We start from the raw sequence: 230686 nt of genomic DNA on the forward strand, positions 1-230686 counted from the left end.
GTCCTCAGGCCCTGGTAAACGCCTATCGGATTCATGCGCGAGACGGGTCCGCGGCCCCCATGTCCACGGCACCTCGTACCAGTTCGGGACACGCAGGACGCATCCGGTCAGCGGCGGTCCGACCGAGTGCTCGCCCCGGACCTGTGACCGCGACCATGGTCCTCTCGGAGTTCGGAAAGCCGGTACACGTGACGGTTCCGAAGGCCGGGAACACCTTCCCGATACGGAACGCCACCGGCGTGCTGAACGGCTGATCCGGTGGCCGACGCAGCCCGGCCGCGGTCACGGCCGGTGCTGCCGTCCCACGTCAGGGGCGTCCGCGCTACCGGTCGGTCGGCGCGAGTCCGCTCACGCCGACATCGCCTCCCCGCCGCCTTCGGCGTCCTCCGCGCAGGCGGCGGCCAGCTCGTCGAGTGACAGGTGCAGGGCGTGGGCCAACGCCGCCACGGTGAAGAAGGCCGGTGTCGGGGCCCGGCCGGTCTCGATCTTGCGGAGGGTTTCCGCGGACACCCCGGCTGCTGCTGCCACGTCGACCATGCTGCGGTCGCCGCGGGCCCGGCGCAGCAAAACGCCGAAGCGCTCTCCGCGCTGCCGCTCCTGCGGACTCAGAGGAACTCTCACCATGCCCGTGATACTAATACCGGTATAAGTATTGGGCGACCCCGCACGGCAAGGAGCCATGACGCATGGTGGAGATCAAGACCGACACGGCACTGCAGGCGATGCGAGAAGCGGGACGTGTCGTGGCGGACGCCCTTGCGTCCGCCCGTTCGGCGGCGGCCGTGGGAGTCCGCCTGCGGGAGCTCGACGAAGCCGCCCGCGCCGTCCTCGCCGAGGCCGGCGCACGTTCTCCGTTCCTGGGCTACCGGCCCTCCTTCGCACCCGTCCCCTTCCCGGCCGTGATCTGCGCCTCCGTCAACGACGCCGTAGCGCACGGCATCCCCGGCGACTACCGCCTGCGCGACGGTGACCTGGTCAGCGTCGACTGCGGCGCCGAACTCGGCGGCTGGACCGGCGATGCCGCGATCAGCTTCACCGTCGGCACCGCTCGCCCCGCGGACCTCGAACTCATCGCCGCCACCGAGCAGGCCCTGGACGCCGGGATCGCCGCCGCCACCGTCGGCCACCGGATCGGTGACATCTCCCATGCCATCAGCACGGTCGCCCGCAAGGCCGGCTGCGGCATGCCGGCGGACTTCGGCGGCCACGGCATCGGCCGCCAGATGCACGAAGACCCCCACGTCCCCAACCACGGGCGGCCCGGCCGCGGGTTCCCCCTGCGCCACGGCCTCACCCTCGCCATCGAGCCCATGCTCATGGCCGGAGGACACAACGACTACTACACCGACCCCGACGGTTGGACCCTGCGCACCATCGACGGCAGCCGGGCCGCCCACTTCGAACACACCATCGCCATCACCGAGGACGGACCCCGCATCCTCACCCTGCCCTGACGTCGGATCGCGTGGTGTCCAGATCGCGGCGCGCAGGCGGCCCGCCTCGTGCCCTCGACCGTTCCGCCGAGGCGGCGCGGGGCCCCGGGCCGGGGGACCGTGCAGGCCACCGGCGGAAGTCAGCGAAAAGGCCGATGAGCGCCTCCAGGGAGCCCATCGGCCTTCCGTCGCCGTGTCGGTCAGCGTCGGTCAGCCGACGTGGAAGGAGCCGGCGTCGAAGGTCTTGACCACGATGTCACCCACGCGGACGTGGCTGCCGTCCACCCAGCCGCCGTCGATGTCGGAGTCATGGGCGGCAGCGGGGGACGCGGCGAGGAAGCCGACAGCGGCCAGACCGACCAGCACCAGGGAAATACGCCGAAGCATGGAATTCTCCTTCGAGTGAGGGACTGCCACGACTCTTGCCCAGCCGCCGGTCCGCCGCACGCCGGGTCGACCGAGCGGGTGGCGCCGGGCGCTGCCGGAGGCGCCGTGTTCACCGCCCGGTCCCGCCCGTTCGGACAGTCACCCGGGCGGGCGGCGGCGCGCGACCGGCAGGCATGCCCACCCGACCGGAGCGGGCACGGAATGTCGGGTCCGGCAGGAGGCGCGCTGCCTAGCGTGGTGATCGGAACGAAGGAAGGAGACCGGGCGTGCTGGAGCGGCTCAACCAGTCCATGGAGCACATCGAGCGTCACCTGGACCAGCCCGTCGACGTCGCGGAGCTGGCGCGGATCGCGGCCACGTCGGAATATCACCTGCGCCGGATGTTCTCCGCCCTCGCGGGGATGCCGTTGTCGGAGTACGTCCGGCGCCGACGGCTGACCGTCGCGGGCGCAGAAGTGCTATCGGGGCGCGAGTCGTTGCTGGACATCGCCGTGCGCTACGGCTACGGCTCGGGCGAGGCGTTCGCCCGGGCGTTCCGGGCCATGCACGGCGTCGGTCCTGGCGAGGCCAGGCGCGTCGGCGCCGCTCTCGTGTCCCAGCCCCGGTTGACCTTCCGCCTCACGGTCGAAGGGAACAGCAGCATGCGCTACCGCGTGGTGGACAAACCGGACTTCAGCGTCGTCGGCTTCAAGGCCCGCGTGCCACTGGTGCACACGGGACCGAACCAGGCGATCATCGACTTCGTGCGCGGCATCGAACGGCAGACGCTGGAGCAGCTGGAGAAGCTCTCGGACCAGGAGCCGCACGGCATCCTCGCGATCTGCGACGACCTGGATCCGAGCCGCGCCGAAGGCACCGAACTCGACTACTACCAGGGGGTGATCACATCCGAAGCCGCTCCGGAAGGTGCGTCCACCCTCGGGGTCCCGGCCGGCACCTGGGCGGTCTTCACCACCTCGGGGCCCGTACCGGAGGCGATCCAGTACCTGTGGCGGGACGTGTTCACCGAGTGGTTTCCGTCCAACCCGTACCGCAGTCGCCCCGGCCCCGAGATCCTGCGGACGCGCCTGTCACCGGAAGGCGCGGTGGCGGACGCCGAGCTGTGGCTTCCCGTGGAGCGGGAGCAGGGCTGAACGGGCGACGTCACGGCAGGGCAGCCCGTCGGGCGGACTCACGGGGCGTCAAATCGGTGGCCGGAATGACGGATTGGCCTCTGCCCGCCTGGGGGAGGGACCAAGGGCATGTCATGTGCACGACTGCCTACCCCCACAAGGAGGTCGACCATGCACGCCCGAACCACGACCGGCGGTCTGGCTGCCGCTCTGTTGCTGTCCCTGCCCCTGCTCGGCGGCCAAGCCGCCGCCGCGCCGTCACCGAGTGCCGAATCCGTGTCATCGGCTCGCGTCGTCACCTACGACGCGAGTGGCTCCGCCGAGTTCAGGTCCGCGGTCGACCGGGGCGCCGCCATCTGGAACGAAAGCGTCGACGGCGTCGAACTGCGCCCTGTCGCATCCGGACAACGCGCCAACATCCGGGTTCTCGCGGACAACGGCTGGCCCCGCGCCCTGACCACCTCCCTCGGCAACGGAACCGTCTACATCGGCAGGGAGGCCGTGAACCAGGGCTACAACACGATCCGCATCTCCTCCCACGAACTCGGGCACATCCTGGGGCTGCCCGATCGCAAGCCAGGACCCTGCTCCAGCCTGATGTCGGGCTCCAGCGCGGGTGTGGCGTGCACGAACCCCTATCCGAACGCTGCCGAAAAGGCAGAGGTGGAAGGCAACTTCGGCGCAGCGCTCGTCGGACGGACCGGATCGGTCGCGCGCGAAACGGTCACCGTCGGCTGACGTTCGCACCAGCGGCAGTGCCGACTTGACCCCGGCCCCGGAGGTGTCCGCACCTCCGGGGTACCGGGCCCTCGGTCACGTTATCGGCGCGGACAAGCGGCTCGGTCGGCGACGCCAGGTACCTGTCGGCTGCGGCCGTTTGGCTCACCTGATGACACCGAGTCACCGCAGCCGCCGTCCGCCTCAGCCGCCTGTACCCCCGTCGGACTGCTGCTGTCCCTGCCCAACCGAACCAGCCGGAACTTTTTCGGCCAGTCCGCCGTCCGTGAAGCCCGCGCCCCGGGGGCGGGTGCGCGTCGCGGAGGCGAATTTCTGTCAACGGCCGTGGCCCGCATGAGGATTGCCCCACGCGGTCACTACGATCAGAGCCCAAGACAACCGATCGACTGGTGCGAGTGGAGAGTGCCGGTCGGGGTCGCCGTCGCCAGGGACCGCTCCCCGGGCTGCGGTGATCTCCCTGCGTAGGAGGACCTTCCGCATGTTCCGAAGTATCGGGAACGCCGTCGTCCGACATCCCGTCTGGACGATCGTGGCATGGCTGATCGCGGCGGTGGCGATCGTCGCCACCGCTCCGACCCTGCCCTCCAGCAGCGACGAGAGCAGCTTTCTGCCCAGCAGCTATGAATCCATCAAGGCGGCCGATCTTCAGGAGAGGGCGTTCCCCAGCACCTTCACCCCGTCCGCGATCGCTCTGTACCAGCGCACCGACGGGGGCAGACTCACCGCCGCCGACAAGGAGGATGTCGCCCGCATCACCTCCGAGCTGGGCGACAAGCACATCGACCAGGTGCAGAAGGTCGTCCCCGGCCTGCCGTCCAAGGACGGCAGGTACACCACGACCCTGGTCCAGATGGACAGCAAGAACGCCGGCCAGCCCAAGCAGGCCGACGCGGCTGACATCCTGCGCACGGACGTCAAGAAGCTGACCAAGGGCACCCAGCTCGAGGTCAAGCTCGGTGGTTCCGCCGCGCAGGCCCTGGACCAGGAGGAGTCGTCCAGCCGGGGTCAGGCGCTGATCGGCATCGGCACCTTCGTGATCATCCTGGTGACCCTGCTGATCATCTTCCGGGCACCGATCCTGGCCGTCCTGCCCCTGGTCCTGATCGGCCTGGTGTCCGCCATCGCTAACGGGCTGATCGCGTACGCCACCAAGCTGTTCGATCTCCAGGCGAACAGTTCGATCTCCTCGATCCTGATCGTCGTGCTGTTCGGCGTGGGCACGGACTACTTCCTCTTCCTGATGTTCCGCTACCGCGAACGGCTGAGGGCCGGCGAGGAACCCAAGGAGGCCATGGTCAACGCGGTCGGCCGGGTCGGTGAGGCCATCGCCTCGGCCGCCGGGGCCGTCATCATCGCGTTCCTCGCGCTGGTGCTGTCCACCCTCGGGTTCCTCAAGCAGATGGGCCCGGCGCTCGCCATTGCGGTCGCCGCCACCCTGGTCGCCGGACTGACCCTCATCCCGGCCGTGGTCTCCCTCATCGGCCCCAAGGTGTTCTGGCCGTCCAAGTCCTGGCAACGGGAACCGGAGAACGCGCGCTTCGCCGCTCTCGGCCGCGGGGTGCAGCGCCGCCCGGCACTGACCGCCGCGCTGTCCGGTCTCGTCCTGGTAGCGCTCTCGCTCGGCATGTTCGGGTACAACGCCACGTTCGACCTGGCTTCGGGGTCCATGCCGGACACCAAGGAGTCCATGGTCGTCCAGGACGAGATGCAGAAGGCGTACTCGGCAGGCGCCGCCGCGCCCACCGACGTCTACCTGTCCAGCTCCGACGGCAAGCCGCTGGACAAGGCCGCCTTCGGTGCGTACGCGCAGAAGCTCGGCGCCGTGGACGGCGTCGCGAACGCGCGGATGACGCAGCTGAACAAGGACGGCACCACGGCGGACTTCACCGTGACCCTCGAGTACGAGGCCTCGACGGACAAGGCGATCGACGCCGTCGGGGAGGTGCGCGACGTCGCCCACGACGCCGCGCCCGACGGCACCGAGGCCCTCGTCGGCGGCATGTCCTCGATCTACAAGGACATCGGCACCGCGGTCAACCACGACTACCGGACGGTCTTCCCGGTCGCCGCTCTTCTGATCATGGTGATTCTGGGGCTGCTGCTGCGCAGTGTGGTCGCCCCCCTCTACCTGATGGCATCGGTGGGACTCGGCTTCGGCGCCACTCTCGGCGCGACCGTCTGGATCTTCCAGGACAGACAGGGGCACTCGGGTCTGATGTTCATGCTCCCGGTGATCATGTACCTCTTCGTGGTCGCCATCGGCACGGACTACAACATCCTCATGATCGCCCGGCTCCGCGAGGAGGCACGCGAGGGCCGCGACCCGCGGGAGGCGGCCGGTATGGCCCTCCGGTACGCCGGACCGACCGTGGCAGCCGCCGGGTTCATCCTCGCGGCGACCTTCGCCACGATGATGCTGGCGGGCAACGCTCTGCTCACGGAGATGGGCTTCGCGGTCTCGTTCGGAATCGCGGTCGCCGCGTTCGTGATGTCGATGTTCTTCACGCCGAGCCTCACGGCCCTGATCGGCCACGCCGCGTGGTGGCCGGGGCACGGCGACCGGGCGGAGGGCACGCCGACCGGCGCGGCAGCGGGGTCCGACGGCTCCGGGCGGCCGGTCTCGGGTGAGGACCGGGGTTCCGTCGAGGAGGAGCCGTCCGGGCGCAGCCGGTGAACCCTGATCCCGGGCATCGGCCGGGCATCGGCGCACGTCTGTCCGCGGGCGCCGACGGAAGCCCGCTCGTGAGCGGCCGGGCACCGGACGCAAGTGACCACGGCGAGGACCTCCGGTGCGGCACTGCCCAGTGCCGCACCGGAGGTCCTCGTGTCTCCTCGCCGAATCCGGTTGAACGGGGGCCCCTCGACGGCCGGCTCGCCGCAGGGCGACAGACGCACGTCGGTCCCTTGCGTTGCGTAACCTATTGAGAATCGATAGATTTCCATCGCTGGTCGATGGAAGGAGAGGTATGGGAAGAGTGACCGTGCGCGCGCTGCGCGCCGTGATCGTCATGCTGCTCGCGGGCTCGGTGTTCGTGCAGGCGGTGATGGTGCCCCTGCTGGCCACGGACCTCAAGGGGGTCGACGACGACCTGGCCTTTCCCCGCACGTCGTTCCTCGTGATCACGGTCCTGGGCATCGTGGCGGTTCAGGTCGTCCTGGTCTGCGTGTGGCGGCTGGTCACGATGGTGCGGCTCGGAACGGTGTTCTCGCACGCCGCTTTCCGGTACGTGGACATCGTGATCGGCGCGGTCGTGGCGGCCGCCCTGCTGGTGTTCACCCTCGGGGTCGTCCTGGCGCCGGGCGAGGCCGTCGCCCCGGGGGTGGTCCTCCTGCTCGGCGGACTCGGCGTCGCGGTCCTGGGCGTCGCGCTCATCGTGCTCGTACTGCGGATGCTGCTCGCCCAGGCCGTCGCGCGCGACAGGGAGGCGGCGCAGATGCAGGCCGAGCTGGACGAGGTGATCTGATGCCGATCACCGTCGACATCGACGTGATGATGGCCAGGCGGAAGATGTCCGTGGGGGAGCTCGCGGAAAGGGTGGGGATCACGCCCGCCAACCTCGCGGTGCTCAAGAACGGCCGCGCCAGGGCGGTGCGCTTCGCGACGCTCGCCGCGCTGTGCGAAGCACTCGACTGCCAACCGGGAGACCTGCTCCGCTATGAGGCCGACGACGACAGGCAGCCCGTCGGGGCCACGGAGTCCGCGGACGGATGACGGCCGTGCACGGCATCCGCCGATCGCTTGCGGCAGCCAGAACCGGCGGGGGGGGGGGGGGGGGGCACCCCCCCCCCCCCCCCCCCCGCCGGGGGGGGGCGGGGGGGGGTGGGGGGGGGGGGGGGGGGGGGGGCGGGCGGGGGGCCCCCCCCGGGGGGCCCCCCCCCCCGCCGGCCCCCCCCCCCCCCCGGGGGCGGCCCCCCCCCCCCCCCCCCCCCCCCCCCCCCCGCCGGCTTCGTCCGTGATCAGGACTGGTACGGCTGCTGCTGGTGCGGCTGCCCGTACGGCTGACCGCCGGCGCCGCTCGCCGCCTGCGCCTCGAGCTGCGCCGCCTGCTCCTTCGTCACCATCTGTTCCGCGCCGCAGAAGGTGCACTGCGTCTGGTACTTCGTCGAGAAGGGGAACAGGGGCACGAAGAACAGCGTGAACTTGGTGACCCGCTTCCGGAGCGTGTGCGCGGAGGGATTCCCGCACCGGCCGCACACGAGGGTGAGTATCGCCAGCTGGTACAGATACCCCTTGGTGCCAAAAATGATCATACTGTGACCCTTCCCGGTCCGGCGGCGGCCGGCTCTCCTGAGCGAGTGACGAGGCGTGCGTTCACCAAGGACGGTCTCATGCCGGTCGGCGCGGACTGCGGCGAGGTACCCGACCGCTGCGGACCGGGCGCGGGTCGCGCCCGCCGCGCCCACTCGCCCGTGCCCCACTCGTCCGCGCTCACCCGTCCGTGCCTACCTCTCCGCGCCCACGTCTCCGCGCCCACCCGTCCGGGTCCGCTCCGGAGCAGCGGGCGCACTGACGCCGGCACATCCAGTGTCCCCCGGCGCCGAACCGTGCGCACGACCGTGAAGGTGCCGTCCCGTGTGGCGGGTCCGTGCGTCTGAACCGGGTCAGGATTCGAGAAGCGCCGACGCCCGTGCTCCGCCTACCGTGACTGCCAGAAGACGACGCAGACGTACCGTGCACGGCCGGTCGGACGAGCCGCGCGACAGCGACGGAGACCGCGACGGCGGCTCCGCCCACAGATGGAGACACGATGAGCATGGCCACGAGGACGGACCCGCGGTCGCCCGCGCCGCACGCCGCCGACCGGCACGACATGATCCGCGTGCACGGCGCGCGCGTGAACAACCTCAAGGACGTCAGCATCGAGATCCCGAAGCGCCGGCTGACGGTGTTCACGGGAGTCTCCGGCTCGGGCAAGAGCTCGCTGGTCTTCGGCACGATCGCCGCCGAGTCGCAGCGGATGATCAACGAGACCTACAGCGCGTTCGTCCAGGGCTTCATGCCCACCCTGGCGCGGCCCGAGGTCGACGTGCTCGAAGGACTGACGACCGCGATCATCGTGGACCAGCAGCGGATGGGCACCGACCCCCGCTCCACGGTCGGCACCGCCACCGACGCGAACGCGATGCTGCGGATCCTCTTCAGCCGGCTCGGAAGGCCGCACATCGGCTCGCCCCAGGCCTTCTCCTTCAACGTCGCCTCGATCAGCGGCGCGGGAGCGGTCACGCTCGAACGGGCCGGGAAGACGGTGAAGGAGCGGCGCAGCTTCAACATCACCGGCGGCATGTGCCCGCACTGCGAAGGCCGCGGCACCGTCACCGACTTCGACCTGACGCAGCTGTACGACGACACCAAGTCGCTCAGCGAGGGCGCGCTCACGATTCCCGGATACAGCGTCGACGGCTGGTACGGCCGGATCTTCCGGGGCTGCGGCTTCTTCGACCCCGACAAGCCGATCCGCAAGTTCACCAAGAGGGAACTCCACGACCTCCTGTACAAGGAACCGACCAAGATCAAGGTCGACAACATCAACCTGACGTACGAGGGGCTCATCCCGAAGATCCAGAAGTCGTTCCTGGCGAAGGACAAGGAAGCCCTGCAACCGCACATCCGGGCGTTCGTCGAGCGGGCGATGACCTTCACCACCTGTCCCGACTGCGAGGGCACCCGGCTCACCGAGACGGCCAGGTCGTCACGGATCGGCAAGATCAACATCGCTGACGCGTGCGCGATGCAGATCAGCGACCTGGCCGAATGGGTCCGCGGCCTCGACGAGCCGTCGGTGGCTCCGCTGCTCGCCACGCTGCGGCAGACCCTCGACTCGTTCGTCGAGATCGGGCTCGGCTACCTGTCGCTCGACCGGCCGGCCGGCACGCTGTCGGGCGGCGAGGCGCAGCGAGTCAAGATGATCCGGCATCTCGGTTCCGCGCTCACCGACGTCACCTACGTCTTCGACGAGCCCACCATCGGACTGCACCCGCACGACATCCGGCGCATGAACGACCTGCTGCTGAGGCTGCGCGACAAGGGCAACACCGTGCTGGTCGTGGAGCACAAGCCGGAGACGATCCTGATCGCCGACCACGTCGTCGACCTCGGCCCCGGCGCCGGTACGGCGGGCGGCGCCGTCTGTTACGAGGGCACCGTAGAAGGGCTGCGGTCCGCCGAAACGGTCACCGGCCGTCACTTCGACGACCGCGCGGCCCTGAAGGAAACCGTGCGGAAGTCCACCGGCACGCTGGAGATCCGCGGCGCGAAGGAACACAATCTGCGTGACGTCGACGTCGACATCCCGCTCGGCGTGCTGACCGTGATCACCGGCGTCGCCGGGTCCGGCAAGAGCTCGCTCATCCACGGCTCGGTCGCCGGGCGGGACGGCGTGGTGTCCGTGGACCAGACAGCCATCAAGGGGTCCCGGCGCAGCAATCCCGCGACCTACACCGGCCTGCTCGACCCGATCCGCAAGGCGTTCGCCAAGGCCAACGGCGTCAAGCCGGCGCTGTTCAGCGCCAACTCCGAGGGCGCCTGCCCCACGTGCAACGGCGCCGGGGTCATCTACACCGACCTGGCCATGATGGCCGGCATCGCCGTCCCCTGCGAGGTGTGCGAGGGGAAGCGGTTCATGGCGTCGGTCCTCGACCACCGGCTGGGCGGCCGCGACATCGCCGAAGTCCTGGCGATGCCGGTGACCGAGGCGGAGGCCTTCTTCGCCGAGGGCGAGGCCCGCATCCCCGCCGCCCACCGCATCCTCACCCGTCTGGCCGACGTCGGCCTCGGCTACCTCAGCCTCGGCCAGCCCCTCACCACCCTGTCCGGCGGCGAGCGGCAACGCCTCAAGCTCGCCACCCACATGTCGGAGAAGGGCGGCGTCTACGTCCTCGACGAGCCGACCACCGGCCTGCACCTCGCCGACGTCGAGCAGCTGCTCGGCCTGCTCGACCGGCTCGTCGACTCCGGCAAGTCGGTCGTGGTCATCGAGCACCATCAGGCCGTCATGGCACACGCGGACTGGATCGTCGACCTCGGCCCCGGCGCAGGCCACGACGGCGGCCGCGTCGTCTTCGAGGGCACGCCCGCCGACCTGGTCGCCGCCCGCTCCACCGTCACCGGCGAGCACCTCGCGGAGTACGTGGCGGGCTGACCCCGCGGTCGACGCCGCCGAGCCCGCCGAGGCGGGCTCGGCGGCGGGCTGGGATCCTGGAGGTGCCCTCGGGATGACCTGGGCGGCGAGAAGGACCGAGACCCAGGAGCAGCCCGATGCGGCGGTCGACCGTTGCCCACCGGCCGAGGGACGGCGAGGCCGCACGCGTCGCCGGACTGTACACGCGCCGGTTCGGCCCGTGGCCGCCGACGGAACCCGTCGTCGTACTGCTCCACGGTCTCGGCCTCTCGGGCCGCTACTTCTACCCCCTGGCCAGGGAGCTGGCCGCGGTCGGCCGCAGTGTGCTGGTGCCGGACCTGCCGGGCAGCGCCCGCTCCCGTGCCGTCGTCCGGCGCGCACCGGACACGGAGACGACCGTACGGGCGCTGCTGCGCTGGCACGCCGCCGCCGAGGCCGGACCCTGCGTGGTGGTGGCCAACTCGGTCGGCTGCCAGGTGGCCGTGGCCCTCGCCGCCGAACGGGCACCGCGGGTCCAGCGACTGGTCCTGGTGGGTCCCGCCCTGGACGCGACGGCACCGTCCGCCGGGCGCCAACTGCTGCGCCTCCTGCTCGACGCACCCAAGGAGCCACTCGCGCTTCTCGCGCTCGTCGCCCTGGACTACCTGGTCACCGGGGCCGCCAGGTTCGCCGGGGCGTTCCGCCAGGCCAGGCGGGACGCGCTCGGGCCGTTCACGGCCCGGCTGCGCGCGGTGCGGGTCCCCGTCCTCGTCGTGCGCGGCGCCGGCGACAGCGTGGCGCCCGCGCCCTGGGCCGAACGCGTGGCCGCGGAGCCGTCCGACGGCCGGCTCGCCGTCGTCCCCGCGTCGGCCCACGCCGTGCACTTCAGCCGGCCCGGCCTCACAGCGCGTCTGATCATGGACTTCCTGTGACGGCCGCTCCGGCTCGCACCCCGCCCAGGCGGCGGCCGAGGGGCCGTTCCGTCCCGCCCGGGGCGCCGGACGCCGGTCCCGCTCACCCCGGCCCCTTCCACCGCCCACGGCACGACACGCATATTCGACCGCCGCCTGGGCACTCCGAGTGCACAGGCCGCCCCGAGCACTCGGCGGAGCTCGAATGTTCGGAACGGGCCGACCGGCGTCGCCCGTCACCTCAAGGAGGGGCCGTGAGCGTGCGTATCGGAGTGGAAGAGGAGTTCCACGTCGTCGAGGTGGAGACCGGCTTGCTGGTGCCCCGGGCAGGCTCCCTGCTCGAACGCCTGCCCAAGCGGACCTTCACGGCCGAGCTGAAGCAGTCCGTCGTCGAGACGAACAGCGCCGTGCACGCGTCGCTCGACGACCTGCACGCCGACCTGACCGGCAGCCGGCGGCAGCTGGACACCGCCGCCACCGCCCAGGGCCTGGCCGTGGTGGCCGCCGGCACGGTGCCGCTGGTCCGCCGTGCCTCGGCCGTGCCGGCCACCCCGGGCATGCGGTACCGCCACATGGTCGACGAGTACCGCGCGGTCGCCGACGAGCAGCTGATCTGCGGCGCCCAGGTCCACGTGGACGTGCCGGACCGCGACACGGCCGTACAGGTCATGTGCGAGATCTCCCCGTGGCTGCCCCCGCTGCTCGCGCTGTCCGCCAGCTCGCCCTTCTGGCAGGGCGCCGACACCGGCTACGCGAGCTGGCGCACGATGCTGTGGCAGCGCTGGCCCACCGCGGGTCCCGTGGGCTGCTTCGGGAACGCCGCCGAGTACGACGCCGCCGTGCGCGAACTCATCGACACGGGTGTCATCAGTGACGCCGGGATGATCTATTACGACGTACGGCCCTCCGCGCACCAGCGGACCCTGGAGCTGCGCGTCTGCGACTCCTGCCCGCGGGCGGAGACGGTGGTGCTCGTCGCCGGGCTGTTCCGCGCGCTGGTGATGGGGGCTCAGGAACGGCTGGCGGCGCGCGGCGCGGCCTCGTGCCGGGGACGGCACGAGTGGCTGCGCGCCGCGACCTGGCGGGCCGCGCGGTCCGGTCTCGAGGACGGCCTGATCGACCCGGAGACCCGCCGGGAGGCACCGGCGAGCCAGGTGGTCCGCGGCCTTCTCGCCCACGTACGCCCGCAGCTCGAGGCCAACGGGGACCGGGCGACCGTCGAGGCCCTCACCGAGGAGGCCCTCGCGGAGGGCAGTGCCGCCCACCGCATGCGCCGCGTCGCGGACCGGGAGGACCTGCTGGCCTGCGTCGATCTGGCGATCGCCGAGACCCGGGGCGACCGCCGCGGACCCGAGGCCGCCGAACGCAACCACCTCACGCCCTCCGCACCGCTGGACACCGAGGGCCCTTTCGGCCCCGACGCGGCCGGGATCGCGGGCGCCTGACGCGGTGATGGCCCCGGCCCGCGCCGGGGCCGGGGCCGGGGCCGGGGCCGTGGCCGTGGCCGTGGCCGTGGCCGTGCGAGAGTGCCCGCCTCCACGAGACATGCACGACCGTACGGGTCACGGGAACGACTGACCCACCCGAACGACCGCGCGGGTCACACGACCGCCCGCTCCTCGCCCGGGCGCCGCAGCACGCTGAGCACGTCGTCGCGTCCGGCCACCGCCTCCAGGGACAGCGTGCGGTACCCGGCCTGGTCGAACAGCACGGTGATGCGGTCGCCGTCCTCGCTCAGGACCGTCCCGTCCCCCCACTCCCCGTGCCGCACGTCGGTCCCGACGGGGAAGTCGGCCACCGCCGGGTGCGCGGACCGCGATTCCTCGCCGGGTTCGTCGTCGTCCCGCGCCTCGCACACGTCGCAGTTGCCGCAGGGCGCCTCGTAGGCCTCGCCGAAGTAGCCGAGCAGGAGGTAACGCCGGCAGCCGGTCGTCTCGGCGTACGAGCGGGCCATGTCGACCCGCGATCTGTCGGTCCTGCGGTGTGCCTCCGCGGTGCGGGCGGCCTGGTCCACCGCGTCGTCCGGTGACGTGGCCTGGGCCGGGACTATCTCGCCCGCCGCACCGGTCGTGACGGCACCGGCCTCCTCGAGCAGGTTCACCGCCGCCGTGACCCGGTTGCGGGTCAGCCCGGTCTCCTGGCGGAGCTCCTCCACGTCGGCGGGGTCCGCCCGGCGTTCGTGGACGGCTTCGGCCACCTCGGACAGGACGTCGCGGCTGGGGGAGCGGGCCGCGAAGTACGCCTGCATGCCGGTGTCCTCCGGCCGGTAGTGCAGCACGGCGAGCGCCGGGCCGCCGTCCCGGCCGCCACGGCCGATCTCCTGGTAGTAGGCGTCCAGCGAACCCGGCAGGGAGGCGTGCAGCACGAACCGCACGTCCTCCTTGTCGATGCCCATGCCGAACGCCGAGGTGGCCACGATCACGTCGGCCTCACCGGACAGGAACGCGTCGTGGACACGGGAACGTTCGGAGGCACGGAGCCCGGCGTGGTAGGCCTCGGCGGCCAGTCCGAGAGCGGCCAGCTCCCCGGCGTAGTACTCGGTGTCCCTGCGGGTGGCCGCGTAGACGATGCCCGGCTTCGGCTCGGCCGCGGCCCGTTCGACGACCGTCCGGCGCCGGTCCTTCTCGGAGCGGAAGCGGCGCGCCTCCAGCCGGATGTTCGGGCGGTCGAAGCCTGCCACCACCACCCGCGGGTGGTCCATGCCCAGCCGCTCGACGATGTCCTTGCGCACCGGCGGCGCCGCTGTCGCGGTCAGTGCGAGGACCGGTGGCCGGCCCACCCGCCGCGCCGCGTGCGCCAGGCGCAGGTAGTCGGGACGGAAGTCGTGGCCCCAGGACGACACGCACTGCGCCTCGTCCACCACGAACAGGGCGGGGCGCGTCCCGGCGAGCCGCTCCAGCACGTCCTCGCGGGCCAGCTGTTCCGGCGACAGGTACAGCAGCCTCGCTTCGCCGCGGACCACGGACTCCCAGGCCGCCTCCGTCTGCGCGACTCCGAGGTCGGAGTTCACGGCGACCGCGCCGGGCGCACGCTCACCGTCCGGCAGACCCGCGATCTGGTCCCGCTGAAGCGCGAGCAGCGGTGAGACGACCACGACCGGCCCGTCCAGCAGCACCGAGGGAACCTGGTAGACGGCGGACTTGCCCGCGCCGGTCGGCATGACGACGAAGGCGTCGCGGCCCTCCATCACCCACTCCATGGCGGTGAGCTGCTCGGGCAGCAGCGTGTCCCAGCCGAACACCTCCGACGCCGTCTTCCGCAGCCGTACGGCCTCCCCGCCGCCTGTCGATGCCGCCCCACGGCCCATTCCCGCTCCTCCGCTCCTGGATCGGCGCCTCTCCGTCGGCGGCACGATGTGCCGCCCGCGCCCATGGAAGCCCCCGGGTACCCGCGGGAGCCCCGGCGCAGTCCACCGGCCGCAGGTCCCGTGCGGGACGGCCGCACGCCGGGCGGCGTCGCGGCTGGGTCGACGGGGCCCAGCCGACAGGAGGCAGCCGACGGAACACGGCCGACGGACACGGCCGACAGAACAACCGGCGACACAGCAACACCGTGGTGGCTTTGCATGATCATGCGTGAGGGTGCATACTCTTCCTATGTCTAAGGTCCTCACCTCCCTTCCCACCGGCGAGCGCGTCGGAATCGCCTTCTCGGGCGGCCTCGACACCTCGGTCGCGGTCGCGTGGATGCGCGACAAGGGCGCCGTCCCGTGCACGTACACCGCCGACATCGGCCAGTACGACGAGCCGGACATCGCCTCGGTGCCCGACCGTGCGCAGACCTACGGCGCCGAGATCGCGCGGCTGGTCGACTGTCGCGCGGCGCTCGTCGAGGAGGGCCTGGCCGCGCTGACCTGCGGGGCGTTCCACATCCGCTCGGGCGGCCGTGCGTACTTCAACACCACCCCGCTCGGCCGCGCAGTCACGGGCACCCTGCTGGTCCGGGCGATGCTCGAGGACGACGTGCAGATCTGGGGCGACGGCTCGACCTTCAAGGGCAACGACATCGAGCGGTTCTACCGCTACGGCCTGCTCGCCAACCCGCACCTGCGGATCTACAAGCCGTGGCTCGACGCGGACTTCGTGACCGAGCTCGGCGGCCGCAAGGAAATGTCGGAGTGGCTGCTCGCCCACGACCTGCCCTACCGCGACAGCGCCGAGAAGGCGTACTCCACCGACGCCAACATCTGGGGCGCCACGCACGAGGCGAAGACCCTGGAGCACCTCGACACGGGCGTGGAGACCGTCGAGCCGATCATGGGCGTGCGGTTCTGGGACCCGTCGGTCGAGATCGCCACCGAGGACGTGACCATCGGCTTCGACCAGGGCCGCCCGGTGACGGTCAACGGCAAGGAGTTCGCCTCCGCCGTCGACCTGGTGATGGAGGCCAACGCCGTCGGCGGCCGCCACGGCCTCGGCATGTCGGACCAGATCGAGAACCGCATCATCGAGGCCAAGAGCCGGGGCATCTACGAGGCACCCGGCATGGCCCTGCTGCACGCCGCCTACGAACGCCTGGTCAACGCGATCCACAATGAGGACACCCTCGCGCAGTACCACGCCGAGGGACGGCGCCTCGGCCGGCTGATGTACGAGGGCCGCTGGCTCGACCCGCAGGCGCTGATGATCCGGGAGTCCCTCCAGCGCTGGGTGGGCTCGGCGGTCACCGGCGAGGTCACCCTGCGGCTGCGGCGCGGCGAGGACTACTCGATCCTCGACACCACGGGCCCTGCGTTCAGTTACCACCCGGACAAGCTGTCGATGGAGCGCACGGAGGACTCCGCGTTCGGTCCCGTGGACCGGATCGGCCAGCTCACCATGCGTAACCTCGACATCGCCGACTCGCGCGCCAAGCTGGAGCAGTACGCCGGTCTCGGGCTCATCGGAACCGCGAACCCGGCCATCGGTGCCGCCCAGGCGGCCGCGACCGGACTGATCGGCACGATGCCCGAGGGCGGTGCCGAGGCCATCGCCTCCCGCGGCGAGGTCTCCGCGGAGGACGAGATGCTGGACCGCGCCGCGATGGAGTCGGGAACCGACTGACCGACGCGATGCCGAGGACGCCCCCGGGGGACGCCTCAATCGCGAGCCGGCCGGACGCCTCGGGCGCCGGGCCGGCTCGTGCCTCGTCGGCCGCCGATCAAGGCGGAAGTGGTCGACTTAAAGGAGCGCCCACGGGCACTGGGATGGGAGACTGCTGCTGCCGGGTCGCTTCCGGTCGCCTTCAACGCGGCGGGGCTCGCCCGCCGCGCGTCCTCTCCGGCGAGAGGGATCCGGGGTGCTCGGACGACGGGAGACTCATCAGTGAGCGCACACGAGCCGAGCTCTCAGCCCGGACCGCAGGCTCAGCCCTCCGCGGACAGCCACGGCAACGGCCGGGCCATGGGGCTCGCAGGGGTGCTGGCCGCCGCGGAGACCGCGGCACCCGTCGAGTCCCTCGACGTCGTCGCCCGCATGCTCAAGGAACGCCTCGACGCGACGATGGTGTCCTTCCTCATCACGGACTTCACCGGCGGGTCGGTGGTGCGTCTCGGTGCCGCCGGAAGTGTCGAGACCGGCGAGCCCGCCCGGCGCATCGACCTGCCGGGCACGCTGTACGACGAAGTGATCCGCACCCAGCAGTCGACCACGGAGACCAAGGACGACGGACGCACGGTGCGGGTCGTCGCGCCGGTCACCAACCGGGGAGACGCCATAGGCCTCCTGGAGCTCTTCCTCCCCGCGGCGCCCGACGCGGCGGCGATGCGGGAGATCGGCGAGACGGCGCACGCGCTCGCGTACATCGTCATCGCCAACCGCTCGTTCACCGACGTGTACCAGTGGGGCCGCCGGACCAGCCCGCTGAGCCTGGCCGCCGAGATCCAGCACCGCCTGCTGCCCGACTCCCTGGCCTGCGAGGCCGCGCAGTTCGCGGTCGCCGGGGCACTGGAACCCGCCGACCTCGTCGGCGGCGACACGTTCGACTACGTCATCGACCGCGACACCGTGCAGCTGTCCGTCACCGACGCCATGGGGCACGACGTGGACGCCGCACTGCTCGCCACACTCGCCGTGGGGGCGCTGCGCCGGGCCCGGCGGGCGGGAGCCGGACTCGTCGAACAGGCCGGACAGGCCCACCGGGCGATGCTGGAGCACGGCAGGCACAAGTACGTCACCGGCCAGCTGCTGCGCATAAGCCTGGTCGACGGCCGCGTCGAGTTCGTCAACGCGGGACACCCCTGGCCCCTTCGACTGCGCCACGGGAAGGTGGAGGAACTCAGCGTACATATCGACATGCCGTTCGGTTTCCACTTCCCGCACAGCTACCGGGTCCAGCACCTGGACCTGCAGCCCGGCGACCGCCTGATCATGGTCACGGACGGCATGCTCGAACGCGGCGCGAGCGGCATGGACCTGAACAGCCTGATAGAGCGCACCAGTGACCTGCATCCCAGGGAGGCCGCCCGCACGATGATCGCGCAGGTCATCGCCTCGAACGACGGGCACCTCCAGGACGACGCGACGATCATGTGCCTGGACTGGCACGGCGTCAGGCACTCCGAGCGGCACGCCGACACCGGCGCCGACCTCACCGGCGCCTCCCCCTCGCCGACACCGCCCTTCTGACGACCGCCTCACCCTGGACAACCCTCGGCAGCGAAGAACCGAGACCCAGGGCCTGTCGTTTGCATCGGGCCGGCTGTGACCGGCGGTTCGTCCTGACCGGCTGCGACCGGCAGTTAGTCCTGACCGGCCGGACCCCGCGAGGCCGGCATGATCCGAACGACAGGCCCTGAGTGCCCGGTGACGTCGACGGTAAGGTGGTCGATCGTCCGCCTCCCCGCCGTGACCCTTCGCCCCTGAGCAGCGCGGGCCGCCGCCCGGACCCCGCTGCCGCTCCGACTCCGGTTCGCCCCGCGCGAGCGCCAGGGGCGGCCGTCCCGGCCTTCCCGCACCTTCGGCACGCCCCGACGACATCGGGCGTGCCCGAGCACGACAGGTACTCTCCTTGCCCACGTCCACACTGTCCCCGGCCGCTCGACTGCGCGGTCTGCGCCCCGACTGGCTGTCCGACCCGAAGGTCTGGCGCACCGAGGTGCTGGCCGGTCTGGTGGTCGCGCTCGCGCTGATCCCGGAGGCGATCTCGTTCTCGATCATCGCCGGCGTCGACCCCGCGATCGGGCTGTTCGCCTCCTTCACCATGGCCGTGACGATCTCCGTCGTCGGCGGACGCCGGGCGATGATCTCCGCCGCGACCGGTGCCGTCGCTCTGGTCATCGGCCCGCTCAACCGTGAGCACGGGCTCGGATACCTGGTCGCCGCCGTCATCCTGGCGGGTGTCATCCAGATCGCCCTCGGCGCTCTCGGCGTCGCCAAGCTGATGCGGTTCGTGCCCCGCAGCGTGATGGTCGGCTTCGTCAACGCGCTCGCCGTCCTGATCTTCGTGGCCCAGGTGCCCGAGATGCACGACGTGCCCTGGGCCGTCTACCCGCTGCTCGCCGCCGGTCTGGCGCTCATGGTGTTCTTCCCCCGGATCACCCGGGCGGTCCCGGCACCGCTCGTGTCGATCGTCATCCTCACCGTCATCACCGTGGCGGCCGGTATCGCCGTACCCACCGTGGGGGACAAGGGTGACCTGCCGTCCTCGCTGCCGGTGCCGGGCCTGCCGGACGTTCCGTTCACGACGGACACCCTCACGACCGTCGCTCCGTACGCGCTGGCGATGGCGCTGGTCGGTCTGATGGAGTCGCTGATGACGGCCAAGCTCGTCGACGACATCACCGACACGCACTCCAGCAAGACCCGTGAGTCCATAGGACAGGGCGTCGCCAACATCGTCACCGGCTTCTTCGGCGGCATGGGCGGGTGCGCGATGATCGGCCAGACCATGATCAACGTGAAGGTGTCCGGTGCCCGTACGCGCCTGTCCACCTTCCTCGCGGGTTCGTTCCTGATGGTGCTGTGCATCGTCTTCGGCCCGGTCGTCTCCGACATCCCGATGGCCGCCCTGGTCGCCGTCATGGTGATGGTGTCCTTCGCGACCTTCGACTGGCACTCCATAGCCCCGAAGACCCTCAGGCGGATGCCTGCCGGAGAGATCACCGTCATGGTCGTCACCGTCGGCTGCGTGGTGGCCACGAGCAACCTCGCGATCGGCGTCGTCGTCGGCTCCGTCACCGCCGTGGTGATCTTCGCGAAGCGCGTCGCCCACCACGCCACCGTCACCTCGGTCACCGGACCGGACGGCGGCCAGGTCGTCTACTCCGTGACCGGCGAACTGTTCTTCGCCTCCTCCAACGACCTCGTCGGCCGGTTCGACTACGCCACGGACCCCGACAAGGTCGTCATCGACCTGTCCGGCGCCCACATCTGGGACGCCTCCTCCGTCGCCGCCCTGGACGCCGTCGAGACCAAGTACGCGCGGCGCGGCAAGACCGTCGAGATCATCGGGCTCAACTCGCCGAGCGCCCGCATCCACGACCGGCTCAGCGGCGAACTGGCCAGCGGCAACTGACGGGCCCGGAGGAGGAGGCGTGGGTGTCCCGCTCCGGTCACGGCAGCAGGCGCTGCTCCTTGGCCACGGCCACCGCGCCGGCCCGCGTGTCGACGGAGAGCTTGGCGTAGATGCGTCCGAGGTGGGTCTTCACGGTCGCCTCGCTGATGAAGAGGGCTCTCGCGATCTCCCGGTTGCCGAGTCCCCGCGCGAGCTGCGTCAGGATGTCCCGCTCGCGGGCGGTGAGCGTGGGCCGCGGGCTGCGCAGGTTGGCCATGACGCGGCCGGCGACGGGCGCCGAGAGCGCCGTCCGGCCCTGGGCGGCGTCGTGGATCGCGGCGAAGAGCTCCTCCGGCCGTTCGGCCTTGAGCAGGTAGCCCGTCGCGCCGGCCTCGACGGCGCGGGTGATGTCCGCGTCCGTGTCGTACGTCGTGAGGACCAGGACGCGCGGGCTCTCGCCGGGAGCCGTGAGGCGGCGGGTCGTCTCCACGCCGTCGATCCCGGCACCGAGCTGGAGGTCCATCAGCACCACGTCCGGACGCAGCTTCGCACTCAGCGCGAGGGCCTCCTCTCCCGTGCCCGCCTCACCGACGACCTCGATGTCGGGGGTGCTGTCGAGCAGCGCGAGCAGCCCGGCCCGTACGACGGCATGGTCGTCGCACAGCAGGATACGGACGGGGCGGGACGTGCCGGTCGCACCGGTCATGGGGAGGGCTCCAGCGGGATCGCGGCGGACAGGACGGCGCCCTCTCCGGGTGCGGACTCGACGCTCAGGGTGCCGCCGAGCTGACGGGCCCGGGCACGCATCGCGGGCATCCCGTGGCCGCGCACACCGGACGCACGGGAGTCCGGGCCCTCGGGGTCGAAACCGCGGCCGTCGTCGGCGACGTCCAGGACGACCAGGTCGTCCAGCAGCGTGAGGGTGAGCGTGACCGTACGCGCGCCGGAGTGCTCCCGCACGTTCGCCAGCGCGCCCTGGGCGATCCGCAGCAGTGCGGAACGGACCCGCTCGGGAAGCCGGGGCCCGCGGTCGCCGCCGTCGATGTGCACCTGCACGCTGAGGTGCTCGCCCGACTCGCGTGCGGCCAGCGCCCGCAGCGCCCGGCCGAGGTCTTCGCCGCGGGCCAGGTCGGCCGGGGCCAGGTCGTGCACGAAGCGGCGGGCCTCGTCGAGACCGTGTTCGGTGACCGCTTCGGCGGTCCGCAGGTGCGTGCGCGCCCTGTCCGGGTCGGACTCCCAGACCCGGTCCGCTGCCTGGAGGAGCATCCGCTGGCTCGACAGCCCCTGGGCGAGCGTGTCGTGGATCTCCATCGACAGCCGCTGCCGCTCGGCGAGGGTGCCTTCGCGGCGCTCGGAGGCGGCCAGCTCGCGCCGGGTGCGGACCAGGTCGTCGATGAGGACGCGCTGCCGCACCGTCTGCCGTTCCATCTGGAGGAAGACGGCGGTGGCGATGGCGGCGACGGCGGGCGGCGCGAGCAGCAGGTTCGGGTCGAAGCCGCCGGCCAGCCGGAGCTGGGCGGCCACGACGAGGGCCGTCAGTACGACGACCAGCGCGAGTGCGGACCGCGCGGGGAGGACGCGCAGCCCCGTGTAGAAGAGCGGCACCGCGCACCAGGCGAAGCTGGGCGCGAGCACGACGAGCACCATCCACACCACGACGACCGCGGCCAGCCGGACGAGCCGTAGCGGGGAGCGCTCCGCGTCCGCCCCGGTCGGCCGCACTGTCCGGGCGAACGGCCACCGGTACCCGAGTGCGGCCCGCGGAAGCGGGATGGCGTACAGGACCGCGAGGAGAACGCTGAGCGCGACGATCCACGGGGTGCGGGCGTCCCCGGGATGGCGCAGCAGGAAGCGCGCGAGCGCGCCGCCCAGCAGGAGGAAGAACGCCACGTGCATCACGGCGGCGAGTAGGCGCGTGTCCGCGGCGTACCTCTCGTCCGTGGACGCCCCCATACCGTCGACGGGGCCCGTGCCCGTGGACGCCCCGATGCCGTCGACGGGGCCGGTGCCCGTGCCCGATCCGTCGGTACGGCCGGCGTCCGCGCCGTACGTCTCGCCGGCATCCGCCTCCCCGTCGGACGTCCGGGGCCTGCCCGCGTCCATGCCGTGCACCTCCTTCACCGCTCCCGCCTGCCAGGACGTTCCCATTGTCGCCAGCTCCGGCCGCCCCCGGGTCATCCGATCGGTCGACCCCGGCGTCGGCCGGTCGGCACGCCGGGACCCGCCGAAACGCCGACGGTCCTGGACCCCGGGCGGCACCAGGCTGGAGAGCGGAAGAAGCGAACCACCGTCACCACCAGGAGTCGATCCCATGAAGAAGCTCTCCCGCCGCGCCCGCGTCGCCACCGGCGGCGCCGTGATCGCCGCCGTCGCCGCCGGCACTTTCGGCACGGTGTCCGCGAACGCCTCGGCGCCCGCCTCCACCGGCGCGGCCCCGGCGACGGACGTGCGGAGCGGTGGCACCGTCTCGTCCAGCCGTCTCACGGTGGACGCCGCGGCCGAGGCCGCGCAGGCCGCCCTCGACGCCGCCGAGAAGGAGAACCAGAGGGTCACCGTCGCAGTCGTCGACCGCGACGGCAACACCGTCGTCACCCTTCGCGGCGACGGCGCCGGCCCGCAGTCCTACGAGTCCGCGCAGCGCAAGGCGTACACGGCCGTCGCCTGGAACGCGCCCACCTCACAGCTCGCCGAGCGCCTGAAGCAGACGCCGAACCTGAAGGACATCCCCGGCACGCTGTTCCTGGCCGGCGGCGCGCCGGTCGCCGTCAAGGGGTCCCCGGTCGCGGGCATCGGTGTCGCGGGCGCGCCGTCCGGGGCCCTGGACGAGAAGTTCGCCGCGGCGGGAGTGGCGGCGCTGGGGCGCTGAGTCCGCCCGGGAGACCGGGCCGGCGCGGTCCGCGGGCCGTCTGAGACGGCGCGCGGTCGCCCGCGGATCGGAGCGGGTCGTGAATCAGTGCGAGTGGGGCGGGTAGGCGGCGTTCTGCACAGTTCACTACCGCGAGGGAGACGCCGTGACGCAGAAGAGTGAAGGCGAGCAGGTCAATCGGTTCTGCAAGGCGTGCGGTACCCCTGCCGAGAACGGGCGGCTGTGCGAGCGCTGCGGCGAGGTGCTGCACCTGCCCGATGACGTGGGCCTGGTCGAGGACCAGGGCGCCGTGGTGCGGCGGGACTTCGAGGGCCGCCGCGATCACTCGGGCTGAGGACCCGGCCACCGTTCCGGCCCTCCGGGCGCGGGGACCGACTGCCGCACCCCCGTTCTCACGCCTCTTCCTCCGCGGTCCGCTGGACGACGAATTTGTGGGTACACGGGGCGCATGGCAACGAAGAACGATCACCCCATTCCCCTGCGGGCGATGCGCCAGCTGCGCCGGATCCGCATGTTCTACGCGGCGGGCGCCCTTCTGTGGGCGGTGTTGGCGGTCTGGCTCGGACGGGAGCATCCCGGGAGCCGGCAGATGTGGGTGTCCGTCCTCTTCGTCGCGGTCTTCGCCGGGCTGTTGTCCGTGACGTCCCTCTGGCTGTGGCGTCAGGGGACCCAGCGTGCGAGTGCGAACGGCCGCCACGCCGGCGCGCGCGGGATGGCCGCCGGCCGCCACGCGAGCGCCTGAGTCCGCGCCGCCCGCTCGTCACCGGGTCCCGCCGTCGGGGCTCGGCGTGTCACACGGTGTCTGCCACGCCCGCCAGTTGCTTCCACGCGCCCGTCCCACGGCTCCACGAGCCGCCCGCCACGCGTACGCGCTCCGGCGGAACCGCGGCGCGCACGCGCCCCGGCGGAACCACGCGAGTTCCGCCGGGGGCGAGCACATCACTACGACATCCCGCGCGGCCGTTGCTGCGCGGGTGCCGGTCAGCGGGTCGAGGTGACCCGGTGTTCCTTCAGAGCGGCGCAGTTGGAGCCGCTCACCTGGACGTAGACGTTGGCGATGTGGCCGCCCCAGTCGACGCAGTAGCCCTTGCCGTAGACGTAGGTCGGTCCGGCGTACGAGGTGTACTGCCCGTAGTCGTCGTCCCCCTGCTCGGTGGCGGGGATGTAGACCCAGGCCGACATCTCCTTGACGGTGCCCGGGTTGTTGCGGATGGTGGCGACGCAGTTCTTGCCGTTCGAGGCGTTGTACGTGAGGTAGACCGTGCCCAGCGAGCCGATGGCCGCCGAGTTCACGGTGCGGTAGCTGCTCCCACAGACCTTCTGCGGTGTCGTGTTGGGTGCGGCGGAGGCGGGTGCCGCCAGCGCGGTCGTGGCCCCCAGGGACAGCACCGCCAACGTCGCGGCGCCCAGAGCGGAACGGGTGAATCGCATATTTCCCCCTTGTAACCGAAGGAGTTGCTTGCTCCTGTCTGGTGTGACCTGCGAGACATCCGGATGGTTGTAGCCTCTTCGCAAAACACCGGAAAACGATCACTCGACCCGCTTGACGGCCGGTTCCGTCCGGCTCCCCTCCCGGGCTGTCCGCGCCGCCATACCAGGCACGTCGGCTCCGGGCTGCCCGGCGGTCAGGATCGCCGCACACTGGAGAAGTGACCGGCCAGAGCGACCGCCCGATCGCCGACTACGCGCTGCTCTCCGACTGTCAGACCGCCGCGCTGGTCAGCCGCGACGGCTCCGTCGACTGGCTGTGCCTCCCCCACTTCGACTCCCGGTCCGTGCTGGGCCGGCTCCTCGGCCCCGAGGCGGGTCACTGGTCCATCCGCCCCGCCGGCCCGTACACCGCACGCCGCGCATACCTGGACCGCACCCTCGTACTGCGGACGGAGTTCCGCACCGCAGGAGGTCTGGTCACGGTCACGGACGCTCTGGCCTCCGGGCTGAACGAGCGCGGCCACGACCTCGGCCGCCGGGCCCCGCACCTGCTCCTGCGCGTGGTGGAGTGCGTCGAGGGCCGGGTGGAGGTCGACATCGAGTTCGCGCCGAGACCGGAGTACGGGGTGGTCCGCCCGCTGCTGAGCCCTCAGGAGGGCGGGCTGCACTGCCACGGCGGTCCCGACACCCTGGGGTTCTGCTCACCGGTGCCGCTGGAGATCACCGACATGGCGCGCGGCCGGTGCGTACTGCGTGCGGGGGAGACCGCGGCGTTCGCGCTGCACCAGGTGCCCGCGGGCAGCGGCCTCGAGCTCTCGACGCAGGAGGCGATTCGCGGGCACCTGCGCGACACCGTCCGCAGCTGGCGCTCCTGGTCGGAACTCCATCAGTCGTACGAGGGCCCCTGGGCGGAGCTCGTCCACCTGAGCGGTCGCGTCCTGCAGGGGCTCACCTTCCAGCCGACCGGAGCGATCGTCGCGGCCCCGACCACCTCACTGCCGGAAACGGTAGGCGGAGTACGCAACTGGGACTACCGCTGCGCCTGGGTCCGGGACGCCTCGCTCACCCTGGACGCGCTGTGGGTCGCGGCCTGCCCCGACGAGGCCGAGGCCTTCTTCCAGTGGATGGCGCGGGCCGCCGCGACCGACCCCCACCACTGCGCCTCGATGCAGATCATGTTCGGCATCCGTGGCGAACGGGACCTCAGCGAACGTGAACTGCCGCATCTGCCGGGCTGGCGCGGAAGCCGTCCGGTCCGCGTCGGCAACGGTGCCTGGCGGCAGAGCCAGCTGGACGTGTACGGCGAACTCCTGGGCGCCGCCCACCGGCTCCGCCGGCACCTCGGCGGCCTGGACGCCCCGACCAAGGCGTTCCTCGCCGGTTGCGCCGATGCCGCGGCCGCCCGCTGGCAATCACCCGACCAGGGCATCTGGGAAGTCCGCAGCGCCCCGCAGCACTTCGTGCACTCCAAGCTCATGTGCTGGGTCGCCGTCGACCGCGCGATCGAGCTGGCCGACCAACTCGACGCCGCCGAGCGGATCCCCGACTGGTCCCGGACCCGTGACGAAATCCGCGCGGCGATCGAGGACTACGGCTGGAGCGACGGGGTCGGCGCCTATGTGCAGGCTTTCGGCTCCGACCTCCTGGACGCGTCGGTGCTGATGATGCCGATCGTCGGGTTCGTCGCGGCGGACGCCCCGCGGATGCGGGCCACCATCGACGCCGTACGCGACGGGCTGACCGGCCCTGACGGCCTGGTCCACCGCTATCTGGACATGGACGACGGCCTGCCGGGCGACGAAGGCACCTTCCTGTTGTGCACCTTCTGGCTGGCCCAGGCGCTCGCGCTGGCCGGTGACACCGGAGCAGCCCGTGAACTCTTCGAACGCGCGGCAGGCTGCGCCAACGACGTGGGGCTCCTGGCCGAGGAGGTCGACCCGTCCGGAGGTGGCTTTCTCGGCAACTTCCCGCAGGCCTTCAGCCACACAGGCCTGGTGAACGCCGCATGGGCCATCCACCAGGCCACCTCGCCCGGCGACCCGGCGGCGACGGGCAGCTAGCGAGGACAGGCCTGAACCGGTTTCGTGCAGTTGACAGCAGGTCCTGGCACAGAATTTGACTAAACACATACTCAACCGGCGTATTGCCTCTGGACAACGTTGTCAGCATCCGGGCAGAGTGGCCTCCCCGGAATGCGGATTTTGGCACCACTCAGGGAAGGGCTGACGTGATGGTCGCGTACGGAGCACTCGACATCGGCGGTACGAAGATCGCCGGGGCGCTCGTGGACCCGCAGGGCCGGCTGCTGGCTCGCGCGCAACGGCCCACGCCGGCAGGCGAGTCGGCCGAAACCCTGATGGGCGCGGTCACGACGGTGCTGGACGAGCTCGCCGGGCACCCTGCTTGGCGAGCCCTCACCTGCCTGGGCATGGCGAGCGCGGGCCCGGTCGACACGGCCGCCGGAACCGTGAGCCCCGTCAACATCCCCGGCTGGCGCGGCTTTCCCCTGGTCGACAGAGTCCGCTCACACCCGTGTGTACCCGCCCGCATCACCCCCGTGCTGATCGGGGACGCCGTCGCCATGACTGCGGCGGAACACTGGCTGGGCGCTGCTCGCGGTGTGGACAACGCCCTGTGCATGGTGATCTCGACCGGCGTCGGGGGCGGGCTGGTCCTCGACGGGCGGCTGCATGCGGGGCGGTCGGGCAACGCCGGTCACATCGGCCATATCTCGGTCGACCTGAACGGACCCAAGTGCCCCTGCGGCGGCCGGGGTTGCGTGGAGCGGCTGGCCAGCGGCACGGCGATCGCGGCGCACGCCCTCGCGGCAGGCTGGACGCCACCCGCCGGGGCCGCGCCGACCGCCGCCGCCGTCGCGGCGGCGGCCCGGGAGGGTGACGCCCTCGCGCAGGCGGCGTACGAACGGGCGGCGCAGGCGCTGGCGGCGGGCATCGCCGCGACGGCCGCCCTGGTCGAACTCGACCTCGTGGTCATCGGCGGGGGAGTGGCGCAGGCCGGCGACACGCTGTTCGCACCGTTGCGTCGGTGGATGTCGGAGTACGCGGTCCTCGACTTCGCCAGGGATGTGCCGATCGTGCCCGCCGAACTGGCCTTGGATGCAGGCCTGATCGGCGCGGCGGCGGTAGCCGCCGGCACCACGTGGGGCGCGCCGGGGACGGGCGCCGCGGGGACGGGCGGCCCGCAGGCCGGGAAAGCCCGCGCCTGCGAAGGCGAGGGGGCCGTCGGTCACGTTGGATACGGCCCAGGGCCGAGGACCTGACCATTTCGGCGGCGGAACTACGGCTGCGGAGGGGGCACATGGCGCGCTACGCGCCCAGCCCCGTGCTCGAATACTCCGCCGATCCGAGAAGACCCGTGTCCCGGTCGTAAGGCATCCGATCAGCCCCGATATCACCCCCGACAACTGAACTACAGCTAAACTTAACCGGTTTGGCTTCAACTGTTGCTCTCGTGGAAGTCTCCTTCTAGCCTCTCTCCCAGCCGCTGCGAAGGCATTGCTCACCACTCCCACCCCCACCCCCGGTCACGGAAACAAGTGGTGGCCTTCAGCGACGACTTGCTGTCCCGCTGTCCGGTGTGAGCCGCACACCGAATCCCCGGGCAGCGGGATTCCACCGGCCCGCACACTTCCTCACCGAACTTGCCATGAGCCAGGGGCGGGGAATGAGCGTGCCCGCGCCCCGCCGGGCCGGACGGGCGAGCCGGACGGACAACCCTTCACTGAACGGCCGTGCCGCGCGGACCGAACACGTCTCGGACGCGGCCGGCACGAGCGACCACCATGGGAGCGACAATGAGAAGAAGACTGGCCACCGCGGCGGGAGCGCTGCTGGCCATCGCGGCCTCGCTGCTGGCCGTCCCGTCCACCGCGCACGCGCAATCACAGGCGGAACAGGGATTCCACGTCAGTGACGGCCGCCTGCTGGACGCGAACGGCAAGGACTTCGTCCTGCGCGGCGTGAACCACGCCCACGCCTGGTACCCCACCAGGACCCCGCAGGCGCTGAAGGACATCAAGGCGCTGGGTGCCAACTCGGTGCGGGTGGTCCTCGCCACGGGAGACCGCTGGACCAAGAACGGCGCAGCCGACGTCGCCGCGGTCGTCACCCAGTGCAAACAGAACCGCCTGGTCTGCGTTCTCGAGGCGCACGACACCACGGGATACGGGGAGCAGGCCGGTGCTGTGTCGCTGTCCCGCGCCGTGGACTACTGGCTGAGCATTCAGGACGTACTGAAGGGCCAGGAGAAGTACGTCATCCTCAACCTGGGAAACGAGCCGCACGGCAATTCCGGCTACACCGCCTGGACTTCCGACACGCAGAACGCCATCAAGCGTATGCGTGACGCCGGATTCGACCACACGCTCATGGCCGACGCACCCAACTGGGGCCAGGACTGGGCGTTCACCATGCGGGACAACGCCGCGAAGGTGTTCGCCGGCGATCCCGACCGCAACACGGTGTTCTCGATCCACATGTACGGCGTCTTCGACACCGCAAACGAGGTGAACGATTACCTGAACCGGTTTACCTCACAACATCTGCCCCTTGCCATCGGCGAGTTCGGCAACGCCCACTCGGACGGCGACCCCGACGAGGACGCCATCATGGCCGCTGCCCAGCGGCAGGGCGTGGGCTACCTCGGATGGTCCTGGAGCGGCAACGGCGGCGGAGTCGAATACCTCGACTTGGCCACCGACTTCGACGCCTCCCGGCTGTCCGCCTGGGGCCGGCGTCTCTTCGAGGGCGCCAACGGCATCAAGCAGACCTCGCGGGAGGCCAGCGTCTTCGCCTCCGGTCCCGCGGACGGCAGCTGCGCAGTCAGCTACCGGCTCAGCGACTGGGGCAGCTCGTTCAACGCGGACGTGACCATACGCAACACCGGCACCACGGCGGTCAAGGGCTGGCGTCTCGACTTCGCCTTCCCCGGGCAGCAGAAGATCAACTCCGCCTGGAACGCCCGCACGGCCCAGGACGGCAGTCAGGTGCGCGCCACCAACGAGTCCTGGACGGAGACGATCCCCGTCGGCGGCTCAGTGAGCTTCGGCTTCAACGGCTCCTCCACGGGGACCAACGGGGTCCCCGCCTCTTTCGCCCTCAACGGAGTGGGCTGCGCGAAGAGTTGACGGACGCGCACGTGCGCAGGGCCGCGTCCCCCAGTGGGCGCGGCCCTGCTTGCGTTATTCATCGTCACGGACCTGTGTGGGTCCCAGCGGGCGCGGTGCCGCGTGCGTTCCCCGTAGGCACCGTGGCGGCCGGCCACCACGGTGTGCTCCCCCCGGCTACGAGCCGGCCTCCGGTGCCCGGGCGGTGGATCCCCGTGGTGTCAGCGTGGGAGTGGGCGCCTGATGCGCACCGCTGTGCGTCCCGTTGATGACATCGAACAGGACCCGCGCCACCTCGGCGCCGAAGTGGTGCACATCGTGGCTCATCGCCGACAGCGTCGGATGGGTGATCCGGCACAGCTGGGAGTCGTCCCAGGCGATCAGCGACAGGTCGTCGGGAACCGAGAATCCCATCTCGGCCGCGACGCCCGCGCCCGCGACGGCCATGATGTCGTTGTCGTAGACGATGGCGGTGGGCCGGTCCGCGGCGAGCAGCAGCGAGCGGGTGGCGCGGGCGCCCTCCTTCTCGTCGAAGCCCGTCGCGATCTGGCGGGCCGCCTCCAGCCCCAGTTCACGGGTCGTGGACGCGAACGCGCGTGCCCGGATGGCGCTGTGGCCGAGGTCCGCCGGACCGCCGACCCGGGCGATCCGGCGATGGCCGAGAGCCGCCAGATAACGGACGGCTTCGGCGACCGCCGAGGCGTCGTCGGTCCACACCGCCGGGAAGGGCCCGGTCAGGGAGGGGTGGCCGACCGCGACGGCGGGCAGACCGGTGCCCCGCAGCGACGGCAGCCGGGGGTCGTTCTCACGGAAGTCCACCAGGATCGCCCCGGCGATCATCCGGCCGCCCCACCAGGCCTTGTAGAGAGCGATCTCCTCGTCGAGGTCCCGCACCAGGCGCAGCAGCAGCGAGCAGGACCGCTCCGCCAGGACGCTCTCGATACCGGAGATGAACTCCATGTAGAAGGGTTCGAGGCCGAGCAGCCGCGCCGGCCGGCACAGGGCCAGTCCGACGATGTCCACCCGCTGGTTGGACAGGCTGCGCGCGGTGGCGCTGGGGGCCCAGCCCAGTTCCCTGGCCGCCTCGAAGATCCGTTCGCGGGTGGCCGCCGAGACGCCCGGCTTGTGGTTGAACGCGAGCGACACCGCACCCTTGGACACTCCCGCCCGGGCGGCGACGTCCTTGATCGTGACCCGCTCCGCCGGGCCGCTCATGTGGCATCCACGCAGTACAGGGCGGCCCTTACGTCCTGCTCGCCGACTGGGCCGCAGCCGGTGACCCGGATGCGTGTGCGCTCGCCGGGCAACAGGGTCTGCGGGCCGCGGTCACAGACGGCGGCCGGGGCGAGCCGGTCGGGCTGGAGCAGCAGGTCTCGGACGAGGGTACGGGCGGTCACCACGACATCGACTCTATCCTCCCGCCCCTCCACCGGCTCGACACCGACTTCGTAGACGGACCGGGGGCAGGCGAAGTCCTTGTCCGCGACGGGGAAATGAAGCGCGCGCAGCCCGTCGGCGTCGGCGACCAGGAACTCCTTGGCGGACCGCTCGGCAGGCGCGACCTCCCGCGGCACCGGGACCCGGGCGACCGAACGGGGCGCGGCCGCCACGTCGAGGACGCTCTCGCGGAGCAGTGTCCCGTCCGCCGCGCACCGCCGCAGTGTCACCGCCGTCCGCCAGGCGGTGGCGGACTGGTTGACCGCGGCGAGGACGAGACCGTCCGCGTCCGGCTGCACGGTCAGCAGGCGGTCGGCGTAGACGCGACGCAGCTCGTGGTACAGCGGTTTCAGGCGGCCGTCACCGTCGATCGCGGACCATGAGGTGACGGGCCAGCAGTCGTTCAGCTGCCAGACGACCGTGCCGGCGCAGACGGGCCAGTGCGAGCGCCAGTGCTCGATCCCCGCCGCGACGGCCCGGGCCTGGACGAGCTGGGTCAGGTAGTGCCAGCGGTCGAAGTCGCCCTCGGGCAGCGGGAAGTGGCGTGCCACCCCCCGGTCGAGCTTGCCGTTGCCGTCCTCGGCCTTCTGGTGGTGGAGCATGCCGGGGGAGTCGGGCGCCAGCCGCTCGCCGGGCAGGGCGCGGCGCAGGGTGGCCTGCGCGGGAGGCGCCTGCCAGCCGAACTCCGCGACGAACCGGGGCACGCTCGCGCGGTACTCGGCGTAGTCCTGGCGGTTCCACACCTCCCAGGAGTGATGGGTGCCGTGCGCGGGGTCGTTGGGGTGGTGGTCCCAGGTTCCGGACCAGGGGCTGCCCGCGGTGTAGGGGCGGGTCGGATCGAGTTCGGCGACGATCCGGGGGAGCAGCCCCAGGTAGTAGCCCTCACCCCAGGAGTCGCCGGCGAGCGCGCCCTCCCAGTCCCAGTCGCGAAAGCCCCACAGGTTCTCGTTGTTGCCGTTCCACAGCACGAGGGAGGCGTGCGACATGAGCCGGACAACGTTGTCACGGGCCTCCGCCTCGACCTCGCCGCGCAGCGGCTGTTCCTCGGGGTAGGCGGAGCAGGCGAAGAGGAAGTCCTGCCAGACCATCAGGCCCAGTTCGTCGCAGACGTCGTAGAAGGCGTCGTCCTCGTAGATGCCGCCGCCCCACACCCGCACCAGGTCGATGTTCGCCCCGGCGGCCTGGGTGAGCCGGGTCCGGTAGCGCTCGGGGGTCACCCGGGAGGGGAAGGCGTCGTCGGGGATCCAGTTGACGCCGCGGGCGAAGATCCGTACGCCGTTGACGACCAGGGTGAAGCCGGTGCCGTGTTCGTCGGCCGAGCGGTCGAGCTCGACCGTCCGGAAGCCGATCCGCCGTTCCCAGCTGTCGAGGGGGCGCCCTTCGTCGTCACTGAGGGCGATGTGGAGGTCGTACAGGGGCTGTTCGCCGTAGCCGCGGGGCCACCACAGGCGCGGGTCGGACACCTCCAGCCGCAGCGTCACCTCGTCACCGGTGAGGACGGCCTCGGCGCGGGCGCCGGCCACCCGGGCCTCGACGCGCAGCGCGCGTCCCTGCCCCCGCTCGGTCCGCTCCACACCGAGATGCACGTCGACCCGGCCGCGGTCCTGGTCGACGGTGACCACGGGGCGTACGTCGTCGATGCGGGCGGTGGACCAGTGTTCCAGCCGCACCGGCCGCCAGATACCCGCCGTCACCAGCGTCGGCCCCCAGTCCCAGCCGAAGTTGCAGGCCATCTTGCGTATGTACTGCGACGGTTCCGGATAGACGTTGGGCCGCTCTCCGGTGACCGCCCGCACGGCCGCGGCCTCGTCGTATGCGGAGGCGAAGCGGACCTCCAGTTCCCCGGTGCGTCCGGTGACGTCGAACCGGTGGCGCCGGTGCATGTTGCGGGTCGTCCCGAGCGGCCGGCCGTCCAGGGTGATGTCCGCGGCGGTGTCCAGGCCGTCGAAGACCAGATCGGTCCGCTCGTGCCCGGTGGCGTGCGCGAGGGGGCGCGTATACGTCCAGGCGCGGCGCCCCACCCAGGCGAGGCCGGTCTCGTTGTGGCCGATGAAGGGGTCGGGGATGGCCCCGGCGGTCAGCAGATCGGTGTGGACGCAGCCGGGCACCGCGGCCTCCAGCAGTTCCTCGCCATGGCGCAGGCTCCAGCCCTCGGTGAGCTGCGTGACGTCCTTCATGGTGCGGCTCCAATCGCCTGACTCAGGCTGGTGGATGGACAACGGCCGACAACCTAACCCGCTGATCAGGTCCTGTCCATAAACCGGTCTAGTCGTTCTCGGTGCTTGCGAGTCCCGGACCGGCCCTTGCGATGCTTGGGAGGTGGGTACTTCCTGGTAACGATTAAGTATCGTGGTGGAAATCTGAGCTTTACCGGTTAACCCGCGGCTGACATAGTGCCGACATCCCACCCGCAGAGCTGAGCCGCACACTTGAAGGAGCTGGGCACATGGGGAACATGAAGACGCTCACGGGAGCGCTTCTGGCCGTCACGGTCCTCGCCGTCGCTGGATGCAGCGGCCAGGGCACGGCCTCCGGTGAGACGGCGAAGGCGCCCGCCGACCCCGCCGACGCGTCGGGCACCATCAAGGTCCTCACGCACCGGACCGACCTCGTCCAGAACGGGACGATGGACAAGTACGCCGCCGAGTTCAACAAGACCTACCCCAAGGTGAAGGTGAAGTTCGAGGCCCTCACCGACTACGAGGGCGAGGTCAAGATCCGGATGAACACCGAGGACTACGGCGACGTCCTGATGATCCCGGCCGCCATCGCCAAGAACGACTACCCGAAGTTCTTCGCTCCGCTGGGCGGCGCCGCGGACCTGGGCGGCAGGTACCGCTTCAGCGACAAGACGGAGGTCGGCGGCAAGGTCTACGGCATCACCACCTTCGGCACCGCCAACGGCTTCCTCTACAACAAGGCCGTCTGGAAGAAGGCCGGCGTCAGTGAGTGGCCCACCACGCCCCGGGAGTTCTACGACGACCTGAAGGCGATCAAGTCCCGGACGAACGCAGTGCCTTACTACACGAACTTCAAGGACGGCTGGCCCCTGACCGCCTGGAGCAACAGCGTCGGCTCGGTCACCTGCGACGCCAAGGCCAACGACAAGCTCGCCGGTGCGGTCTCCCCCTGGAAGCGGGGCGGCGAGCTGCACACGATCGACTCGCTCCTGCACGACATCGTCAAGGGCGGCCTGTCCGAGAAGGACCCCAACACCACCAACTGGGAGGCGTCCAAGGGGATGATCGCCCAAGGCAAGGTCGCCAGCATGCAGTTGGGATCCTGGGCCATCACGCAGATGCGAGACGCCGCCCGGAAGGCCGGCGCCGACCCGGACGACATCGGCTTCATGCCCTTCCCGGCCCAGAAGGACGGCAAGTACTGCGCCGTGCTCGCCTCCGACTACCAGCAGGCGGTCAACATCCACTCCGACGACAAGGCGGCGGCGCGGGCCTGGATCGACTGGTTCACGGAGAAGTCCGGCTTCTCGGCGAAGGAAGGCGCGGTGCCCGCACTGAAGTCCGCCGCGATGCCCAGCACACTGAAGGACTTCGTTGACAACGATGTCACCTTCCTGGAGCGCTCGGAGGCCGGGACCGGCGACGTGAACACCATCGACAACGCGGCGGAGATAGGCCTGAACAAGCCGGACTACCGCCAGAAGCTGGTCGACCTCGCTCGCGGTGCCCAGAAGGGCGACCTCGACGACTTCTTCGCGGACCTCGACAAGCGCTGGAACGAGGCGGCCGAAGCCGCGGGCTCCTGACCGTCAGCCGGCCCCTGCCGCCAAGCAGCCACGGCCCCGCCCGGACCGGCGGACGGGGCCGACCGCCCGTCGCAGATCAGCGGACGACGAAAGGCCCGACATGACCGAGACGACCGACACGGCGCCCGCGAAGGTGCCGCGCACCGCCGCCCCACCCCGCAGGACGGCACGCCGCCCCGTGACTCCGGGCGGCGGCCTGCGAAGCGGCCCCCTGCTGCGCCGCCTCACCCCGTGGCTCTTCCTCGCGTTCCCCCTGATCCTGCTGGTCACGTTCACCTACGTGCCCGTGGGCAACATGATCTATTACAGCTTCACCGACTGGGACGGCGTCAGTCCCGACCGGAACGTCACGGGTTTCGACAACTACCGGCAGCTCTTCACCCGGCCCGAACTGTTCCGGGTGTTCTTCGTCAGCTTCTACTACCTCGCGGCCTCCGCCGTGCAGATCGTGATCGCCCTGTACTTCGCGACCGTCCTCAGTTTCGACCTGCGCTTCCGGAACCTCTTCAAGGGCATCCTGTTCTTCCCGTACCTCATCAACGGCGTGGCCATCGGGTTCGTCTTCCTCTACTTCTTCCAGGACGGCGGCACGCTGGACTCGGTGCTGTCCTGGTTCGGCGCCGGATCCGACCACGCGTGGCTCGGTGACCCCGAGTCGGCCAACACCTCGCTCGCCGGCGTGTCCGTGTGGCGCTACACCGGGCTCAACTTCGTCCTGTTCCTGGGTGCGATCCAGTCGATCCCCGCCGAGCAGTACGAAGCGGCGCAACTGGACGGAGCCACCCGGTGGCAGCAGTTCCGCCACCTCATCGCCCCGAGCATCCGGCCGGTACTGAGTCTCAGCGTCATCCTGGCGATCTCCGGGTCGCTGTCGGTGTTCGAGATCCCCTACATCATGACCGGCGGCGCGACCGGCACATCGACCTTCGTCATCCAGACGGTCAAGCTCGCCTTCCAGTTCAACAAGACGGGCCTGGCGTCGGCCGCCGCCGTCGTCCTGCTGCTGATCATCCTGCTGATCACCTGGATCCAGCGCCGCCTCGTGCCCGACGAGAAGGTGGACCTCGTATGACCACGTCCCTGCCCGCCCGCCGGCGTCGGATCGCACCGGCCCTGACCTACCTGTCGCTGATCGTCGCGTCGCTGGTCATCCTGGTGCCGCTCGTCGTCGTCTTCCTGACCTCGCTCAAGACCTCCAAGGAGGTCACCGACGGCGGCGCCCTGACGCTGCCGGGCGACTGGCTCAACTTCGGCAACTACGCGACGGCGTTCACCGACGGCAAGATGCTGCACGCCTTCGGGAACACCGCGTTCATCCTGCTCTTCTCCATCACCGGAACGGTCCTCATCGGGTCGATGGCGGCGTACGCGATCGACCGCTTCGCGTTCCGGGCGAAGAAGCCGGTCATGGCGCTGTTCCTGATCGCCACCCTGGTCCCCGGGGTCACCACTCAGGTCGCCACCTTCCAAGTGGTCAACAGTTTCGGCCTGTTCAACAGTCTCTGGGCGCCGGTCCTGCTGTACATGGGGACGGACATCGTCTCGATCTACATCTTCCTGCAGTTCATCCGGGGCATCCCGGTCTCCCTGGACGAGGCCGCCCGCCTGGACGGGGCCAACGCGTTCACCATCTACTGGAAGATCATCCTGCCGCTGCTGAAACCGGCGATCGCCACGGTCGTGATCATCAAGGGGATCACCGTCTACAACGACTTCTACATCCCCTTCCTCTACATGCCCTCGGAAGACCTGGGCACCATCTCGACCGCCCTGTTCCGCTTCAAGGGACCCTTCGGGGCGCACTGGGAGGCCATCTCGGCCGGCACCATCCTGGTGATCGTCCCGACCCTGCTGGTGTTCCTCTTCCTCCAGCGCTACATCTACAACGGCTTCGCTCAGGGCGCGACGAAGTGACACCCGTCGGCTCCGCGGTCACCGCCCGCGGAGCCTGGGTCACTCACGGCCTTCCGGACCACGAGGGTTCCGGCCCACCGGTCCGGCTGATCCGCGGGCCACGCCCGCGCGTGCGCGTCCTCCGCCTCATCGCAGGGTGAGCCGGGTCTCGGACTCGACGCGGGTCAGCTTCTCCGGGTTGCGGACGTAGTACAGGCTCGTGATGCGCTCGTCCTCGACGCGGATCCCCATGATGCCGTCGAGCTCGCCGTCCAGGCGTACGACGAGTGCCGGGTTGCCGTTGACCACGGTGGGGTCACACGTGATCGTGCCCTTGGTCCTGCTGACGCCGCCGAGGTAGAAGCGGACCACCTTCTCGGCGCCGACGACCGGCCGCAGCGCGGCCCGCTTGATGCCACCGCCGTCGCTCACGAGGACGACCTCGGGGGCGAGCACGTCGAGGAGGTCCTGCGGGTTCCCGGTCTCCAGCGCGCGCTGGAACGACTCCAGGACCGCCCGGGCCTGACGCTGGGAGGTCATCTTGGGGGGACGGCCCTCATCGACGTGCCGCCGGGCCCGGTGTGCGATCTGGCGCACGGCGGCCGGGGTCTTCCCGACCGCCTCGGCGATCTCGTCGTAGCCCACCTCGAAGACCTCGCGCAGCACGAACACCGCCCGCTCGGTCGGCGAGAGTCTCTCCAGGACGAGCATCATCGCCATGGAGACGCTCTCGGCGAGTTCGACGTCGTCGGCCACGTCCGGCGTGGTGAGCATCGGCTCGGGCAGCCACTGCCCGACGTACGCCTCCCTGCGCCGCCGCATGGTGCGCAGCCGGTTGAGGGACTGCCGGGTCGTGATCCGCACCAGATAGGCCCGTTGGTCGCGCACCTGCTCCAGATCGACGCCGACCCAGCGCAGCCAGCTCTCCTGGAGGACGTCCTCCGCGTCGGCCGCCGACCCGAGCATCTCGTACGCGACGGTGAAGAGCAGGTTGCGGTGGGCGACGAACGCCTCGGTCGCCGGGTCGGTGGGACGGTTACTCATGTCTCGGCATCCTTCCGTCGCGTCGGCCTTCCTGCCGGAAGCGTCCGAGCGCGTCTGCACAACAGGGACCTGTTCGCCAACAGCCGTTCGCCGTGCCCCGCCTGTCCGGCGCGGCCGAGGAGGAGACCACCCGGCGTACGACTGTGACACGCGGGCCGATGATGATCCACCGTCTGAGCGGGGGCTGAGGAACGCGTGCGTGCGGCGGCACTCCGTGAAAGGGGCGTCACCGCACGACCTGCGCTCCGGACCAGCTCGCTCAGACCGAATCGACGCGTGCCTCCGCCTCGGGCTTCTGCCGAGGGCCGGCCGGCGACTCGCCGCTCCTGGTCTCCAGCAGCTCGTTTCGCTTCGTACCTCCCGAGACGCGGTGCAGACCGTACGTACCGGGCTTGCCCGCCTCGTCGACGAGATACTTGACGACGCCCTTGCACACGTACTCCTTGATCTTCGCGCCGGGCCGGCCGGCGATGTGGAACGGCCGCGCGACGTCGTTCCGATGGGCGAACTGGAAGATGCCCGCGCCCCGGCCCAGGCTGATGCACTGACCGGCGAACACTTGGTTCAGCGGAGCGGGCTGCTCACCGGTGACCCGGGCCAGCACCGTGTCCGCGGCCCGGGCCCCCAGCGGGAGCGCGGCCTGGCAGCTCATCCGCAGCGGCAGGCCCGACGGCGCCGCCGAGTCCCCGGCCGCGACGATGCGCATGTCGTCCACGCTGGTCAGCGTCTCGTCCGTCAGCAGCCGGCCCAGGGCGTCGGTGCTCAGCCCGCTGCGGACGGCCAGGTCCGGCACGCCGAATCCGGCGGTCCAGATGGTCACCGCACTCGGCAGGGTGCGGCCGCCGCCGAGCTGCACGGCATCGCGGGTCACGGCCGTCACCTTCGTGCCGGCGCCGTCGAGCACCGTCACACCGAGCCTGCCGAGGCGCCTGGCGACCGAGCGCCGTCCCCGCGGGTGCAGGTACGGGCCGAGCACGCCGCCGCACACCAGGGTCACCCGGCGGCCCTGCTCCGCCAGCTCGGCCGCGGTCTCGATACCGGTCGGACCGGCTCCGACCACGGTGACCGCGGCCGTCACCGGCGCCGCGTCGAGAACCGGCCGCAGCCGCTGCGCCTCCTCCAGGCCGGCAATGGGGTACGCGAACTCGGACGCTCCGGGGACGCCCGGGTCGGCACTGCCGCTGCCCACCGCGTAGACCAGGTAGTCGTAGCCGACCGAGCCGCCCGTCGCCAGCGTCACGCGGCGCTCCGGGGCGTCGATCCGCGTCACGGTGTCCACGAGCAGGCCGACGCCCTGGGCCAGGACCTCGCGGTAGGCGACGACCGCGCTGTCGGACCCGCCCACCAGCTGGTGCAGGCGAATCCGGTGGACGAAGGACGGTCGCGGGTTGATCAGCGTCACGGTGATGTCGTCCCGCTGCGTGAGCCGGTTGGCGGCGAGGACGCCGGCGTATCCGCCGCCGATCACGACGACTTCGGTCTTCCCAGTCATGGTGTCTCCTTCATTCCGAGTGCGTTCGGCCTTGAGACACCGCGCTTCGGGATGTTGTGACAGTGTGTGAAGCAGATCACGTCATGAGCGGACCGGGCGCCGCTGTGCGCCTTCCACCGATCGCCCGGCCGGCCCGGCGCGCACCGCTGCCTCGGGGTCAGGGTTCTACCGCGGCCGACGCTCTCCGGCCTCTCGGGCCTCTCGGGCAGCGAGTGCCCATGGCTCGGACACTCGGCCTTCCCTGAGCCCTTTTCCCCGGCGAGAGATGCGTGCGGCTGCCCGCGTCAGTTCGTCGCGGCCGACTCCCTTTTGCTGACGATTTCAGGTTCGGCCGGGTCGTTTCCTGCCGTTCCCGTGAGGCGGTAGGCGAAACGATTTGTCCGAGGTGGCAGGGGGCTTCCCGGCCGTCATTCCGACGGGAAAGGATCACTCGTCCTTCCGCCTTCGTCCCGGGGCTTGTCCCATGTCGCCGGAGGCAATGATTTCCCCAGGACGACTCGCTCTCGCGTTCGGCTCGGGGGAGCACCGAGGACCGCTCGGGGGGAGGGGGGCCGCCCTCGTGGGCCCGTCCCCTCCTGGCCGCGCCGCGAGGGGGAATTGCAAAAGAATCCTTTCTGTAAGATGCTGTCCTGCGATACGAGAAACCATTCTGCAACATACTGAATCGAAATCAAGACCTGCGAATTCTTATTCGATTCAATTTCTATAGCCTGCAATAAATACCTTTTGCGAAGTTTGGCTCCCCCTGCGTGTCCCGCGTTCTGCGGTGCCTCGGTGAGTGCTGTGCGGACGGCGCAATGAGGGCTTCCGGGAAACCTTGAACGGTCTGGGAGCCGCCGCTTTCGCACAGAAAATCGGTTTCGTATGAAGTTCAGATCTCCTGATGTCGCACGACGCCGCACCGTCTCCACCTGGCTCACGGCGGCTTTCACCACGGCTGTTTCCGCAGCAATGGTCGTCGTGGCACCGACCCAGGCGTTCGCCGCAATTCCCGTACCGCTGGGCACGGTTGAACCCTTCGCGGTGCTGGCAGGTGAATCGGTCACCAACACCGGACCTTCCGTGATCACCGGCGACGTCGGGGTGAGCCCCGGCACGGCGATCAGTGGGTTCCCGCCGGGAATGGTGAACGGGGTCATGCACGCCGCGGACGCCGTCGCGCTCCAGGCCAAGTCCGATCTGGTGGCGGCGTTCAACAACGCGGCGGGCCAGGCCACGAACGGCGCACTCCCGCCGGACGCCGGAGGGCTGACGCTGGTACCCGGCGTCTACACCGCCTCTTCCACCCTGGGCCTCACCGGCACCCTCACTCTGGACGCACAGGGCAACCCCAACGCGGTCTGGGTCTTCCAGATCGGCTCGGGACTGACGACGGCGTCCGCCAGCCGCGTCGCCCTCATCGACGGTGCTCAGGCGTGCAACGTGTTCTGGGAGGTCGGCAGTTCGGCGACCCTCGGCACCGACTCGACCTTCGTCGGCACCATCATGGCCCTGACCTCGATCAGTGCCAACACCAGGGCGAGCATCGACGGCCGGGCGCTGGCGCGTGAGGGGTCGGTCACCCTGGACACGAACAGGATCACCCGCGCCACCTGCGCCGGCGGCACCACCTCCGGCACCACGACGGGGACGACCTCCGGCACCACGACGGGGACGACCACCGGCGGCACAACGGGCGGCGTGCTCGGCGGTGTGCTCGGGGGCGTCCTGACCGGCGGTACGACGGGCGGTACGACGGGCGGCACTCCCACGGGCGGCGCGCTCGGTGGCGTACTCGGCGGTGTGCTGGGCGGAGTCCTGACCGGCGGCACCACCGGCGGTACTCCGGGCGGCGGGACGACCACCGGCGGGACGGCCACCGGCGGGACCACTACCGGCGGCACGACGACCGGCGGCACGACGACCGGCGGCCCCACGGGCGGCGGCAACGGCGGCGGCCACACGGGTGGTGGACACGGTGGCGATCACGGTGGCGCTCACCCGGGCGGTGGTCACGGTGGCGGTCACACCGGTGGCGGCCACGGCGGCGGTGACTCGGGTGGCGGTCACGGAGGCAAGCCGGGTCACGGCGACGAGGGGTACGGCAAGTCCGAGGAGCACGGTGGGTACGGCGAACGGCCCAAGGCTCCGGGCAAGCACGAGGGTTAGCCGAGGGCGCGACGCACGCGCTGCCGGCTGAGCGATGCGCGGCGGGGACTCTCTCCGGCCCGCCGCGCACCGCCCCAGTTCAGTTCACGGGGCGGACCGGAGCGAACGTACGGCGGACGAGAGGGACAGGGCGGCCAGTGCTGGGCGGAGTCGAAGCAGAGCACGAGCGGAAGAGTGAGCGGACCGGCGGCTCGGAGCCGGCCGTCGGCGGCACGGCTGAAGGGGCAGGGCAACCCGGAACGGATGCGAGACGGGAGGCGCCCGGTGCGCGCAGGCGGACGGTGAGGGGAATCCTCAATACCGGCGTAGCTCTGTGTCTGGCCATGTCCCTGGCACACGTGGTGCTGGTCTTCCTGCACGTGGCGCCCCCCAACGTCGTCTCGCAGCGTTACAAGTCCCAGGTTGACGCCTGGATCTATCCGCTCTTCGAACAGAACTGGCGGCTCTTCGCGCCGGACCCGGACTCCGTCAACCGGACGGTGTCCGCGCGGACCGCGCACACCGCCCGCGACGGTTCGGTCCGAGTGAGTCCCTGGTTCGATCTGACCGCGGTGGACGAAGCGGCCATCGAGCACAATCCCTTTCCGAGCCACACCTCGCAGAACCTTCTGCGCCGGTCCTGGACGTCCTACGTGGAACTGCACGGAAGCGATGACATCTCGCGTTCGGCCCGGGCCGTGATGATGCGGCAGTACCTGCGCAACGTCGCCGCCGACCGAGTGGCCGAGCTGAGCGGCAAGCCGTTCGAGTCGATCCAGCTCCGGGTCGCCACGCTGCCCATCGCCGCTCCCGGCACCCCGGACAGCAGCCGGCGTGCCGCTGCCGCGCACGCCGATCTACGGCTTCTGCCCTGGTGGAAGGTAACCCCCGATGGGAAATGACCCGATGCGTCACCAGGCGGCTCCAGGACGGCACCCCTCGCCCACCTCGCCCACCTCGCCGGCCGCGGAGGCCTCTTCGGACAAGGCGTCCGGGCGTCAGCTGCTCGCGATCGTGCGGGGCCGGCTCGGCGGTCTGATCCGGCGCGCCTGGGCCCTGCTGACGGACCGCCCCGTCTCCCTGTACGCCGTGTCGGTGCTGCGCATCGGATACGGCTCGCTCTACCTGGTCTTCCTGCTGCGCGAGTTCCCGCACCGCGACGAGATCTGGGGGCCGGGTTCACCGTGGACACCGGCTCTCGCGCGGCAGCTCTTCGACCAGACGGGCTGGGTCAGCGTGCTCACGCTGTCGGACAGCCGCCTCTACTTCGAACTCTGCTATGCCGCGGCGCTGGTCATCTGCGTGCTGTTCCTGCTGGGCTGGCGCACTCGTGCGGTGTCCGTGCTCTTCGCCGTCGTCGTCGCGTCCTTCCACGCACGGGCGATCTACATGACGGACGGAGGCGACAACCTCGTCCTCCTCATGGCGGTCTACCTCACCCTCACCGCGTGCGGACGCAGATGGTCCCTGGACGCCGGAAGGGCCCGTCGCAGGCCGGCGGGGAACACGCGAGTCCGGTGGCCCGGCGGCGCCGTACCGGAACTGCGCGAGGCGCGCCGCACCATCGTGACGGCCGTGCACAACTGCGGGCTCCTCGTGATCGCCCTCCAGGTCTGCTTCCTCTACGGCGCGGCGGGTCTGTACAAGGTGCAGGGCGGAACCTGGGGCGCCGGAACCGCACTGCACTACGTCCTGAACCTCGAACTCTTCCAGTCCTGGCCCGCGGTCTCCCACTGGGCGGACGGCCAGGCGGCCACCCTCGCGGTGGCCGGCTACCTGACCGTGCTTCTCCAGGTCGCGTTCCCTTTCGTGCTGTTCGGCAGGCTCAAGTACCCGGTACTGGCGATGCTGCTCGGCATGCACACCGGGATCGCGGTCCTCATGGGACTGCCGTTGTTCTCCGGTGCGATGATCATCGCGGACGCCGTGTTCCTGCCGGACCGGTTCTACACCGCGGTGGGCGGCCTGGCCGGGCGGTGGCCGGGCGCACGGGCCGGGTCGGCGGCGCGGCCGGGGTCGGTTCCGAAGCAGACCGAGCGCAGTCCCTCCGTGACCAGTGCTTCCTGATGCTCGTCCCTCGTGCGCCGGTACGGCGTGGCCGGCCCCGGCAGGTGCACCGCGCCGGGGGCCGGTCCGTATCCCTCCGGCTTCTCAGGCCGGGGGAGCGTCCCGGGCCGCATCCACGGTGGGATACAGCCGCAGGACCGTGTCGGCACCGGTGATGTCGAACAGCCTCGCCAGGTTGGTGGGCGTGGCGGCGAGGCGCAGATCGGTGAGCTGGTGGAAACGCAGCAAGAGGTTGAGAAAGCTGGAGTCGCCGAAGGTGACGCCGCTCAGATCGAGGATGACTGCGTGATGCCGCGTGCGGGCCGCCTCCAGCTCGTCGGCGACGGGAGCGATGTTCGAGGCATCGAGGTCGCCGCGCGGCACGATGACCGGGGGCGCGGGAACTGCGCTGTCGTGTGTCGCCATGCGCTGAGTATTACCGATGATCGGATCCGTATGGACGGGAGGGAGCACTTTGGGGAAGGCAGCGTGAGGTATGCGTGCGGGTGCGCCGTGAAGGGGTACTCGAACGGCGCACTCCGGACAGGGGTGCGTACTGGGGAGGCCGCTGGAGCGCGATCGAGCGGCGCCGCAGCCGCGAGGTATGGAGATGGTGGAATTGCGCGTCAGTGAGGTCTACAGCGGGCAGCCGGGCTGTATAGCGACGGCCAGGCGGGCGGTGACGGCGTTCCTGGCCCGGATCGGCACCGACACGGCCGTGCGCATCCCGGCCGACACGGTGGGGCAGGCGCAGCTCGTGGTGAGCGAGCTGGTGACCAACGCGGTCCAGCACACCGGCGGCGAATGCGGGCTTCAGCTCGAGCTGGTCGCGGACGAGGTGGAGATCACCGTCTGGGACACGGACGCGTCGCCGGCCGAGGTCACCGTGGCCCAGCCCGATCCGCTGCGTGTGGGACAGCACGGCCTGGAGATCGTGAAGGCGCTGTGCGGCCGCCTCCGCGTCAGCCCGGCGCCGCGAGGCAAGCAGGTGCAGGTCCGCATGGCGCTTCCGCTCGCGGTGTAGGACCTCCCCTGATCGAATTCGGCAGGCTGGAGCATGCCGAGCCCCGCGAAGGCGATGAAGCCGTTTGGGACGAACTCACCCGGCGGACCTCGTACGTGCGGAACGACGTCGACGCGCGCCTCGCCCACGGGCTGGCCGCGCACCGCGGGCGGGCGCGGACGCTCCGTCGGTGACGGCCTCTCGGGACTCGGTCCACCGCCGCGAGACGCGTCGGTGCGGAACGCCGGGGGTGAAGGGCGCATGAGACGCCAGTTGCTCATCGTGCGCGACGGCGGGGGTCAGGTCGGGTATGAGGGGGCCAATGGTGGTTGGCGGGGGAGGTGAGGGGGGTGGGGACGGCGCCGTGGCGGCGTTGGCGTCGGCTGTACTCGGTGATGGCCTGCCACAGGTCACGTCGGTCGTTGTCGGGCCAGTAGCCGGGGGTGAAGTACAGCTCGGCGTAGGCGGCGTGCCAGGGCAGGAAGTTGGAGGTGCGCTGTTCGTTGCCGGTGCGCCACAGCAGGTCCACGTCCGGCATGTCGGGGTGGGGCAGATGGCGGGCGAAGTCGTCCTCGCCGAGGAGGTGGGGGTCCACTTCACCTTCTCGGGCTGCCTGGGCGAGCGCTGCGGCGGTCCGGGTGATCTCGTCGCGGCCGCCGTAGTTGATGCAGGTGGTGAGTGTCAGTCCGGTGCGGGTGCGGGTGCGGTGCTCTTCCCGTCTGAGGGAGTGGACCAGGTCCTGGGGAAGTCTGTCGGGACGGCCGGACCAGCGCTGGCGTACGTTCATGTCACGGAGGGGACCCTCGTCGAGTTCGCGTCGGGTCGCCTCCAGGATGTTGGTGATCTCCTCTGTGTCGCGCTTCCAGTTCTCGGTGGAGAACATGTAGAGGGTCAGATGGCGCAGGCCGATCTCCAGGGCGCCATAAACCGTCTCGTACACGGCGGCGATGCCGGCGCGGTGGCCTTCATGGCGGGGCAGGCCGCGCTGCTCTGCCCAGCGGCCGTTGCCGTCCATGATGACCGCGACATGGGAGGGCATTCGGTCGGCGGCGATCTGCGGGGCCCGCATGCCGTCGGGGTGCGACGGCGGGGGCCGGAGCCCCGTGTCGTCGGCTGCCGGGCCCGGATCGCCCGGGTCCGCCGCAGGGGGCCGGGCGGTTGGCACGGTCATGGGGGTCAGGCTCCAGGCCAGGGCTGAGCGGAGGCGGGCGGGAGCCAGCACACGGGTGCGGGCCACGACGGAGGGACGCGGTGCACGTGTCAGCACGGTGGGGCCGGCCGCGTCGACGGCATCGAGCTGGGCGCGCATCAGGCAGGCGGCCGTGTTGAGTACGGTGGCGGCACCCGGGTGCATGCCTCTGGTCATCGCGGGCCTGGTCACCCACCGGCGGGCCAGAGCCGTCAGGTCGCCGATCAAAGCCGCAGCAGCGGGACTCCAGCGCCCCTGTCGCAGGTCGTCTTCCGCGCCGGGAAAGGCGTCCAGGGCCTCCTGCGGCAGGAGCAGGAGCCCTTGGGCGAGGTCGGCGCTCAGGTCGGTGAGAAGGTCGGTGAGCTGGGCGCCGTCGATGAACCGCTTGTAGTCCTGTTGCCGGTCCAGCCCGAGCGTCATCGGCGCTCCGGCCTGTTCGAACAGGTGCCACTGCATCCCTATTGAATCGGCGTGTTGAAGCCGATCTGACAGGGTGGCGCGATGAGCAAGTGGCGTGTCTTCTGGGTTCCCAAGCCGACGCCGATCGCCCCACCGCGGGCACCTGTTCTGGCGGGGTGGACTGACCTGGCGGAGCGCGAAGCGTCAACGGGCATCCGGCCCGGCGACCCGATTCTGCTGGCGCCGGACTATCGCATCGACGAACTCCTTACCCTGTACACGCGCAGTAGCCCCTTCCGGGGATACACGAAAGAGACGAAGCGGAACTACATCACGGACCTCTGCCTGTTCCTCAACTTTCTGTGGCAGCGCGGAAAGGTCTGGACGCAGGCGGTCGAGTCGGATGTCGACGACTTCCAGTTCTGGCGCCAGACGTCGCCCGAGAACCCGGTGCGGGTGGGCGGGAACAAGTGGAATCGTGAACTGGCCGCGCTGATGAACCTGTACACGTGGGCGGCGAAGCCGGGGAACGAGTTCCTACCGCGCAACCCGGTGCCGATGCATCGTGTGGTCGGCCGGCATGGGCAGATCGTCGAGGTGCCGGACGGGAAGGCGAAGGACGCCCGGGGCAGCAACGTCCACTGGCTGACGCCTCGGACGTTCCGGCTCTGGGTGGACATCGGGCTGCGCGGTTACGGCACTGACGGTCTTCCCTTGCCGGGATGGGTGGGTCGCCTGGAGGACCGCAATGTTGCGTTCGTGCGCTTGCTGACCTCGTCGGGGGTGCGGCGGCTGGAGGGCGCCTCGCTGCTGACGTTCGAGGTGCCGTCACTGCGTCTGGAGGGCGGCCGTTACTACACGGGGCGCCTCGCGGCGGCGGTCACGCGTTCCAAGAAGGCCCGTACCTACTACGTCGAGGCTCATGTGGTGGGCGATCTCGAGAACTACGTCGACTCCTCGCGCGCCGAGGCCATCCGCAAGGCCCAGGCCCGGGGCCGGTACGACGGCGTGGCGGGGATGCGGCTGGTCACCCGGGTGAGCCGGGGACCGAAGCCGACGGTGTACTGGTGCGACCGCCAGGGCGTCACGGGCCGCATCGCGCTGACGGAGGCGACCGCGGACGAACGGATGACGTGGTACACCGAAGGCCCGGAGGGACCGGAGCCGTTGTGGCTGTGGCTGAACGAGATGGGTCTGCCGTTTCAGCCGCATTCGTGGAACAACGTCTTCACGGCGGCGAACCGGCGGTGCCGGTCGGTGCTGGATCCGGAGCCGGAGCGTCGGCTGGATCCGCATCGCAGCCGGGCGCCGTATGCGACGCCGCATTCCTGCCGGCACAGCTTCGCCCTCTACATGCTGGTGGTCCTGCACCACTTGATGGATCAGAGGTTCGGTCTGAGCCCGGAGGAGCGGCGGGACTACCGGCTTCTGTATGGGGATCCGTGGCGGATGGTGCAGGACCTGTTGGGTCATGCGTTCCTGGAGACGACCCGCGAGCGGTTTCTGGCCCCGGTCGCCGACCTTCAGCTGCGGTCGCTGCTGACCACCGCGCCCCCGTTCCTCGAAGGAGGACGGCCGGCACAGGGGATGGATGAGGTGTTCGCGCGTCTGGCGCGGGAGGCCGAGGGCATCCAGGACACGACGCCAAGCTGCAGGTCACCCCGCGGACGACAGGATGAACCGGCGCGGGCGTACGGCGCCTTGGCCGACAACGCCGGTGCACAGACCACCGGTTCTGACGGTCGACGGCCTCGTTGTCGAGCACCGCGACCGATCGGGAGCCGTCGCGGTCTACGACTTTCGTACTCTGCCGGTCGAGGACGCTCTGCGCCGGTCGCTGGCCCGCCTGTTCGCCGCGCGGTGCGTACCGAGCCGGTGGACCTCGCACCACAGCAGCAGATACTTCTGGCTCCCCTTGCAGGCGTTCACCGCGTACCTGGCCACGCTGGACGCACCGGTCGCCGACCTCGACCAGCTGACCGCAGGGATGTGGCAGCAGTGGCGGCTCAGCCGACAGAACACCCGCTTCGGCTACCGCCAGATCACCACCGTGCGAGGGCTGCTGCTGGACGACCCGCGGCTGTCCCCGGGTGCACGGGAAGCGCTCGCCCGCCGCGTCCTGCAACCCACGGCCAAGGAAGTGTCCTTCCAGGAGGCCGAGTTCGACGCGATCGTCACCACGGCGCGGCGCATGTTCCGTGCCGCGCATCTGCGGATCACGGACAACGCCCGCCACCTCGCCCAATGGCATTCAGGGACGTTCCCTCACGGCAGCGAGGCGTGGCTGCTGGGCGAGGCGCTGGACTGTCTGGCCCGGACCGGTGAGGCACCCCACGACACCAGGGTGCGTCGCCAGCGTGGCCGGGTGCTCGCCCGCTATGCGCGGGTGCTGGGCGGGGAGCAGCCCGAACACACCTGGCAGCGGCTGTTCTTGACCCGGATGGAGACGGTCGCACTGGGCGTGCTGCTGATGGCCGAGCACGGCTGGAACCTGTCGGTGATCAACCGGTTGAAGGTGCCGCAAGCGGCCCCGGATGCCGGCATCGACGGCCCGCGGATCTACCGGGTCGAGCTGGAGAAACATAAGCGGGGCACGGGCCGGTACTTCGAGACCCGCAACCTCACCGACGACGGGGCCGCCTCCCCCGGGCGGCTCATCACGCAGGCGCTGGAGGCCACCGTGTTCGCCCGCGCGGCCGTGCACACACTGAACCCCGGTACGGACCGCTTCTTGATCTGGCGCTCCGCCAGGGCCCCGCTGGAGCACCCGCCCGACGAGAGCGGCAGGAAGTCGGGCATCGGGGTGTTCGGGTTCGGTATCTCCGGCAGTTCGGCCAAGGGCTGGGCGACCCAGCAGGGCTTCTCCTCCTCGCCGTTCCGCAGGGGGCGGCGGACGGTGAACACCCTGCACCGGCGCGCGCCCGGGCAGAACAGCCAGGCCACCCACGACCGCGTCTACGCGCTGGCCGACCCCCAGGTCCGCCAGGACGCAATTCCGGTCATCGCCGAGGCAGCCGAAGCCGTCGTGACCCGAGCTCACGCAACCGTGCTCGCCGCCGAACTGCGCGAGAACGCCGATCCGGCCGACCAGCCGACCGCCACCACCGACTGCCATGACTACGACAACAGCCCCTACCCCGGAACCGGCGGCGGCTGCGGCGCCTCGTTCCTGATGTGCCTGGCCTGCCCCAACGCCCGGATCCACCCCGCCCACCACAGCCGCCTGGCCCACCTGCACCACGCACTCGACAACCTGCGCACCGCCCTGGACCCGGGCCAATGGCACCGCCAGTGGGAGAACGGACACGCCCGCCTGGAACACCTCAAGGGCCAGCTCGGCACCGCGGTGTGGACCCGCGCCCTGGCCGACGTGACCGACACCGACCGCGACCTCATCGCCCTGCTGCTCAACGGAGACCTCGACCCGTGACGGCCACCCCAGCCCCTGTCCGTGTCCTGCCCGGACCCGACACGCCCGTCATCCCCGCCCACCGGATCGCCGGCGGCTACACCGGCCCCATCGCACGCTACGCGGCGCCGGCCTGGCCGCTGATCCCCATGAACGCCAACCCGGGCGTCACGCACAGCACCATCCACTGGCCGACGTTCCCCGCCCCGTTCCGGGAGGAGATGCGGCTGGCCGCCTGGACCTTGATCAACGGCGAACTGCCCGCCGTGTTCCTGCGTGAGCGCCATCCCACCTGGCGCTCACGCCAGGCACCCAAAGCGCTCTGCCAGACGATCGGAACCTGGTGCAGGCTCGCCGTGTGGCTCACCGACCGGGGCATCACCACACTGAGCAACTGCACCACCCAGGTACTGAGTGAGTACGGCCGTCACCTGCGCGACAGCGGGGCGGCCCGCATCACGCTGCACAGCGTGCTGTCGTCGCTGACCCGGCTGTGGGTCTTCGACCAGCTCAGTGCCCGTCCCAGCGGCATCGGCCGCCCGCCCTGGGAGACCGAGGGGGTGGACGACTACCTGCCCCCGGCGACGCCGGGCGGCGAGAACGCCGCCGAGGCGATCGCCGAACAGACCATGGGCCCCCTGCTCGTGTGGGCCATCCGCACGGTCGAGGAGTTCAGCGACGACATCCTGGCCGCCTGGGCCGAACGCAACCGGCTGCATGCGCAGGCTGCCGCCAACAGCGCCACACCCGCCTCACGAGCCGCCCTTCGGGCCTTCATGGACCGCATCGACGCCGGCCACCTACCAATTCCGACCACACAGTGGCTGGGCAGAACCACAATCGCCGGCGCCTACATCGCCGCGCTCACCGGCGCCTCCCTGAGCCAGGTCTACAGCACCACCCGTGATCACGGCTGGCGGCAGGCCGCCCTGGACCGCCCCGGCCCCTGCCCACTCCGTGTCCCGGTCACCGGCACACTCGGCGGCACCCCCTGGAGAAAGGCCGTCGACTACACCGAAGCAGGCTTTCTGATGCGCCAGTTGGGCACGGCGTGCTTCATCGTCATCGCCTACCTGACCGGGATGCGTCCCGGCGAGGCGGCCGGACTGCGCAGCGGCTGCTGCCCCGACCCACAGCCGGACAGCGCGGGGCGAACAGGGCGGCACCTGATCATGAGCACGGTGTACAAGACCGCCCGCGACGCAGACGGCAACCACCGCTCCGAGGGCGAAGCCCGCGATGCCCCCTGGGTGGCCATCGCCCCCGTCGTCACCGCCATCCGCGTCCTGGAACGCATGGTTCCCCAAGGGCAGCTGCTGTTCGACCACCACGCCCACGACCTGCGCGGCACCCGGACCGGCACCGGCTCCCTCCACCGTGCACACCCTGGGCACCCGGGTCGAGGACTTCATCACCTGGGCCAACCACGAGGCAGCCGCCCGCGGCCTGGCCGGTGAGGTCATCCCGCCGGATCCACACGGGAGGATCGGAACCGAGCGGTTCCGCAGGAGCCTGGCCTGGCACATCGCCCGCCGCCCCGGGGGCCTGGTCGCCCTTTCGCGATTCAGTACGGTCATCTGCGGACTTCCGTAGCGGCCGGATACGGCGCGCGCAGCCGGGACGGCATCCACGACCTCCTCGACGTCGAGACGGCCCGCGCCACCATCGACACCGTCGCCGACCTGAACGATGCTCTCGAGGACGGCCTCGGCATCTCCGGGCCCGCCGCCCGCCGCGCCATCCAAACGCGACAAAGCCCTGTGCCACCGCGGCCTCAAGGACACCCCCAGCCTCGACCAGTGCGTCCCCACCTGCGCGAACATCGCCCGCACCGATCAGCACGCCACCGGTCTCCGCCGCCGCGCCACCGCGCTTGACCAGCAAGCAGGCCACGTCCCTGGTCCGCTGGGCGAGCGACTGCGCGACAACGCCACCCGGCTTCGAGACCTCGCCGACACCCACCACCACACCCGCATCAGCCTCCAGGACGGCACCGCATGAGCCCCGCACCCGATGAACGCGACCGTATCCGCGCGGCCATGGACCGCATCCTCCAAGGAACCGCGCAGCACTCCACTGGCGCGCTGACGATCGTCGCCCTGGCCCAGGAAGCCGGCGTACCCCGCAACGCACTCACCCAGCGCCACCTCGACCTCAAGAACGACTTCTACACGCAGGTCACGGCACGCGGACAGACACCGCACTCCGAGATCCGCCTGCGCCAGCAGATCGTCAAACTGAAGGAACTCCGCGCCAAGGACGCCACCGAACTGGCCCAGCTGCGGACCGACGTCGAGCACCTCGTCCGCGCTGTCAACCAACTGACCGCGCACAACCGGCAACTGCTCCACGCCCTGTCCCAGCCCACATCCCCGGTCCGAGCGCTGTTAACGCAACCGCACCCGGACTCGAGCCACTGAGTTCCTGCGCGCGTGGTAAGCCTCCTGCCGCTCGGCTTCGACACCCTGCGAGCGCGCTGACCCGGTTCTCTCCTACTCGCGGCGGGCCCCGCCACCCCTAGTCGAGCGCGGCCCGCTCGGCGGGCTACAGGTCGACGACGCGGAAACTCCACCGGCACGAGCCGGCCCCCGGAGGCCCAGCTCGTTTTACGGCACCCACACGGTGGACATTGACGGCGAGCCGGCCACGCTCGATGCCGACGGCTACCAGCCGCTGCGGCTACCCGCCCAGGGCTGACCTCTGGCTGCGCGGCCTACGGTGGCCGAATCGTTCGGTCCTGCTGGCGCGGGTTGGCCGGTTAGGGCCCTGGTTCCCACGCCGACGAGCGTGGTGAAGCTGGCTGCGGCCGGTTTCAGGTGGGGCGGCGGATGGCCTGTACGGCGGTGTCGTAGAGGTCGAACATGTCGGCCTGTCCGCCCAGGCGTACCCATTCCTCGTTGGCTGCCTGCAGGCAGACGATCGCTGCGGCTGCGATCGCGCGGGCTTGGAGGGTGCGGCGGTCGGAGTCGGGCAGTCGGGGCTCGATCAGCGGTGCGAACAGGTCTTGCCAGCGGGCTTGCTTCTCGGCGTGTCCGGCGCGTAGGGAATCGTTGCCGAAGAGCAGCGTGATGAACTCCAGGCGCCCTTCGGCTGTCATGTCGATCTCCTCGAGCACCTGGAACGCCGCGCGCAGCGCCGTCCAGGCATCCTCGTCGGCCGGGCGCTCGGCGAGGTGCGCGGCGATCAGTTCGCCCTGTTCGTCCAGGCCGCTGAGCGCGAGGTCTTCCTTGTTGCGGAAGTAGTTGAACAGGGTCCGCCGGGAGACGCCCGCGGCGGCGGCGACCTCATCGAGGGTCGTGTCGTCGTAGCCCTTGGCGGCGAACAGCTCGATGGCGGTCCGGGCCAGCAGTGATCGGACCACGGAGCGGGTCTGTTCCCGAATAGGTTTCTGAGCCATGCACCGATGGTACGTCGTCTCACACGATGCAGTTACTTGCACTCAGTGCAAAAGCGTGCGTAGAGTGAATGTCATGAGCGACATCGACTACCGCCGACAGACCGTCATCGTCACCGGCGCCAGCTCCGGCCTCGGCGCCGAATTCGCCCGCCAGCTGGCCCGCCGCGGCGCCAACCTTGTGCTGGTGGCCCGCCGGGCGGACCGGCTTGAGAGCCTGGCCGCCGACCTCACCCGCGCCCACGGCGTCACAGTGACCGCCGTCGCCCGCGACCTCGGCCGGCCCGACGCCGGCCGCACGCTGCGCGCCGAACTCGAGTCCCGTGGCATCTACGCCACCGGACTGGTCAACAACGCCGGCTTCGGCACCCACGACGCGTTCACCGACGAGGATCCCGACCGCCTGCAGAGCATGATCGCGCTGAACGTCAGCGCGCTGGTCGACCTCAGCCGCGCCTACATCGGCCCGCTGTCCTCCGCCGACACCGGCGTCCTGATCAACGTCGCGAGCCTGCTGGGCTTCCAGCCGACTCCCTATATGAGCGCCTACGGCGCCACCAAGGCATTCGTCCTCAACTTCACCGAATCGCTGTGGGAGGAGACCCGCGGCACCAACCTGCGCGTCCTGGCCGTGTGCCCCGGCGCCACCCGGACCGAGTTCTACGACGTCGCCGGCAGCTCCGCCGACTACGGCACGAAGCGGGCCACCCCCGAGCAGGTCGTGAAGATCGCCCTCGACACGCTCGACCGCCGGTCCGTGCCCCCGTCGGTGATCACCAACGGCCGGTCAGTCGCTCTCCTCGGAAGGCTCCTGTCGCGCCGCTCGATGGTCCGGCTCATGGGCTGGATGGACCGCCGCCAGCGCCCCCAGCACCCCGTCGCCCTTACCCATGCCCACAGCTGAGGAACACGATCATGAACAGCAGCACCGACATCACCGCACAGCCCACCGACGCGGAGCGCTTCCACCACATCCTCCAGACTCAGCGCGCCGCCTACCTCCGCGACGGAGCGCCCTCCCTGCAGGCCCGGCGCAGCGATCTGGCCAGGTTCAAGGCGGCGCTGATCGCCCGGCGCGGCGACATCGAGGAGGCGATCAACACCGACTTCGGACACCGCTCGCGACACGAGACCGCGCTGATGGAAGTCGTGGGCGTCGTGCAGGGCATCGACTACCTGCAGCGCAACCTTCGCCGGTTCATGCGCCCGACCCGCCGCCACATCGAGCTGCTGCTGCGTTTCGGCAGCAATCGCATCGAATACCAGCCGCTCGGCGTGGTCGGCGTCATCTCGCCGTGGAACTACCCGGTCAACCTGTCGCTGATGCCCGTGGTCACCGCGATCGCGGCCGGCAACCGTGTGCTGCTCAAGCCGTCGAAGCTGACCCCGGCGACGAACGCGCTGCTCGCGCAGATGCTCGGCGAGCTCTTCCCGCCGGAGCAGGTCACGATGGTCAGCGGCGACGGTTCAGCGTTCTCCGCCCTGCCGTTCGACCACCTCGTCTTCACCGGTAGCACCGAGGTCGGACGGGCCGTGATGAAGGCGGCCAGCGACCACCTCGTCCCCGTCACGCTGGAACTGGGCGGCAAGTCCCCGACCATCGTGGCCAAGGGACACGTGACCGACCGGGCCGTGTCAGACATCGTCTTCGGCAAACTTCTCAGCGGCGGGCAGACCTGCATCGCCCCCGACTACGCCCTGGTGCACGAATCCGAGATCGACGCGTTCGTCGCCGCCTACGACCGACTGGTGAAGACCGCCTACCCCGACGGCCCGACCGGCGAGGACTACACGTCGATCGTCGACGACAAGCAGTACAAGATCCTCACCGGCCTGATAGAGGACGCCCGCGCCCACGGGGCGCGGATCATCGAGGTCGGACACCGGCCGGAAGAGGCGGCCCGCCGTCCGCACACCCTCGCACCGACCGTCGTGCTCGGCGTCACCGACGACATGCGCATCGCCCACGAGGAGATCTTCGGCCCCATCCTGCCGATCTTCGGGTACCGCGCCATCGGCGACGCCATCGACTACGTCAACGCACGGCCCCGGCCGCTCGCGCTCTACTACTTCGGCGACAACGGCCCCGACCGGCGCAAGGTCCTCGACCGCACGACCTCCGGCAACGTCACCGTCAACGGCACCATCATGCACGTCGCCCAGGACGACCTCCCCTTCGGCGGCGTCGGCGCCAGCGGCATGGGCAAGTACCACGGCATCGAAGGATTCCGCACGCTCAGCCACCCCAAGGGCATCCACGTACACGGCCGCTTCAACGCCACCCGCATGCTGCGCGCCCCCTTCAACAAGCGCACCGAAGCCCTCCTCAACTTCCTGCTCCGGTGAAGAAGGCAGCACTACCGCCCGGGCAGCGGCCAGGACATGGCCGAGGCCCACACCTCCGCAAGGAGGCCCCGATGACTGACCGGCCCCTTTCTCGTCACCGGGGACACCTCAAACGTCACGACCATCGCCGAGGCGGGCTCCGTGCCCGCCTGGGCAACAGATGAGCACGCGATGACGGTCGCTGACCGTCGCAAGGATTGAAAGGAGTAGGGGAAGAGGGCCCGCGAGGGCGCCGTGTCCCTGACCGCCATGAAGAAGATCGACTACCGTACCCAGACCACATTGATCACCGGGGCGAGTGCCGGACTCGGCGCGGAGTTCGCCCGTCAGTTCGCCGCGCGCGGCTCGAATCTCGTGCTGGTCGCCCGCCGCGCCGACCGCCTGGAAGCCCTGGCCGATGAGTTGTCCGCGAAGCACAAGGTCACCGTCACGGTGGTGCCGTTCGACCTCACCGTGCCGGCCGCGGGTGAAGCGCTGGCCAAGGAGGTGGCCCGGCGTGGGATCACCGTCACCAGTCTCGTCAACAACGCCGGTTTTGGCACCCACAGCCCGTTCCGGCAGGAGGACCCGGCACGGGTCCAGCAGGAGATCAACCTGAACGTGGCCAGCCTGGTCGATGTCACCAGGGCGTTCATCGGCCAGCTGACCGGTGTCCTGGTCAACATCGCCAGCTCCCTCGGGTACCAGCCGTGGCCCAACGCCGCCGTCTACGGGGCGACCAAGGCGTTCGTGCTGAGCTTCACCGAGGCGCTGTGGCAGGAATCGCGAGGGACCGGGCTGCGCGTGCTCGCTCTCTCCCCGGGTCCGACCCGCACCGAGTTCTTCGACGCGGCCGGCTCCGACGACATGGCCCGCGGCGTCCGGCTGCAGACGCCGAGTCAGGTGGTCACGACCGCGCTGCGCACGCTGGACCGGCGTAACCCTCCGCCCAGCGTCGTCTCCGGCACCTTCAACTGGGTGATGACCCTGACCTCGCGCTTCACCACCCGCCGAGCCAACGTTCTGGCCTTCGGCGCGATGACCCAGTGGCAGATGCGCTCGAGCCGACCCGGCCACCACTGACCCCGTCCGGGCCACCGCCACACCACATCGACAAGCGCCCCCTCGACGGCCTCCGGGTGGCGCCGAACATCGTCCATCGCCCTTCCCGGCCGTGCTGGTGACCGTGGAGAGCCCCGACTTCTGCTTCGGCGGCGCGACCTCGATCTGACCGCAGGCGACGCCGACCGATCTTCATACGAGCACCAGCCCGCGCGAGCACGGTGCCCATCCCCTTACCCATGGCTCGCCGTGCCCGTCACCGAGCCGATCCGGCATGAGAATCACGGCCGGCCGTTCGGCGAGGACCGATCGGCGACGCCGAGCACCAACACTGCCGCCCGTGCAACGGCCAGGACCTGGCCGGGGCGAACACCTCCGAAAGGAAGCCACCGATGGCTGATCACGACCTTGTCCTCGTCACCGGCGCCGGCGGCATGGGCCGCCTCGTCACCGAGCGGCTGCGCGCGCAGAACGTGCCGGTCCGCGTCCTGGTCCGCCGCGAGGACGACCGCGCGGCCGAGGTGCGGGCATGGGGCGCCGAGGTCGTCACCGGGGACCTGACCCGGCCCGAAACAGTGGCGGCCGCGCTCGACGGCGTCCGCCGGACGTACCTCGGGCTCAGTGTGTCCCCGGACCACCTGCTGGCGGCGACCGTCATGGCCACTGTCGCCAAGGCGCACGGCGAACTCGACCTGCTGGTGGACATGTCGCAGATGACGGTGTCGCAGATGACCGCCACCAGCACCGCGGAATCCCACCAGCAGCGGCTGCACTGGCTGGCGGAGCAGGTGCTGGACTGGTCGGGCCTGCCCGTGGTGCACGTGCGCCCGACAACGTTCCTCGACAATCCGCTGTTCACAGCCCTCGCGGCACGGTCGATCCGCGAGAACGGCACGCTGGCGCTGCCGTTCGGGACCGGACGCACCTCGCCAGTCGCTGCCGACGACGTCGCCCAGGTGGTCGCGACCATCCTGCGCGATCCCGGGGAACACGCCGGGAAGGTGTACGAGCTGACCGGACCACGGGCGCTCGACATGACCGAAGTAGCCCAGGAGTTCTCCAAGGCGCTCGGCCGCACGGTGACCTATCTGGACGTCCCCCTGCAATGGTGGCGCACAGAGGTACTCGCGAACGCGGGCCTGCCACAGCACACCGAGCAGCACATCGCGACCATGGCGCAGCTGCACCGCGCGAACCGTTACGACAGGGCGACCAACGACGTCGAGCGCATCACCGGGAAGCGACCCCTGACCGTCGAGGAATTCGTCGCCGTCCGCAAGGGCTTCTACCTCGGCTGACTGCCGTAAGAATCCCAGGTGCAGGGGACATCACCGAAATCGCGGTCGAGCACGTCGACGGTGGGCCCGAAAAGCAAACGGCATACCGATATCCAGCAGCGCCCTCCTGGGCGACGGCCAGCACCAGATTGATGGACGGTGACGTCCCACTAACTCAACACGCTGGACTTGACAGGGAACGTACTTGGTCGACCCAGGGCACCAGTGCCTCGCACCAGGCACGCCACTCGGCCCAGTCGACGAAGCGACGGTCGCGGACGTCGTCGAGTGTGCGGGCCACGGCGCCTTGCAGGCTGGACAGGTCCAGGTGCCATCGCAGGGCGGTGTCCACCAGGGCGTGGCGGACCGGATCCGTGCTGGTGCCGGCCGCCAGGTCGCGTTGCAGGGCTTGGGTCCACGCCTGAACGCGGGCCGCACGTTCGGCCTGTTCCGCATCTCGCTGGTCGGCGAGGTCGTCCAGGACGCTCGCAGCCGCCCACAAGGCCCAGCAGGGCGGGCGCAGCACGGCAGGCATCAGCCGGATGAGGGCGTGGATCCCGGGATCGTGCAGGCGAGTGGTGCGCCGGCACAGCCGGTACGCCGCACGCAGGGCGGGGTCCTCGCCCATCAGTGCACGGGCGGTGACTCGGCTCCGCCGCGCGTGCGTGGCCGTGCCGAGGGGTGCGGGGGTGGGCTGGGATGCAGTGCGCATTTCGCGGCGTGGACCTCAGGGTGCTTTCGTGTCGGGCGCCGAGGGCTCGCCTGCTCGGCGCGGCGCGGGAAGGCAGGGAGCGCCGCTGCCCGGCGCCGGCTCGGGGAACCGGGCGTTGACGGGCAGGGTGCTGCGGGTGCTGCGGCGGAAGCCCATCAGGGCGATCAGGGCCGCTCCCGCGAACCAGGTGAGCTGGACGGCCAGACAGCGCGGTACCGGAGTGGTGGAGAAACCGGCGGCCGTGCCGGCCTGCATGGCTCCGTAGGAGGGCAGGTAGCGCACGACCGGGTTGTCGGCTCCGGCACTCATGACCGGGTTCTGCAGCGCGAGGTCGATGATGCTGGTCATCACGATGGCGAACATGCCCTCGACCTCCCGGCGCAGCACCGAGCCGAAGCCGACGCCGAGGGCGCCGTAGGTCAGTCCCGCGCTGAACAGCGCGGCGGCGAGCAGCAGAGGCTGCCTGGGTGTCCACGCCAGGCAGGTGACCGCGGTGGCGTAGGCGGCGACCGCAGCCGAGATCAGCGCCAGTGCGGTGACCTTGGCCAGGACGAGGTGGGCCCGCGGATAGCCGGCCATCGCCAGCCGACGGTCGAAACGGTTGCCGGAGAAGGTTGCGGCGAACATCATGAAACCGGTGATCAGCGTGACCGCGTTGAGTGCGCCGCTGATCTCCGTCAGTTCGTTGCCGTGCGGCGCCAGCGTCTCCCCGGTGGCGTGCAGCCGCAGGTGCGCCGGGGTGTCGGGCATCGCCAGGTAGGCCAGAGTCGTCCACAGGGGGACGAAGACGATCACGAGGACCATGGCGAACCGGTTACGGCCGTGTTCAGTCAGCGCGAATCCGGTGGCGAGAGCGAACCGGGTGAAGTGAAACGCCACGCGGCCACCGCCCGGTCCGGGCGGAGCACCCCGCCATCCAGACGCCACAACTCGTCCAGACGCTCGGTGTCGTATGCCAGGTGGGAGACGACCAGGACAGAGCGTCCCGCATCACGCAGCCGCACGGCCAGGTCCCAGAACCGCTGGTAGGTGTCCCAGTCGAACCCCTGGTACGGCTCGTCCAGCAACAGCACCTGGGGATCGTGCATCAGCGCCAGCGTCACGTTCAGCTTCTGCCGCGTCCCGCCGCTGAGCACCCCGGCCCGCTCGTCGGCGTAACCGGCGAACCCCAGCACGTCCATGACCTCCTCGGCGTACCGCAGATCTGCCAGGCGGTAGGCCTTCTGGAAGAACCTCAAGTGCTGCCGGACGGTGAGCGCGTCGTTCAGGACCACGTGCTGAGGGCAGTAACCGAACCGGCCCCCATGACGGACCACGCCCCGTGCGGGCCGCAACTCACCGGAGAGGACCTTCAACAGCGTTGATTTGCCCGCACCGTTCTCCCCGACGATCCCGCACAGGGCTCCCGGCCGAAGCCGCAGGTCAACGCCGCGCAGGACTGCACGCCTACCGTAGGCGTGGTGCACATCCCCGACCTCCACGTCCGCCCTCCCCGGCACCCGAACCGACCCCGTACGCACGCCACAACGATCACGGCGCAGGAACGACACGGATGGACCGTGACCACCGCACACCACAGAGTCCCCCCCCATGACCGTGGGGGACTGGACCGACGAAGGGCCGGAGCCGAACGTCTCAACAGTCCCTGCCCATCACCTTCTTCGGCACGTGCGAATCGTTCCTGCGGTGAATGCCCTGAGCCATGAGGGTGAGCCCTGCCGCTTGGTTCTCCGCAGGGCGCGCGAGGGCCGGTAGAACGCGAGGGTTGTTTCATCGTGCTGAAGGGTGGACGTGGTGAGCCGAGGCTTGATCGTGGTGGATGTGCAGAACGACTTCTGTGAAGGAGGCAGTGTGCCCGTTTCGGGCGGCGCGCGGATCGCGACGGCGGTCGCCGAGCTCGTCGAGCAAAGCGCGGGTGGCGACTACCGGTACATCGTGGCGACCCGGGATCACCACATCGACCCGGGAAGCCACTTCTCCGAGAGCCCCGACTTCAAGGACAGCTTCCCGGTGCACTGCGTGGCGGGAGGCGAAGGCGGCGAGTTCCACCCGCACTTCGCCCCCGTCGTTACCGGCGGTAAGGTCGATGCCGTCTTCTTCAAAGGCGCCCACAGCGCTTCCAAGAGCGGCTTCGAAGGCGCTGACGAACGCGGCACCTCCCTGGCCGACTGGCTGCGCGAACGTGGGGTGGAGGACGTCGACGTGGTGGGCATCGCCACCGACCACTGCGTCCGGGCGACCGCGCTGGACGCCCTGAAGGCCGGCTTCCGTGCTCGCGTGCTCCTGGACTACTGCGTCGGCGTCGCCCCCGACACCACAGCCACCACTCTCAAGGACTTCCAGCAGGCCGGTGTCGCCGTATCCGGTGCCGTCATCGCGCAGTAGTCCGGGCAGGCCCGAGGGAAGCCGGGTCAAGGCCGGTGCTGCCATGTCCGCGCAGTTGGTGTTCGCGGGCGCACGTCACTCGCCGGGTCGGGGCGGTCTGCGGTGCCTTGCATCAGGATCTCGCGCTCGCGGCCGTCCCTGGCGAGCCGCCAGCGCATGGCCGTTGGTCGTTCTTGGCGGGCGGGGTCACGGGGTGAGTATGTGGCCGTCGTGGGGGCGGTGGTCGCACGAGCGGCGCAGGTCGGTGGCGACGCAGGTGCGTTGCAGCCAGCGGTCTGCTCAGTAGCGGGGGTGGAAGGCGGTGCGTCCGTGGACGGCGACGCGGTTGTCGAGGAAGGGGCTCGATGGAACGTCCGCATCTCGCAACGGAGTTCCTGCGGTGTACAACCTTCACTCGAAGTGGTCCGTCTCCCGTTACGTCACACACGTTCCGCACAGGAGGCACAGTGCCCCGCCGCACTCTCACCGCCGCGATCGCCGTCACCGCGCTCGCGACCCCCCTCGCGCTCTTCGCCACCTCCGGCACGGCGTCGGCCGCGCCCGTGCCGCCCCGCACGCCGATGGTCGACTTCAACCACGACGGACACGCCGACCTTGCGGTCGCGGCGCCCTTCGGCACCGTCGGCGGTGTGGAGAAGGCCGGTTACATCTCGGTCGTGTACGGCACCGCCTCCGGGCCTGGGACGGCGCGCCACCAGATGATCAGCCGGGCCACGCCCGGCGTCCCCGGCGACCCCCAGGGCACCTTCGCCTTCGGTATCCAGACACTCCCCGGTGATCTCGACGGCGACTCGTACACCGACCTGTTCGTGGCGAGCGGCGGTGACGACGGTGAGCCGACCGTGCTGTGGGGCTCCAAGGACGGCCTTACCGGCCAGAACACCGTTCTGCCGTACCGGTACTCCGAGTTCGCCCTCGGTGACTTCAACGGCGACGGCAAGCGCGACCTCGTCGTGAACTCCGACCCGAGCGACGACCCGGACGTCTCCGGGATGACGATCCAGTACGGCCCGTTCACCCGCGACGGCAAGACGCGCACCCAGGACAGCATCACCACGGACGACGGCCCCCCGGGTCTGCGCTCCTTCATCACCGGTGATCTCACGGGCGACGGTGTGGACGACATCGTCACCACGCACGGCTTCGAGGAGATGCAGCACGAGGCCCGCTTCTGGAAGGGGTCGAGGACCGGCGTCGGCCACACCTCCAAGGCCCTCGGCACGGCGTACAGCGGCACCGTCGGCGATGTCGACGGCGACGGCTACGGCGACCTGATCACCCGCGACATCGGCTCCGTCACCGAGGTCATCGACTCCGCGCCGGGCAGTATCACCATCCAGTACGGCGGCTCCACCGGGCCGAGCAACACGCGCAAGAAGGTCATCACCCAGGCCACCGCGGGGGTTCCCGGGGCGAGCGAGGCGAACGACGCCTTCGGCGCGTCCCTCAGCGCCGGTGACGTGAACGGCGACGGCAATGCGGAGGTCGCGGTCGGCGTTCCCGGCGAGAGTCTCGACGCCGCCACCGGTACCGGCGCGGTGATCCTGCTCAAGGGCGCGTCCAAGGCCGCCGGCGGCATGACCGGCAAGGGCGCGATCGCCTACAACCAGTCCACTACGGGCGTGCCGGGCCTCTCCGAGCCGGGCGACGACTTCGGCCGCCAGGTGAGCCTCTCCGACCTGAACAAGGACGGCAAGGCGGACCTGACCGCGACGGCCCCCGGCGAGGACGGCGCCTTCGCCGACTCGGGCGCCCTGTGGAACCTCTACGGCTCCGCGAGCGGCCTGACCACGACGGGCGCCGGCACGATCAGCCCCGTGAAGCTCGGCGCCCCCGAGAAGGACGCCAAGTTCGGCCACACGCTCGGCGGCTGACCTCCTCCCGGGTTCGGAAGTATCGGTGAGCCCGCCGAACGCCAACAGGGTGGCCGGCCGCGCGGCACGCGGACTCCGCGTACCGCGCGGCCGGCCACCCTTCCAGTAGGAGCACCCCTGACCACCGGCGTGCTGGAAGCTCAGTCCCGTGGTGGCGGGGCGAAGTGTCTGTGTCTATCTGATTTCGGTTGCCTGGGACCACACTGCCCGCCACTGGCCGTCCGAGTTCTCGTAGGTATCGGTGTGCCAGTACGTAGCGCGGGGGATCGGGCGGCCCGCGAAGACCACCTCCAGTGTGGCCTTGTACCGGATGACAGCGGTGTTCCCGTGCACACGGACGTCGATGAAGGCGGGCTGCCAGTCGACATAGTCGATGTGTCCCGTCGCGACGGCTCTCAGGTAGTCGTCCTTGGACAGCATGGCGCCGACAGGGGTGATGAGTTGGAAGTCCGGCGCGTGGAGATTTGATGCGGCGGTGATATCGCCCTTGACCAGCGCGCGGAGCCGGGCCCGCTCGACATCCCGGATCTGCTCCGCGACCGCGATCGCGGCCGGCACCTCAGTTGCCTGCTGCCCCGGGGCCACTGTGCTTTCGTCACTCACATGCATACCTTTCACGCGTAAGCTAACAGCTGTTAGGACGGTATGTCAGTCGGCTAACAGCTGTAAAGTCATGGCATGACGAAGGGTTCCCCCCCGCCTGCCGCCCAGGACCAACGCGCTCCCGCCCAGGACCAACGCGCTCCCGCCCGGCCCCGCAATCGCCGAGGCGAGGGCCCGCGGCTGCGTGAGGAGATCGTTGAGGCGGCGACCGCCCTGATCGTGCGCACCGGTTCAGATCAGGCGGTGACTCTGCGCTCGGTGGCGCGCGAGATCGGCATAGCCGCACCCTCGATCTACACCCACTTCCCCAGTCGCGACGCCATCGTCCAAGCGGTCGTGGAGGAGGCGCTCACACAACTGCACGAGTCAATCACCGCAGCGGTCATCGCGTACGACGACCCTGTGGAAGGACTGCTCGCCGGATGCGCGGCGTATGTGGACTTCGGTACCAGCGAGCCCGCGCGCTATCGGGTCCTCTTCGGCACACCCCCTTCCAAACCCGCCCCCTCCACCCCAGGTAGTGCGGATCTCAGCGGGCTGCAAGCGTTCCAGACACTCGTCGACAACCTCCACGCATGCGTGGAGGTGGGAAGCTCGGCCAGCACCGACCCATTCGCCGACGCCGTGGCACTCTGGACCGCGCTGCACGGGCAGGTTTCTCTGCGTGCGGCTCTGCCCGCCTTTCCTTGGCCGCCCACCGACACCGTCGAACAGATGGTGCTGCGACTCGCACGGATCACCAAGCGACGTGGGCCTTGCCGCACGCCTTCTCCATGAGCTCATGGACATGGGCACTACAGCAGAGGGCCGAGCGGGAGGCTCGCCGTCCCGTGTGCGCCGACTGCGGCACCCGGTTCAACAGCAGCACTGACGGGATCACCGCGGCGAACAACGTCAGCGTGCCCGTCCCCTTCGGCGCCCCCGCCCACCGTGGCGGCGATCAGACGCGCGCCCGCATGCCCGCAGCCGCCGACGCCGTACCGCGCGCCCAGGCCGCGTCTCCAAGTCCGCGCCTCTGAGTACGCGCCCTCAGCCCCCGTCTGCGAGTACGCGCCCTCCACCCGCGCCTCCGGGCAGGCCCCTTCCAGGCCGTGCCCCGCCCCCCAAGGACGCAACCGGCCAGGGACTCTTGCGTCCAACCGAGTTCCCTTCCGCCCTGCCGTGACCTGCGGCGAGAGTGGCTTCTGCCACCGGGCGCCACACCCGTGAACTCCTCACAGCTGCACCTGCAGGGCAGCTGTCCGGGCCAGGGGTGCGCGCCCGCTCGTCTTCCATGCCGCAGGAGAGAACATGAAGCTGAGCAACGCCGTCCGCCGGGCCGCCGCCCTCGCCGTCGGTGCGATGTCCCTCGGAGTGGTCACGGTCGCCGGCCAGGCGGCGTACGCCGCCGCCTCGTGCACCGGTGACGTGTCCATTTACGGCACGCTGTCGGACGGCCGGCTCACGTACACCCAGATCGAGCCGGACACCGGTGACCGCGCCAAGACGCTCATCGGCCCGGACCTCGGCTTCCAGCCGAAGGCCATGGCGACCCTCAACTTCAACACCGTCCTGGTCACTTCGACCACCGGCGACCTCTACCGCGTCGACGTCCAGACGAACAACACCTCGCTGACCCTGGCCGGCGTCGTGAAGGTCTGGGACGGCGGCTGGACCTTCGACAAGATGGTCTACGACGGTGCCGGTCACCTGTACGGGACCGTCGACGGGCAGCTCCACCAGTACGTCGTGTCCCAGGCCAAGCCCTCGGGGTCCGCGCACATAGGCCAGCACGTGGTGATCGACACCGGCTTCGTCCTCAAGACGCTCGCCGCGGCCGGCGACGACCGCATCATCGCCTCCACCGCGGGCGGCCAGCTGTACAGCTACAAGATCGACGGGGTGAACGACTGGACGCGGGCCACCCTCAAGTCCGCCGGGTGGTCCGCCGTCGACTCGCTCACCTCCCCCGGCGGCGGCCTGTACTACGGCCGCACCAACGGTGGCATGTACTGGTACCACGACGCCGACCCGACCGACGGCGACGGCTCCGACATCGCGCTCCACTCCAGTGACCCGGTGGACGCCTCCGGCTGGACCCAGAGCCTGCTGTCCGGCTACGCCAACAACTGCGCCTACGTGCCCCCGGCGCCCGACGCCACCACCGGCGAGAAGATCGCCAAGGTCGCCAACGCCCAGGTCGGCAAGAACTTTTACGACTTCAACTTCGACCACAACGGCGCCTGGTGCGCCGAGTTCGTCCGCTACGTGTGGGCCAACGTGGGCGTCAAGACCAGCGGGGTGACCCCGGAGGCCGGCAGCCTCTACATCTACGGCCAGAGCAACGGCACCCTGCACACCACCCCGAAGGTCGGCGACGCCGTCGTCTACGGCTACCACGGCGGCGGTGACGCCGACCACGTCAACCTGGTCGTCGCCGTCAGCGGCGACTACGTCACCACCGTCGGCGGTAACGAGAGCGACATGGTGAAGAAGACCACCTACAACTGGAAGACCAACAACAACCCCCTCAACGCGGGTGACATCGCGGGCTTCGTCTCCCCCGTCGGCTGAGCGCACGGACGCGCCAAATGGGTGGCGCCCCCCGGACCGGGGGGGCGCCACCCATTTGGCGCGTCCCGATGAGGGAGGGGGCCAGGGACGCTTCGACGGTAGGAAGGCCAGTACCACCCTCGCGCCCGCACGCACGACCGGGATGCCGGAGGATGGGGATCATGTCGATGACACCCGGAACCGGACTCGGCGCGATGATCCGCACATGGCGGGAGCGGCTGCCCCCGTCGGCCGCCGGGCTGCCGGTGGCCCGTGGGCGCCGGGCGGCCGGGCTGCGGCGCGAGGAGCTGGCTGACCTGGCCGGGGTGTCGGTCGACTACGTCGTGCGCCTGGAACAGGGGCGGGCCACGACACCGTCGGCGTCGGTGGTGGCGTCGCTGGCGCGGGCCCTGCAGTTGTCGACCGCCGAGCGGGACCACCTGTACCGGCTGGCCCAGCTCGTACCGCCGGTGGACGGCGCGATCTCCGACCATCTTCCGCCCGGTGTGCGGCGGGTGCTCGGCCGCCTCGGGGACGCGGCGGTCGCCGTGTTCGCGGCGGACTGGCAGCTGGTGTGGTGGAACCGCGGGTGGGCCGCACTGCTGGGCGACCCCTCCGCCTCGCCGCCGCGGCTGCGCAACTTCGCCCGTGACAGGTTCCCGGTCGACGCCGGCCCTGCCCGCCTCGCGCTGTGGCCGGTGACCGAGGCGGACCGGGACGCCACCGACGCCGCCGTCGTCTCCGACCTGCGCCGCGCCACCGGCCGCTTCCCCCGCGACAGCCGCCTGGCCGCGCTGATCCGCGATCTGGACGCGGGCAACAAGAGGTTCGCCGAGCTGTGGGCGCTCGGAGAGGTGGCCGCGCACCGTGAGGACCACAAGACGATCGACCACCCGTCGGTCGGCCCGGTCACGGTGGACTGCGACGTCCTGAGCGAGGGCGACTCCGAGCTCAAGATCGTCATCATGACCGCCGTGCCCGGCAGCGAGGACGAGACCAAGCTCCGGCTCACCGCCGTCACCGGCCCACCGGCCACCACACCCGGCTGACCGGCCTGCGCGTAGGCCGGCCAGAACACCTCCACCCGACCACGGCTCCCTAGTACCAGTTGTTGGCCTGCCAGAAGTTCCACGCTCCGCACGGGGAGCCGTAGCGGCCGTCGATGTAGCCGAGGCCCCACCTGATCTGGGTGAGCGGGTTCTCCTTCCAGTCGTCGCCCGCGACGTCCATCTTCGTGGCGGGCAACGCCTGCGGGATGCCGTAGGCGCCCGAGGAGGGGTTGGTCGCGTTCCAGCGCCAGCCGCTCTCGCGCTCCCAGAGCGTCTCCAGGCAGGACCATTGCGCGGACGTGGCCCAGGAGGCGTCCTTGGCGTTCATCATCTGCCGGCCGGCGGCCTTGACCTCGGCGATGTCGGTGCGGTCGACCGTGTCCGTCGCGGTGGTGCAGGTGTACGTGCCCGGCTGGGCGGACAGCAGCTTCTGCGTCCAGCCGCGGGTGTTGACCGGATCGTCCAGGTGGTACGAGATGTCCGAGCCGGACCCGTCGGTCGGGTCGGCGTCCTTGTACCAGTACATGGCGCCGGTGGACAGGCGGCCGTAGTAGAGGCCCCCGCCGGGCGAGACGAGCTGGTTGAAGCCGGACCAGCCGGAGCTCTTCAGGACGTTGCTCTTCCAGGCGCCCGCCCCGGTGACCGAGTAGTCGAGCAGCCGCCCGTCCTCGGTGGTGGCGCCGAGCCGGTCGTCCCCGGTGGCGGTGAGGGTCTTCAGGACGAACCCGGTGTCGATCTCGGTCCGTACACCGATGTGCTGGGAGCCGGCGGGCTTGGTCTCGGTCACGTTGTAGCGGAGCAGCAGACCGGCGGCGGTGGTGCCGTAGAGGTGGCCGTGGCCGTCGTAAGTGAGTTTGTCGTGGGTCCAGCCGCTGTCGGCGATCCGCACCGGCGCGGTCATCAGGCCGAGGCTTGTGTCGTTGGTGCGGACGTCGACGCGGTAGAGGGCGCCCGAGGCGGAAGTCACCAGCACCGTGTTGAAGTTGAGGGTGGCCATGGCCTTCGGCTCGAAGCCGAGGTCCGGGCCCACGAGCACCTTGGCGAGGTCGCCGGTGGCCGGGTTGAGCTGGCTGTACGTCAGCCGGCCGTCGTCGAGCACGCCGTAGATGCTGACGCTTCCCCCGCAGGTGGTGGCTGCTCCGGCCGTGGTGGCGGTCGCGGTGAGCATCCCGATTCCGAGTGCGCCGGCGGTCAGCACCCCGGCGGCTCCGCGGCCGGCCTTGCGGATGTCCTTCATGTCTCGGTCTCCCGGGGGTGGTTGAGGTGAAGCGTGCGAGCCCGCGCGTACGGGCACGGAGCGGTGGTGCGTCGAGAGCAGGGCGGCGCCGGTGTGCGGCCTACTGCCAGCCGGCATCCGCGGGGGCGGTCTGCCAGCCGGCGTCCGCAGGAGCGTCCTGCCACCCGGCGTCGGCCGGGGCGGTCTGCCACCCGGCGTCGGCGAGTACGGAGGAGGCCGGACCCGCGTCCGCCCCGGACGGGAACGCCACGGCCGGTGCGGCGAGAACCGCCGCGACGAGGGAGGCGACCGCGGTGGCCTGGGCGATTCGAGTACGAAGCATGACGGTTCCCGTTCCATCTGGAGTGAGCTGCGGTGTCCGGCAGCCGTCGCGTCCCGCGGTGACGCTCGCTCTGGCCGGTCCCCATAGATTCGTCGCAGCTCAGGCCGGCGGGAAGGGTTCACGGATGGACGGAAAGGGCCTTGGACTGATGCGTCCACGCGGGCCGGTTCCGTCCACCGCGCCCCGTTCACCCGCGGACCGGCCACCTCGGGATACGGGCTACCACCGCCCGGGCACTCCGGATACCGCCCTCCCTTCGCCCGGGCACCCGGCTACGGCCCTCCTGCGGCAGGGGCGCGGGCACTCCGGATACCGCCCTCCCACCGACCGGTCCGCGAACTACGGCCGCGCGCACGCCCGTTGTCCGAGCCCCGTCGGCGTCAGTCCACCGGCTGGCACACGAAGGCCGCCGGAAGCAGCGGGACTCCCGCGCCGGTCAGCCGGGCCCCGGCCAGCTCCGGCAGGTCGCGCAGCAGCCGTTCACAGACCCGGACGGCGCGCGCCTCCGCCTCCTCGATCACGTCCGCCAGCAGGTAGAGACCGAGCGTGAGTCCGGAGGCGGTGCGGGGGTGGACGGCGACGTGCTCGACACGGTCGCCCGGAACGATCGCGCCGCGCACCGACGCCCGTAGGTCGTGCGGAAGGTGCGCACCGTCGGGCAGTTCCAGCTGCGCGTGGACCAGATACATGCCCTCCAGCGTCTCAACCCGGGCCGCCCGGACGGAGGTTCGCGGCCTGGACGGTTGCGGCCGCGGCCGGTTCCGGCCTCTCTCCGTGACGACCGCCTCGCACTCTGCGAGGATCCCCCGAGGGTCGGGGATGGCCGTGCAAGGACCTGGGGGACCACATGATGACCGCGCTTGGACTCGATGCCGTCACGGAGACGGTGTACCGCGCGATGCTCGGACACCCGGCGGCCGGTGTCGCCGCCCTCGCCGACGTGGTGGGGATGCCGGAGGGGGAGGTACGGGACGCGCTCGACACGCTGAGCGAGCTGGCGCTGGTGCGCCCCGCCGCCGGTGACGCGGGCCGGCTGCGGGCCGTCTCGCCGGACATCGGGATGGAGATCCTGATGGCCCGGCAGCAGGCGGTGCTCGCCGCGCACCAGCAGCGCCTGGAGGCGTCACGGGCCGCCGCCGCCCAGCTCATCTCCGAGTACGCCGAGCTGCGTCCGGCGACCAGCCACCCCGGAGTGGAACAGCTGGTGGGCCTCGACCAGATACGCGACCGGCTGGCCGTGCTCACCCGCGAGGTGACCGGGGAGTTCCTGACCTTCGCCCCGGGCGGGCCGCAGACCGCGGAGAACATGGCCGCGTCACGGCCGCTGAACGAGGACCTGCTCGGCCGCGGGGTGCGCATGCGCACGGTGTACCTCGACAGCGTCCGCACCAACCGGCCCACCGTGGAACACGCCGACTGGCTGGCCGGGATGGGCGGCCAGGTCCGTACGGTGCCGTCCCTGCCGACCCGGATGATCCTCATGGACCGGCGGATCGCCATGATGTCGGTCAGCAGCGACGACACCGCCGCGGGCGCGGTCCTGCTGACCGGGCAGGGCACGCTCACCGCGCTGTGCGCGCTCTTCGAGACCACCTGGGAGGCCGCCCGACCGCTCGGCGAGGTCGTCGCCATGGACCGGAACGGGCTCACCGGGCAGCAGGCGACCGCACTGCGTCTGCTGGCCGAGGGCCACACCGACGAAGCGATCGCCAAGCGGCTCGGGGTCTCGCCCCGCACGGCCCGTCGGATCGCCTCCGAACTGATGGACCGCCTCGGGGCGCGCAGCCGGTTCGAGGCCGGCGTACGCGCCGTCCAGCAGGGCTGGCTCCCGGACCGGCCCTGACCGGGGTGCGCGATCACCCCTCCAGTAGCTCCGGGCTCGGCATGATCCAGAAGGCGAAGACCAGATGTGTCAGCATCATGATCCCCGCGAACCCTCCGGCTCCGCCCAGCCACACCGGCACCAGCGGCGCCATGGTCAGCACGCAGGCCCACGCCCGGAAGGCGCCCGTACTGCCGTGCCGCTTGAGCAGCCCCGCGAGCAGGAGCAGGAAGAGCGCGATCGCGCCCTGCAGCGGCAACAGTCCGATGAAGTCGCCGAGTTGCGTGCCGAAGCCCCGCCAGAAGGGCAGACCGGAGGCCGGGTCCACGGCACAGGCGATGACGTACCCCGCACCGAGGACCGGGAGGTAGCGCGCCAGGCACGCCACGTACCACTCGACCATCCGGCAATTCCTTTCCGACGCTCACGGCAAGCATCCCGGGTGTCCCATTCGCGGTAGGGCTCGTCGCCGTGGAAGGGCGCCGGGGCGAGCCGGGTGTCGTGGTCCATTCGGTCCGGGGCGACCACGCGGGGCCGCTGGACGCGACGATACTGGTCGTGCGTCGGACGGGGCAGGAGCGGCCGCCAACCGGCACGCACGGTGCGCGTCACGGAAGCGCCAACCCCGTTCCCTCGCCCAAAGCCGGGCGACACCGGCCCGCAACGGATCTCCCCGGTGGCGAAGGCGCGTGTCGCGCCGCTCCAAGGGCACGTTCCAGGGAGCCATTTCCGTCCGGACGGGATCCCTGGCCTGGCAAGGTATCCACAACCTCCGGGCAGGGCTAGGCTGTTGAGCGAAGCCCCAGCCCCCGGCAGCGATGTCCTTGCTCCGCCCCGGGAGGCCCACCGTGTTCGTTCTGCTTGTCCTCGTGATCGCGGTGCTGTTCGGTCTCGGCTTCCTCAACCCCGTCTGGTGGGTGGCCGCGGCGCTGCTGGCCCTCGCCGCCCGCCGTCACCGGCGTGATCATGGCCCCGGCTGGGGGCGCCCGCACGGCGCCGACGCCGGTGAGTACCGCGAGTACGCGGCGCGCCGTGATCGCCGGCACCGATGGGAGCGCCGCTACAACCGGCAGCACCAGGCGCGGTGGATCCGCGAGGAGCGGCAGGACCGGCAACACGACATCCGGCCGACGAGGCATCGCTGACATCCATCGGGTGCGGCAGCTTCGGCCACCCCGGACCACAGACCGTCGAGAGGTACAGCCATGTCGCGTACAGCCATGCTCCCCGAGGGGTATTGGGACCTGAAGGCCGAAGCCTCGTGGACCAATGCGCCGCCGCCCAGGCAGAGTGTCGCCGGCCTGCGCGCCGAGATCGTCCGGCTGCGGCGGGCGCTGGTGGGCCGTGCGGCCGTCGACCAGGCCCGCGGGATCGTGATGGTGCTGACGCCGTGCCGTCGGGCCGCTGCCAGGAACCTGCTGGTCGAGGTCTCCCGCGAGTGCCGCGTCAGGCTCCCGGAGACGGCCGCGGCCGTGGTCGCGGCCTGGGAGGGAAAGCAACTCCCGCGTCCGATGCAGCAGGCCCTGCAACGCGCTGTGCGGGACTTTCACGCCGAGGACCGCACGTGCGCCTCGGGAGCGTCGGACGAGGCGACGACCGGGAGGCGACGGGTGTGATCCACGCGGCAGGCGTCCGGGAGCGCCGAGGCCGTGAGGTGATGCACGCACCACGGACTGCCGTACAAGGCGGGGGACGCAGGTGAACGGCGACGCTTGCGACGCCTGAGGACCCACCGTCTGCCCGCACACCGGGCTGCGGGACACGCACCGGCGATCCCGGTGCGTGTCCGAACTGACCCGGCGGACAGCGGTACATCCCGACGGGTGTGCCCCTGTCCGCACGGTTCACAGGCTCCCGACGACTGTGCGGGGGCGCCGGACCGCACGGCTCAGGCGCCTGACGACCGCGCGGGGCGCCCTGCCGCACCGCTCCGGCGCCCGGCACGGTATGCCCCTCGCCATGTCGCTGCGGGGCGCCGCTTCCGCCGGACATCACGGCCGTCCCGTCCGGCGCCGGGACACCGAGTCGCCGCGCCGCCGCGCCGTCGAGTCGCCGCGCCGCCGGGCCGCCGCGCCGCCGGGCCGCCGCGCCGCCGGGCCGCCGGGCCGCCGGGCCGCAGGATCCATCCCTTGATTCCGCGCCCGGGCGGTCACTGTCCTCTGATCTCGTCGAGCGAGATCTGCATCTCGGCACGCGCGCGCGTGAACCAGTCCGCCAGGACGGCCGTCTCCTCGGGGGTGTAGTCGGCGAAGAGCGCGCCGAGCCGTTCGTAGTGCGGGCCGTACACGGCGAAGACCCTGGCGGCCGCCGACGCGTCGAGGACGACCCGGACGCGGCGCCGGTCGTCGGGGTCGGGCTGCCGGTGCACGTAACCGGCGCGTTCCAGGCGGTTGAGTACGCCGGTGACGGCCCCCGTCGTCAGGTTCGCGCGCTCGGCCAGATCGCCCGCGTTCAGGTGCCGCTCGCCGGCGCCGATGACGTGGCCCAGACAGGTCAGGTCGGTGACGTTCAGCCCCAGCCGCTGGGCGATGTCGTGCTGCGACACCAGGGCGAGGGCGATCATCTGGTCCATCGCGTCCAGTGCCTGCTGCGGTGTCGCTTCGGGGCGGGACTTGCCCTTCACCGGGATTCTCCTTAGCATCTAAGTTACTTAGCTCGTGAGATAAAGCACCTCTCGCGTTGCGACGATACAGAGAGATCGACCCAGGGAGACCCATGAGCGGCATGCACGGCGACCACGACTTGGGCCACACGGTCGCCGGATGGACGGGCACCTGTATCGCCCTCGTCGGATTCATCCTGTCCGGCGCCGCGATGATCGCGGCGTGGGTGCCCGGTTTCTGGCTCGGCCTCGGCGTGATCGCTCTCGCCGCCTTCGTCACCTGGGCGCTTCACCTGAGCGGCTGGGGGAAGCCCGGCGGTCCGCGTCCCGCTGCCGAGCAGCACTGGCGCGTCAGGGACCGTGCGGCCGAACGGGGCCACCCGGACTGCGTGGGCTGTCGTGCGGCGGGACGCGGACGCGCTCGTACCGGACGCGCCGGGAAGCCGACGCGCGCGACCACCGGGGCTCCCGCGGCGGGCGCGGCACTGACGTCCGCCGCCGAGTAGACGGCCCCGGGTCGACGGCCCCGCGCGGCAATCGGCCCCGGGAAAGGCGCCGGGTGCCCCTCCCTGAGGCGAGATGATGCCTGGCCATACTCACCGGGAGGCAGCGGTATGAGTTCAGTGAGGGGTGTGCGCGGTGCGCCTTCCGCTCGGGCATCCGGCGCCGCCGATGTAGTACGCGTTGAGATAGTTCGGCCCCGCGCCCGGTAGCTGCGTGGGGCCGGGTTTGACGCACAGGTGGTAGTCGTTCGTGCTGCCGCCTCCTCGGACGTCGACGTGGACCAGCACCGTCGTGTCACCGCAGTGGTTGTACCCGGCGAACTGGGACTCGCGGACGCGGTACCGGAAGAAGCCGCACTGGGTGAGGGAACTCGCGCCTGCCTGCCGGACTTCCGGCCCGCGCCCGGGCTCGGCGTGGGCCGGTCCCGGGAACGCCGTCAGGGCCAGCGCGGTGAGGATGCTCGACGCAGCCGCCGTGGCGGCTCGGACAAAACGGGGGGAGGGCTTCACGAACACTCCTTAGGGGCGGGCCATGACGATGGACGACCAGCCGATCGACTCTTCCTGACGCCACGACACCTGCTGGAGCCGGGCTGGTACGGCGATCGTAACTCCATGTGTCCAGGCGGTGTCCGTGAGTCACCGGAACGAGTGGCGGCAGCAAGCAAAACGGGGAATCGGGAACGAGGACGCGGATCTCGCCGTGGTGGTCGGCCACCGCTGCCCGGTCGAGTGGGCGACCATGGCCACGCGGGTGCGCCACGGCGGGACCCGCGTAGGTCGGGCCGGTCCGGGCGGAAGGGTCACTCCGGCCAGGCGGAGTTCTCGATGACCTCGACGAAGTCGGTCCGCCGGAAACCCGGGGCGAAGTGCTCCAGGACGTCCGCGTTCACCGTGCCGAAGGTGGTGTCGGGGCGGTGCCGGAATCCTTCGGTGAACGCCTTCAGGATCTGCCGCTTGAAGTCGGGCCGGGGATGGGCCGCGGTGACGGCGTCGATCTGGGCTCGGGTGAGGTGGGACAGGTTCAGGCCCAGCACATCCGTCTCGACACCCGCCGTCGTCGACGCGATCTCCGGGGCCATCCTGTAGGGCACCTCAGGCGTGGTGTGCAGAGCGATGGCCGTCCAGACCGTGTCCGCGGCGCCGTCGGACAGACCGTGCGTCAGCAGGAACGCGCGGGCCTGGTCGGCGCCGTCCATCTCGAAGCGCTGGTCGTCGCTGCGGTACGGCGCCACCAGGCCGGTGTCGTGGAACAGTGCCGCCACGTACAGCAGTTCGGGGTCGGGGCTGAGCCCCCGTGCGGCTGCCTGGAGACTCCCGAAGAGGTACACCCGGCGGGAGTGGTGGAAGATCAGCGCCGGGGTGGTGTCGCGGATGAGTTCGGTGGCGTCCCGCGCGAGCTTGCTGTCGGGGATCTCGACGCCTGCGATCTTCTCGGTCATGGCTCTCCTTCGTGGGCGGTTGCCGGGACCTGCCCCAGCTTCCGCCGACCGGCGCCCGCGGAGCCGCTGCCGGACGGCCGACAAGCCCTCGGAAACGGCCGGACCCGGAGAGCGGCCTCAGCCCGTGGGCGTGCGCGCCCGGGACAGCGGCGTCGTCGTGACGAAGCGGTGCTGGTAATGGGTGGGGGAGAGGCCCAGGTGGCGCGCGAACGCGCGGCGCAGGCTCTCGTAACTCGGAAAGCCCGACAGCGACGCGGCCTCCGTCGCGTTGTGCCCGGCGTCGAGCAGGGCTTTCGCCATGTCGAAGCGGATCAGCTCCACGTACTTCATGGGGGTGGTGTCCAGTTCGGTGCGGAACATGCGGGTCAGGTGCCGCGGACTGACCCTGACCCGCGCGGCGAGTGATCCCAGACTGTGGTCGGCGGTCGGATCGGCCTGGACCGCGTCCTGGACCAGCCGCAGCACGGGCGTGCGGGGGGCCGGTCCCTGAAGCGAGGCGGAGAACTGGGACTGCCCGCCGGCCCGCTGCATGTACACCACCAGCGAGCGGGCGACCTGCCGGGGCAGATCAGGTCCGTGGTCCTCCTCCACCAGGGCGAGAGCGAGGTCGATACCCGCGGTGACACCGGCGGAGGTGTACGTGGTGCCGTCCTTGACGAAGATCGCGTCAGGCTCCACACGCGTCGACGGACAGCGGCGCGCCAGCACGGAGGCGTGCTGCCAGTGCGTCGTCGCCCGCCTGCCGTCGAGCAGGCCCGCGGCCCCCAGTACGAACGCACCGGTACACACCGAGGTGATCCGCCCCGCCCGCTCGGCCAGCGCCCTCGCCGCCGCGCTGAGAGCGGGGTCCACGGGAGCGGCCGGCAGCAGGTCACCGCCCGCCACGAGCAGCGTGTCGTAGGCGTCGGCGGCAGCGGCGTCCCCGTCGACCGGAACGAGCATGCCGATGGAGGAACGCACCGGCGACTTGCCCACCGAGAGGATGCTCAGCCGGTACCGCGCGCCGTACCGGTTCGCCTCGCTGAAGACTTCCGCCGGTCCCGACAGATCGAGCAGCTTCACGCCTTCGAACACGAGAACGCCCACGCGGTGTGGCGGTGGTGTCATCTCTCCTTGCCTTCCTCGTCGGGGCGCCCGCCGTGTTCCGCTCACGTCGGCCAGGGCGCACCCATGATGCGCCCGATCATGGTCGTACGACGGAAACCGGGGACGAACTCCTCCAGCACGTCCTGGTGGACGGTTCCGTACGTGGTGTCCGGACGGTGTCCGAGTCCCTCGACGATGCCGACTTCCCGGCCGTGGCGCCGCTTCGGTCCGGCCATGAACCGCCCGAAAAAAGACAGCGGAGGGCGAGCGGTACACCCTCCGTACGCCGGGCAGGGGGCGTAGGTCCGTCGGTGTGAGCGGGTGAACCGTCGATCCGCCGCCGGATTCCCGCCAGGACGTACCGGCTCCGCTAATCGTCCACCCGTACGGCCGGGGGCGCGCGGGAGTGAATGCGCAGGGATCGCGGCGTGCCCGGGGCGCGGCCACGGCACGCTGCTGGTCGTTAATCCGTCCAGCGGCCGGGGGCCGCCAAGAGCGGAACGGGCGCCTGCTCGTCGAGAGGGACCGTGTGGTGGCAGCCGTGAGGAGCAGGCGTGACAGTTGACGGAGCCGTCGGAAGTTCCGCCCCGACGCCGGTCGATGCCCCGTGCCGGGGCCCCGCTGACGAGGACCGGCAGCCACGGACACCGCCGCGGCACGTGGCCTGCGTGATGGACGGCAACGGCCGCTGGGCGGCACGGCGGTCACTGCCGCGGACCTCGGGGCACCGGGCGGCCGAGACGACGGTGATCGACGTGATCGAGGCGGCCAGGACGGCCGGGGTGCAGTGGCTGAGCCTGTACGCGTTCTCCACCGAGAACTGGCGACGCCCCGGCAACGAGGTCGACTTCCTCATGCAACTGGTGCGCCGCGTCGTACGCAAACACGCTCCGCTGCTGCATGCCCGGGGCATCCGCTGCCGGTTCCTCGGCGTGACGGACTCCAGGATCCCGGCGGTACTCGCCCGGGACTTCGAGGACCTGATGACGCTGACCGGTATGAACCGCGGCATGACGCTGACCGTGGCGTTCGACCACGGCGGGCGCGGGGACATCGTCGAGGCGGCACGGTCGCTGATCCGCGGCGGGGTGCCGGCCGACGCGGTGACCGAGCAGAGTTTCGCCGCCCATCTGCCCTTCCCCGACACACCCGACGTGGATCTCGTCATCCGGACCTCGGGGGAGCAGCGCATCTCCAACTTCATGCTGTGGCAGGTCGCCTACGCCGAGTGGATGTTCCCACCGGTGCTGTGGCCCGACTTCCGCGCGACGCACTTCGTGGAGTGCCTGCACACGTATCAGCAACGCGATCGCCGCTTCGGCGGCGTCAAGCCGACCGCGAACGGAGCACCCTTACCGTGACCGAAACCGCCAGCACCCACTCCAGCAGCACCGACTCCGGCACCGGCGGCCCCGGCGGGGGCCCGTCCCGGCCGGCGTCGGAGGCAGCGGCCGGGCCCCTGTCGGGCACGGGGTCGCAGTTCCACGAGTTCTTCAACGACCCGCGCTGGGCGCTGGCCATGGTGCGGGCGACCGTACTGGAGGCCGCCCACCCGCAGATCGGCGCTGCCCTCCTCGACAACTCCACCTTCGTGGCACATCCGTGGCGGCGGCTGCGCAACACCTTTGTCAGCATGCAGCGCATGTTCGGCGCCGACGAGCACGCCCGGCAGCGGGAGGCGGCGCGGCTCAATCGGCTGCACGCGCGGCTGAACGGCACCGACGCGCGCAACCGGCCCTACGACGCGATGAATCCGAAGGTCCGCGCCTGGGTCGTGGCGACCCTGTTCGAGAGCGCCGTCACCCTGTGCCGACTGGGCGGCCAGCCTCTCGAACAAGGCACCATGGACAGGCTGTACGCCGACTTCCAGGCGCTGCTCGCGGCAATGGGCGACCAGGCCGGCCATCTGCCGCCCACCCTGCAGGAGTTCTGGCAGTACTTCGACCACATGGTCGAAGAGGAACTCGAGAACACCGAGGCACTGCGCATCATCCTCTACAAGCTCTTCGACCATCTCCCGGCGCCGCCGCTGCTGGACGGGATGCCCACCGTGTGGGCGGCCGGCCGGGCTCTCGCCGGTCCCGTCGTCGGAGCCATCACGGTGGCATCCCTTCCCGAATCCTTCCGCCGCCGGGCAGGACTGCCCGAGATCCCCGGGGCCCAGACACTGATGCAGAGCGCCTACCTGGCCGTCGGTCTGGCGCGCTTCCTGCCGGACGGCTGGATCAAGGCGGAGAACATCGCCGGCCTCCTCTCGCTCTCGCCCGACAGTGACGACCCCCGCGCCCGGAGCATCACGGCGGTGCGCGACGGAATGAAGCGGGCAGGCGCCCTGATCAGGCTGATCACCCCGCTGCCCGCGCAACCCGATCCCGCCGGGGCGGGCGAGCCCGAGCGCAGCGCCGAGGAGTTCTTCGACGCGGTACTGGACCAGACCGGTGACGGATTCCTGGACTGGCCCGACCTCGCCGCCATGGCCCGGGAACTGTCCGGCCGCCTCGACCTCGACGAACCGGAGGAGAACAAGCTCTACGACGCGTACGCCGCCTGGTGGCGGGAACTGCAGGCCGCCCTCGACACCGACGGTGACGGCCGCGTCAGCAGGGCGGAGTACGCCGCCGGTGTCCCGTCGCTGGCCGGGCCCGCCCTGATCAGAGTCGCGGAAGTCCTGTTCGACGCCACCGACCGGGACGGCAGCCAGACCATCGACGGGGACGAGTACCGGGCCCTGTTCCGGACAGGGTTCCGGCGTGACGTGGCGGACACCGAGGGCACGTACTCCCGCAGCGCGTTCCTGAAGGACTTTCTGTCCTTCATGGCGGGCCGCCGGCGCTCGAGCGCCTTCGACCCGCTGCTCAGCGAGGCGTGACCCCGCCCGCGCGAGGGTCTGCTCCGCGGGACCTCGCGCGGTGGCAGGGGGCGGCCGGGCGCACCCTTACGCATCCGAAGGGCGGGTCACCGCGTGGGGGTGATCGTCGAGGTAGTCCCGTACCACCGACAGGAAGCTCGGGTCCGGCCGAAGCCCGAGCGAGGTGGCGCGCGTGTTGTCGAAGACGGCCGGCCATGAGCCGACGACGGCCTCGACCGCCGGGTCGGGGGCGATGGTCACCAAGTCCGCTGCGGATCCGGCCACTTGGCGCAGGACGGCGAGCATCTCCGCGACGGAGACCGTGAGAGCGGGGAGGTTGACGGGCAGCGGGCCCTCGATCCGCCCCGGTCCGTGGCCCCGTTCGGCCTCGGCGACGCGGAGGATCCCCCGCACCGTGCGTCGCGGTGAGGCCAGCGCCACGCGCAGGGCGGGGTCGACCGGACAGGTCGCCGGGAGTCGGGCGAGCGGTTCGCGAATGATGCCGGACAGGAAGCCGGAGGCGGCCGCGTTCGGCTCGCCCGGCCGCACGGCGACGGTCATCAGGCGAGCGACGCGTCCGTCGACGAATCCTCGGCGCGTGCAGTCCGCGACGAGATACTCGCAGGCGAGCTTCTGTGTCCCGTAACTCGACTGCGGTGTCGGCAGAGTTGTCTCACTGACCACGGGCGGCAGGGGCGTCGCCGGGTGCGATCCGTAGACGGCCAGGCTGCTGGCGAAGAGCATCCGTGTGACGGGCCCGCCGGCCACCGACTGGGCCCGCGCGGCTTCCAGGAGTGCCCGGGTGGTGTCCAGGTTCACGCGCATCCCGAGGTCGAAGTCCGCCTCGCACTCGGCCGACACCGCGGCTGCGAGATGGAACACCACGTCGACCGGACTGGCGAACAACTCGCCGACCCTGTCGATCAGTTCACCGTGCGCGATGTCCACGAGCGGGTCGGCCGTCTGCGGGAGGTCCGGGTGCACGACCCGGTCGGCGAGCACCAGCCGGGTGATCGGTTCACCGCCGAAGGTGCGCGTACGCAGCAGGGCCTCGGTGAGCAGGCGCCCCAGGAAGCCGTACGCGCCCGTGATGACGATCCTCATGTGACTTCTCCTCAGGGGCGGCCGGCGAACGGGACGCGCGCGCCGTAGTGCTACCCCTTCGCGGAGCGCGGCAGGCCCCCGTCGACCGGCGAGCGCCCGTGCGGTGGGCGTGAGGGACGGGAGCGTTGCGCATCGGCACCGTGGTCTTGACGAACTTCGGCAGCGGGCGAAGTCGCCGCCGGCCCTGTGTCCCCCGGCGGAAGCCGCTTCGCGCTGCGGCTTCCCCGTACTGACCGGGGAGGCCGGTGCCCGGGGACAGGCGGAGTGGGCGGATGCCCGGCCTGTGACTCGCTGCGGGTCCCGGCCCTGCCCGGGTCTCCGGGCGACCCGGCCGACACCGGCTGTCCCATTTATGCGTACTCAGGCTGTTTCGCATGGAATGCCTCGGATACTCGCAAAGGGTCTCAATCGGTACATGAGCACACAGGCGCGGTAAGGCCCCTTCACCGAGTCGAGAGACCACCACCGTGGCGAGTGGGTGGTAGCCCCCGCACGGTCTTTCACCGAAGCATGACGGCCGATCCGCGCCCGGAAAGAGGGTGAGGGCCATGAGTACTCAGTCCGCCGACGGCGGGGCCGGGCGCGTACAGGCGGCCGGACAGACCGCGAGAGAACAGGCATCGGCCACAGCGGGCCAGGCCAAGGACGCCGCGGGCGAGGTGGCGGGGACCGCGATGGATCAGGCCAGGACGGTCGCGGAAACGGCACGCCGCCAGGCCGAAGGCGCCGTGGGAGACCTGCGGGACCGTGTGACCGAGGAAATGCAGGGTCAGACGCAGCGGGCAGCCGAGACGGTACGCCAGTGGGCGGACGACCTGTCGGAGCTGACGCGCAACGCGCCCGGCGACTCCCCGGCTCGCAGCATGGTGTCCCAGGCCGCGAACGGTGGCCACCGGGCAGCGGACTACCTGGAACGGCACGGTGTGGAAGGCATGGGCGAGAACCTGAAGGGGTTCGCGCGGCGCCGGCCGGGAGCCTTCCTGGCGGGGGCGGCACTGGCGGGGTTCGCGGCCGGCAGACTCGTCAAGGCCGGCGGCAAGGCGCAGTCCGGACCGGGAGTGCAGGAGGCCCGCACCCCGGTACCGGCCGTGGGGCCGCCCGGACCGCCGCTGGCGGCCGTCCGGGTCGAGCCGCACGCCTACCCGGAGGTGTGACATGTCGTCGATGGCACCGGAGCCACGCGGTCAGGACCCCTCGGTCGGGGAACTGCTGTCGGAAGTGGCCTCCGACGTCCAGACGCTCTTCCGGCAGGAAGCCGAACTGGCCAAGATCGAGATTCGTCAGGAGGCCGCCAAGGCGGGCAAAGCCGCCGGAATGTACGGGGGAGCCGGATTCGGCGGCTACATGGTCGCCCTGTTCGCCTCACTCGCGGCGATGTACGGCCTGGCCAACGTGATGGACACCGGATGGGCGGCGCTGATCGTCGCCGCCGTATGGGCGGTCGTCGCGGCAGTGCTGTTCAGCAAGGGCCGCTCCCGCATGCGGGAGGTGTCCCCGAAGCCGGAGCAGACCATGGAGACCCTGAAGGAGGACGCGCAATGGGCACGTCACCCGACCAAGTGAGAACCGACATCGAGGCCACCCGCGGGCGACTGTCGGAGAATGTCGACCGGCTGGCCGACCGCACCAGCCCCGGACGGATCGTGCGTCGTCGCACCGGCCGAGTCCGCGGAGCGTTCTCCGGAGCGCGCGAGCGCGTCATGGGCACCGCTTCCGGAACCACGCAGAGCACCAGGGACCGCGGTCAGCAGGCCGCCGCGTCCGTCCAGGACAGCGTCGGGCAGGCCGCCGGCACGGTGCGCCAGAAGGCCGGCCAGGTCGGTGAAGCGGTCGGGGGCGCCCCGGAGCAGGCCGTGCGGCAGACGCAGGGCAATCCGCTGGCGGCGGGCCTGATCGCGTTCGGCGCCGGGCTGCTCGCCGCCTCGCTCCTGCCCGGCTCGCAGGCCGAGGAGCAGGCGGTCTCCCAGCTCTCCGAGAACGCCGGTGAGGTGATCGAGCCCGTCAAGCAGGCGGCGATGGAATCCGCGCAGCATGTGAAGGAGGACGCCACGGAGGTGGCCAAGCAGGCCACTCAGGAGGTCAAGGACAGCGCCGCGGAGGCCGTCCGGACGACCAAGGAAGCATCCACCGACCAGGCGGGTCAGGTCACGGAGCAGGCCCGGCAGTCCGGCCAGGAGGTGGCCGACGAGGCCCGGCGGCAGTCGCCCGGCGCCATGTGACCACCGTCGCCGGCGGCACCGCGGGCGGGAGGCATGGGTGGGGACATGAGGCACCGCCTCCGACCCGGCCGCCGCACCGGCGCCCTCGCCGTATCCTGTCGCCGGCCCAGCGGTCTTGTGGGCCGGCGACCCTGGCATGCACGGTGAATGTGGACGATGCCCCTGTGGTCGCGCTTCCACTCCGCTTCCAGGTCGACGAGGCGGGTGCGAGGGCCCGTCGTCACATCACGGTGCCGACAGCCGCGATCGCCCGAGCGGCTCCAGTGGCGGTCAGCGTGTGCCTCGGACCCACGGCCCGCTCAACTGATCGTGACGACACGCGCCCAGGCTGGTGGCGTGTCCGGGACGTAGTCGGGGTTCGCCTCGTTCGCGCCGTGGGCGGGGCGGGGGAGGAGGCCCACGACGGTGCGGCAGGGCGGCGCCGCGGAGGGCCAGGGTGTCTGGCCGTCCGTCAGTGCCACGATCACGTCCGGGCGAGGCCCGGAGCGGAGCGCCCGGGCGAAGCCGGAGCGCAGATCGGTCCCCCCGCCGCCGACCAGCTCGATGTTCTCGGCGCGGCAGAGCGGGACCGCGACCCCGGCCGCCGCGTCGCAGGAGATCACCGAGACGAGGTCGCGTCGGCCGCCCACGGCTCGTGAGATCGCGGCCACTTCCAGCAACGCGCTACCCAGCTCGGCGTCGCTCACCGATCCGGAGGTGTCGATCACGACACAGACCCGGGGCGGCTTACGGCGCAGGCTCGGCAGCAGCACCTTGGGGACACCCGCCGAACGCCGGGACGGCCGCCAATAGCTGTGGTTCTCGCCCGCCCCCGGAGCACCCGCCGCCGAGCGGACCGCGGCCCCCAGCAGCTGGCGCCACGGCTGGGGCGGATGAAACGCCTCGTCCGCCCACCGACGCCACCCCTCCGGCGCGTCGCCCGGCCGGCCCTTGATCCCCTCCGCCACGCGGAAGCGGACCGCGTCCTGCTGCTGCCTGCTCAACCCGTGCGCCCCGTCGGGACCCCGCTCCCACGGCCGCGCCTGCCCGTCGGCACCGCTGCCGCAGTCCAGCCAGGCAAGGTCGGCGGTGAGTGCGGACATCGAGGCCCTCCGCAAATACTCCTCCATCAGCAGTCCCTCGGGCAGCCGCAGCAGCGACGGCAGCACCGCTCCGGCAGGCCGGGGCAGGCCCTCACCGTAGATGTCGTCGTTGATCTCGAAGTCGGCGGCGATGTTACGGCGCAACCGCTCTCCCGGCCCGTACTCCTCGTGCCGCCGCGCGTACCGTTCGCTCCGCCCGTGGTGGTCCCGGAGCAGATGGGACACCTCGTGCACCCAGACGCCCGCCAGTTCCTCCACCGGCATACGGGCCACGAACCCGGGAGAGACATAACAGCGCCAGTGTGCGTCCACCGCCATGGTCGGCACCGACCGGTCCTCCACGACATGCAGCGCGAAGAGGGCGTCGGCGAGATAGGGGCGTACCTTCACCGCGTGCAACCGGGCGGTCAGCAACTTCTCCATGTCCAGCGGAATTCCGTGCCGGCCGACCGCGCCGAAGGGCCCTGGCGGCCGGTCCCGCAACGCGGCCCGCACCGGGCGCGGCGGCGCGGGACGGGGCATCGGGCGCGGCCGGGGGAGTGGTACCGAGCGCCTCGGGTTGCCCGTCATCGGCGTGCCCCCGGCGCACGCCGGGCGGCGGCCGCGGTGACCCGGCCCACCGACTGGTTCGCCCGGCGGGCGAGACCGACCACCCCGGCCAGACGTTCCATCGTCTCCGGCACGTCCCAGTCGTCGCGCCGAAGCGCGGCCAGCGTCGTCGCCGGGGCGACCAACAGGTCCGCGGCGCCGGTCTCCAGCGCCCGGACCAGCACCGCCCAGCCCGCCTCCCAGCGCTCCCGCTCGGGCCGGGCTCCGACGGCGGCCACCACGGCCTCCAGCGCCGCCTGCCGCAGATCGCCCCGTTCCGGCAGCTCGGCAGCGGCCGGATCGGCCAGCAGCGACTCCGGGTCCGGCAGGTCCATCCGGTCGAGGTACGCGAGGAGTTCGAGTCCCGGCCCGTCGCCCACCGCGCCCCGTACGAGCAGGGCCAGCACCTCCCGGGAGACCGATGCCGCCGTGCCGAAGGCGAGCAGGGTCAACGCCGCGTCCCAGCTCCGCGGCGAGGGCCAGGCACCGCCGCGCCGCGTCTCCGTGTTCGGCAGCCGGTGGATCAACGTCGGCCGGGCGGCCAGGAAACCGCAGACCACGCGCCGGGAGAACGCCACCGCCTCCGGGAGCCGTTCCGGCTCGAGGCGGGGCAGCTCCGCCCGCGGCCAGACGCCGCCCAGTCCGCGCACCACCACCTCCTGGTCGTGCACCCAGTACAGATGCACGAACCGGTTGGCCAGCGGGGGGCTCAGCTCCCAGCCGTCCGCCGCCGAAGCGCGAGGGTTGGCCGCCGCCACGACCCGTACGCCCGGCGGCAGTTGCAGCGCACCGACGCGCCGTTCCAGGACGACGCGGAGCAGCGCGGCCTGGACGGCCGGGGTCGCCGTGGAGAGTTCGTCAAGGAAGAGCAGTCCGCGGCCGGCTCGTACGAGTTCCACGGCCCACTGCGGCGGTGCCATCGGCACGCCCTGCACCGCCGGGTCCTCGCCGACGATGGGCAGGCCGGAGAAGTCGGACGGTTCGTGGACGCTGGCGATCACCGTCGTCAGCGGCAGGTCGAGCGAGGCGGCCAGCTGGGTCAGAGCCGCGGTCTTGCCGATGCCCGGCTCGCCCCAGAGCAGCACGGGCAGGTCCGCCGCCACGGCGAGGGTCAGCGCTTCGAGCTGCTCGTCGGAGCGCGACTCGGTGGTGGTGGTCCGTAGGAGCGTCAGGAGTTCGCCGGCGACGCCGAGCTGTGAGCCCGTCCCCGATGCCCTGACAGGTACGGACGTGCCGGTGGGGGGCGGGACCGGGGCGGGGAGGAGGGTGCTGGTGGTCATGGGCATCACCTTGAGGGGAATAGGGGGCGGGGAAGCTCGCCCCGGACGTCAGACGTCATGGAGTCGTGCAGGGCGCAACGCGCGGTCGATGAAGGCGACTTCGGCAGGACGGCGCGTCACGACGCGAGGTCGGCCGGCTTCAGCGCTGGCACACGGAGCGGTCGAAACGAGGGCGTCGGCGTGACCGCCGGTCAAGGGGCCAGGCTGATCCGGGGCCGGGACCGGCTGCTCATCTTGCGGCGTACCGGCAGCGGTGTACGGCGGTCGAGTCGGAGACGATGGCCCTTCGTCGCCCGCCCCGTGCCCGGCGTGCCCTCGCCACCTGCCGTACCGGCACCGGGGTGACCCGTGACCAGGCCCGAGCGGAAGAGCCCGTGGTCGATCCGGCGGGCCGCGGCCGACTCCAGTTCCGTCCGGAGCGGCCCGTCGCGCAGGATCGCGCCGGGGCCGAACAGGCCCTCGATCACAGCCAGGGCGCCGGTGAAGTCACCGTGCCGCAGCCGTTCCCGGACCGCGGGCAGCGCCTCCGGATCGCGGTGCACCGCGTCGATGACACGAAGGCAGGGCAGCGGCGGGCCGCCGAACGCCACGAGCAGTTCCTCGCGCCGCAGTTCGCCGGGGTCGTGGTCGACCGCGGTCAGCACCCCGTCCCGCAGGGCGATCCGGTGGTTCTCGCCCCGGCACTCGACACGGTGCGGATCGCCGGGCTCGGGAGCGGATTCGCCCGGCGTCGCCGGTGTGGACGCCGCCAGCGCTTCGGCGACGAGCGGATGCAGCCGCTCGGGAGGAATGAGACCGGCCCGCAGCAGTTCCAGATCCGGCAGAACCCGTGCCGCGGCCTCCGGCAGCACCGGAAGCGCCGCGATCTGCTGCCGTGGTGGCAGCACGTCCTCCCGCAGCGGCCGGAACACCGGGACATGGCTGTCGTCGGGGGCGAAGAGTTCGAGCACGATGCGGTTCCGTGCACCGAGCCGTACGGCGAAGGCCCCGCGCGGCCGTCCCTCGGCCCGCAGCAACAACTCGGCCTCGGCGGCCCAACTCCCCACAGCCCATAGGGAGTCGTGCCCGCCGAGCTGATCCGGCCCAACCGCCATGAACGGATGGTGGGTTACCCGGGACGGCGCGGGCGTCGCCGGGGACCGTGCTGGGCTCGCACCGCACCGCTCCGCCAATTCACGGCTCCGTCCGGCGTCCCAGAGATGCCGGTGCAGGTCGAGTCGGAAACGCCGGTCGGGATGCGGATGTGGGTGGTGTCCGGGGTTGCGGCTCCCCGGCCCCTCCCACAGAGCCAGCGACAAGTGCTGTCCGGCGTCCGCCCGGGCCGGCGGTGTCCGCACCACGAGGTGCGGGGGAGTGCGACCCGAACCGCCGTATCGGGCGAGCGAGATGGTGAGAGCGGGGCGGAGCCGTCCGTCGGGAGCGATCCGCGGCATGTGCCAGCGAAGCAGGTCAGGCGCCAGGCGCCGCAGATCGGCGCGGAGCCGGGTGACGATTTCGGTGCCGTGGCGGTCGCGCACGGCGCGCAGGTCGAGATCGACGTGGACACGGGCGGCGGCGCAGGCCCCGGCCCAGTCACCGACGGCACGCCGTGCGGTCGCGGTCTCGATCATGGACGGTGGCACGGCGTACTCACGTACGCGCTGCCACATCGACAGGTGGGCGGGAATCTCGTTCGCGAAGTGATGTGCCATCAGCACTCACCTTGCGCGAATGATTCCCCCAATCCGGAAACGGAGAAGTAGTTCATCCCCCGCATCGTAAGCACGCCGATGATGATCTGTCATTCCCCTTTGCTGCCCGTCGGCCCTGATCGCGGCACACCCCGGGCGGGGGGAGAACTGGTCAATCCCCGGGTGACAATGTCCCGATGACCGATCACGAAGCCCACTCTCCCGCACGTGCGTTGCTGCGCCGCCCTCAGGACGGTGAACTCCTGGACGTCGCCGGTGTCGCCCACTTCTTCCGGCTCACCGGTGAGCACACGGGCGGACACTTCGCCTTCGAGGAGTTCCGCCTGGCTCCCGGAACGATCGGCGCCAGACCGCACGTGCACGACGGGCACGACGAGTACTTCTACGTCCTCGAAGGCGAGTTGACCCTGCACACCGGGGACGGCGAGGTGACGGCAGGCCCGGGCAGCCTGCTCGCCGCGACCCGTGGCGCCCCGCACGGTTTCCGCAACGGAGGTACCGTTCCCGCCCGCGCTCTGTGTCTGTACACCCCTGCCGGCTACGAGAACTACTTCCGCGACGTCCACGCTGCTGTCAGCGCGGGGGCCGAGGCGACCGACGACCTGCTGGCCGAGTTCCGGAGCCGTTACCGGACCCGGTCCTACGAGGGCCCGTCGGGCCGCTCCTGACGGGGCCCGGCAGAACGGGAAGGCGTGCGCGGCGGCAGCTCCCGCCCGATGCCGTGGCACCGGCCCGATGCCGTGGCACCGGCCTGATGCCGTGGCACCGGCCCGATGCCGTGGCACCGGCCCTACGCGGTGGCGAAGTGCTTCGTCAGGGCCTCGACCACGACGCGGACCGCGGGCGAGGTCCAGCGCTCCCCGTGGCGCACCAGTTGGACGGAGACGTCGGGGAGTGCCGGGCCCCTGATGACGGTGAGGCGCTCCTCCCGCAGCGCGTTCTCGACCGCCGCGGCGGGGAGGATGCTGATACCGAGGCCGGCCATGACGCAGTTGCGGACCGCCTCACTGCTGCCCAGCCGGGTCAGGCGGGTCCGGGCGCCGGACGCGGCCTGGAGCAGGCCCGCGATGCGGTCGCTGTAGGAGCAGCCCTCCTCGTGCAGGAAGACGTCCTCCTCCGCTAGCCGGGGCCAGTCGGCGGGCTTTCGCAGCGAGGCCAGGGGGTGACCCGGCGGTCCCACGAGGGAGAGCGGCTCGGTGGCGATCACGGATGCCGTCAGACCGGGGAAGGCAACCGAGTCCTCCAGGAGCAGGGCAAGATCCAGACGTCCGCTGCGCAGCCCTTCGACCGCGGCCTGCGTGCCCGCGGGAAACAGATGCACGGCGATGTTCGGGTGGCTGCGGCGCAGCGCGACGATCACGTGCGGAAGGTGCGCGGAGCACAGAGTGTCACCGGCCGCCACGGCGACCGTCCCCGAGGGCTCCGAGTCCGCGGCGGCCGCCCGCAGCCGCGCTTCCGCTTCGAGGACGGCGCCGGCTTCCGGCGCCAGCCGTCGCGCCGCCGCCGTCGGGCGGGCACCACGCGGCATACGGTCGAAGAGCTGGACTCCCAGCAACTTCTCCAGAGCTTTGACCTGCGCCGTCACGGTGGACTGCGACAGATGGAGTTCGGCTGCGGCCACGGTGAAGTTCTCCGTCCGCACGACGGTCAGGAAAGTCCGGATCAACTGCGTCTCCACACCAGGACTCTACGCCGGAAATCGGAATCGCTGATGGCGGCCATCGACAATCATCGCTTTCTTCAATGGCTGGCAGGTGGCACCGTGGAGGTATGACAGTGAGCCTCACCGACGCGGTACTCCACTACACCGCATTCACCGCAGACCCTCAGGGCGGAAATCCGGCAGGCGTCGTCCTGGACGCCACGTCGTTCGACTCCGCCCGCATGCTGGCCGTCGCCGCCGAAGTGGGCTACTCCGAAACGGCGTTCATCACGGGACACGATGACGAGCGGCGCCGCTTCACCGTGCGCTACTTCAGCCCTCTCGCCGAGGTCGACTTCTGCGGGCACGCCACCGTCGCCGCGGCCGTCGCCCTCGCCGAGCGCATCGGTCCCGGAACGCTGGTGCTGGACACCCCGGTGGGCGAGGTCCCCGTGGTCACGGTCGCCGACTCCGCCGGGGCCCTCCACGCGACGCTCACCAGCGTCCCGACCCGCACCCGGCCGGCCGGTGAGGCCGAGCTGGACGAGGCACTCGCCGCCCTGGGGTGGGCGAAGGCGGACCTCGACCCCGCTCTGCCGCCGCATGTCGCCTTCGGCGGCGTGCAGCACCTCATCCTCGCCGCCGCCACCCGGGCCCGACTGGCCGACCTGGCCTACGACTTCGACGCCCTCGGTGACGTCATGCGGCGTCACGGCTGGACAACGCTGCAACTGCTGTGGAAGGAGTCGGACGACCTCTTCCACGCCCGTGACCCGTTCCCCGTCGGGGGAGTGGTGGAGGACGCGGCGACCGGCGCCGCGGCGGCCGCGTTCGGCGGCTACCTGAGAAGTCTCGGCCTGGCACCCCGCGGCCGGACCGTGCGCATCCGCCAGGGCGAGGACATGGGCAGCCCCAGCCTGCTCAGAGTCGACATCGATCCTGCGGACCCGCGCATTCGCGTCACCGGCCAAGCGGTGCCGCTCAAGCGATAGGCACGCCACCGGCCAAGCGGTGCCGCTCAAGCGATAGGCACGCCACCGGCCAAGCGGTGCCGCTCAAGCGATAGGAGCGTCACCGGCCAGGCCGTGCCGTGCAGGCAGCACGGCCCCGGGTAGCGGCATCCGCGACGTACTCCCTCACCGGTCGGCCGACCACGACCGTTCGGCACCCGCAGTCAGTGGCGCCCGTCACATGAACCCGTTGTCACAGGGGTTGGGGTGGCGGTGTCTCCATGTCCGCAACCGCGCCGCGCGTACGGCTCGCGCGGCACTCCATCCCCCGAGTGAGGACGCCGGCATGGAACCTCGTTTCAACCTGTTCGACAGCCCGACCGCCGCGAAGATCGCGAAGCGGTTCTACAACGTCTCCACGGTCCTGGAGCAGTCGCCGCTGCCGAAGACCCTGCGGGAACTGGTGGAGCTACGGGTCGGCCAGATCAACGGCTGCGGCTTCTGCGTGGACGTCCACACCAAGGAGGCGGCAGCCGCCGGTGAAACCGCGCTTCGGCTGAACCTGGTCGCGACCTGGCGCCACAGCACGGTGTTCACCGAGGCCGAGCGGGCGGCGCTTGCGCTCGCCGAGGAGGGCACCAGGCTCGGTGACCGGGGTGTGTCCGGCGAGACCTGGGCCGAAGTGCGCAAGCACTACGACGTCGACCAGGTCGGTGCGCTGGTCTGCCTGGTAGCCCTGATCAACGCGGCGACCCGGATGAACGTGATCGTGCACAACCCGGGAGGTTCGTACGAGCCCGGCATGTTCGCCGACCTGTCGAGCTGACCGGGGGACGGAACCTCATCCGGTGCCGGCACCGGCACCGGTGCCACGGCACGCTGCGACCGGCGGAAAAGCCGGATACCGAGCCGTCGACGGGGTAGAACGGATGCCGGGTGCCGTCCGGTCGCGGAGGGCACTGCCAACAGACCAGCCGGGATGCCCGGCGATATCGAAGGACGAGCAGCATGGCCAGCGGTACCGTGAAGTGGTTCAACTCCGAGAAGGGCTTCGGATTCATCGCCCAGGACGGCGGCGGACCGGACGTCTTCGCCCACTACTCCAACATCTCCGGCAACGGCTACCGGGAGCTTGTGGAGGGCGAGCAGGTCACCTTCGACGTGGGCCAGGGCCAGAAGGGCCCCCAGGCCGAGAACATCGTGCGCGCCTGACCCGCCCGCAGAAGGGGCCCGGTGCACCGCCGGGCCCCTTCGCCCTGCCAGGATTCGTTCCTCCCGGGGACGTGCCGACGCCTTGAACGGGTGCGCTGCCGACGGCACATGGCACAGGCCGCCACGTGCGGGGCAGCGAGTGGAGGTTCCCGCGCCCCGAGCGCTAACGTCCGTCAGCATGGCGACTGGCACCTTGGGGAGACTGCGGGCCGAGCTGAGGGATCACGCGGAGCCGGCTGTCCGGGAACAGCTGGTACGGGTGCTCAGCCGCGCGGAAGACGACGAGCTGCTCGGCGTACGCGTCCCGGTGATGCGCCAACTGGCGCGCCGATGTCCGGAGTTGTCCTTGCAGGACGTGGATCTCCTGCTGCGCAGCCGAGTGCACGAGGAGCGGTTCACCGCCCTGCTGATTCTGGCCGAGCGGATGCGTGGTGCCCGTGGTGACGACCGGAAGACGCTGGTCGACTTCTATCTGGCCCGCACCGACTGCGTGGACAACTGGGACCTGGTGGACGGTTCCGCGCATGTCGTGCTGGGGCCGTGGCTCCTGGACGGCTCACTGGACGTGCTGGACGAACTGGCCGCCTCGCCCTGGCTGTGGGACCGCAGGATCGCCGTGGTGGCCACGCTGGCGCTGATCCGGGCCGGCCGCTTCGAGCCGACCCTTCGGCTGGTCCTCAGGCTGCGGCGGGACCCGGAGCCGCTGATCCACAAGGCGCTGGGGTGGATGCTCAGGGAGATCGGCCGCCGGGACGAACAAGTGATCGTGGACTTCCTCGACCGGAACCTCGCCGGGCTGCCGAGGATCACGGTGCGGTACGCGACCGAGCGACTGGCGCCGGACAAACGGGCGCGGTACGTGAAGACGCGGTAGCGCTCCGTCCGTTCCGACAGCACCCGGCCCACCACTTGTCACGTCTGCGGGCAGGTGCCCGTCCCGACGGTGCGGTGGGAGCGCAGCCACTGGGCGAGCAGGGCGAGGGCGAAGAGAAGGGCGACCGTGTGCCCGCGGTGGTCACCGGCGGGCCGATGCTCCCGAGCGCCCGGCCTCACCGCACGCGCCGGAAGTATCCGTCGCCACGCCTTTGCCATCTCTTTACAACCTGGTCCCTCGCTGCCTCGTCTCTCCGCTCGACCTGTAACCCGGTCCGCCCGTGTCCGGGCGGGCCGACGGAAGAAGGAGAGCACCTCATGCGCCGAACTGCCCTGGGGACCATGACACTCGCGTGCACCGCCGTGTTGGCGGGGGCCGTACCGGCATTCGCCGACGGACCGACCCCGACCTCGGTCCCGACCGCCCCTTCGGCGCGCCCGACCGCCGCTCCGACACGCGCCCCCAGCGACACGGCCCCGAGCGCGGCCCCGAGCACGGCCCCGACCCGGGCCCCGGCTCCGGGTCAGGTCAGCCGAGTTCCGCAAGGCGCGCCCGACACGGGCGTGGCGCCCGCGGCCGGGAGCACCGGGAACGGGGGAGCGGTGGCCGGCGGTGCCGCGGCGGCGGCCGTCGTGGGCGGCGGCGTGTTCCTCGTCGTACGCCGTCGGCGCACTGCCACGGCATGACGTCACCCTCCAGGCGGGCCTTCACCGCTGCCGCGCTGGGTTCGCTGCTGGCGGCCTGTGGCGGGCACCAGGACGGCAGCCCCCGAACTGCCGGGCCGCGGACCGCGCCACAGACCTCGCGGTCCGGCGGCGCGGCCGAACCGCCGCGGTCCGCGGGCCGTTCGGCCCCGGTCAGGTTGCGGATCCCGGCCATCTCGGTCGACACCCCGGTCATCCGGCTGGGGCTGGCCGAGGACGGCAGGGTGCGGGTACCGCCCGTCACGGCGCACGACCGCGCGGGCTGGTACCGGCACTCACCGACGCCGGGACAGGTCGGACCGTCGGTGATCCTCGGCCATGTCACGGTCGGTGCCTACGGGGACGGAGTCTTCCGGCACCTGGGCAGGCTGCGGCCGGGCGACTCGATCACCGTGACGCTGGAGAACGGCACGGCGGCCGTCTTCGCCGTGCGTTCCGTACGGACGGTCGCCCAGGCCGACTTCCCGGCGGACGACGTCTACGGGGACGTCGACCGTCCGGAACTGCGGGTCATCACGTGCGGCGGCCCTCGAACCGGTGGCCACTACCGCGACAACGTGATCGTCTTCGCCGCGTTGAAGTCCCCGACCCCTTGAACCCCGCCGGATCCCGGGCGGACGGAACGTACACCGGCCGCCCGGGATCCTCCCCCACGAACCACACGGCACTCCGTGCGGTCACGACCATGGAGAGCGTTGAAACGGTCCCGCGACAGGGCAGCGTCCGAGCTGTTCACTGCCGTCTACCCACGGCTGGCCGGCTGGTGCCGCCGGCTGGTCGACGACGACGAGACAGCCCACGAGATCGCCTCGGAGGCCTTCACCCGGCTCTGGGCCCGCTGGACATCGGTGGAGGAACCCCGCGGCTTCCTGTACGTGACGGCGGCCAACCTGGTCCGGGACCACTGGCGCAGGACGGAGCGCGAGCGCCGCGCGGTGCGTCGCGTGACCTCCGAGGCCGCCGTCCGTCCGTACAACGAACAGACCGACCCCTCGGTACGCCTGCTCGTACAGTCCCTGCCGGAACGCCTGCGGGTCCCTACGCTGCTGCACTACTACGCGGACATGCCCATCCGGGAGGTGTCCGCGCTGACCGGACGCAAGGAAGGAACCATCAAGGCCGACCTCCACGCGGCCCGAGAACTGCTCCGCGCCCACCTGGGGAGAAGCCTTGATCGCACACCATGACGACGGTCCGGACCCGGACCTCGAACTCGACGACCCGCTCGCCGTCATCCTGCGGCCCTCCACCGGCTACCTGAGCGCGCCCCCCGGCCGGTACGAAATGGTCCGGCGAGGCGCGGCTCGCCGCAAGGCGGTCCGTGCCGCCGTCGGCGTCGGGCTGTCCTGTGCCGTCGCGGTCCTCGTGGCGCTGCCGCTGAGCACGGGCGCATCCGAAGCACCGGTGACCCCGACGGTCCCTCTCGCCCCGCCGCCCGTGAGCAGCCCTCCGGCCGGCACCTCCGCGCCGGCATCACCCCGGCCGGTCCGCCCTTCACCGAGCGACGGGGGCCGCAGCAGCGGCTCGAATCCGACTCGCGGACCGGCCGCGACGCCGTCACGCGGGGGCAGCACAGCGGTCCCCACCCGGCCCGCCGCGCGGAGCGGCCCGGCCGCCGGGGAATGACTGATCCTTCCGCGGTGTTCGACGGACTGCGTCACCGGTGTCGGCTCGCACCACAGTGCGCCGCAGGGGCCTGACGCACCGGAGGCACGTCGCGAAGTCGTTGTGCAGTGACGGGAAACCGTCCTGCACCGACGGAAAAAGGAGACAGATCATGAGTAACGAAGGGCAGCGGGCGCTGCTGGCGGGCGGCTGCTTCTGGGGCATGCAGGAGCTGATCCGCACGCTCCCCGGTGTCACCGGCACCCGGGTGGGATACAGCGGCGGCGACGTCCCCAACGCGACGTACCGGAACCACGGCGACCACGCGGAGTCGATCGAGATCACCTTCGATCCCGCGGCCACCGACTACCGCGCGCTCCTGGAGTTCTTCTTCCAGATCCACGACCCCACCACGAAGAACCGGCAGGGCAACGACATCGGCGCCAGCTACCGATCCGCCATCTTCTACCTCGACGACGAGCAGCGGCGCGTCGCGGAGGACACCATCGCCGACGTCGAGGCCTCGGGTCTGTGGCCCGGCAAGGTCGTGACCGAAGTCGTGCCCGCCGGCGCGTTCTGGGAGGCCGAACCGGAGCACCAGGACTACCTGCAGAGGTACCCGGAGGGTTACACCTGCCACTTCCCGCGGCCGAACTGGCGCCTGCCGAAGCGTGCGGAGCGTTAAGAGGGCGGTGCCCCCGGCCGGCCCCCTCCGGCCGGCCCCCTCCGGCCGGCCCCTTCCGGCCGGACCCCGGCCAACGCCCCCGCCCGGCTTCCGCTGCCGGCTCTCGGCTGCCGCCGCGGGTGCCTTCGGACGTCGCACGCCGTCCTTCGTTCGGGTAGAGGACTCGTGGTGCGTCACCCGGTCGAGTGAGTGGACCCGAAGGTGCCGCGGTGGCGCCGATACGGTGACGCGGTGACCTCGAACTCAACAGAAACGCGCCCCGTGCGCTCCGCGGAGCTGGGGACCCTCGTCGCCATGTCCTGGAGCCGCGACACGCCCCAGGGCGCCGTTCCCTACGTTCTCGCCTTCTCCCTCGGAGACGGCGAGAACGGGCCCGAAGGCTCCTCGGCCGCCGTCGAACAGCTCATGCACAACGCCGGACTCTCCATGGACGAGGGCCTGGTCGACGCCAGTGCCCGGCCGAGCCTGCCGGTCGGCCTGCTCGTCGTCGAGGGCTCGGCGGTCCTGACCATGCCGCAGATCAACGCGCAGATCGTCCCGTCCGCGGCCTGGCTGGCAGCGATCGCCGAGCGCGGCTGTGCCTGCCTCGTCCTCACCACACGGCCCTGGCCGGGCGGCGAACTGGACGACAACGACGCGCTGGCCGCCTTCGCCAACGACGAGGAGACCCTGAAGTCGTCCGCCACCGTCGTGCTGCCGGCCCGCAAGCTGCGCGACCGCTGATCCGGCCGCCGTCGGCAGCCGGGCACTTACGGCTGCCGACGCGGGCTACCCCCGCCGTCGGCAGCCGTGCGTCCACCGCTGCCGACGCGGGCCTCGGCCTCCTCATCGGTCGTGCCGCAGCTCCGCACGCCGGTCCTGCCGCCGACCGGTCCGGACCCGGCACCTACGCATGGTCCGTGAGGAGCGCGCTGGTCACCTGCCCCGGCACGAAGTCCTGAGCGTCGTGCGGGGAGGCGGCGGTGCGGTTCGCGTGGAAGGCGGTGGGTGTGCGGCCCGTCATCGCCCTGAACGTGCGGTCGAAGTGCGGCTGATCGTGGTACCCGGCCTGTGCCGCCGCATCGGACCAGTTCGAGCCGGTCTCCCGCAGCCGCAGAGCCGTCTGGAGCCGCATCACCTGTGCCGCGCTCTTGGGGGTCAGCCCGATCTGACAGCGGAAGCGCCGTTCGAGGTGGCGGCGGCTCCAGCCGGTCTCGGCCGCCAGTTCCTCGATACGGGTACACCCGTGCGTCCGCTGGATCCTCCGCCACGCCCAGGCCACCTCGGGGCTGCCCGCCGGGCCCCCGGCGAGTGCCTCGTGCAGCACGCGGTCCAGCAGGGCGAACCGGCCGTCCCAGTCCGGGATGTCCGCCAGCCGGGCGGGCAACCCGGCCCACGGCCGACGGCACAGTTCCTGCGGGGCCACCGACAGCCGGGACCACTCGGACATGGGCACCCCGAACAGCCGGTGCGCGGCGAGCGGAGTCAGCAGGACGGTCACCCCGCGGATCAGTCCGGTGTGCTCGCCGATCGCGGCCGTCGCCCGGATGCCGTTGGCGAGGGAGACCCCGCTGCCGGAACACGCCGGGTCGCAGGGGTCCACCACCCTTAACGGGTCGCCGAACCCCAGCATCACCTTCACCACTCCGTCGGGTACCAGCAGCCGGCGCCGGCTCCCCATCACGTCGAAGCGGAAGCCTCGGTACCCCAGCACCTCACCCCGCAGATGTGCCGCCGCAGGCCGGCTGAGCAATTCGTGCATGGCCCGATCCCCCATCGGTCAACGCGAACATGACAGCAATCGTAGAAGCCGCGGCCGTCAGGCATCCCCGGGCCCGACGAGATGGCCGGCAACCGGCGCCGCACACGAGTGCCGAACACCGTAGGTCGCATTCGTACAAGCCAGGGCGGCACGGTCTCGGCGACGCTGCTCACCACGGACGACCGGTGCGGTTCCACTGAGGCGTCGGTCCGTCCGGCCGAACACCGACGAAAACTGGGGGACCAATGACCAGGACCAGGCGAATTGCCGCCGTACTCACCGGGACCGCGGCCGTACTGGCAGCGGCCGTCGCGCCCGTGCAGGCCTCCGGGGCGCCTGCCACGGCCGGCGGCGCCCTGTCGTGCTACGGCTCGGCCTACTCCTACTGGGCCGAACCCGGCGCCAACGGCGACTACGCCCACTACCCGAACTACGGCAACTGGGACGTCGTGGACGGCAACTGCAACGACCTGAACATCAAGACGGACGCCACCCGCACCGTGCGGGTCTGCACCGTGAACAAGTGCCACAGCTGGATCACGGCCACGAAGGGGACGTGGACGGTGATCTTCAAGGACACCCGTCCCGGAGCCTCCTACTACCTCCAGTTCCAGGGCTGGAGCTCCAACACCGGCCTGCTCGCGAGCTGACGGACAGGTGGTCCCGGCCTCGCACGGGCCGGGACCACCACCGCGCGCACGTCCACGTCCGCGAGACGGCCGCCGCCCCGCCGGTCGTCGGCGCCCGCCACCCGCACCCACCGCACGCACCGGCGTCCGAACGCGCTCTCGTGCCCGCTTCCGTTTCCCTTCGGTCCGACGGGCTACTCACCAGCACATGGACAGAGCTACTGATCTGCGAGTCGGTACGACGACGGGCGACCGCGCCCCGGAGTCGACGAGCCGGCCTGGGACAACCGGACAGCCGACCGCGCCACGACCGTCCCGGCGGGCGCCGCGACCGTCACCCGAGCGGCACGGCACGCACCCCCACCGCGCGACCGGGCCCGCCGGACGAGAGGCGGACTGACCCCCGTGAACGCCTCCAGCACCCCCGCACCGGGCCGGCCGACGCAGGACGGAGCGCAGCCGGACACCCGGACGTCGTCGCCCAGTCCGCTCAAGTCCGCGCTGTCCACTCCGCTGCTCTACTTCTTCATCCTCGGCGACGTCCTCGGCGCCGGTGTGTACGTCCTCGTGGGACAGATCGTCGCGGCCTCCGGCGGTGCCGTCTGGGTCCCGCTGACCGTCGCTCTGTGCCTGGCGCTGCTGACGGCCGGCAGCTACGCGGAACTGGCGACCAAGTACCCGCGTGCCGGCGGCGCCTCGCACTACACCACGCTGGCGTACGGTCCGTTCGCCGGGTTCCTGGCCGGGTTCTGCATGCTGGCAGCCGGGATCGTGTCCGTCGCCGCGCTCGCCCGTGGCTTCGCCGGTGACTACCTGACCGCGTTCGTCTCGCTGCCCGTGGCGGCGGTGGTCGTCGTGTTCCTGGTGGCCCTCGCGCTGCTCAACGCCCGGGGCATCCAGGAGTCCACCCGTGCCAACGTCGTCGCGACGCTCGTCGAAGTGGGCGGCCTGCTCATCGTCGTGGTGCTCGGCGCGTGGATCGTCCTGCGCGGTGACGGACACCTCGGTTCGCTGACCGACCTCGGCACCCCGCACGAGAGCGCGGCCGCCGCCGTGCTCAGCGGAGCGGTGCTGGCCTATTACTCCTTCGTCGGTTTCGAGACATCCGTCAACGTGGCGGAGGAGACGCGTGATCCCGTCCGGTCCTATCCGCGGGCGCTGTTCGGTGCGCTCGGCACCGCCGGGCTGATCTACGGTCTTGTCGGGCTCGCGGCGACCGCCGCCGTTCCCGCCAAGACCCTCGCGGGCTCCAGCGGACCGCTGCTCGAAGTGGTCAAGGCCGCCGGAGGTGTACCGGAGCGGCTGTTCAGTGCGATCGCGCTGGTCGCCGTCGCCAACGGAGCGCTGCTGACCGGCATCATGTCCTCCCGCCTCGCCTTCGGTATGGCCCGGGACGGACTGCTGCCCCGCCAGCTGACGACCGTGCTGCCGCAGCGTCGTACCCCTTGGGTCGCGATCGCCGTGACCACGGCGCTCTCGCTGCTCCTTGCCCTGACGGGTGATGTCGCCACCCTGGCCTCCACCCTGGTCCTGCTCCTGCTCGTGGTGTTCTTCATGGTGAACACGGCGGCGCTGGTCCTCCGCAAGGACGTCGTCGACCGCAAGTACTTCCGGGTGCCGGCTGTCATCCCGGTGCTGGGTGCGGCGTCCTGCGTCCTGCTCGCGACGCGCGTCGAGGGCGAGGTCTGGAAGCGCGGACTCCTCGTACTGGCGGTGGGAGTCGTCCCCGCGATCGTCGCGGCCCGCCGACGTCGGCGCGACGATCGCGCCGCCCAGCCGGAATGAGGGCGACGGTCGCGAGCAAGCCCCGTGCCGTGAGGCCCGCTCAGAGCGTGCCTTCGGCCGGCGTTGACATCGTGAAAGTCGCGGCCCGGGAACTCGCGGGGCAGGGCGACGGCGCGGCCGGGGAGAACCGCGTGGGACGTTGCGGGCTTCCGCGGGGTGACGGCCGGTCTCAGGCGGACTGCGCCGTGTCCCGCGCCGTGGGAGCCGGTGCGGTGTCCGGGTGGACGAGGCGCAGCATGGGCTGCTCGACCAGTGCCTGACGGAATCCGGTGAGGCCCTCGGCGAGTGCGTCGCGCTCGTGTGCCGGCATGGCGTCGAGGGCCTGGACGAGGAGCTGCTCGCGGCGTTCGCGGATCCGGGCCAGGTGTGTGCGGCCGGCGCCGGTCACACAGAGCGTGACTTCACGGCGGCTGTCGGGGCACGGCCTGCGTTCGATGAAGCCGAGGGCCTGGAGACGGTCGACCAGTCGGCACACCGAGGGAGGCGCGGCGCCCAGGAGCCGGGTGAGGGCACGCATGCGGATGCCGTTCTCCCGGTCGACGAGGTACATCACGCGGAGTTGGGATGCCGGGATGTACGGGGCGGGGATGTCGTTGCGCGCCTGTTCCCACATGACGTCGAGAAGTTCGACGACGCCGCCGGCCTGGCGGGCCGCCGCGCGGACGGACTCGTGGGTGGAGCGGGTGCGTTCGGTCATGCGTTTCCCCTCCGAGGGGCCTGATCCCCCGATGCTGTCGTGCGCGCGCGTTCGAATGTCAGCTGCTGGTGTCCGGCCCGGCGGGACCACGACCCTGGGCGGTACGGTCCGCGGACATCCCGTCCTGAGGCGTATGACGGTATGCCATGCGGTGGGACCGGGCGTAATCACCGGCCGGTTCGCCCTCGTGGCCGGGGACGAGGTGGTCCAGGGCGCCGGTGATGTCCAGCATCCGTTCGAGTGCCGGTCCACGGTCGTCCAGGTGCAGGGCGACCTGCGCGGCGGTGGTGCGGCGGTGCAGCATCAGGAGCGCGGCCAGGCCCAGTGAGTCGAGGCCCTGGAGGGCGCCGCAGTTCAGGCGCAGGGCCCGCAGGCCGGGCCTGTCGGCCAGGTGCCCGGTGATCGTGGCCAGGAAGGAGTCCGAGCCGGCGTGGTCCAGGAACCCGTGCACCTCCAGGCGCAGAACGCCTTCGTCGGTGTCGGGTGACGTGGTCAGGCGCAGGTACGTGGACTTGGACCCGGCGGGCGGCGTCATACGGTGTTCCTGGTGTGCGAGGCGATCACAGGGCCCGTGCCGGCGAGGCGGTCGGCGGCACGGCCGAGTATGAGTGTGGCGCGGGGGAAGTCCTTGAGCTGTTCGCTCAGGATGTCCAGCGCGGGGTGGAGGGAACGAGCGGGTACGCCTCGGGCGTCGAGGATCCCGGCGGTCCAGACGAGGAAGTCGGTGAACAGCTCCGGGGCGTCGGTGTAGAGGGCCGTGGAGAGGAAGTCCACGATGTGGGCGACGTCCTCGGCCGTGTGTGACCGCTGTGCGGCCGTGTAGTCGCGCATGGCGGGGAAACGCTCTTCCAGTCCGTCCATGACCGCGCGCACCAGGCTGGTGCCGGTGCGGGCGACCATCGTGTATTCCTGGTCGGCCAGGTGCGGCAGGTCGTCGATGGGCTGGTGCGCCCCGGCGGGGCGGGGCAGCGGACCCCGGTCGAGGTGGTCGGCGGCGGCCCTGGCGTCGGGGGCCCAGGCGTCGGCGCCCAGCCGGCGGGCGTACTGGCCGTGGCGGCCGAAGGCGGCTCCGCCGGCCAGGACCGGGGTGCCGGTGGCCTGGACCGCGGTGATCGCGGCGTGGGCGGCCGGCAGCCGGGTGGTGATCGAGCTGGAGAGTGCGACCAGTTCGGGGCCGGTTCGGTGGACATGGGTGATCAGGTGGCTGGTGGGGACCTGGGCGCCGAGATAGTCGACCCGCCGACCGCGCAGTTTGAGGACTTCGGCCAGCAGCCGGGCGGGCAGGCCGTGCCATTCCCCGTCCACGCAGGCCACGACGACCGTGCCCCGGTCGTCGGCGGGGCGGGCGGAGCAGCGGTGGGAGAGGGCGGCGACGGCTCGGTCGTTGATGGCGGAGGCCGCGTGTTCCTGGGCCACGCTGATGCGGTTGGCGGCCCACTCCTCGCCCACTCGGCGCTGGACCGGGGCGATCAGGTCCAGGAGGACACTCTCGGCGGGGACGCCGTCCTCCAGTGCGCCGAAGACCGTGGCCGTGGCCGTCTGTTCGTCGCCGGCGGTGGCTGCCTCCCACAACCGGTCGATCCGGTGTTCGGGCAGGACGGTCGCGGTGGGACTCATCCGGTGAATCTGCCCCGAGTGTGACCGCCCACCGCGCTCAGGTGGTGGGAACTGGGAGCGGCGATGACCATGACGGCCATGTCGTCGTGGGATTCGGAGCCCACCCACTGCGCGGCGAGCATCTGCACCCGCTCCACGATCGCTTCGGCCGGCAAGCCCGCGCACTGGGCCAGCGCGTCCTTCAGCCGTCCCTCACCGAACATCTCGTCCCCCAGCGGACCGCCCACCGCCTCGGTGATGCCGTCGGTGAAGAGCACGCAGAACTCACCCGGCGCCAGCGTCTCGTGCGTGGTAGTCGCACGGGCCTGGGGGAAGACTCCGACGAGGGTGCCGCGGGAGCGTCCTTCCTCGACGGTTCCGTCCCGGCGCACGATGAGGGCCGGCGGATGTCCGGCGCTGGTCACCCGGAGGCGTACGGCGCCCGCTTCGCGTACCGCGGAAACCATGACGAGTGTGGCGAAGCGCGTGTGATGGGAGTTGAGGAGTGCGCCGTTGAGCAGGTCGATCATCCGCTGGTGGTCGCCCGCCATCGGCAGCAGCGCGTGGAGCGTGTTGCGGATCTTCCCGGTCAGGACGGCGGCCTCCAGGCCCTTGCCGCAGACGTCGCCGAGGACCGCGAAGGAGGCTTCGCCCTCGGTGGCGGCGGGATGGACGTCGTAGAAGTCGCCGCCGATGCGCTCCTGGTCCTTCGAGGGACGGTAGCCGCCGGCGAAGTCCACGCCCGCGACCTGGTGCAGGACCGGGGGGAGCAGTTCGCGCATCAGGGTCTGGGAGAGTGACGACTGCTCCGCGTACAGACGGGCGGCCGACATCGCGGCGCCGGCGCGGGCGGCGAACAGACGGGCGAAGACCTCCTCCGCCTCGGTGAACGCCGTCTCCCCGCTGCGGCGCAGCAGGATCAGAGCCCCGGCGGGCACGCCGTGTCCGGGCAGCGGGGTGACCACGATGGAACCGACCGGGCCGAACCCCTCGGGCACCACCCAGTCGGGGGCGGAGACCGGGTCGATCCACCGGGAGGGGACGGGCGGGAATCCCTGGAGCGCCTCGGTCAGTCCGGGAACGTCCCGCGGGTCGGCGTCCCGCTGGGCGCGCTGCGGTTCACCGCCGTCCAGGCAGCTGACGACCGGCAGCCGGTGCCCGCTGCGCGGCGCGACGACCAGCGCCGCATCGGCGAGGTGCTGGGCCGCCAGCTGCGCGATCACGTCCATGCACCGGTCCAGGTTCAGCGAGGAGAGCAGCGTGTTGGACGCCTGGATGAGGAACGCGGTCCGCTCACGTTCCATCCGCAGGGCTTCGCGGACCAGCCGGTGGTCGGTGTCGTCCACGAGCCACCACACGACGTCGCCGTCGGCCTGCGCGGTGGGGTGGGCCTCGAAGCTCCGCTCTCCCACGGCGCCCGACGCCACCGCGGTGCCGCCCGGCCCCCGGGCCCCCCGGAGCGTGTGGGCGTCGGCCAGCCATGCCGGTACGTTCCCGGCCAGGCCCGTGCCGGGACCCATGCCGGGGAAGAGTCCGGCGGCCTGCGGGTTGACGTGCCGTACGGTGCCGGCGGGATCCACGACCAGGACGGGGTAGGGCACGGAGGTCCATGCCATGTGCGCCGGCGCCTGAGCGCTCTCGGCGTGTGCCTGCTGGGTGGAAGTCACAACCACGAAGGCCCGCTGCGCGAACCCCTCACCTCATCCGGTCGAAGAATTATTGCCGTTCGGCAACCATCCTCCATCGGCCCCCTCCTGTGCAAGCCGCCCGCGCCGGTACCCCCGTTGAGCAGGCATCCCGGCAGCGCAGGGGCGGTCGAGGGAGGGGGGAACCGTCTGCCCGGTGCTGGGGCAGTGACGTCCTCCCTTGTGATCCATGCAGGTCAGCGCCCGGGCAACCCGTTCCGGCGGGGTGTGCGATGCTGCCCGTACACAAGAAGTGAAGAACCTGGGGAGAAGTGGAAACGGTCACTGCTTCCGGGCCTCACCCGCCGTCGGCGGCGTCGGTCGCGAGTCGCGTCGGTACCGGCGGGGCGGCGTCGCTCGTTCTCCGGCGTGTACAGGCACGATGCGCTCGGCGGGACGCGACTCTTGTCGTTTGACAAGTATGGTTGGCAGGCAACAGAGTGGCCGCGGCGGACGCGCGTGGGGGAGGACTGGAATGTTCCGGTGGACCGGCACCGCTCGGCGGTGCGTCGGCCGCCGGCGCCCCGCGCGGCCGACGCACCCGGTGCCGTGGCGCGGGAGTCCGGGCGGACCGGGCGTCGGTGTCGTGGCCCGGCCGGACGGCCACGAGGCCGCAGCGGGCCTCCGGGGCCTTGCCGGGGCGCTCCCCTCGGGTACGGACACCAGGCCGGAAGGCGGCCCCTGTCGCACTCTCGTCGGCACTGGGGCGGCTGTCGGCGTACTGGGCGCGTGACCCCCGGCTGCCGATGACGCGAACGAGCGGCAGGGCCTGCCGAAACGGCTCATCCCCGAGCGAGGCCTTCAAGACCCGGCAAGAGATTGGTGTTCCCTCCATCGTGAACAGATTTGTGGCCGCTGAACGCGCCCTGCGCACGGCGGCACCCCATGAGCTGCTCGACGCCGTCCGGCGTGTGCTGGCCGAGCGGTATGCGGCAAAGTCCGTCGAACTGTTCATGGCCGACTACGGTCTGACCGTGCTGCAGCCGGTGTCCGTGCTCCCGCACACCATGGAGCCGGTCTCGGCCCACAGCAGTCCCGCGGGCCGCGCTTTCGGCGCGCAGGAACCCTTCGTGGAAACGGCCCCGGGTGACCTGGCACGGGTGCACCTGCCGGTCACGGTGCGCGGTGACCGGCTCGGCGTGCTGTCCGTCACCCTGCCCGGGAGAGAGCACGTCGAGGACACCCTGGCGGAACTGACGGACATCGCGCAGGTGCTCGCTCACGAGGTCGTCGTGGCCGAGCGGGACACCGACCTGTACATGCAGGCGCGGCGCAAGGACCGGCTGACGCTGGCCGCGGAGATGCAGTGGCAGCTGCTGCCCGGCCGCTCCTGCGCCCGACCAGAGTACGAGCTGGGCGCCCAGCTGGAACCCGCGTACGCCATCTTCGGGGACAACTTCGACTGGTCCGCGACGGCGGACCACCTGATGCTCTACGTCAGCAACGGCATGGGGGAGGGAATCGAGGCCTCCCTGCTGACGAACCTGGCGATCAACGCGCTCCGCAACGCGCGACGGGCCGGAATTCCCCTCGCCGACCAGGCGGCCCTGGGGGACCAGGCCGTCTACGCCCACTACCGGGGTGAGCGCTACCTCTCCGTGCTCATGCTCGAGTTCGAACTGGCCACCGGGCGGGTGTCGGTGGTGGACGCGGGCTCGCCCCAGATGCTGCGGCTGCGCGGAGGCACGGTCGAACGCGTCCTCCTGGACGCGCAGCTGCCGCTCGGCATGTTCGAGGAGACGGACTACGTCATCCAGGAGTCCCACGTCGAGCCGGGTGACCGACTGATCTTCGTCAGCGACGGGGTCTACTCGGTCGCGTCGCCCCGGGGGGAGGCGTACGGGGACGCCGCGCTGGCCGGGGCGATCCAGGCGACCCGCCTGCTGCCCGCCGCCGAGGTCCCGCGCGCCATCCTGCGCGAACTGACCGGTCACCGCGGACAGTCCGTCCCGGAGGACGACGCGCTGGTGGTCTGTCTCGACTGGCTGGGGCGTTGAACGAGAGGTCATGCTCGCGCCCGACGTGAGCTGTGCCGACGCAGTGTCGCAGCAGGACGCGTCCCGGAAGCCGGCGGCGCGGAGCCACGCGATAGCGTGGGGACCGCCAAAAGCAACGTGGGGACTGCCGAAGAGAAGAGGGTGGTCGCCATGACCGCAGCGCAACCGGAGCCATCCGCCGAAAGCCTGCTGCGGGCGGCCCCGCCGCACGCTCTCGTCGCCACGGCACGTCAGCTGCTGACCGACCGGTTCGGAGCCGAGGAGACGACCCTGCTCCTCGCCGACTACGGGCTCAGTGTTCTGCAGTCGGTCACGCACCTCCCGCACACGGAAGCGCCCGTGTCCGCACACGAGACGCCGGCGGGCCGGGCCTTCGTCACTCAGACCCCGGTCGTCGAAGTCACCGACCGTGCCTCGGCCTCCGATCTCATCCACCTGCCCATGACCGTCCGGGGCGATCGGCTCGGAGTCCTGTCCGTGCGCATGCCGCGCTCCGCGACCGGCACGGCCACCGTGCTGCGCCTCGCCGAGTTCGCCACCGCGCTGGGGCACGAGGTCACCACCGCCGACCGCGACACGGACCTCTATCTCCAGGCCCGGCGAACCCGGCGTCTCACGCTCGCCGCCGAAATGCAGTGGCAGCTCCTGCCCGGCCGTGGCTGCGCCCGCCAGGAGTACGTCATCGGCGCCCACCTGGAACCCGCCTACGCCGTCGGCGGAGACAACTTCGACTGGTCGACCGGCGCCGACCACCTCACCCTCACCGTCACCGACGGAATGGGCTGGGGCGTCGACGCGTCCCTTCTGACCAGCCTGTCCGTGGGCGCACTTCGCAACGCCCGACGCGCGGGCCTCGGCCTCGCCGACCAGGCCTGCCTCGCCGACCAGGCCCTCTTCGCCCAGTACGGCGGCAAGCTCCACGCCTCCACCCTGCTGCTGGACTTCGACCTGGACACGGGAGCGGTACTGGCCGTGGACGCGGGCTCGCCGCAGCTCTTCCGGCAGCGGGGCGACACGGTCGAGCGCATCGCCCTGGACGCACAGCTCCCCCTGGGCATGTTCGAGGAGACCCCCTACGAGGAGCAGACCTTCCAGGTGGAGCCGGGCGACCGGCTGATCGCCGTCAGCACGGGGGTGCACGGCGCACGCTCCGCCGACGGAGACCTCTTCGGCGAACGGGCCCTGCGCCAGACGCTCGGCGCCGTCCGGGCTGCCGCGCCGCACGAAGCCGCACGAGCTGTCGTCTCCGGTCTGATCGAGCACTTCGGCAGCAACGCCCTGTCGGCCGACGCCGCCGTGGTGTGCCTCGACTGGAACGGCCGCCAAGCCGGTACGGCCCGGCGTAACGACCCGGGTCGGTGACCGGTCGGCGTCACACCGGCCCCTGCTCCCCGGGGGGGCCGCTCCCGCGTTCCGCTGCCAGGAACGCCTGCATCCCCCGGTTCAGTGCCGCCCGGTCGGCCTGCGACATTCCGTACAGCGCCGCCGCCAGCGCCGCCGTCCGGCGCCGGGTCACGCCGTCGAGCACGTGCTGCCCCCGCGCGGTCAGACTGAGCCGCACCTCGCGACGCCGGAACGGGTGATGGGTGCGTTCGAGCAGTCCCGCCGCCTCGAGCCGGTCACACAGCCGACTCGCCGTGGACAGCCCCAGACCCAGCCGTTCCGCCAGCGCGGTGAGGTTGACCCCAGGGGCTGCGGCCAGCGAGTGCAAGGCCCGCAACTGGTGCATGGACAGACGGAGCGGTGACTGCTGGACGGCGGCCGACCACAGGGTCGTCAGACGTTCCACGGCATCGGCGATGCCCAGGGCGACAGCCTCGGCGCCGTCTCCCGCTTCCCGCGGCCGGTCGTCGGCAGGGACGTCGCGGTGAGTCACTAGACGCCACTTTCATCAAACTCGGTCTCTCGATGCACTTCAGGCTGGCACCCGTGCAGACGCTGCTACCCGCGAACCCCGCGTCCAAGCACCGACACGAAGGACCGGGTCAGGACAGTGACTCGTCGCGCGGACGGCCGGTCCCGCCGGGGGACCCGGGTGAACGTCCGGTGTGCCGGTAGGTCACGATCATCGCCGACACCAATCCGCCCGGCGCCCCGCAACGGATTCCTTCGGAGGTGCCATCGGAGCGGGCCGGCGGCATCGATGAAGCACACCACGTCACCGGATCGCCGACCGCTCCGGTGACTGCCTGCGGACAGGAGCACCATGTCGGACCCGGATCATGAACGACCGCACGTGCGACGCCTCACGTGCCCGGACTGCACAGCCGGTCCCGGCCCCGAGAACACCTCGGTCCGGACCGGCTGCCCCGACGGCATGACCGAGGTCTGGCACACCGCCGACTGCCCCGAACTCGCCGTGCAGTGCATCCTCACCGAAGACCGGATGCGCCGCGCCAGAGAGGCCGACGCGCAGAGCGCGTTCTCCGTCGGCGTGCAGCGCCTGCACGCCGCCGTCATCGACTTCGACACCGATCCCGCCGCCGCGCCGTTCATCTCCGCGCTGTTGAAGCTGGTCGGCGCCCAGGCCCGGAGCCTCGACCGCCCGGTGCCCCTGAGCCGATGGGCGGAGATCCTGGACGAGTGCTTCCCGGACGGATGAGACGCGGTCGGCCGTCCGCCCGGCGTCCCGGGGGCCGGCCCGGCCCGAGGCTTCCCATGCTGTGAAGGGGGCCGGGCATTCGGCTTGCCGCCTGCGGCGACGACGTGATGACGGCCTCGTGCGAAGCCGTCTCCGGGCCGCGTCGGGACGTCACAGCCAGCCGTTGCGGCGAAACGTCCGGTGCAGCAGCGTGGCGGCGGTGAGCATGAGGGCGATGGCGAGCGGATACCCGTACGTCCAGCTCAGTTCCGGCATGTGGGCGAAGTTCATGCCGTAGACGCCGGCGACGAGGGTGGGGGTCGCCAGGATCGCGGCCCAGGCCGAGATGCGGCGCATGTCGTCGTTCTGCCAGGTGCCCACCCGGGCGAGGTGCGCGTCGAGGACCGAGTTCAGGAGTTCGTCCAGCGAGCGCACCTCGGTGTCGGTCCGGTGCAGGTGGTCGGACACGTCACGGAAGTACGGGAGCATCTCCGCGGGCCACTCCGCGCGAGGACCGGCGAAGTCCTGCACGACCGGCACCAGGGGCTGCACGGCATCCTGGAACTCCAGGACCTCCCGCTTGAGCGAGTAGATCTGCTCGGTCAGATCCTCCCGGCCGGGCGCGAAGACGCAGCGTTCCAGCGCGGTCAGGTCGGTGCGGACCTGCACGGAGGCCTCGAGGTAGGAATCGACCACCGTGTCCAGGACGGCGTGCAGCACGGCCGTGGGACCGAACCGCTGCATCTCCGGGGTCCGGCTGAGCCGTCGGGCCGCCTCGACGGTCGGATCGACCGAGCCGTGGCGGACGGTCAACGCGAACCGGGGGCCGGTGAAGACCATGACCTCCCCGGTCTCCACGTCGTTCCCCTCCTCGAGGTACCACAGCGTCTTCAGCGCCACCACGAGCACATCGCCGTACCGCTCCCGCTTCGGGCGCTGGTGCGCCTGGGCGGCATCCTCCACCGCCAAGGGGTGCAGTCCCAGCGGGACCGCCAGCTCCTCGAGGACCGCCGGGTCCGGATCGTCCAGGTGCACCCAGCAGAACTCCCGCTCCCCGACGCGCTTCAGGCTCGCCAGTACCGCAGGCAGGCCGCCGTCGGTCTGGTCGCAGTCCACCTGCTCGGGCGGTTCCGGCAGCTCACGATAGATAAGACACCTCATTCCTCACACCTGCACCGATGCGGCGATTGCATGCCTGTGATCTGCGGCCCGTGCCCCATTCGTGCGCTGCGGCCGACGAGAAACGGACGCAACCTGAGTCCCCTCTTGTCAAGTTTCATGAAGCGCGCTATAGAGGAGGTGTCGTTTCATGCGCATCCTGTCTGCGGAGAGGAGTTGACCGATGATGCTCATGCGAACCGACCCCTTCCGGGAACTGGACCGGCTCACCCAGCAGGTGCTGGGGACCGCGGCGAGGCCGGCGGCCATGCCGATGGACGCCTTCCGCGTCGGGGACACCTTCGTGGTCGAGCTGGATCTGCCGGGCGTGGCTCCCGAGACCATCGACCTGGACGTCGAGCGCAATGTTCTGACGGTCAGGGCCGAACGCCGCCCCAGCTCCGGCGAGGACGCCGAGGTCGTGATCACGGAACGGCCCGCGGGGACGTTCAGCCGCCGGCTCTTCCTCGGCGAGACCCTGGACACCGAACGTATCGACGCCTCCTACGAGGCCGGTGTGCTGCGGCTCGCGATCCCCGTCGCCGAGCGGGCGAAGCCCCGCAAGATCGCCATCAGCGGCGGCGACTCGCCCAGGCAGATCAACGGCTGAGATCCGCACACGAAGCGGGCGGGAGCCGGCCCGAGGCTTCCGCCCGCAGTTCCTGCCGCGGTGCCCTGTGAGGCCCGTCGCCCGGAGGCCCGGAGGCTGTCATGCGTATGCACTGGGACGAGTTCATCGCCGCGGTCCAAGAGCGCGGCCAGTACCCCGGACGGGAAGAGGCCGAAAGATCCTCCCGGGTCGTTCTCGCTCTGCTGGGTGCTCACCTGGTCGGCGACGTCCGGGCCGAACTGGCCGCCCGGCTCCCCGAGACGATGGCGCTCGTCCTCCTCAACCCCCTGCAGGCCCACGAACCCCTCGCGCCGGAACGGTTCATCCGGGCGACCGCGGCCTGGATCGAGGGTGCCACGGACAAGACCGCGACGTGGGACGTCAGCGCCGTGCTCAGCGTCGTGGCCGACCTCGCGGGAGACGACCTGACCAACCGGCTCCTGCTTCAGCTCCCACCCGGTTACGACCTGCTCTTCGGCCGCCCGCAGGCGGCGTGACCGCAGGCCGGATTACCGCATCTCGAACAGGGCGACGGTGTCCGCGTCGGCGAGTTGCGGGGTTTCCGCCTCCGCGACCATGAGGGCGGCGATGCCCGCACGCGGTGCCCTGGGCGGGATCATCCGAGGCGAGAACTCCCCGGCGCGGATGAGGTGTCCGTTGCCCCGGTAGGGCCCGTTGGTCAGCGGCCCGGCGTGGACGGTGGTCCCGCCCGCGTCGCGGACCGTACGGCCGGCGGCGTCCTTGGCGTCCCATTCATGGCGCAGGACGCGCTTGAGGAGGGCTCCGTTGAACGCGCCGAGCGCCCCTTGGGTGGCGCCCAGGCCCAGTGAGGTCAGCCAGATGACGCGGGGCGCGGCCGACACGATCTGGCGGGCGCCCTCGACGAGAATCGCGGGGTCCTGCTTCTTGGTGATGCCCAGCGCGCTCACGACGACATCGGCGCCGTCGACAGCCGCGGTGACACTGCCGGGTTCGGTCACGTCCGCGCGGACCGTGCGCAGGTTTCCGGAGGCGGGCGCCTCGATCCGCTCCGGTCGTCTGGCCAGGGCCAGGACGTCATGCCCGAGCTCCAGGGCGTGGGCGACGATCAGGCGGCCGGTCTGTCCGGTGGCTCCGAGTACGGCGATTCTCACGGGGGATCTCCAGTTGCGGCAGCGGGGGAGAGGCGGGTGGTGCGGCGTCGGTCTTCCGGCCGCTCGCCCTCGACGTTAGGAGCAGGCGCGGTTAACTTCAAATGCAATCTAGTCACGACTGAATTTACCTACACGCAACTGAATGGGAATCTGCTCCGACCCCGCACGCCGGTCACCCCGGCGCCGGGCCCGTGCGCACACCGGAACGCTCCCGTGCCGTTATCGCCGAGCGGGCCCGAGGCGCGGTGAGATCGTCGAGGCCGCCGGATGAGGGTTCCGCGCCGCGACGGGGCATACGGGAATCGGACGCGTGACGGTTTCTGTTGCGCAAGGGCGGCCGGTGAGGGGGCCGCTCGATCACCGAGGAGGCAGCAACATGGCGGAGCCGGACAGCACCGACAGACACGAGAGGCGGGCACGGGCGGCGTCGTCCGCCCCGCTCCGGGGTGCGCTGGACGCCATCGGGACCGGTGCGTACGTCGTGGACGAGCAGGGCCGCATCCTCGCGGTGAACACCTGCGCCGAACGCATGCTGGGCCGGTCCGCCGCCGAACTCGTCGGCCACGACGCGCACGAGCTGCTGCACCGGGGGCCCCAGGGCCAGCCGCTGTCCACGACCCGGTGCGGCATGCGGCCCTCGCTCCACGCCGGACTGCCCGCGCAGCACCACGACGACCACTTCGCCCGCGCCGACGGAACCCTGCTGCACATCTCCTGGCTGATCACCCCCTACGCCCTGGACGACGGCGCGACCGGCACACTCGTCGTCTTCCACACCCCGGAACAGGCGCCCCCGGCCGACCCGGACACGCAGCGGACCACCGAGCCGCTGAGCGAACTCGAACGGCTCGCTCTGCTGGCCGAGACCACCACGCGGCTGACAGCCACTCTCGACGTCGAGGAAGCGCTGCGCCGACTGGTCGCGCTGGTCGTGCCCCGGCTCGCGGACTGGGTCGTCGTCGACCTGATCACCGAGCGGGACGAGGTGTGGCGTACCGCCGTGGTCGAGGCCGACGGCGGCAGTCTCGTGCACCACGAGGAGCTCCAGGGGCCGATGCCGCCGATCCCGGAGGAGTCCCTGATGCCGCTGTCCCGGGCCCTGCGTGGCGCCGCCTCCACCCTGACGGGCCCCGAGACCTACCAGCGCGACCCGGACTCCGGTATCGCGGTGGAACAGCGTCGGCTGTTCGACGCCACCGGCATCCACTCCGCCGCCATCGCGCCCATCCGGAGCACCCGGGAGGTCCTGGGAGCCCTCACGCTCGGCCGGGCCAGGACGACGGGGCACTTCACGGGCGCCGATCTCTCCCTCTTGGAGGACATCGCCCGCCGCGCCGGCCTGGCTCTGGACAATGCCCGTCTCTACCAGCGGCAGCGCAAGGTCGCCGAGACGATGCAGAACCACCTGCTGCCTCAGATGCCGCGCGTGGCCGGCCTGCAGATGACGGTCCGCTACCTCCCCGCCCCGGACGCGTCACAGGTCGGCGGCGACTGGTACGACGCCTTCGCCCTGTCCGAACGCGCCACCGCGCTCGTCATCGGAGACGTCGTCGGTCACGACCTCGAGGCAGCGGCGGGGATGGCGCAGCTGCGCAACATGCTCCGCGCGTACGCCTGGTCGCAGAAGGAACCACCCAGCAGGATCGTCGAGCGGCTCGACGAGGCGATCATGCCGATCACCGACGTCACCATGGCCACCCTGATCTTCGGCCGGGTGATCGAGGGGGAGGACGGACGCTGGGAACTGGCCTGGACCAACGCGGGCCACCCCCCGCCCCTACTGGTCACCCGGGACGGCCTGGCCCGCTACCTGACCGAGGACCACGGGCTCCTCCTGGGCACCGGCGTCCGCCAGTCCCGGCCGGACGCCAGGACCGAGCTGCCGCCCGGATCCACCCTCGTGCTGTACACGGACGGCCTGATCGAAGTTCCCGGCCGTACCCTCGACGACGGCCTGGACCGGCTGCGTCAACACGCCGCCGCCCTCGCCCACCGTCCCCTGGAGTCCTTCACCGACCTCCTCCTGCACCGAGTCCACCCGCCCGGCCACGACGACGTCGCTCTTCTCGCCGTGCGTACACCCCACCCGTAACACTTCGTCAGGGGAAGTATCTTCGCGGCGCGTTGAGAGTCGGCCGCGCGGCCGGCCCGCCGCGCGCTGTGACACGGCGGCCGGGCGACCCTCCCAGGGAGCCTGCGGGCTGGGGACGTCCGGGCCTACGGGGCCTGCGGTGGCTCGCGAAGGACGTCAGCGGTGATGTCCGCAAGCGAACCGCCGGTGCGGAAGGCCTCGGCACGCATGAGCGCCAGCGCATCCTCAGGAGTGAGTCCGCGGCGTGCGACCAGGGCGCCGACCGCACGCGCGGTGTCGAACCAGTGGGCACGGACGACCTGTTCCGGCTCCCAGGCCGGAGCACTGTCCCCGCTGAGGAGCATGTCGCGGGTCGACATCAGAGCGGTCGACACGGCCTCGGCGACGTATTCCGCCTGATCGAGTTCCTCTGTGCTGAGAGCGTGGGTCCGAAGCGACAACAGGTCCACGGCTCCCAGGACGTAGTCGCCGAAGAAGATGGGCAGCGCGTAGACCGCACCGACCTGCGGCAGCCTTTCCCGCATGCTCGCCCCGAACAACGGCCAAGGCGTCAGCTCGTGACGCAGGTCGTCCACCGCGACCGGCTCACCCCGGTGCGCGGATGTGATGCAGGGGCCCTCCAGCACGGTGAACTGGATCTCCTCCAGCACCAGGGCGGTGTCGTCCGAGGCGGCGAGAAGCTGGCGGGAGGGAGTGTCGGTGAGCAGCGACAGGGTCGCTCCGTCCATGCCGAGGCCCTCGCACACGGCCGCACACACCTGCCGCGGGAGCTCCTCGGCACGGGCGTCGGCCGCGGCCTTCGCGACGAGCCGTGCCGTCTCCATCACCCTGGCCGTCATATGGCACTCCGCGCGGGTGACGCCGCCAGAAGTGCGCGCCTCGCGTGGTCGTCGCCCGTGCGATCTGCGACGTGCCGGGGGTGCGCGAGGCGTGGTGTTCCTGCCGGGTACTGAGGAGAGGCCATGCGAGCGAAGTACCCGGCCACGCCTGGATCACGCCCGATGCGGCAGCGGCCGGCCCACCGGTCTTCACGCGCCTCCCCGCGTCCCCGCGTGTGTCGCCCGTGTCCCGTTGCCCGGGGCGGGCAGGGGCAGGTCAGCCGGGTGTCTCGCGGAGGATCAGGCAGACGAAGCCGAAGCTGTCGCGGTAGGAGTGCAGCCACTCGGAGCGGCGGGCCGCGGCTGTCGCGAGCGCTTCGGGACTGTCCGGGTCGTCCGGATGGTCCAGGGCCCACGCCGCCAGCGATCCCCAGCAGGCCCACTCGTAGTCGTCCAGCTCACGGCGCGTGCTGACGTGGCCGTGGACGGGCGTCCAGCCCTCGGCGGTCACGCAGTCCAAGGTGGTGGCCAGGTCGGTGAAGTCGCCGAGCATCCCGACGGCTTCGGGGGAAGGCGTCTTCTCCCAGAATCCGTCTCCGATCAGGACGCGTCCACCGGGAGCCAGGTGTGTGCGTGCGGCCGCGAGCGTGGGCAGCAGACCGCCGAAGGCGTGGGCGGCGCCGACGCTGAGTACCAGGTCGAAGGAGTGTGCCGGGGCGAAGTCGGCGGCTGCCCGGTGGTGGAGGACCAGTCGTTCCCGGACGCCGAGGCTGCTCGCGGCCTCATGGGCTCGGGTCAGCGCCTCTTCCGAGATGTCGACACCCTCGGCACGCAGTCGAGGGCGGTCGACCAGCGCGCGAAGGAGCCACTCTCCTTCTCCGCAGCCGAGGTCGAGCACACGCGCGTCAGGCCGGCAGACCCCGTGTTCGAGGAGTCCGCGCACCGAATCGTCGTCGAGCGGGGAGCGAATCGGGTGGCTGGTGTGCGCGATGCTGGACATCCGGTCACGGTTCATCGGCGCAGCCTCGCACCTCGGGGAGAAGATCCGCACCTCTGTTTTCCTCACTGGACGTGTGTGCGCCCGATGCCGGCGAGCTTGCGCGCCAGAGATCGCAGAGGGCAGCGTGAAAGCCTGCCGGCACCGAAAACGGTAGGGAAGTGACGAACCCGTCCCCCCGTCCTGTTCATCCTGTCGGCCTACGCCGAGTCGCCTGTCCGGTCCTGGCGGGTTGTCATCGACAGGGGGTGCGAGGCCCCGCCGACCGGGATGCCAGGAGGGCACGCCGATGTACGAGATGCACGCGGAAGCGATGCCAGGCCTCGGCGGGCTGGTCTGGCATGTGATCAGCAAGGGAACGCGCGCCAGCGCCCTGTGCGGACGCCGACTGGCGTCCCCCGTCCCGCCTGCCGGGTCGGACGGCGAGACACCTGAGGAGCGGTACTGCTCGTCCTGCATGGCGGTCGTCGGCTCAGCGGTGGCGAGCGACCTGCGGCGGCAGACCACCACCTGAGCCGACGCCGCTCGCTGCTTCGGACCGGCGCGCACCGCCGGCCCGGTTACCGCCGCGCGAGCCCGCCACGGCTGTTGTCGCCGACAGCGCCTTCCTCCCCGACTACCAGGGGAGGAAGGTGTGGACGGTCTTGCCGCCGCCGCCCGTGACGACGATGACTTCGTCGGCGACGGTGTTGACGAGATGCCAGCCCATGCCTCCCTGACCGGTGAAGTCCGCGGGTCGCGCCGCGGGTGCGATGGGGTTGGCGTCGGCCAGGGAGATGTGCAGGGACCCGGTCATCAGGGCCTGCAGGGTCAGGGTGAACGGCCCGGGCGCGAACGCCACTGCGTTGGAGGCCAGTTCGGTGACGACGAGCAGGGCGTCGTCGTACGCGTCCGGTGTGGCGGACGGGTGCATGTGGGTCAGTTGGCGGAGGAAGCCGTCCGCCCCGGCGCGGGCGTCGGCGACGTCGGCCGCCGCTCCGTCGAAGCACCAGGTCTGTTCGAGACTGATGGCGGTCAGTAGCTCGGCATCCGCGTCATGTCGATCGGTAGCCACGTCGTGCCCCTTCTCTGGAAGCTGGAGCTTTAGCTACTTCCCGGACATTTCGGCTTTATTCCCGATCTCTCTGCGGTGCTGCCGAGACGGCCCCCGGGGGAAACCGTCATCCCGCAAGCGTGACCGAACCGGACGGACCGCGCTGGTCGGGCCATCGGTGCTGCCACTGCCTGCGGTGGCCGACCGGCATCTTCCCGGTAAAGCTCAGGCCCGCCCGTTCCGTCCTGCGGGTGGTTTAGGTAGTTCTGCCATATTTCCTCGCTGTTCGTGCCCGGACACTGAGGCAGGGGCGGCGCCGGCCGCCGAGAGGGGTGTCATGGCGAACAGCAGGATCTTGCTCGCGGTACGGGAACGTCCACAGGATGAAGATGCCGGCGCGGAGCAGTTGGTGCGCATCGGCGAGGCGATCGAGAAGCACGGCTTCGACGTGCGATGGGCCGCGGGCGTCGAGGACGCCGAGGCGGTCCTGCGTACGGAGGCGGGACTCACCGCGGCACTGGTCGCCTGGGAACTTCCGGGGCAGGGGCAGGGGCATGACGGAGCGGACGGCGAGCCGGGCGGGGCCGCGGTACTGCGCTCCGTCGGACGGCGCTTCCAGAACCTGCCGGTCTTCCTCGTCATGTCCGACGACGGCGTACGGGACCTGCCGCTGTGGGTCTCGGAAGCGGTCGTCGGCTATGTGTGGCCGCTGGAGGACACCCCGGGCTTCATCGCGGGCCGGATCACCACCGCGGCGCGGACCTACCAGGATGCCGTCCTGCCGCCCTTCTTCCGGGCGCTGCGCCGTTTCGACGACGCCCACGAGTACTCCTGGCACACCCCGGCCCACTCTGGCGGCGTCGCCCTGCTGAAGTCGCCCGCGGGCCGCGCGTTCCACGACTACTTCGGCGAGCGGCTGCTGCGCAGCGACCTGTCGATCTCCGTGGGGGAGCTCGGCTCACTGTTCGAACACACCGGCCCGATCGGTGAGGCGGAGCGCAACGCCGCCCGGGTCTTCGGGGCCGGGCTCACGTACTTCGTGCTGCACGGAGACTCCACCTGCAACCGCGTGGTCGGTCACTTCAGCGTCACCCGCGACGAGATCGCCCTGGTGGACCGCAACTGCCACAAGTCCGTGCTGCACGGCCTGGTCGTCTCCGGCGCCCGTCCGGTCTACCTGACCCCCACCCGCAACGGCTACGGCCTGGCGGGGCCGCTGCCCCCGGCGGAGCTCGCAGCGGACGCCGTCGCGGCCCGGATCGCCGCCAACCCCCTGACCCAGGGCGCCGTCTCACCGCACCCTCAGTACGCCGTCTTCACCAACTCCACGTACGACGGCCTGTGTTACGACGCCCCCGCGGCGGCACAGGCGCTCGCGGCAAGCACGCCCCGGCTGCACTTCGACGAGGCGTGGTTCGCCTACGCCCGCTTCCATCCCCTCTACGCGGGCCGGTACGGCATGTCGGTGGACGAGGACACCTTCCCGGGCCCGGACCGGCCGACGGTCTTCTCCACCCAGTCCACCCACAAGCTGCTGGCCGCCCTCTCACAGAGCGCCATGGTCCACGTCAAGCCCGCCCCCCGAGCACCCGTCGAGCACGACCGGTTCAACGAGGCACTGATGATGCACGGCACGACCTCCCCGCTCTACCCGATGATCGCCTCACTGGACGTGGCGACGGCGATGATGGACGGTCCGCAGGGCCGCTGGCTGATCGACGAGGCCGTGACCGAGGCGGTCCGCTTCCGTCAGGAGATGGTCCGCATCCGGCGCCGTATCGAGGAAGCCGGCGACCGGCCGCCCTGGTTCTTCGGCGTGTGGCAGCCCGACACGGTCACCGACCCGGCCGCCGGCACCCTACTGCCGTTCGACGAGGCCCCCGCCGACCTGCTCCGCACCGAGCCCGCCTGCTGGCAGCTGGAACCGGGCGCCGCCTGGCACGGCTTCCCGGGACTCACCGACGGCTACTGCATGCTCGACCCGATCAAGGTCACCCTGACCTGCCCGGGCATCGACGCGACGGGGGAGACCGGCGAGTGGGGCATCCCCGCGCGCGTGCTCACCGCCTACCTGGCCAGGCGCCACATCGTCGTCGAGAAGACCGACAGCTACACGACGCTCGTCCTGTTCTCCATGGGCATCACCAAGGGCAAATGGGGCACTCTCCTCGACGCGCTGATGGACTTCAAAGCCCTGTACGACCAGGACGCACCCCTCGACCGGGTCCTGCCGGAGGTGGTCGCCGAGCACCCCAGGCGGTACGCGGGACAGACCCTGCGCGAGCTGTGCCAGGACATGCACGACCACCTGCGCTCCGTCCGGCTCGTCGACCTGCTCGACACCGCGTTCCAGCAGCTCCCGGAACCCGTCACCCCGCCGCAGCTGAGCTACCAGAGCCTGATCCGCGGCGGCACCCACCGCGTCCGCCTCACCGAGGCGTCCGGCCAGGTGGCCGCCGCCATGATCACCGTCACGCCGCCCGGCATCCCCGTCCTCATGCCCGGCGAGAGCGTCGGCGCTCCCGACGGCCCGCTGCTGCGCTACCTCGCCGCCCTGGAATCCTTCGACCGCCGCTTCCCCGGCTTCCGCAGCGAGACCCACGGCGTGACGCTGGACCCCGACACGGGCGACTACCTCATCGAGTGCCTGCGACCGACAACCGGCGCGGACGAAGCAAGCACCGGCACCCAGACACACGGCACTGTGACGCCGGCCCAACGCAGCCACCCCGAGGAGGCCCGCGAGCGTTCCTGACAAAACCGCGGGGAAGGGCCGGAGGGTGACCCCACGCCGGTGCCGACAGGGCACCCTCCGCGCGGTGCCGGGCCCTCGCCTGCCGGCGGTCACGGACGGGGAGATCGCCTGTCCCGTCGCCGCGAATCGACCCCGCGGTCGTCGCCGCGAAGCAGGATGCGGTACGAAGTCCGGTGTGAACGATCAGATTCCATCGACGACGGTTCGTGTGTTCATCGCCCTCGCCCCGCCCGACGACGCGAAGGAGGAGCTGTCGAGGGAGCTGCGCCCCGCCTGTGAAACGTACCCGCACATGCGGTGGAACCGTATTCAGGACTGGCACATCACCCTGGCGTTCCTCGGGGAGCTGTCGGGCGACGCCGTCCCGCTCCTGCGCCCGCCTCTGGCCGCCCTGGCAGCGGACCGCCAGCCGTTCTCCCTGGCGCTGCGCGGCAGCGGGCATTTCGACGACCGGGTGCTCTGGAGCGGAATCGACGGCGACCTCGACGCACTGCACATGCTCGCCGCCGACGTGCGTACCCTCGTCCAGCACAGCGGGTTCGCCTTCGAGGATCGCCCCCTGCGTCCCCATCTGACGCTGGCCCGTGCCCGCCGAGGCGACCGTTCCTCAGCAGCAGAAATCGCCGAAGAGCTTGCCGGATTCATCGGCCGCCCCTGGTCTGCCGAACGTCTGCACCTGGTCGGTGGCAACGTCAGCCGTAGTCACGGGCCGATCCGCTACCGCGACATCGAGGCGTGGTCGTTCGCCACCGGGCTCCGCGGATCGACTGAACCGAACGGTTATGTGAACAAGACGTCGAGTGGCGCCGTCGCCTCTCGCTGGCAGACTCGTGCCGGTGACAGCCAAGGCCCGACCGGACCGCACCCCTGACGGACGGTTCATCATCGTGGGCGGACGGCGCTGGCGGGCGACGGACCCCCTCATTCCCGAGGAGGTTGCCGCACGGCTGCGTTCCCACCTCATGGCGGCCCGGCGTGCGGTCGCCGCCGCTCGGCGTGCCAAGGATCCCGCGGCGGAACGCGCCGCCCGCGACCGCGTGCAACTGGCCAAGGTTGCCCTGGGGGAGCGCGGTGCGCCCTGGTGGGAACAGAGCGACGAGGAGCGCCGTGTCCGCTGGCGCGAGGGGCTGACGGCACTCGACTGAGCCACGCCGCCGGACACGCCGACCTTTCGGGACGGGAAAGGGGTGCCCGCCCGGGGGGTTCGGGCCGGGGGTCAGATCGAGGCGAGGACGCCGAGCGCGGCGGTGTGGATGTGGGGGGCTGCGGCCAGGAAGTCGCGGCTGGCCGCGTTCCAGGGCTTGCCGTCCAGGTCGGTGACGGTGCCTCCGGCCTCGGCGACCAGCAGGGCGCCGGCGACGAGGCCGGAGCGGACGTCGGAGAACTGCCAGAAGGCGTCCATGCGTCCGGCGGCGACGTGGATGAGCTGCAGCGTGGCCGGGACGGACACGCGCACCACGAGACCGGCGGTGAGCATGGCGGTGACCGATGCGCCGATGCGGCGGAAGGTGTCGGTGCTCTCGCCCGGCCGGGCCTGGCCGGTGCCTGTCAGCGCGGCACCCAGGTCGTTCTTCGCCGACACGGTCAGGGTACGGCCGTTGAGGTGGGCGCCGCCGCCGGCGGTGGCGGTGTAGGTGTCGCCGGTCAGCGGGAGGTGGACGACCGTGAGGACCGGCTGGTTGTCGCGCACCAGAGTGGCGGTGACGGCCCAGTCCGGCATGCCGTGGACGTGATTGATGTTGCCCTCGGCCGGGTCGACGACCCACCACTCGCCCGGCGGGAGCGCCCCGCCGGCCAGCTCGTCCTCCGCCCACTGCGACCCCGGCCGCGTCCGCAGCAGCGGCTCGCGCATCACGGCGAGGACTGCGTCGTCGTTCGCGTGGATCTCGCCGACGACCTCCTCCAGGCTCACGCCCCGGGCATGGACCGTGTAGCGCTCCCGCAGGGTGACCCCGGCGGTCTCCACCACGCCGATGACCGCGGGCAGGAGCGTGTCGTCGAGACTGAAAGGCACGGCTGTGGTCATGGCGTACTCCCTGGATTCGTCAGAAGCGGGGGTGTTGCCGAAGGGTTCGTCCCTCCCCGCATCTCGAAGGTAGAAGCCGCGGCTCTTAACAACAAGTGCATGGTTCTCACTCGTATAGTGACTGCCATGCAACTGGATCTGAATCTGCTCACCGCGCTCGACGCGCTCCTGGAGGAAGGAAGCGTCCAGGGTGCCGCGGCCCGCCTCCACGTCACCTCTCCGGCGATGAGCCGCTCGTTGGGCCGTATCCGCAAAGCCACTGGTGACCAGATCCTGGTCCGCACCGGACGCCACATGACTCCCACCACCCGCGCCCTGGCCATGCGCACCGAGGTCCACGCCCTGGTGCAGCAGGCGCACCACCTGCTGTCAGCTCAGACGGAACTCGACCTGGCGACCTTGGAGCGGGTGTTCACCGTCCGCTGGCACGATGCACTCGCCACCACCTGCGGGACCGCCCTGATCGCCGCGGTGCACCGCCAGGCCCCCGGGGTGCGACTGCGGCTGACCGCCGAGCCCGGTGACGACACCCCCGAGCTGCGCCGCGGCGAGGTCGACCTCGCCTCCAGTGCCGGCCCGCCGTCACTGCCCGACATCCGCCACCGCCTCATCGGCCGCGACCGGCTCGTCCTCACCGTCCGCCCGGGCCACCCCCTCGCCGAACAGCCCGTGACCGCCGAGAGGTACGCGGCGGCCGATCACCTCATCGTCTCCAGGCGCGGACGCCTCCACGACCGGATCGACGACGCACTGACCGCGCTCGGCCACGAGCGCCGCGTCATCGCCTCCGCCCCCACCACGGCCACCGCGCTGCAACTCGCCCGCGAGACCGAGCTCGTGGTGACCCTCCCCGACGCGGCCACCCGCTCGGCCCGCCACCAGCTCGGCCTGACCACGCTGCCGCTGCCGCTCGACCTGCCCGAAGTGCCCCTCCACCTGCTCTGGCACCAGCGCCACGACAACGACCCCGCCCACGCCTGGCTGCGCGAAACAGCCACCCAAACCCTCCAGGCCCTGTTCACGCCCTCTTAGGCGGCGACCCGTTCCACCGCGCACAAAGGGCGTGCGGGTGATCGACGGAAACGGGTGGGGGCGCACCGGTTCGGTGCGCCCCCACCCGTGGGTCGGCTGTGTGCGGCTGTTACCAGCGGTACCAGCGGCCTCGGCTGCCGCTTGCTCCGGTGGAGCGTGCGAAGAAGCCGACCAGCCAGATGACCAGGACGATCACGGCGATCCACCAGAGTGCCTTGAGGGCGAACCCGGCACCGAAGAGGATCAGGGCGAGCAGAAGAACGAGAAGCAGGGGAACCATAGTTATCAACCTCCGTTCCGCCGTATGCCCCGCCCGATCACCCGCACACCTGGAAGTTTTATGCGTTTCTTATCTGGCGGCGGGGGCATGCGAACACGCTGTACGCGACCCGCGCGACCCGCGCGACCCGCGCGCCACAGCGGCAGCCGGCAGGCCTGCGCGCGGCTCCTCGCGCAGGCCGCAGGCCGCGCCCTGCACGGGTCAGGTCTCGCCCCGGAACCAGTCGCGCTGGATCCGGTGCGCCAGGGCGCGTCGCACCGACGCCGCTCCGGCGGCGGCGGAAGTACGGCTCGCGGGCAGGTCGAGCCCGCGGCTGATCTCGTCGTACGTCTTGCGGTAACTGCCGGGCAGTTCCCCCCGGTTCACGCGCAGATCATCCTCGACCAGCCGTCGCAGTTCGTCGACACTTCGGGGCGTGAAGCGCTTCTTGCCGCGCGCCAGGGCCTGGACACACTGCGTGCAGCGGGCATCCGCGTGGCAGGCGTCGGAGATTTCCTCCGCCGGCATCGGTTCGTGGATGGTGCCAAGGACTGCGCGGGCGCGTCACCGGTTCAGTATCTGCACGATCCGTTCGGCTGTCTTCTCGCCCGCGCGCTGTCTGATCAGGCCTTCCTTGGCGGCGGCCCGGAGGTGTACGCCGGTGCCGTGCGGTCCGTCGGCGTTCAGGTCGGCCGTGACCACCACCGGGTTCAGGCCGCCGAATCCGCCGCCGGCCAGGACGCGGAGCGCCGCGCGGTCCGGGCCCGACTCCAGGGGCCACGGACTGTTCCCGCCGGCGGCCTCGGCCAGTGCTCCGCGCACGCGGTCGAGTGCGAGGGCGAAGGGCAGCGGCACCAGCAGGTAGGCCTCACCGACGTTCTTCCTCAGGCGCTTGGCCGTGAATTTCGCGCCGCGGCGACCCGGCCCCGCGAGTGCGCCCAGTGCCTCTTCCAGCAGCGTGTCCTCGGATTGCTCCCACATCCGTTCCCCCTCCGGGCTCATGTGTTCAGGCAGTGGGCGACGGGGCGATGTCCGCGATCAGGTCTTCGACGAGGGTGCGGATCCGGTCGCGGATGGGCCGTACGGCTTCGATGCCCTGGCCGGCGGGATCTTCGAGTTTCCAGTCGAGGTATCGCTTGCCGGGGAAGACGGGGCAGGCATCGCCGCACCCCATGGTGATGCACACGTCGGATGAGCGGACCGTGTCGACGGTGAGCATCTTGGGGGTCTCCCGGGAGATGTCGATACCGACCTCGGCCATCGCCCGGACGGCGGCGGGGTTGACCTGGTCGCCGGGGGCGGAGCCGGCGGAGCGGACGTCGACGCGGTCGCCGGCCAGGTGGGTCAGCCAGGCGGCAGCCATCTGGGAGCGTCCGGCGTTGTGGACGCAGACGAACAGGACGGACGGCTTGCCGGAAGTGTCGGCCATGGAGGAGCTTCTCGTTTCGTGGGTCGGTGACCGGGGTGCCGGAGGGCTCCCCCGCGGGTCCGGGGAGAGATCAGGGGCGCGCGGCGAGCAGGGCGGACATGGCCGCCACCGCGGAGGGGGCGACCCGGTAGTAGACCCAGGTGCCACGCCGCTGGGAGGTGAGCAGTCCGGCCTCGCGCAGTTTCTTCAGGTGGTGCGAGACGGTCGGCTGCGAGACACCCACGTCGGCGATGTCGCAGACGCACGCCTCGCCGCCCTCGTGCGAGGCGATCTTGGAGAACAGCCGCAGCCGTACCGGGTCGGACAGTGCCTTGAACATGGCGGCCATCTTCTCCGCGTCCGCCTGCGACAGCTCGGCCGAGGTGATCGGCGGGCAGCACGGGAGGGCCTGCTCCGGTTGCGGGACCGGAAGCTCCACCACCTGAGAATTCGACATGCGTCTATGTTGACAGTCATCGATACCGGTGGCAAGCTCCAGGCATCGAGGGATATCGATACTTGTCGAAGCAAGGCCAGGTCCGGCCGCACCCGACGCAAGCCGCGACCGCCGTTGTCGGCCCGGAGTCTTCGTGTCGCGCCCGCCATCACCTGCTCCCTGCGAAACGAACCGCGACCCGCGTACGAACCGCGTTATGAGGAGACCGCCGTCATGAGTGAGCAGCAGCTTCCCGTCGTCGTCATCGGAGGCGGCCCGGTCGGCCTGGCCGCCGCCGCCCACCTCCTCCAACGCGGTGTCGAGCCGCTGGTCCTGGAGTCCGGTCCGGTGGCTGGATCCGCGGTGCGGGAATGGGGCCATGTGCGGTTGTTCTCCCCCTGGGGTGAAGTGACCGACCCGGCCGCGGAGAAGCTCCTGGCCCCGACCGGCTGGACGCGGCCGGACGCGGCCCGGTACCCGACGGGCGCCGAATGGGCCGAGCGCTACCTGCGGCCGCTCGCCGATGCACTGGGCGGGCGGGTGCGTTACGGCGCGGAGGTCACCGGTGTCTCCCGCGCCGGCCGTGACCGCATCGTCGACGCCGACCGCGACGCCCAGCCCTTCGTCGTCCACGTCACCGGCGCCGGAGGCGGTGAGGAACGTGTGTTCGCCCGCGCCGTGATCGACGCCTCGGGCACGTGGGGCCTGCCCGGCCCGGCCGGGGCCAGCGGGCTGCCCGCACTGGGGGAGCGGGCGTCCGCCGACCGGCTCACCTATCGCGTCCCCGATCTCGACGACCCGGCCGTCCGCGCCCGGTACGCAGGCCGGCGCACCGCCGTGATCGGTTCGGGCGCGTCGGCCTTCACCGCGCTGGCCGGCCTCGCTTCGCTGACCCGGGACGAACCGGGTACGCAGGTGGTGTGGGTGCTGCGCCGGGGGATCAGCGGTTCCACCTTCGGCGGCGGCGAGGCCGATGAGCTGCCGGCGCGCGGTGCGCTGGGCCTGGCGGCGAAGGCGGCCGTCGAGCACGGTGAGGCGCAGGCCGTGACCGGATTCCGTACGGAGGCACTCCAGCGGGCGGACGACGGACGGCTGGTCCTGGTGAGCGAGGACGGACGCCGGCTCGAACCGGTCGACGAGGTCGTCGTGCTGACCGGCCTGCGCCCCGACCTGTCCTTCCTGTCCGAGGTCCGCCTGGGCCTGGACGAGCGTCTGCAGGCGCCGGTGGAACTCGCCCCGCTGATCGACCCGAACCAGCACTCCTGTGGCACCGTCTACCCGCACGGCCACCGCGAGCTCGCTCATCCCGAAGCGGGCCTCTACCTGGTGGGCATGAAGTCCTACGGTCGTGCCCCCACGTTTCTGGCGATGACGGGCTTCGAGCAAGTCCGGTCGGTGGCCGCCGCGATCGCCGGCGACCTCGCCGGCGCGGACCGTGTCGAACTGACCCTCCCCGAGACGGGGGTGTGCGGCGGCGCCGGCCTCTTCGACGATCCCACCGCACCGGCCGAGGGCGGCGGCTGCTGCACACCGGTCCCGCACCTCGTGCAGATCGACGCCCCCGCCGCCGGGCGGGCACCGTCCGGTGGCTGCGGAGCCTGAACCACCGGTGCCCGGCCACCCTGGCCGGGCAGGGGCGCACTCACCACCGCAGCCGATCCCGCCGGGGCAGAAACCCGCACGTCGACCCGTCACGCACGCCCCGCGTCGCGCCATGCACGCGGTGACACCGGCCGGGCATGTCCTTGGTGGCCGGCGGGGCCACGCCGCCGGATGGCCCATACCACTGTTTCGGGCCCCCGGCGTCATAACGTGCGCGATATGAGGAAATGTCATATCGCACCCCTGGCATGCGCCGCGGCGCTGCTCGGGACGGCCCTCGGCGCCGCACCGTCGGCTGCCGCCCACCGAGTCCACCTGGTGAAACCGGGGGAGTCGATCCAGAAGGCGGTGGACTCCGCCCGCCCCGGCGACGTCGTTCTGCTGGCGCGCGGCACCCACCACGGGAGCATCAACGTGACCACGCCCGGGCTCACCCTGCGCGGCATGGGCCGCGGCACGGTGCTCGAACCGGGGAAGGGCACGAGCACCGCAACCACCAAGCCGAGCACCGGCTCGGGCGCCGCCGAAGCCGCCGAAGCCGCCAAAGCCGCCGAAGCCGCCGGCAGCTGCGCCGCGGCCGGGAACGGCATCTGCGTCGCAGGCACCAAGGACCACAACGTCGACTACGTCACCATCGCCTCCCTGACGGTGACCGGCTTCAGCAAGACCGGCGTCTACGCCAACGAGGCCGACGGACTGACCGTGCGGAACGTCACCGCGGTGAAGAACGGCGTGTGGGGCATCGCCACGGAGCACTCGGTCCACGGGCTGTTCCGCGACAACACCGCCCGGGACAACGGCGACGCGGGCCTGTTCCTCGCCAACACCGTGAAGGAGGAGCAGGGCGCCACGGACACCGAGGGAACGGTGGTGGAGCACAACCGGCTGGAGGGCAACCGGATCGGCGTCACCGTCCGCCGGCTGCGCAACCTGACCATCGTGGACAACCACCTCACCCGCAACTGCGCGGGGGTGTTCGTCGTCGGCGACGAGAACAAGCCCAAGACCGGCTTCGTGACCGTGCGCGACAACCGCATCGAGCGCAACAACAAGTCCTGCCCGAAGACCGCACGGCTGGACGCCCTCCAGGGGTCCGGCATCGTCCTGACGGGCGCCGACGACAACCTCGTCACCCACAACGTGATCAAGGACAACGCCGGCAAGTCCCCGCTGTCGGGCGGCATCGTCGTCTTCAAGAGCTTCGTGGGCGCGACCAGCGAGCGGAACCGGATCATCGACAACCTGCTGCGGGACAACTCCCCGGCAGACCTGGTCAACACGGACCCCGGCAAGGGCAACACGTTCCGGGACAACTCCTGCCGGTCGTCCAAGCCCGCCGGCTTGTGCTGACCGCCATCGCCCTCCCCTCCGTGCACCCGCAGACACCACGCATGCCCAGTGGTTCTCGTGCTTCACGTGACCCGAACAGAAAGGAAGGCGGCAGATGACAACCGCTCAGTCCGCCCCTCCGCCGTCCATGCGGCTGCGGGAACTCGCCTTCGGGGCGGCATGCGCCGCCGCCCTCCGCGCGGCCGCCCGGCTGGGCGTCGCCGACGTCCTCGGTGACGACCCCATGGCCGTGGAGGACATCGCGGCCGCCGTGAAGGCCGAACCCCGCCCGCTGAGAAGGCTCCTGCGGGCCCTGTCCTGCTACGGCGTCTTCGCCGAACGCCCGGACGGGACGTTCGCCCACACCGACGTCTCCCGACTGCTGCGCGAGGACGACCCCGACAGCCTCCGCGCCATCTCGCTGTGGTGCACGGAACCCTGGACCTGGGACGTCTGGCCGAAACTGGACGAGGCGGTGCGCACCGGCCGCAACGTGGTGGAGGACCTGTACGGCAAGGAGTTCTTCCCCTACCTCAACGAGGACGCCCCCGAGTCGGCCGACGTCTTCAACCGCGCCATGACGACCTCCAGCGTGCAGTCGGCGCGCGACGTCGCACAGTTCCTCGACCTGACGGGGAGCGCGTCCGTGGCCGACGTCGGCGGCGGGCAGGGGCACGTGGTGGCGAGCCTGCTGGACAAGTACCCCTCGATGCAGGGGACGCTGCTCGACCTCCCCCGGGTGGTGGAGAACGCGGTGCCGAGACTGCGTGCGGGCGGCGACCTGGCGGACCGCGCGCGCGTACTGCCCGGGGACGTCCGGACGGCCGTCCCGGTGAAGGCCGACGTCTACGTCATCAAGAACATCCTGGAGTGGGACGACGAGAGCACCGCCCGCACCCTCCGCAACGTCCGCGAGGCCGGCGGCCCGGGGACGCGGGTCGTGGTCATCGAGAACCTCGTCGACGACTCGCCCTCGATGCGGTTCAGCACCGCGATGGACCTGCTGTTGCTCCTCAACGTCGGCGGAGCCAAGCACACCACCCAGAGCATGGTGGACCGGCTGACCGATGCGGGCCTGGTCATCGACGACATCAGCCCAGTCAACCCCTATCTGCACGCGTTCGACTGCCACGTCCCCGGCTGATCCGACCGCGTCCGGCGGGCCCCGGTGATCCCGGGGCTCCGCACCCGCAGACCGCCGGTCGCCGGGTCCGCAGCGTCGCGGACCCGGCGACCGGTGAGGGCCGGCGGCGGTCAGCCGGACGGCTCGCGCTCCCAGAGGTAGAAACGCTGCGCCATGGCGTCCTTCGGGGAACGCCAGGTCTCCGGGTCGTACGCACTGACGTACGAGGCCAGCCGTTCGCTGACGTCCCGGAACTCGGGATGCCCGGTGATCTTGGCGATGGCGGGCCCGGGCTCACGCTCGGACTCGATCAGGTGCATGTACACATCGCCGAACTGGAAGAGGCTGCGCCGGGTCACGCCGACGAGTCGCGGCAGCTCCCCACGATCGGACTCCTCGAACACCTTGGCGATGTCCGGTGCCGACCCCGGGGCCATCCGGGCGACGATCAGAGCTTGGTGCATGGGCTTCTCTCCGTCCGGCTCAGTCGGTCAGACCGGCGGTCGCACCGCGCTCCGCCGCCATCTTCTCGATGCGGTCGCGGATCAGGCCCAGCTGGACCTTGGAGTTGCGGTTGATGTTGTCGGTCATCCACTCGTCGTCGACCGGCGCCTGCGGCTTCATCGCGAAGTCCTGCGTCCAGACCATCCGCGTGCCGGCCGGTACCTCCTCGTACCGCCAGTGGATTTCCATGTGGGCGAAGGGCCCCGTCTCGATGCGGCGGGCCCTGACGGTGAGCGTGTCGCGGTCCGGCTCGCGCTCCGAGACCCAGCTCCACACGGTGCCGTTCTCGTCCGGATGCATCGTCAGCCGGAAGGTCGTCTTGTGGCCCTCCCGGGAGAGGATCTCGACGGAGGCGTACTCGCTGAACAACCGAGGCCAGTTCTCCAGGTCGTTGGTCACCTCCCAGACCAGGTCCAAAGGCGCCGCGATGGTGATCTCGTTCTGTGTGTGGCCGGTCATCTCACGCTCCTGTCATGAGGGCACTGTTGACGAGGTCGAGGAACTGCCGGGGGGTCTTCGAGCGTTCGGCGTCGTTCGGCATCGGTGCGTCGTACCGGTTCTCCAGCTCGCCCACGATGCCCAGCAGGCCGAGCGAGTCGACGCCCATCTGCTCGAAGAGGGCCCCGTCGCGGTCGAGTTCCTCCGGAGCGACGGTGGCGCCGGCGCACTTCTTCATGAGTTCGGCCAGCTCTTCCACAGTGATGCGGTCAGTCATGCCATTCCCTTCCTCTGCTGCTCCGCGGCGCCTCGCTACGAGGCGTCGGTGGCGCCGTGCCGCAGCACCAGCGCCGAGTTCGACCCCATGAGTCCCCGGCTCAGCACCAGCGCGGTGCGTACCTCGGCGGTACGCGCCCGGCCGGTCACGAGGTCGAGGTCGTGACAGATGTCGAAGACATTGGGGGTGGGCGGGATCAGGCCGTGCTCCATCGAGAGCACCGCGGCCGCGGTGTCCATCAGCGGCGCCGCGCAGTAGCCCCGTCCGATCCCCGTCTTCGGCGCGGTGACGGGCACCCGGGTGCCGTGGGCTCCGAGTGCGTCGGCGATGGCCAGGGCCTCCGCGCGGTCCGCCTCCGGTACCCCGAGAGCGTCGGCGAAGACGACGTCGATCTCCTCGGGGGCGCAGCCGGCCTCCGCCAGGGCGCCCCGGACGGCCTGGGCGAGTCCCTCCCTGGACTCCTCCCAGCGGGAGGCTCCCGTGAAGGTGGCCGCGTGTCCGGCGACGTGGGCCCGCACGCGCGCCCCCCGCGCCAGGGCCGCTCCCTCCGCCTCCACCACGATCATCGCGCCGCCCTCCGCGGGTACGAAACCGCAGGCCCCGGACGTGAACGGGCGGTAGGCGCGGGTCGGTTCCCCGACCGTGCTGAGTTCCTGATAGCCGAGCTGGCAGACCACCGAGTACGGCGCGATCGGTGCCTCGGTCGCCCCCGCCACGATCACGTCGGTGCCGCGCAGCACGGCCCGTGCCGCGTGGGCGAGGGCGTCCAGACCGCCGGCCTCGTCGGCGGCGACGACGGAGCACGGACCCTTGAAGCCACGGCGGATGGAGATCTGTCCGGTGCTGGCGGCGTAGAACCAGGCGATGGACTGGTACGGGCCGACGTAACGGCTGCCCTTGCCCCACAGCTGCTGGAGCTCGCGCTGTCCGAACTCACCGCCGCCGGAACCGGCCGCGGTGACCACGCCCACGGAGAACGGCGCGCCGTCGGTCTCGGTGCGGTGGAGCTGGGCGTCCTCCAGCGCGAGGTCGGCCGCGGCCATCGCGAAGTGCGTGAACCGGTCGGTCTGGACGAGGAAGCGTTCCTCGATCGCTGCCGACGGGTCGAAGTCGCGCACCTGGCCCGCCACCCGCAGCGGCAGATGTTCACAGCCGTCCCGGGTGACCCGGTCCAGGACGCTGATGCCCTCCCTGGTGGACTTCCAGAAGGTCTCGGTGCTGGCTCCGTTGGGCGCGACCACACCGATTCCCGTGACGGCCGCGCGCCGTGGGCGGGATTCGCTCATAGTGTCTTCTCCCTCGGCCGGTTCAGGACCACCGCGGACTGGAAGCCGCCGAATCCGCTGCCCACGGAGAGCACGCCGGCCAGCCTGCGCTCGCGGGCCACGCGCGGGACGTAGTCCAGGTCGCACTCGGGGTCCGGTGTCTCGTAGTTCGCTGTCGGCGGCACGACCTGGTGGGTGAGGGCCAGCACACAGGCGACGAGTTCGATCGCTCCGATGGCGCCCAGCGAGTGGCCCACCATCGACTTGATGGAACTCATGGGGGTGTCGTAGGCGTGCGGGCCCAGAACCCGTTTCACCGCGGCGGTCTCGTGGCGGTCGTTCTGCTTGGTGCCCGACCCGTGCGCGTTGACGTAGTCGATCTCCTCGGGGTCGAGACGTGCGTGGTCGAGGGCGTCCTCGATGGCCCGGGCCATCTCGAGACCGTCGCTGGTCAGGCCGGTCATGTGGTAGGCGTTGCCGAAGGTGGCGTATCCGCTCAGCTCGCAGTACACGCGGGCGCCGCGGGCCCTGGCATGCTCGAGCTCCTCCAGGACGAGTACGGCGCCGCCCTCGCCCATGACGAATCCGTCGCGGTCGGCGTCGAAGGGACGCGAGGCGTGGGCCGGGTCGTCGTTGTTCGGGGAGGTGGCCTTGATCGCGTCGAAGCACGCCATGGTGATCGGGGAGATCGGCGAGTCCGAGGCGCCGGCGATGCAGATGTCGGCCCGGCCCTCCGCCACGGTGTGGAAGGCGTACCCGACCGCGTCGAGCCCGGAGGTGCAGCCCGTGGAGACGGTCTGCACCGGGCCACGCGCCCCGAACCGCTCCGCCACGGTGGAGGCGAGCGTGCTGGGCGAGAAGGCCCGGTGCAGCTCCGGGCCCGCCTCCCGGTGGTCCACGTCCCAGCGCTGTCCGCCGTGACTGACCAGGACGTAGTCCTTCTCGAGCCGGGTGGTGCCGCCGACCGCGGTGCCGAGCGAGACACCGACACGCCAGGGGTTCTCGGCGCCGAGGTCGAGACCGGAGTCCCGTACCGCTTCGTCCCCCGCGACCAGGGCGAACTGGATGTAGCGGTCGCCCCGCTCCACGTCCCGCACGTCCAGGCCGTGGGCCGCGGGGTCGAAGTCGCACTCGGCGGCGATCCGGGAACGCAGACCGGCCGGGTCGAAGAACGTGATGGCCCGTGTCGCCGTGCGCCCGGCCGTCAGGAGATCCCAGAACGCCGGTACGCCCGTACCACCGGGAGCGACGATGCCTATGCCGGTGACGGCCACTCGTCTCGTCATGACCGGACCCGGCGCTCGGCCGCCTCGGCTCCGGCCACCGCGGGCCCGGCGTCGGTCTCCTCGGTGTCGACGTGGCCCAGCGGCGGGCTCGGGGCCAGCGGACCCAGGTGGAAGACCATCCGGGCCTCCACCTTGCCGACGTTGCGGAAGCGGTGGCGCACGTTGAGGGGGATGAGCAGCCCCTGCTCGGCCCGGAGCGGGTGCGGCTCACCGTCCAGGTCCACCTCCAGCTGCCCGCACACCACGTACACGAACTCCTCGGAGTACGGGTGGTAGTGCTCACCGATCCGGTCGCCGGGCTGGATGAGGGCCACGCCCATGAAGCCACTGGTGGCGCCGACCGCGGTCGGGGTGAGCATGGCGCGCAGGTCACCGCCACGCCGGGTGTTGGGCTCGATCTCGTTGAGATCGATGATTCTGTGACGAGAAGTGATCACGACGTTCCTCCGATGATGTACTGCGCCGGTGTGGGAGGGGCGGGGCACCGCCCCTCCCATGCGATGACGAATCAGGCGTCGGGCGACCGGCGGTCGGTGACGAGATCCATGCGCGCCAGTTCGAGGAAGCGCGCGAGACTGCCGTCCTTCGCCGCGGACGTGTTCGCCTCCGTGTCGAAGGACGGGAGTGTCGTCAGCTCGGCGACCTGCCCCGGGTCGGACAGACCCAGGACCTGGGCGGGGTCGGCGGTCTCGAGTCCGCCGCGCACGTCGATCAGCCGTACGACGACGTCGTCGCGCTGGAAGATCGTGCTGCGCAGGACCGGGCTGCGCGGGTCGTCCGCGGCCGCCTCGTCCTGACGGGCCAGGTGTTCGGCCAGCTTCATGCCACGGTCGGGGCGGGTCGGGTAGTACAGCGCGTACCGCTCGGCCTGCGTGTTCTGCCGTTCCGCCGTCACGTGGTGGACGGCCGGCAGCGCGGCCCTGGTGAAGAAGACCCGGGCGGACTCGGGGTCGTTGAGGTCCCGGTCCTGCTCCAGATGGGGGTTGATGGCCTCCTCGACCGCACGCACCTCGGGCTGCCGGGCGACATGGCGCAGCGCGGCCAGCAGGTCGCCCCGCACCTCGACGGCCCGCACCACCCGGTTGCCGTGCATGAACAGCGAGGTCCGGCACAGCCGGGTGGTGTCGTCGACCTGCGGCTCGGGCGAGGCGTAGTCGGCGAGGATCTTGGCGACGATCTCCTCGCTGCCCGGCTTGACGGTGAAGGTGAGCGCGTGCCGGATCACGCCGTCGCCGATCCTGGGTGCCGTCTGGAGCCGGCGCTGCGTCTGGTCGGCGCCTGCCGCCGGGCCACCGGTCTCGCGGACGACGTGGAAGCGCAGTGACCGGGTGTCGCGCACGCAGCTGTGCAGCGGCTCGACCATCCGTACGTGCTCCTCGCTGTTGACCCAGGCGAGGAACGGCGGGGCGCTCTCCCACTCGCTGGTGATGAGCCACTGCGAGGGGTTCTCGATCGACTGGCACAGCTGGTCGCTGACATGTCCGGGGACGGACGCGACCTGGTTGCACAGCTGCTCGTACGCCTCGAGGAACTCCTGCTGGGCCCCGTCGTGGACGTCGACCAGGAGGACGACGCGAAGCGGGGAACCGTCGAACACGGACTGAGACACATGGTGCGACGCCTGTCGCGCCCGCGAACCTGCAACACGTTCGGACGTGGTGGTCATCCTGCGCACATCTCCTTCGCGGAGGGGGAAAGTGAACGTTGGCCGCGGTGAGGCGACGTCAGCGTTCCTCGATCCTGTGCCCGTCCCCGCGCATCGCGCGAGTTGGATGAAGTAGGGGAGTGACTGGGCGGGTGGACGTCGACCCGGATGAGCGAAGACGAACGGGCCGTCAGCGTGGTCGTCGCCCTCCGGGCGCGGCTTCCGCACAGGCGGCACCCGCGTCCGCGCCGCCAACGCACCGGTCGCCTCGACGCCGCAGCGGCGTCAAGGCGACCGTTCCGGTGAACGCGCGGGGGTTCAGGCGACTGCCAGCCCCGTCCTCAGGACCCGGCGCAGCACCGCCTCGGCATCCGCCTCCGGGCCCTGCGACCGCCATACGACGAACCCGTCGGGCCGGACGAGCACGGCGCCCCCGGACACCGTGCCGTGGCGCTCGGCCCAGTCCGCCGCGTCCTCGGGCACCAGGTCTGCCTCGGCTCCGGTGCCCACCCGGTACGACGTGAGCGGGAGGGCCAGCCGGTCGGCGAGGCGGAGGGCGGCCTCGTGCCATCCGTTCGGTTCCACGGCGTCACTGAGCAGCACGAGGGACCGCTCGTAGAGGTCCAGCGTCGAGATCCGTTCGTCCCCGCGGCGCACCCACAGGTGAGGTGCCCTGCTGCCGGGTCCGCCGGTCAGGTCCAGGCTCTCGGGCACCACCGGGACCGCGGGATCGGCGCCCACGACCGCGCCCTGCGGATAGCGGTAGCCGAGGGCCACGTTGAGGATGCCTCGCTGGGGACCGCCGCCACGTGCTCCGGGTGGCGGGGCGAATCCGGGATGGCTGTGTTCGGCCGACCGGGCGGCGGCCCGCGCACTGGTGGCCTCGGCCACGGGACGGCGCTCGGCGTCGTAGGTGTCCAGCAGCTGCTCGCCCGCCCAGCCGTCGAGCACCGCGGCCAGCTTCCAGGCGAGGTTGTGCGCGTCCTGGATGCCGGTGTTGGATCCGAAGGCCCCGGTGGGGGACATCTCGTGAGCCGAGTCACCGGCCAGGAACACACGCCCCGCCCGGTAGCTGCGGGCGACCCGCTGAGCGGCGTGCCACGGCGCCTTGCCGGTGATCTCCACGTCGAGGTCGGCGACCCCGACCGCCCGGCGGATGTGCTCGACGCACCGCTCGTCGGTGAAGTCCTCCAGGGTCTCCCCGTGTTCGGGGTGCCAGGGGGCGTGGAAGACCCAGTGCTCGCGGTTGTCCACCGGCAGCAGGGCACCGTCGGCGTCCGGGCTGGTCAGGTAGCAGACGATGAAGTGACGGTCACCCACGACGTCGGCGAGCCGGCGGGAGCGGAAGGTCAGGCTGACGTTGTGGAACAGGTCCCCGGGTCCGCTCTGGGTGATACCGAGCTGCTCGCGCACGGGACTGCGGGGGCCGTCCGCGGCGACGAGATAGTCCGCGCGGATGGCGGTGTGTTCACCCGTCTCACGGCTCTTGACCACCGCGGTGACACCGGTGGGGCCGTCGTCGAACGACATCAGCTCGGTGGCGAAACGCAGATCGCCTCCGTGCCTGCGGGCGTGGTCGAGCAGGACCGGCTCGAGGTCGTTCTGGCTGCACAGGCACCAGGAGCTGGGGCTGAAGCGGGCCAGTCCGCCGCCGGGGTCGATGTCCCGGAACAGCCACTCGCCCGCGTCACCGACCAGGGTGGGCGTCTGGAGGATGCCGTGGTTGTCGGCCAGGGTGGCGGCCGCCTCCTGGATCGCCTTCTCCACGCCCGCCACCCGGAACAGTTCCATCGTGCGGACGTTGTTGCCGCGGCCTCGCGGGTGGCGCGAAGTGCCCGCGTGGCGCTCCACCAGCACGTGTGGTACTCCCAGCCGTCCCAGGAACAACGAGGTCGCAAGGCCGACCAGAGAGCCGCCCACGATGAGGACCGGGACGCGGATGGTGCGCGGGTCCGTCTGTTCGGCTTGTTCGTTGAGCACTCTCGCCTCCAGCACGTCGATGCCGCCGACCCGGCCGGATACGGCGGAGATCCTCATGCATGCCCCATGGAGGTGACGGCGGCTCAGGCTTCACCCGCCTGCTTCGCGGCGCCCGGGGACCGTCCCCCGGGCGGTCAGGGCAGGGTCCGTTTCGGGAGGCGCCGGCAACGACGTGTGCCCCGTACCTCCGGGGCGGAGGCGGCTCAAGCCGGGGGGCGCCGGTCCGCCGTCGCGTACCGTCCGGTGGTCAGCCCGCCGTCGCGTACCGTCCGGCGGGGCGCGGGAGACGCAGGTGCCCGCGCAGTGTGGTGGACGCGTACTCCGTACGGAACACCCCACGCCGTTGCAGCTCCGGGACCAGACCGCGGGTGATCGCCGTCAGATCGTGCGGCAGGGTGCCCGGCCGCAGACGGAAGCCGTCCAGGCCGGCCGAGCGCCAGTCGAGCAGCAGGTCGGCCAGTTCGCCGGGCGTGCCGGTGAAGATCGCGGCGTCGGACGTGAGCTCGGCACCGGCGGTCTCGTTCAGGCGGGCCAGTCGCCGGGAGGCGGCACCCGGTTCCTCGTCCAGGAGGACGAGGAGATCCGCGAAGGTCCTCAGCGGCCGGTCCGCCACGTCCCGGCCGGCCCGCTCCACCGCCTCGGCGACCTGGGTGAGGATCGACACCGTGCCCGCCCGGTCGTGCGGCGTGATGTGGACGACGTCGGAGCTGAGAGCCGCGAACTCGTACGGAGTGGACGCGTGCGCGAGGCTGACCACGAGCGGCTGGCCCTGGGGGCTGCGCGGGGTGATCGACGGGCCCCTGACGCTGAAGTACGTGCCCTGGAAGTCGATGTGGTGGACCTTGCCCCGGTCGATGAACCGACCTGTCGACGCGTCCCGTATCTCCGCGTCGTCGTCCCAGCTGTCCCAGAGCCGCCGGGCCGCCTCCACCACCTCGGCACCCTCCGTGAAGAGTTCGCGCAGTCGCTCGGCGATCAGCTCCGGGTCGGTCACGTCCTCCTCGGTGAGCTGGGGCGTGGTGCGGCGCCCGAAGTGGGCGGCGTCGGCCGCGCGCGACGATATCTGGGGCCGCCAGCCGGCGCGCCCCCGGGCGGCGTGGTCGAGCGTGGCGATGCCGATGGCCAGGTGGAACGGTTCGGTGTGGGTGACGTTCGTCGTCGGGACCAGCCCGATGCGGCTGGTCACCGGGGCCAGGCGCGCTGCGAGCAGCACCGCGTCCAGGCTGCCTCTGACCTGGTCGGTGCGGTCGTCCGGGCGGTGGAAGGCGGCGGACTGGAGTCCGAGGGCGTCCTCGACGGTGACGAAGTCGAGCAGCCCGCGCTCCGCCTCCACGACCAGGTCCGCCCAGTAGGCGGCGGTGAGCAGCTCGCCGGGCCGGGCGCCGTCCTCGCGCCAGGCCGCGGGATGCCAGCCCGCGCCGTCGAGGGCGACGGCGAGATGCAGCGGGGCGCCGGGACCGGCAGTCGTGTCGTGGGCGCGGGTCGTGCCGGTCATCGGGAGGTCTCCTTCTCGTGGTGCCCGGCGCGTACGCCGGTGCCGCCCCACCCGGCCGGGCGGGGTGCCCCGGACAGGCCGAGGTGGTCGCGGAGGGTGGTGCCGGTGTAGTCGTCGCGGTGGACGCCCTTCTCCTGGAGCAGCGGCACCACGCGGTCCACGAAGTCGTCCAGGCCGCCGGGGACGAGATGCGGGACGAGGACGAAGCCGTCGGCACCCCCGGTCTGGACGAAGTGGTCGATGGCGTCGGCGACCGTACGCGGGCTGCCGACGAACGTCTGGCGTCCGCCGACCTCGACGACCAGTTCCCGGATGGACAGGTTCCTTTCCCCGGCCAGCTTGCGCCACTGCCGCGCCGTCTCTCCCCGGCCCTTCCGGAACACGGAATGGCCCTGGAGGAGGTGCGCGTCGTCCGCCGGCTCGATGTCGGGCAGCGGTCCCTCCGGATCGTAGGCGGACAGGTCGCGGCCCCAGACCGCCTCCAGGTGGGCGATCGCGGTCTGCGGGCTCACCAGCTCGCGGCTGATCTCCGCGGCGTAGGCGGCGGCCTCCTCGTCGGTGTCGGCGACGACCGCGTTGGCGGTGGGGAGGATCAGCAGATCGTCGGGGCCGCGGCCGTACCGGGCCAGGCGCCGCTTCACGTCCCGGTAGAAGTCGCGGGCGGCGTCGAGCTGGTTGTGTTTGCTGAAGACGACCTCGGCGTCGGACGCGGCGAATTCGCGTCCCGCGTCGGACTCGCCCGACTGGATGATCACCGGGTGGCCCTGCGGGCCGGGCGGGGTGGTGAACCGGCCGGATATGCCGAAGTGCTGTCCGTGGTGGGCGAAACGGCCGGCCCCGGCCTTGACGAACTCTCCCGTAGCCGCGTCCGCGCGCAGGTCTCCCTCCGTCCAGCTGTCCCACAACTCCCTTGCCGTGGAGAGGAACTCGGCGGCCCGGGTGTAGCGGTCGGCCTCGGGCAGGAAGCCGCCCCGGCGGAAGTTCTCCCCGGTGAAGGCGTCGTAGCTGGTCACCACGTTCCAGGCGGCCCGGCCGCCGCTGAGCCGGTCCAGAGTGGCGAACCTGCGCGCCACCTCGTAGGGCTCGTTGAACGTCGTGTTGACGGTGGCGGCGAGGCCGAGGTCGGTGGTGACGGCGGCCAGTGCGCTCAGCATGGTCAGGTTCTCCGGGCGTCCCGCGATGTCCAGGTCGTAGACCTGTCCTTTGTGCTCGCGCAGCCGCAGTCCCTCGGCGAGGAAGAAGAAGTCGAACTTGCCGCGTTCGGCGGTCCGCGCGAGCCGGACGAAGGAGTCGAGGGAGATCTGGCTCCCGGAGCGTGGGTCCGACCAGACGGTCACGTTGTGGATGCCGGGCAGCTGTGCCGCGAGGTGCACCTGCTTCTTACGGGTTGCGGGCACGGTGCGGTCTCCTCCTGCGGAGTCGGTCGGTGTGTGGTCGGTCCTGGGGACGCGGTGATGGCCTCAGCGTGCCCGGGCCGGTGCGCGCCTGCCCAGGTCAACCGGCCTTACTTAACGAGGTGTTCATGCCGCCGGGACAGGTTCGGGTGCCTCCGCCGAGGGGGCCGGGGCAGCACCCGGGGTGGTGGACGGTGCCGGAGAGACGTACCGCACCTGGTTCTCGAAGGCGACGCCGTGGCTCGTCACGTCGATGGCGATGCGGTCGCCGTCGGCGATCCGGAACCCGTCGTGGAAGCTGGCCTCGTCGGCGCCCAGGAGTACGTAGTTGACGAGTCCGGGCCGCCGCACCGCCGGGAAGGTGAACAGGTGGTCCGCCATGTCCTGCACCCGGTGGTACAGGGCGTCGTCCCCGCAGTCGAAGGCGCCTTCCCAAGCGGTCGCGCCGTCCCGGGAGATGGTGACCCGGCCGGTCACCGTGCGCGGCGGGGGCCCGAGGAAGAGCCAGGGGGTGAGGGCCGTGTCGCACAGCTTGCAGTACGGGTTGTAGCCCGGGTCCTGGCGGTGCAGACCGATGTCGCACAGGTCGTTGCCGAAGGTGTAGCCGGCGTAGTGGGGCGTGCCGTCGGCATCGTTGACGTAGACGAGAGCGACCTCCGGCTCCTCGATGAGGGCGACCGGGTGCGCCGGAACGTTCAGCGCCTCACCCGGCAGCCGCACCCAGTCGCCGAACCCCTTGAAGAACCACTTCGGCGGGGTGAACTCCGCGCCCTCACGGGCCGTTTCACCGCCCCACTTCTTCTTGTGCGTGCCCATGAAGCCGCTCAGCAGGGCGTTGCCCGTGGCCGCCGGCAGCAGCGGCGGCAGCAGGCGCAGCTCCGGGTCGTCCGCGGTGACGGTGACCGTCGCCGCGCCCTCGGTGAGAGCGGTCCGCAAGGCCTGTTCCGAGCCGTCCGTGGCGATGAAGGCGGCGGCCGTCCGGCCCTCCTCCACCCGGTACAGGGTCAGCGGGGCGCCGTCCTCGGGGTGCCCGAAGCCGACATGGCGCTCACCGTGGTGGAGAGCCTCGAACAGAACGGGCAGGCGGGGGTGGGACATGGTCGACTCCTCTGTCGGGTGGGTGGGTTGGGGTCAGGAGTGGGAGACGGGGGCGGACAGCTCCGTGCCCGTGAGCCGGGCCAGGACCTCGCCGACCCGGTCGACGGACTCCCGGATCCACGGCAGGGCGAGCGGGTCCGCCGCCTCCAGCGCCGCCGTACGCTGTTCCGCGGTCTCGCCGTAGAGGCGGCTGGTCGCCGCCCGGATCCGCAGGGGGCGCCCCCGCTCCCCGAAGGCGCTCGCCGGCAGGACACCGACCCCGTGGCGTTCGGAGAGCAGCCGGACCAGGGCGTCGCCGTCGTGCACCCCGTGCGTCCGGGCGAGGCTGTCCCGCAACGGCTCGAAGTCCGGATAGAGGTAGCAGGTGGCGGCGACGGGAGCCAGTTCCGCGCCCGCGGCGGTGAACCGGGCCGCGACGGCGCGCACCACCCGCTCGTGCAGCCGCCGGCTCGCCGTCACGCGGTCGGTGACCTCGGACGGCTCGGTGAACGCGTACGCGGCCGCCGTCTGCACCGGCGCGGGCGGGCTCGACCAGATCTGGCTGGCGACCGCGACGAGCCGGGCGTGCAGGGCGCGCCCCTGCTCGCTGTCCGGCAGCCGGGCCACTCCTGTGCGCCAGCCGCCCAGTGCCAGGTTCTTGGTCAGTCCGGTGGTGACCACGGTCCGCTCAGGAGCGAGCCTGGCCGGGGAGACGGCCGGTGCGGAGGTGTCGTACACCAGGTCGCAGTAGATCTCGTCGGACACGATGAACAGGTCCAGTTCGCGTGCCACCTCGGCCAGTCGCCGCACGGTGTCGGCCGAGGCGACGGTGCCCGTCGGGTTGTCCGGCACGGTGACGACGACGGTGCGCGGGTTCCGCCCTGCCGCCCGGGCGGCGGCGACGGCCTCGCGAAGCCGGTCGGGGTCGGGCACCCCGCCCTGACCCGGCAGGATCGGTACGGGGGTGGACCGGGCGCCGACGAGCCGGGCCTGAGCCGCGTAGCTGACCCAGCTCGGCACCGGCACGATCACGTCCCCGCCGATGGCGAGGAACAGCGCGAACAGCAACGCCTTGCTGCCGGGGCCCGCCACGACGAGCCCGGGGTCCATGGCCAGGCCGCGGCGCTCCCAGTATCCGGCGACGGCGGTCCGCAGGAGCGGACTCCCGGCGACGGAGCCGTACGCGTTCTCGCCGGCGGCGGCGGCGAGCCGTTCCCTGAGCGCGGGGAGGACGGGCAGGCCGATCTCCCCGGCGGCCATCGAAAGGACCCGTTCCCCGGCCCGGCGCCGTCGGTCCAGGGCCTCGTCCGCGGCCAGCGTGGCCGACATGGAGACCGGTGTGGGTTCGGGCATGGCAGCTCCAGCTCTCGGGGCGGGCAGTGGGGGCAGGGGTGGACAGGGGTGGTCAGAGGTGGTCAGGGGTGGTCAGGACGCCGACGTCGTCGAGGCGAACCGTTCGCGCAGCTCCGCCTTGCGGACCTTGCCGGTCAGCGTCTTCGGCAGAGCCGGGACCGGCTCCACCCGGTCCGGCAGGAAGCGGGGGTCGTACCCCGCCGCCGTGACACGGGCCCGGACCTCGTCGAGCGACGGGCCTTCCCCGCCGCGACCGACCACGACGGCGACGATGACGCTCCGGACACCGCCCGCCGCGCCCTCCCGCGGGCCGGGCACGGCAGGCTCCAGGCCGACCAACGCGGCTTCCGCGGCCTTCGGGTGGCTGCCGATCACCGCTTCCAGCTCGGTCATCGGCACCACGTGCCCGTCCCGCACGATCGCGTCCCGCGCCCGGCCGACGATGCGGACACCACCCCGGCCGTCGTCACGGGCGAGGTCGCCGGTGTCGAACCAGCCGTCCGCGTCGAGTTCGGCCGCGAACGCCTCCGGACGCCTGTGGTATCCGAGGGCGAGCGACGCGCCGCGCACCTTGAGCCGTCCCACCGAGCCCTGCGCGCCGGGTGCCGGCGAGGCCCCGGGCGCCTCTGCGGTCTCGATGCGGGTCTCCATGGCGTCGATGGCGCGCCCGTTGCTCCGCGCCGCCCAGCCCTCGGGGTCCTCCGGCCGGGTGGTGGTCACGGGGCCGTTCTCCGACATGCCCCACAGGGAGTGGGCCCGGGCGCCGAGCGTCTCGCGCACCTCGTCGGCAAGCTCCCGCAGCACCGGCGCCGAGCCGATCACCACGTGCCGCAGCGTACGGGTGTCGCGCCGCTCGGCCCGCTGCGACGCCGCCACCTCGGCGAGGGTGGCGGGCGGCCCGTACAGGAGGGTGGCACCGTACCGTTCCACCAGGTCGAGCAGTGCCTCGTTGCGGCGTACGTCCTGGAAGGCGACGGTGCCGCCGAGCATGACACCGGCCAGGACCCCCTGTGCGAACCCCGAGTAGTGGACGAGCGGGGTGGAGACCGCGGCCACCCAGTCGTCGCCCGCCCCGAACGCGTCGACGTACCCGCGTACGGCCGAGTGGACCGTGTTCTGGCTGTGCAGGACGCCCTTGGACGGGCCGGTGGTGCCGGAGGTGAACAGCACCACGAACGGGTCGTCCGCTCCGAGCGCCAGGCCCTCCAGCCGCGCGGCGGCGCCCTCCTGTTCCTCCCGCTCCACGGCCACGAAATGCCGGTGGAAGGGGAGGGCGCCCTCGGGCACCGGGCCGTCGACCACCAACGCATGCGTGAGGGAAGGGAGTTCGCCCTTGAGCCGCACGACGATATCGGCGAGCGGTGTGCCCGACCACTCGGGGAGGGTGATGCACACCCGGGCACCGGTGAGTCCGAGGCGGTGGCGCAGTTCCTCCTCCGTGCAGATGGGCGAGATGGGGATGACGACGGCGCCGACCCTGATCGAGGCGAAGATCAGCGGCACCATCTCCCAGCGGTTCGGAAGCTGTACGGCGACGAAGTCCCCGCGTTCCACACCCAGTTCCAGCAGAGCCAGGGCGAACCGGTCGGTCAGCCGGCTCAGTTCGGCGTAGTCGAGCGTGTCGGTGCGGGACTCCGCGACACGCCGGCCCGCGACGGCCAGCCGGCGCGGGCGCAGGCGGGCCTGGCGGTGCAGGTCGTCGAGGAAGGTCTCGTCCCGCCACCACCCGCGGCGCCGGTACTCGGCGGCGTGGTCCCGGGAGGCCGGGTTCGCCTCCTCTCCCCGAGCGGGCCGGGACAGCTCCCCGGGGGTCGCGGACCGCGCCGAAGCCGCCGTACTCATCAGCGGTCCTTCCGGCGGGCCGCGAGCAGCTCGGGAAGCGGATCGCCCGCCCGGGCGGCTCCGATCTCCAGCAGGTCGCGGGTGTTGCGCCGCACCCGGTCACCGACCCAGTCGAACACCCACGCCTTGCGCGCCTCGGCCGGCAGGTCGAACGGGACGACCCGGGTGACGGCCAGGGCCGCCGAGGCGGCACCGCCGATGTTGGCGATCACGCCCGGGACCAGGGCGGCCCCGGATGCGGCGACCTTCTCCTTCGCCTCCGCACTGGAGGCGAGGTTGGCGCCCTCGACGACCAGACCCGCCCGCAGACGGTGGGTGTTCTCGGCGGTGAGCGCGTACTTCTGCGCCGCCAGGATCAGGATGTCCGCGGCGACGTCCAGCCACGCGTCCGGCCCGCTGGAGAGGGTGACGTCCTGCGGCAGGCGGGTGCGGTCGATGCGTCCGAACTCGTCGGTCACGGCGACCAGTTCGGCCACCGGAAGGCGGTCCGCGCTGATGGTCCCCTGGACGTCGGCGACGCCCACGATGATGTGCCCGCGGTCCTCCAGGAACCGCGCCACCGCCCGGCCCACCGCGCCGAAGCCCTGCACGACCACCCGGGCCGGCTCCGTACGGCCGCTCGCCTCCAGGGCGGTGACCGCGGCGACCCCGACGCCGTGCCCGGTGACGTCGATCAGGGGCTCGTAGTACGTGCGCCAGTCGATCGGCATGTCCGGGGCGCCGAGGCGGTAGCGGGGGTCGTAACCCGCCTCGGCGAAGAAGACGGCCCGGTCCGCGGGGGTGACGCCCATGTCGATGCCGAGGTGGATGCCGCCGTGCAGAAGTGGTTTCACCGTGCGGCCGAAGGTGCGGAAGGTCTCCTCGCGGTCGGCGCCGTCGGAGACGATCCCGGCCTTGGCGCCGCCGATGCGCAGCCCCGCCAGGGTGAACTTCTCGGTCATGTCGCGGGCCAGGCCGGCGACTTCGTCCTCGGTCACCCCGGCGGTCATGCGGGTGCCGCCCATGGCCAGGCCGTCGACGAGCGTGTCGACCACCACCCAGCCCTTGATGGTGCCCCCGCTGCCGTTGAGGTGGACGGTGAGGGCGGGGTCCTGCGGGTCTTCCGGAGCACTCATGGCGTAGTCCTTGGGTCTGGTGTGTCAGCGGTGTCGTGAGTCGGCGGACGGGGGGAGCCGGGCCGGACGCGGCTCACTGGTAGAGCTGCGCGAAGCCGCGCAGGATCTCCAAACCGTCCTTGCGGAACTCCAGATGGGCCTGGGAGCCGAGGATCCGGCCGTCGTCGGAGCGGAGGAACTCGACGGGCGCGTGCTCGGAGCGGCCTATCGAGCGGTAGCCCGCCGGAGCTTCCCTGAGGTAGAGGGTGTGCCGGTGGAAGACGGTGACCGTCGGCTTCACATGGGCGAAGAGCGGTTCCTCCGTGTCGACCTGCGCCTCGTGGCCGCCGACCCGCTGCGGCCCTTCCACGAGGCGTCCGCCGGCCGCGACGGCGAGTATCTGCATGCCGCCGCAGATGCCGAAGACCGGCACGTCCGCGTGGGCGACGAGGTCGGTCAGCGGCCGGTAGTACTCGCTGTCGTACGCGCGCACCTTCGTGCCGCTCAGCACGATCGCCTGGTAGCGGCCGTCCACCCGGGCGGGTACGGACACGGCGTCGGACACCTCGGTCTGTGAGCCCAACTCCTCGAACCGGGAGCGCAGTTGCCTGAGGGAAAGGGTGCCGTTGTCGACGACCAGGACACGGGGCCGCGTCATGCGTTCGCTCCTGACGTGCGGGTGGGGGACTGTGTGTCGGTGATGAGCGTGCCGGTACGGCCGGCCAGCAGTTCCGTGACGGGGGCGCTGCCGATGACGACCCGCTCCACGCCGTGCTCCAGGGCCTCGCCGGCGGCTCGCAGCTTCTTGCGCATGCCGCCCTTCGCGCCCCTGTCGCGGAAGGCGGCCGCGTCCCGGCCACTGATCCGGCGCACCGGTTCCCCGTCGATCAGGAGGTGGCCGACGTCCGTGACCAGGACCAGGTCTCTGGCGCCGGTGGCCCCGGCGATCGCGGCGGCGGCCCGGTCGGCGTCGGTGTTGACCTCCTGGCCGGCCGCGTTCCGTGCGAGAGGGGTGACGAGGCAGGCGTGGCCGGGCCGGAGGTTCGTCAGCGGGGCCACGTCGACCCCGGTGATCGGTCCGACGAGGTTGTCCAGCTCGACCAGCTGCTTCTCCCGCCACCACCAGCGCTCGCCCCGGCCCGCGCTGACCAGACCCTCGCTGCCGAGCAGCCGCTCGGCGGTGATGCCCCGGTCCTTCAGCCGCCTCAGGACGTCCTCGGCGAGGTCGGCGCTGACGGCCTTGATGTCGTCGATGACCTCGGGCGTGGTCCACCTGCTCTGGTTGCCGTACCGGTCGCGCAGGATCGCCGACGGTTCGCCGTAGCGGGCGCTGAGCTTCTTCAGCGGTTTGGACCAGCCGTGCACAAGGACCAGGGGGTGGCCCTGGCCGTGGCGGGCCAGGTCGTCCCACCAGCCGCCGTCCAGCTCGTCCAGGCAGCTCCCGCCGAGCTTGACCACCGTGGGCGCGGAACGATGTGTGCTCACGCCGGCATCACCGGCTGCTGCGTCAGCCCCGTCTCCTCCGGCAGGCCGAACCTCAGGTTCAGGGCCTGCACGGCCTGGCCCGCGGCGCCCTTGACGAGGTTGTCGAGTGCGGCGAGCACCACGATCCGGCCGCCGTCCTCGTCGTGCAGGACCGTCACGTCCGCGAAGTTGGAACCGAGGACGACCTGCGGGTCGGGCACCGGGATCAGTGTCTCGTCGTGCCGCCGCACCCGTACGAACGGGCGCCCCTTGTAGAAGCGCAGGTAGGCCCGCGACAGCTCGCGCTGGTCCACCTTGTCGTCGGTGAAGACGTACGAGGAGGTCAGCAGCCCGCGTACGTTCGAGACGCCGTACGCCGACATGGACAGGCTGCCGATGCCGCCGGGCCTGCTCCGCTCCAGGAAGTCACCGACCTCGGCGGCGTGCCGGTGCCCGGTGGGGGAGTAGGGAGCGATGGCGCCGGCCCGGAACGGGTGCAGGTCGGAGGTGCGCAGCTGGAGTCCGCCGCCGCTGGATCCGCTCTTTCCGTCCACCACCACCGTCTTCAGCGCAAGACCGAGGCCGAGGGTGAGCGGGGCCAGGCCCAGGGTGATGGCGGTGGCGTAGCAGCCGGGCAGCGAGATCAGGGCGGCGTCCTTCAGCCGGTCGCCGACCAGCTCCGGTACGCCGTAGACGAAGCGGTCCGTCAGGTCGGCCCGCCGCTTGACCTTCGGGTACCAGCGGTCGTGCAGTTCCGGGGTGCGGATGCGGAAGGCGCCGCTGAGGTCGATGACGGCCGGGATCCGGTCGGCGAGCAGGGAGGCCAAGTCCGCCGAAACCGTGGCCGGGGTGGCCAGGAAGAGGACGTCGACCCGGTCCGCGACTTCCTCGGTGACCGGCTGCACCGTCAGGCCCTGGTGGATGCGCAGGCCGGGGTGCAGCTCGGAGGGACGTCTGCCGATGCTGGAGGAACCGCCGAGGAACGTCAGCTCCAGGTCGGGGTGCTGGCTGATGAGTCGGATGAGTTCGCCGCCTGCGAGCCCTGAGGCACCGACGACTCCTGCACGGATCATGCGAGTAGCTCCTGCACGTAACGGCCGATGGCCGAGGGGATGTCCGCCCCGGTGGCGGCGGCCACCGCCCGGAAGCCGGGCGCGTGATTGACCTCGTTGACGACGTGGCCGTCCGGGGTGCTGAAGAGGTCGACCCCGTAGATGCCGGGGCCGAGCACCCCCACCACACCGTCGATGATCTTGAGTACGTCGGGGTCGTGGGCGACCGCACGGTTCTTGTTGCCGAGCGCGGCGTTGTTGCGCCAGTCGCTCCCGCCGCTCTCGAACTCCGCCGCGCCGACCAGCTCACGCCCGACGACGAGGCAGCGCACCGAGGTGCCGCCGAGGTACGGCTCCACCACGCCGGCCTGCTCGAAGGCGTGGGCCAGGTCCTCGATGTAGTCGTACACGGAGTGGGCGGTGTCGGCGTGCCGGATGAGCGTGACGCGCTTGCCCATGCCGCCGAAGACGGGCTTCAGGACGAGGGGCAGTGGCAGATCGGCGAGCGCCTTGTCGAAGTCCTTGCGGGACAGCACGAGCCGGTGGTCCGGCACCGGCACGCCCGCCGTGTGCAGCAGGGCGCGCAGGGCGGCCTTGTTCTCGCAGGCGTGGATGGCCCGGGCGGTGTTCAGGGTGGGGACCCCGGCCGCTTCGGCGAGGGTGGCGATCAGTCCGCCGCGGGTGTAGCTGCGGCTGCGGATCAGCAGGGTGTCGTACCCCCGGACGGCCGGGGCGTCGGGGTGGCCGAGGGAGAGGGACTCGTCGTTGACCCAGTCGATGCGCAGACCGAAGGCCGGCCCGGCCTCGATGATCAGGCGTTCCTCCCAGGCGATGCGGTCGGCGATGACCGCGACAGCGCGATGACCGCCCATGTCACTGGCCCCAGTCGCGGAGCTGCACCTCGATCATCTCCAGCGTCAGCCGGCCGTCCTCGACGGCCTCGACGCGGAGGGTCAGGATGCACTCGGGGCAGGAGAGGGTCTCGCCCTTGGTGACCGGGGGCACGGTCAGGTCGGTCTCGCACTCGGGGCATACGCCGGTCAGGGTGGCGGTGGACATCGTCAACTCCGTTTGCATGGGCGGGTCGTGGGTGGTGTGGGGAAGTCAGGCGTGCACGGGGCGGAAGTCGATGGCGGCCTTGCGGATCGCGTCCCGGTCGAGCAGCGGGCGGCCGTCGCGCTCCTGCCGCTCGGCCAGCCACGCGGTGAAGGCGCCGATGTCGACCTCGAGGTCCGAGCCGCCCAGCGCCCAGGCGACCAGGGCGCCGGTCAGCCGACCGCGTACCCGCAATTCGCGTCTGTTGCCGACGGCTTCGGCGGGCAGGGTCTCGTACGCGTGCGGGTGGTTCAGCTGGCCGGGCAGTTCGTACGCGAAAGCGTGCGGGGTGGTCGGCCCGGACTGGAAGGCGTCCCCGAGGCCGGCGCCCCGCAGGGCGATCCGTGACAGCTCGGTGAGGTGGGTCAGGTCGAAGCGCGTGTCGCCGTGGATCACGCGCAGTGAGGTGAGCAGCTCGGCGAGCGGGGCGTTGCCGCCTCGCTCCCCGATGCCGCCGACCGTCGCCGAGATCCACTGGGCGCCCGCGCGGACGGCGGCGAGGGAGTTCGCGACGGCCATCCCCAGCATGTTGTGCGAGTGGATCTCGATCTCGGAGCCGTCGATCGCGACGAGGTCCGCGATGACCTCTTCCATCTGCCACGGGGACAGGTGGGCGACGGTCTCCGCGAGCCGGAACCGGTCGGCACCTGCAGCGAACCCGGCCTCGACGTAGGGAACCAGCCGCTCCCTGGGGGTGCGGGCGCCGTCCTCGCCGCTGAACGTGACGTGGAAGCCGCGCTCCTTGGCCTGCGTGATCGCCGAACGCGCCAGCGCCTGGAGGAACTTGGGGCTGGCCGAGTCGAGCTTCAACTGCGCGTGCTGCTCGGAGGTGGGGATGGAGTACATGATGTGGCGCACGCCCAGCCGCTCGGCCTCGTCGAGAGCCCGGGCGACCTGACGGCGGTCGCGCACCACCAGAAGCGTCATGCTGCGGTCCGGGCCGACGGCCCCGTGGGTGGCGAGGACGAGGTCGGCGTCCCTGGAGTCGGGGCCGGAGACCATGCCCACCTCGACGAGTTCGACGCCCGTACGCACCAGCAGGTCCGCGATGGCGGCGGCGTCCTCGGGGCCGAACTCGACACCCGCCATGTGTGCGGAGTCCCGCAGCGTCGCGTCGGATATGCGGGGTGGCCTTTCCAGTTTCTCGGGGCTCTCTGCTGCTGGCATTTTCTTCCACTCCTTGTTCCCGGCAGGGGTTCCCGATAGGGGCTGTTTTCCCGAAAGGGTCTGTGAATCGGAATTCGGGGATGCCTCGGCGCTGATCGCTGATCCATATCCTTCGTCCCCCGGCCGGAAAGAGCAACATCGTCCGTGTCAGAACTGTGTGGCGGAGTGTCAAGGAATGTCAGAAAGGAAAGGGACTGCAAGAAGGGTGTGGCGTGCGCGCCAAATACCGCACGAAACACGGCCGTTGACGGGACCCGCGGCCTACGGTGCGGACATGGATCTCTTCTCGCTGCCCCGGCTGGGGCTCGTCGTGCCGCCGGAGAACCCCACGGCGGAACCCGAGTTCAACCATCTGCTCGGTACCGGGATCAACGTGTACACCTCCCGTTTCCCGGTGACCCCCGGAGCCGGGCTCAGGGCCATGCTGGAGACGTACAACGAGGTGCTCCCTGGGCTGCTCGGCAGCTTCGGCGCCCTGCGTCTGGACGCCACCGTGGTCGCGTGCAGCGCGTCGCACTACCTGCTGGGACCCGAGGGCGACCGGGCCTTCTGCGACGAACTGTCCGAGCGCGCCGGCTTCCCCGTGCAGTCCTCCACGCAGGCGATCCTCGCGGCCTGCGAGGCGCTCGACGTGACCCGTCTGACGCTCGTCTCTCCGTACCAGCCGTGGCTCACGGACACCTCACGCGCCTTCTGGGAGCGGGCAGGACTGACGGTCGACGAAGTGGTGCTCGTCCCGGTCGGTCCGGGCCCGGCGGGGCCGACTGCGGGCGACGCACACTACGACCCGTACGAGGTGACGACCGCGGCGATCCTGCGCCGCGTGCGGCAGCGGGAACTGCCCGTCGGCACGGCCCTGTTGTTCACCGGGACGGGCATGGGCACGCTCGCCGCGCTCACCGAACTGGTCCGGCGGGAGCCGGGCCGCACGCTGCTGACCTCGAACCTCGCGTCGGCCTGGTGGGCGCGCCGGGTATCGGGCGACACCGGTGAGGCGAGCCACCCGCTGCTGCGGAGGCTGGAGCGCGCGACGGTGTGACCGGCACGACGGAGAAGGCCCCGGGCGGCGCGCTCCCCGGGGCCCTTCGCCGGCCATCCGTCAGCCCGCGGACGATTCGGGCATGCGCCAGGCGTGCCCCATGCGGTAGCCCACGCCCCGGACCGTGATGATCCAGCCGTTGCAGCCGAGTTTCGCCCGGAGACTGCTCACATGCGTGTCGATGGTGCGACTGGTGTGCCCCCAGTCGCTTCCCCAGACCCGGGCCATCAACTCCTTGCGCGTCACGACTGTTTCGGGAGTGGCGGCCAGGGTGTAGAGCAGCTCGAACTCCTTCGACGTGACGCTGATGAGCCGGTTGTGCAGACGCACTTCCCGCAGCCGGGGATCGATATGGAGAGGGCGCAGCGAAATGGCTTCCGGGAGGGTCTGACGGGGCCGGGCCCGGCGCAGGACCGCTCCGATACGAGCCCCGACCTCACGGAATCCCCAGGTTTTCGCCACACAGTCGTCTGCGCCCGCGTTCAGGACCAGGACCCGCCCCAGTTCGTCCTCGTCGTCGGTGATTGCTATCAGTGCCGTGTCGGCGCTCCTGCGCAGTTCCCGGCACAATTCCAGACCGTCGATGTCCGGCAGTTCCAGAGAGAAGAGCACCAGATCCGCGTCGCCGTGCACCCGTAGGGCCAGCTCTCCGGTGCCGACACTGCGCGCGGTGAATCCCTGCCGTCTGAGATCGCTCACCATGGTCGCCGCGGCCTCGCTGTCCTGCTCCACCACCAGCACCCTCACGTGCCCACCCCCACTTTCCTCGGCTCCACATCAGGTCAGGGCGCCGGTGAGCGCCGCGAGCGGTGCGGGGGGCGGGTCCGGCGGCGGGGCCGCTCGGCGGGGGGACCCGAACAGGTGCCGGTAGGCGTAGGCGGCCGAAGCCATGGTCATGTGGTGGTGCCAGCCGGGGAACGAGCGGCCTTCGAAGTCGAGGACCCCGAACCGCCGGCCGAGGGTGCGCACGGCCGACAGAGCCGAGGTGTGGCCCCGGGCGAGCCGGAGGGTCTCCTCCACCCGGCGTTCCGTGAGCGTGGTGAGCCAGTACCTGGCCGGCTGCCGGCCCTCCGGATCCGGCCGTTCCAGTGCGCGGTACGGGCGGGACCCGGCGTCGTCACCGTTCGCGGTTCCCGGCAGCGCCACCATGCCCGTGTGGATGTGAACCAGTGCGCCCCGGACGCGGCCGCCGGAGCTGTGGCGGAGGAGCACGTGGGTCCGCCGGGCGCGCCCTACGTCCATGAGCGCGCTCACGGTGGTCAGGACGGGCGCCTGCCCGCCCGCGAACACCGGCTGGTCCGGGGAGACCTCGCACACGACGTCGGCACGCAGCCGGGCGAGGCCGGCGAGGACGCCGATCACGTCGTCGCACCGCGTGAGATCCAGCACCCAGGGCAGCCGCGGAAGCCGGGGCTGTGCGGCCACCTCGGCGGCGTACCGGACGACCTGGTCGGCGACGGTGCGCCCGGCCTCGGCGGCCGGGATGCGCGCACGGCGCCTGCGCTCCTGGTCCGAGTCCCACACACCGCCGAGTACGAGGCTCCAGTCCACCGGGTAGCTCTCGGTGCCCGTGACGAGGAAGAACCCCAGCGCGCGCTGGCAGTTGACGGTGCGTCCGGTCCCGGCGTCGACCCGGCCGTGCACGCCGACCGAGTGCTCGCCCCGCTTGGGGATGACGAGTTCGGCGACGGTCCAGGCGTGCGGTCTCGTACGGGCGGCCACCAGCAGCGCGAGCCGACGGCGCACCGGAACCCAGTCCCACGGGCTGGCGTTGATGAACTGGTGCAGGCCCCGTGCCGCAGCCGCGGGTAAGGGGTTCGCCCGCGCCATGTGCCGCGGCGTCTTCCTGCCGGCCCCGTGGAGGAGCCCCCACAGATACACCTGGGCCCAACGGCGCTGCTCGGAGCGCTGGAACGGGGGGAAGACGTCGTCCATGAACGTCTGCATGCATGCGCCGCCGCCCGGCTCCCCCGCGCGTACCTCACTTGACGACATCTGACGCTACGCCCCCTCGATACCCGTCACCGAACACATCCGAGTGGATGCATGGCACATACGTACGAGGTGAAAGTACCGTCCTGAACGGAGTTTGCCCGGATCGGCCGTCTACTTCGCCAGTTCGCGGGCTGACCTGTGGAAATGCCCTTCGGCCCGGCCCGTCCCAGGGACCCGAACGGAGCGCGGAGGGGGCTCTACCAGGGGTGAAACCGGCTCACGGACATGTCTGATGAAATATTAACAAGTCATGAAACCATGATCCAGCACGCTGTCGGGTGACCTCGGCGGCCCCCGGGTGAGGTGGACGCGCCGCGACCGCCGGGGGGTCAACCCCCTCCGGCGGCCGCCCGGGGCGCCGTCGCCCCGTCAGACCGCAGGCTCCGCGGACTCGGCCGCGGCCACCGGCCGACGGGCGGGAAAACCAGCACGACGGGCGTACAGGACGACCGTGATCACCGGCAGCAGGAGCAGCAGAACCGTCCAGGGGAAGGACTCGCTGCCGACCGCGTCGAGCAGGATGCCTCCGATGACGCCTCCGCCCGCCATCGCGACGTTCCAGAGCGTCACGAGCATCGCCTGAGCCGCGTCGGCGGACTCACCCCCGGCGTCACCTGCCGCGGTCTGGAGCACCGTGGGCACCCCGCCCCAGCCCAGACCCCACAGCACCGCGGCGACGTAGACGAGGGCGGTCGAGTCGGAGAGGACGGCGAGGAGCGCGGCGGCGAGGGCGACGAGCACGGCGCTGGCGATACCGAGGGCGCGCAGCCGTCGGTTGATCTGCGCGCCGGTGATCCAGATGCTCGCCAGCGACGCGGCGCCGAAGACGAGGAGCACCAGGCCGGTGCTGTCGCCCAGACCCAGGTCGTCGAGGTACGTGGCGATGTACGCGTACAGGATGGTGTGCGCCAGGACGAAGACGAGCGTGACGAAGAGGACCGGGGTGACTCCCGGAATACGCAGGGTGCGCAGCATCTTCGGCCGCTCGCCGCGACCCTGGCCGGGGAAGTCCGGTACGGCCGCGACGATCCACCCCAGAAGCAGCAGCGTGAGGCCCGTCATCGCGAGGAACGCCACGCGCCAGCCGAGCCAGTCACCGAGGAACGTACCCGCGGGGACACCGAGGGAGAGCGCGACGGGAATACCCGCCATGGCGATGGCGATCGCCTTGCCCTGGAGGTGGGCGGGGGCCATGCGCCGGGCGTAGCCGGCGAGCAGGGCCCAGGCGAGACCGGCCGCGACACCGGCGACGAACCGCGCCGCCATCGTCAGCTCGTAGACGGACGACACGGCCGTCACGGTGTTGGCGAGGGCGAAGCCCGCCATGGCGGTGAGCAGCAGCTTCCTGCGCCGCCAGCCTGCCGTGGCCGCGGTCAGCGGGATCGCGGTCAGGGCGGTGCCGATCGCGTACACCGTGACGGTCTGGCCGGTCGCGGACTCGCTCACTCCCAGATCCCGGCTCATCGCGGGGAGCAGACCGGCCGGGAGGGTCTCGGTGAGGCTGGTGATGAAGACGGCGGTGGCCAGGGCGAGCAGGGCGAGGAGGGGCAGCTTCCGCTGTCCCTCGCCTTCGCTCTGCGGGTTTGTTGCCGCCGCGGCTGATTGCGCCGTGTCGGGTGCGGTGCTCATGGCGTGTGCTCCAGGTTTTCCGGGGTGGGGATGGGGGACGTCGGGGCGTGCGGGGACGGTGGCGGCCGGAGGGCGACCGGTCACGGGCAGCCGAGCCCGCCGTCGACGGGCAACCGCACGCCTGTCGTGAACGTCGCCTCCGTGGCAAGGAAGAGCGCGGCGCGGGCCACCTCCTCGGCGGCGCCGAGCCGGCCCAGGGGAGGCAGGGGCAGGGCGCCGGTACCCGGCGCCTCGATACAGCCCGGGGCGACCGCGTTCACGCGGATGCCCCGGAAGGCGAGTTCGGCGGCGAACTCCCGTACGGCATCGGGACACGGGGCCGGGGCGGTGAGCACGATCGCGCTGCCGTCCTCGAGGTGCGGCAGCAGGGCACGCGCGGTGGGTACGGCGTCGGTGAAGAGAAGATCGACGCCACCCTCGCCGGTGCCTCCGGATCCGGTGCCCGCCTGTGCGGCGAGCACGGCCTCGACGCCGGACGGAGCGACGACACGGGCGGCGGAACCCAGTTCGGCGACCGCGCGGGCGCGTTCGCCTGCGGTACGGGCGGTCAGCACGACCGAGGCCCCGCCCTCCACGAGCCGTTTGGCGACGGCCAGGCCGATGCCGCCGGCCTCACCGACGACCAGGGCCCGTCTGCGCGCGTACTTGGCCATGGCTGCCGCTCCCTCCGCAGGTGTCCGTTCCTCGCCGGTGGGTGATGCCACCCACGGAGACGACTCTGTGCCCGGGCGCTTCGGGGAACCTTCCGGAAACCTTCGGAACGCCTGACGTCCGGCCGACGGTGCCGCCGAACGGCTGCCGGGTGCGCCGTCCGCGGCATGTACGGTGGTGAGCATGCGCTTTGGGGTGCTCGGGCCACTGGTGGTGTGGGACGCCGAGGGACGGGAAGTCACGGTCCCCGAGGCCAAGGTCCGGGCGTTGCTGGCGAACCTGCTCGCGAACGACGGGGGACCGGTCTCCGCCGACAGGCTCATCCACGACCTGTGGGGCGACGTCCCTCCGGGAAGACCTCTGGGGGCCCTGCAGGCGAAGGTCTCCCAACTGCGCCGCGTCATCGGCCGCGACCGGGTGGTGCGGCAGCCGCCCGGCTACCGGCTGCGGCTCGGCCACGCCGAGGACGAGGTGGACGCCCAGCGCTTCCACGCCCTGGTCACCCGGGCCGGATCCGTCCGGGACCCCCGCGCCCGGGCCGCGCTGCTCACCGACGCCTTGAACCTGTGGCGCGGGCCGGCGTACGCGGACTTCGCGGACGACGGGTTCGTACGGGCGGCCGCGCAGCGTCTCGCGGAGCAGCGTCTTTCGGTGCTGGAGGAGCAGGCGCAGGCGCGCCTGGAGGCGGGGGACCACGCTCTCCTCGCGGGGGAGCTCGCCGGCCTCGTGGCCCGCCATCCGCTGCGGGAGCGGCTGCGCGCCCTGCAGATGAGGGCCCTGTACGCGGCGGGGCGCCAGAACGAGGCGCTCGCCTCGTACGACGACCTGAGGTGCCGGCTCGTCGAAGAGCTGGGGGTCGACCCCAGTCCCGAACTGACCGCCCTCCACGTGGCGTTGCTCCGTCAGGATCCGGAACTCAGCGCGGACGTCTCCGGGACGGTGACGACGGCCCGCTCGCCCGCGACGGCCGCCGTGGACACAGCGCCCGGCACGGACCCCCCGGTCACCGCGGACACGACCGACGGAGCGGGGCCCGGCTCGTGCTCCAACCTCCCCGTCCCCCTCACCCCCCTCATCGGCCGCAGGCAGGCCCTCGACGAGCTCTCCCGACTCCTCACGGAGAAGCGGCTGGTGACCCTCACCGGCCCCGGCGGTGTAGGCAAGACCCGGCTCGCCGTGGCGGCGGCCATCGCCGAGCGGGACACCCACCCGGCCGGTGGACCGACCGACGGCGTATGGCTCGTGGAGTTCTCCGGCATCCGCGCCGACACGGCCGCCGACCTCGCCCAGGTCGTCGCGGCCGCCCTCGGCGTCCGGGACGACGCCCCACGGTCGGCGCCGGGCACCGGCACCCCCACCCCTTCCCTCCCGCACCGCCTCGCCGCGGTCCTGCGCGACCGCCGCACCCTGCTCGTCCTGGACAACTGCGAGCACGTCGTCGACGCCGCCGCCGAACTCACCGAGCTGCTCCTGCGCACCGCAGCCGGCCTGCGCGTCCTCGCCACCGGGCAGCAGCCGCTCGGCCTGGCGGGCGAGGCGATGTTCTCCGTCGAGCCCCTGCCGCCCGCGGACGCCGTGCGGATGTTCATGGAGCGGGCGGCCGCCTCGGCCCCCGGCTTCCCACGCGACCCGGACGCCCCGGACGAGGCCGAGCGCCGCGCCGTCGCGGAGATCTGCCGCCGTCTCGACGGCATCCCGCTCGCCCTGGAACTCGCCGCCACCCGCGTGCGGGCCCTCGGCGTGACGGGCCTGGCGGCCCGGCTCAGCGACCGCTTCCGCGTGCTGACCTTCGGGCAGCGGGGCGCGCCCCCGCGCCAGCAGACGCTGCGGGCGGTCATCGACTGGAGCTGGGAACTGCTCAGCGCGCCCGAGCGCATCGTCCTGCGCCGCCTCGCCGCGCACAGCGACGGCTGCGACCTCGACGCCGCCGAAGCGGTCTGCGCGGGTGACGGCGTCACCCCGGAGGAGGTGCTCGACCTCGTCACCCGGCTGGTCGACCGTTCCCTGGTGGTCGTGGTGGACGGGCCCACCGGCCCCCGCTACCGCCTCCTGGAGTCCGTCGCCGCGTACGCGACCGAGCAACTCCACGAGATGGAGGACTTCACCGCCGTACGGGACCGGCACCTGCGCCACTACCGCGCTCTCGCCGAACACGCCGAACCGCAGCTGCGCGGCGCCGGGCAGCGGCCCTGGCTGGCCCGCCTGGACGCCGAGGCCGGCAACCTGCGCACGGCGTTCGAGGAGGCACTGCGCCGCGCGGGCGCGGGCGAACCCGAAGAGGCGGTCCGGCTGACCACCGCGCTGGCCTGGTGGTGGCTCCTGCGCGGCCGTCTCACCGAGGCCCGCCGCAGCCTGGGGTCGGTGCTGACCGCGTACTCCGACACCTCCGCCCCTGCCGAACTCGTCCTTCTGCACACCGCGTTCGCGCTGCTCACCGGCGATCACGCGGCGGCCGCCGCGAGCACGCGCACCGCGGGGGAGGGCATCCCCGCCATGGAAAGCCGCCTCACCGCCACCGGTGACGCCGTCCCCGACCCCGTACGCCGCGCGCGGGCCCTGTGGCTCTGCGCGTACGGCCTGTTCAGCGCAGGTGACACGGCCGAGGGCCACGAGCTGAACACCCGTGCCCTCGCCCTGTTCGCCGCCGCGGAGGACCAGTGGGGCACCGCCGCCGCGCTGGGTCTCCGCGCGACACTCGCGCTCGTCTGCGGCGACCTCGACGCACTCGGCCGCGACGGGCTGCGAAGCGCCCTGCTCTTCCACGAACTGGGCGACCGATGGGGCGAGTTGCAGACAGTGTCCCCGCTCGCCGCGCTCGCCGAGATCAAAGGCGCGTACGCGGACGCGGAGCGCCGCCAGCACGAGGGGCTGCGGATGGCTAGGGAGCTGGGTCTGGAGGCCGAGGTGTCCGCGCGGCTCTCCGGGCTGGGCCGCCTCGCGCTGCTCGCCCGCGACTGGGAACGCGCCCGTGACCTGCACGAACAGGCCCGCCGGATCGCGGCTGAGCAGGGCTACAAGTACGGCGAGATCCACTCCGAAATGGGTCTCGCCCTCGGTGCGCGCCGCTCCGGCGACCTCGACCGGGCAAAGGCGCACCTGCTGCACATTCGCGACGGCTACGCCGACGTGTCGTCCCGGGCAGGCGACCACCTGCTCCTGGCCGAACTGGGCTTCGTCGCCGAGCTCCGCGGCGACGCGCGCGGGGCGGCGGCCCACCACCTGGAGGGGCTGGACGTCGCCCGCGCCCTCGCCGAGCCCCGCGCGCTGGCTCTCTCCCTGGAGGGCCTCGCGGGCGCGGCGGTCGCGTCCGGCCAGGCGTCCGCGGCCATCCGGGCGGCCGTCCTCCTGGGCGCGGCTGCGGCCGCCCGCTGCCGGGCCGGGGCCCCACTGCCGCCCGCGGAACGCGCCGACGTCGACCGGATCACCGCTGCGACGCGGACGGCCCTGGGCGACCGCGCGTTCGCGGAGGCGTACGACCGTGGCTTGCGGCAGTCCCCCGAGGAGGCGGCCGCCGACGCCCGCACGGTGCTCGCCCCGGCCCGGGACCGCGCCTCCGCGTGACGGCCGGTCGGGGGAGGGTCGAGCCGCTCCCCGGAGACCTTCAAGTGGCGTGCATCGGCGGGGAATTGTCCGCGGTGGTGGATTCGGGCCGGACGCGTCGAAAGCATTGACGGGCCGCGGGTGAGGTCCTACTTTCTGACCGGCTATTCGAACCATGTTCGGTATATCGAATGGAGGCATGTCGAATATCGAATCGCACCTGGTCCGCTTCGGCCCCCGTCCCGCCCATCCACCTGGAGAACTGATGAGTGCACACCCTCACACTCAGGTCATGCCGTCACGCAGACTGTTCCTCGGCGCCGCGGCAGCCACCTCGCTGGCCCTGGCCGCCGACCTGTCTCTGGGTGCCCGGCCGGCCCACGCCGCCGACTCGGCTTACGTCATGGGCTACTTCACCGAGTCACCGGCGGGAACCGGCGCCGACTACGGTCTGCACCTGGCCGTCAGCACGGACTCCCTGAACTGGATGCCGCTGAACCAGAACAACCCCGTCGTCACCCCGACGCAAGGTGCCGGCGGTCTGCGGGACCCGTTCATCCTGCGCAAGCGGGACGGCGGCTTCGTGGTACTGGCCACCGACCTCAAGGGCACCGACTGGAGCTACAACAGCCAGTACATCCACGTCTGGGACTCGGCCGACCTGCGCACCTTCACCAACTACCGCCGCCCCCACCTGCACGACATGGCCACCCACAGCTGGGCCCCGGAAGCTTTCTGGGACGCCTCACGCGGCCAGTACGCCATCCTGTATTCGGCCGTGAACTCGAGCGGCCACAACGTGCTGATGGTCAACTACACCAGCGACTTCACCACCGTTTCCGCTCCCCGGGTCTTCTTCGACCCCGGTTACGACGTCATCGACGGTGACATGGCAGTGGGTGTGAACGGCGTCAACTACCTCTACTTCAAGAGGAACGGCACTCTCGTGGGCGCGCGGTCCGCCTCGCTCGACCCGGGAAGCTTCGTGCCCTTCAGTACACCGGTCTCCCACGGCGGCACCGAGGCCCCCACGCTCGTGAAGTCCCTGACCTCGGCCACGTGGTACCTGTGGGGCGATACATACACCCCCAACGGCGTCTACTACGCCTGGCAGATCAATGACCTCGCTGCCGGCACCTGGACCCCCGTCGACCAGAAGCTGTACACCCACCCGGTCAACGCCAAGCACTGCACCATCGCCATGATCACCGGTGCCGAGCACGCGAACCTGGTCGCCCGGTGGGGTGCCCCCGCCTGGAACCGGCTGAAATCGTACAACTACCCGGACCGGTACGTCCGCCACGCCGACCTCACCGCACGGATCGACACCTACCCCTTCGACCCGTACGCCGATTCCATGTGGAAGCTCGTCCCCGGCCTGGCCGATCCCACCGGCATCTCCTTCCGGTCGGTCAACTACCCCACCCGCTACCTGCGGCACTACGACTACCAACTGCGTCTCGACACCAACGACGGCAGCAGCGGCTTCGCGCAGGACGCCACCTTCCACCGGACCGCCGGCCTGGCCGACGCTTCCTGGGCCTCCTTCCGCTCCCACAACCAGCCCACCCGCTACATCCGCCACTCCAACCATGTGCTGCACATCGACCCGGTCTCCACAGTGACCGACCGGGCCGACGCCACGTTCTCGGTCGGCTACTGATCCTCCCCAAGGCACACAAGGCCGATCGACGGCCGCCGCGTTGACGGGCGACAGGGCCCGTCAACCCGGCGGCCGTCGCCGATCAGGTGCCGCGCACGTGACACCGTGCCGTGCCGTCCGTGCGCCATGCCCACCGGGGCGTCGACAGTGGCGGCGCCCCGGTTCCGTAACCGATCTACGCGACGGCAGCCCCACCGTGGCCCGGGCAGGTGCTCTGCCGATCAGGGGAGGCGTGAGCAGCCCGCCGGCAGGCCTCGCCACGGCCCGGGGCGGCATCCTGGCACAGGAACCGCGTCGGGTACAGAGGATCCCCGGCGGGCGCAGACGGAGAGGTGCGGCCGGGACGCCGACGAGCCTGCCGTCCTTGTCGCGCCGAACGCCGGGTCCTTACGGTGACGTGCATCGCCGGGGTCGCCATCGACGCCGAGTGTCCTGTCGACCGGACAGCGCCGCACGGCGGACCCGCGGCCGACGGCGCGATCTCGCACCCGGCCCGGCGAATCTCCCCAATCCCGAGTCATTGCGTGACGGTCAGGACGGTGCCAGTTGAGCGCGAACCCCTTCGACGACGAGAACGGCCGCTTCCACGTGGTGGTCAACGGCGAGGAGCAGCACTCCCTGTGGCCGGTGTTCGCCGAGGTGCCCGCGGGCCGGCGCGTGGTCTTCGGTGAGGCGGCCAGGACCGAGTGCCTCGCGTACGTGGAGCAGAACTGGACGGACCTGCGCCCCAAGAGCCTTCAGGAAGCCATGGCTGCCGACTGAACACAGCCGCAGGACTACGCCGGAGGGGCGCGCACGCCCGCAATCCGACCGTTCGCCCGGCGGGCTCGCCGCCGTAGGAAAACCGTCGCGCTCGGGGCGCAGCGCGGTCGGAGCAGATCACGAAGCCGGACCCGTCGAAACATCCGCAGCCGCGACAGATGACCGTACAGGAGAACCGTCGATGATCCCGTTGTCCTTCGCCCAGAGCCGGATGTGGTTCCTTCACAAGCTGGAAGGGCCGTCCGCGACCTACAACGTCCCGTTCGTGCTGCGCCTGGAGGGGACGCTGGACACGACGGCCCTGGCCGCGGCGGTCACGGATGTCGCGACGCGGCACGAGAGCCTGCGCACCCTGGTCGTCGAGAACTCCGACGGCACGGGGGAACAGCGCATCGTGCCCGTGCAGGAGGCGGTCCTGCCCTTCCGGGTGGTCCGGGTGGCCGCGGACACGGTGGACGCCGCGGTGCGCGAGACCGTGCGCGAGACGTTCGACGTGGTGACCGAGCTTCCCCTGCGCACGACCGTCTTCCAGGTCGCCGCGCACGAGTACGTCCTGGTGTTCGTCTTCCACCACATCGCCGCGGACGGCGCGTCGATGGGGCCGTTCCTGCGGGACCTGATGTCGGCGTACGCGGCCCGCCACCGGGGCGACGCGCCGCAGTGGGAGCCGCTCCCCGTGCAGTACAAGGACTACACGCTGTGGCAGCAGCAGTTCCTGGGGGACGACGACGATCCGGAGAGCGTCACCGCGGCGCAACTCGCCTACTGGAAGAAGGAACTGGCCGAGATACCGCAGCCGTTGCAGCTGCCGCTGGACCGCCCGCGGCCGACCTCGGCCAGCTACCGGGGCGGTGAGGTCCCCTTCGTGCTGGCCCCCGAGCTGCTGTCCCGGATGCAGAGGCTGGCCGGCGACCACGGCGCCACAGCACCGATGGTGGCCCAGGCGGCGCTGGCGGTGCTGCTGAACAAGCTGGGCGCGGGGGAGGACGTGCCGATCGGCAATCCGATCGAGGGGCGCGCCGATGAGCAACTCGACGACCTGATCGGCTTCTTCGTCAACACCTGGGTGCTGCGCGCCGATCTGACGAAGAACCCCACGTTCGGTGACCTGCTGGCGCAGGTGCGGGACAAGGCCCTCGCCGCGTACGACAACCAGGACATACCGTTCGAGCGGCTGGTGGAGCGGCTCAATCCGGAGCGCTCCACCGCGTACCAGCCTTTGTTCCAGACGGTGTTGGGCTGGCAGTTCGTGTGGCCGGAGATCAAGATGCCGGGTCTGCGGGTCACCCCCGTCCCGGCGGTCACCGGCACCGCCAAGTTCGACCTCTTCTTCAACATCGTCCCGCAGGCGTCCGGAGGCGCGCACGGCCTGCTCGAGTACGCGGCGGACCTGTTCGACCACACCACCGCCGTCACCTTCGTCGACCGGTTCGTGCGCATCCTGGAGCAGGTCGTCGAGGACCCGTCGGTGCCGCTCGGCGCCGTCGAGGTGCTGGCGCCGGACGAGCGGGACCGGCTGGTGCGACAGCTCAACGACACCGCGCACCCGGTGGCCGCACAGACCCTGCCGGACGCCTTCGAGGCGCAGGTGCGGCGTGACCCCGACCGGCTCGCGCTGATCGGGGAGCAGGAGAGGCTGACGTACGGGGAGTTCAACCGGCGCGCCAACCGGCTGGCGCACCATCTCATCGAACAGGGCGCGGGACCCGAGCAGTTGATCGCGGTGCGGATCCCTCGCTCGGTGGATCTTCTGGTGGCGGTCTACGCGGCGCTCAAGACGGGCGCGGCCTATCTGCCGGTGGGCACCGAGCTGCCCGAGGACCGGGTGCGCCATCTGCTGGACGACGCGAAGCCGCTGCTGGTGCTCGACGAGCTCCCGGACGTGTCCGGACACCCGGAGAGCGACCCGCGACGGTCACTGTCCCCGGACAACGCCGCCTACGTCATCTACACCTCCGGCTCCACCGGTGCCCCCAAGGGCGTGCAGGTGGCCCACCGGTCGGTCATGAACATGCTGGCGTGGCGGCGGGCGTACTTCGGCATCGGTACCGCGGACCGGGTCCTGGTGAGCTCCTCGGCGAGCTTCGACGCATCGGTGCCCGAGTCGTTCACGCCGCTGCAGGCCGGCGCGGCCGTGGTGATCGCCCGCCCGGACGGGCAGCGGGACCCGGCGTACCTGGCCGAACTGATCCGGCGGGAGGAAGTGACCGGAGCCTTCTTCGTCCCCTCCCTGCTGGAGGTGTTCGTGGCCGAACCCGCGGCGGCACGGTGCTCCAGCCTGCGCTGGGTGGAGGCGGGAGGCGAGGCGTTCCCGGCCGAGCTGGCCAACAAGGTGACCGGCCTGCTGCCGAACTGTTCCGCGCACAACCTCTACGGGCCCACCGAGGCTTCGGTGGAGGTCACCGCCCAGCGGCACGAACCGGGCGCGGACCGGCTGCCGATCGGCACACCGGTGTGGAACACCCGGCTCTACGTGCTGGACGCCGCGCTGCGTCCGGTCGCTCCCGGCGTCGCGGGTGAGCTGTACCTCGCGGGCACCGGCCTGGCCCGCGGCTACCTCGGCCTGCGGGGGCTGACCGCGAACCGGTTCGTCGCCTGCCCCTTCGGGGAGCCGGGAAGCCGGATGTACCGCACCGGAGACCTGGTGCGCTGGAACAGGGACGGCCAGGTCGAATACCTCGGCCGGACCGACTTCCAGGTCAAGATCCGCGGCTTCCGCATCGAGCTGGGTGAGATCGAGCACGCGCTGACGACGCACCCCGGTGTGGCGCAGGCGGCAGTCGTGGTGCGTGAGAACCAGCACGGCGGCAACCAGCTCGTGGGGTACGTCGTGCCCAAACCGTATGCCGCGGCCGCCGACGCCGACGCCCAGGTGGACGAATGGCGCGAGATCTACGACGACAACTACGCCGAGTTCGACGACGGACTGGGCGACGACTTCCGCGGCTGGAACTCCAGTTACACCGGCGAGCCCATCGAGCGCGCGCAGATGCTGGAGTGGCAGGACGCGGCCGTGGCCCAGGTGCTGCAGTTCGCGCCGAGGCGGGTGCTGGAGATCGGCATAGGCTCCGGCCTGCTCCTCGGGAAGATCATCGGTGAGGTCGAGGAGTACTGGGGCACCGACATCTCGGCCCCCGTGGTCGACCGGGTCCGGGCCCAGGCCGAACAGGCCGGCTACGGCGACCGGGTCCGTCTCAGTGCCCAGCCCGCCCACGACATGTCCGGGCTGCCCCAGGGCGGTTTCGACACAGTCTTCCTCAACTCGGTAATCCAGTACTTCCCGAGCGCCGAGTACCTGGACCAGGTACTGCGCCAGGCCATGGACCTCCTCGCACCGGGCGGCCGGATCATCGTCGGTGACGTCCGCAACGCCGCGACCTGCCGCCTCTTCCAGACCGCGGTGCAGCATGCGGCACACCCCCACGCCTCGCACGAGGAACTGCGGACGCTGGTGGAGAAGGCACTGCTCGCCGAGCAGGAACTGGTGATCGCCCCGGAGTGGTTCACCGAGCGGGCCACAGCCGGCTCCGTCGCCGTCGACATCCGGCTGAAGCCCGGACAGGCACAGAACGAACTGACCCGGCACCGCTACGAGGTGATCCTGCACAAGCAGCCGGCCGACGTGCTCGACCTGACCGGTGCGCCGTCCGTGTCGTGGGGCCAGGAGGTGTTCGACCTGGCCGACCTCGACTCCGCGGACCGGGCGGGCGGCCCGGTGCGAGTGACCGGGATACCCAACGCACGCCTGACCGAGGAAGCCGCCCTGACCGTCGGGACGGGTCTCCTCGACCCAGCGCCCCTGCCCGGCAGGCCGGTCGATCCGCAGGAACTGCTCACGTGGGCACGCGAGCACGGCCGGGACGCGGTTCTCACCTGGTCGGGCCAGGACCCGCGCTACTTCGACGCCGTCCTGCTGCCCGAGCGGGCCGGGCGGCGAAGCGTGTCGGGCTCGTTCGTCGCCCGCGGTGCCGGCGAGCGCATCCGGACGAACGCTCCCGCCCTGGCCAGATCGCTCGGCCCGCTGCTCGTCGAGCTGCCCGGGTACCTGCGCGGGCGGCTGCCCGACTACATGGTCCCCCACGCACTGGTGCCGCTCTCGGAGCTGCCCCTGACGTCGAGCGGGAAACTGAACCACCGGGTGCTGCCCGCGCCGGACGACGCGCGGACATCGACCGGCCGGGCACCGCGCAACCAGGTCGAGGAGACCCTCAGCGCACTGTTCGCCGAGGTGCTCGGCGTGGACAGCGTCGGCGTCGACAACGACTTCTTCGCCAGCGGCGGGGACAGCATCCGCTCCATCCAGATCGTCGCGCGGGCCAGGGCACGCGGCATAGAGATCAGCACACGGGAGATCTTCGAGCACTCCACGGTCGCCCAGCTCGCGGAACTCGTCGCAGGACGCGAGGCGGAACGCGTCACCCTGGCGGAGCTGCCGGGCGGCGGCACGGGATGGGCCCCGCTGATGCCCACGGCCAAGCACGTGCTCGCGCTCGGCGGCGGCCTCGGCCGGTTCTGCATGTCCGGCATGCTGACCCTGCCCCACGGCATCGACCGTGCCCAGCTGCTCGCCACCCTGCAGGCCGTCCTGGACCGGCACGACGTGCTGCGCGCCCGGCTGGTGCGGCTGGAGCCCGGCCTGCGGATCGAACCCGTCGACAGCGTGAACGCCCGCGCGCTGCTCCGCGAAGTCCCCTACGACGACGCCGATGTGCGCGCCGAACTCGATGCCGCCGCGGACCGGCTGGACCCGGACGCCGGCGTGATGGCGCAGTTCGTGTGGTTCACCTCCGCCACCGGCGCCGGCCGGCTGCTGATCGTGCTGCACCACCTGGCCGTGGACGGGGTGTCCTGGCGGATCCTCGTGCCCGACCTGGTCGCGGCCTGGCAGCAGGTCCGCAACGGCAGCACCCCGGAACCGGCAGAGGCGGGAACCTCCCTGCGCCGGTGGGCGCATGCCCTGGCCGACGAGGCCGTCAGTGAGCGGCGGACGGCGGAACTGCCACTGTGGCAGCGGATCCTCGGCCAGGACGAGCCGGTGCTCGGAGCACGGGAACTGGACCCCGCACGGGACGTCGCCGCCACCGTGGACACGGTGCGCATCCAGCTGCCGGCCGACGTCACCAAAGCCGTGCTGGACACGGTGCCCGCCGTGTTCAGCGGAGGCGTCGACGACGGGCTGCTGGCCGCGCTGGCCCTGGCGCTGGCCCGCTGGCGCCAGGACCGGGGCGTGCCCGCCTCCTCGGTGCTCGTCCGGCTCGAGGGACACGGCCGGGAGGAGCAGGTGGCGCCCGGCGCGGACCTCTCGCGAACCGTCGGATGGTTCACCGCGATGTATCCGGTGCGCCTGGACCTGACCGGCATCGACCTGGCGGACGCGTACGCCGCCGGCCCCGCCGCCGGCCGGGCCGTCAAGGCCGTCAAGGAGCAGCTGCGGGCGGTCCCGGACCACGGCATCGGCTTCGGCCTGCTGCGCCACCTGAACCCGCGGACCGCCGCCGCACTGGCCGCAAACCGGGAACCCCAGATCGGGTTCAACTACCTCGGCCGGACGTCCGGCGCGGACATCCCCGAGGAACTGCGCGGCCTGGGCTGGGCACCCGACACCACACAGCAGGACCTGATCGCCGCACCGGACGCGGACATGCCGGTGCTGTCCGCGCTGGAGATCAACGCGGTCGCCACCAGCACCCCGCGCGGTGAGGAACTGACCGCCTACTTCGGCTTCCCCACCGGTGTGCTCTCCCGCGACGAAGTCACCGAGCTGGCCGGGCTGTGGACCCAGGCGCTGACCGCCCTGGCCCGGCACGCCACGACACCCGGCGCCGGCGGTATGACCCCGACCGACGCGCCCCTGGTCGAGGTGAGCCAACAGGAGATCGACGCCTGGGAGGACCGGTTCGGACACCTCGCCGAGGTGTGGCCGGTGACTCCGGCCCAGTCCGGGATTCTCTTCCACTCGATGCTGGCCGGCCCCTCGTTCGACGCCTATCACGTACAGCTGGTGTTCCACCTCGCCGGTGACGTGGACCCCGAGCGGATGCGCCGCGCCGGGCAGGCACTGCTGGGGCGCTACGCCAACCTCCGCGCCGCGTTCGTCAACCAGGCCGGGGGCGGTTTCGTACAGGTGGTACCCGCGGACGGAGTTGCCCTGCCGTGGCGCCACCTCGACCTGAGCGGACACGGTGAGGCGGAACGGACCGAGGCGCTCGAGCGGTTCCTCACCGAGGACCGGGCCGCCCACTTCGACCTGGACACCCCGCCGCTGATGCGGCTGTCCCTCGTGGTCCTGGAACCCGGCCGGTCCGAACTCGTGATGACCGTCCACCATGCCCTGTACGACGGCTGGTCCACGCCCCTGCTGCTGCAGGACCTGCTGCTGTTCTACGCATCCCACGGCGACGCGGCCGGCCTGCCCGCCACGCGCAGTTTCGGCGAGTTCCTGGCCTGGCGCGCACGGCAGGACCAGGACGAGGCCGCACGGGCCTGGGCGGCCGAACTCGACGGCGTCGAGGAAGCGACCCTGCTCGCGCCGGGCGCCGCGGCCGACGACGGCCTCGACCAGGTCGAGTTCGCCCTCCCGCAGGAGGTGTCCGATGAACTCAACCGGCGGGCCTCCGAGTGGGGCATCACCGTCAACACCCTGGTCCAGGGAGCCTGGGCGCTGCTGCTCGGCCGGCTCACCGGCCGCCAGGACGTGGTCTTCGGCGCCACCGTGTCGGGGCGACCGGCCGCGGTGGCGGGCGTCGAGTCGATGGTCGGGATGTTCATCAACACCCTGCCCGTGCGGGTGCGGTACGCGCCCGGTGACACCCTCGTCGAGGTCCTCACCCGGCTCCAGAGCAGACAGGCCGGCCTTCTGGAGCACCACCACTACGGCCTCACCGAGATCCAGCAGTCCGTCGGCCTGCCGTCCCTCTTCGACACACTGGTCGTCTTCGAGTCCTACCCGGTCGACCAGGAGGGCATCGGCGCCGCCACCGAGGCCGCAGGCGGAATCGCCATCACCGGCCTGCGTCCGAACAACGGCACCCACTACCCCCTGGCCCTGATGGCGGCCGTCGAGTCGCGCCTGCAGTTCCTTCTGCAGTACACGCCCGGTGCCTTCGACCGGGACACCGTGCAGGAGTACGCGGCCCGCTTCGTGCGCATCCTGGAACGCCTCGCGGCCACCCCCCAACTGACAGTCGCTCAGCTGGAGAGCGCGGAGTCGGCCGAGTCCGCCGGCCTCCTCGCCGAGTTCAACGACACGGCGGTCACGACTCCCGACGTCACGATCACCGCTCTCGTCGAGGCACAGGCGGCCCGGACACCGGACGAGGTCGCCGTCATCGCCGACAGGGAGTCACTCACGTACCGCGAGGTGAACGCCCGGGCCGACCGCCTGGCGCGCGAACTGGCCGACCTCGGCGTGCGCCGGGAGACGCTGGTGGCGGTGTCGCTGCCGCGGTCGGCGGACCTGGTGATCGCCCTGCTCGCGGTCCTGAAGGCCGGCGGGGCCTATCTGCCGGTCGACCCCAACTACCCGAGCCACCGCCTCGCGGCCATCCTCGACCAGGCGCGGCCGCACCTGGTCCTGACCCACTCGTCGACCGTCGCGGCGCTGCCGGAACACGACGCCCGCCGTGTCCTCCTCGACACGCTCGACCTGTCAGGGGCCGCCACCGGCCTCGAACTGGCGGTGGACGCACGGCAGTTGGCGTACGTCATGTACACCTCCGGCTCCACGGGCACGCCCAAGGGCGTCGCCATCACCCACGCGAACGTGGTCAACGGCGTGCTGCGACTCGCCCCCCGCGTAGGCATGGAACCGGGCAAACGGCTCCTGGCGGGCACCTCCGTCAACTTCGACGTCTCGGTGTTCGAGATCTTCACGACCCTCGCCACCGGCGGCATCGTCGAACTGGTCCGGGACGTCCTGGTCCTCGGCGAACGGAAGAGCTGGAGCGGCGGCATCATCTCCACCGTCCCGTCCGCCTTCGCCGAACTCGTCGACGGCATTCGCGGCGACACCAGCGTGGAGACGGTCGTCTTCGCGGGCGAGGCGCTGCCCCCCTCGCTCGTCAAGACGGTGCAGGACGCTTTCCCCGGCGTACGGATCGTCAACGCCTACGGGCAGAGCGAGTCGTTCTACGCCACCGCCTTCACCGTCGACGGCGACACACGGGACTGGACGGGCAGCGCGCCCATCGGCAGCCCGCTCGGCAACATGCGGGCCTACGTCCTCAGTCCCGGACTCAACCCGGTGCCACCGGGCCAGGTCGGTGAGCTGTACGTCGGCGGGGCCGTGGGCCGCGGCTACCACGGCCGCGCCGACCTGACCGCCGAGCGATTCGTCGCCGACCCGTTCGGCCCGGCCGGCGCACGCATGTACCGCACCGGCGACCTGGCCCGCCTGAGCGAGGGCCAACTGTCCTACGTGGGCCGCGGGGACACGCAGGTCAAGGTGCGCGGCTTCCGCGTCGAGCCCGGCGAGGTCGAGGCGGCACTCACCGCGCACCCCGAGATCGCCCAGGCCGTCGTCGTCGCCCGGCAGGCAGCGGGCAACAGCACGCAGCTCGTCGCGTACGTGGTGACGTCCGGAGAGACCGAATCCGAGAAGCTCCGCCGGTTCGTCGCCGAACGGCTGCCCGAGTTCATGGTGCCCTCCCACTTCATGGCGCTGGACCGGCTGCCGCTGATGCCCAACGGCAAGCTGGACCGCGCCGCGCTGCCCGAGCCCGAGTTCACGGGCACCGCCTACCGTGCCCCGCGCACCGAGCGCGAGAAAGCCCTGACCGAGCTGTTCGCCGAGGTGCTCGAGGTGCAGCGGGTCGGGCTCGACGACGACTTCTTCCAGCTCGGCGGGCACTCCCTGCTCGCCACCCGGCTCATCAGCCGCGCCCGGGCCGAGCTGGGGATCGAGATACCGATCGGAAAGGTCTTCGACCTGCCGACGGTGGCCGCGCTCGCACCCTGGTCGGAGGCACCGGCCGCTCCCCGTCGCCCCAGCCTGCGCCAGATGTTCGTAAAGGAGTGAAGTGATGATTCCGCTGTCGTACGTACAACGCCGCTACTGGTTCCTGCACCAGCTGGACGGTGAGGAGACCTGGAACATGCCGACGGCGCTGCGGCTGACCGGGACACTGGACGAGGCGGCCCTCGTCGCCGCGGTCCACGACGTGGTCGACCGGCACGAGAGCCTGCGCACCACGTACGTGGTGGACGAGGGGGGCGAGCCCTTCCAGCGGATCCTCCCGACGCCGGAAGCGCTGACGCAACTGCGGGTCCGGGTGGCCGAGGTGGCTCCCGAGGCCGTGGCCGGCGCCGTCGACGAGGCCGTCGCGCACGGGTTCGACCTCGCGGCCGAAATCCCCTTCCGGCCCCACCTGTTGCGCATCTCGCCGCAGGAACACCTCCTGGTCCTGGTCGTCCACCACATCGCCACCGACGGCACCTCGGCGGGGCTGATGGTGCGAGACCTCGCCGAGGCGTACGGCGCCCGCCGGGAGGGCCGGGCGCCCGGCTGGGAGCCGCTGCCGGTGCAGTACAAGGAGTACACGCTGTGGCAGCGCGAGGTCCTCGGCGACCTCGCGGACCCGAACAGTCTCGGCGCGGCGCAGCTCGAGTACTGGCGCAAGGAGCTGGCAGGGGTGCCGCAGCCGCTGAAGCTGCCGCTGGACCGCCCGCGGACCGCTGAGTTCTCGACGGACGGCGACACGGTCGGCTTCGTCGTGGAGCCGGGAGTGACGGGCGGCCTGGAGAAGCTCGCCGCCGACCGCGGTATGACCATGTCCATGGTCGTACAGACCGCGCTGGCCGTGTTGCTGTCCAAGCTCGGCGGCGGGGACGACGTGCCGGTCGGCAGCCCCATCGCCGGGCGGACCGACGAGGCCCTCGGCGACCTGGTCGGCTGCTTCGTCAACAATCTGGTGCTGCGCGTGGACCTCTCCGGCAGCCCCTCCTTCGCCGACCTGCTCACCCAGGTGCGCGTCAAGGCGCTGGCGGCCTACGAGCACCAGGACGCACCGTTCGACGTACTGGTCGAGTCGATCAACCCGGACCGCTCCGCGGCGTACCGGCCGCTGTTCCAGGTCATGTGCGGCTGGCAGAACTTCGCGAAGCCCGTCCTGGACTTCCCCGGGCTCGACGTGGAACTCCAGCAGGCCCTCACCACGAAGACCATGGTCGACCTGTTCTTCAGCATGAACACCGACGACTCCGGTGCGCTCTACGGTGACATCCAGTACGCGACGAGGCTGTTCGACCGGGAAACGGTCGAGGCCATGGCGGAGCGTTTCGCGCGTGTGCTGCGGCAGGTGGCCGCCGATCCGGACAGGCCCGTCGGGGACGTCGACGTGCTGAGCGAGCAGGAACGGCAGCGGCTGCTGGTGGACGTGAACGACACCGCCGAACCGACGCTCGAACCCGGCCTCGTCGAAGCAGTGCGCGACCAGACGCGGGCGACACCGGAGGCACTCGCCGTCATCGCTGAGGAAACCTCGCTCACCTACCAGGAGCTGGACACGCGGTCGAACAGGCTCGCGCACTGGCTGGTCGGGCGCGGGGTGCGGCCGGAGTCACTGGTCGCCGTGTGCCTGCCCCGGTCCGCGGAGCTGGTGGTGGCGCTGCTGGCGGTACTGAAGGCCGGCGGGGCCTACGTCCCCATCGACCCCGACTACCCGCGCTCGCGGATCGACCACGTGCTCGACCACGCCGAGCCGGTACTGGTGCTAGACACCGACGCGCTGACCGACGCGGACCGGGACGACCACCCCGATTCGGCGCCCGAGGTGCACGTACGGCCGGAGAACACCGCCTACGTGATCTACACATCGGGCTCCACGGGCACCCCCAAGGGCGTGGCGATCCCGCACCGCGCGCTGGCGAACTACCTGGCGACGACGCAGCGCCGGATCACGCTGTCGGCCGCGGACCGCATGCTGTTCAACACCACGGTGTCGTTCGACATCGCCGGCACCGAGTTGTACCTGCCGCTGATCCGCGGAGCGGCCGTGGTGGTGGCGGGACGGGAAACCGTCACCGATCCGTCGGCCGTGACGGCGCTGATGAACCGCCACCACGTCACCGTGGCGCAGGCCACCCCCGCGTTCTGGCAGATGCTCTCGACGCACCGGCCGGACGCCCTGCGGGGACTGCGGATCATGGTCGGCGGCGAGGCACTGCCGGTACGGCTCGCCGAGACGCTGGCCGACCAGGCCGCCGAAGTGAGCAACTGGTACGGCCCGACCGAGACGACGATCTGGTCGACGACGGCACCCGTGAAGGCGGGCGCGGGCGTGCCGGCGATCGGGACACCGATCGGGAACACCCAGGTCTACGTCCTCGACGCACGGCTGCACCCGGTTCCCCGCGGTGTGCAGGGCGATCTGTACATCGCAGGCGACGGACTGGCCCGCGGATACCAGGGCCGGCCGGACCTGACGGCCGAGCGGTTCGTCGCCTGCCCCTTCGGCCCCGCCGGCACGCGGATGTACCGCACCGGAGACCTGGTGCGGTGGGACAGGCACGGCCGGCTCGAGTACATCGCGCGCAGCGACTTCCAGGTCAAGATCCGCGGATTCAGGATCGAGCTGGGCGAGATCGAGCACGCACTGGCCGGACACCCCGGCGTCGCACAGGCGGCGGCCGCGGTGCTGGAGAACCAGGAGGGCGACAAACGCATCGTGGGATACGTGGTGCCCGCGCCCGATGCCACGCAGGCCGACCCCCAGGCCCTGACCGCCCAACTGTCCGCATATCTGCGGGAACGCCTGCCGGACTACATGGTGCCGTCCGCCGTGATCCCGCTCGCTGAGATCCCGCTGACCCCGAACGGCAAGACCGACCGGCTCGCTCTGCCGACACAGGACGCGAACACCACCGTCACGGCCGGCCGGGGGCCGCGCAACTCGCACGAAGAGAAGCTGTGCGCGATCTTCGCCGAGCTGCTCGGCCTGGACAAGGTCGGCGTCGAGGACAACTTCTTCGCGCTCGGCGGGCACTCGCTCCTCGCCACCCGGCTCAGCAGCCGCATCCGCAACCAGTTCGCCGTCAACGTGCCCCTGCGGACCATCATCAAGTTCCCCACGGTCGCCGAGCTGGCCGCGCTGCTGCTCACCGGCGCCATCCCCGACGATGTCGCCGACCCGTACGGCGTCGTGCTGCCGGTGAACCACGACCCCGGCACGGGAAAGCCTCCGGTGTGGTTCTTCCACGGAGGGGGCGGACTGGGCTGGGCGTACTTCAGCTTCGCGACGTTCCTCCAGGACCGGCCCGCCTATGCTCTGCAGGCCCGCGGCTCCAACGGCACGGACGTGCCCGCGGCGTCGGTGGAGGAGATGGTCGAGGACTACGTCGCCCAGATCCTCGAGGTCCAGCCGGAGGGGCCCTACCACCTGATCGGCTGGTCCTACGGCGGCACGGTCGGGCACGCCGTGGCGGAAGCGCTCGACCGGCGCGGACACGAGGTCGGACTGATGGCCATCCTGGACTCGCACCCCGGCGGGCAGGGATTCTCCGACATCCACGCGGGCAAGGAACTGTGGGAGTACCGGGAGGAGTTGGAGGAGTACTTCGGCCAGTACGTCAGCACCGACAACCAGGACGAGTTCCTGGACGACATGTCGAAGGTCCTGGCGAACAACATGTCCGTGATGATGAAGTTCGAGTCCCCGGTCTACCGCGGCGATGTGCTGTTCTTCAACGCGACGCTCAAGGACGACATGTACGACCACCTGTGGCGGCCGTACGTCCTCGGCGACATCCAGGTGCACGACGTGCACGCCACGCACCACGAGATGCACCTGCCCGCACCGCTGGCCGAGATATTCGAGGTCGTCAACCGCGAACTCGCGCAATGACCGGACGCCGGATTCCCGGAGCCCGACCGGCATGATCACCGTAGGCTGCCCGGTCCACCGTGCAGCCTACGGATCGCGACCGCCGTCCTCCGCCGGCCCGGCCGGCCTTCGTGTCCGTGGCTTGTGTTCACCCTGACTTGCCGTGCGTACAACCCTTCGTCCATCCGACGGGTCGTAGATCACCTACGTCGGTACCGACGCCGGTACCGACGCCGGTTCGACAGACAGGGGAGCATCACCTTGCGCGCACGTACTCTGGCCGTTGCCACGGCCGCCGTCCTCGCCGTCGCGGGGCTCGGCGCCCCCGCCGCAGTCGCGGCGCCCTCCGCACTGCCCGACGACTTCAACGGCGACGGCTACCGCGACCTCGCCATCGGCACCCCCAAGGCGAGCGGGGGCACGGTCACCGTCCTCTTCGGCTCGGCCTCCGGTGTCAGCCCCGCGCGCTCGGTGAACATCACGCAGAACACCGCGGGCGTTCCGGGTGCCTCGGAGTCCGTGGACAAGTTCGGGGAGAACGTCACCAGCGGTGACGTCGACGGTGACGGCTACGCCGACCTGATCGTCGGCGCTCCCGGTGAGGTGGTCACCGCCGGCAAACCGCGCGGCTCGGTGACCATCGTGTGGGGCGGGGCCAGGCCCTTCACGTCCGGCGGTATGGCACTCACCGCACCGAGCGCCGATGCCGATCTCTTCGGCGAGAGCACCTCCTTCGCCGACCTCGACGGCGACGGCACCGGCAACCTGGTCGTCCTGGGCGGCAACACCTTCTGGTGGTACGCCGACGGGAAACCCGCCCAGGACGGCGCACGGGCGCCGGAGACCGGTTTCGTGCCCGAGAACGTACACCTGGACGGTGTCGTGGCAGGTCACTTCTCCGGCACCGACGGCAGCGACTACGTGGTGCACGGGCGGAGGCTGGATGCCGACGCGGGCACCTCGGGTACCTACGTCGGGCTCCTGCGCGGCGGCCCCGGGGACATCGGCCACCACTACTCGGTGCTGGCCGAAGGTGCCGCTCCGGGAGGCGCTTCCTGGGCGTCGGCCGTGGCGGGCGGGGACATCAACGGCGACGGATACGACGATCTGGTCACCGGCAACACCGCGGTCGGACAGGGTGGTTCGTTCACGGTGCGGTACGGCAGGGCGGCAGGGCTCCCCGTCACGGGCACGACCTACACCCAGGACAGCGCGGGCGTCCCCGGCACCGATGAGCCGTACGAGAACTTCGGTGCGGCCGTGGCGGTGGGGGACGCGACCGGTGACGGCCGTGCGGATGTCGCGGTCGGTGCCTCGTACGAGACCGTGGACGGCCGCAGGAGCGTCGGCAACGTCGTCCTGCTGAAGGGCGGTTCGGGGGGCCTGACCACGAGCGGCGCCCAGTCCTTCCACCAGGCCACCCCGGGTGTGCCGGGCGCCGCCGAGGCGGGCGACCACTTCGGTTCCTCGCTGCGGCTGCGTGACATCAACGGCAACGGCAGGGCGGACCTGGCCGTCGGCGCGCTCGGCGAGGACGTCCTGCCCGAGGGATACGACGACGGCGCGGCCTGGGTGCTGCGAGGCGCGGCCACGGGCTTGACCAGCACGTACGCGACGGCCTTCAACGCGACGGACTTCGGCTACCCCGTCGTCGACGGGCGCAGGTTCGCCGACGTCTTCGGCCGCTGACCGGGATCGGCGGGCGGTCGGGCCAGATCGCGGTCGGACCAGATGCCTCCTGCGGCCGAAGCATGATCGAAAGACGGCAGGGCACGGGGCAGAGGGTTCGTCACGTCAGGCGGGCCGCCTTCGATCACCGACCGGAGAGGGATCAGACACCTCGATGAAGTGGCTTGTCACGCTGGCAGGAGCAGGGCTCGTCATGGTCGGCCTGCGGGATGTCTTTCACACGCTCTGGCACCCCACGCGCGACGGAGGACTGAGCCGGCGCGTGATGACGGTGTTCTGGCGACTGTCCTCACGGTTGGGCCGTCGCCGCGCGGCCGGGCTGGCCGGACCGCTCGCCATGGTCACGGTCGTGGCGCTGTGGGCGGCCACCGTCACGGTCGGCTGGGCGCTCATCTACTGGCCGCACCTGCCCGGCGCCTTCTCTTTCGCCACCGGCCTCGAACCGGCCGAGCACGCCGGTTTCCCGGACGCGCTCTACATCTCCATGGTCACCGTGGCCACCCTCGGCCTGGGGGACATCACCCCGGAAACCGGGTGGGTGCGTGTTCTCCACCCCATGGAAGCCATCGTCGGCTTCGCCCTGCTGACCGCGACCGTCACCTGGGTTCTGGGCATCTACCCCGCCCTCGCCCGCCGCCGAGCGCTGGCCCTGCGCCTGTCGCACCTGCGGCGCACCCGGCCCACGAAGCGGCAGATGGACTCCGCCGCAGGAGCGGCCATCCTCGAGAGCCTCGCCTCCGGCGTCGCGACCGTCTCCGTCGATTTCCTCCAGTACGCCGAGTCCTACTACTTCCACGACGGCGACGCGCACACGTCCCTGGCCAACAACATCCGTTATGCGGAGGAGCTCGCCGAATTGGCGGTCACCACCGAACGGGACGACGTGCGGCTGTGCGGGAACGTCCTGCGTACCGCGCTCGAGGATCTCGCCCGCATCCTGGAGCAGCGCTTCATACCCCCGCATAAACCCGGCTCGGTCGCATTCGCCGCGTTCATTCAGGACCATGGCGCTCAGCGGGAGTCCGACTGAGGCGGACGAAGCCCCAGTGGCCGCCGTTCCGTCGTGTGACGACGGCACACGCCTGCGGACAGGTGAAGGCTTCTGCGCGCTGGGGAACCCGGCCAGTGACTCAGCCCCCGGCTTCCCTTCCGTCACTGGGTGAGCCACTCGCGGAGGGCGAGGCGCTGACACCGCCCGAGGGGCTGGCGGAGGGCGTCGCGGACGGGGTCACCGTCCGCGAGGGCGGGCGGGGGCGGCCACTGGGGGTTCGGGGGGTCGGTTTCGCCTTCCCCGGAGGGGGTGCACTGGTGGTGGCGGGACGGCGGGAGACCGGTGACTCGCTGCGAGTCGCCGTCGGAACGGGACGCCGGATTCCGTCACCGCTTCGGTCCCGGACGCCCTTTCGGGCCGGGTGCGTGGTCGCACGCTCCGGTGAGGCGGGTGAACCGGTGACGGGGACCCCTGGCTCCTCGGGGGACGACGGTGCCGGGATGGAGGCTGCCCGTGGAGCTGCCGGCTGGGAAAGCACCGAGGCGGTGGCCAGGCCTCCGAGGAGGGTGAAGGCGGCCGCGGCAAGAGACCGTACGGCATACTTCCTCCGCCGCGCCGGACGGCCGTCTTCCGGAAGGTCCCGCGAGGGCGTCGGTGACCCGGGAACGGGGCATCGGGAGAGGCCCGGCCCCGCACTGAAGCGGACCTCCGGCAGCGTGACGTCGACGGCCGGAGCACCGTCCGTCCGGTCGCCCGGCTGTGCCATGTCAGGGTCGTATGCCCCGCACTCCGGGCAGGTTACGGCGCCGTTGAGCGTGCGGTTGCACGGGATGCAGTAGTCCATGAAGCGACCGATCTCAGTCCTTGGGTCGACGGGAGAGACGCTGCCCCCGAGCCGGGCGGCAGTCAGCGCCGGCAAGACGCCATTTGGTTTGTTTCAACCCGGCCTTCCGCATGTGCGGACCTCCCTTCCTCACCGGTCTGCAAGCGGGTCACCGGTTACCGGGGTCAACGGGGCGGATCCGACGAGTGCTCAGCCGCCATCTGAAAAGTGGGGTAGGTAACTCCGTCGGACGCCGATGTCGACGGACCACCAGGACGACGTCACACTCCTGCGGAAACATCCCGTAAAGGACGGAAACCCGGCATGGGATGAGGCGTGGGTTACACACCGGCCGGGGGATGAGGACAAAGCCGCGTGGCCTACGTATCCGCCTCCGGGACAAGAAGGTCGGGGCCCCGCCACTTGGGGGCCCTGCGCAGAGGTCCTCGTCACCATCCGACCCCTGGTACCTGACCGCGGCCGACGAAGCACCCGGCCCTTCAGGAACAGGACAAGCCGAGGAGGCACCGGTGGGTCCCGACGACGCCGATCCTGAGCGGACTCCCGCCGCAGACCCTGACATCGCGCAGGACATCAGGGACTCCTTCCAGGCCGTGCTGGACGCTCTGGATGCCGCACGCGCCGACCTCCTGCGCGAAGAACAGCAGGAACACGTCGAGGGTTCGTCCCGACCGCGGAGCCGGCACGGTTCCCCGGCCGGGGACGCCCGCGCTCCCCAGCCGGTCCTGCCCCCGTCCTCGATCTCCGCTCCCTCCGCGTCCCGCCCGGCACTGCCGGTCAGACGTGTGCCGTCGGGCGCGCAACCCGGGCTTCCCGGGGCCCACCGGCCGACCGCCGCTGAACCACTGCCGACCGGCGGCGCGCCTCGGGCCGACACCCCGCAGGCCGTCGTGGCGGAGCCACCGGGATTGCCCAGAGGACTGGAGGCCGTCCCACCGCCGTCGGTGGGACGGCCGCCGGCGGCCGGTAAACCGGGCCCGGAAGCAGTCGCACCGACTGTGGCTTCACCAACTCCGGCTCCCTGCCAGGAGAGTGGGCAGAGCAGGAGCCTCCGGCCGGGCACCGCCTGGTCGGACTCCGTCTCTCGTCCGGCCGCCCCACCCGACCGGCTCGCTACCGCGCCCTCCGAGCAATCTCCCGCGTCTGTCCGCGGACACGGAAGGAGGACCAGTGGCAGACGGCGACGAGCCACCAGCCGCAGGAACCTGCGCGTCACCGGAACCTTCGCGCTGGGCGCGGCCAGCGGGTTGATCCTCGCCTCCTGGCTGCTGACCGACCACAACGACGAGCCTGCGCCCTCCTCTCCACCTCCCGGACGTATGGAAAACCCGGTGCCCGGGACTCCCGCGCCGAAGGACCCCGCTCCCCGGGCTCCAGGGCGGACGAACCACTCGCAGCCCGGCACACCGGACCCGCCGCTCCCCGAAATCCCGGGCACGGGCGTCCTACGCCAGGGCGACAGCGGCCATGGCGTCTACGAGTTGCAGGTACGTCTCCTGCAAATACCTGAGATCTACGACGGTGGCCCGATCGACGGCCGCTACGACACGGGAGTCCGAGCGGCAGTGACCCTGTTCCAGAAGCGGTACGGCGTCCGCGGCGACGAGAGCGGGGTCTACGGCGACAACACACGTCTCGCCCTGATGCGGCGGACCAAGTAGCGGGCGACAGGAGGTCGGGGTCCCGGTATCGGCCGCACGCCGGCCGTGGCACCCGTCGTGGTGCCTCGGGCCGTGCGGCGCAATGCCGCGACGCTCCGGTGTCGGGGCGGTCCGTAACCCGGCGACGGCAGGCCGGACTCGTACGATCGTGTCGCCATGGGTCCTGACGGCGTGGCCGGAAAGGAGGCAGAGCCTCGGTGCCCGCACGAACGGATCGCCTCGTCGTCCCTCCCCGTGCCGCATGCGACACCCGCTAGATGCAAAACGCACAGACTTCAGTGAAGGAATCCCATGATCTTCATCACCGCCAGGTTCCGTGTCCGTCCCGAGCACGCCGACCGCTGGCCCGAGATCGCCGCCGACTTCACCCGGGCCACGCGCGCCGAGCCCGGCTGCCTGTGGTTCGACTGGTCGCGCAGCGTCGAGGAGCCGACGGAGTACGTCCTCATCGAGGCCTTCCGCGACGACGAGGCCGGGGCCACGCATGTGCAGTCCGCGCACTTCAAGGCCGCGCAGCAGACGCTGCCGCCCCATCTGCTGGAGACGCCGCGCATCGTGAACGCGACCGTTCCGCAGGATGACTGGTCACTCCTCGGGGAGATGGCGGTTCCCGAACAGGGATAGCTCTGCCTGGCGGGACCAGCCTGCCTGCGATGTCCTGGGCGCAGTCTCGGGGAGGCGCAGCGGGTGCGCGTGGCCGGTGCGTGGGGGAGGGTTGAAGTATGACGGAACCGCTCGTCCCTCCCGAAGAGACACCACCGGTAGAAGGTTCCACCGCCGAAGCCCATCAGGAGCGGGCTGACGGCGGTCCCTGGGAACACCCGAGGATCTGGATCTTTCTCATCGTCGCCGGGGCTGTGATCGTGGCTGCGTACTTCATCGCCCGCATCATCTCCTTCTGATCAGCTGCGGGTGGCGGCTTCAGCCGCCGTCCCCGGCACGGCTGCCGGCAGGCTTCGTGTGTTCGTGCCGGTCGCGGAGCCTGCGCACCGTGCCGACCGTCGGCGGACGGTCCTCGCAAGAAGTCCGGACCGCCGGGGCTCTTCGCAGGTCCGGGTGATGAGTGGCAGGACCCGGGTACCCGGCGCGCATGATGAGCCAGGCTTGCTTCGAACTGGGCCATGCACGTGGCCCAGGCCGCTGCCATGGGCGTCCTGCGGTCGGTCATGGCCCACTGCGGTCTGACGGCGTCGGCGCTCCGGCCCGGACCTGGCCGCGGGCAGAGCTGCTCGTGGCCGTGCTGCACGAGACCGTTTACGCGTTCGCCACCGGCGCCGTCGCCGATGCTCTGGCCGCCCGCTCCGGCCCGGGCCGCGGTCAGCGCCACGCAGCGATGGTGCCGGGCCGCCACACCGGAGTCGGTCCTCCGCCGCGCTCGGCATGAGCCGCCTGAGGCAATACACGGTCGCCGCCTCCGGCCAGTGGACCGATGAGGAGGAAGGGCGGCGTCGGCTGCCCGCCGGAGAGGTCCACGCCTGGGAGCAGGGCATGAACCAGACCGTCTGCGGACTGTCCCTCAGCCGCTCCCAGCTGATCCGCTTCCCCCACGTCACCTGGCAGGACACCTTCCCGCAGTCCGGAGGCGCCGCGGACCGGGTGCGACGCCAATGCCCACGCTGTGCTTCCGTCGCGGGACACCGCGGCGGCGACGCACGCCCCCGCTGGCACCGCACCAACCCCCGGCCTTGAGGGACAGCCGCGAGGTCCTCTCGTGCCCGCCCCCGCGCGAACCGGACAGATTCAGCAACGGCACGCGAAGCACGCTCGCTCGGCCACCTGCCGGTCGACGGCCGGGCCGCACCGCGGCCGCCGACCGGCAGGAGGGCGTCAGCCGTCGCCCATGGCCTTGCGTACGGCGTCGCGGGTGCGGTCCATCAACGCGGCGACGGGGCCGAGCGCCATGTTGGCCTTCGCGGACTCCACGCCCGGGTGCGGACGGGTGGGTGCCATGGCCTCGGCAGCCTTGACGCCCTTGGCCAGCGCGGCGAGCGAGGCCGCGTCGGTGCTGCGGCGGATGTGGGTGAACTCGTAGCGTTCTTCGGCCCGGGCGTGTTCCTGGACGTCGGCGCGCAGCGCCAGGAACTGCGGCATGAACTTCGGGTCGCGGGTGTCGGTCTCATCCAGTGTGCTGAGGGTTTCCTTCGCGGCGCGCTCCTCGCCGAGACGGGCGTCCACGATCTCGTCCCCGCCCGTCACATTGCGGCGCACGAAGGGGTGCACGACCTCCTCCTCCGCCGTCTCGTGCACCGCCAGCAGGCGCACCAGCCGGTGGAAGGCCTCCTGGCGGGCGTCACCGGTGGCCGCTTCGACCTCGTCGAAAAGGTTGCGGATGTCGCCGTGCTGGCGGGTCAGCAGGGCCACCACGTCGTCGTCCGGTGCGCCGTCGTCACCGGCCTCGGGAGTGTGAAGCTGCGGCATGGCAGAATCCCTCACTTCTCTCGCTGGGCAGGGTCGGGGTGCTCGCCCTCGGTCTGCACGCGGTACTCGCGGCCGAACGTCTCCTGGTGCTCGGCCATGACCCGGTCACTGGGCGGCGCCTCACCACCGTGGATCTGCTCCTGCATCTTCTCGAACCGCTCGTGTGCCTCCCGGACGTAGCCCGCACCGAGCGTCGTCAGATCGATCTGCGTGTCCAGCAGTTCGCGCAGATACGCCTTGTTCGGCTCGAAGGTGAGCACGTTCGGCAACTCCGGCGCCAGCACCGAGGCCGGGTCCCGCCCGTCGTGACGGCGCATCAGATCGCAGGCCTGGTGAAGGTGTTCCAGCTCCATGTTCAGGTGCAGTTCCCAGATCGCCTTGATCCGGGGGTCGCTCTCCTGCTCCATGAAGGAGTAGTACAGGTAGCACTCGTTGTACTCGTGGTTGACCAGTTGCTCCCACCACGTCTCACCGGGGTCGACGAGCGACTCGTAGTGAGTGACGTGCTCCTCCTCGATGAGGCCGATCTCCTGGTAGAGCTGGCGGGCGATCGGCTCCATGTAGGTGGGGCCGGTGTTCATGTAGAAGTTCATCGTCTGCTGCTCGGCCGACATGACCGTCAGCGCATGCAGTTTCGACAGCGGGTCCGTCTCGTCCTTGGCGTAGGCATCGCGCACGTTGTCGGCCGGGTGACGGTGGTGGAACCTGGTGGGCCTGCCCGGCATCACCTCGGTGAGCTGGTCGACGATCGACTCCGCCTTGCGGTGCTCGATCATCTCGTACAGGTTCGCGTACCGGTACAGGTGGTCGAAGTCCTCCAGCACCCCGAACTCGTAGGCCTGTCGCAGGTAGGGGTCGGGTTCCATCCGGGCGATCCAGGCGGTGAGGTCGACGGCGACCTGCTCGTAGGCGATCGTCGTCTCCAGGACCGACGAGACGCCCGGCAGCAGCCAGTTCACCACCTTCTGCTGCTGTGCTTCGATGTAGCGGGTCTGCGCCAGCTGCCGTTTGACCTCCGGATCGACGGTGTTGCGGGCCAGTTGATGGCTGAACATGATCGCTTCGACCTCGATGCCGTTCATCGTGATGATGCGGCATCGGGTGTACGGGTCGCAGTGGTCGGGATCGATCGGCTTGACGTTCAGCTCACGCCAGTTCCTGAGCTGCCGGTCGAGCGGGATACCACGCTGTTCCAGGGGATTGAAGGTCACCTGCGTCTCCTCAGCCGGTGGTGGGTACGCCCGGTTACCCAGGGCGGTCAAGATCTCACTCCGTGAGCGGAAGACGGCCATACTTGGCGCTGAGCGCCCGCACTCCGCACCCGCCCCGCCCGGTGTACGCCCGCCGTCACCCGCATGGCCGACCCCGGGCCGCCGGTTCCCTCCTTCGGCCCGCACCCGCCCGGCCCTCTCTCGGTCCCCGACCGGCCGCACGGGGTCTGCCGCCGCCGCACCGACGGCCGTACGGCTCCGCGGGCCGGGTCTGTTCCCTTCCCGGGTCCGGCCCTGCGGCCGGTACCGCAAAGGGGGCGGGCCGGGGCGGATCCGACGTGTATCGCGGTCAGCGGGGGTACTCGGGTGGCCCGTTGCGCAGAAGGGTGATCCGCAGATGATCAGCGAAAGTCATGTCCGGGAGCTGCTCGCCTCAGACGACGACGATGCCGCGCTCGTCCTGCTGGAGGGGCGGGCCGAGGTGGTCGAGGCCGCCCTGCTCGCCTCCGACGCCTACCGCGGGGCACCTGTCCTGCTCACCCGCGGTGACCTTGCCGGCCGGCTGGGCACGACGGCCCCCTCGGAACACGAGATCCGCGACGCGGCCTCGGCGCTGGAGACGATGGCCGCGAAGATCGGCGCCTGACGCAAGGCAACGACCATCCCCACGCCAGGCCCGCAGGGCGGCCCCCGCCCGTGCCCGCAGATTGAGGCCGCCCGTGCTCGGCGGCAGTTCGGTCGGTCGGCTCGCCCGTACGTGATTGGTGCCCGTGCCCGCCCGATCTGGGCCTGCGCCGGTTCGCCTGCCTGGAGGAAGGTCGTCCGTATGGACCGTGTTCTCGCCCGGCTCGCCGACATGTCCGGTATCGCTTGCAGCGCGCGGGAGCGGTCCGCGTCGCCGGGCTGCCGGGCGCCGGCCCCCTGGGAGGTGCGTGCCCGTGCCCTGTGCTGGGCCGTGCGTCCCGGCGCCGGAGCCCGCGCGGCCTTGCAAGAGGTGGTCGCGCCTCAGGTCCGCGTGAACGCCACCCCGGTCATGGTGGTGGGCGCGCTGATCCGCTACGAGGCGACACCGGTGGGCCCCTACGACGAGGTCACCGCGGTGGTGGTCCACCGGCGGGCCGGGGCCCTGTTCGCCACCGTGCCCTTCATGGCGGTGAGCTCCCCCGCCGGACTGGCCGCCGGCCGGGAGAACTGGGCCCTTCCCAAGACCCTGGCCCGCTTCACCCACGAGCCGCGGCAGGCGGGCGAGGGCGGCTGCGGCTCCCACAGTGCGGCGGTCGGCGACGGCTGGCACATCGAGGTCCGCGAGGGCGGCACCGGCCGGATCCCGATGCCGGTGTATGTGCCCGGACTGCTGCCGCTGGTCCAGCTCGGCCCCGGCGGCACCCTCCACGTCACCCGCGTGGGCGCGCGCGGCCTGGCGCGTCGTGCCCACGTCGAAGTCCACGTCCACGCTCCGCCGCCCCTGCGCACCTTCTTTCCCGCCGGCCGGCACACCGCCCTTTTCCTGACCCGGCTGGAGGTCCGTCTGCCCCCGGCGAACCGCCGGTGACGCCGGCCGTACGAGTACGTCAGGGACGTGGGCTTCGCCTTCGGACGGGCCGGAGGGGTGATCTCCGCAGGCTCAGAGGGCGTAACCGGTCGAGGCGTAGCAGGTATCAGAAGGCGTAGCGGATGCGCAGCCAAGGGGTGCGGGCGGCGATGAGTTCACGCAGCCGCTGCACCGCCTGTGCCTTGACGGGGCCCGCGTAGCGCACGTTCAGTGCGCCGTTCTGGGACCGTTTGGTCTCCTGCAGCTCCGGCCGCCACAGGACGTCCTCGGCCTGGGGGTGCCAGCCGAGGTTGACCTCGTGCAGCTCCCGGTTGTGCGTCAGCATGATCACTTCGGCGGCGGCCTGCTGCTTCACCCGGGCCGGCAGCACATCGTCGAGGTGCGTCAGGAGCTGTGTCCAGGCCTCCTCCCAGCCGGGGCGCACCACGACGGGGGAGAGGTTGAAGTGGACCTCGTAGCCGGCGTCCAGGAAGTCGGCCGCGGCGGCGATGCGGTCGGCGACAGGAGAGGTGCGCACGTCCAGCAGCCGGGAGTCCTGCGGAGGCATCACCGACATGCGGATGCGGGTGCGTCCGCGCGGGTCCAGGGCCAGCAGGTCGGGGTTGACGAATTTGGTCGCGAAAGACGCCTTGGCGGTGGGCCACCGCCGGAAGGCATGCACGAGGTCGGCGGTGTTGTCGCAGATCAGGGCGTCCACCGAGCAGTCGCCGTTCTCGCCGATGTCGTACACCCACGCGGTGGGATCACACTGGTTGGGCTCGCGTTTGGGACCCTGACGGGCGATGTGCCGACCGATGTGGGCGATGATCTGCTCGATGTTGGTGAAGACGGTGATCGGGTTGGCGTAGCCCTTGCGGCGGGGCACATAGCAGTAGGCGCAGGCCATGGCGCAACCGTTGGAGGCGCCCGGGGCGATCCAGTCGGCGGAGCGGCCGTTGGGGCGCGTGCTCGGCGACCTGCGCTCCCCCAGCACGAGCGTCTCGCCCTTGATCCGCACCCAGCGGGCGATGTTGCCCTCGTTGCCGTGCAGGCCGGGGATGCGCCAGTGGGAGTCCACCTCGACGACCTGCGCCTCGGGGAAGCGGGCGAGGATCTGCCGACCGCGCGCGGATGCGGCCGCCGCGGGCTCGGCGTGGATCTCCCGCACGGGCAGCAGACGCCGCGCGGCGGGCGAGTCCCGAAACCCCGGGGCGCCGCCGCCCGGCGCGGGGGCCGGAGTCAGGGCGTCGAGCCCGAACAGGGTGCCGGAATCCTCGTCCGGGGAGGTGGACGGGTGGGGCATGAGCGCTCCCGGGAGACGGGTGGTGCGGGAGGTGAACGGTCACAAGACGGACGAAACGCGCCTTCCACTGTACGGGGGTGCGGGAGCGCGGGGTGTGGCCGTACGGGAGTGCGGACGACGCACCGGCAGGGGAGGGGCGGGTCGAGTTCGTCGTCGACGTGGGGAACTGCCGCCGACGGGTCGGCACCGCATCAGTCCAGGCTGTGCCCGCGCGATGGCCGTTCGGTGTGGGTCCGGGCGGGCTGGGCAGGGAAGAATGGGGCGGTACCCAGCAGTCGACTTCGCGGAGGAGCGGACAGATGCAGGACGCGCGAGCAGGGCAGATCGCCGGGCCCGGGGACCTTGTCGACGTAGCCCGTCTGGTCACGGCGTACTACGCGCTGCACCCCGACCCGGCCGATCCCGGGCAACGCGTGTCGTTCGGCACCTCGGGACACCGCGGCTCCTCCCTCGCCACGGCGTTCAACGAAGACCACATCGCAGCCACCAGCCAGGCCATCTGCGAGTACCGCGCCGCCCAGGCCACTACCGGCCCCCTCTTCCTCGGCGCCGACACCCATGCCCTGTCCGAGCCCGCGCGGATCACGGCACTGGAGGTGTTCGCGGCCAACGACGTGACGGTTCTCATCGACCAGGCCGACGGCTACACGCCCACTCCGGCGGTCTCGCACGCCATCCTCACCCACAACCGGAACCGCACGTCCGGCCTCGCCGACGGTGTCGTCATCACCCCTTCGCACAACCCGCCGGCCGACGGCGGCTTCAAGTACAACCCTCCCAGCGGCGGCCCTGCCGGCTCCGAGGCGACCTCCTGGATCCAGGACCGCGCCAACGAGATCATCACCGCGGGACTGAAGGACGTACGGCGCATCCCCTACGCCCGTGCCCTGGCCGCACCCGGCACCGGCCGCTACGACTTCCTCGGCACCTATGTGGCCGACCTGCCGAACGTGCTGGACCTCGAGGCGATCCGGGCCGCCGGCGTACGGATCGGCGCGGATCCCCTGGGCGGCGCCTCGGTCGCCTACTGGGGCCGCATCGCCGAACAGCACAGGCTCGACCTGACGGTGGTGAACCCCCTCACCGACCCCACCTGGCGCTTCATGACGCTGGACTGGGACGGCAAGATCCGCATGGACTGCTCCTCGCGGTACGCCATGGCCTCGCTCATCGAGCAGCGCGACCGGTTCGACATCGCCACCGGCAACGACGCCGACGCCGACCGGCACGGCATCGTCACACCGGACGCGGGACTGATGAACCCCAACCACTACCTCGCCGTGGCGATCTCGTACCTGTTCTCCCACCGGGAACAGTGGCCGGCGGGCGCCGGGATCGGCAAGACCCTGGTGTCGTCCAGCATGATCGACCGGGTCGCGGCGGACGTCGGCCGGCAACTGGTCGAGGTCCCCGTGGGGTTCAAATGGTTCGTGGACGGACTGGTCGACGCCACACTCGGCTTCGGCGGCGAGGAGTCGGCCGGTGCGTCCTTCCTGCGCCGCGACGGCTCGGTGTGGACCACCGACAAGGACGGCATCATCCTGGCCCTCCTCGCCTCCGAGATCACAGCCGTGACCGGCAAGACGCCCTCTGAGCACTACGCGCGGCTCACCGACCGTTTCGGCGCCCCCGCCTACGCGCGCATCGACGCCCCGGCCTCCCGCGAGGAGAAGGCCCTGCTCGCCAAGCTGTCCCCGCGCCAGGTCACCGCGGACACCCTGGCCGACGAGCCGGTGACCACGGTCCTCACCGAAGCCCCGGGCAACGGCGCCGCCCTCGGCGGAGTGAAGGTCGCCACCGAAAACGCCTGGTTCGCGGCCCGCCCCTCGGGCACGGAGGACGTCTACAAGATCTACGCGGAGTCCTTCCTCGGCTCGGACCACCTGAGCCGGATCCAGGAGGAAGCCAAATCCATGGTGCTCGCGGCATTGAACGCCTGACGCTCGCCGGAGGCAAGGGACCCTGCTCAGGGCTCATGGAGCCTCGCGCCGACGTGGCGGCGGGCACGGCCGGCGGCCGTCCGGATCCCTGCAGGTCGCGGAGACCGACGCCGCTGCTTCCGACGTCTTGCACCCGGAAGGCGGCTGAGCTCTCGGTCGAGGCTCCCGCGTCCGGTGCGACCTCTGTGAATGGCTGCCACGGCCACCTTGATGCCGTCCGTGTCCGCCACGGGCACACTGCGAACAGGGCAACAGGGCACTTCCTGGCGCGCCTGGAAAAAAGTTGCGGGTCGCTGTCGATCCGGTGACGTCCCCTTCGACGTATGGGTATGCGGCCGCCCGGCCGCCCGGCCACACGATGGCGCGACAGACCTGACGAGGAACCAATGGATCAACTACTGAGAGTCATGAACTTCGCCGTCTCGAGTGACGGGATCGGTGCCGGTGCGGACCAGAGTCTCGAGCAACCCTTCGGCCACGTCGATCCCGGGAGGCTGTTCGCCTGGGCCGGAGCCACGGCGAGCTGGCCCATGCGCACGGATCCCGGAGGGAGCAGGGGACTCGACGACTACTTCACGCGGGACTTCGCACGCAACATCGGGGCCGAGATCATGGGCCGCAACAAGTTCGGGCCCCAGCGCGGGCCCTGGCAGGACCATGACTGGCGCGGTTGGTGGGGGGAGGAGCCCCCGTTCCACACACCGGTGTTCGTCATGACCCACCACGGGCGTCCGTCGTTCACGCTCTCCGACACCACGTTCCACTTCGTCGACGGCGACCCGGCCACGGTCCTCGAACGGGCGCGCGAAGCGGCGCAGGGCAAGGACGTCCGACTCGGCGGCGGGGTCACCACCATCCGGCAGTTCCTCGATGCTGACCTCATCGACACCATGCATGTGGCGGTCTCGCCGGTGAAGCTCGGATTCGGACTACAACTCTGGCAGTCCCCGGATGAGCTCCTCGACCGGTTCCACCTGGAGATCGTGCCCAGCCCGAGCGGCGTGACGCACCACCTGTTCTGGCGTAGGTGAGGCGGGGGCCCGGATGAGTCAGCAGATGCAATCGCGCGGGCTTGGCGGACCGCCCGAGATGCTGCCCGGGGTGTTCATCTGCCGCGCCTGCGCTACCCGGTCCGGGCACCGAAACCCTCAACTCCCGCCTCTGGAAGGTCACTTGACTCGAGGAACCGGCGGCCCGGCCACCCGCCACGACGTGGGCAAGACCGGTGAAACGAGCTGGGAGCATCATCCGATAAAACCACTCAGACCATGAAGAAAAGGGTCAGAGGCTGTTCTGAACATTAAGGTCCCGGTGGCTGCCGTCAAAGGCTGGCGTGGTGTGTCAGTGGGCTCTGATACGAATGCGTCCATGACCGATGAGGAGATCCTCGACCGAATACGCGCCGAGGCGGCCCCTGGTGATCTGCCTGCGCCGGCCTCCGTGGAGGCTGTCGCCGAGCTTGAGGCGGCGGTGGGGCATCCCATGCCCGCCCTGCTCAAGCGGATCTATCTCGAGGTCGCTGACGGCGGGTTCGGCCGGTGGGGCGAGGCTCTGTCGCTGACGGATACGACCTACCAGTTCAGCGATAGTCCGCGGCTGGTCGAGGCCTATCTCACCGAGTGGCGTGACAAGCCCGGTCACCCTGCCTCGGTAGTTCCGCTACTGGAGTGGGGCTGTGCCATCTGGTCCTTCGTCGACTTCAGCACTCCCGACGGCCAGATTTGGGCGCGGGATCCCAACCAGCGCTGCCTCGAACACGCTCTCTTCCCCGAGGGGGTCACTTTGGCCGAACGCCTGGCTGTGTGGCTCGACGGACGTGACGAAGAGTTCCCTGAACCGCCAAGCGTCCCTGACTGTCCGGCTTGTGCGGAGTCGTCGGCGGACTCCGGGTTGCAGCGCTTGAACTGAACCGCAGAGAGCTGCGGTCCAGCGGATGCTTCAGGCTGCGTCGGCCATCACACAGCCGCGGGTGATGTCACGGCGTCCGGCGCGGGCCTTGTGGCGGGTGGCCGCCTGATCATGAGCGTTGTGCAGGCCCAGGTGATGAGTGACGCAGTCATCTCGGGGAGTCGTTCGTGGTCGGGGCAGTGCCGGTGGCCTCTGATCTCAACTACCCAGAGGCAGAGTCGTTTGGCAGGGCGGTAGGGCAGGCCAAAGGGAAGGAGGCGTGCCATCTCGGTGGTCCATCAGGTCGATGTGGGGAAGACCTAGCGGACCGTCGCGCCTCGAGTCGGCCGGGTCTGTGGGCGATCGGGCCGCCACGGTGTGGGGCTGCGTTTAGGACGTAGTGGGGGTTGGAGCGGGCATTTCGGTGAAATAGTCGGCGTCCTTGGGGCGTACGCGCGCGAGTTTCAGGGTGCGGGGCGCGGGTTCGAGGTGCGGAATGTGTTTGGAGCAGTGCACATAAGCCTCGTGGAGGGTGATGAGCGTCCACAGTGCGGGTCGACGCCCGGGGGCGGTGTCTGCGGGTATCGCGGGGTGAGCGGTACGCAGTTCCTCGTCGGTGAGGAGCCGGGCCGAGCCGTTGACGTGCAGTCCGATGTGGTCGTGGGTGAAGTCCATGAAGAGCAGACCGATGTGCGGGTTCTCGGTGATGTTTCCGGCACTGGCCAGGACACCGTTGCCGCGGTACTCGGGGTAGGTCAGAGTGTGGTCGTCCAGGACGGTCACGAAGCCCGGGGGGCCGGCGCGGAAGCTGGCGTCGCAGTGGCCTCGGGCGTCGGCGGTGGACAGGAAGACCATGGACTGGCGACGGATGAAGTCACGCATGGCGTCGGTGAGGTGAGCGTGGACCTGTCGGTTGTAGAAGGTGTCGGCGCGTTCGCCGGTGCCGAGTCGGGCCTGCAGCCGTCGCTCGCCCTGTGAGGGGAGGGCATCGTGGTACGTCACAGCGGGTCGTTCTCCTGACTGAGCCTGGCTGGCATGAGAGGTGCGGTGAGGACGGGAGTGGCGATCGGTTCGGGGCGGATGCGGGCCGGTGGTGCGCCCTGGTGCATCAGGGCCTTCATGGCTTTGGCGGGACGGACGGGAACAGGAAGGCCCCGTGCCGGTCTTGAGGACCGGTTTCGCGCAGAACCTGCGCTGACGTGCCTTGCTGACCAGGGATGCCCTGCCGGGAGGACAGCGGCGCGGACGGAAAACCCGTGCAGGCGCTGGACCATGCGCAACATCGTCCCCGTCCTGCCCCGAAGGGCTCCGATACCCGCTACAAACACCTGAGCCACGAACCACCCCCGAAACCCAAGCGAACCACCGACCATCCTAGAAGCGCCCCTGGCCGGGTCAGCCGCGGCCCGAGCAACCCGGCCGGACCGGTCGCGGTCATGCCCTGCTAGCGCTTCTCATGGGGGCCGTGGGCGAGGGCGTCTGCGAGTTGGCGGTTTGTGTGAGTCGTCCAGAGTCGCGGTCTGGCCGTGCAGTGCTGGACCGGCGGCCGAGTTCCTTCTGGTGGGGCCAATTCCCAGCCCGGAGTGCGGACCTCGACGGTTAGCGAGTCGGCCGAGGCCTCCTGCCACATGTGCAGCCCGGCAGAGCCAGACCGCCTCGAGGTAGCGGTCGGAGTGCTGCCTCTCTCAGTACGACAGGGCCTCACCCGTGATCCACTTCTCGGCCCAGTCCAGCCAGGTCGCGCGGTGTGCCGGTGTTGCAGGGTGATCGCCTCGGGGCGGTGGTAGTCGCCCGGAAGAGTTCACGCACCGCGAGCGGCGTCCTTCTCGCCAACCATGCGCGGCGCAGCGGGGGCGGAAGGGGCTGCCGGGCAGTGTCACCGCATCAGGACGTCCGTGCGGACAAGGTTGCCATTTCAAACCCGCTCACGTTACCTTGCCGCTCATGACAGTTGGAAAGTCAAACTCAGTTGCTTCCGGGCGAGCCACCACCTGGATCGTCTCGGCCGGCGTCTTCGTCGTGAACCTGGACCTCTTCATCGTCAATGTGGCCGTCCCCGCCCTCAGTAGTTCCTTCGACGGCGCCTCGCTCGCTTCGTTGTCCTGGGTGCTCAACGCCTACGCGATCGTCTTCGCCGCGCTGCTCGTCGTGGCCGGCCGGCTCGCCGACAGGTACGGCCACCGCCGCGGCTTCCTCATCGGACTCGCGGTCTTCACCGCGGCCTCCGCGCTCTGTGCCGTCGCACCCGGCGCCGGTTGGCTGATCGCCGCCCGGGCGCTGCAGGCTGTCGGAGCCGCCACCCTGATGCCCACATCGCTCGCTCTGCTGCTCGTCAACACCCCGGCCGAACGCCGCTCCCGGGCCATCCGGGGATGGGCGGCCATCGGCGGTATCGCGGCAGGTCTGGGGCCTGTGGCCGGTGGACTGCTCGTGGAGGCCGACTGGCGCTGGGTCTTCCTCGTCAATGTGCCGGTCGGTGTGGCCGGTCTGATAGCGGGAGCGCGGCTGCTGCCCGATGCTCGTCCGGACCGCGAAGGACCGCTGCCGGACCTCGCGGGGGCCGCCCTGCTGACGCTCGGGATAGGCGCACTGGCTCTCGGCCTGGTCAAGGCCGGTGCCTGGGGCTGGAGTTCGCCCGGTGTCCTCGGCGCACTCGCTACCGCGGCGGTTCTCGGCGTGGCCTTCTGGCTCAGGTCGGCGCGGCATGCCTCGCCGGTCGTCGAACTTTCCCTGCTGCGCATCCCCGCCTTCACCGTCGCCACCGTCGCGGCGCTGTTCTTCACCGTCGCCTTTGCCGCGATGCTGCTCACCTCCGTGCTGTGGTGTCAGCAGGTCTGGGGTTATTCGGCGATCCGCACCGGCCTGGCGATCGCACCGGGACCGCTGGTTGTACCTGTGCTCGCCTTGACCCTGGGGCCGGTCGTGCAGCGATTCGGTGCGGGGCGGACGGCGGCGCTCGGCTGTCTGCTGTTCGCCGCGGGTCTCGTCTGGTGGGCTCTCGCGCTCGGTACGGACCCGCAGTACGCGACCGCGTTCCTCCCCGGCATGTTGATCAACGGCATCGGAGTGGGCTTCGCCCTGCCGACCCTGGTGGGCGCGGCTGCCGCGGCGCTCCCGCCGCAGCGCTTCGCCACCGGGTCGGCCGTCACAACGATGGCCCGCCAGACGGGTTCCGTACTGGGCGTTGCCGTGATCGTCACCCTCCTTGGCGAACCCCGCACCACGCATGCCGCGCTCATCGGATTCCGTCACGGCTGGACAGCGGCCGCGGTGGCCGCCGGGATCGCAGCCGTGGTGGCGCTGTCCCCGGTGTCACGTCGGGTGTGTATGCCGGGTTCGCGCGTGGGTGCGGGTGGCACGGCTGTGTCCTCTTCGTCCCCGTGACTGTTGGCTGGGGGTGGCGCCCGGTCCGTTGCCTGAAGTGTTTGGTGGTGGGCGGTATGTGATCGCGTGTGGGACAGGCCGGCTGGGTCGGCGTCGTATGAGGTCGCCCGGCGGGGGGTGCTGTGGGGTGTTGGGGTTGAGACCGGGTGGTTTGTTTGGTGGGGGGTGGAGTGGTGGTGGGTGGCTGGATTCGTGGCTGGGGGGTGGTGGTGGGTGGTGGGTGGTGGGGGTGTGGGGTGGTTGAAGGGGTGGTGGGTGTGGGGGTGTTGGCTGGTGGGGGGTGTGTGGGGGGTGTGGTGGGGTGGGGTGGAGGATTTCAGAAACAGGACGGACGGTTTTCTATTGACATACCGTTCGTGCTGTTTTTGAATGGTGGGGTGCCGGTGGTGCACGGGGACGAGGGGAGACGGCGTGGACATCGATGTACTGGGTGCACTGGATGTCAGGGAGAACGGGGTCTCCATCGCTCCGACGGCTCCCAAGCCGCGTCAGGTGCTGGCGTTGCTGGCGTTGCATGCGGACCGGGTGGTGCCGGTGGATTCGCTGATTGAGGAGTTGTGGTCGGGGCGGCCGCCGCGTAGTGCGCGGACCACGTTGCAGACGTATGTGCTGCAGTTGCGTGAGCTGATCGCGGTGGCGCTGGCCGGCACGGGTGTGCGGCAGCCCGGCACGGGCGTGCGGCAGTTGGGTGCGGGCGTGGGGGAGTCCGGTGCGGGTGTGGGGCAGTTGGGTGCGGGCGTGGGGGAGTCCGGCACCGTGGGGGAGTCCGGCGCGGGCGTGGGGGAGTTGGGTGCGGGCGTGGGGGAGCCGGGTGCGGTGGGGGGTGCGGGTGTGGGGGGTCGGTGTGCGAAGGATGTGCTGGTGACGTTGCCGGGTGGTTATCTGTTGTGTTCCGGTGGTGGTACCAGTGATGTGCGGGAGTTCGAGCGGTTGGCGGGTCTGGGTTACCGGGCGATGGATGCCGGGGATTTCACGGGTGCGGCGCGTTCGTTGGCGGCGGGGCTTGGTCTGTGGTCGGGGGCTGCGTTCGCGGATGTGCAAAGTGGTGTGCAGCTGGCGATGGAGGTCAGGCGTCTGGATGAGAGCCGGCTGTGTGCGCTGGACCAGCGTATTGAGGCGGATCTGAGGCTGGGGCGTCATCGTGAGGTGCTGGCGGAGCTGACGGTGCTGACGAGTCGTTACCGTACGCATGAGAATCTGCATGCGCAGTTCATGATCGCGTTGCATCGTTCGGGGCGGCGGGGTGAGGCGCTGAGTGTGTTCCTGCGGTTGCGTGCGACGTTGGGGCGTGAGCTGGGTCTGGAGCCTTCTGCGCGGCTGCGTGGGCTGCAGCACACGATTTTGACGGCCGGGCCTGAGAGTGTGCCGGTGCCGGCCCGTGCGGTGCGTGGTGCGGCCGGTCCGCAGCCCGTGCCCCTGGCTCCGGTCCACTGACCTCATCCGGCGCCCCGGCGCCACCCCGGCGGCCGGTCCGCAGTCCGTGCCTCTGGCTCCGGTCCACTGACCTCATCCGGCGCCCCGGCGGCTGGTCCGCGGCCCGTGTCCCTGGCTCCGGTCCACTGACTTCATCCGCCGCCCCGGCGGCCGGTCCGCGGCCCGTGCCCCTGGCTCCGGTCCACTGACTTCATCCGGCGCCCCGGCGCCGCCCCGGCGGCCGGTCCGCGGCCCGTGTCCCTGGCTCCGGTCCACTGACTTCATCCGCCGCCCCGGCGGCTGGTCCGCGGCCCGTGTCCCTGGCTCCGGTCCACTGACTTCATCCGGCGCCCGGGCGCCGCCGCCTTTTGTGGAGGTATGCATCATGTCCCGTGAGCCGACGGCTCTTCCCGGCGCCGATCCCAACCCTGACCCCGGCCCGGATCCCGGCCCTGATTCCGGCGCTGATTCCGGCGCTGGTGCTGGTGCCGGTCCTGGTGCTGGTCCCGGTGCTGATTCTGGTGCTGGTTCTGGCGCCGACCCCGGCCCTGACCCCGGTGCTGATTCCGGCGCCGGCCCCGGCTCTTATCCCACCCCTGATCCCGGCGCTGATCCCACCCCGGATCCTGGCCCTTGTCCCGGCGCCGACCGTGGCGCTGACTTCGGCGCTGGTTCCGGCGCTGATCCCGGCCCGGATCCCGGTGCTGGTCCTGGCGCTGATTTCGGTGCCGGTTCTGGTGCTGGTGCTGGTGCTGGTGCTGGTGTTGATGTTCTTGGTGAGTTGAAGGCTGTGCTGGCGGGTGTGGTGGGTGCGGATGTCGGGTGTATCGAGTCCGGGCGGCCTTTTGCCGTTTATGGTCTGGATTCCCTGCTGGCTGCTGAGTTCGTGAGTGCCGTCGGCCGGCATTTCGGGGTCCGTGTCGCGGGTGGGGCGCTGTATGAGTACTGCACGCCGGCGTTGCTGGCCCGGCACTTGGTGGCTCTGCGTGAGGGTGTCCCTGCCTCCGCTGTCCGTGCTGTTCCTGCTCCGGCGGCTGTGCGGGGGGTCCTTGGGGTGCTGCGGGAGCAGCTGGCGCGGCTTCTGCACTGTGAGCCGTTCGAGATCGAGGGCGGGGCCGCTTTCGATCAGCTGGGTATCGATTCTCTGCTGGCCGCCAGTTTTGTTGCCGGCGTCAATCAGGCCTATGGGCTGGCCGAGCGTCCGGTCACGGTTCAGGAGCATCCCAGCCTCGCCGCGATGGCCGCCTACGTCGCCTCCCGCACCCGGGACGCGGCACCCCCCGCCGCCTCCGCCACCCCCGCGGCCCCCGCGGTTCCCGTGATCCCTGCAGCTGCGGCTGCGGTTGCGGCTCCCGCTGGCCCTGCGGCTCCCGCGGTGCCCGCGGTTCCCGTGGCCGTGGTCCCTGGGGTTCCTGTGGTTCCTGCCGTCCCTGCGGCTCTCGCAGTCCCTGCAGCTGCCGTGGCTCCCGTGGCTCCTGCGGTCCCTGAGGCTGTTGTGGTCCCTGCGGTCTCCGTGGTCCCTGGTGTGCCGGCTGCGGGGGGTGTGCCGTTGCCGGCGTCCGCCGCCGCGGTGGGAAAGCGGCCTGCGCTGTCCCAGGAGGAGATGCTCGCGCTCCTGGACGCGGTGCGCGGGGAGCGGATCGGTGTCGATGAGGCCGCCGCGCTCCTGACGGCCCGCCCCGCCTGACCACCACCCCGCCACCCCTCACCCGGCCACCACTACCCGGGGGCGCTACCCGGCCACCACTGCCGGGGGCGGTATCCCGCCAGCACCATCACGACGGCACCGGGCCACCGGCACCGGGCCGCCATCACGCCGTCACTGTCACGGGCCGCCGTCAGGCGGCCATCACCTGGGCAGTGCCCGGTCATTACCGCCGGGGCGGGCGGTGCCCAGACATCATCCAGTCGTTGCCGCCGGGGTGTGTCCGGCCACGATCCGGCTGTCCTCACCTGGGGGGTGCCCGGCCACTGTCCGGTCACCGCTGTCCGGGTGGCGCCTGGCCGGCCGTCACCCGGGTGGCGGCCGGTAGTTCCCCGCCGCTTCCGCCCCTGACAGCCCCAACAGCTCCAACAGCTCCAACAGCTCCGACGGGTCCGACAGCTCCGACGGGTCCGACAGCTCCGACGGGTCCGACGGGTCCGAACGAGGCCGACAGCTCCTGTGACAGCCCGGGGCCCCTGTGGTCCCGGGCCCGGACAACCCGACAGCCCTGACACCCCCGACAGCCCTGACAGTGCGGAAGGCGTGGCGGTTCCGGGCCCCGGCGGGTTCGACAGCCCTGTGGGCCCTTGTGGTCCCAGAGCCCCTGACAGCCTTGACAGTTCTGACAGTTCCGGTGGCCCCCGGCAGTTCCGATAGGTCCGGCGGCCCCGGCGGCCCCGGCGGCTCCGGCGGCTCCGGCGGCCCTGGTGGTTGTGGTGGGGGGACTGTTTGGGGGTGGGGTGGTGAACCGAGACGGACGAGGAACATGATGACGCTCACTACTCCGGGGCCGTTGGGTGCTGGGCCCCTGCCGCAGTCCCGCGAGGTGCCGGTGCCGGTGCCGGTGAAGTTGTGGTTGTGTTCCAACGATGCTCTTTCGCCCGCGGTCGCTGGTGTTCTTGCTGCGCACTGGCTTGATGAGGGTGAGCGTGAGACCGCGGCGCGTTTCCTTTTCGAGCGTGACCGGCGGCAGTATCTCCTGGCGCATACGCTGGTGCGCCGGGCGCTGGCGCTGGAGGCCGGCCTTGCCGAGGCCGAGCAGGTCATCTGGCGTTCGGCTCGGGGGCGGCCTTTCCTGCAGCCGCTGCCCGGGGGCCTGCCCCGGGGCGGGGGGCATCTGGATTTCAACCTCTCCCACGCGGGTGGTTACAGCCTGCTCGGTATCGTCCGCAGCAAACGCATCGGGGTTGATGTGGAGGGTCTGGCACGTGAGGCGCGTGCGTTGGAGACGATTCTGACCACTTTCACTGCCGAGGAGCAGGGGTGGGTGCTGGAGGAGCCGGCGGGAGAGCGGCGCAGCCGCCGGGTGCTGCGGCTGTGGACGTTGAAGGAGGCCTATTCCAAGGCCCGTGGGCTGGGACTGGCTCTGCCGTTCGATGAGTTCTCCTTCACTCTGGCCGGTGAGGGGGGTGTGCTTGCCTTCCGGCCGCCGGCCGATGACGGGGACGGGCGGTGGCGGTTTGTGGAACTGGAGCCGGTGCCGGGCGTGCTGAGTGCTGTGGCGCTGCCCGCTGACGACGGTCTTGTCCCGTATCTGGAACTGCATCACGGTTTTCCCTGGGACCGGGCCACACCCCGCGTCATCGCGCTGCCCGAGCCGGTGGGCGCATCCCCTGCCCCGCACGGGCGGTGACCCGCCGGCCCGGGAAACGACACCACCCGCCTGCTCTTCCCGCAGCCCCGGTTTCCGCACTGCTTTCGCCAGTGGTTTCGGCATGGGTTTCAGCAGGGGTTTCGCCAGTGGTTTCGGCATGGGGTTTGGGCGGGGGTTTCGGCTGTGGCCGGGGCGGGGTTTTGGGTGGGGTTTTTCGTTGTGGTCTGGGCGGGGGTTTCGGCAGGGGTTTTCATCCGGTGGCGGTGGCGGTGGCAGGCGGAAAAGGGAAGGTGTGTGTCGGGTGGGTTGTCTGCCGGTGTGTGTCCGCGACGGAATCCCGAGTTCAGTTCCGGTATGGGTGCAGGTGTTCTCGAGAGTCGACAAAAGCTGTGCGCGATACCTGACGTGGAGTGCCGCTGGAGGACCGCTACAGGGAAACGATGGCCGGGTACGCGCACCGCTAGCGTGCGTCGTGGCGGAGATTTCTGGCCACCAGAAGGAACTGGACAACGAACTCGACGAGGTGGGAGGGGCACCGTGAAGATTCAGGTTCTGGGTCCGTTGAGTGCCGAGGTCAACGGGGGATCGATCGTTCCGACGGCCGGCAAGCCGCGGCAGATTCTGTCGTTGCTGGCGCTGTATCCGGGGCGGGTCATGCCTGTTCCCACGCTCATGGAGGAACTGTGGGGGACCGAGCCTCCCGCGAGTGCGCTGACGACTCTTCAGACATACATTCTGCAATTGCGCAGACGGCTCGGCACGGCCATGGGACCGGGCGCGCCGGGCCAGGCGAAGGACGTTCTCGCCACCCGGCACGGGGGGTACCTGCTCCAGATCGACAAGAGCTGTGTCGATGTGAACCGGTATGAGGATCTGATCCGGCAGGGCCAGGGCGCGTTCGAGGCCGGTGACAACCAGTTGTCCGCGGCGTGTTTCGGGACCGCTCTGGATCTGTGGACCGGCGCGCCGCTGGTCGATGTGAAACTCGGGCCGGTCCTTGAGATCGAGGTGATGCGGCTGCAGGAGAGCCGGCTGGTCACCGTGGAGCGGCGTATTGACGCCGACCTGCGCCTGGGCCGCCATGCGGAGCTGATCGCCGAGCTGACCGAGCTGACCGCCCGTCATCCCCACCACGAGGGGCTGCACTCCCAGGCCATGCTGGCGATGTACCGCTCGGGCCGGCAGGCCACCGCGCTGGAGGTCTACCGCAGGCTGCGCATGCGGCTCATCGACGACCTGGGGGTTGAGCCCTCCCCGCAGCTGCAGCGCATGCACCAGGCCGTGCTGGCCGTGGACCCGCAGCTGGACGTTCTGGCGGGGCCGCGTCACTCCTCGACGTTCGACCTGTTCGCGGCATGAGGGACACCCCCGCCGCCACCCAGCCGGGCGTCCCGCCCGCCACCCCGCCCGCCGCCGTCGGGCACGCCGCCACCCGGCACGCCGTCGTCGGGCACGCTGCGGCCTGGTCCGTGGCCCGGCCCGCCGCCGTCCGGCCCGCCGCCGTCGGGCACGCTGCCGCCTGGCCGGTGGCCAGGCCCGTCGTCGTCCGGCCCGTCGTCGTCGGGCCCGTCGCCGTCGGGCACGCTGCCGTTCGGCCCGCTGCGGCCTGGTCCGCGGCCTGGTGTGCCGTTGTCGGGCTTTAGGCCGGGGGTTTGCTGCATCCGGGCTGTCGGTGCTCTCGTGCGGCCGGGACGCCGCCCTGGCGGGCGGCCCGGTGTTCGTGCGTGTCTGGCGGGGGTCAGGCGGCGGTCTTGAGTCGGGTCACCGTCGCCCACAGCGACGCCGGTGGGGCGAAGGTGTCCAGCGAGAACGCCTCGTCCGTGAAGCGGGTTGCGTCCAGGCTCTCCAGCGGGCCCGGCAGTTGCGCCGCGGCCGGCGAGTCCAGAGCCGAGACCCTGAGGTCGGTGTCGGCCTGAAGCGGTTCACCCGCGCCCGGGAACGGCAGATAGCCCCGCAGGAGTTCCTCGGACGTCATGTCGCAGGCCATGGCTGGTCCCACCCTTTTGTGTGCCGTCGGTTCACCGGAAAACGGTGGGGCCCGGACACCGCGCCGGACACCACCCGGCGCCCCCCCCCGGCACCACCCCCAGGCCCGTATGACCTCGTATCCCCCCGCCCCCTGGCGTCGCTGGCCCGCCCGGTGCGTGGGGGAGGGGGTGTCTGTGAGGGGTGGGGAGTCCAGCAGCACGGCGGCCGCACGCGGCGGGGCAGGGGCCGTCCGGACCGCTCCAGCAGACCCTGCCCCGGCTTCAGCAGTCCCGGCCCCGGCTCCAGCAGTCCCGGCCCGCTCCAGCAGTCCCTGCCCCCGCTCCAGCAGTCCCGGCCTGCTCCAGCAGTCCCTGCCCCCGCTCCAGCAGTCCCGGCCTGTGCTCCAGCCCTGTTTTGCTGCTCCCGTTGCTCTCGCGGGTCTTGTCGTTCTCGCGGGTGGGTGCGGGCCGTCGCCTGCGGGATGCGGGCGGGCCGGGTGCGGCGGGTGAGGTGGCGTGCGCGCGTGAGGGGCTGCTTGCGGGCCGGGTGGATGTCGTTCACGTGCAGCACCAGCGGGCTGGTCCGGCCCAGTTGGCCCAGTTGGCCCAGTTGGTTCAGTTGGTTCAGGTGAGGCAGTTGCGTGCGTTACGCCCGCTGGTGAGCGGCGTGCATGTCCCCGGCCGGCAGGTCCTGCGCGGTGTGTCCGTGCGCAAGGCCCATCGCGTGCGCACCGCGGTGCCCGCCCGCCGGCTCGGCCGGTGCACGAGCGTACTGTTGCCGCACTCCGTGGGTCCTTTTGCCAGGACGGTGCGGGGGCAGTCCTGGGTGTCGGCAGGGGCGTCCGTCATGGTCCTGATCGTTCCCGTCCTGCCGGGGCCGGCGTCATGGACCGCTCCGTCGTCTTGTCCGGGCCTTGGCCCGTGACAGTCTGATCACCTCGCCTGCAGGCGTGCTGGAGCCGCGGCGAAGCAGCGGGGTCCATCCGTTCTCCGCCACCTCTCCAGGGCCGTCGGTCATGGTGTGCGGGACAGTTGCACGGGACGACGAACCATGAAGAAGGGCCTCTCGTCATGGTGCCCACGCTGGCCGAGCCCCTCAGCGGGGCGCTGCACGAACTCCTCACCGCGCACAGTGTGCGCGAACGCAACAAGGAACTCGTCCGCGCGCTGGTCGCGGCCGGCAACCGGGGCGAGGTCAACCGGCTCACCCGCCACTGGGCGGGCCCGGAGGGAACCGGCGGGCGGGCGCTGCCCGACGGGCTGGGGCTGACGGTCGAGAGCCTGCTGGCCGACGACGACGTCGTCGCGCTGCGGGCGACCGCCCGTGCCGCGGAAGCGGCCTGGTCGCTGGTGGCGGAGCTCCGCTTCGACGCGGCGGGCCGCCTCGCGCAGTGCCACGACCTGCTCGTGCCCGCCACCGTGCCGTCCTGACACACCCCCCTCGAACCAGCGCCAACTACCGTGCGCGCGCCGTCGGTCAGGCGGGCTGGCGGGCGGTCCGCGGGCACCGGACCTCGCGGTGCGGCCCCCGGCTGCCACCACTCCGGGTTTCGCCGCAACTCCGAACCCCGCGTACGGGAAGCCCAGTTCCGCGGCACGGTGGACACCCGCCCCCCGGGGCCGGGCCCGGTGCTGCCCCGCCCGCAGCCCGCAGCCCGCCGGAGGGCCGTACGGCACCCGCCGGCCCTCGCCTGCCGGCCCCTGCCTGCCGCCTCCAGCCCCGCCCGCCGCCCGCCGGCTGCTGGCTGCCGGTTCGCTCCGCAGGGCGCAGTCGGCGCCTGCCCGCTGCCACCACTCCGGGTTTCGCCGCAGCTCCGAACTCCGCTCGCGGGCAGGGCAGTTCCAGGGCGCGGTGGACACCCGCCCCCGGGCCGGACCCGGCGCTGCGCCGCCCATTTGAGCGGGCACGGTGCCCGGGGGACGTGTATGGCACCCCGGGGTGGCAGATGCCGGGCGGGCGGGAGGCGCGCGGGACGCGTGCAGGCATGCTTGCCGCGGTGTGCCGTGCCGCCCGCTGTCGGCGCGGACGAGTGCAGGTCGCAGACGGTTCGGGGGCCACTGGAGAAAACGGACGTACGGGCCGTGCCGGAGCTAGCGTGGCAGGACCCAACGGGAGGCGCCGGCCATGGACGGAGCACCGCACCGCACCGGTACGCACCGCCGCCGCACCCGCGGCCGGATGCCTGCCGGACACCCGCACCGGCGACGCACGGCCACCCCGGACCAGGGGAGTGCACTGTGCACCCGGCCGGCGCTGCACACTGTGGCGCCCGGACGGGGGACACCGCACACACCCCGGGCAACACCCCGGGCAACACCCCGGGCAACACCCCTCGGACCCGCCGGTCCCGTACCTGCCGGTCCTGTGCCCGCCGGTCCCGTACCTGCCGGTCCCGGTTGTGCGGGTCCCGCTTCGTGCCGTGCCCGGTTGTGCCGGCTCGGGTCGGCTGCCGGGGGCGGGCCGGTGGTGATGTGCGCGTGGCTCGGCAGCGCGGGGCGCTGCATCCCGCCGGCCGGGGGCAACGCCCCTCACCGGTCCCAAAGTGCCGGTTGCCGCCGGCCCCAGGGCAATGCTCCTCACCGGCCCCAGGGCACTGCTCCTCACCGGTCCGAGGGCAATGCTCCTCACCGGTCCGAGGGCACTGCTCCTCACCGGTCCGAGGGCACTGCTCCTCACCGGCCCCAGGGCACTGCTCCTCACCGGTCCGGGGCCATGCTCCTCACCGGCCGGGTCGCCACACTCCTTACCGCTCCGGGGTGCCGGTTGTCACCGGTCCGGGGTCGAGGGTTGTCGCCGGCCGGGGGGTGCCCGGGGGGTGCCGGGGGTGCCGGGGGTGAGGGTCTGCTGAGGTGCGGGGGCAAGTGGTCCGGGTTCCGTACGGGGTTGAGTTGAGGAGGGGGAGGCGATGAACGACGGCCCGCCTGCCGGCGTATGCGCGGTGATCGACCCCGAACGGGGTGCCCACGGCGTCCTGGAACTGCACGGCCCACTGGACACCGCCTGTGTCCACCGGGCCATGCACCGCATCGCGGAGATCCGTCCCGCTGCCCGCCACAACGGGCTGCGGCTGCTGCGGCACGGCCCGGGCCTGCACAGCGTGGAACTGTCCGGCGGCGACCAGACGCCGGCGCCCGGCTGTGCGGGCCTGCTCGCCGACCTGCTCACCGCCGCGCCCGGGCCCGCCGCCGACGCTCTGCCCGGTCCCGGGGCAGGCACCGCAGCGGCCGGCCTGCCCTGCGGGACACTGCCGCGCACCGAACCTCTCACCCCCCTGCAGCAGCAGCGGCTCACCGACGCCCTCACCTGGCCCGACCACCAGGTGGAGCAGATCCTGTGGCGCTGGCACGGCCCGCTGGACACCGCACGCTTCGAAGCGGCCTGGCAGGCCGTCAGCGCGCGCGAGAGCGTCCTGCGCACCGCTTTCGTGTGGGACCCGCGCCCGCGCGCCGTCGTCTTCGACCGCGGCATCACCCACATCGACCGCCACCCCCACGGCACGCCGGCCCGGCGCGCTGCGCTGCTGGCCCGCGAACGGGCCCGCTCCTTCGACCTGCGCCGCCCCGCGCCGGTGCGCGTGACGCTGCTGGACAGCAACCCCGCCGACGCCGCGGCGCCCTTCACCGACGTACTGCTCACCTATCACCGTGCCCTGCTGGACAGCTGGAGTGTGCGGCTGCTGATGCGCGCGTGCTGCCGCGCCTACCTCGCCGGCGGTGTGCTGCCCGGCGGTGAACGCCGCCCGGCCCTGGGCGACTTCGCCCGCTGGATCGGCACCCGCAACCCCGGCCCGGGCGCCTGGTGGCGCGGCGCGGCCCGCCCGCCGGCCGTGCCCGCCGCACCCCGGCCCGCCCGCACCCCCGCCGCCGGCGCCGGCACCGGCGTGCTGCGCACGGCCCTGTCCCCCAGCCGCAGCGCACACCTGGCCCACTGGGCCGCCCAGTGGGGGGTCGCGGAAAGCAGCGTGCTCCAAGCGGTGTGGGCGATGCTCTCCTACCGGGCCCGCGGCGCGGCACCCGGGCCCGCGACCGTCGGCTTCGGCCTGGACTTTCCCGGACGGGGACTGCTCCTCCAGGGCATCGAGGGCCTCCCGGGCCCGTTCGAGAACGCCCTGCCCCTGACCGTCACCCTCGACGCGGCGCTGGGCCTGCCCGCGCTGCTGGGTGAACTGCGGGACAGGGCCATGGACATGGCGGCCTGCGAAGGGGCCGCCGCCGCGAGCCCGGCCCCCGGCAGCAGTACCGGGCGGCGGGCCGGCGGCCTGCTCGCCTTCGACTGCGGCCCCCGGCCCGAAACCGCCGGCAGCGACCTGGCCGCGCACGGGATACGCCTGGAGGAGCAGGAAGCCGCCGGAGCGCCGGCCGGATACGCCCTGCGGCTGCGCGCCGGCCACGACGCCCGCCGCGCTCTCACCCTCACCTGCGCCTACGACCGTGACCTTCTGGAGGTAGGCGCCGCCCGCACCCTGCTGGCGCACACCGCCCGGCTGCTGAGCCTGCTGCCCGCAGCCGCCGGCGCGGCCACCACCGTCGCCGACGTACTGGCCCTGCTGCCCGGCGCGGCCACACCCCCCGTCCCGGACGGCCCCGGCACCCGCGATGCGGCACCCTGGGTGGTGCTGCGCGGCGCGCTGGCACCCGCGGCGGCCACCGTGTGCCTGCTCGACGTACCGGGCGCACCGCGCACCGGGCACGACGAGGTGGTGCGCCACTACCGCGGGCCCGAGGCACTGACCGCGCTCAGCCTCACCGCCGGCCGGCACAGCGACCACGCCGCGGCCCTCGGCGCCCTGGCCCGCTCACACGGCCGGCTGGTCCTGGGCGGCTACTCCGGCACCGGCGCCCTGGCCTGCGAACTGGCCCGCCACCTCACCAGGCCCGGAGTGCGCCCGCCCCTGGTCGTAGTCGCCGGCGCCGGCCACGGCCCCGACGCGCCCCGCACCCTGGCCGGCGCCCTGCAGCAGGCGAGCGCCTCGGCCCGCCGCCACTGAAAACCCCCCACCCCCCCCGCCGCCCCCCACACACACAGGCACCCGTACAGATACAGACACCGTCCCGCACCGTCCCGCACCGTCCCGCGGCGCCCCGCACCGTCCCGCGGCACCCCGCACCGTCCCGCGGCACCCCGCACCGTCCCGCGGCACCCCGCACCGTCCCGCGGCACCCTGCGGTGTCCTGCGGTGTCGCCTGCCGTGCGGGGGCGGTGCGGGGGCGGGGCGGGGGATCATTTCCTGGGCCAGCCGATGTCGTCGTCCGACGCCGTGGCGTGCACCGCTCCCGCCCGGCCGCCGCCCTGCACCCCACCGGGGCGGCCAGAAACCGAGTGCTTCATGAACGACTCCCGTGGATGTGAACGAGAACAGTTCCCGTGATCGAGGACGGCTGGTGCCCAGGCACCACCACTGGTGCTCGAAATGTTTCCCGGATCCGTTCAAGAACCGTTCAAGAACCACTTGAGGAACACCGGAAGGCCCGGCCAGGTTCACACGAGGTCCAGGGCACAACCCATGGCAAAACATTGCCCGCCCGTTGCCCGCCCCCTACGCTCGGGGCGGCTTCGGTGGCCACCGGCGGTGACCCGCCCCGTGCGCCCCGCACCCGCCCCCACCCGTGCGTCCCAGGGAATGGTCATATGCTGCGTCAGCCCGCCTTCGGCCGCCGTCTTCGCAAACTGCGACAGGCCCGCGGGCTGTCCCAGACCGCGCTGACCGGTGAGGGCATGTCCACGGGCTACCTCTCCCGGCTGGAGTCCGGCGCACGCCAGCCCACCGAACGGGCCGTGGCCTACCTCGCCGAACAACTCGGCCTGCAGCGCGCGGACTTCGAGGAACCCGCCGGCGGCTCACTCGCCCACGCGCTGACACTGGTCGCCTCCACCCAGTCCGACGCCGCCATGGACACCCTGCGCGAGGCCCTGGCCGCCGAGGGACACGAGGTGCCGGTACTGCGCTGGCAGGCGCTGTGGCAGCTGGCCCGCCGCCGCCGCCTGCAGGGCGACCACCCCGGCGAGCGAGAGGACCTGGAGGAACTGGTCCGCCTCGGCGACGCCGTCAACCTGGTCGCCCTGCGCGTACGCGGACTGACCCGCTACGCCCGCTGCCTGCGCTCACTGGGAGAGATCACCGCCGCCCTCGACGCCGCGATGACGGCCCACCACCTCGCCCGCGAGGACGACCTGGAAACACACGACCGCGCCGCGGTACTGCTGGCCCTGGTCTCGGTGGAGGCCGAAGCCGGCCGCACACCCGACGCCCGCGCCCACGCCGACGAACTCGTCGAACTGGTCGCCGGCTGGTCCAACGCACTGTGGGCGGAAGCGATGTGGACCGCCGCGGCGGTGCGCCTGCGCCAGGGCGACCACGCCGCCGCGCAGGCCTACCTGCAAGAGGCGCTGGAGAAGTTCGACAGCGCCGAGGACCTCGTGCTGTGGCTGCGGCTGCGGCTCGCCGCCGGCCGCCTGCACCTGCAGAAACTGCCGCCGGACCCCGACGCCGCCCAACAGTGCGTCACCGCCGCCGAACGCGCCCTCGCCTTCGTCTCCACACCCGCCCTGCACCAGGAACTGACCGCGCTCAAAGCCGACCTCGCCTTCCTCACCGCCCGCTACGACGACGCCCGCCACCTGCTCGGCGAACTCGCCCAGGTCGAACCCCGCATGACCTACCGCGACCGGGTACGGCTGGACATCCTGCGCCACCAGCTGCGTATCCGCTCCGGTGACGACAGCGGCGTGCAGGGACTGCGGGCCCTGGCCGAACAGGCCCAGGCCGACGCCAACATCGACCTCGCCGCGGAGATCTGGCGCCTGCTCGCCGAATCCCTGGCCCAGCTCGAAGCCGCACGGGGCCCCGCCCCCTCCGCTTCCGGGACGTGAGCAACCCCGCCCGGCCCCCACCCGCCACCAGCACCCTGCCCGGCCGTTGGGCATCCGGCCGGGCGGCTCTCACCGTGCGGACGCGGCCAGGCGGTCCGCCGGCTCCCCGGGAGCGCGGCGCAGGACGGCCTCCGCCTGCGCCGCGCGGGCGCGGGCCGGGGTGTTGGCGCAGTCGCCGGCCTCACCGGCCCGCAGCGCGCACACACCGCTCAGCGCACCCGCGGGCACCTGCCCGGGATCAACGACGAGGAGATCGAGCAGGTCCGGCTCCCGGCCCCAGGTGAGCAGCGCCCGGTAGCCCAGCCGCTCCACCGCCCCGCACAGCACCTCCGGGTCGGGCGCGAGTACCTCCTGCGGCGCCAGGTCGATGCCCTCACGGGGATCGAAGAGTGAGCGCATGGCCGCGTACTCGTCGTGCACCCGGCGGTTGGGCACCCCGGCCACCCGCAGCACGGCCGGCCGCCGCCCCGCCAGCCGCCCGACGACAGAGGCGACGTCGGTGACGTCCCGGCCCCAGCCAAGCGCGGGCGCGCCGGCCAGGTCGGCGACCGGCTCGGCGGTGGAGAGCACCGCCTCGTAGCGGTAGCGGGTCAGCTCGTTGTGGTGCACACCCCGCTTGACCCGCACGTCGACCGCCCGCACGCCCGGCACGTCCCGGGCCAGCACGCCGAACAGGGCGGGGGCGAGCAGCAGTTCGCTCTCCTGGGCGACCTGCTCGTCGATGGCGCGCAGCAGCGCCTCCCGGTCGCCGCGGGCGGCACCCGGGCGGGCCAGCGCGACACCGGTGTGAAAGCAGCGCGCCAGATCCAGGCTGCGCAGGCCGTCCAGGAACAGCGAACCGCCCGGGGCGAGCAGCGGCAGCAGCCCCTCGATGACGGTGCGCAGGCGGGCAAGGCCCGTAAAGCGCTGGACCACCGAGTTCAGGACGATCGTCTCGAAGTGGCCGGCCGGCAGCCCGCCGGTGTCCTGCGCACCGCGGCACCGCAGCCGGACCTTGTCGGTGAGGAGCGCATCGGCCCCGGCCCGCGCGGTGAGCGCGGCGACAGCCGCCGGACAGGCGTCGGTGGCCCAGTACTCGTGGACCTCCTCGCCGCGGGCCACACGCTCCATCAGATGCCCGGCGCCCGCACCGATCTCCAGGACCCGGCGGCGCGGCAGCTCCCGGATCCGCGCCACGGTGGCCTCGCGCCACTCCCGCAGTTGCTCCGGCGGGATCGGCAGGGCGTCGTAGCTGCTGCTGCTCTGCCCGGCGCCCGCCTCCAGGGCAGCGGCCGCCGGCGGGAGTGCTTCCCGGCGCGCGTGGGCGCCCTCGTTCTCGTACCTGAGCCCGGAGATGGACATCGGCACCCGCTCCCCTTTTTCGACAGCGCCTTCCGGCTTGGCAAAACATTGCCTTCATGTTGGCAACGGCGGCCTGAGGGGGTGTCTCGCCCCGGTTGAGCGGCAGTGGAGTCGCTGGTGGCGCCGTCGCGCCGGCGTCCGTACGCAGACGGCACGTTGCCAGACACCGTCCGCACCCGGTGTGAGGCGGAGCCCCGCCGGCCGGGGAGAACACCCCCGGGAACGCCGAAGCCCCCGCGGCGGCACGGCGGCCGGCGGGGGCGTCACGAAGCGGGCACCGGGCCCGGGCGCGATCAGACGGAGGCGACCTTGGGAGCGGCGGGCCAGCCGATGTCACCGGCCGGGACAGCGGGGGGAGCGATCGGCCAGCCGATGTCACCGGCCGGGACGGCGGTGGCGACCTTGGGCCAGCCGATGTCACCGGCCGGGACGGCGGTGGGGGCGGTGGGCCAGCCGATGTCACCGGCGGGGACGGCGGTGGGGGCGGTGGGCCAGCCGATGGAGTCCGCGACGGTGACCGTCCCCGGCGCCGTCGGCCAGCCGATCTCGTCCGCGGCACTGAAGGCGCCGGCGGTGGAGAAGGCGGCGGCGGCGATGGCGGCGGCGGCGGTGGCGATCCGGGCGATGCGGTTCACGGCGGGCTCCTCGGTGTCAATTCTGTATTAGCTGCTTGGCAACCTCTTGCCTAAAGATTGGCAAGCAATTCTCGTGAATTGGTGGGGAATGGGTGGAATTTCACTCAAGATGGCCGTGAGGTGCACCCCCAAAGCCCGGCACACCACACTGAATTGCCTAAGAAAACCGCCTGTGAGCTGCGAAGACGCACATCCTTGGCACAATTGCGGGCCCTTTGGCAACGCTCGGCAAACCCTGGAAAGGCAAGCCAGGAACGCCGGACTCCGGGGGCCGGCGGGCCCCGCCCGCTGGAGCGCCGCCGGAGCCCATGTTGCCAATTCCCCTCCCGTATGGGCAATGTATTGCCAAGAAGGAGGCAACACATTGCCTCGATTGTTCTGGCGACGGGGGAGGACCGGAAGTGAACGCGATGTCCCACGGTGAGCGAAGGGTCCATCTGAACGCGGCCGGCGTCGGCCGCATGCCCGCGGCCGTCCTTGGGGTCCTCACCCGGTGGACCCGCTTCGAGGACCGGTACGGGCCCCTGGAGCTGGAGGAACACCTCGACGGCGTCCTGCACGGGCAGATCCACGAACGGCTGGGCGCCCTGCTCGGCGCGCCGGCCGGCGACACCGCCGTGTGCACCGGCGCCGCCGACGCGTTCACCGCCGTCGTCTCCCGGCTCCCGCTCGGCCCGCGCGACCGCATCTGGACAACCCCCTACGAGCCGGCGGCCCACCTCGCCGCCCTCTACGCCCTGCGCGCCCGCACCCGCTGCCGGCTGGAGGTCGTACCACTGCGCCCCGACGGGGACCTGGACCTGGAATGGATGGCGCAGCACATCGGCGACGACGTCGCCCTGGTCTGCGTCCCGTACGTGGCTTCCGGCTGCGGCATCGTCAACCCCGTCGAGGACGTGGGCCGCCTCCTGGCCCCCTACCGCTGCCTGTACGCCGTCGATGCCTCCTACGCCGTGGGCCAGCTGCCCGTGGACGTCGCCCGCATCGGCTGCCACCTGCTCACCGGCGACGGCTGGCGTTTCCTGCGCGGCCCGCAGCGCGTCGGGTTCGCCCATACGGCACCGCGGCTGCGCCAGGCCCTGGCCCCGTCGGGCGGCCTGCCCCTCACACCGCCCGACGGCGCCGCCGTCGCCGCGCTGAACACCGCCCTCGCCCAGCCCGCACCCCCACCCGCACCCGCCTGCGGGGAGCTGGGATCCCGGCTGCGGGCCGCCGTGCAGGACACCGCCGGCACCGAACTCATCGCCCCCGGCCGGACCCAGTGCGCCATCGTCACCTTCCGGCACGAGAACCTGCCGGCCCACCTGGTACGCCGCCGCCTCGCCGACCGCGGAGTCACCGTATGGAAAACGGTCGCCGCGCAGATGCCGCTCTACCTGCCCGGGCGCGGCATCGTCACCGCCGTCCGCGCCTCGCTCCACCACGACAGCCACGCCGAGGACATCGACGTGTTCGCCGGTGCGCTCCAGGACGCGGTGGCACAGGGCAGTGCGCGCTCCGCCGGCGTGCCGCGCCCCCTGTCCACCGCAGCGAAGCCGCCGCACGCCGTGCCGCCGGCGGCCGCGGCGCGATCGTTCGCCGGCGAACGGACCCGGGACGGCATCTGACCCCCGCCTGCACCCCAACCCCCGCCCCCGACAGCCCCGACGGCCCCGGCCCGCACCGGCACCGTCCGTACCGGCCCGTACCGGCACCGTCCGTACCGGCCCGCACCGGCACCGTCGGCACCGGCACCGTCGGCACCGGCACCGTCCATACCGGCACCGTCCGTACCGGGCCGGCGCCGGTCGCGTATCGGCCTGTACCGGCCGGGATCCTGCCTCGGCGCCTTTCACCTGCACGTGGTCATCCAGGCCACCCTGGGCCCCACCCTGGGCCCCGCCCTGGTCTGCTTCCGGGCCGTGGGCCCCACGGCCCGCTGGGACGGCCGGCCCAGGCAGCCCTCTTCCCGGCCGGCACGGCCGCCATCGGCCCCTCGGTCACCCGGGCCCGCCGCGCCCTGCCCGCACAGCCCCCCCGAACCCGCCCCCCGGCCCCGGGCAGCCGCCTGAAGCAGGCAGCAGGCAGCAGGCAGCAGGCAGCAGGCAGCAGGCAGCCGTCGCCGGCGCCGTGCCGCCGGGCCCGGCGGGCGCCAGGAGCGGGCCGCGCCGACAGCACTTGAGGGGTATGCGAAAGATGCTCGATCCAGGACGCGGAGACTGCCCCTGCCGAGTCCGGATTCCCTCACGCGGGTTCCCCGGCGTCCCTCACCACCCCCGTGGACACGACCTGGCCACGGACCAAAGCGGAGGCTGAGATCATGACCGTCGAGCTGGCGCACAGCACCCCACACGCCTGGCCCGGCCAGGAGTTCGCCGCCCTGTACGCGCAGGCGCAGCACTTCTACGCCCACCAGATGCAGCTCCTGGACACCCACGACACCCACTCCTGGGCGGCCACCTTCACCAAGGACGCCGTCCTCGAACTGCCCTTCCTGCCCGGGCCGGTGGCTGCCCGCACCGGGCTCGCCCGCTACGAGCGGGCCGGCGCGGCACGGCTGCGGCAGGCCGGCGCCCGCCTGCACCACTGGGTCGGCATGCTTGACATCCGGCCCCGGCCCGAGGGGAGCCTGCACACCCGCTGCTCGGCCCTGGTGCACACCACGCCCCCGCAGGGCAGCTCCAAGGTCCTGTACGTGTGCGTCATGCAGGACGTCCTGGTCCGCACCCACGGCACCTGGCGCACCGCGCACCGCCGGGTGACCCGCGACGACCTCACCTGAACATCCCCGGGGCCCCGGCCGGGCGGCCGCCGCCGTGAGGTGGAACGCCGCTCCAGCTGAACTCGAAGTTCCGCCCCACGCACGGGACGCGCAGCCGCGCCCCTGCCTACAGTGGCCGTGCTCATCACCTCCCTGTCCGCGCCCGCCCGCCGTCACCCGACGAGGGCGGGCGCGTCGACCACGGGGGAGCGGGCGCGCACCGCGCCCGGCACCCCACGCCCGACCAGGAGCCCGTTCGCGGGCCCGGGCGGCCGGCCCGGCACACCCCGCCGCGCCGGGCCCGCCCCTGCCTCTCCCACGAAGAACTCAAGGAGGAACCCGCCGTGGCCGCCCACACCGACACCGTCGACCAACCGGCTCCCCGCCCGGCACGCACGGCGGTCGCGCACCGCCTGCTGATGTGCCGCCCGCAGTACTTCGACGTGACCTACCGCATCAACCCGTGGATGAACCCGCACAAGCCGACGGACGCCGGGACGGCCCTGCTGCAGTGGGAGCAGCTGCGGGAGCTGTACCTCTCGCTCGGGCACAGCGTCGAGGTCATCGAGCCCCTCGAGGGCCTGCCGGACATGGTGTTCGCCGCCAACGGCGCCACCGTGGTGGACGGCAAGGTGCTCGGCGCCCGGTTCCGGCACCGGGAGCGCACCGCGGAGGGCCCGGCCTACCTCGACTGGTTCGCGCAGGGCGGCTTCACCGAACTGCTGTGGCCCGAGCACATCAACGAGGGCGAGGGCGACTACCTGCGCGTGGGGCGCCGGATGCTGGCCGGCACCGGCTTTCGCACCGACCCCCGCTCGCACGCCGAGGCCCAGGAGTTCTTCGGCCTTCCCGTGACCGGCCTGACCCTGGTCGACCCCGACTTCTACCACCTGGACACGGCGCTGGCGGTGCTCTCCCCGGACGAGGTCATGTACTACCCGGCGGCCTTCAGCCCCGGCAGCCGGGCGGTGCTGCGGGAGATGTTCCCCGACGCGATCCTCGCCCGCGCCCAGGACGCGGCGGTGTTCGGCCTCAACGCCTTCAGCGACGGCCTCAACGTGCTGCTGCCCCAGGCGGCCACCGGGCTCATCGCCCAGCTCAGGGAACGCGGCTTCAACCCGGTCGGGGTGAGCCTTGGGGAGCTGCTCAAGGCCGGCGGCAGCGTCAAGTGCTGCACCCTCACGCTGTCCTGACACCCCGCCGCCGCGGCCACCGCCGACCCGGCGCCGCACGCCTTGGGGCGGCGGGACCGGGGACGGCCCCGCCCGCCGCTTCAGGGCAGGCTGGTGAACGCGGCGAACAGGTCGTCGAGTTCGTGCGTGTGCACGGTCAGCGACTCGGGGGTCAGCGCCGCCGCGTCCAGGGCGGCCAGCACGGCCCGCAGGGTCTGCACGCCCGCGTCGCCGGGGATCTGCAGGGTGAGCGTGACAAGGTCACAGCTCGCCTCGCCGGGCCCGGGGTGAGCGACGGCCCCGAACACGGCGCCGGCCCGTTCGAGGGTGAGCGCGTCGGCGAACCGCATACGGATGAGGGCGTCGGGCGGATCACTGCGCGGCGCCGCCCGCACGGCGGCCTCACCCGGCCCCGGTACCGCGGCAGGCCCGGCCGGCGCGGCCTGACGGTACGCCGGCAGGACGCTCAGGTGCGCGGCGGGCTCGCTCGCCGCGGGCAGCTGCACCCCGGTCGCGGACCGGGAGTCCAGCAGGACGAGCCGGGCCCGGGGCGGGAGCGAGGCAGCCGGACAGCCGGCCGCCTCCCCGTCCGGGCCGGGCACGGTGGTGGCGGATGACGGCGGGGTGTCACCGCGGCCGCCGGGCGGGGGGAACCAGGGGGTGTGGGTCACGGGCACTGCCCTCGCCTTCGCTGGAGTGTCGTCGTGCGGGTGGCGCCCTCCCGGCGGCGGCCACAAGGACACGATGGCCGCGGCCGGTGGCCGTTCACGCCAGGACCTCGGCCCCGTGCGGGACTTCGGCCCCGTGCGGGACTTCGGCCCCGTGCGGGACTTCGGCCCCGTGCGGGACTTCGGCCCCGTGCGGGACTTCGGCCCCGTGCGGGACCTCGGCCTCGTGCGGGTCCGGCACGATCACCGTGCCGGTGCCGTCGTCGGTGAACATCTGCAGCAGGACCGCGTGCGGGACCCGGCCGTCGATGACCCGGGCCGCGCCCACACCGCTACGCACGGCGTGCAGACAGCCGGTCATCTTGGGGACCATGCCCTCGCTCAGCTCCGGCAGCAGCTTCTCCAGCTCACCGGCCGTCAGCCGCCCGATGACCTCCTCACTGTGCGGCCAGCCCGCGTACAGGCCCGCGACGTCGGTCAGCATGACCAGCGCCTCGGCGCGCAGCGCGGCCGCCAGTGCCGCTGCCACGGTGTCGGCGTTGACGTTGTAGACCGCGCCGTCCTCGGCGCTTCGGGCCAGCGGTGAGACGACCGGGATCCGGCCGTCGGCCAGCAGGCTGTCCAGGGCGCCGGTGTCCACGCCGGTGATGTCACCGACCCGGCCGACGTCCACCGGTTCCCCGTCGATCCACGGCACGTGCCGCACCGCGGTCAGGGTGTCCGCGTCCTCGCCGGTCATGCCGACGGCGAGCGGGCCGAAGCGGTTGATCAGCCCGACCAGCTCACGCTGCACCTGCCCGGCCAGGACCATGCGCACCACGTCCATCGCGGGCGGCGAGGTGACTCTGAGGCCGCCCCGGAACTCGCGCGCCAGGCCGCGTCGTGCGAGCTCGGCATCGATCTGGGGGCCTCCTCCGTGCACCACCACGGGCCGCAGCCCCGCGTAGCGCAGGAAGACCACGTCGCGGGCGAAGGCCGCCGTCAGGTCCTCGTCGACCATGGCGTGGCCGCCCAGCTTGATGACGACCGTGCGGCCCTGGTGGCGGGCCAGCCACGGCAGGGCGTCGCCGATGGACCGGGCCTTGGCCAGCGCCGGGTGCACCCCGGCGCTCACCACGACCTCGCACGCCGGGCAACGGGGCCGCCGGCCGGGCAGTTGGCGCTCATGGGAACGACTCCTTCTGGTGGGGGCCGGGCCGCGGGCCGGGCCCTGATGTCCGGTGGACATGCGCTTGAACACCGCACGAGAACACTTGGCCGGGATGCGGGCTCTTGGGAAGGTGAACACCTGCCGGCCCGGGCGTCGGCTGTGCCGTCATCATGGCGCGCGGACGCGGGCCGGCGGAACACCGATTCCCGTCAACCCGCCCCCGGCGGCGACTGCTTTCCTGCTTTTTCGACACCACCGAATTCCTCCCCTTACGGATGTCCCATTCCCCGCTCGGAAACGACTCGCGGACGGCTCGAGGGGGAGTGGAATACCAGGGGCTGCACCGGAGGGGGATGAACGGCGCACGGTGTGAAACCGCCGTGGGGCGGGCTGCGGCTGCTGCGACGGCAGCAGCCGCAGCCCACCCCGTGGTGCGCCCTGGTCAGGCGGCCGAGGACGCGACCTCGGCGACCTCGGCGACGTCGGCGACCTCGACGGCGCGGCTGCTGTCCAGCTCCCGCTCGGCGCGCCGCAGCACGATGGAGTCGGCGATCTCGCCGCTGCGCACCGCGATGTTCGACAGCAGGGCCGAGGACAGGCCGTGGCTGTGCTCGGTGCCGCCCTGGAGGTAGACACCGCAGGCGGGCCCCGATGCGGCGACGAGGCGGTAGTCGCGGGTGATGCGGTGCCTGCCGGCCTCGTCGCGTTCGAAGTTCTCGTCGAAGTCGCCGAGCAGGCGGGCCGGGTCCAGGCCGTCGTAGCCGGTGGCGAACACCAGCGCGTCGACGGCCAGTTCCTCCCTGCGGTCGTCGAGCAGCGAGTGCAGGACGACCCGCGTCGTGTCGCCGGCCTGCCGGATCTCGGCGACCCGGGTGAGGTTGCGGAAGTGCAGCCGCTGGCTGCCGCGCACCTGCTCGTCGTAGGAGCGCTGGTACAGGGCGCGGATGACGTCCGCGTCGACCACCGAGTAGTTGGTGTTGCGGTGGTAGCGCCAGAACGAGTCCCGGGCCCGCTCGGTGCCGAAGTAGTACTGGTCGACGGCGTTGGGGTCGAACACCTGGTTGGCGAAGGGGGTGTCGTCGGCCACGGAGTAGCCGTAGGAGGGGATGACCGCGCTGACCTCGGCGTGCGGCAGCGAGTCGTAGAGGAACCGGGTGATCTCGGCCGCGCTCTGGCCGGCGCCGACCACCGCCACGCTCTTGAGGCCGCCCGGGGCCTGGGCGTTGAAGCGGCTCAGGAACTGCGAGCTGTGCCACACCCGTTCGTTGCCGCTGACGCCCTCGGGCAGGCGCGGAACCAGGCCCGTGGAGACGACCACGTTGCGGGTGGTGACCACGCTGGTGGTGCCGTCGCCGGTGCGCACCTCGATCTGCAGGAGGTCCGAGGTGCGGGCCCCGGCCCCGGTGGCGGGCCGGATGGAGGTGACCTCGGCGCCGTAGGTGACCCGGTCGTCCAGGCCGGCGGCCGCCCACTCCAGGTACTGGTGGAATTCCTGCCGGGTCGGGAAGAAGTCCTGGTTGTTCACGAACTGCACCAGCCGGTTCGAGGCGTGCAGATACGAGACGAAGCTGTACCGGGACGCCGGATTCCTGAAGGTCGCCAGGTCCTTGAGGAAGGAGATCTGCATCGTCGTCGACGGCAGCAGCATGTTCCGGTGCCAGCCGAACGTGGGCTGCCGCTCGAAGAAGTGGCACTTGATCGAATGCTGCGGAGAGCTCGCTTCGTGTTCCTCCAGCGCGATCGCGAGCGACATGTTGGACGGGCCGAACCCGATACCGACCACGTCGTAGATTTCTTGGCTGGGCCTACCCGATATGTCCATAGAAAATTCTCCCGCTTTGCGTCTGAAAAACTCGACCGGTGGCTCGAGAGACCGTCGTACAGTGTTCTCCGGAGAGTGTCTAAAAGGCAACTAGAGGGCGGCATGAAGACGGTTCGACGACGCCGCATGGTGCTCGATATCCGAAAGCGTTGTCCCGTCGACGGGACGGGGGTACGGTCGGCGCGGATTCTCAAGACTTCTGCGTGACGCAGCCTCCCCGCAGGCGAGTACTGCCCCTTTGCCGTGCCCCGAGACAATTGCCGAAAGGTGACTCCGGATGTTCGTTCCGAGCTTTTATCGCGAACCGGGAAGTTCGTGGATGGTGGATCTGATCCGTGGTAATCCGCTGGCGCTCGCGGTGTCCAACGGCAGCGCCGAGGACGGCCCGTTCGCCACCCACCTGCCGGTGATCTTCGACCCCGTGACCTCCGGCGACCCGAGCGCCGAGCTGCCGGGGACCACGCTGCTCGGGCACCTGAACCGGGCCAACCCGCACTGGGCGCAGCTGGAGACGGGCGCCGTGCTGCTGCTGACGTTCACCGGCCCGCACACCTATGTGTCACCCACCGTCTACGACAAGACGCCGGCGGCCCCGACCTGGAACTTCACCGCGGTCCACGTCCGGGGCGTGGTGGAGAGGATCACCTCCACGGAGGAGACGCTGGGCGTGGTGCAGTCCACCGTGCGCGCCTTCGAGGAGGGCTTCGGCACCGGCTGGGACATGAGCGACTCGCTCGGCTACTTCCGCAAGATCGTGCCCGCCGTGGGGGCCTTCCGGTTCACCGTGACCGGCGCCGAGGGCATGTTCAAACTCAGCCAGGAGCAGCCCGGCGAGGTGCGCGAGCGGGTACGGGAGTCGTTCGGGCACAGCGCGTGCACCTACAAGCGCGAGACCGCCGCGCTGATGAACCGGCTGCCGTGAGATGCCGGTGGCCCCGGCGCCGGCGGGTTCAGGCGCTGATGGCCACCGGGACCCGCTCCACCGGGCCCGCGGGCCGGGCAGAGTCCGCACCGGCGTCCGCGGCCGGCGCGGGCAGGCTCTTCACCGACGTGAGCCCGGTGACCTCCGCACCCTCCCCGGCCGTGCCCGGCTCCTGCAGGGCACTGGCCGCCGCACTGTCCAGCACGGCCATCACCCACTGCTCGAAGTCGACACCCAGCTGCTGGGCGGCCCGGTGCCAGCACTGGAAACGGCTGCCGGGGACATCGAGGCGCCGGCTCGGCTCGGCGGCGACGGACGGCTGCTGCTCGCTCTGACGCGCGGCGCGGATGGCGCCGCGCAGCTGCTTGGTGGTCCACTGCCGCTGCTCGGCGCGCTCCAGCCACAGGTCCTGCTCCTCGACCGGCATGGAGGCCAGCTCGGCGTGGTGCTGGAAGCTCAGGGCGGCCCGGCGCCGGGTGAGGTCGAAACGCCGCGAGACCCACGCGTAGTTGCGCAGGGTCTGGTACGACAGGCCCGCGGCCCGTATCCCCCGCTGGTAGCGGTCGGTGTAGTGGTCCTTGCCGTACACCATCCAGTCGCCCAGCCACCAGGACGAGGAGTCCAGGACGTCGGCGAGCTGGCGCCCGGCCCGCTCCCACTCGTCGTAGGCCATCCTGGCCGGCATCTGCAGACCCACCCTGGTCGTCAGCACCTGGCCCCGGCGCGGCGCGGCCCCCGCGGTGCGCGCGGGGGGCTGCGCGGGAGCTGCTGCCGGGCCGTTGTGCGACCCTGCGGTCTGACCGGCCTGACGCGTCATCATGCCTCCATTGGTGGGTCCCATAACCGGTGAGAACCCTCGCAGGGCGGGATGGAGGGGCACCGGAGCGGCACTCGAACGAGTGCACGTCGAACGTCCCCGCGGCATGACGCCGTCCTTGCGGTGGCATCACCGGCGCACTCCCGCCACCGGACGCGTGAGACCTGAAGCCCCGGGAGAACTGTCCCGCCGACGGGACACCGCACGGCCACCGAACCCCGCGCCCCGTACACCCCCTTTTCTTTTTCTTTCCCTGTCCCGGTGCCCGCGGGACATGCCGGGCCCCGGCCAATTCCCGCACCGAACCACGGTTCCCCTCTCCCGGACCACCGCCCGGAATTTCCCCGGCAGCGGCACCGCCCGGACACTTTCGGCAATCGGTGTGTACGTTTGCCCACGGTGCGCATCCCCAGCGCACGTAAATCAGCCACCGGAACCTGGAAAAGAACCGGCGGACAGGTATTTTGTTCCTCTTGGCCGTTATGGCCGTAGAGGGGAGCCGTACGTGGACATGCACCTCGTGAACACCACCGCACACATGCGCGGCCGCCGCCGGGCGGCCGGGCGGGCCGGTGCCACGCCGCGGGACAGGGGCCTGTGATGGGTCTTCACCTGATCACCGCCGACACAGCACCGGCCGTGTCCGGCCCCGCCGCGGCACAGGAACCGGCCCCACGACACCGCGTGGCCGCGGTGCCCGTGGACGCGCTGCTGGACGCCGACTCACCACGCATCGACGGCCAGAACAGCGACCGCGTCCGCATGCTCGCCGCCCTCACGTCGCCGCTGCCGCCGATCCTGGTGCACCGCGCGACGATGCGCGTCATCGACGGCATGCACCGGCTCAAGGCCGCGCGGCTGCGCGGCGACGCCACCATCGACGCACACTTCTTCGAAGGCGGGCGGACGGAGGCCTTCACCCTGGCGGTACGGCTCAACACCACCCACGGACTGCCGCTGTCACCCGCCGACCGGACCGCCGCGGCACAGCGGATCCTGCACGCCCGCCCGCACTGGTCCAACCGGCGCATCGCCGCCACCGCCGGCCTCGCCGCCGGCACCGTCGCCTCCATCCGCCGCCGTTCGGGTGAGCAGAACGCGCAGTTGAACACGCGCGTGGGCCGCGACGGCCGCACCCGGCCACTGCAGGCCACCGAAGGACGGCTGCGGGCCAGCCAGGTCATCGCCGCCAACCCCGCCGCATCACTGCGGGAGATAGCCCAGCAGGCGGGCATCGCCACCGCCACCGCCAAGGACGTACGCGACCGCATACGCCAGGGACAGGACCCCCTCCTGCCCAAAAGACCCGCACCCGGCGCGAGTTCACCCGCCGGCCCCGGGACCCTCCCGCAACCGGACAGCCCGCCCCGGCCCGCGACACGCGCCTCCGCCGCCGCCATCGGGCTGCTCCTGCCCAACGTGGGCAAGGACCCCTCCCTGCGCACGGAGGCCGGCCGGATGCTGCTGCAGATGCTCAACATCCACTCGATCGGCGACGAGGCGAAATGGCTGCGCCTGGCACGCAGCGTGCCCGGACACCGCGCCGACCTCCTCGCGCAGGCCGCCCGCCGCTGCGCCGACCACTGGCTGCGCCTGGCCAACGAACTGGAGACCCGCCGGACGTGAGCTTGCACGCGGCCCCGGCCGGCCACCCCGCCCCCCGGCCGTGAGGACCATGGCGCCCGGCACCCCAAAAAAGCGGACCCGGCCCGGGTCCCCGTTCATGCCGTCGCTTCCTCCAAGGCCGCGCCGGTGTCCGGCACGACCACCGTGCCGGCGCCCTCGCCGGTGAAGAACCTCCGCCGCGTCCAGACCGGGCTGCCCCGCGGCCTTCCCGGCGGTGGCGCAGGTGTCCTTGAAGCCCGGCGGCCCGGTACAGGCGTTGGCGCCACCGGAGTTGAGCACGACCGCGCGGACGCGGCCGCCCGCCAGCACCTGCCGGGACCACTGGACCGGAGCGGCCTGCACACGGTTGGAGGTGAAGACACCCGCCGCGGCGCAGCGCGGCCCCTGGTTGACGACGACGGCCAGGTCCCGGGCACCGTTCTGCTTGATTCCCGCGGCGATGCCCGCCGCGGTGAAGCCCCGTGCTGCGGTGACGCTCACTGCATCTCCTTGTTCGCCCCGCCGCACCGGCGGCTGATGTCACCGGCGCCCGAGCGGCGCAGGAGTACGGCCCTCGCCGCCTGCGGCCCGCCGGTGACGGGCCCCGGTTCACGGTGCGACTCCGGTGGTGGAAAGACCCTCATCTCGGGGGTGTGCCGGTGGCCGCCGCCCACGCCGTACGGCCGCATGGAACCCATGACCTCACTGTCCAGCAGATCCCATGCCCATGACAAACCGTGGGGTTGTGTGGGACCGCACCACCGCAGCTCACCGGCGCCGCCGCACCTGCGCACCTGCGCACCACGCCGGCTGCCGGCCGCCGCCCGGGACGCCGCCCGAAGACCCCGGGAAGGGGTCCCGGCGTCCGCGGGCGGTGTGCGGGCCGGCGTCCTGCCGGTGCCGGCCCGCGCACCCAAGGAGGGTGCGGCGTGGGCGGTCAGCGCGTGCGCGAGGACGTGCCGCAGTACTCGGCGCTCAGGATCGACAGGATCTCGTCCGCCCGCCAGTCACCGTTGTAGTTGAACGTCAGCTGGTGACGGCCGTCGTCGGTCAGGGCGGCCAGGGACAGCCACCCCACGGTGCCGCCGTCGCGGTACCAGATGCTGGTGCCGCAGCCCAGCGTCAGCCGCTCCAGGCCCAGCCCGTAGGAGGAGATGGGGAAGTCGGGGTTGACGACGGTCGTCTTCATCTCCTTCAGCTGCTGCGCCGGCAGCAGCTTCCCGCGCAGCAGGGCCCCGTAGAACCTGTTCAGGTCGCCGGCGCTGGAGATGATGTCGGTGTTGCCCCACAGCTGCGAGCCGTTCACCTCGGTGACGTCGTCGATCCGGTCCGGCTTCGTGTCGAAGAAGAGCTTGGAGTAGCCGCGGCCGCTCGGCTGCGGCAGCTGCGTGCCCGTGCCGGGGGTGGACGTCGCCTTGAGCCCCAGGGGCTCGATGATGCGCTTGCGCACCTCGTCCTCGTACGCCCTGCCGCCCACCTTCTCGACGACCATCGCCGCCAGGACGTCGTTGGTGTTGGAGAACCCGTGCCTGGCCCCCGGCGCGAACACCGGCGGATGGGCGAGGGCCACCTCCACCCGCTTGCCGTGCGGCATGGTCTCGTACCGGTGCTGGAGGTAGCCCTCACCCAGGACGTACGTGGCGACGTAGTCGCTGTCGGCGAAGTAGTCGGGCAGGCCGCTGGTGTGGTTGAGGAGCTGCCGCACGGTGATCGCACGGCCGTCGTTGCCGTTGCCGCTCACCAGGCCGGGCAGATGGCGCTCCACGCTGTCGTCGAGGCTGAGCTTCTTCTCCGCCTCCATCTGCAGCAGAACCGTCGCCACGAAGGTGCTGGTGAGGTGCCCGACGCGGAACCGGTCGTTCTTGCCGCGCGGCTCACCCGTCTTCAGGTTGCCGACGCCCGCCGCCGTCTTCCAGACCCCCTCCGCGTCGCGCGCCTCGGCGGTGACGCCGGGGACACCCGCCGCGACGGCCGCCTCGATCGCGGCCCGCGTCGCCTGATGGCCGGACACCCCGCCGGCCGTGTCCGCCCGGGCCGGACCCGTGAGGACGGTGGCCGTGACCGCGACCGCCGCCACGCCGACCATGCCGGCTCTCGGCCTCATCCGTATCGTCATGTCCCCGCTCCTGACAGTCGTCTCTCATTGGCTGATGCCGTACTTGTGCGGTCCGTCGGCCGCAGAGTAGGTCACCGCCGATGTGTGCGGATAGCGTGCGCAGCAAGCCCGCGAACAACGACAAAGCGGTCGGGCGGCACACCGGATGCCCCAACGGGCCGGCTGGTCACCCGGCGTGCACGCCAGGGGAGTTGGCCGGGAGTACACGCCGGCCCACCCGCCCGAGGCGGCACCGGCGGCACCGCCGAGGACCGTGGCGGTGGCGCGGGCGCGGGGCGGCCCGGGGGGCCGTGTCCCGGGCCGGCTTCCGCCGCTGCACGGCGCGGGCTCGGGCGCGGCACATCCCCGCGCAAGGTGCGCCGCCGCGGGCGCGGGGCGTGCCCGCGGGGTGACATGACCCGCCGTACCGGCGAGACCGCCTACATCAGCGGTGCGGGGTGGTCCGGGCACGGCGCATCCCCACGCCAGAGGCGGCACCGAGTGCGGCCACCGGCGGCGTCCCGGGCGACTCCGCCGCACGGCGCAGGCGCGGCGCCTTACTGCCCGGGGCGACACGGCTGCCCTACCGCTCGCGCGGTCAGGGCGCCGATGTGGTGCGGCAGCGCAGCCGGGACGCGGCGCTGCCCCGCCCTGCCCGGGGCGAGATGAGCGTTGTACCGGCGGCGCAAGGCCCCGCGCGGGCCGTGGCGCGGGCACGGCACCATGCCCGTGCCGGGGTGTTGTTGGCTGTGGCGTCGGCGGCGTCCCGGGCGACTCCGCCGCACGGCACAGGCGGCGGCGCCTTACTGCCCGGGGCGACACGGCTGCCCTACCGCTCGCGCGGTCAGGGTGCCGATGTGGTGGGGGCAGCGCAGCCGGGACGCGGCGCTTTGCTGCCCGGGGCGACACGGCCGCCCTGCCGGGGCCGGTGGCGGCGCCCGGGTGTGGTGCTCGCCGGTACGGCGAGGCGGGCCGCAGCCGTCCGGCCGCCTGTCCCCGGGCACGGCACGCCGCCCCGACGGCCGGCCCCCGTCCCGGGGTTCAGCTGCGGCCGCATGCCCCGGGGCGTGCCGCCCCGGCGAGCGGCCCCGTCCCGAGTCAGCTGCCGCCGGCACGCGGCGTGCCGGCGCCCGCCGTCGCGCCCCCGCCCGCTCTCACCCAAAGGCGACGCCTGACATCCCCGGCCGGGGCCGCACCGCACGCTCACGGCACCGGGCGCCCCGGGTCGTGCCGCCCAGCGTGCTCGCCGCGCACCACGTCCCCGCGCACCACGCCGGACGGGTGCAAAGCCGGCCGGTGTCACGCGGGCGCGGGCGGCGGGGTTCGTCAGGTGTGTGCCGCGCCGGCCCTCGCGTCGAGTGCGGTCCTCGCGTCGCGTTCGATGTGGCGCAGCAGCGGGCCGGGATCGTCCTGGAAGTAGAAGTGGCCGCCGTCCAGGACCCGCAGGCCGAGGAAGTGTTCGGTGTGCTGCGCCCAGGCCGCCATCGCCTGCGGTGCGGTGAAGTGGTCCCCGGCGCCCGCGTAGGCGGACAGCGCCACGGGCAGCGCAGCGGCGTCGTCAGCGGGCCGCCAGTTCTCCACCAGGCGCAGGTCGGCGCGGATGACGGGAGCGAACACGCTCCACAGGCCGGGGTCCTCGAAGACCTCGTCGGGCGTGCCGCCGAGCTGTTTCAGGCGGGCCCGCAGTTCGGCGTCGGGCAGCTCGTGGTAGCGCGGCCCGGGCCCCGCCGGCCGCGGCGCGGGCCGGGCGGAGACACCGACCCACACCGGCGGCGGCAGCCCCCGCCCGGCGGCCCGCCGGGTGATCTCGTACGCCACGAGGGCCCCCATGCTGTGCCCGAACAGGGCGTAGGGGCAGGTGAGTTCCGCCTCCATGCCGTCCAGCAGGAAGTCGGCGAGGCGGCCGGCGTCGCCGATCGGCGGCAGGTCCAGGAGCAGACCGTGGCCGGGCGCGTCGAGCAGCCGCACGTCCCACGTGGGGGGCAGCGCGGCCGGCCAGTGCCGGTACAGCACGTGGGAGCCCCCCGCGTGGTGCAGGACGAACAGGCGCAGGGCGGGTCGGGTGCTGTCCATCGCTCCCCCTCGGATCGGACGGCGCACCTTCGCACCATAGAGCGGCACCGGGCCGCCGGGACGCCGCACCCCACGGGCTGTGCCGCGGGTGTGGCGGCTCTTGAGTGATCCTCAGGTGCCCCCGCGAGCGCGGCATCGTGGCACAGGAGAGCGGCCCGGTACAGGGGATCGGGGCGGCTGCAGGTGCGGGCGGCCGGCGGGAGGGCCGGCACGCCCGGCGGCCTTGTTGCGCCGACGGCCGGGTCCCTACCGTGACGTGGCATCGCCGGGGCCGCCACCGGGGTGTCCTGTCGACCGGACAGCGAAGTGTCCCGTCGACCGGACGGACACCACCCGGCGCGATCCGCACCCGGTGCCCTCGTGCACCCGGCCCCGGCGATTTCCCATCTCGAGTCACCTCATGACGGACAAGGACGGTGTCAGGTGAGCACGAACCCTTTCGACGACGCGGACGGCCGCTTCTACGTGGTGGTCAACGACGAGGAGCAGCACTCCCTGTGGCCGGTGTTCGCCGAGGTGCCCGCGGGCTGGCGCGTGGTCTTCGGTGAGGCGGCCAGGACCGAGTGCCTGGAGTACGTCGAGCAGAACTGGACGGACCTGCGCCCCAAGAGCCTGCGGGAGGCCATGGCGGCGAACTGAACACCGGCGCCGTTCGCGGACCTGACCGCGGGCGGCACCCGTCCGCCCATCTGTGCGAGGGCCCGGTGCGGTTCGCCGCGGCCCGCGGTGCCCGGTTCCGCGGGATCGGCGGCGACCGCCGCCGGGGCGCCCGGCCGAGGGACCAGGCCCATGCCGGAGAAAGACACGTCGAGTGGGGAGATGAAGGGTTGTGACGGGGGCTGTGAGGACCGCGAGCAGGTACGGGGCGAGGCCGGCGGGCACCGGCGGTGAGCCGGCGCAGCGCGAGGTGTTCCTGTCCTTCGTGGGCAGGCAGGCCACGGTGCAGAAGTCGGGGATGACGTTCCCGCAGAACCTGCCCGAGCGGTCCTGGGAGCAGATCGGCACCAACCTGCGCGAGCTGGTGAACTCCTCGGCGTGGTGGCTCGCCGACTGGCTGCTCTACGGCGAGGCCACCTACGGGTGGCGGCGCTACAAGGAGGCGATCGAGCGCACCGGGCTCGACTACCAGACCCTGCGCAACTACGCGTGGGTGGCCCGGCGCTTCGAGCACCACCGCAGGCACGACAGCCTCAGCTTCGCCCACCACGCCGAGGTGACCCGCCTGGCGCCGGCCGAGCAGGACTACTGGCTGCGCAAGGCCGAAGCGCAGAAGTGGTCGCGCAACGAACTGCGCAGGGCACTGCGCGCCGGCCTCGCCGTGCAGAACGACGCGGCCCCCGCCCCCCGCGGCGACGAACACAACGACGCGGCCCCCGCCCCCCGCGGCGACGAGCAGCAGGAAGCACCCCGCACGCCCCGGCCGGCGGCCGGGACGGACCGGCAGAACGTCACCACGCTCACCATCGAGCTGTCCGCCGGCCAGCTGGAGTACTGCTCGAAAGCCGCCGCAGCGCACGGCCTGCCTCTTGACAAATGGGTGACCCAGGTCCTCGAAACCCTCGGCCGGCCCGCCGTGCGGCCGGCCGCCTAGGCCGTGTCCGCACCCCTCCTTCACATCGGAGTCAGTTGATGATCCTTCAGGGAAAGCGGGTCGCCCTGCCCCCGGAGCCCGTCGTCCACCAGCAGTTCGAGGCGAACGCGCAGGCCGCCCCCGACGCCGTCGCCGTCGTCTGGGCCGGCCGGCAGGTGACGTACGCCGAGCTGGACGCGCGGGCGAACCGTTTCGCGCACTTCCTCACCGCCCGCGGGCACGGCCGGGGCGCGATGGTCGGCGTCTGTCTCGACTACTCGCCCGACATGCTCGTCGCCATCCTCGGCACGCTCAAGGCGGGCGCGGCCTACGTACCCTTCGACCCGGCCTACCCCGCGGCCCGGCTCCAGCTGCTGCTGGGCCAGGTCCCCGGCCTCGCCCTGATCGTGGCCTCGCCGGCGACGGCCGCCATGGTCGACGACGCGGCCGTCGACGTCGTCGACCTCGAACGGCTCGCCGGACAGCTGGCAGCCCTCCCGGCGACCTCACCCGGTGTCCCCGTCACCGGCGACGACGTGTGCTACGCCGTCTTCACGTCCGGGTCGACCGGTACGCCGAAGCTGACCGCGGTGCGCCACCAGGGCTGGTTCAACCTGATGAACTGGCTCAAGCTCGAATACGGCCTGCACAGCGGCTCCCACAACCTGGTCGTCAGCGCGTTCGGTTTCGACCTCTCCCAACGGGCCCTGATGACACCGCTGTTCTGCGGCGCCACCCAGTACCTGATGGCCAGCCGCAACTTCGACGCGATGATGGCCTACCGCATCCTGAACGAACACGAGATCCGCGTGGTGCACTGCGCCTCCAGCACGCTGTACGTGCTGGTGGACTGGGAGCGGGCCCGCGGCGGTGACGCGCTCACCCGGCTCGACTACGTGCTCTTCGGCGGGGAGGCACTCAAACCCGAACGGCTCACCGGCTGGGCCCGGCGCGAGGGCAACACCTGCACCCTCCTGCACCAGTACGGCGTCGCCGAGTGCACCGACGTCGCCACCTCCTACGACCTGGCCCGCTACCGCTCGGGCGAACAGGACATCCCGCCGGTCGGCACACCCGCCTACAACACCGACATCCACCTCCTGGACGAGCAGCTGCGCGGTGTCGGGCCGGGGGAGTACGGCGAGATCTGCATCGCCGGGGCCGGCGTCGGCGCCGGCTACCTGGGCGCCGCGGGCCCCGAGAACGACAAGTTCACCACCGTCGTCGTCGACGGCGCACCGGTGCGGCTGTACCGCACGGGCGACCGCGGCCATGTCACCGAGGCCGGCCACCTCGTCGTCGCCGGCCGGATGGACGCCCAGGTCAAGGTGCGGGGGATGCGGATCGACCCCACCGACATCGAGCGCGCTCTCGGCAAGCTCGCCGGGATCCGGGAGGCCGCCGTGGCGGTCACGTACACCGACTCCGGGGAGGCCGAGCTGACCGCGTTCATCGTCCCCACCAGAAGCGAGCTCACCGAGGACGAGGTCCGCACCCGCCTGCTGCGCACCCTGCCGCGGAACATGGTTCCGGCCCGCTTCGTGAACATTCTGCGGCTTCCGCTGAGCCCGCACGGGAAAGTCGACCGCGCAGCCCTCCTCGACTCACTCAGGACCTACGCCCAAAGCGGCACGGCGGCCTAGTCGAACGCCCCTTGACGAGCAACGGAAAGGACAGCGATGAGTGCCGACAGCGTCCGCGCCATCTGGTGCCGGGAACTTCAGCGTGACGACATAGCCGCCGACGACGACTTCTTCGCCCTGGGCGGCCAGTCCCTGATCATGGTCAGGATCCAGGGCGCCTTCATGGAGGAGCTGGGCGTCGAGGTCCCCATGGACCAGATGTTCCTCAACCCCACCATCGCCTCGATCTGCGCGTACATCGAATCCCAGAGCGCACTGGCCCCCTGAGCCTGCCCCCGCCCGACCCGCCCGCGCCGCCCGCCCGCACCTGCGGGCCCACCGCCCCGCCCGCACCCCGGCAGCACCTGCGGGCCCGCCGCCCCGCGCAGCGCGCTCCCCACCCCAACGGCTTCCCGCGGCCGCGGCCGCAAGCCGCGTTCACCACCTATTCGGCAAGAGAGGCGCGCCATGTACGACGTGATTGTCATCGGTGCCCGTTGTGCGGGTTCGCCGACGGCCATGCTGTTCGCCCGGCAGGGCTACCGTGTCCTGCTCCTGGAGAAGGCACAGTTCCCCCAGGACACCCTGTCCTCGCACTACATCCACATGCAGGGCATGTCGCTGCTCAACCGGTGGGGACTGCTCGACAGACTCCGCGACGCGGGCTGCCGGCCCATCACCCACCAGAGCTACGAGGGCCCCGGCGTCCGCATCGAGGGCTTCTCCCTGCCGCTGGACGGCCTGCGCCACACCTACGCGCCGCGCCGCTACGTCCTGGACCCGGTCCTGGCCGAGGGCGCCGTGGCGGCCGGCGTGGAGTTCCGCGAGTCCTGCACGGTCAAGGACCTGGTGTGGGAGGACGACCGGGTCGTCGGCGTGCGCTGCACCACGCCCGGCGGCAGCGAGACCACCGAGCGGGCACGCCTGGTCGTCGGCGCGGACGGCATGCGCTCCCTGGTGGCCCGCAAGGCGGGCGCACAGAACGTCATCGAGCACCCGCGGGTCACCTGCACCTACTACAGCTACTGGGCCGACGTCCCCTCGCACTTCGAGCTGTACGAGCGGCCCGGCCGCTGGGTCGGCGTCATCCCCACCAACGACGACCTCACCCTGCTCATGACCTACTTCCCGCAGGAGGAGTACAACGACGTCCGCAAGGGAGTCGAACCCTTCTACCTCGACACCTTCCGCACCACGGCCCCCGAGCTGTACGAGCGGATGTCGGCGGGCCGGCGCGTGGAGCAGCTGTACGGCACCGGCCACCAGGAGAACTACTTCCGCAAGGCCTACGGGCCCGGCTGGGTACTGGTCGGCGACGCGGTCAACCACAAGGACTCCATCACCGCCCGCGGCATCACCGAGGCCTTCGTCCAGGCCCAGTCCCTCACCGACCACATCGGCACCGCACTGCACGACGACGCAGCCCTGCGGACCGCGCTGCGGCGCTACGAGAACGACCTCAGCGGCGAAGCCCTCAGCCACTACCAGGGCGCACTGAACGTGGCCGAGCTCAAGCCCCAGGGACGGGTGGAGATGCTGCAGAAACTGGTCGGCCACCAGGAGCACATCGACCGCTACTTCTCGACGCTGTCGGGCGCCTGCTCCATCGACGACTTCTACAACGACGAACTGCTGACCCTGCTCGACCTGAGCTGAGTGACGACCCGCCCCCTCCTGGTTCCGCCGATTTGGAGAAACAATGATCCCGTTGTCGTTCGCGCAGCGTCGGCTGTGGTTCGTGGACCGGTTCGAAGGCCCGTCAGCGACCTACAACGGCGCCTTCGCCCTGCACCTGACCGGTGAACTGCGCGTGGGGGCGCTTCAGGCGGCGCTTCGCGACGTCATCGACCGGCACGAGGTCCTGCGCACGGTCATCGTCGAGGACGACGACGGCGTCCCGCACCAGCAGGTACTGGCGCCCGGCGACCAGCCCTTCCACCTGCCGGTCGCCGAGGTCGGCCCCGAAGGACTGGCGGCGGCCGTCGAGGAGGCCGCCACCGAGACCTTCGACCTGGCCGGCGACGCACCCATCCGCGCCAGGCTGCTGCGGTGCGCACCGCGCGAGCACACCCTGGTCGTCGTCGCGCACCACATCGCCGTGGACGGGGAATCCTTCGGACCCCTGTTCCGCGACCTCACCACCGCCTACGCGGCCCGCACCGAGGGCGGGGCACCCACCTGGGAGCCCCTGCCGGTGCAGTACGCGGACTACACGCTGTGGCAGCGGGACGTCCTCGGTGACGAGAGCGACCCGCAGAGCCTGGCGGCCCGGCAACTGGCGTACTGGCGCGAGGCCCTGGCCGACCTGCCGCAGCCGCTGGCCCTGCCGACCGACCGCCCCCGCCCCCGGGTGATGAGCCCCGACGGCGACCGCGTCGCGTTCACCATCGACGGCGACCTCCTCGACGGCGTGCAGAAGCTGGCCACGGAACTGGACACCACGGTGTCGATGGTCATGCACTCGGCGCTGGCGGTACTCCTGCACCACCTGGGATGCGGCGACGACGTGTCCATCGGCGCGCCGATCACCGACCGCACCGACGAGGAACTGCGCGACCTCGTCGGGTTCTTCGTCAACACCTGGGTGCTGCGCGTCGACCTCTCCGCCAACCCCACCTTCCGTCAGCTGCTCCAGCAGGTACGCGACCGCTCCCTGGCCGCCTACGACAACCAGGACATGCCCTTCGAGCGGCTGGTGGAACTGCTCAACCCGGACCGCTCCACCGCCTACAACCCCTTCTTCCAGGTCATGCTCTCCTGGCAGCCGCCCGTGCCGGCCCTGGAACTGCCCGGCCTCACCGTCCGCGCCGAGCGGCTGGAGACCGGCACCGCCAAGTTCGACCTGTTCTTCGACCTGCTCCCCGACAGCTCCGGCGGAGCGCGATGCCGCCTGGAGTACGCCACCAGCCTGTTCGACCGGCACACCGCCGAGACCATCGCCGAACGCTTCGTGCGCGTACTGAGCCGCCTCACCGCCGACCCGCAGCGCGTGATCGGCCTCGTCGACGTCCTGGACGACACCGAGCGGGAACAGCTGCTCACCCGCTTCGACGAGCGCACCGCGGCCGTCCCCGAGCAGACCCTTCCCGAGCTGTTCGAAAACCAGGTGGCCCGCACCCCCGACGCCCCCGCCCTCGTGCACGAGGGCCACACCCTGACCTACCGGGAACTCGACGACCGGGCCAACGCCGTCGCCTGGGAGCTGCTGCGCCGCGGCGCCGGCCCGGAGGACCTGGTGCTCCTCGCACTGCCACGCACCCCCGACCTGGTGGCCGCCCTGCTGGGCATCCTCAAGTCCGGCGCCGGCTATGTGCCCCTGGACCCGCAATACCTCAGCGGCCGGGCCCGGAGCGTGCTGTCCGAGGCCGCCCCGCGCTTCGCCGTCACCGACACCAGGACCCGGCAGGAACTGCCGCACAGCGACCTCGTGTGCATCGACCTCGACCACAGCACACAGTGGGACACCCCGAAAAGAGCGCCGGGCGACACCGACCGCAACGCACCGCTGGGCCCGGACAACCTCGCCTACGTGATGTACACCTCCGGCTCCACGGGCACCCCCAAGGGCGCGGCGATCACCCACCGCAGCGTCGTCAACGGCGTACGAGAGCTGATCCGCGTCCTGGACGCACCCCCCGCACTGCGGATGCTGGCCGCCACCTCGGTCAACTTCGACGTCTCGGTCTTCGAGCTGCTGACCACCCTGACCACCGGCGGCACCGCCGAACTGGTCGCCAACGCGCTGGCCCTGGGCGAGCGCGACGGCTGGGACGGCCACGTCATCAGCGGGGTCCCCTCGGTCCTGGGCGAACTGGCCGGCCACCTGGACACGACACCCGACGTACGCACGGTCGTCTTCGCCGGCGACGTGCTCCCGGGCCGGCTCGTGCGCCAGGTACGCGAGGCCCTGCCCGGCGTGCGCATCGTCAACTGCTACGGACAGAGCGAGAGTTTCTACGCCACCGCCTTCGCCCTGGACGCCGCACAGGAATGGGCGGACGCCGACGTCGCCCCCATCGGCACCCCGCTGGGCAACATGCGCGCCTACGTGCTCGGCCCGGCCCTGGCCCCCGTACCGCAGGGCGTCATCGGCGAGCTCTACGTCGCCGGCACCTGCCTGGGCCGCGGCTACCACCACCGCCCCTCGCTGACCGCCGAACGCTTCGTCGCGAACCCGTTCGGCACCGCCGGCGAGCGGATGTACCGCACGGGCGACCTGGCCCGCTGGAACGCGCAGGGACAGCTGGAGTGCGTGGGACGCGGCGACGGCCAGGTCAAGGTGCGCGGCTTCCGCATCGAGACGGCCGAGGTCGAAGCGGCCATCACCCAGCACCCCGGGATCAGCGAAGCACTGGTGATCAGCCGCGAGGTGCCCGCGGGCGGCCGCCGGCTCGTCGCCTACGTCGTGCACACCGGCGAAGGCTCCGTCGGTGACGACGGCGCCGGCGGCATCGGCGATGTGGACGTGCTGGCCGGAGCCTCCGCCGCCGAACTGCGCAAGTTCACCGCCGCCCGGCTGCCCGACTACATGGTGCCCTCCGCCTTCGTGGCACTGGGCCGGCTGCCGCTGGGCCCCACCGGCAAACTGGACCGCTCGGCCCTGCCCGAACCGGAGTTCGGCGGCGAGGCCTACCGGGAGCCCCGCACCGAAGCCGAGATGATCATCACCGCGGCGTACGCGGACGTACTCGGCGTGGACCGGGTCGGCGTCGACGACGACTTCTTCGCCGCGGGCGGCGACAGCCTGCGCTCCATCCAGGTGGTGGCCCGCGCCCGGGCCCGCGGCCTGGAGCTGTCCACCCGCGAGATCTTCGAATGCCGCACGGCCGCCCGCCTCGCCGACGTGGCCTCCGCCCGCCAGGGCCAGGCACCCGTCCTCGCCGAGGACGCGAGCGGCGGCGTCGGCCCCATGCCGCTGCAGCCGGTGGCCCGGCAGGTCTTCGAACACGGCGGCGGCACCGACCGGTTCGCCATGTCGATGGTCCTGCAACTGCCCGCCGGCATCGACGCGGACGGCCTCACCGCGACCCTGGACGCCGTCCTTGACCGGCACGACCTCCTGCGCGCCCAGCTGGTGCCCGGCCAGGAGCCGACACTCCTGGCACGCGAACGGGGCACCGTCCGCGCGGCCGACCTGATCCACCGCGTCGACTGCGACGGCCGCTGGGACGAGCCGTCCTCACTCGCCGCGGCCAGGACCCACCTGCACGACGCGGTCGGCCGGCTCGACCCGCACGCCGGGACCATCGCCGACTTCGTCTGGTTCGCCCCGCCCACCGGCCCGGGCCGCCTGCTCGTGGTGCTGCACCACCTGGTCGTGGACGGAGTGTCCTGGCGCATCCTCATGTCCGACCTCGCCGAGGCCTGGCAGCAGATCCGCTCGGGCCGGGCACCCGAACTGCCCCCCGTCGGCACCTCCGCCCGCCGCTGGGCGGCAGCCCTTGAGGACGAGGCACTCTCCCCCCGCCGGGAAGCGGAACTGGCGTACTGGCGGGACCTGCTCGAAGCACCCAACCCCCCGCTGGGCACCCGCGCCTTCGACCCCGCGCTCGACCTGTGGTCCACCGTGGAGACCGTCCGCGTACAGCTGCCCGCCGACGTCACCGAAGCGGTCCTGACCACCCTGCCCGCCGCACTGCGCGGCACCGCCACCGACGTACTGCTCGCCGCACTCGCCCTGGCGGTCAACCGGTGGCGCGGCACGAACTCCCCGGCCCTGGTCCGCCTCGAAGGACACGGCCGCCACGAGGACGCCGTCCCCGGCGCCGACCTCTCCCGCACCGTGGGATGGTTCACCACCATGTACCCGGCCCGCGTCGACGTCGGCGCGCCGGACATCGCCGACGTGCTCACCGGCGGCCCCGCCGCCGGCACCGCGGTCAAACGGGTCAAGGAGCAGCTGCGCCAGATCCCCGACAAGGGCCTGGGATACGGACTGCTGCGCCACCTCAACCCGGACACCGCCGAACAGCTCACCGGCCTCGCGGTACCCCAGATCGGCTTCAACTACCTCGGCCGGATCTCCGACACCGACGTACCCGAGCACCTGCGCACCGGCGGATGGGGACCGGCGTCCTGGTCCGCGGAGCTGATCGCCGAACCCGACCCGGACCTGCCCGCCCTGTCCGCCCTGGAGGTCAACTCCGTCGCCACCGACACCGCCGACGGCACCCGGCTGCAGGCCGCGTTCATGTTCCCCACCGGCGTACTGACCCGCGAACGGACCACGGAACTGGCCCGGCTGTGGGTCGAGGTACTGCACGGCATGGCCGCGCACGCCGCACACCCCCACGCCGGCGGACTCACCCCCTCCGACGCCCCGCTGGTCACCGTCCGCCAGGACGACATCGACACCTGGGAACAACGCTACGGCCGCCTCGCCGAGGTGTGGCCGCAGGCCCCGGGACAGTCCGGAATCCAGTTCCAGGCAGCCCTCGCCGACGGCACCTTCGACGTCTACCACATGCAGTTCGTCCTGCACCTGTCCGGACCCGTGGACCCCGCCCGCGTCCAAGCCGCCGGACAGGCACTGCTGGAGCGGTACCCCAACCTGCGCTCCGCGTTCGTGACCACCGCCGACGGCGACCCCGTACAGGTCGTCGCGGAACACGTCACCCTGCCCTGGCGCCACCTCGACCTGAGCGGACACAGCCCGGCCGAACAGGACGCGGCACTGGACCGGGCCCTGGCCGAGGACCGCGCCGACCAACTCGACCCCACCCGGCCCCCGCTGCTGCGCCTGGCCCTGCTCACCTGCGGCCCCCGGCAGGCCAAGCTCATCCTCACCGCACACCACACCCTGTTCGACGGCTGGTCCTCACCCCTGGTGATCACCGACCTGGTCCGCCTGTACGCCGGCACCCGCGACCTGCCTCCGGTGCGCAGCTACGGCGACTACCTGGCCTGGCTG

The 230686-nt window shown here is 71.5% G+C and carries 199 protein-coding genes and 5 pseudogenes (1 of these 204 cut by a window edge); 113 read left to right on the forward strand and 91 right to left on the reverse strand.

Annotation, left to right across the window (positions count from 1 at the left end):
• Positions 1-348 precede the first annotated feature (348 nt).
• A complete protein-coding gene (locus ACFYP4_RS21970) occupies positions 349-624 on the reverse strand; it encodes a helix-turn-helix transcriptional regulator (RefSeq protein ID WP_358855846.1) in 276 nt (91 codons plus the stop codon).
• A gap of 62 nt (positions 625-686) precedes the next feature.
• Between ACFYP4_RS21970 and map the strand changes: the two genes are divergently transcribed.
• On the forward strand, positions 687-1454 hold the full coding sequence (gene map / locus ACFYP4_RS21975; protein ID WP_388787251.1) for a type I methionyl aminopeptidase: 768 nt from the start codon (positions 687-689) through the stop codon (positions 1452-1454).
• 189 nt (positions 1455-1643) lie between these two features.
• Here the strand turns inward: map and ACFYP4_RS21980 are convergent, their stop codons facing one another.
• Positions 1644-1820 carry a hypothetical protein gene (locus ACFYP4_RS21980; RefSeq protein WP_358855848.1) on the reverse strand — a complete coding sequence of 59 codons (177 nt, stop codon included), beginning with the start codon at positions 1818-1820 and terminating at the stop codon, positions 1644-1646.
• Between the two features lie 266 nt (positions 1821-2086).
• On the opposite strand from ACFYP4_RS21980, the gene ACFYP4_RS21985 reads away from it, so the two are divergent.
• The 5 genes from ACFYP4_RS21985 to ACFYP4_RS22005 all read left to right on the forward strand — a co-directional run bounded on the left by ACFYP4_RS21985 (position 2087) and on the right by ACFYP4_RS22005 (position 7382).
• On the forward strand, positions 2087-2953 hold the full coding sequence (locus ACFYP4_RS21985) for a GyrI-like domain-containing protein (RefSeq protein WP_388787254.1): 867 nt from the start codon (positions 2087-2089) through the stop codon (positions 2951-2953).
• A gap of 150 nt (positions 2954-3103) precedes the next feature.
• Entirely contained in the window at positions 3104-3670 is a 567-nt protein-coding gene (locus tag ACFYP4_RS21990) for a snapalysin family zinc-dependent metalloprotease (RefSeq protein WP_358855850.1), read from the forward strand.
• A gap of 478 nt (positions 3671-4148) precedes the next feature.
• Entirely contained in the window at positions 4149-6344 is a 2196-nt protein-coding gene (locus ACFYP4_RS21995) for an MMPL family transporter (protein ID WP_388787257.1), read from the forward strand.
• A 292-nt stretch (positions 6345-6636) separates the two neighbouring features.
• Positions 6637-7134 carry a DUF2975 domain-containing protein gene (locus ACFYP4_RS22000; RefSeq protein ID WP_358853591.1) on the forward strand — a complete coding sequence of 166 codons (498 nt, stop codon included), beginning with the start codon at positions 6637-6639 and terminating at the stop codon, positions 7132-7134.
• Complete coding sequence (locus ACFYP4_RS22005) at positions 7134-7382, forward strand: helix-turn-helix transcriptional regulator (protein WP_358853590.1); 249 nt, start codon at positions 7134-7136, stop codon at positions 7380-7382. The genes ACFYP4_RS22000 and ACFYP4_RS22005 overlap by 1 nt, the downstream gene beginning before the upstream one ends.
• A gap of 245 nt (positions 7383-7627) precedes the next feature.
• Here ACFYP4_RS22005 and ACFYP4_RS22010 read toward each other — a convergent pair whose 3' ends face one another.
• A complete protein-coding gene (locus ACFYP4_RS22010) occupies positions 7628-7921 on the reverse strand; it encodes a zinc-ribbon domain-containing protein (RefSeq protein WP_358853589.1) in 294 nt (97 codons plus the stop codon).
• Between the two features lie 497 nt (positions 7922-8418).
• Here ACFYP4_RS22010 and ACFYP4_RS22015 point away from each other — a divergent pair, with 497 nt between their 5' ends.
• From ACFYP4_RS22015 to ACFYP4_RS22025, 3 genes are all read left to right on the forward strand, one after another.
• Positions 8419-10809: an ATP-binding cassette domain-containing protein gene (locus ACFYP4_RS22015; protein WP_388787261.1), complete on the forward strand. Its 2391-nt coding sequence runs from the start codon at positions 8419-8421 to the stop codon at positions 10807-10809.
• A 116-nt stretch (positions 10810-10925) separates the two neighbouring features.
• Positions 10926-11699: an alpha/beta fold hydrolase gene (locus ACFYP4_RS22020; protein WP_388787264.1), complete on the forward strand. Its 774-nt coding sequence runs from the start codon at positions 10926-10928 to the stop codon at positions 11697-11699.
• Between the two features lie 233 nt (positions 11700-11932).
• Positions 11933-13123 (forward strand): glutamate--cysteine ligase, encoded by a 1191-nt coding sequence (locus ACFYP4_RS22025; protein WP_388787267.1) that lies wholly within the window; start codon positions 11933-11935, stop codon positions 13121-13123.
• A 155-nt stretch (positions 13124-13278) separates the two neighbouring features.
• On the opposite strand, the gene ACFYP4_RS22030 is transcribed toward ACFYP4_RS22025, so the two are convergent.
• Positions 13279-14985 carry a RecQ family ATP-dependent DNA helicase gene (locus tag ACFYP4_RS22030; protein ID WP_388787270.1) on the reverse strand — a complete coding sequence of 569 codons (1707 nt, stop codon included), beginning with the start codon at positions 14983-14985 and terminating at the stop codon, positions 13279-13281.
• 289 nt (positions 14986-15274) lie between these two features.
• Between ACFYP4_RS22030 and argG the strand changes: the two genes are divergently transcribed.
• The 3 genes from argG to ACFYP4_RS22045 all read left to right on the forward strand — a co-directional run bounded on the left by argG (position 15275) and on the right by ACFYP4_RS22045 (position 20171).
• A complete protein-coding gene (argG, locus tag ACFYP4_RS22035) occupies positions 15275-16720 on the forward strand; it encodes an argininosuccinate synthase (protein ID WP_358853584.1) in 1446 nt (481 codons plus the stop codon).
• Positions 16721-17059: 339 nt separating this feature from the next.
• The gene (locus ACFYP4_RS22040) at positions 17060-18283 is read left to right on the forward strand and encodes a PP2C family protein-serine/threonine phosphatase (RefSeq protein ID WP_388787614.1); all 1224 of its coding nucleotides are present in this window, start codon (positions 17060-17062) and stop codon (positions 18281-18283) included.
• A gap of 382 nt (positions 18284-18665) precedes the next feature.
• A complete protein-coding gene (locus ACFYP4_RS22045; protein WP_388787273.1) occupies positions 18666-20171 on the forward strand; it encodes a SulP family inorganic anion transporter in 1506 nt (501 codons plus the stop codon).
• A 37-nt stretch (positions 20172-20208) separates the two neighbouring features.
• Here ACFYP4_RS22045 and ACFYP4_RS22050 read toward each other — a convergent pair whose 3' ends face one another.
• Positions 20209-20856: a response regulator transcription factor gene (locus ACFYP4_RS22050; RefSeq protein WP_358853581.1), complete on the reverse strand. Its 648-nt coding sequence runs from the start codon at positions 20854-20856 to the stop codon at positions 20209-20211.
• Complete coding sequence (locus tag ACFYP4_RS22055; RefSeq protein ID WP_388787617.1) at positions 20853-22103, reverse strand: sensor histidine kinase; 1251 nt, start codon at positions 22101-22103, stop codon at positions 20853-20855. The genes ACFYP4_RS22050 and ACFYP4_RS22055 overlap by 4 nt, the downstream gene beginning before the upstream one ends.
• A gap of 358 nt (positions 22104-22461) precedes the next feature.
• Between ACFYP4_RS22055 and ACFYP4_RS22060 the strand changes: the two genes are divergently transcribed.
• The 3 genes from ACFYP4_RS22060 (at position 22462) to ACFYP4_RS22070 (ending at position 23758) form a co-directional block, all read left to right on the forward strand.
• Positions 22462-23016: a heme-binding protein gene (locus tag ACFYP4_RS22060; RefSeq protein WP_358853580.1), complete on the forward strand. Its 555-nt coding sequence runs from the start codon at positions 22462-22464 to the stop codon at positions 23014-23016.
• A gap of 145 nt (positions 23017-23161) precedes the next feature.
• A complete protein-coding gene (locus ACFYP4_RS22065) occupies positions 23162-23350 on the forward strand; it encodes a hypothetical protein (protein WP_358853579.1) in 189 nt (62 codons plus the stop codon).
• Between the two features lie 114 nt (positions 23351-23464).
• Positions 23465-23758, forward strand: coding sequence for a hypothetical protein (locus ACFYP4_RS22070; protein ID WP_358853578.1), 294 nt, complete (start codon positions 23465-23467; stop codon positions 23756-23758).
• Between the two features lie 239 nt (positions 23759-23997).
• Here ACFYP4_RS22070 and ACFYP4_RS22075 read toward each other — a convergent pair whose 3' ends face one another.
• On the reverse strand, positions 23998-24447 hold the full coding sequence (locus ACFYP4_RS22075; RefSeq protein ID WP_358853577.1) for a spore-associated protein: 450 nt from the start codon (positions 24445-24447) through the stop codon (positions 23998-24000).
• A gap of 218 nt (positions 24448-24665) precedes the next feature.
• Between ACFYP4_RS22075 and ACFYP4_RS22080 the strand changes: the two genes are divergently transcribed.
• The 3 genes from ACFYP4_RS22080 (at position 24666) to ACFYP4_RS22090 (ending at position 29593) form a co-directional block, all read left to right on the forward strand.
• Positions 24666-26507, forward strand: a complete 1842-nt coding sequence (locus ACFYP4_RS22080; RefSeq protein WP_388787277.1) for a glycoside hydrolase family 15 protein — start codon at positions 24666-24668, stop codon at positions 26505-26507.
• A gap of 170 nt (positions 26508-26677) precedes the next feature.
• Positions 26678-27727 (forward strand): ROK family protein, encoded by a 1050-nt coding sequence (locus ACFYP4_RS22085; RefSeq protein WP_358853592.1) that lies wholly within the window; start codon positions 26678-26680, stop codon positions 27725-27727.
• A 534-nt stretch (positions 27728-28261) separates the two neighbouring features.
• Positions 28262-29593, forward strand: coding sequence for a cellulase family glycosylhydrolase (locus tag ACFYP4_RS22090; protein ID WP_388787280.1), 1332 nt, complete (start codon positions 28262-28264; stop codon positions 29591-29593).
• A 156-nt stretch (positions 29594-29749) separates the two neighbouring features.
• Here ACFYP4_RS22090 and ACFYP4_RS22095 read toward each other — a convergent pair whose 3' ends face one another.
• Positions 29750-30787 carry a LacI family DNA-binding transcriptional regulator gene (locus tag ACFYP4_RS22095; RefSeq protein ID WP_358853573.1) on the reverse strand — a complete coding sequence of 346 codons (1038 nt, stop codon included), beginning with the start codon at positions 30785-30787 and terminating at the stop codon, positions 29750-29752.
• A complete protein-coding gene (locus ACFYP4_RS22100; RefSeq protein ID WP_388787283.1) occupies positions 30784-33186 on the reverse strand; it encodes a glycoside hydrolase family 2 protein in 2403 nt (800 codons plus the stop codon). Before ACFYP4_RS22100 ends, ACFYP4_RS22095 begins: the two co-directional genes overlap by 4 nt.
• Positions 33187-33455: 269 nt before the next feature.
• Between ACFYP4_RS22100 and ACFYP4_RS22105 the strand changes: the two genes are divergently transcribed.
• From ACFYP4_RS22105 to ACFYP4_RS22115, 3 genes are all read left to right on the forward strand, one after another.
• Complete coding sequence (locus ACFYP4_RS22105) at positions 33456-34775, forward strand: ABC transporter substrate-binding protein (protein WP_358853571.1); 1320 nt, start codon at positions 33456-33458, stop codon at positions 34773-34775.
• A gap of 100 nt (positions 34776-34875) precedes the next feature.
• Positions 34876-35847, forward strand: coding sequence for a sugar ABC transporter permease (locus ACFYP4_RS22110; protein ID WP_358853570.1), 972 nt, complete (start codon positions 34876-34878; stop codon positions 35845-35847).
• On the forward strand, positions 35844-36689 hold the full coding sequence (locus ACFYP4_RS22115; RefSeq protein ID WP_358853569.1) for a carbohydrate ABC transporter permease: 846 nt from the start codon (positions 35844-35846) through the stop codon (positions 36687-36689). Before ACFYP4_RS22110 ends, ACFYP4_RS22115 begins: the two co-directional genes overlap by 4 nt.
• 126 nt (positions 36690-36815) lie before the next feature.
• Here the strand turns inward: ACFYP4_RS22115 and ACFYP4_RS22120 are convergent, their stop codons facing one another.
• Together ACFYP4_RS22120 and ACFYP4_RS22125 are read right to left on the reverse strand one after the other, a co-directional pair.
• Positions 36816-37712 carry an RNA polymerase sigma-70 factor gene (locus tag ACFYP4_RS22120; RefSeq protein WP_388787288.1) on the reverse strand — a complete coding sequence of 299 codons (897 nt, stop codon included), beginning with the start codon at positions 37710-37712 and terminating at the stop codon, positions 36816-36818.
• Between the two features lie 259 nt (positions 37713-37971).
• Positions 37972-39204, reverse strand: coding sequence for an NAD(P)/FAD-dependent oxidoreductase (locus ACFYP4_RS22125; protein WP_388787291.1), 1233 nt, complete (start codon positions 39202-39204; stop codon positions 37972-37974).
• Between the two features lie 864 nt (positions 39205-40068).
• On the opposite strand from ACFYP4_RS22125, the gene ACFYP4_RS22130 reads away from it, so the two are divergent.
• The 3 genes from ACFYP4_RS22130 to ACFYP4_RS22140 all read left to right on the forward strand — a co-directional run bounded on the left by ACFYP4_RS22130 (position 40069) and on the right by ACFYP4_RS22140 (position 43398).
• Positions 40069-41352 (forward strand): ice-binding family protein, encoded by a 1284-nt coding sequence (locus tag ACFYP4_RS22130; protein WP_388787294.1) that lies wholly within the window; start codon positions 40069-40071, stop codon positions 41350-41352.
• A gap of 323 nt (positions 41353-41675) precedes the next feature.
• Positions 41676-42233, forward strand: a complete 558-nt coding sequence (locus ACFYP4_RS22135; protein ID WP_358853565.1) for a DUF5819 family protein — start codon at positions 41676-41678, stop codon at positions 42231-42233.
• Positions 42223-43398, forward strand: coding sequence for an HTTM domain-containing protein (locus ACFYP4_RS22140; RefSeq protein ID WP_358853564.1), 1176 nt, complete (start codon positions 42223-42225; stop codon positions 43396-43398). Before ACFYP4_RS22135 ends, ACFYP4_RS22140 begins: the two co-directional genes overlap by 11 nt.
• Positions 43399-43482: 84 nt before the next feature.
• Here ACFYP4_RS22140 and ACFYP4_RS22145 read toward each other — a convergent pair whose 3' ends face one another.
• A complete protein-coding gene (locus ACFYP4_RS22145; RefSeq protein WP_358853563.1) occupies positions 43483-43803 on the reverse strand; it encodes an STAS domain-containing protein in 321 nt (106 codons plus the stop codon).
• Between the two features lie 184 nt (positions 43804-43987).
• On the opposite strand from ACFYP4_RS22145, the gene ACFYP4_RS22150 reads away from it, so the two are divergent.
• Positions 43988-44401, forward strand: a complete 414-nt coding sequence (locus tag ACFYP4_RS22150; protein WP_358853562.1) for an ATP-binding protein — start codon at positions 43988-43990, stop codon at positions 44399-44401.
• A gap of 256 nt (positions 44402-44657) precedes the next feature.
• On the opposite strand, the gene uppS (ACFYP4_RS22155) is transcribed toward ACFYP4_RS22150, so the two are convergent.
• A complete protein-coding gene (gene uppS / locus ACFYP4_RS22155) occupies positions 44658-46025 on the reverse strand; it encodes a polyprenyl diphosphate synthase (protein ID WP_388787298.1) in 1368 nt (455 codons plus the stop codon).
• 45 nt (positions 46026-46070) lie between these two features.
• Between uppS (ACFYP4_RS22155) and ACFYP4_RS22160 the strand changes: the two are divergent.
• Positions 46071-46478: pseudogene (locus ACFYP4_RS22160) on the forward strand (site-specific integrase); the annotation flags it as partial.
• 434 nt (positions 46479-46912) lie between these two features.
• On the opposite strand, the gene ACFYP4_RS22165 reads toward ACFYP4_RS22160, so the two are convergent.
• Positions 46913-47110, reverse strand: coding sequence for a hypothetical protein (locus ACFYP4_RS22165; RefSeq protein ID WP_388787638.1), 198 nt, complete (start codon positions 47108-47110; stop codon positions 46913-46915).
• 575 nt (positions 47111-47685) lie between these two features.
• On the opposite strand from ACFYP4_RS22165, the gene ACFYP4_RS22170 reads away from it, so the two are divergent.
• The 4 genes from ACFYP4_RS22170 (at position 47686) to ACFYP4_RS22185 (ending at position 51797) form a co-directional block, all read left to right on the forward strand.
• Complete coding sequence (locus ACFYP4_RS22170; RefSeq protein ID WP_388787641.1) at positions 47686-49398, forward strand: hypothetical protein; 1713 nt, start codon at positions 47686-47688, stop codon at positions 49396-49398.
• Positions 49395-50834 carry a hypothetical protein gene (locus ACFYP4_RS22175; RefSeq protein WP_358853559.1) on the forward strand — a complete coding sequence of 480 codons (1440 nt, stop codon included), beginning with the start codon at positions 49395-49397 and terminating at the stop codon, positions 50832-50834. The genes ACFYP4_RS22170 and ACFYP4_RS22175 overlap by 4 nt, the downstream gene beginning before the upstream one ends.
• A gap of 232 nt (positions 50835-51066) precedes the next feature.
• Positions 51067-51378, forward strand: a complete 312-nt coding sequence (locus tag ACFYP4_RS22180; protein WP_388787302.1) for a hypothetical protein — start codon at positions 51067-51069, stop codon at positions 51376-51378.
• Entirely contained in the window at positions 51375-51797 is a 423-nt protein-coding gene (locus ACFYP4_RS22185; protein WP_388787305.1) for a hypothetical protein, read from the forward strand. Before ACFYP4_RS22180 ends, ACFYP4_RS22185 begins: the two co-directional genes overlap by 4 nt.
• A gap of 392 nt (positions 51798-52189) precedes the next feature.
• On the opposite strand, the gene ACFYP4_RS22190 is transcribed toward ACFYP4_RS22185, so the two are convergent.
• Complete coding sequence (locus ACFYP4_RS22190) at positions 52190-52774, reverse strand: helix-turn-helix domain-containing protein (RefSeq protein ID WP_358853556.1); 585 nt, start codon at positions 52772-52774, stop codon at positions 52190-52192.
• A gap of 73 nt (positions 52775-52847) precedes the next feature.
• Between ACFYP4_RS22190 and ACFYP4_RS22195 the strand changes: the two genes are divergently transcribed.
• The 4 genes from ACFYP4_RS22195 to ACFYP4_RS22210 all read left to right on the forward strand — a co-directional run bounded on the left by ACFYP4_RS22195 (position 52848) and on the right by ACFYP4_RS22210 (position 57456).
• Entirely contained in the window at positions 52848-53675 is an 828-nt protein-coding gene (locus ACFYP4_RS22195; RefSeq protein WP_387881240.1) for an SDR family NAD(P)-dependent oxidoreductase, read from the forward strand.
• An 11-nt stretch (positions 53676-53686) separates the two neighbouring features.
• Complete coding sequence (locus ACFYP4_RS22200; RefSeq protein ID WP_358853554.1) at positions 53687-55117, forward strand: coniferyl aldehyde dehydrogenase; 1431 nt, start codon at positions 53687-53689, stop codon at positions 55115-55117.
• Positions 55118-55366: 249 nt separating this feature from the next.
• Positions 55367-56179: an SDR family NAD(P)-dependent oxidoreductase gene (locus ACFYP4_RS22205; RefSeq protein ID WP_388787310.1), complete on the forward strand. Its 813-nt coding sequence runs from the start codon at positions 55367-55369 to the stop codon at positions 56177-56179.
• Positions 56180-56550: 371 nt separating this feature from the next.
• Positions 56551-57456 (forward strand): NmrA family NAD(P)-binding protein, encoded by a 906-nt coding sequence (locus ACFYP4_RS22210; RefSeq protein WP_358853552.1) that lies wholly within the window; start codon positions 56551-56553, stop codon positions 57454-57456.
• Positions 57457-57610: 154 nt separating this feature from the next.
• On the opposite strand, the gene ACFYP4_RS22215 is transcribed toward ACFYP4_RS22210, so the two are convergent.
• Genes ACFYP4_RS22215 through ACFYP4_RS22225 form a run of 3 tightly spaced genes read right to left on the reverse strand, consistent with a single transcriptional unit; the run spans position 57611 to position 59628 of the window.
• A complete protein-coding gene (locus ACFYP4_RS22215; protein WP_388787314.1) occupies positions 57611-58147 on the reverse strand; it encodes a squalene/phytoene synthase family protein in 537 nt (178 codons plus the stop codon).
• A 15-nt stretch (positions 58148-58162) separates the two neighbouring features.
• Positions 58163-59026, reverse strand: a complete 864-nt coding sequence (locus ACFYP4_RS22220; RefSeq protein ID WP_388787316.1) for an ABC transporter permease — start codon at positions 59024-59026, stop codon at positions 58163-58165.
• Positions 58978-59628, reverse strand: coding sequence for an ATP-binding cassette domain-containing protein (locus ACFYP4_RS22225; protein ID WP_388787620.1), 651 nt, complete (start codon positions 59626-59628; stop codon positions 58978-58980). Before ACFYP4_RS22225 ends, ACFYP4_RS22220 begins: the two co-directional genes overlap by 49 nt.
• A gap of 313 nt (positions 59629-59941) precedes the next feature.
• Here ACFYP4_RS22225 and ACFYP4_RS22230 point away from each other — a divergent pair, with 313 nt between their 5' ends.
• A complete protein-coding gene (locus ACFYP4_RS22230) occupies positions 59942-60532 on the forward strand; it encodes an isochorismatase family protein (RefSeq protein WP_358853548.1) in 591 nt (196 codons plus the stop codon).
• Between the two features lie 186 nt (positions 60533-60718).
• On the opposite strand, the pseudogene ACFYP4_RS22235 reads toward ACFYP4_RS22230, so the two are convergent.
• Positions 60719-60865: pseudogene (locus ACFYP4_RS22235) on the reverse strand (L-asparagine oxygenase); the annotation flags it as partial.
• Positions 60866-60978: 113 nt separating this feature from the next.
• On the opposite strand from ACFYP4_RS22235, the gene ACFYP4_RS22240 reads away from it, so the two are divergent.
• Positions 60979-62406, forward strand: a complete 1428-nt coding sequence (locus tag ACFYP4_RS22240; protein WP_388787319.1) for an FG-GAP-like repeat-containing protein — start codon at positions 60979-60981, stop codon at positions 62404-62406.
• A gap of 174 nt (positions 62407-62580) precedes the next feature.
• Here the strand turns inward: ACFYP4_RS22240 and ACFYP4_RS22245 are convergent, their stop codons facing one another.
• A complete protein-coding gene (locus ACFYP4_RS22245) occupies positions 62581-63009 on the reverse strand; it encodes a nuclear transport factor 2 family protein (RefSeq protein WP_388787322.1) in 429 nt (142 codons plus the stop codon).
• Positions 63010-63084: 75 nt separating this feature from the next.
• Between ACFYP4_RS22245 and ACFYP4_RS22250 the strand changes: the two genes are divergently transcribed.
• The 4 genes from ACFYP4_RS22250 to ACFYP4_RS22265 all read left to right on the forward strand — a co-directional run bounded on the left by ACFYP4_RS22250 (position 63085) and on the right by ACFYP4_RS22265 (position 66590).
• Positions 63085-63786: a TetR/AcrR family transcriptional regulator gene (locus ACFYP4_RS22250; RefSeq protein WP_388787325.1), complete on the forward strand. Its 702-nt coding sequence runs from the start codon at positions 63085-63087 to the stop codon at positions 63784-63786.
• Positions 63783-64028 carry a hypothetical protein gene (locus tag ACFYP4_RS22255; RefSeq protein WP_358853544.1) on the forward strand — a complete coding sequence of 82 codons (246 nt, stop codon included), beginning with the start codon at positions 63783-63785 and terminating at the stop codon, positions 64026-64028. Before ACFYP4_RS22250 ends, ACFYP4_RS22255 begins: the two co-directional genes overlap by 4 nt.
• 271 nt (positions 64029-64299) lie before the next feature.
• A complete protein-coding gene (locus ACFYP4_RS22260) occupies positions 64300-65562 on the forward strand; it encodes a CHAP domain-containing protein (protein ID WP_388787328.1) in 1263 nt (420 codons plus the stop codon).
• Positions 65563-65723: 161 nt separating this feature from the next.
• A complete protein-coding gene (locus ACFYP4_RS22265; protein ID WP_358852561.1) occupies positions 65724-66590 on the forward strand; it encodes a helix-turn-helix transcriptional regulator in 867 nt (288 codons plus the stop codon).
• Between the two features lie 49 nt (positions 66591-66639).
• Here ACFYP4_RS22265 and ACFYP4_RS22270 read toward each other — a convergent pair whose 3' ends face one another.
• The 3 genes from ACFYP4_RS22270 to ACFYP4_RS22280 form a co-directional block, all read right to left on the reverse strand.
• Positions 66640-67827 carry a tachylectin-related carbohydrate-binding protein gene (locus ACFYP4_RS22270; protein ID WP_358852560.1) on the reverse strand — a complete coding sequence of 396 codons (1188 nt, stop codon included), beginning with the start codon at positions 67825-67827 and terminating at the stop codon, positions 66640-66642.
• Between the two features lie 100 nt (positions 67828-67927).
• Positions 67928-68149, reverse strand: a complete 222-nt coding sequence (locus tag ACFYP4_RS22275) for a hypothetical protein (RefSeq protein ID WP_358852559.1) — start codon at positions 68147-68149, stop codon at positions 67928-67930.
• A 380-nt stretch (positions 68150-68529) separates the two neighbouring features.
• Positions 68530-68838, reverse strand: coding sequence for a hypothetical protein (locus ACFYP4_RS22280; protein ID WP_358852558.1), 309 nt, complete (start codon positions 68836-68838; stop codon positions 68530-68532).
• 158 nt (positions 68839-68996) lie between these two features.
• Here ACFYP4_RS22280 and ACFYP4_RS22285 point away from each other — a divergent pair, with 158 nt between their 5' ends.
• Positions 68997-69992 (forward strand): helix-turn-helix domain-containing protein, encoded by a 996-nt coding sequence (locus ACFYP4_RS22285; protein WP_358852557.1) that lies wholly within the window; start codon positions 68997-68999, stop codon positions 69990-69992.
• Positions 69993-70005: 13 nt separating this feature from the next.
• On the opposite strand, the gene ACFYP4_RS22290 is transcribed toward ACFYP4_RS22285, so the two are convergent.
• The gene (locus tag ACFYP4_RS22290) at positions 70006-70374 is read right to left on the reverse strand and encodes a hypothetical protein (RefSeq protein WP_358852556.1); all 369 of its coding nucleotides are present in this window, start codon (positions 70372-70374) and stop codon (positions 70006-70008) included.
• A gap of 445 nt (positions 70375-70819) precedes the next feature.
• Here ACFYP4_RS22290 and ACFYP4_RS22295 point away from each other — a divergent pair, with 445 nt between their 5' ends.
• Positions 70820-71116, forward strand: a complete 297-nt coding sequence (locus ACFYP4_RS22295) for a hypothetical protein (RefSeq protein WP_358852555.1) — start codon at positions 70820-70822, stop codon at positions 71114-71116.
• Positions 71117-71176: 60 nt separating this feature from the next.
• Entirely contained in the window at positions 71177-71587 is a 411-nt protein-coding gene (locus tag ACFYP4_RS22300; protein WP_358852554.1) for an ANTAR domain-containing protein, read from the forward strand.
• Between the two features lie 533 nt (positions 71588-72120).
• Here the strand turns inward: ACFYP4_RS22300 and ACFYP4_RS22305 are convergent.
• On the reverse strand, positions 72121-72594 hold the full coding sequence (locus ACFYP4_RS22305) for a MarR family transcriptional regulator (RefSeq protein WP_358852553.1): 474 nt from the start codon (positions 72592-72594) through the stop codon (positions 72121-72123).
• A 92-nt stretch (positions 72595-72686) separates the two neighbouring features.
• On the opposite strand from ACFYP4_RS22305, the gene ACFYP4_RS22310 reads away from it, so the two are divergent.
• The gene (locus tag ACFYP4_RS22310) at positions 72687-73079 is read left to right on the forward strand and encodes an HGxxPAAW family protein (RefSeq protein ID WP_358852552.1); all 393 of its coding nucleotides are present in this window, start codon (positions 72687-72689) and stop codon (positions 73077-73079) included.
• Between the two features lie 114 nt (positions 73080-73193).
• Here ACFYP4_RS22310 and ACFYP4_RS22315 read toward each other — a convergent pair whose 3' ends face one another.
• From ACFYP4_RS22315 to ACFYP4_RS22330, 4 genes are all read right to left on the reverse strand, one after another.
• Positions 73194-73586, reverse strand: a complete 393-nt coding sequence (locus ACFYP4_RS22315) for a DUF6355 family natural product biosynthesis protein (RefSeq protein WP_358852551.1) — start codon at positions 73584-73586, stop codon at positions 73194-73196.
• Between the two features lie 293 nt (positions 73587-73879).
• Positions 73880-74518 carry an HD domain-containing protein gene (locus tag ACFYP4_RS22320; RefSeq protein ID WP_388787336.1) on the reverse strand — a complete coding sequence of 213 codons (639 nt, stop codon included), beginning with the start codon at positions 74516-74518 and terminating at the stop codon, positions 73880-73882.
• Positions 74519-74635: 117 nt separating this feature from the next.
• A complete protein-coding gene (locus ACFYP4_RS22325; protein ID WP_388787339.1) occupies positions 74636-75625 on the reverse strand; it encodes a GlxA family transcriptional regulator in 990 nt (329 codons plus the stop codon).
• Positions 75626-75666: 41 nt separating this feature from the next.
• The gene (locus ACFYP4_RS22330; protein ID WP_388787342.1) at positions 75667-75840 is read right to left on the reverse strand and encodes a hypothetical protein; all 174 of its coding nucleotides are present in this window, start codon (positions 75838-75840) and stop codon (positions 75667-75669) included.
• 423 nt (positions 75841-76263) lie between these two features.
• Between ACFYP4_RS22330 and uppS (ACFYP4_RS22335) the strand changes: the two genes are divergently transcribed.
• Both uppS (ACFYP4_RS22335) and ACFYP4_RS22340 read left to right on the forward strand, forming a co-directional pair.
• Positions 76264-76965 carry a polyprenyl diphosphate synthase gene (uppS, locus tag ACFYP4_RS22335; protein ID WP_358852566.1) on the forward strand — a complete coding sequence of 234 codons (702 nt, stop codon included), beginning with the start codon at positions 76264-76266 and terminating at the stop codon, positions 76963-76965.
• A 98-nt stretch (positions 76966-77063) separates the two neighbouring features.
• Positions 77064-78473, forward strand: coding sequence for an oxygenase MpaB family protein (locus ACFYP4_RS22340; RefSeq protein WP_388787624.1), 1410 nt, complete (start codon positions 77064-77066; stop codon positions 78471-78473).
• Positions 78474-78539: 66 nt separating this feature from the next.
• Here the strand turns inward: ACFYP4_RS22340 and denD are convergent, their stop codons facing one another.
• A complete protein-coding gene (gene denD / locus ACFYP4_RS22345) occupies positions 78540-79556 on the reverse strand; it encodes a D-erythronate dehydrogenase (protein ID WP_358852548.1) in 1017 nt (338 codons plus the stop codon).
• 548 nt (positions 79557-80104) lie between these two features.
• On the opposite strand from denD, the gene ACFYP4_RS22350 reads away from it, so the two are divergent.
• From ACFYP4_RS22350 to ACFYP4_RS22360, 3 genes are read left to right on the forward strand one after another with little or no spacing between them, the layout of a single operon-like run.
• Positions 80105-80710, forward strand: a complete 606-nt coding sequence (locus ACFYP4_RS22350; RefSeq protein ID WP_358852547.1) for a hypothetical protein — start codon at positions 80105-80107, stop codon at positions 80708-80710.
• Positions 80711-80720: 10 nt separating this feature from the next.
• Positions 80721-81119 (forward strand): phage holin family protein, encoded by a 399-nt coding sequence (locus tag ACFYP4_RS22355; protein WP_358852546.1) that lies wholly within the window; start codon positions 80721-80723, stop codon positions 81117-81119.
• On the forward strand, positions 81095-81775 hold the full coding sequence (locus tag ACFYP4_RS22360; protein ID WP_358852545.1) for a DUF3618 domain-containing protein: 681 nt from the start codon (positions 81095-81097) through the stop codon (positions 81773-81775). Before ACFYP4_RS22355 ends, ACFYP4_RS22360 begins: the two co-directional genes overlap by 25 nt.
• 299 nt (positions 81776-82074) lie before the next feature.
• Here ACFYP4_RS22360 and ACFYP4_RS22365 read toward each other — a convergent pair whose 3' ends face one another.
• From ACFYP4_RS22365 to ACFYP4_RS22375, 3 genes are all read right to left on the reverse strand, one after another.
• Positions 82075-83280, reverse strand: a complete 1206-nt coding sequence (locus ACFYP4_RS22365) for a VWA-like domain-containing protein (protein ID WP_358852544.1) — start codon at positions 83278-83280, stop codon at positions 82075-82077.
• Positions 83281-83423: 143 nt separating this feature from the next.
• Positions 83424-84725, reverse strand: a complete 1302-nt coding sequence (locus tag ACFYP4_RS22370; protein WP_358852543.1) for a MoxR family ATPase — start codon at positions 84723-84725, stop codon at positions 83424-83426.
• 191 nt (positions 84726-84916) lie between these two features.
• On the reverse strand, positions 84917-86416 hold the full coding sequence (locus tag ACFYP4_RS22375) for a hypothetical protein (RefSeq protein WP_358852542.1): 1500 nt from the start codon (positions 86414-86416) through the stop codon (positions 84917-84919).
• A 176-nt stretch (positions 86417-86592) separates the two neighbouring features.
• On the opposite strand from ACFYP4_RS22375, the gene ACFYP4_RS22380 reads away from it, so the two are divergent.
• Positions 86593-87084, forward strand: coding sequence for a cupin domain-containing protein (locus tag ACFYP4_RS22380; protein WP_358852541.1), 492 nt, complete (start codon positions 86593-86595; stop codon positions 87082-87084).
• Between the two features lie 122 nt (positions 87085-87206).
• On the opposite strand, the gene ACFYP4_RS22385 is transcribed toward ACFYP4_RS22380, so the two are convergent.
• Positions 87207-88094, reverse strand: coding sequence for a LysR family transcriptional regulator (locus ACFYP4_RS22385; protein ID WP_358852540.1), 888 nt, complete (start codon positions 88092-88094; stop codon positions 87207-87209).
• A gap of 92 nt (positions 88095-88186) precedes the next feature.
• On the opposite strand from ACFYP4_RS22385, the gene ACFYP4_RS22390 reads away from it, so the two are divergent.
• From ACFYP4_RS22390 to ACFYP4_RS22405, 4 genes are all read left to right on the forward strand, one after another.
• Entirely contained in the window at positions 88187-89050 is an 864-nt protein-coding gene (locus ACFYP4_RS22390) for a PhzF family phenazine biosynthesis isomerase (RefSeq protein WP_388787350.1), read from the forward strand.
• A gap of 304 nt (positions 89051-89354) precedes the next feature.
• Complete coding sequence (locus ACFYP4_RS22395; protein WP_388787353.1) at positions 89355-89834, forward strand: carboxymuconolactone decarboxylase family protein; 480 nt, start codon at positions 89355-89357, stop codon at positions 89832-89834.
• A gap of 182 nt (positions 89835-90016) precedes the next feature.
• Positions 90017-90220, forward strand: coding sequence for a cold-shock protein (locus ACFYP4_RS22400; RefSeq protein WP_358852537.1), 204 nt, complete (start codon positions 90017-90019; stop codon positions 90218-90220).
• A 178-nt stretch (positions 90221-90398) separates the two neighbouring features.
• Entirely contained in the window at positions 90399-91094 is a 696-nt protein-coding gene (locus tag ACFYP4_RS22405) for a DNA alkylation repair protein (protein WP_388787356.1), read from the forward strand.
• 38 nt (positions 91095-91132) lie between these two features.
• On the opposite strand, the gene ACFYP4_RS22410 is transcribed toward ACFYP4_RS22405, so the two are convergent.
• Positions 91133-91273: a hypothetical protein gene (locus ACFYP4_RS22410; RefSeq protein WP_388787359.1), complete on the reverse strand. Its 141-nt coding sequence runs from the start codon at positions 91271-91273 to the stop codon at positions 91133-91135.
• 138 nt (positions 91274-91411) lie between these two features.
• Between ACFYP4_RS22410 and ACFYP4_RS22415 the strand changes: the two genes are divergently transcribed.
• From ACFYP4_RS22415 to ACFYP4_RS22435, 5 genes are all read left to right on the forward strand, one after another.
• Entirely contained in the window at positions 91412-91780 is a 369-nt protein-coding gene (locus tag ACFYP4_RS22415; protein WP_358852535.1) for an LPXTG cell wall anchor domain-containing protein, read from the forward strand.
• Positions 91777-92394, forward strand: coding sequence for a class F sortase (locus ACFYP4_RS22420; protein WP_358852534.1), 618 nt, complete (start codon positions 91777-91779; stop codon positions 92392-92394). Before ACFYP4_RS22415 ends, ACFYP4_RS22420 begins: the two co-directional genes overlap by 4 nt.
• 99 nt (positions 92395-92493) lie before the next feature.
• The gene (locus tag ACFYP4_RS22425; RefSeq protein WP_358852533.1) at positions 92494-92985 is read left to right on the forward strand and encodes an RNA polymerase sigma factor; all 492 of its coding nucleotides are present in this window, start codon (positions 92494-92496) and stop codon (positions 92983-92985) included.
• 590 nt (positions 92986-93575) lie between these two features.
• A complete protein-coding gene (gene msrA / locus ACFYP4_RS22430) occupies positions 93576-94088 on the forward strand; it encodes a peptide-methionine (S)-S-oxide reductase MsrA (protein WP_358852532.1) in 513 nt (170 codons plus the stop codon).
• Positions 94089-94319: 231 nt separating this feature from the next.
• A complete protein-coding gene (locus ACFYP4_RS22435) occupies positions 94320-94811 on the forward strand; it encodes a DUF5949 family protein (RefSeq protein WP_358852531.1) in 492 nt (163 codons plus the stop codon).
• Positions 94812-94974: 163 nt separating this feature from the next.
• Here ACFYP4_RS22435 and ACFYP4_RS22440 read toward each other — a convergent pair whose 3' ends face one another.
• Positions 94975-95829 carry a helix-turn-helix domain-containing protein gene (locus tag ACFYP4_RS22440; RefSeq protein WP_388787365.1) on the reverse strand — a complete coding sequence of 285 codons (855 nt, stop codon included), beginning with the start codon at positions 95827-95829 and terminating at the stop codon, positions 94975-94977.
• Positions 95830-96074: 245 nt separating this feature from the next.
• Here ACFYP4_RS22440 and ACFYP4_RS22445 point away from each other — a divergent pair, with 245 nt between their 5' ends.
• Positions 96075-96479, forward strand: coding sequence for a hypothetical protein (locus ACFYP4_RS22445; protein ID WP_358852529.1), 405 nt, complete (start codon positions 96075-96077; stop codon positions 96477-96479).
• A 480-nt stretch (positions 96480-96959) separates the two neighbouring features.
• A complete protein-coding gene (locus ACFYP4_RS22450; RefSeq protein WP_358852564.1) occupies positions 96960-98243 on the forward strand; it encodes an APC family permease in 1284 nt (427 codons plus the stop codon).
• Between the two features lie 169 nt (positions 98244-98412).
• On the opposite strand, the gene ACFYP4_RS22455 is transcribed toward ACFYP4_RS22450, so the two are convergent.
• From ACFYP4_RS22455 to ACFYP4_RS22470, 4 genes are read right to left on the reverse strand one after another with little or no spacing between them, the layout of a single operon-like run.
• Positions 98413-98940 carry a MarR family winged helix-turn-helix transcriptional regulator gene (locus tag ACFYP4_RS22455; RefSeq protein WP_388787369.1) on the reverse strand — a complete coding sequence of 176 codons (528 nt, stop codon included), beginning with the start codon at positions 98938-98940 and terminating at the stop codon, positions 98413-98415.
• A 58-nt stretch (positions 98941-98998) separates the two neighbouring features.
• Positions 98999-99475: an STAS domain-containing protein gene (locus tag ACFYP4_RS22460; protein ID WP_388787372.1), complete on the reverse strand. Its 477-nt coding sequence runs from the start codon at positions 99473-99475 to the stop codon at positions 98999-99001.
• Complete coding sequence (locus ACFYP4_RS22465) at positions 99472-100557, reverse strand: B12-binding domain-containing protein (protein ID WP_388787375.1); 1086 nt, start codon at positions 100555-100557, stop codon at positions 99472-99474. Before ACFYP4_RS22465 ends, ACFYP4_RS22460 begins: the two co-directional genes overlap by 4 nt.
• Entirely contained in the window at positions 100554-102152 is a 1599-nt protein-coding gene (locus tag ACFYP4_RS22470) for a PP2C family protein-serine/threonine phosphatase (protein ID WP_358852525.1), read from the reverse strand. Before ACFYP4_RS22470 ends, ACFYP4_RS22465 begins: the two co-directional genes overlap by 4 nt.
• A gap of 905 nt (positions 102153-103057) precedes the next feature.
• Between ACFYP4_RS22470 and ACFYP4_RS22475 the strand changes: the two genes are divergently transcribed.
• Both ACFYP4_RS22475 and ACFYP4_RS22480 read left to right on the forward strand, forming a co-directional pair.
• A complete protein-coding gene (locus ACFYP4_RS22475; RefSeq protein ID WP_388787378.1) occupies positions 103058-104218 on the forward strand; it encodes a PP2C family protein-serine/threonine phosphatase in 1161 nt (386 codons plus the stop codon).
• A gap of 150 nt (positions 104219-104368) precedes the next feature.
• Positions 104369-105580: a PP2C family protein-serine/threonine phosphatase gene (locus tag ACFYP4_RS22480; RefSeq protein WP_358852523.1), complete on the forward strand. Its 1212-nt coding sequence runs from the start codon at positions 104369-104371 to the stop codon at positions 105578-105580.
• Positions 105581-105590: 10 nt separating this feature from the next.
• On the opposite strand, the gene ACFYP4_RS22485 is transcribed toward ACFYP4_RS22480, so the two are convergent.
• Complete coding sequence (locus ACFYP4_RS22485; RefSeq protein WP_388787381.1) at positions 105591-106094, reverse strand: MarR family winged helix-turn-helix transcriptional regulator; 504 nt, start codon at positions 106092-106094, stop codon at positions 105591-105593.
• A gap of 360 nt (positions 106095-106454) precedes the next feature.
• Between ACFYP4_RS22485 and ACFYP4_RS22490 the strand changes: the two genes are divergently transcribed.
• Complete coding sequence (locus ACFYP4_RS22490; protein WP_388787384.1) at positions 106455-106820, forward strand: hypothetical protein; 366 nt, start codon at positions 106455-106457, stop codon at positions 106818-106820.
• 150 nt (positions 106821-106970) lie between these two features.
• On the opposite strand, the gene ACFYP4_RS22495 is transcribed toward ACFYP4_RS22490, so the two are convergent.
• Positions 106971-107960 carry a magnesium and cobalt transport protein CorA gene (locus ACFYP4_RS22495; protein WP_358852520.1) on the reverse strand — a complete coding sequence of 330 codons (990 nt, stop codon included), beginning with the start codon at positions 107958-107960 and terminating at the stop codon, positions 106971-106973.
• Positions 107961-108144: 184 nt separating this feature from the next.
• Here ACFYP4_RS22495 and ACFYP4_RS22500 point away from each other — a divergent pair, with 184 nt between their 5' ends.
• Positions 108145-108567: an Hsp20/alpha crystallin family protein gene (locus ACFYP4_RS22500; RefSeq protein ID WP_388787629.1), complete on the forward strand. Its 423-nt coding sequence runs from the start codon at positions 108145-108147 to the stop codon at positions 108565-108567.
• A 101-nt stretch (positions 108568-108668) separates the two neighbouring features.
• A complete protein-coding gene (locus ACFYP4_RS22505; RefSeq protein WP_388787388.1) occupies positions 108669-109064 on the forward strand; it encodes a DUF2267 domain-containing protein in 396 nt (131 codons plus the stop codon).
• A gap of 12 nt (positions 109065-109076) precedes the next feature.
• On the opposite strand, the gene ACFYP4_RS22510 is transcribed toward ACFYP4_RS22505, so the two are convergent.
• Positions 109077-109700 carry an NAD(P)-binding oxidoreductase gene (locus ACFYP4_RS22510; protein WP_358852518.1) on the reverse strand — a complete coding sequence of 208 codons (624 nt, stop codon included), beginning with the start codon at positions 109698-109700 and terminating at the stop codon, positions 109077-109079.
• Positions 109701-110076: 376 nt separating this feature from the next.
• Here ACFYP4_RS22510 and ACFYP4_RS22515 point away from each other — a divergent pair, with 376 nt between their 5' ends.
• Positions 110077-111792 carry a SpoIIE family protein phosphatase gene (locus ACFYP4_RS22515; RefSeq protein ID WP_388787391.1) on the forward strand — a complete coding sequence of 572 codons (1716 nt, stop codon included), beginning with the start codon at positions 110077-110079 and terminating at the stop codon, positions 111790-111792.
• A 125-nt stretch (positions 111793-111917) separates the two neighbouring features.
• On the opposite strand, the gene ACFYP4_RS22520 is transcribed toward ACFYP4_RS22515, so the two are convergent.
• Positions 111918-112631, reverse strand: coding sequence for a GAF and ANTAR domain-containing protein (locus tag ACFYP4_RS22520; protein ID WP_358852516.1), 714 nt, complete (start codon positions 112629-112631; stop codon positions 111918-111920).
• A gap of 256 nt (positions 112632-112887) precedes the next feature.
• Positions 112888-113625: an SAM-dependent methyltransferase gene (locus ACFYP4_RS22525; RefSeq protein ID WP_388787395.1), complete on the reverse strand. Its 738-nt coding sequence runs from the start codon at positions 113623-113625 to the stop codon at positions 112888-112890.
• Positions 113626-113896: 271 nt separating this feature from the next.
• Here ACFYP4_RS22525 and ACFYP4_RS22530 point away from each other — a divergent pair, with 271 nt between their 5' ends.
• Positions 113897-114121 carry a hypothetical protein gene (locus tag ACFYP4_RS22530; protein ID WP_358852514.1) on the forward strand — a complete coding sequence of 75 codons (225 nt, stop codon included), beginning with the start codon at positions 113897-113899 and terminating at the stop codon, positions 114119-114121.
• 102 nt (positions 114122-114223) lie between these two features.
• On the opposite strand, the gene ACFYP4_RS22535 is transcribed toward ACFYP4_RS22530, so the two are convergent.
• Complete coding sequence (locus ACFYP4_RS22535) at positions 114224-114661, reverse strand: ATP-binding protein (protein WP_358852513.1); 438 nt, start codon at positions 114659-114661, stop codon at positions 114224-114226.
• Positions 114662-114977: 316 nt separating this feature from the next.
• Between ACFYP4_RS22535 and ACFYP4_RS22540 the strand changes: the two genes are divergently transcribed.
• The 3 genes and pseudogenes from ACFYP4_RS22540 to ACFYP4_RS22550 all read left to right on the forward strand — a co-directional run bounded on the left by ACFYP4_RS22540 (position 114978) and on the right by ACFYP4_RS22550 (position 118540).
• Complete coding sequence (locus tag ACFYP4_RS22540) at positions 114978-117395, forward strand: Orn/Lys/Arg decarboxylase N-terminal domain-containing protein (protein WP_388787399.1); 2418 nt, start codon at positions 114978-114980, stop codon at positions 117393-117395.
• Between the two features lie 175 nt (positions 117396-117570).
• Positions 117571-118149, forward strand: a pseudogene (thpR, locus tag ACFYP4_RS22545) (RNA 2',3'-cyclic phosphodiesterase); the annotation flags it as partial.
• Between the two features lie 82 nt (positions 118150-118231).
• Positions 118232-118540: a hypothetical protein gene (locus tag ACFYP4_RS22550; protein ID WP_358852510.1), complete on the forward strand. Its 309-nt coding sequence runs from the start codon at positions 118232-118234 to the stop codon at positions 118538-118540.
• Between the two features lie 71 nt (positions 118541-118611).
• Here ACFYP4_RS22550 and ACFYP4_RS22555 read toward each other — a convergent pair whose 3' ends face one another.
• Entirely contained in the window at positions 118612-119421 is an 810-nt protein-coding gene (locus tag ACFYP4_RS22555) for an inositol monophosphatase family protein (protein WP_388787402.1), read from the reverse strand.
• 126 nt (positions 119422-119547) lie between these two features.
• Here ACFYP4_RS22555 and ACFYP4_RS22560 point away from each other — a divergent pair, with 126 nt between their 5' ends.
• The gene (locus ACFYP4_RS22560) at positions 119548-120453 is read left to right on the forward strand and encodes a LysR family transcriptional regulator (RefSeq protein ID WP_388787405.1); all 906 of its coding nucleotides are present in this window, start codon (positions 119548-119550) and stop codon (positions 120451-120453) included.
• Positions 120454-120562: 109 nt separating this feature from the next.
• On the opposite strand, the gene ACFYP4_RS22565 is transcribed toward ACFYP4_RS22560, so the two are convergent.
• From ACFYP4_RS22565 to ACFYP4_RS22585, 5 genes are all read right to left on the reverse strand, one after another.
• Positions 120563-120733, reverse strand: coding sequence for a DUF5670 family protein (locus ACFYP4_RS22565; RefSeq protein ID WP_358852507.1), 171 nt, complete (start codon positions 120731-120733; stop codon positions 120563-120565).
• Positions 120734-120934: 201 nt separating this feature from the next.
• Entirely contained in the window at positions 120935-121240 is a 306-nt protein-coding gene (locus ACFYP4_RS22570; protein WP_388787408.1) for a hypothetical protein, read from the reverse strand.
• 36 nt (positions 121241-121276) lie between these two features.
• Positions 121277-121693, reverse strand: coding sequence for a hypothetical protein (locus ACFYP4_RS22575; RefSeq protein ID WP_388787410.1), 417 nt, complete (start codon positions 121691-121693; stop codon positions 121277-121279).
• A gap of 25 nt (positions 121694-121718) precedes the next feature.
• Positions 121719-122141, reverse strand: coding sequence for an arsenate reductase ArsC (locus ACFYP4_RS22580; protein ID WP_388787413.1), 423 nt, complete (start codon positions 122139-122141; stop codon positions 121719-121721).
• Positions 122142-122211: 70 nt separating this feature from the next.
• Complete coding sequence (locus ACFYP4_RS22585; protein ID WP_358852503.1) at positions 122212-122577, reverse strand: metalloregulator ArsR/SmtB family transcription factor; 366 nt, start codon at positions 122575-122577, stop codon at positions 122212-122214.
• Between the two features lie 213 nt (positions 122578-122790).
• Here ACFYP4_RS22585 and ACFYP4_RS22590 point away from each other — a divergent pair, with 213 nt between their 5' ends.
• From ACFYP4_RS22590 to ACFYP4_RS22600, 3 genes are all read left to right on the forward strand, one after another.
• Complete coding sequence (locus ACFYP4_RS22590; protein WP_388787416.1) at positions 122791-124158, forward strand: FAD-dependent oxidoreductase; 1368 nt, start codon at positions 122791-122793, stop codon at positions 124156-124158.
• Positions 124159-124377: 219 nt separating this feature from the next.
• Positions 124378-125508: a nitrous oxide reductase family maturation protein NosD gene (locus ACFYP4_RS22595; RefSeq protein WP_388787419.1), complete on the forward strand. Its 1131-nt coding sequence runs from the start codon at positions 124378-124380 to the stop codon at positions 125506-125508.
• Between the two features lie 94 nt (positions 125509-125602).
• The gene (locus ACFYP4_RS22600) at positions 125603-126631 is read left to right on the forward strand and encodes a methyltransferase (RefSeq protein WP_388787422.1); all 1029 of its coding nucleotides are present in this window, start codon (positions 125603-125605) and stop codon (positions 126629-126631) included.
• 110 nt (positions 126632-126741) lie between these two features.
• On the opposite strand, the gene ACFYP4_RS22605 is transcribed toward ACFYP4_RS22600, so the two are convergent.
• From ACFYP4_RS22605 to ACFYP4_RS22700, 20 genes are all read right to left on the reverse strand, one after another.
• A complete protein-coding gene (locus ACFYP4_RS22605; protein WP_358853351.1) occupies positions 126742-127074 on the reverse strand; it encodes a TcmI family type II polyketide cyclase in 333 nt (110 codons plus the stop codon).
• A gap of 19 nt (positions 127075-127093) precedes the next feature.
• Positions 127094-127573 carry an SRPBCC family protein gene (locus ACFYP4_RS22610; RefSeq protein ID WP_388787425.1) on the reverse strand — a complete coding sequence of 160 codons (480 nt, stop codon included), beginning with the start codon at positions 127571-127573 and terminating at the stop codon, positions 127094-127096.
• Position 127574: 1 nt separating this feature from the next.
• Positions 127575-127829, reverse strand: coding sequence for an acyl carrier protein (locus ACFYP4_RS22615; RefSeq protein WP_358853349.1), 255 nt, complete (start codon positions 127827-127829; stop codon positions 127575-127577).
• 35 nt (positions 127830-127864) lie between these two features.
• Positions 127865-129115 carry a ketosynthase chain-length factor gene (locus tag ACFYP4_RS22620; RefSeq protein ID WP_358853348.1) on the reverse strand — a complete coding sequence of 417 codons (1251 nt, stop codon included), beginning with the start codon at positions 129113-129115 and terminating at the stop codon, positions 127865-127867.
• Positions 129112-130380 carry a beta-ketoacyl-[acyl-carrier-protein] synthase family protein gene (locus ACFYP4_RS22625; protein WP_388787430.1) on the reverse strand — a complete coding sequence of 423 codons (1269 nt, stop codon included), beginning with the start codon at positions 130378-130380 and terminating at the stop codon, positions 129112-129114. Before ACFYP4_RS22625 ends, ACFYP4_RS22620 begins: the two co-directional genes overlap by 4 nt.
• The gene (locus ACFYP4_RS22630) at positions 130377-130817 is read right to left on the reverse strand and encodes a cupin domain-containing protein (protein WP_358853346.1); all 441 of its coding nucleotides are present in this window, start codon (positions 130815-130817) and stop codon (positions 130377-130379) included. The genes ACFYP4_RS22625 and ACFYP4_RS22630 overlap by 4 nt, the downstream gene beginning before the upstream one ends.
• Before the next feature lie 71 nt (positions 130818-130888).
• Complete coding sequence (locus tag ACFYP4_RS22635; RefSeq protein WP_358853345.1) at positions 130889-132046, reverse strand: SchA/CurD-like domain-containing protein; 1158 nt, start codon at positions 132044-132046, stop codon at positions 130889-130891.
• A gap of 297 nt (positions 132047-132343) precedes the next feature.
• On the reverse strand, positions 132344-134062 hold the full coding sequence (locus tag ACFYP4_RS22640) for an FAD-dependent oxidoreductase (protein WP_388787433.1): 1719 nt from the start codon (positions 134060-134062) through the stop codon (positions 132344-132346).
• Positions 134063-134252: 190 nt separating this feature from the next.
• Positions 134253-135500, reverse strand: a complete 1248-nt coding sequence (locus ACFYP4_RS22645; RefSeq protein ID WP_358853343.1) for an LLM class flavin-dependent oxidoreductase — start codon at positions 135498-135500, stop codon at positions 134253-134255.
• Positions 135497-136897 carry an NtaA/DmoA family FMN-dependent monooxygenase gene (locus ACFYP4_RS22650; RefSeq protein WP_388787438.1) on the reverse strand — a complete coding sequence of 467 codons (1401 nt, stop codon included), beginning with the start codon at positions 136895-136897 and terminating at the stop codon, positions 135497-135499. The genes ACFYP4_RS22645 and ACFYP4_RS22650 overlap by 4 nt, the downstream gene beginning before the upstream one ends.
• A 123-nt stretch (positions 136898-137020) precedes the next feature.
• Entirely contained in the window at positions 137021-137992 is a 972-nt protein-coding gene (locus ACFYP4_RS22655; RefSeq protein WP_388787441.1) for a fumarylacetoacetate (FAA) hydrolase, read from the reverse strand.
• Positions 137993-138025: 33 nt separating this feature from the next.
• Complete coding sequence (locus ACFYP4_RS22660) at positions 138026-139324, reverse strand: pyridoxal phosphate-dependent aminotransferase (RefSeq protein WP_358853340.1); 1299 nt, start codon at positions 139322-139324, stop codon at positions 138026-138028.
• Between the two features lie 72 nt (positions 139325-139396).
• Positions 139397-141166 carry an AMP-binding protein gene (locus ACFYP4_RS22665; RefSeq protein WP_388787444.1) on the reverse strand — a complete coding sequence of 590 codons (1770 nt, stop codon included), beginning with the start codon at positions 141164-141166 and terminating at the stop codon, positions 139397-139399.
• Positions 141166-142281: a Glu/Leu/Phe/Val dehydrogenase dimerization domain-containing protein gene (locus ACFYP4_RS22670; RefSeq protein ID WP_358853338.1), complete on the reverse strand. Its 1116-nt coding sequence runs from the start codon at positions 142279-142281 to the stop codon at positions 141166-141168. Before ACFYP4_RS22670 ends, ACFYP4_RS22665 begins: the two co-directional genes overlap by 1 nt.
• A gap of 73 nt (positions 142282-142354) precedes the next feature.
• The gene (locus ACFYP4_RS22675) at positions 142355-142918 is read right to left on the reverse strand and encodes a gamma-glutamyl-gamma-aminobutyrate hydrolase family protein (RefSeq protein WP_358853337.1); all 564 of its coding nucleotides are present in this window, start codon (positions 142916-142918) and stop codon (positions 142355-142357) included.
• Positions 142915-143745, reverse strand: coding sequence for an acetylglutamate kinase (locus tag ACFYP4_RS22680; RefSeq protein WP_358853336.1), 831 nt, complete (start codon positions 143743-143745; stop codon positions 142915-142917). The genes ACFYP4_RS22675 and ACFYP4_RS22680 overlap by 4 nt, the downstream gene beginning before the upstream one ends.
• Entirely contained in the window at positions 143742-144797 is a 1056-nt protein-coding gene (argC, locus tag ACFYP4_RS22685) for an N-acetyl-gamma-glutamyl-phosphate reductase (protein ID WP_358853335.1), read from the reverse strand. Before argC ends, ACFYP4_RS22680 begins: the two co-directional genes overlap by 4 nt.
• Entirely contained in the window at positions 144794-145648 is an 855-nt protein-coding gene (locus tag ACFYP4_RS22690) for a RimK family alpha-L-glutamate ligase (protein WP_358853334.1), read from the reverse strand. Before ACFYP4_RS22690 ends, argC begins: the two co-directional genes overlap by 4 nt.
• 1 nt (position 145649) lies before the next feature.
• The gene (locus tag ACFYP4_RS22695) at positions 145650-145835 is read right to left on the reverse strand and encodes a lysine biosynthesis protein LysW (protein ID WP_081222306.1); all 186 of its coding nucleotides are present in this window, start codon (positions 145833-145835) and stop codon (positions 145650-145652) included.
• Positions 145836-145880: 45 nt separating this feature from the next.
• On the reverse strand, positions 145881-147038 hold the full coding sequence (locus ACFYP4_RS22700) for an isopropylmalate synthase (protein WP_388787450.1): 1158 nt from the start codon (positions 147036-147038) through the stop codon (positions 145881-145883).
• A gap of 274 nt (positions 147039-147312) precedes the next feature.
• On the opposite strand from ACFYP4_RS22700, the gene ACFYP4_RS22705 reads away from it, so the two are divergent.
• Positions 147313-148077 carry an arylmalonate decarboxylase gene (locus ACFYP4_RS22705; protein ID WP_388787452.1) on the forward strand — a complete coding sequence of 255 codons (765 nt, stop codon included), beginning with the start codon at positions 147313-147315 and terminating at the stop codon, positions 148075-148077.
• 60 nt (positions 148078-148137) lie between these two features.
• Here ACFYP4_RS22705 and ACFYP4_RS22710 read toward each other — a convergent pair whose 3' ends face one another.
• From ACFYP4_RS22710 to ACFYP4_RS22725, 4 genes are all read right to left on the reverse strand, one after another.
• Complete coding sequence (locus tag ACFYP4_RS22710) at positions 148138-148824, reverse strand: response regulator transcription factor (protein WP_358853331.1); 687 nt, start codon at positions 148822-148824, stop codon at positions 148138-148140.
• Between the two features lie 30 nt (positions 148825-148854).
• Positions 148855-150012, reverse strand: a complete 1158-nt coding sequence (locus ACFYP4_RS22715; protein ID WP_388787454.1) for a transposase — start codon at positions 150010-150012, stop codon at positions 148855-148857.
• Positions 150013-150441: 429 nt separating this feature from the next.
• Positions 150442-151701: an MFS transporter gene (locus ACFYP4_RS22720; protein ID WP_388787457.1), complete on the reverse strand. Its 1260-nt coding sequence runs from the start codon at positions 151699-151701 to the stop codon at positions 150442-150444.
• A gap of 80 nt (positions 151702-151781) precedes the next feature.
• Positions 151782-152354 carry an SDR family NAD(P)-dependent oxidoreductase gene (locus ACFYP4_RS22725; protein ID WP_388787460.1) on the reverse strand — a complete coding sequence of 191 codons (573 nt, stop codon included), beginning with the start codon at positions 152352-152354 and terminating at the stop codon, positions 151782-151784.
• Positions 152355-152535: 181 nt separating this feature from the next.
• Between ACFYP4_RS22725 and ACFYP4_RS22730 the strand changes: the two genes are divergently transcribed.
• The 11 genes from ACFYP4_RS22730 (at position 152536) to ACFYP4_RS22780 (ending at position 178009) form a co-directional block, all read left to right on the forward strand.
• Positions 152536-155913, forward strand: a complete 3378-nt coding sequence (locus ACFYP4_RS22730) for a BTAD domain-containing putative transcriptional regulator (protein WP_388787463.1) — start codon at positions 152536-152538, stop codon at positions 155911-155913.
• Between the two features lie 244 nt (positions 155914-156157).
• Positions 156158-157555, forward strand: a complete 1398-nt coding sequence (locus ACFYP4_RS22735; protein ID WP_388787466.1) for a glycoside hydrolase family 43 protein — start codon at positions 156158-156160, stop codon at positions 157553-157555.
• Positions 157556-158101: 546 nt separating this feature from the next.
• The gene (locus ACFYP4_RS22740; RefSeq protein WP_358853325.1) at positions 158102-158317 is read left to right on the forward strand and encodes an MbtH family protein; all 216 of its coding nucleotides are present in this window, start codon (positions 158102-158104) and stop codon (positions 158315-158317) included.
• A 181-nt stretch (positions 158318-158498) separates the two neighbouring features.
• Positions 158499-167333 (forward strand): amino acid adenylation domain-containing protein, encoded by an 8835-nt coding sequence (locus tag ACFYP4_RS22745; protein ID WP_388787469.1) that lies wholly within the window; start codon positions 158499-158501, stop codon positions 167331-167333.
• 4 nt (positions 167334-167337) lie between these two features.
• Positions 167338-171156, forward strand: coding sequence for an amino acid adenylation domain-containing protein (locus tag ACFYP4_RS22750; protein WP_388787472.1), 3819 nt, complete (start codon positions 167338-167340; stop codon positions 171154-171156).
• Positions 171157-171396: 240 nt separating this feature from the next.
• Positions 171397-172824, forward strand: a complete 1428-nt coding sequence (locus ACFYP4_RS22755; protein ID WP_388787475.1) for an FG-GAP-like repeat-containing protein — start codon at positions 171397-171399, stop codon at positions 172822-172824.
• A gap of 154 nt (positions 172825-172978) precedes the next feature.
• A complete protein-coding gene (locus ACFYP4_RS22760; RefSeq protein ID WP_358853321.1) occupies positions 172979-173854 on the forward strand; it encodes a potassium channel family protein in 876 nt (291 codons plus the stop codon).
• A 2136-nt stretch (positions 173855-175990) separates the two neighbouring features.
• The gene (locus ACFYP4_RS22765) at positions 175991-176320 is read left to right on the forward strand and encodes a peptidoglycan-binding protein (RefSeq protein WP_388787479.1); all 330 of its coding nucleotides are present in this window, start codon (positions 175991-175993) and stop codon (positions 176318-176320) included.
• 291 nt (positions 176321-176611) lie between these two features.
• On the forward strand, positions 176612-176944 hold the full coding sequence (locus ACFYP4_RS22770) for a putative quinol monooxygenase (RefSeq protein ID WP_388787482.1): 333 nt from the start codon (positions 176612-176614) through the stop codon (positions 176942-176944).
• A gap of 98 nt (positions 176945-177042) precedes the next feature.
• Positions 177043-177222 carry a DUF6480 family protein gene (locus ACFYP4_RS22775; protein WP_358853318.1) on the forward strand — a complete coding sequence of 60 codons (180 nt, stop codon included), beginning with the start codon at positions 177043-177045 and terminating at the stop codon, positions 177220-177222.
• A gap of 478 nt (positions 177223-177700) precedes the next feature.
• Entirely contained in the window at positions 177701-178009 is a 309-nt protein-coding gene (locus tag ACFYP4_RS22780; protein WP_358853317.1) for a hypothetical protein, read from the forward strand.
• Between the two features lie 138 nt (positions 178010-178147).
• On the opposite strand, the gene ACFYP4_RS22785 is transcribed toward ACFYP4_RS22780, so the two are convergent.
• Positions 178148-178738 carry a hemerythrin domain-containing protein gene (locus ACFYP4_RS22785; protein ID WP_358853316.1) on the reverse strand — a complete coding sequence of 197 codons (591 nt, stop codon included), beginning with the start codon at positions 178736-178738 and terminating at the stop codon, positions 178148-178150.
• An 11-nt stretch (positions 178739-178749) separates the two neighbouring features.
• Positions 178750-179949, reverse strand: coding sequence for a hypothetical protein (locus ACFYP4_RS22790; protein WP_358853315.1), 1200 nt, complete (start codon positions 179947-179949; stop codon positions 178750-178752).
• Positions 179950-180346: 397 nt separating this feature from the next.
• Between ACFYP4_RS22790 and ACFYP4_RS22795 the strand changes: the two genes are divergently transcribed.
• Both ACFYP4_RS22795 and ACFYP4_RS22800 read left to right on the forward strand, forming a co-directional pair.
• A complete protein-coding gene (locus tag ACFYP4_RS22795; RefSeq protein ID WP_358853314.1) occupies positions 180347-180595 on the forward strand; it encodes a hypothetical protein in 249 nt (82 codons plus the stop codon).
• 180 nt (positions 180596-180775) lie between these two features.
• Positions 180776-181501 (forward strand): acetoacetate decarboxylase family protein, encoded by a 726-nt coding sequence (locus tag ACFYP4_RS22800; protein WP_388787487.1) that lies wholly within the window; start codon positions 180776-180778, stop codon positions 181499-181501.
• A 106-nt stretch (positions 181502-181607) separates the two neighbouring features.
• Here ACFYP4_RS22800 and ACFYP4_RS22805 read toward each other — a convergent pair whose 3' ends face one another.
• A complete protein-coding gene (locus ACFYP4_RS22805; protein WP_388787490.1) occupies positions 181608-182783 on the reverse strand; it encodes a spore photoproduct lyase family protein in 1176 nt (391 codons plus the stop codon).
• A 299-nt stretch (positions 182784-183082) separates the two neighbouring features.
• Here ACFYP4_RS22805 and pgm point away from each other — a divergent pair, with 299 nt between their 5' ends.
• The 3 genes from pgm to ACFYP4_RS22820 all read left to right on the forward strand — a co-directional run bounded on the left by pgm (position 183083) and on the right by ACFYP4_RS22820 (position 186631).
• Complete coding sequence (gene pgm / locus ACFYP4_RS22810; RefSeq protein ID WP_388787493.1) at positions 183083-184723, forward strand: phosphoglucomutase (alpha-D-glucose-1,6-bisphosphate-dependent); 1641 nt, start codon at positions 183083-183085, stop codon at positions 184721-184723.
• A 386-nt stretch (positions 184724-185109) separates the two neighbouring features.
• Complete coding sequence (locus tag ACFYP4_RS22815) at positions 185110-185754, forward strand: dihydrofolate reductase family protein (protein ID WP_388787496.1); 645 nt, start codon at positions 185110-185112, stop codon at positions 185752-185754.
• A 337-nt stretch (positions 185755-186091) separates the two neighbouring features.
• The gene (locus ACFYP4_RS22820) at positions 186092-186631 is read left to right on the forward strand and encodes a hypothetical protein (RefSeq protein WP_388787499.1); all 540 of its coding nucleotides are present in this window, start codon (positions 186092-186094) and stop codon (positions 186629-186631) included.
• A 369-nt stretch (positions 186632-187000) separates the two neighbouring features.
• Here ACFYP4_RS22820 and ACFYP4_RS22825 read toward each other — a convergent pair whose 3' ends face one another.
• Positions 187001-187612 (reverse strand): pyridoxamine 5'-phosphate oxidase family protein, encoded by a 612-nt coding sequence (locus tag ACFYP4_RS22825; protein WP_358853308.1) that lies wholly within the window; start codon positions 187610-187612, stop codon positions 187001-187003.
• Between the two features lie 942 nt (positions 187613-188554).
• Between ACFYP4_RS22825 and ACFYP4_RS22830 the strand changes: the two genes are divergently transcribed.
• The 7 genes and pseudogenes from ACFYP4_RS22830 to ACFYP4_RS22860 all read left to right on the forward strand — a co-directional run bounded on the left by ACFYP4_RS22830 (position 188555) and on the right by ACFYP4_RS22860 (position 196349).
• A complete protein-coding gene (locus ACFYP4_RS22830) occupies positions 188555-189994 on the forward strand; it encodes a DHA2 family efflux MFS transporter permease subunit (RefSeq protein ID WP_388787502.1) in 1440 nt (479 codons plus the stop codon).
• A 411-nt stretch (positions 189995-190405) separates the two neighbouring features.
• Positions 190406-191428 (forward strand): BTAD domain-containing putative transcriptional regulator, encoded by a 1023-nt coding sequence (locus ACFYP4_RS22835; RefSeq protein WP_388787505.1) that lies wholly within the window; start codon positions 190406-190408, stop codon positions 191426-191428.
• A 371-nt stretch (positions 191429-191799) separates the two neighbouring features.
• A complete protein-coding gene (locus ACFYP4_RS22840) occupies positions 191800-192192 on the forward strand; it encodes a hypothetical protein (protein ID WP_388787508.1) in 393 nt (130 codons plus the stop codon).
• A 20-nt stretch (positions 192193-192212) separates the two neighbouring features.
• Positions 192213-192647: pseudogene (locus tag ACFYP4_RS22845) on the forward strand (phosphopantetheine-binding protein); the annotation flags it as partial.
• 1231 nt (positions 192648-193878) lie between these two features.
• Complete coding sequence (locus tag ACFYP4_RS22850; RefSeq protein ID WP_388787511.1) at positions 193879-194745, forward strand: 4'-phosphopantetheinyl transferase family protein; 867 nt, start codon at positions 193879-193881, stop codon at positions 194743-194745.
• Between the two features lie 498 nt (positions 194746-195243).
• Positions 195244-196065 (forward strand): AfsR/SARP family transcriptional regulator, encoded by an 822-nt coding sequence (locus ACFYP4_RS22855; RefSeq protein ID WP_358853669.1) that lies wholly within the window; start codon positions 195244-195246, stop codon positions 196063-196065.
• Positions 196062-196349 carry a hypothetical protein gene (locus tag ACFYP4_RS22860; protein ID WP_388787514.1) on the forward strand — a complete coding sequence of 96 codons (288 nt, stop codon included), beginning with the start codon at positions 196062-196064 and terminating at the stop codon, positions 196347-196349. Before ACFYP4_RS22855 ends, ACFYP4_RS22860 begins: the two co-directional genes overlap by 4 nt.
• A gap of 95 nt (positions 196350-196444) precedes the next feature.
• Here the strand turns inward: ACFYP4_RS22860 and ACFYP4_RS22865 are convergent, their stop codons facing one another.
• Positions 196445-196693 carry an acyl carrier protein gene (locus ACFYP4_RS22865; protein WP_388787517.1) on the reverse strand — a complete coding sequence of 83 codons (249 nt, stop codon included), beginning with the start codon at positions 196691-196693 and terminating at the stop codon, positions 196445-196447.
• Between the two features lie 1051 nt (positions 196694-197744).
• Between ACFYP4_RS22865 and ACFYP4_RS22870 the strand changes: the two genes are divergently transcribed.
• From ACFYP4_RS22870 to ACFYP4_RS22880, 3 genes are all read left to right on the forward strand, one after another.
• A complete protein-coding gene (locus ACFYP4_RS22870; RefSeq protein WP_358853667.1) occupies positions 197745-198104 on the forward strand; it encodes a hypothetical protein in 360 nt (119 codons plus the stop codon).
• 1475 nt (positions 198105-199579) lie between these two features.
• Positions 199580-201661 carry a condensation domain-containing protein gene (locus ACFYP4_RS22875; protein WP_388787520.1) on the forward strand — a complete coding sequence of 694 codons (2082 nt, stop codon included), beginning with the start codon at positions 199580-199582 and terminating at the stop codon, positions 201659-201661.
• 641 nt (positions 201662-202302) lie between these two features.
• A complete protein-coding gene (locus ACFYP4_RS22880) occupies positions 202303-203544 on the forward strand; it encodes a helix-turn-helix domain-containing protein (RefSeq protein ID WP_358853665.1) in 1242 nt (413 codons plus the stop codon).
• A 69-nt stretch (positions 203545-203613) separates the two neighbouring features.
• Here ACFYP4_RS22880 and ACFYP4_RS22885 read toward each other — a convergent pair whose 3' ends face one another.
• The gene (locus tag ACFYP4_RS22885; protein ID WP_388787523.1) at positions 203614-204885 is read right to left on the reverse strand and encodes a methyltransferase; all 1272 of its coding nucleotides are present in this window, start codon (positions 204883-204885) and stop codon (positions 203614-203616) included.
• A 293-nt stretch (positions 204886-205178) separates the two neighbouring features.
• Positions 205179-205520, reverse strand: a complete 342-nt coding sequence (locus ACFYP4_RS22890; RefSeq protein WP_388787526.1) for a hypothetical protein — start codon at positions 205518-205520, stop codon at positions 205179-205181.
• Between the two features lie 410 nt (positions 205521-205930).
• On the opposite strand from ACFYP4_RS22890, the gene ACFYP4_RS22895 reads away from it, so the two are divergent.
• The 3 genes from ACFYP4_RS22895 (at position 205931) to ddaH (ending at position 209453) form a co-directional block, all read left to right on the forward strand.
• Complete coding sequence (locus tag ACFYP4_RS22895; RefSeq protein ID WP_358853673.1) at positions 205931-207127, forward strand: aminotransferase class V-fold PLP-dependent enzyme; 1197 nt, start codon at positions 205931-205933, stop codon at positions 207125-207127.
• Between the two features lie 692 nt (positions 207128-207819).
• Entirely contained in the window at positions 207820-208281 is a 462-nt protein-coding gene (locus ACFYP4_RS22900; RefSeq protein ID WP_358853662.1) for a nuclear transport factor 2 family protein, read from the forward strand.
• A 323-nt stretch (positions 208282-208604) separates the two neighbouring features.
• Positions 208605-209453, forward strand: coding sequence for a dimethylargininase (gene ddaH, locus ACFYP4_RS22905; RefSeq protein WP_388787530.1), 849 nt, complete (start codon positions 208605-208607; stop codon positions 209451-209453).
• An 80-nt stretch (positions 209454-209533) separates the two neighbouring features.
• Here ddaH and ACFYP4_RS22910 read toward each other — a convergent pair whose 3' ends face one another.
• The 3 genes from ACFYP4_RS22910 to ACFYP4_RS22920 all read right to left on the reverse strand — a co-directional run bounded on the left by ACFYP4_RS22910 (position 209534) and on the right by ACFYP4_RS22920 (position 213072).
• Positions 209534-210103, reverse strand: a complete 570-nt coding sequence (locus ACFYP4_RS22910) for a hypothetical protein (protein ID WP_388787533.1) — start codon at positions 210101-210103, stop codon at positions 209534-209536.
• Between the two features lie 94 nt (positions 210104-210197).
• Positions 210198-211214 (reverse strand): acetylglutamate kinase, encoded by a 1017-nt coding sequence (argB, locus tag ACFYP4_RS22915; RefSeq protein WP_388787536.1) that lies wholly within the window; start codon positions 211212-211214, stop codon positions 210198-210200.
• A gap of 478 nt (positions 211215-211692) precedes the next feature.
• On the reverse strand, positions 211693-213072 hold the full coding sequence (locus tag ACFYP4_RS22920; RefSeq protein ID WP_358853659.1) for a lysine N(6)-hydroxylase/L-ornithine N(5)-oxygenase family protein: 1380 nt from the start codon (positions 213070-213072) through the stop codon (positions 211693-211695).
• 277 nt (positions 213073-213349) lie between these two features.
• Between ACFYP4_RS22920 and ACFYP4_RS22925 the strand changes: the two genes are divergently transcribed.
• Positions 213350-213994, forward strand: coding sequence for an FMN-binding negative transcriptional regulator (locus tag ACFYP4_RS22925; protein ID WP_388787539.1), 645 nt, complete (start codon positions 213350-213352; stop codon positions 213992-213994).
• A 28-nt stretch (positions 213995-214022) separates the two neighbouring features.
• Here ACFYP4_RS22925 and ACFYP4_RS22930 read toward each other — a convergent pair whose 3' ends face one another.
• Positions 214023-214814 (reverse strand): LmbU family transcriptional regulator, encoded by a 792-nt coding sequence (locus ACFYP4_RS22930; protein WP_358853657.1) that lies wholly within the window; start codon positions 214812-214814, stop codon positions 214023-214025.
• 597 nt (positions 214815-215411) lie between these two features.
• On the opposite strand from ACFYP4_RS22930, the gene ACFYP4_RS22935 reads away from it, so the two are divergent.
• A complete protein-coding gene (locus ACFYP4_RS22935) occupies positions 215412-216437 on the forward strand; it encodes a ParB/RepB/Spo0J family partition protein (protein WP_388787543.1) in 1026 nt (341 codons plus the stop codon).
• Positions 216438-216605: 168 nt separating this feature from the next.
• Here ACFYP4_RS22935 and ACFYP4_RS22940 read toward each other — a convergent pair.
• From ACFYP4_RS22940 to ACFYP4_RS22955, 4 genes and pseudogenes are all read right to left on the reverse strand, one after another.
• Positions 216606-216917, reverse strand: a pseudogene (locus ACFYP4_RS22940) (bifunctional ornithine acetyltransferase/N-acetylglutamate synthase); the annotation flags it as partial.
• Positions 216914-217114: a hypothetical protein gene (locus tag ACFYP4_RS22945; protein WP_388787644.1), complete on the reverse strand. Its 201-nt coding sequence runs from the start codon at positions 217112-217114 to the stop codon at positions 216914-216916. The gene ACFYP4_RS22945 and the pseudogene ACFYP4_RS22940, both read right to left, overlap by 4 nt.
• Before the next feature lie 239 nt (positions 217115-217353).
• Positions 217354-218532 (reverse strand): serine hydrolase domain-containing protein, encoded by a 1179-nt coding sequence (locus ACFYP4_RS22950; RefSeq protein ID WP_388787546.1) that lies wholly within the window; start codon positions 218530-218532, stop codon positions 217354-217356.
• 1305 nt (positions 218533-219837) lie between these two features.
• Positions 219838-220584, reverse strand: coding sequence for a thioesterase II family protein (locus ACFYP4_RS22955; RefSeq protein ID WP_388787549.1), 747 nt, complete (start codon positions 220582-220584; stop codon positions 219838-219840).
• A gap of 423 nt (positions 220585-221007) precedes the next feature.
• Here ACFYP4_RS22955 and ACFYP4_RS22960 point away from each other — a divergent pair, with 423 nt between their 5' ends.
• The 6 genes from ACFYP4_RS22960 to ACFYP4_RS22985 form a co-directional block, all read left to right on the forward strand.
• Positions 221008-221223 carry an MbtH family protein gene (locus ACFYP4_RS22960; RefSeq protein WP_358853653.1) on the forward strand — a complete coding sequence of 72 codons (216 nt, stop codon included), beginning with the start codon at positions 221008-221010 and terminating at the stop codon, positions 221221-221223.
• Positions 221224-221413: 190 nt separating this feature from the next.
• Positions 221414-222175 carry an LmbU family transcriptional regulator gene (locus tag ACFYP4_RS22965; protein WP_388787552.1) on the forward strand — a complete coding sequence of 254 codons (762 nt, stop codon included), beginning with the start codon at positions 221414-221416 and terminating at the stop codon, positions 222173-222175.
• A 38-nt stretch (positions 222176-222213) separates the two neighbouring features.
• The gene (locus ACFYP4_RS22970; RefSeq protein WP_388787555.1) at positions 222214-223797 is read left to right on the forward strand and encodes an amino acid adenylation domain-containing protein; all 1584 of its coding nucleotides are present in this window, start codon (positions 222214-222216) and stop codon (positions 223795-223797) included.
• Between the two features lie 36 nt (positions 223798-223833).
• Positions 223834-224064: an acyl carrier protein gene (locus ACFYP4_RS22975; protein ID WP_358853650.1), complete on the forward strand. Its 231-nt coding sequence runs from the start codon at positions 223834-223836 to the stop codon at positions 224062-224064.
• 180 nt (positions 224065-224244) lie between these two features.
• Positions 224245-225432 carry an NAD(P)/FAD-dependent oxidoreductase gene (locus tag ACFYP4_RS22980; protein ID WP_388787558.1) on the forward strand — a complete coding sequence of 396 codons (1188 nt, stop codon included), beginning with the start codon at positions 224245-224247 and terminating at the stop codon, positions 225430-225432.
• 43 nt (positions 225433-225475) lie between these two features.
• Positions 225476-230686: the 5' portion of an amino acid adenylation domain-containing protein gene (locus ACFYP4_RS22985; RefSeq protein ID WP_388787561.1), read on the forward strand. Its footprint extends 2553 nt past the window's final position; only the first 5211 of its 7764 coding nucleotides appear in the window; it begins with the start codon at positions 225476-225478; its stop codon lies off the right edge, out of view.

The organism is Streptomyces sp. NPDC005551, from assembly GCF_042871785.1.
Classification (GTDB): Bacteria; Actinomycetota; Actinomycetes; order Streptomycetales; family Streptomycetaceae; genus Streptomyces.

Coding starts and splice junctions, on each gene's coding strand:
- ACFYP4_RS21970 (WP_358855846.1), bottom strand. CDS start 624: ATGGTGAGAGTTCCTCTGAGTCCGCAGGAGCGGCAGCGCGGAGAGCGC.
- map (WP_388787251.1), top strand. CDS start 687: ATGGTGGAGATCAAGACCGACACGGCACTGCAGGCGATGCGAGAAGCG.
- ACFYP4_RS21980 (WP_358855848.1), bottom strand. CDS start 1,820: ATGCTTCGGCGTATTTCCCTGGTGCTGGTCGGTCTGGCCGCTGTCGGC.
- ACFYP4_RS21990 (WP_358855850.1), top strand. CDS start 3,104: ATGCACGCCCGAACCACGACCGGCGGTCTGGCTGCCGCTCTGTTGCTG.
- ACFYP4_RS21995 (WP_388787257.1), top strand. CDS start 4,149: ATGTTCCGAAGTATCGGGAACGCCGTCGTCCGACATCCCGTCTGGACG.
- ACFYP4_RS22000 (WP_358853591.1), top strand. CDS start 6,637: ATGGGAAGAGTGACCGTGCGCGCGCTGCGCGCCGTGATCGTCATGCTG.
- ACFYP4_RS22005 (WP_358853590.1), top strand. CDS start 7,134: ATGCCGATCACCGTCGACATCGACGTGATGATGGCCAGGCGGAAGATG.
- ACFYP4_RS22010 (WP_358853589.1), bottom strand. CDS start 7,921: ATGATCATTTTTGGCACCAAGGGGTATCTGTACCAGCTGGCGATACTC.
- ACFYP4_RS22015 (WP_388787261.1), top strand. CDS start 8,419: ATGAGCATGGCCACGAGGACGGACCCGCGGTCGCCCGCGCCGCACGCC.
- ACFYP4_RS22020 (WP_388787264.1), top strand. CDS start 10,926: ATGCGGCGGTCGACCGTTGCCCACCGGCCGAGGGACGGCGAGGCCGCA.
- ACFYP4_RS22030 (WP_388787270.1), bottom strand. CDS start 14,985: ATGGGCCGTGGGGCGGCATCGACAGGCGGCGGGGAGGCCGTACGGCTG.
- argG (WP_358853584.1), top strand. CDS start 15,275: ATGTCTAAGGTCCTCACCTCCCTTCCCACCGGCGAGCGCGTCGGAATC.
- ACFYP4_RS22040 (WP_388787614.1), top strand. CDS start 17,060: ATGGGGCTCGCAGGGGTGCTGGCCGCCGCGGAGACCGCGGCACCCGTC.
- ACFYP4_RS22050 (WP_358853581.1), bottom strand. CDS start 20,856: ATGACCGGTGCGACCGGCACGTCCCGCCCCGTCCGTATCCTGCTGTGC.
- ACFYP4_RS22055 (WP_388787617.1), bottom strand. CDS start 22,103: ATGGGGGCGTCCACGGACGAGAGGTACGCCGCGGACACGCGCCTACTC.
- ACFYP4_RS22060 (WP_358853580.1), top strand. CDS start 22,462: ATGAAGAAGCTCTCCCGCCGCGCCCGCGTCGCCACCGGCGGCGCCGTG.
- ACFYP4_RS22070 (WP_358853578.1), top strand. CDS start 23,465: ATGGCAACGAAGAACGATCACCCCATTCCCCTGCGGGCGATGCGCCAG.
- ACFYP4_RS22075 (WP_358853577.1), bottom strand. CDS start 24,447: ATGCGATTCACCCGTTCCGCTCTGGGCGCCGCGACGTTGGCGGTGCTG.
- ACFYP4_RS22085 (WP_358853592.1), top strand. CDS start 26,678: ATGGTCGCGTACGGAGCACTCGACATCGGCGGTACGAAGATCGCCGGG.
- ACFYP4_RS22090 (WP_388787280.1), top strand. CDS start 28,262: ATGAGAAGAAGACTGGCCACCGCGGCGGGAGCGCTGCTGGCCATCGCG.
- ACFYP4_RS22095 (WP_358853573.1), bottom strand. CDS start 30,787: ATGAGCGGCCCGGCGGAGCGGGTCACGATCAAGGACGTCGCCGCCCGG.
- ACFYP4_RS22100 (WP_388787283.1), bottom strand. CDS start 33,186: ATGAAGGACGTCACGCAGCTCACCGAGGGCTGGAGCCTGCGCCATGGC.
- ACFYP4_RS22105 (WP_358853571.1), top strand. CDS start 33,456: ATGGGGAACATGAAGACGCTCACGGGAGCGCTTCTGGCCGTCACGGTC.
- ACFYP4_RS22110 (WP_358853570.1), top strand. CDS start 34,876: ATGACCGAGACGACCGACACGGCGCCCGCGAAGGTGCCGCGCACCGCC.
- ACFYP4_RS22115 (WP_358853569.1), top strand. CDS start 35,844: ATGACCACGTCCCTGCCCGCCCGCCGGCGTCGGATCGCACCGGCCCTG.
- ACFYP4_RS22120 (WP_388787288.1), bottom strand. CDS start 37,712: ATGAGTAACCGTCCCACCGACCCGGCGACCGAGGCGTTCGTCGCCCAC.
- ACFYP4_RS22125 (WP_388787291.1), bottom strand. CDS start 39,204: ATGACTGGGAAGACCGAAGTCGTCGTGATCGGCGGCGGATACGCCGGC.
- ACFYP4_RS22130 (WP_388787294.1), top strand. CDS start 40,069: ATGAAGTTCAGATCTCCTGATGTCGCACGACGCCGCACCGTCTCCACC.
- ACFYP4_RS22135 (WP_358853565.1), top strand. CDS start 41,676: ATGTCCCTGGCACACGTGGTGCTGGTCTTCCTGCACGTGGCGCCCCCC.
- ACFYP4_RS22140 (WP_358853564.1), top strand. CDS start 42,223: ATGGGAAATGACCCGATGCGTCACCAGGCGGCTCCAGGACGGCACCCC.
- ACFYP4_RS22145 (WP_358853563.1), bottom strand. CDS start 43,803: ATGGCGACACACGACAGCGCAGTTCCCGCGCCCCCGGTCATCGTGCCG.
- ACFYP4_RS22150 (WP_358853562.1), top strand. CDS start 43,988: ATGGTGGAATTGCGCGTCAGTGAGGTCTACAGCGGGCAGCCGGGCTGT.
- uppS (WP_388787298.1), bottom strand. CDS start 46,025: ATGCAGTGGCACCTGTTCGAACAGGCCGGAGCGCCGATGACGCTCGGG.
- ACFYP4_RS22180 (WP_388787302.1), top strand. CDS start 51,067: ATGCTCTCGAGGACGGCCTCGGCATCTCCGGGCCCGCCGCCCGCCGCG.
- ACFYP4_RS22185 (WP_388787305.1), top strand. CDS start 51,375: ATGAGCCCCGCACCCGATGAACGCGACCGTATCCGCGCGGCCATGGAC.
- ACFYP4_RS22190 (WP_358853556.1), bottom strand. CDS start 52,774: ATGGCTCAGAAACCTATTCGGGAACAGACCCGCTCCGTGGTCCGATCA.
- ACFYP4_RS22195 (WP_387881240.1), top strand. CDS start 52,848: ATGAGCGACATCGACTACCGCCGACAGACCGTCATCGTCACCGGCGCC.
- ACFYP4_RS22200 (WP_358853554.1), top strand. CDS start 53,687: ATGAACAGCAGCACCGACATCACCGCACAGCCCACCGACGCGGAGCGC.
- ACFYP4_RS22205 (WP_388787310.1), top strand. CDS start 55,367: ATGAAGAAGATCGACTACCGTACCCAGACCACATTGATCACCGGGGCG.
- ACFYP4_RS22210 (WP_358853552.1), top strand. CDS start 56,551: ATGGCTGATCACGACCTTGTCCTCGTCACCGGCGCCGGCGGCATGGGC.
- ACFYP4_RS22215 (WP_388787314.1), bottom strand. CDS start 58,147: ATGCGCACTGCATCCCAGCCCACCCCCGCACCCCTCGGCACGGCCACG.
- ACFYP4_RS22250 (WP_388787325.1), top strand. CDS start 63,085: ATGACGAAGGGTTCCCCCCCGCCTGCCGCCCAGGACCAACGCGCTCCC.
- ACFYP4_RS22255 (WP_358853544.1), top strand. CDS start 63,783: ATGAGCTCATGGACATGGGCACTACAGCAGAGGGCCGAGCGGGAGGCT.
- ACFYP4_RS22260 (WP_388787328.1), top strand. CDS start 64,300: ATGAAGCTGAGCAACGCCGTCCGCCGGGCCGCCGCCCTCGCCGTCGGT.
- ACFYP4_RS22265 (WP_358852561.1), top strand. CDS start 65,724: ATGTCGATGACACCCGGAACCGGACTCGGCGCGATGATCCGCACATGG.
- ACFYP4_RS22270 (WP_358852560.1), bottom strand. CDS start 67,827: ATGAAGGACATCCGCAAGGCCGGCCGCGGAGCCGCCGGGGTGCTGACC.
- ACFYP4_RS22275 (WP_358852559.1), bottom strand. CDS start 68,149: ATGCTTCGTACTCGAATCGCCCAGGCCACCGCGGTCGCCTCCCTCGTC.
- ACFYP4_RS22280 (WP_358852558.1), bottom strand. CDS start 68,838: ATGTATCTGGTCCACGCGCAGCTGGAACTGCCCGACGGTGCGCACCTT.
- ACFYP4_RS22285 (WP_358852557.1), top strand. CDS start 68,997: ATGATGACCGCGCTTGGACTCGATGCCGTCACGGAGACGGTGTACCGC.
- ACFYP4_RS22290 (WP_358852556.1), bottom strand. CDS start 70,374: ATGGTCGAGTGGTACGTGGCGTGCCTGGCGCGCTACCTCCCGGTCCTC.
- ACFYP4_RS22300 (WP_358852554.1), top strand. CDS start 71,177: ATGTCGCGTACAGCCATGCTCCCCGAGGGGTATTGGGACCTGAAGGCC.
- ACFYP4_RS22310 (WP_358852552.1), top strand. CDS start 72,687: ATGAGCGGCATGCACGGCGACCACGACTTGGGCCACACGGTCGCCGGA.
- ACFYP4_RS22320 (WP_388787336.1), bottom strand. CDS start 74,518: ATGACCGAGAAGATCGCAGGCGTCGAGATCCCCGACAGCAAGCTCGCG.
- ACFYP4_RS22325 (WP_388787339.1), bottom strand. CDS start 75,625: ATGACACCACCGCCACACCGCGTGGGCGTTCTCGTGTTCGAAGGCGTG.
- ACFYP4_RS22330 (WP_388787342.1), bottom strand. CDS start 75,840: ATGGCCGGACCGAAGCGGCGCCACGGCCGGGAAGTCGGCATCGTCGAG.
- denD (WP_358852548.1), bottom strand. CDS start 79,556: ATGAGGATCGTCATCACGGGCGCGTACGGCTTCCTGGGGCGCCTGCTC.
- ACFYP4_RS22350 (WP_358852547.1), top strand. CDS start 80,105: ATGAGTACTCAGTCCGCCGACGGCGGGGCCGGGCGCGTACAGGCGGCC.
- ACFYP4_RS22355 (WP_358852546.1), top strand. CDS start 80,721: ATGGCACCGGAGCCACGCGGTCAGGACCCCTCGGTCGGGGAACTGCTG.
- ACFYP4_RS22360 (WP_358852545.1), top strand. CDS start 81,095: ATGGGCACGTCACCCGACCAAGTGAGAACCGACATCGAGGCCACCCGC.
- ACFYP4_RS22365 (WP_358852544.1), bottom strand. CDS start 83,280: ATGGAGAAGTTGCTGACCGCCCGGTTGCACGCGGTGAAGGTACGCCCC.
- ACFYP4_RS22370 (WP_358852543.1), bottom strand. CDS start 84,725: ATGACCACCAGCACCCTCCTCCCCGCCCCGGTCCCGCCCCCCACCGGC.
- ACFYP4_RS22375 (WP_358852542.1), bottom strand. CDS start 86,416: ATGGCACATCACTTCGCGAACGAGATTCCCGCCCACCTGTCGATGTGG.
- ACFYP4_RS22380 (WP_358852541.1), top strand. CDS start 86,593: ATGACCGATCACGAAGCCCACTCTCCCGCACGTGCGTTGCTGCGCCGC.
- ACFYP4_RS22390 (WP_388787350.1), top strand. CDS start 88,187: ATGACAGTGAGCCTCACCGACGCGGTACTCCACTACACCGCATTCACC.
- ACFYP4_RS22395 (WP_388787353.1), top strand. CDS start 89,355: ATGGAACCTCGTTTCAACCTGTTCGACAGCCCGACCGCCGCGAAGATC.
- ACFYP4_RS22400 (WP_358852537.1), top strand. CDS start 90,017: ATGGCCAGCGGTACCGTGAAGTGGTTCAACTCCGAGAAGGGCTTCGGA.
- ACFYP4_RS22405 (WP_388787356.1), top strand. CDS start 90,399: ATGGCGACTGGCACCTTGGGGAGACTGCGGGCCGAGCTGAGGGATCAC.
- ACFYP4_RS22415 (WP_358852535.1), top strand. CDS start 91,412: ATGCGCCGAACTGCCCTGGGGACCATGACACTCGCGTGCACCGCCGTG.
- ACFYP4_RS22420 (WP_358852534.1), top strand. CDS start 91,777: ATGACGTCACCCTCCAGGCGGGCCTTCACCGCTGCCGCGCTGGGTTCG.
- msrA (WP_358852532.1), top strand. CDS start 93,576: ATGAGTAACGAAGGGCAGCGGGCGCTGCTGGCGGGCGGCTGCTTCTGG.
- ACFYP4_RS22440 (WP_388787365.1), bottom strand. CDS start 95,829: ATGCACGAATTGCTCAGCCGGCCTGCGGCGGCACATCTGCGGGGTGAG.
- ACFYP4_RS22445 (WP_358852529.1), top strand. CDS start 96,075: ATGACCAGGACCAGGCGAATTGCCGCCGTACTCACCGGGACCGCGGCC.
- ACFYP4_RS22455 (WP_388787369.1), bottom strand. CDS start 98,940: ATGACCGAACGCACCCGCTCCACCCACGAGTCCGTCCGCGCGGCGGCC.
- ACFYP4_RS22460 (WP_388787372.1), bottom strand. CDS start 99,475: ATGACGCCGCCCGCCGGGTCCAAGTCCACGTACCTGCGCCTGACCACG.
- ACFYP4_RS22465 (WP_388787375.1), bottom strand. CDS start 100,557: ATGAGTCCCACCGCGACCGTCCTGCCCGAACACCGGATCGACCGGTTG.
- ACFYP4_RS22470 (WP_358852525.1), bottom strand. CDS start 102,152: ATGGCATGGACCTCCGTGCCCTACCCCGTCCTGGTCGTGGATCCCGCC.
- ACFYP4_RS22480 (WP_358852523.1), top strand. CDS start 104,369: ATGACCGCAGCGCAACCGGAGCCATCCGCCGAAAGCCTGCTGCGGGCG.
- ACFYP4_RS22495 (WP_358852520.1), bottom strand. CDS start 107,960: ATGAGGTGTCTTATCTATCGTGAGCTGCCGGAACCGCCCGAGCAGGTG.
- ACFYP4_RS22500 (WP_388787629.1), top strand. CDS start 108,145: ATGCTCATGCGAACCGACCCCTTCCGGGAACTGGACCGGCTCACCCAG.
- ACFYP4_RS22505 (WP_388787388.1), top strand. CDS start 108,669: ATGCGTATGCACTGGGACGAGTTCATCGCCGCGGTCCAAGAGCGCGGC.
- ACFYP4_RS22515 (WP_388787391.1), top strand. CDS start 110,077: ATGGCGGAGCCGGACAGCACCGACAGACACGAGAGGCGGGCACGGGCG.
- ACFYP4_RS22520 (WP_358852516.1), bottom strand. CDS start 112,631: ATGACGGCCAGGGTGATGGAGACGGCACGGCTCGTCGCGAAGGCCGCG.
- ACFYP4_RS22525 (WP_388787395.1), bottom strand. CDS start 113,625: ATGAACCGTGACCGGATGTCCAGCATCGCGCACACCAGCCACCCGATT.
- ACFYP4_RS22530 (WP_358852514.1), top strand. CDS start 113,897: ATGTACGAGATGCACGCGGAAGCGATGCCAGGCCTCGGCGGGCTGGTC.
- ACFYP4_RS22540 (WP_388787399.1), top strand. CDS start 114,978: ATGGCGAACAGCAGGATCTTGCTCGCGGTACGGGAACGTCCACAGGAT.
- ACFYP4_RS22555 (WP_388787402.1), bottom strand. CDS start 119,421: ATGACCACAGCCGTGCCTTTCAGTCTCGACGACACGCTCCTGCCCGCG.
- ACFYP4_RS22560 (WP_388787405.1), top strand. CDS start 119,548: ATGCAACTGGATCTGAATCTGCTCACCGCGCTCGACGCGCTCCTGGAG.
- ACFYP4_RS22565 (WP_358852507.1), bottom strand. CDS start 120,733: ATGGTTCCCCTGCTTCTCGTTCTTCTGCTCGCCCTGATCCTCTTCGGT.
- ACFYP4_RS22570 (WP_388787408.1), bottom strand. CDS start 121,240: ATGCCGGCGGAGGAAATCTCCGACGCCTGCCACGCGGATGCCCGCTGC.
- ACFYP4_RS22575 (WP_388787410.1), bottom strand. CDS start 121,693: ATGTGGGAGCAATCCGAGGACACGCTGCTGGAAGAGGCACTGGGCGCA.
- ACFYP4_RS22580 (WP_388787413.1), bottom strand. CDS start 122,141: ATGGCCGACACTTCCGGCAAGCCGTCCGTCCTGTTCGTCTGCGTCCAC.
- ACFYP4_RS22585 (WP_358852503.1), bottom strand. CDS start 122,577: ATGTCGAATTCTCAGGTGGTGGAGCTTCCGGTCCCGCAACCGGAGCAG.
- ACFYP4_RS22590 (WP_388787416.1), top strand. CDS start 122,791: ATGAGTGAGCAGCAGCTTCCCGTCGTCGTCATCGGAGGCGGCCCGGTC.
- ACFYP4_RS22595 (WP_388787419.1), top strand. CDS start 124,378: ATGAGGAAATGTCATATCGCACCCCTGGCATGCGCCGCGGCGCTGCTC.
- ACFYP4_RS22600 (WP_388787422.1), top strand. CDS start 125,603: ATGACAACCGCTCAGTCCGCCCCTCCGCCGTCCATGCGGCTGCGGGAA.
- ACFYP4_RS22605 (WP_358853351.1), bottom strand. CDS start 127,074: ATGCACCAAGCTCTGATCGTCGCCCGGATGGCCCCGGGGTCGGCACCG.
- ACFYP4_RS22610 (WP_388787425.1), bottom strand. CDS start 127,573: ATGACCGGCCACACACAGAACGAGATCACCATCGCGGCGCCTTTGGAC.
- ACFYP4_RS22615 (WP_358853349.1), bottom strand. CDS start 127,829: ATGACTGACCGCATCACTGTGGAAGAGCTGGCCGAACTCATGAAGAAG.
- ACFYP4_RS22620 (WP_358853348.1), bottom strand. CDS start 129,115: ATGAGCGAATCCCGCCCACGGCGCGCGGCCGTCACGGGAATCGGTGTG.
- ACFYP4_RS22625 (WP_388787430.1), bottom strand. CDS start 130,380: ATGACGAGACGAGTGGCCGTCACCGGCATAGGCATCGTCGCTCCCGGT.
- ACFYP4_RS22635 (WP_358853345.1), bottom strand. CDS start 132,046: ATGACCACCACGTCCGAACGTGTTGCAGGTTCGCGGGCGCGACAGGCG.
- ACFYP4_RS22640 (WP_388787433.1), bottom strand. CDS start 134,062: ATGAGGATCTCCGCCGTATCCGGCCGGGTCGGCGGCATCGACGTGCTG.
- ACFYP4_RS22645 (WP_358853343.1), bottom strand. CDS start 135,500: ATGACCGGCACGACCCGCGCCCACGACACGACTGCCGGTCCCGGCGCC.
- ACFYP4_RS22655 (WP_388787441.1), bottom strand. CDS start 137,992: ATGTCCCACCCCCGCCTGCCCGTTCTGTTCGAGGCTCTCCACCACGGT.
- ACFYP4_RS22660 (WP_358853340.1), bottom strand. CDS start 139,324: ATGCCCGAACCCACACCGGTCTCCATGTCGGCCACGCTGGCCGCGGAC.
- ACFYP4_RS22665 (WP_388787444.1), bottom strand. CDS start 141,166: ATGAGTACGGCGGCTTCGGCGCGGTCCGCGACCCCCGGGGAGCTGTCC.
- ACFYP4_RS22670 (WP_358853338.1), bottom strand. CDS start 142,281: ATGAGTGCTCCGGAAGACCCGCAGGACCCCGCCCTCACCGTCCACCTC.
- ACFYP4_RS22675 (WP_358853337.1), bottom strand. CDS start 142,918: ATGACGCGGCCCCGTGTCCTGGTCGTCGACAACGGCACCCTTTCCCTC.
- argC (WP_358853335.1), bottom strand. CDS start 144,797: ATGATCCGTGCAGGAGTCGTCGGTGCCTCAGGGCTCGCAGGCGGCGAA.
- ACFYP4_RS22690 (WP_358853334.1), bottom strand. CDS start 145,648: ATGGGCGGTCATCGCGCTGTCGCGGTCATCGCCGACCGCATCGCCTGG.
- ACFYP4_RS22695 (WP_081222306.1), bottom strand. CDS start 145,835: ATGTCCACCGCCACCCTGACCGGCGTATGCCCCGAGTGCGAGACCGAC.
- ACFYP4_RS22700 (WP_388787450.1), bottom strand. CDS start 147,038: ATGCCAGCAGCAGAGAGCCCCGAGAAACTGGAAAGGCCACCCCGCATA.
- ACFYP4_RS22705 (WP_388787452.1), top strand. CDS start 147,313: ATGGATCTCTTCTCGCTGCCCCGGCTGGGGCTCGTCGTGCCGCCGGAG.
- ACFYP4_RS22715 (WP_388787454.1), bottom strand. CDS start 150,012: ATGGACGACGTCTTCCCCCCGTTCCAGCGCTCCGAGCAGCGCCGTTGG.
- ACFYP4_RS22720 (WP_388787457.1), bottom strand. CDS start 151,701: ATGAGCACCGCACCCGACACGGCGCAATCAGCCGCGGCGGCAACAAAC.
- ACFYP4_RS22725 (WP_388787460.1), bottom strand. CDS start 152,354: ATGGCCAAGTACGCGCGCAGACGGGCCCTGGTCGTCGGTGAGGCCGGC.
- ACFYP4_RS22730 (WP_388787463.1), top strand. CDS start 152,536: ATGCGCTTTGGGGTGCTCGGGCCACTGGTGGTGTGGGACGCCGAGGGA.
- ACFYP4_RS22735 (WP_388787466.1), top strand. CDS start 156,158: ATGAGTGCACACCCTCACACTCAGGTCATGCCGTCACGCAGACTGTTC.
- ACFYP4_RS22745 (WP_388787469.1), top strand. CDS start 158,499: ATGATCCCGTTGTCCTTCGCCCAGAGCCGGATGTGGTTCCTTCACAAG.
- ACFYP4_RS22750 (WP_388787472.1), top strand. CDS start 167,338: ATGATTCCGCTGTCGTACGTACAACGCCGCTACTGGTTCCTGCACCAG.
- ACFYP4_RS22760 (WP_358853321.1), top strand. CDS start 172,979: ATGAAGTGGCTTGTCACGCTGGCAGGAGCAGGGCTCGTCATGGTCGGC.
- ACFYP4_RS22770 (WP_388787482.1), top strand. CDS start 176,612: ATGATCTTCATCACCGCCAGGTTCCGTGTCCGTCCCGAGCACGCCGAC.
- ACFYP4_RS22775 (WP_358853318.1), top strand. CDS start 177,043: ATGACGGAACCGCTCGTCCCTCCCGAAGAGACACCACCGGTAGAAGGT.
- ACFYP4_RS22780 (WP_358853317.1), top strand. CDS start 177,701: ATGAGCCGCCTGAGGCAATACACGGTCGCCGCCTCCGGCCAGTGGACC.
- ACFYP4_RS22785 (WP_358853316.1), bottom strand. CDS start 178,738: ATGCCGCAGCTTCACACTCCCGAGGCCGGTGACGACGGCGCACCGGAC.
- ACFYP4_RS22795 (WP_358853314.1), top strand. CDS start 180,347: ATGATCAGCGAAAGTCATGTCCGGGAGCTGCTCGCCTCAGACGACGAC.
- ACFYP4_RS22800 (WP_388787487.1), top strand. CDS start 180,776: ATGGACCGTGTTCTCGCCCGGCTCGCCGACATGTCCGGTATCGCTTGC.
- ACFYP4_RS22805 (WP_388787490.1), bottom strand. CDS start 182,783: ATGCCCCACCCGTCCACCTCCCCGGACGAGGATTCCGGCACCCTGTTC.
- pgm (WP_388787493.1), top strand. CDS start 183,083: ATGCAGGACGCGCGAGCAGGGCAGATCGCCGGGCCCGGGGACCTTGTC.
- ACFYP4_RS22815 (WP_388787496.1), top strand. CDS start 185,110: ATGGATCAACTACTGAGAGTCATGAACTTCGCCGTCTCGAGTGACGGG.
- ACFYP4_RS22820 (WP_388787499.1), top strand. CDS start 186,092: ATGACCGATGAGGAGATCCTCGACCGAATACGCGCCGAGGCGGCCCCT.
- ACFYP4_RS22830 (WP_388787502.1), top strand. CDS start 188,555: ATGACAGTTGGAAAGTCAAACTCAGTTGCTTCCGGGCGAGCCACCACC.
- ACFYP4_RS22850 (WP_388787511.1), top strand. CDS start 193,879: ATGATGACGCTCACTACTCCGGGGCCGTTGGGTGCTGGGCCCCTGCCG.
- ACFYP4_RS22860 (WP_388787514.1), top strand. CDS start 196,062: ATGAGGGACACCCCCGCCGCCACCCAGCCGGGCGTCCCGCCCGCCACC.
- ACFYP4_RS22865 (WP_388787517.1), bottom strand. CDS start 196,693: ATGGCCTGCGACATGACGTCCGAGGAACTCCTGCGGGGCTATCTGCCG.
- ACFYP4_RS22870 (WP_358853667.1), top strand. CDS start 197,745: ATGGTGCCCACGCTGGCCGAGCCCCTCAGCGGGGCGCTGCACGAACTC.
- ACFYP4_RS22875 (WP_388787520.1), top strand. CDS start 199,580: ATGAACGACGGCCCGCCTGCCGGCGTATGCGCGGTGATCGACCCCGAA.
- ACFYP4_RS22880 (WP_358853665.1), top strand. CDS start 202,303: ATGCTGCGTCAGCCCGCCTTCGGCCGCCGTCTTCGCAAACTGCGACAG.
- ACFYP4_RS22885 (WP_388787523.1), bottom strand. CDS start 204,885: ATGTCCATCTCCGGGCTCAGGTACGAGAACGAGGGCGCCCACGCGCGC.
- ACFYP4_RS22895 (WP_358853673.1), top strand. CDS start 205,931: ATGTCCCACGGTGAGCGAAGGGTCCATCTGAACGCGGCCGGCGTCGGC.
- ACFYP4_RS22900 (WP_358853662.1), top strand. CDS start 207,820: ATGACCGTCGAGCTGGCGCACAGCACCCCACACGCCTGGCCCGGCCAG.
- ACFYP4_RS22920 (WP_358853659.1), bottom strand. CDS start 213,072: ATGGACATATCGGGTAGGCCCAGCCAAGAAATCTACGACGTGGTCGGT.
- ACFYP4_RS22925 (WP_388787539.1), top strand. CDS start 213,350: ATGTTCGTTCCGAGCTTTTATCGCGAACCGGGAAGTTCGTGGATGGTG.
- ACFYP4_RS22930 (WP_358853657.1), bottom strand. CDS start 214,814: ATGATGACGCGTCAGGCCGGTCAGACCGCAGGGTCGCACAACGGCCCG.
- ACFYP4_RS22935 (WP_388787543.1), top strand. CDS start 215,412: ATGGGTCTTCACCTGATCACCGCCGACACAGCACCGGCCGTGTCCGGC.
- ACFYP4_RS22945 (WP_388787644.1), bottom strand. CDS start 217,114: ATGGGTTCCATGCGGCCGTACGGCGTGGGCGGCGGCCACCGGCACACC.
- ACFYP4_RS22950 (WP_388787546.1), bottom strand. CDS start 218,532: ATGACGATACGGATGAGGCCGAGAGCCGGCATGGTCGGCGTGGCGGCG.
- ACFYP4_RS22955 (WP_388787549.1), bottom strand. CDS start 220,584: ATGGACAGCACCCGACCCGCCCTGCGCCTGTTCGTCCTGCACCACGCG.
- ACFYP4_RS22970 (WP_388787555.1), top strand. CDS start 222,214: ATGATCCTTCAGGGAAAGCGGGTCGCCCTGCCCCCGGAGCCCGTCGTC.
- ACFYP4_RS22975 (WP_358853650.1), top strand. CDS start 223,834: ATGAGTGCCGACAGCGTCCGCGCCATCTGGTGCCGGGAACTTCAGCGT.
- ACFYP4_RS22980 (WP_388787558.1), top strand. CDS start 224,245: ATGTACGACGTGATTGTCATCGGTGCCCGTTGTGCGGGTTCGCCGACG.